Genomic DNA, 230686 nt, shown 5'->3' with positions numbered 1-230686 from the left:
TGCCAAGCTCCACTTCATTCACATAAACGTCCAGCGGTTTGGACCGCTTGCCGATCTGCATCAAAATTAATATGGCGAACTCCAGACTGTACACATCAGCCATATGGTCGGCGTGCATGTGCGTAAGGACGAGAGCGTCCAGCTCTTCGAGCGCGCAATGATTTTGAAGCCGGGACAGCACGCCGCTGCCGCAATCGAGCAAGATACGGCTGCCCTCGCACTCTACTAAATAACCTGAGGTTGCTTCGTTTTTCTCGGGGTAAGCCCCCCAACAGCCGATTACCGTAATGTCCATCCGAGCATCCTTCCCACGGGTATTATTTGGACCGATTCATCCACTCGAAGTTGTCCTGGAACGCCTTAAACATCACTTCCATCTTCTCTATATTGAACTTGACCCGCTCCTTCTCCAGATGGGAGATTTCGTTGATCAGGGCGTTCACCACGGATAACGAAGCCGTATAGGAATCGAGAAATCCGGTGGATTTGCATGCTGCGAAGAGCGTCAAATCGGCCAATTTCGCAAATGGGGACAGTCCGGAGTCGGTAAGCGCGATCACCTTCGTTCCCTGTTCCTTGGCTAGCGTCGACACCTTAAGCGTGCGCGAGCAATACCTGGGGAACCCGCACACGAACACGATGTCTCCGGGTTTTATGTAGGACGCGTATTCTGCAACACCTCCTTGAGGAATCAACTCGCAATTGCCCAGCATATATTTCAGAACGAAGCTGAAGAAGGAGGTGACCGACAGTCCCATCCGCCAACCGGCGATCCAGATCCGGTCCGCATCCAGCAGCATCCGGGCAGCTTGATGAATATCCGCTTTATCCGTCCACGCCATCGTTTCCCGAAGATTCTCGATTTCTTGCACGAAATGTTTCTCGATCCAGGAATCTTCCTTATGACTCGTCGTGTAGACGAAATTTTTGACGGCCCGTTGATCCTTTAGCACATGACCACGCAGATCCTGCAGCATCCCCGAGAAGCTCGGGTAGGACAAAGCCTGCGCCAAGCGATGAACCGTCGCCTCGCTGACCCCGGATTTGAGCGCAATCTTCTGCGCGGACAGCATCACCGCATCCTGCATATTGGATTGAATGTAATGCGCGACTTTCTTCTGAGCGACGCTCAAAGCGTCGAATTGTTCTTCGATTCTCTCCACAATGGTCGACATCCGCCAAGCTCCTTAACGATTGATCTCCAGCTCCATCTGAGGATGTCCCAAGTAGGTTACCACGTCCTGAATGCCGGATATGATAGGGTGGTAGGACAGTTCCTCGATACCCCGATTGCCATACGCATTAATAAGCAAGCAGTGCATGCCGACTTTCTGGCTGCCGATGACATCGTCATAGTAGTTGTCTCCAATGTAGAGCGACTGGCTCGCTGTTGCGTTTACTCGGGACAAGGCCAGCCGAAAAATGTCCGGGTTCGGCTTCTCTACTCCAACTTCCGAGGAAACGATGATTTCATCAAGCTCTTCATCCAATCCGTTGTGAGCCAGTACCGTCCGGGCCGACTCGTCCCAATTCGAGATCAAGCCGAGGCGGTAGCCAAGGCTCCGCAAATATTGAAGCGTCTGCTTCGTCCCGTCGTAGGCTCTCCATTGAATAGGCGATTCCTGGGCTACCGCACGGTGAACCTGAAGCACTTCCTCGATCGGCAGCGAAATTCGCAGAAAATAGTTCAGCGTCCCGATATACCAAGGCAAGAAAGCACGGCTATCCTTGCCGAGCACCCCCGGATACTCCCGCATGAATAGCTTGTCCGCCCTGTGATAGGCGATTGCGATCTCATCTCTATTGCGGAATACGCCGAAGCGCTCTATCACTTTCTGGTACACTTCTTCCCGGTTCGTTCTCACCAGTGTGTACCCCAGATCAAACCATAAATATTGAATCATGTCCGCGTCCACATCTCCCGGTTGTAGGATTTCCTTCATTATGCTTGAAATGTTTTTTTTCCTTCACACCTCCATCATAGGCATCGAGTATTCGTGGAGCGTTAATTGCAGGTAGAGATTTCGTAAAGGTTGCGGAGATTGAACAAAGAAAAAGCAGCGGAAGTTTTCGGGATGAATCCCTGGCTTCCGCTGCTGCAGTCACTTTCTATTTTTCTAATGACGAATTTGCTGGACAATCACGTCATAAATCGAGCCGACGATGCGGATCGGCACCTCGTAATGCCGGATCAATCCGTTGGACCAGGTCACGGTAAACCGAAACGACTGCGCGCCCTGAGCCAGTGTGCGGACGTGATCCGTATTCAGCAGCATCCCGGTATAAAAGCCGGAGACCGGCTCCAATGACAGAAGCACCGTCTCTTCCGTGGATAATAGCTTGGCAGTAACGGAGGTTGGCTTGGTTAGACTAGTGCCTGTATCTGTGACAGAGGCCGACAATACAAAGGCTTCCCCTGCCCAGAAATCATCCTCTGCTCGTTCCCTCGCTGGAAACTTCGTATTCCATTCACGTAGGTACCTCTCCCACTCTGGCGTATGACGGACCCAGCCAGTCAGCTTCAGCGGCAGCACAGGGAAAGTGTAGCTTTGTTGAAACTGGCCGCCGTGCGGATCTGTCAGCGTCAATCTTAAGGTGTAGGTGCCCTCCTGAAGCGGTCCGTAGGAGAAAGACTTGCTCTCTCCTGAAGGCACCTGCCCCCAAGCGTGCAGCTCCATAAAGTCCCCTCCCTGAAAGCTGCTCTCTATGCGCACGGTTAGCGCATCCCCATCAGGGTCGGACTGCTCGATCGTAAACAGCGGCGTGTCATGCTCATAGATCGGCTGCACAAATATCAAATTCCCCGTAGGCGGCCGGTTAATAAACATCCACACCTGCGGCGACCAATCCGATTCCGCTCCGTACTGATCCCATACTTTTACCCGTACGCGCAGCTTCTGCCCTGTGGGAAGATCCGCATTGACCGTCCAACTGCCGCTTGTAGACGTGGAGTTTTGCCAAGTCTTGTGGCTATCCAGCACAATCGTCGTATGGTCAGCATTCGAAACTTGAATCTGAAAATACTCTATGATCCAGCCGGGGTCTGGATCGTTCTGAGTCCAAGTCAACGTCGGCCTTGTCGTGTTGACGATTGTAGGCTGAGCTTCTGTTCCCCATGGGTAGCTCATGAAGGCCGTTGGCGGGCTGTTGGTTGTCATCCAGCCGATGTTACTCCAAGCTGATGACAGATTCCCATCGTCTACAACCTGAACCTGGACCTGATACTTCTTGCCCATCTGCAACTGAGTGTCCAACGTCCATGCCCAGCTAGTATTCTTGGTGTTCATGACTACGTTATTTTTGCATTCCACGCAATTTCCTGCTTCGTCCTTGACGGTCAAATTGAAGAGCGTGAATGTTGTGTCCGGATCAGGGTCACTCTGATTCCAGCGGATCGTCGGCTTTAAACTGACGTGCGACGGATCGGCATAACTTCCTGATGGGAAGGTTAACGTCACTGAAGGCGGATTATTCGGCACCGGCTGATCGATCCATAGATTGACCTCATACCAGTCAGACCATGCTCCATACTCGTCTTTGACAGCTTGCCGCAGCGTGTAGTTCCCTTGCTTGGTCGGTCGGGTCAGTTTCCCAATCCCTACCTTACCATCCGGGTCGGTATATCCATGTACATAATCGTAGATCCCGCGGTTCCATACGTATTCTGCCTTTTCCCCAGAGATTTGGCTAGGGCTAAGCCAGCGGTCTGGATCATAGGAAGCGTCCGTCCAGACTATTGTAAAGTCTGCTTTCTGCGCAGCCGTGAATACGCTGATTGGCCGACGATGCACGATAACCATCTTCGTGTCAGGATCTGCGTATTGGCGGAATGCTGCATAGGTAGGATCAGGGTATCTTTTTCCTGGCGGTGCCGGATCGTCCGGTTCGGTGAAGCTGATTCGGAATAGACCCACCTTACCCAGCACCGCTTCAGGTGAGTTGACCACTCGATTCACATACGTATTCGCCCCGTTTTTATCGGAGTAACCATCCCGAGCATCCAGAAACTTCTCCGGCTCCGTATTCGTGTACGTCCATTGGGCCAGCTCCGGGATCGGTGGATCATTCTCCGGATCTCTGAAGTCAACGGTGTAATTAATCTTGCCGTTAACCAGCACAATATTATCCACCAGCTCCGAGCCGCCAGAGGCATTTTCCAAGAAGAAGTTCTTCAGGTAAACGTTCGGTGCGTTCGCGAATAATCCGATACGTCCGCTTGTAAATGTACCGTCCGTCACGCTGATCATCGGCACGCCGTTCACATAAACGTGGAGCCGGTCGCCTTTGGCCGAGACGCGAAGATTATTGTACGTGCCTGGCTTAATCGGGTTCGTTTGCCTGTCCAAGATGGTTTTAACGCCATTCACGACCTTGCTGAGCACAACGGTTTTCGTCGTGAGTTCAGCTTGGTAGTAGTTCTTGTTGTCCGCTGACCGGAAGGTGATTCCTGCGCCGCTTAGATCACTAAAGATGGTATTGGTGTACTTGAGCGATAAAGATAAGCTGCCATTGGCAAAGCTCCGCTGGGTATCCATAACATTGCCGAGGGAATACGTACCGGCATCTGAGACCGTTGGGATGCTCCAGCTGACTTTCCGTCTGGCAAAGTAATTCCCGTTATCGGACCACATCAAGTAACCTTCAGTGTCACCGGTCAATTTTAAAGATATACTTCCATAGCAACGTTCCTGTTGCCAAACTGCGCAACTGTCCGGATTCGTAAATCCAGTTAGCATAGGCGATTCAAAGAGCAACTGTCCCGTTTCCATCTCGTACACCCGGATACGGGGCTTAAAACCTTCATCATTCCGTTTTTTTCCGTCGCGGTATGGTAGCACCAACTTGCCGTCCGAGGTCGTATCACCAGTAAATTTAAGCCGATATTCCCAACTAGACTTACCATCATATTCGGCGCCAGCTAAGTTAAGAGTGAGCTGCATAGTTCGAAGGTTGAATATCCTGTGATAATCCGTATATACTTCGCAGGTACTGTCATCTCCACAACTATATCGTTCCGTAACAATAGCCTGCACGTAATAGTACAAATCGTGATAGAATTTACCACCCACAAAACCATGGTCTCTTTCGGCATACCCTTTACGCACCATGTAGGGATGCCCGACTCCCATGTAAGAACTATAATCGTACCCAGGAATCTGTCCTAGATACTGTCCTGTGAGATTATCATAGACACCATCATTTAATAAGATTCTTGAGTTGTCTGATGTAATGTGAACGATATCTACACGTGGATACGAGGCGATCGCAATCGCATTACTCCCCATATAATAATTGGTATAAACCTTATTCCCTGTCCAAAGGACGATTCCAGAAGGGGAAATTTTCTGAAGCTTGCAATCATATTTATCGCCCATAACGGGACTGTCATTCTCCCATCCCATCTGTATTCTAGTACTGGTGCAACTGAAGGCATAAAAGTTGCCGTCATTATCCTTTCTCGGTGTAATTACATCGTTAATGAGGGATCTCACACCGGCAACTTCAAAATTCCAAGGCTGATTGATGACTACGTTTTCTTTAATATCTTCGTTGGGTATCCAGCCAACCGGAGGAGGGTTATCCGGAACCTGTGTCCATTGATACTGACCCAAGTAATGCCAGCTTGTTACCGTAAACGGGATCGTTTTAAAAGGAGTGAAATTACCTGAAGCCATATCCGATATCCGGAAGAGCTGATCGTAATTTCCGCTCGGATTGCTATTTCTCACATCAGATTTGGATGTTCTCAGCCAAACCAAATCCGCGTTAGGGTTGATGTTGAACTGGATGTAGTCTCCGTATTGTCGTGACTTATACATTTGAGTGGAATTCGTAACGGCATTATTAAAGCTGATGCTTATTCCGTATGGCGTACAATACGTAGAGCCCGTGCAGTCATAAAAGGTTGACCACGTATAATAGATGTTTTGGCCGGCCCTATCGCCTAGTGGCTTGTACTCCCCATACTCACTGGAACCCCTCATGTTAAGTCCCGTTTGACTGAACTGAAACCCTTCCGCCGTGGGGGCCTTATACAACATTTTATCCCGGGCAGGCACCGCAATCGAACCTTCAGCAGCATCATAATACATAGTGGTGGATGTGTGGCTGTTGTAATGGTCCTCAATAACGAACTGCGATTTATCGTTTAGCATTTGGGATAATTCATATTTGATCCCTTCAATGGTAGGTGGTTCCGGATACTCCCCTTTGACATCAATCGCTACTGTCGGAGCTTGATTCACTATAGTGAACGGAAAGTCTTTATTGGCTTTTAACCCCCAGTCCTCTTGGACGAAGAGCCTCAGAATATGGTTGGCCAGTACGGTCGGTGTGAAACTGAAATTACCGCTCTCATCAAGAGTCACATCGATCACCGGATCGTCATCGAAGTTTCCGTTCATATTCACGTCCGCGATGATCTGCGTCTTGTGGATGACGATTTGATCTCCATCCGGACTATACGAGGTATCCGCCATATTCATCGGTGTACCCCTGACGCCCTTCGATGGTAGCGTAGCCTCAACAACCGGTGGTAAGTCCGGCAGCACCGGAAGCGTAGCATATGCGGGTGACTCGGACCAAAGACCTGTATTATCTCTAACCTCTAGCGTGATCGGATAAAAGCCTGAAATCAGATACCGGGGCTGCTTCCCCGTCCATTTGCATTCCGAAATGGATCGATCATCCCGGGGGGAGTAGCTTCGTCCGCAGCTGATTTCGGGAGTATAAGGACGGCCCTCAATGACTTTGGGCGGCAGATCGATCATCGGAATAGGCGGTGGATTTTCCGGCAGAATAAAGATCGATGCCGTAGACTGGGATTGGTTGCCGCAAACGTCTGTGGCGGTGGCCTTGATACTATGGGTCCCTTGGACCGATTTGAAATTATAGGTGAACCCATCGGGCTCATGTTTCCATAACCCATATTCCTTATAGATGTACTTTACCCAGTCCGAGCTACTTCCCTCAAAATCCCATGTAAGAAAGTACTGGTCTCCGTCCGGATCATACGGTTCGGCTTTAGAGCCTGGACCCAGAATGGGTTTTTTGATGACACGCAGCCAGAGCTTATCCCCCTCTACACCTTTGGTCTTAGGTTTGAAGCTTCCGCTGTCGTAAGCGTCAAACCAGCCGATTTCAAATACTGGAGGCCGGTTATCCGGGGTGCAAGCTGCTGGCCGAATAATTTCAAATGTCTTTGTCCCTGCGCTGGCCTTGGTGCCGCAAGTTGATGTAACCTCCATCGACACGCTCACGGTTCCGACTGTCAGGAAGTCGGGAGATGGCGGAAAAGTAGATACGCCGGTTGCGTTGACTTGCGTACTTGTCCAGGAATAGCTTTTACCGTTCTGGGTAACGGTCCATTTCAGCTCTTTAACGGTGCAGCCTGCGCCGGTTACGGATGTGCCGGTAGGTTGGAATGTGTTACTCTCGCCGAAGGTAATGACAGGGTGAACGATGTTGAAGTTAGCTTTGATAATCTCTGTATCGCCGCCTTCGTTACAATTGGATGAAGCGGTGAACGTCTTGGACAGTTCATTGTTCGTTTCGCCGAGCGGGCCCTCATCAATTGTGTTGTCTACATCGACTTTTAGCTTAAAGGTCACCGAGTTACCGGTGACCTTATAGTCTACGAAACCGCCCAGTAAGACATTCCGGCTGGCATCTTCGGCATTTTCAGTTTTAATGACCGTGCCGCCAGCGGATAGCGTGACCTTGAAGGGCTTATTTTTAATATCAAGACCAACGTTCGTGTAACCGTAGCGAACCCGGATTGTATCCCCGACCTTGAAGCAGGCTTCGTCGATTTTGAGGACTGTGGGGATGAGGTCGGGTTTTTCGAGTGGAGTGTCGTCGATGTAGGCTACGACTTCCATCTCGGGGTACTTGTAGACGTAGCCTTTGACGATGGCATTCCATTCGTTGTCCCATCGGATAACACGGCCGTTGGGATCGTTATCTCCTTGTATAACCCAATCCGGTTCCGCATCGAAGCTCATTCTGTAATCGAATCGATAATGCTTGGATACAGGGTCAATGTTAGAGCTGATGATTCTAATGTTATTTCCTTGTTTTAATGTACCTGTACTAGTAAGTTTAAACGTAGTCTCATCAAATTTGAGTTCGCCCAAATCATTGAGATTGACTGTTCCAAGATTTCCCGGAAGTTCGAATGTCGAAACCGTAATTGTTCCCGTCCGGTAATCTTCCGCGTCATTACAATTCCCATTCATTGCAGAACCGTTCTGATCCGTCACACTTGAAGCCTTTTTACATGTTGCTGGGGGCCTACTATAGACAGACCAACGTGTATCCCTATAGTTTCGTGTTCCTTCGTAGTCATACATCCAAACATACTTGTTTGGATCGCGAAACCATTCAAAATACCCCGCTGGAATTTCCTGGACGGCTGTTGCTTCTACTTTACTGCTCGGGGCAATGTCCGCTGTTTGACGAAAAGTACCGTCGCCGTTGTTGGTCAGGGTAGCTCTTTCGACTTTAGATCCTTTTTCACGAATAACAACTTTTGTTACTCTTCCCGCTGTATTTACAGCAACGTTCTGAATTCGGAATGACGCTTTGTTGGTAAGAACGGAATTTGTAGCCGAATCTGTCTTCAGAATGTCTGCAGGGTTAAAGGCAGATTCTTTAATTACAATTTCTTTTTCTGCGGCAGCATCTGCCGTGGGATGGATAAACCAACTAACGGTAAGAAGCAATGCGATAGCTAAGAGGAATACTTTAGATGTTTTCAAGATGGTATGCCTCCAGCCTTATCGTTTTAAATCGTAGTTAACACTAGAGTCGTAGATTCTTCTCACTTCATTTTGTCCTAGTCCACCTGCTGATTTATTGCTAAGGTAAAGCCTATCAACTTCCTCAATAGCAATATCGCCTTTTGGTAAAAGTTGACCTGAAATATATCGGAAATCATGTTTCCCTGCAGTCATATTAGGGATTTTACCAGACATATAGGCCTCATTTTCTTCTACATATTCACTGAAGTTGTGTAGCATATATGGTTTGCCTTGCTGCCTTGCCTCATTTGATTTCAGTTCAATTTGATTTGATACAAATACCCCGCATGTAAAGAAGGCGTTTGGCTTTTCCAGGAGATCAGCCACCAAATGATTAACAGACAATAGAGCATAGCTAGCTGTTGGAGTATCTGTTCTGTTTGTATAAACCCCTTGAATGTCTGAATACAGCCAACGCATATTATCCTTAATCAAGGATCGATTCGGATCATGTGGATCGTCCATATCTATGACCACATATTTCTCCACTTCGCAATATCCGTTTGAACCTGTGTACTTCATGTTATCAGTATTAACCCGTCGCCCATTATATTTGTAGGCACCAAGAAAATACTCCGGCAGCATCGTAAAAACATTCGTCTTATGCCAAAAAATCTCAGCCTCCGAGATCGCATACTTGTCCGTCTCCAGCTTCTTGCCGGACTTAACATCCAAGATCCGGTTCAGGACCGTGATAGACTGCGCCCGCGTGGTCTTCCCTTCCGGAGCAATGTCCCCCGGCGCCACGCCATGGATCAGACCGGCCTTCGTCGCTTCCCACATCCACTGGTTGTAATCGACAGGCTGATCCAGCTTCCAGCCGCTCGCACGTACCGCAATCTTCGCCATGTCCTGACGCGGAATAGGCTCGTTCCAGGTGCCGTCCTTAAAATCATCATCATACACACCAGCTTTTTTTGATGCCTCTAAATAAGGGACATACCAGTTATCTCCCGCAGCTGGCTTCACTGGGAGCTGCAGCGCCCTGGCTGTGATAGCCATAAACTCGGCGCGCGAAATCGTTGCATCTGGTCTGAAGCTCCCGTCCGGGTACCCATCGACATACCCGAGCTTGACAGCAGCCTCGATCGAGTCGCCAGCCCAATGGCCAACAGTATCAGAAAAAGCAGCACACGTGGAATTAACATGCCCTTGAAGCCCCATCACAGCAGAAAATACGGTTATCATAATACCCTTTGTCACTTTATTCATTACAATCTCTCCTTAATTTAGACGGATGAAATCCGAGATTTTTAAGCTCATATGTATAAATAATCTTTCGAAGAAAGCCTTACAAAAAAAGAAAACATATCGTTCTCAATATAGCACATCATTGTTATATTTTCTTTCATTTTCCACATTTTATGGATTACCTAACTTAGTCCTAACTTCCACTTTACCATCGCGTACTTGCAATTGAACTTCTCCATCTCGATCCGTCCGGTACACCGCGATACGACGCTGCTTTAAGCGCTCTGTCACTTGTGGACTCGGATGTCCGTACGTGTTATGAAGACCTGCACTAATTAGTGCGACACGAGGCTGCCAAACATCTAGCCACGTTTCCGAAGTAGAGGACTTGCTGCCGTGATGAGCCACCTTCAGCACATCGATCGGCTGCTCCATGAGCGAAATTGGCAGCTTGCTTCCCGAGGCAGCCTTCCAGCGTGTAAGCAGCTCGTCTTCCTCCCGGACGCCGATATCCCCTGTAAACAACCAGCGCGTGCCCGCAAGTTCCATCAGGAACACCAGGGACACCGGATTTTGATCCGATTTCAATTCGACCTGCTCCCTCTCCCCGGCCTGTCCGGCAAAAGGAGCCAGGAAATACAGTTCCAGCTCCGAGCTAACTTTCAGCCGGTCGCCAGCTTGAATAGGAACCAACTGCGTGCCGTGAGCCAATGCAGTCCGAAATAATTGTTCGACTCCGGGAATCGGCTTCAGCGTCCCGTTGAACAGCAGGCGCTTCACAGGGATATGCTCCAGCACCGCCTGCAAGCCTCCGAAATGATCCGCATCCTGATGAGTCAGGATCAGCTCATCAATCTGTTGGACTCCCCGCTTCTTCAGAAGAGGAACCAGCAGTTTGCGGCCAACCTCGTACGGATCGCTGCGGTTTTTCCATTCCTCCCCCGGCTTGCGGAAGCTCACGGTGCCCCCTCCGTCCACAAGTAACGTATGGCCGGAGTTCCCCGTACGGATCAGAATACTGTCGCCCTGCCCCACATCCAGCGTTTGCACCATCCCTTGCGGTGGCGACCTCCATTCAGGCCGGTAACCCACCCACAGCAGGGCTGCGAATAACAGGACCAGGCCCGGCACCAGCAGCTTGCCATTCCATGCCTGCAGCCTTTCTTTCCAGCGCATCGTCTGCCAGGTATCCAGCATGGGACCTTCCTTGGCTGAACTCCGACCTTTCAGAACCGCCTCCACCGCCAGAACGCTACCCGTTAGCAATCCATAGTACCCGATGATCCATAGCAGCGAGGGCGTGGGCCATATCGTTTGGGAGCCGGGCAGTTCGCCCGACCACTGAACGGTAGCGAACAGCAGACGGTTGACTTGCCCTACCGGCCAGGCCAGCCAGCCTCCTACCGTAGAGGATACTAAGCCCACCAGCATAGCGGTCGTCCCGACAGGCATCGTGAAAGAACTAAACACTGGCACAAGTGCCAGATTGGCTGCGAAAGACAAGAGCGAAAACTGATTGAAATAGTAGATCGTCAGCGGAAAGGATACGAACTGCGCCACTAGCGTGATGGCCAGAGCATCCCGCCATTTTTTATTCCTCACGGGCAGCATCCCGCTTACCCGGGATACCAGAACGATAATCCCAAGGGTGACCAGAAAAGATAATTGGAAGCTAACATCCGTGATGTAGTAAGGATTCCACAGCAGCATCACCAGGCCGACAATCATAACCAGATGCAGGCCATCCTTGAGACGATGACGGTACGCGGCATATAAGCCGATCATAGCCATTAAGCCAGCCCGAACGATAGACGGGGCCGCCCCCGTCATCGCGATATATAAGGGCAGCAGCGCCATCGCCGTCCAGAGATACGCCTCACGAGTCATCCCGATTCGCCGCAGCAGCCAGATGACGCAGGCCAGAAAGATTGCGACGTTTAACCCCGAGATCGCGATAATATGCGTAAGTCCTAACCGGGAGAAGGAATCGAACTGCTCCGGCTCGATCTCATCCGTTAAGCCGATCAGCATCCCTTTCATAAACCCCGCCTGCCCCGCCGGAAACAACCGGTCAACCACGGCACCTAATCCGAAACGCACATCGTCATTCCAGCGCGCCAATCTCCACCAGCCCCAGTCGGACTGCGAGGGCTCCGTCACTTGAACACCCTCCAGACCTTTTCCACTCAGCTGCCAATGAATATGCTGCTGCTGCAAGTAACCCCGGTAGTCGAAGGCTCCAAAGTTCCGCGCCTCCCCAGGGAGCTTCAGGATACCACTCAGCTCAATCCGGTCCCCCCGCTTCCAGGCCAGCGCCATCCGCTGCTCCGTCTCCTGCAGCAGACGGATAGACACCTGCACCCGCTCTCCCTTGCCGGACGAGGTAACGTCCCACACGGGAGTCCTGCCTTCAGAGGGCAGAGATTTCCTGACATCGGACTCCCCATTCTCCTCGGGCCTTGGGCTGGAACGATTCCCGGATACAGTCTGTTCAACCGCCTTCACACCAGCCGATACAGCAGACTGACCATCGGCCTGCTCAGGCAACTCCACGCGCTCCGCCACCGCCTGGAACATAACCTTATCGCCATCTACGTTAACAGGCGTATCGATCCGGCCAACAAATCGGACACCGTCCACTTCCTCCACGGCCGGAGGCGGCGTGATCAGCGTGCGATTGCGGTTATCGAACATGCCGTACCACCCAGCAGCTATGCAGACGATCAGTACGGCCGCCAGCACGAGACGTCCGCGCGGTTTTCCGCTCCACACCAGCAAGAGCAGCAGCAAGCCGCCAAAAAGCAAATACAGAGACGCTTGCCGAAGAAAACTCCATTCCATCGCGGCCGCATAGCCCAGCGTCCAGCATACGGTGAGCCAGACGACGGGTCTGGACGTCCACCCCAAGCTTCCTGCTTCGCGCAAAGCAAAGAACCCCCTTTCCCTATCGCTAGGTAAAAGGAGGTTCTTCCTCACAATAAACGATATTTAATTATGCACATCGGCGATCGTACCCGGCGGAGGCTCGTAGCCCTCCATCCTGCGGAATCCGATCCCCTTTTGCTCCATTAACGCGCCGACCTTCTCGCTGTCTTTTGGATATGAACGGTGGTATATGATCTCGGTGATCCCGCTGTTCGCCAGCATATTGGCGCAGGTCCAGCAAGGCTGATCGGTGACGTAAACGACCGAGCCCTCGCGATCTTCGCGGTCGGTGAAGAGCAGAAGGTTCTGCTCCGCGTGAATCGTGCGGATGCAGCGCTGCTTCTTGACCACCTGCTCCTGCCCGTCAGTCTGGACCAGCTCAAACTCCTCCACCAGCATGCAACCGGCCTCCGAGCAATCCGAAACTCCAGAGGGGGCGCCGTTATAGGCGGTACCGAGCAGCTTCTTACCCTGCACAAGCACCGTCCCTACATGCCGGCGGCTGCATTGGGAACGGGTCGAGGCCATATACGCGATATCCATGAAATAAGTGTCCCAGTCCTTGCGGCGTGCCATGGCGATGCTTCCCCTTTACTGCTGGCTGGCCTGGATGGCCTGCTCCAGATCGTAGATAATGTCATTAATCGACTCGGTGCCAATGGACAGACGGATCATGCCCGGAGATACCCCGGCAGCTTCCTGCTCATCGCCGGACAACTGCTGATGGGTCGTGCTCGCCGGGTGGATAATGAGCGACTTGGAGTCGCCGACATTAGCCAGGTGGGACAGCAGCTTCACGCCGTTGATCAGCTTGCGGCCCGCCTCGATACCGCCCTTGATCCCGAAGGTCAGGATCGCGCCCTGGCCCTTCGACAAATACTTGAGTGCATGCGCGTGGGAAGGATGGCTCTCCAAGCCGGAATAGCTGACCCACTCGACCGCTTCATGCGCTTCCAGGTACTTGGCGACAGCCAATGCGTTGGAGCTATGGCGTTCCATGCGCAGATGCAGGGTCTCCAGCCCCTGCAGCAGCAGGAACGAGTTGAACGGGGAGATGGCAGCTCCCATATCGCGGAGAAGCTGTACGCGCGCCTTGATAATGTAGGCGATAGGACCTACTGCTTCCGTGTAAACAACGCCATGATAGCTCGGGTCCGGCTGAGTCAGTCCAGGGAACTTATCCCCCTTCGTCCAGTCGAAGCGTCCGCCATCAACGATGACGCCGCCGATGGAAGTACCATGTCCGCCGATAAACTTCGTAGCGGAGTGAACGACGATATCCGCGCCATGCTCGATTGGACGGCACAGGTACGGGCTCGGGAACGTGTTGTCCACGATCAGCGGTACCCCATGCTCATGGGCGATCGCAGCCACAGCCTCAATATCCAGCACATCGCCGCGCGGGTTGCCGATGGTCTCCGCGAAGAAGGCTTTCGTCTTGTCCGTGACCGCTGCGCGGAAGTTTTCAGGATTGGACGAATCGACGAACTTCACCGTAATCCCGAGCTTTGCCAGCGTATTGGCAAATAAGTTATACGTACCGCCATACAGACTGGCCGAAGATACGATCTCATCTCCTGATCCAGCAATGTTCAGAATCGAATATGTAATCGCCGCTTGGCCAGAAGCCGTAGCCAGTGCAGCCGGTGCGCCTTCCAGGGCCGCTACCCGCTTCTCGAATACATCCGTAGTCGGGTTCATCAGACGGGTATAAATATTGCCGAACTCCTTCAAAGCGAACAAATCTGCGGCATGATCCGTGTCACGGAAGCCGTAGGAGGTCGTCTGATACAGTGGGACTGCTCTCGACATCGTGGTGGGATCGATTTCCTGGCCGGCATGAACCGCTAATGTTTCCAAATCAAGCTTGCGTTCTGACATCGACAAAGTCCTCCTTGCGAATGGTAGGTATTGGTGTAGTTTCCTCTCCATTCTCTCATATTCCCGGTTAAAACGAAAGCGGTTGCTGATAGATTGGCAGATTCATAGCATCTTTATTAAGGTGCTACCGTAATAAGCGGCTCCAGCTTCTTGAACGTCTGCGCACCGATTCCCTTGACCTGCTTGAGCTGATCCACCGAACGAAAGCCTCCTAGCTTCTTGCGCAGCTCCAGAATGGCCTGAGCCTTGCTTGGACCAATACCTGGCAGCGCAACGAGCTGCTCGGCCGTGGCCCGGTTCAGATCCAGCTTGCCTCCAGAGGACGCTCCCGTCTCCGTCGCCATCGCCGGAGTACCCGGCTGCTGGACCGCCGCAGCGCTGCCTCCCACGCCGACGTTCTGTGCCCCAGCTCCTATTCCGGCATCCGTAAGAGCGGGTCCCGCTGAGCCCAGCTCCTTCATAGCTCCGCCAGCCGGATTCTCGGCGGCTCCATTCTCCGACTGTGCCGTGCCGGGTGCAGTTCCAGCTGTCGTTCCCCCGGCTCCGCCCGGTGTACCAGCACCAGCACCAGCTGCCGCCTCTCTCTGCCCCTGCGCCGGGGAACCGGCTCCGGACTTCGCCGTCCCCGCTACAGTCCCCGGCTTTGCAGGTCCTTTGCCCGTGCTTGCGGCAGCCGAGCCGGTCTCATCGTCCCGCTCCTGCAGCAACCGCCGCATCTCCTCATCTACGGCGATAAAGCCTGCCTCCGGCGCTGCAGCCAGCATAAAGCGAAGCGCAAGCACCAAGACAAGCACCGCCCCGGCTCCAGCCACGATCCACCATATGTCCGTCGTCCTTCCCTGCTGATGGACATTCATCGGAAATCCTCCCTTCATTTGTCAACAATTTGGTCTAGTTCAAAGCTTCCCTTCATACAATGGAAAAAGGCTGCAGTCCAAACAGGGGGGGATGATCATGCGAGTAGGATTCATAGGAACAGGCAGCATGGGAAGCATACTCATCGAAGCGTTTATCCGGTCCGGTGCGCTTAACCCGGAGCAAGTCGTTGCGACGAATCGCACACTGTCCAAGGTCGAACGTTTGGCCGAGCATATTCCGGGGCTGCAGGTCGCCCGTTCCAATAAAGAAGCCGCCGAAGGCTCGGATCTTTTATTTTTGTGCATCAAGCCCTTGGAATTCAAAGAGGTGATTGAGGATATCCGCCCTGTCGTCACGGGGGAACAGCTAGTCATCTCCATCACAAGTCCCGTTTTGCTCCGCCATCTGGAAGAGCAGCTTCCCTGCAAAATCGCCAAAATCATTCCGAGTATCACGAACTACGTGCTTAGCGGAGCCGCCTTATGTATCTACGGCAACCGCACCATGCCTGAGGATGAGGTGCTGCTGGAGAATCTGCTGTCCCATATCGGCTCGCCCATTCGCGTGTCCGAGCAGTACACCCGCATCTCCTCCGACCTAAGCAGCTGCGGCCCCGCCTTCCTCGCCTATTTTATTCAGAAGTACGCGGAAGCTGCCGTTAACGCTACCGGTATATCGGAAGAGGAAGCGACGCTGCTCGCCAGCGAAATGACACTGGGGACCGGCAAGCTGCTGACGACAGGAGGATTCACTCCAGCTACCTTGCAGAAGCGTGTAGCCGTCCCGGGCGGCATAACCGCTGAAGGTCTCCGTATAATGGAAAAAGAGCTGGGCGGGGTCTTCTACGACCTGATCCGCACAACTCATGCAAAGTATGATGAAGATGTGGAAAAGGTGGAAGCCCGCTTCTTCGGGACCCAAGTCGACTAGAACGCGATGCTTTCACGTCTTTTCCGTATGAACCGCAGGGCCGGCGTCCGCAGATGCCGCCCCGTGCGGTTATTTGTATGCAGCCGGTTAGCCGACCACAATATTGACAAGCTTGCCCTTCACCACGATCACCTTGCGGACCGTCTTGCCTGCTGTTGCATCCTTGACCTTATCCAGTCCAAAGGCCAATTCCTGCAGCGCCGCCTCGTCAGCGTCGGCCGCCACGCGTACACGATCCGCGATCTTGCCGTTCACCTGAACGACGATCTCGACCTCGTTGTCGACGGTCCAAGCTTCGTCGTAGACCGGCCACGCTACATAGGTCACGCTCTCGGTGTGACCCAGCTTCTCCCACAGCTCTTCGGCCAAGTGAGGCGCAAGCGGGGACAGCAGCTGAACGAAATGCTCCAGTGCCGCTTTCGGCAGGCGGTCGGTCTTGTAAGCTTCGTTGATGAAGATCATCAGTTGGCTGATGGAAGTATTGAAGCGCAGTGCCTCGTTATCCTCCGTCACCTTCTTGATCGTACGGTGCCAGATGCGCTTGAACGACTCGCTGCCCAGCTCCTCGTTCGCATCGATCTTCGGATTCAGCGCGCCGTCTTCGCCGACGAACAAACGCCACACCCGGTTCAGGAACCGGTAAGTACCTTCTACGCCATTGACGTTCCATGGCTTCGTCGCTTCGAGTGGCCCCATGAACATCTCATACATACGCAGCGTGTCTGCCCCATATTCGTTCACGATCTCATCCGGGTTAATGACATTACCACGGGATTTACTCATTTTCTCGTTGTTCTCGCCCAGGATCATACCCTGGTTCACGAGCTTGTGGAACGGTTCCTTCGTCGCGACTACGCCGAGATCGTACAGCACCTTGTGCCAGAAGCGAGCATACAGCAAGTGAAGGACGGCGTGCTCCGCTCCGCCGATATACAGATCGACCGGCAGCCATTTCTTCTGAAGCTCCGGCGAGCAGATGGCATCGTCGTTCTTCGGATCGATGAAGCGCAGGTAGTACCAGCAGCTTCCCGCCCATTGCGGCATCGTGTTCGTCTCGCGGCGCGCCTTCTGCCCGGATACCGGATCGATGGTCTCAACCCACTCCTTGACGTTAGCCAGCGGGGACTCCCCGGTACCGGACGGCTTGATCTCATCCACCTGCGGCAGCAGCAGAGGCAGCTGATCCTCCGGCACTGTCGTCATCGTGCCGTCTTCCAGATGGAGAATCGGAATCGGCTCACCCCAGTAGCGCTGACGGCTGAACAGCCAGTCGCGCAGACGGTACGTCACTTTGCCTTGACCTTTGCCTTCGGCCTCGAGACGCTCGATCATCGCGCTGATCGCCTGCTCGTTGTTCAGTCCGTTCAGGAAATCGGAATTCACGTGAGGACCGTCTCCGGCATATGCTTCCTTCGCAAGTTCCCCGCCTTCGACAACCTCTATGATCGGCAGATCGAACTGCTTGGCGAACTCCCAGTCACGCTGGTCATGACCCGGTACGGCCATAATCGCACCCGTTCCATAGCCGGCCAGCACATAATCGGCGATCCAGATCGGCACCTGTGCACCGCTGACGGGATTAACCGCATACGCGCCCGTGAATACGCCTGTCTTGTCCTTCGCCAGGTCCGTACGCTCCAGATCGCTCTTACGCGAAGCGCGCTCCTGGTACTCACGGATCGCATCCGCCTGCTCCGGTGTCGTAATCTTCGCAACCAGCTCATGCTCGGGAGCCAGCACACAGTACGTAGCACCGAACAGCGTGTCCGGACGAGTTGTAAAGACCTTCAGGCCTTCGCCATCATGTCCTTGGATCGCAAAGGTCACCTCTGCGCCCTTGGACTTGCCGATCCAGTTGCGCTGCATATCCTTGATGCTCTCGGACCAATCCAGCTCCTCCAGATCCTCCAGCAAGCGCTCGGCATATTCCGTAATTCGCAGCACCCACTGACGCATCGGCTTGCGGACGACCGGATGGCCGCCGCGCTCGCTCAGGCCGTCGATAACCTCTTCGTTAGCCAGCACCGTTCCGAGCGCCGGACACCAGTTAACGGCAACCTCGTCCACGTAGGCCAATCCTTTGTTGTACAGCTGGATGAAAATCCACTGCGTCCATTTATAATATTCCGGGTCCGTCGTGCTGATCTCGCGGTCCCAGTCATACGAGAAGCCGAGCGATTTGATCTGACGGCGGAATGTTTCAATGTTTTTCTTCGTAAAATCGCGCGGATCATTGCCCGTATCCAGTGCGTACTGCTCTGCCGGCAGGCCGAATGCATCCCAGCCCATCGGATGCAGCACGTTGTAGCCGCGCATCCGCTTGTAGCGCGATACGATATCCGTTGCCGTGTAGCCTTCGGGATGGCCGACATGAAGTCCGGCTCCAGACGGATATGGGAACATATCGAGCGCATAGAACTTCGGCTTGGAGTCATCCTCCAGCACCTTAAACGTCTTGTTATTGTCCCAGTACTGCTGCCATTTCGGCTCAATGCTCTGCGGGTTATACCCTTGATTGTCTCTCGTTTCCTGTGCCATAACAACTGCTCCTCCTTCAATTCAAGCAAACAAAAAAGCCCTCATCGCTAGCTTGCGCTAGGGACGAGAAGCTTTGATTTCCCGTGGTACCACCCTAGTTGACGGCAGGCATGCTTTGCCTCACGTCCACTCGATCCCCTTAACGCGGGGCACACGATCCGGTTACGAACGGCGCTATCCTCAAGAATAGCCGCTTCGTCATCACCTTCTGGCTCCAGGATGAGTTCGCTTAGGCGCCGCTGCCGGTTCGCACCACCCACCGACTCTCTGATAACGGATACCGAGCTACTAATTCCTGTCACTGCCTTCTTATCCATGCAATTACCCATCATTATATGTAAAACAAATCCTGCCTGTCAAGTAGCGGCTCGCCATCTACCGCCAGCTTCGCGGTTCTGCGTTTAAGCAGCAGCCTCCGCTTACATCTGGCCCGCCCGGCTTACTTCATAGCTCCTGGCCTTGTGACCAGGCTCCGCATGCAGTCAACCCCTATAAATTCAAAAATTCCTCTAGTTTCAGGGTTACCCTACCTGCAAATGGAACATACTTGATAACTAGGAATGGAATGAACGGAGGGATCGACAATGCGCGGTTTGGTCAATGGATTGCTGCTGTCGCTGCCGCTCTGGGGCATCTTGCTCGCTATGCTGCAGCTCATCCTGCGCCTGCTCCATGGATAGATCTAATGCCTCAAAACATAAACAGTCCGCCAAAACTATGTAATCAGGGAAATGGCGGATTTTTAATTTGGCGTATGACATCGAAGACGCTCGTGCCGCTGTCCCGGATGCAGCCAAGGCGCTGAAGCTCTCGTTCGGAGCTTGATCGAATAAGAAAAAGAGAGACCCCGGCTCCCGTTTTCACGGAACAGAGGTCTCTCTTCTCTCTAGCTTACTTCGGCTTCACCGCAACGAAGAAGGCTCGCTCTGTATCTTCCGCCAGACTCATCCATGTGAAATCCGCGTACACGGATACGTCGGCAAAACCGGCATTCCGCAGCTCCTGCTCGATGAATGCGGGGGGATAAGCCCGCTGTACATGCGTCTCATCGACCCGGTAGAAGCGCTCTTCGCGCTCCTCCCTGCCTGGCCTCTCCACTTCCTTGGCGAATACGGTCAGCGCGTGCTCGATCTCGCAACGCTCCTCATCGAATTCACAGGTCCAGATATAGGCGACATCATCCTCATTGAGCAAAAAAGGCTGAGCCTCCGCATACGAGCGAAGCTGGTGGGGCGTATGCATATCGAACATAAAGATCCCGCCCGGTGCCAGCGCCTCAAACGTATGACGAAAAGCAGCCACCAGTTCCTCCGGCTCCAACAGATAATTAAAACAATCGCAGAACGATACGACCGCATCCGTCTGCCTGCCCAGCGACCATTCCCGAATGTCCTGCTGCAGGAGCAGCAGACTACCGCCCTGCTTGCCCGGCTCCAGCCGTGCAGCCTCATCCGCCTTATGTCTGGCGATAGCCAACATATCCTCCGACAGATCGATGCCGGTCACTTCATACCCGAGCTGTACCAGCGGGACGGACAAGCTGCCCGTCCCGCAGCCGAGATCGACAACCGTACGCGGTTCACCTTGCTTATGCCAGCATTGACGGGCAAATTCCAGCCACTCGTCATAGGGCATGTCCTCCATCAACCGGTCGTACACATAGGAAAACTGCTCATAAGCCATAGGACTCCCGCTCCTTTCTTGCTAAGACGCTACCCGCCATGATGCGGCTCCGCCCAAAAGAAAACCGGCTGCAACCGTTAAGAGTCGGCAACCGGTGATTGTTGTTCCTGTTTCAGATACGTCCAGCTTCCGTCCTGCGTGACGAGGCCTTCCTTCATCAGCTTGCCTAGCGCCCGCTTGAAGGCGGATTTACTCATCCCGAAGCGCTGGCTGATCAGATCGGCCGGCGTCTCATCCGAATAAGGCATCGCTGCGTTAGGACGCTCGCGCAAGAAAGCCAGCAGCTTCTCGGAGTCCTCATCCCGCACGAATTCCTTACGCTCGCGCATCGACAGGTTGACATTGCCGTCCTCCCGCACGAAAGCTACACGGACCTCCACCTGCTCGCCCAGACGCAGCATCCGCGTACGCTCGGTCGAGTGAATCAGCCCGATCACGCCAAACCCTAGCACACCGGCATCGCACACAACGAACGAACCCATCTGCAGCGGCTTGTACACACGCGCTTCGACGCGGCGGTTTTTCCAAACCTGCGGCGCAGGCACGCATAGCTTGCGTAGCTGCTCCTCACCGGCGAGTCTGGCGACCAGCCTGCCCTGACGGTCATGCCCTAGCACGACGAATACCTTGTCGCCTACCTTCGGATGAAGCTCCTTCAGCTCAGGCAGCTCGCGGAATGGCAGGAGCAGGTTGCGGCCCAGGCCCATTTCGAGAAAACAACCGAAACGCGGATGGATATCGACAACCTCCAGCAGCGCAACCTCGTCCAGCATAATCAGCGGCTTGCGCAGCGTCGCTGCCAGACGGTCCTCTGTATCGTGGAACAGGAAGGCTTCAACCGGCTCTCCAATCTGGATAGCCGTGCCATTCGTCTCGCTATAATGCAGCAGTACATCCGTTGTCCCGTCCGTCAGAAAGTAGCCGTGCGGAGATACCTCCCGGGCTACCTCCAGACGGCGAATCGTTCCGGCTTCCAGCGTCATACCCGTTCAACCACTTTCGCATCGGACCACAGACGCTCGATGTTGTAATATTCGCGCTCGTCGCGGTGGAACACATGCACGACGACATCCCCCAGATCGATCAGCACCCAGCGGGCGGTGTCCATGCCCTCCAAGCCGCGCAGCCGTGCGCCCTGCTCCTCGGCACGCTTGCGGATTTCCGTCGCAATCGCTTGTACCTGGGTTTCCGAATTCCCGTGACAAATAACAAAATAATCGGATATCAACGAGATCCCGATCAGATTCAAAGCTACGAGATTCAATGCTTTCTTGTCTTCTGCCGCATCAACGGCAAGCTTCATTAATGCTTCTGGTTGTATGGTCATTCCGTTTCCTCCCTTATTGTCCGTTCAATTCGAGAGCCGATTCTACTGGTCCAGCTCAAGAATAAGTCCATTACGCGCTTCCAGCGTCAATGGATAAATCCGTTTCCCCTTGTCCAGCAGAAAACGGATGGTGCCGTCGAAGCCGGCGAGCAAAGCCTTCTCCAGACTATGTTCGGCTTCCTGGCGAATAATATGCACATGCGGGAAATCCCGGCCAGGCTCCATATAATCGGCCAGACAGACGACCTTATCGAGACCCGTCATCTGCGCACGGCCGGATGTATGATACCGGATCGCATCCAGCACCTCTTCGTCCTCCACGCCGTAGCGGGTCTTGGCAATCCAAGCTCCTGCATGCGCATGCCACAGCTCCTTGTCGTAATCGAGCAGATCCAGCGGTAATCCGTTATCCCGGATGATCGCGGCCTGCTCGTCTACGCGCCAATACTTGCACACATCATGCAGAATGGCTGCCAGCTCCGCCTTCACCGGATCTTCCCCGAAACGCTCGGCAAGCAAGACGGAGGTTTCCATCACGCCGAGCGTATGCGCCCAGCGCCTCTCCGGCATCTGTTCTTTGACCGAAGCCACGATCTCTTCACGCTTCATACAACCGGTTCACCTCGATATAATGGTTTACCTGATCCGGTACCATGTAGCGGACCGGCAGTCCGGCTGCTCTCCGCTCGCGAATGCGGGTGGAGGACAGCTCGATCTGCGGCATCGATGCCAGCCGAACGGATGCCCGGATATCCGGAGGCAGCAAGTCAAGCCCTGCATCGAAGCCTGGCCGCTGCAAGCCGACGAACGTGACGAGCTTCGCCAGCTCCCCGATCCTGACCCACTTGGGCAGGTAGCGGACCATATCCGCGCCGATGATGTAATAGAATTCATGCTCCGGGTACTCGCTGCGGAGCAGGAGCACGGTCTCGATGCTGTAGGACACGCCGCCCTTCTCTAGCTCGATTGCCGTCGCGCGGAACCGGTCGTAGCCTTCGATAGCCAGGCGCACCATCTCCAGCCGTTGATGCGGTGCCGCACCCTTGGACTGAGCCTTATGCGGAGGCACATTCGTCGGCACGAACCATACCTCGTCCAGCCCCAGCTCCTCGCTCACGCTTTGCGCGGCCAGCAGATGTCCGATATGAATCGGGTCGAACGTGCCGCCCATGAGTCCAATCTTCATCCGGCTCACCTCTTTGCCAATAAAACTTGCATGCCCTGCGTATGGCCCGCAGTTCTAGGGCAGCTCGATCGTCTTGTTATCGCGGGATTCCTTGTACAGCACGATAGTCCGGCCGATTACCTGCACAAGCTCAGCGCCTGCGCCTTCCGCCAATTGCTCCGCCACCTCGTGACGGTCATCCGAATTATTATTGAGGATCGATACCTTGAGCAGCTCCCGCACTTCGATCGCCTCGGCGATGTGACGGATCAGATGGTCGTTGACGCCGCCCTTACCGACTTGAAAAATCGGGGTCAAATGATGCGCTTGTGCGCGCAAAAATCTTTTTTGTTTACCAGATAGCATATTCGCAAGTTCCCTTCTTCTTTACACTGTTGCTTGAATTCAGTCCGTATGCCCGAACGAGGCCAGCACAACCTCGCGCATCGCCTCGGTCGGAGCAGGCTTGCCCGTCCAGTATTCGAAGGCATACGCCCCCTGGTAGATAAACATGCCCAGTCCGCTATGAATAACTGCACCGCGCTGATCGCGGGCTTCTCGCAAAAATCGGGTCAGCAGCGGATTATACACCAGGTCGCTAACGACCACTCCTTCGGGAATCAGCGAGATGTCCATCGGACTCTCGTCGACGTTTGGGTGCATGCCGACGGACGTGTTGTTGACGATCAATGCGGCTTCTCCGGCTAGCTGTCCGATCTCATCCAGCCCGTGGCCGGACACGCTGCAGAAGCTGCTCATGGAATGAGCCAGTTCCTCCGCCTTGGCCTTCGTACGGTTCGCAATGTAGATATGAGCCGCACCTTCCTTGCCGATGGCGTAGCCGACACCGCGAGCCGCTCCGCCCGCTCCGAGCATCAGCACCTTGCGGCCGCGCAGGTCCAGCCCCGTTTCTTCCTTCAACGAGCGCATATAGCCGATACCATCGGTATTATACCCCGTTAGTTTGCCGTTATCGTTAACGATCGTGTTGACCGCTCCGATGATCCGGGCACCCTCGTCGATTTCATCCAGATAGTCCATCACTTCCAGCTTATGCGGCACCGTGACATTGACACCGCGGAATTGAAGCGCGCGGATACCCGCTATCGCGTCCTTCAATGTACCCGGCAAAATATGAAACGCGCCGTAAGCAGCATTGATACCGCTAACCTCGAATGCGCGGTTCAGCATAACCGGCGACTTGGAATGCCGGATCGGATCGCCGAAGACGCCAAACATCACGGTGTGGCTGTCCAGCTCCGTTCTCGGTGTCCGAAGCGTCTCTCCTGCATGAAGCTCCCCCATGATCGATGCTCCTCTCCCCTTAAACAAACGGCGACCGGCTACCGGAATCGGCAAGCCGGCTCGTTACAAATCATGCAACACGAAAACGGATGCCGCTTCCACCAGCTATCCGTATCCGGCCGCATCCTATACTCGGCTTTTTCTAGATCAGCGTTTCCCGCAAAGCAACCTTGACGCCCTTGGGCACATGAATAATAAGGTCGGCTCCCGCCTCGCTGTTGGCTTTAATCCAGCCGATTCCCGAGACTGACACGTCCATTGGCTTGCCCTTCGGAACCCGGATCGTATGCTTCGTGAGCGGTGGCAGCAGCTCCAGCTCCTCCAGAGACGGAGGCGTCAGCATCACGCCCCGATGCTCCTCGTACAGTGCGTCCGCCTTTTCCAGCTTGGTCCGGTGGGCCTTCAGCGCATTGGACACATAGAAGGTGAACGATTGGCGCTCTCCTTGAACGAAGTCGAACCGCATCAGACTGCCGAAGAATATGGACTGCTTCTCATTAAGCTGAAACACCAGCGGCTTCACCGGTTTATCCGGCATCAGCTTCATCAGATCTTTCTTCCCGACAAGCTCCGTCATCCGGTGCTTGTAGACAATGCCCGGCGTATCGATAATCGACGAGCCGTCATCCATCGGAATCCGCACGAGATCGAGCGTCGTACCCGGATATTGCGACGTAGTCAGCTCGGCATCCAGGTCGCTGTAATCACGGATGAGACGGTTAATCAGTGTCGACTTGCCGACATTGGTCGCTCCGACGACATAGATGTCGCGTCCCTTGCGGTGCTCTTCGATCGCCTCGATCACCCGCTCGAAGCCCATGTTTTTCTTGGCCGAGCATAGCACGACTTCGACGACACGCAGGCCGGCTTCCTTCACCTGGCGCTGCACCCAATTGAGAATACGGTTATAATTCGTCACCTTGGGCAGCAGGTCAATCTTGTTGACGACGAGCACGATCGGATTGGTGCCGACAAAGCGCGCCAGCCCCGAGATCATGCTGCCTTCGAAATCGAACAGGTCGACGATGTTCACGACCAGAGACTCTGTCGAGCCTACATGCGTCAGCAGCCGCAGGAAATCGTCCTGATTGAGCGTGATGCTCGACGATTCATTGTAATTTTTGATCCGGAAGCAGCGCTGACAAATCAGCGGAGTACGGCTCAAAGCGGAAGCGGGCACATAGCCGAGCTTCTGGACATCTTCAGTCTGTATACGTACCCCACAGCCTGAGCAATAAAGTTCTTCTTGTTGCGTTTGTTCGCGGTCAAGCGTCATACGTTCCCTACCTTTTCATCATCATTAATGCGGCTTTCTCAATTCGCCGGTTGACTTTCGTAAAGAAGCCTTCGTCCGCGATCGCAATCGGACTTACCAGGATCGTATACAGTCCGAGCCGGTTGCCGCCAAGCACGTCCGTCAGCATCTGATCGCCGATGACCATCGTCTGCTCGGGCTGCAGCTTCATCAGTTGAAGCGCTCTGCGGAACGATACGTTCGTCGGTTTTCTCGCCTGATAAATAAAAGGCAGGGATAACGGCTCAGCGAACTTGGTTACTCTGTCACGCTGGTTGTTCGATACAATGACAACCTGAAATCCGATCTGGCCCACTACCTTCAGCCAATCGATCAACTCCGGTGTCGCGAGCGGCGCCTTGGCCCCCACCAGCGTATTATCCAAGTCCGTAATAATGCCTCGGTATCCCTGCTTCCATAACATATCCAGTTCAATATCGTAGATGCTGTTAACCTGTTTGCGCGGAATAAGCTTATTCAGCAATGCGTTCACCTCAAGAAACGATAGCTATATACGTCAAACTATACCATACTTGTCCTTTTGCATGCAAAGAGGGAATCCCGCGTTTGTTGAAACTTCCATACCCAGAACTGCGTTTAAATGGTATAAGATGGGTTTAATCGATTGGATCGACACTTCACGAAGGGAGATCTGTATGATTACTATAGTCATATTTTTTTGCCTGGCTGCCTTGTACTTCATCATTCGCTGGGGGATCGATTCCTCTCAGCTTACCTGGCTGCAGAAGCAGCAGCTCAAGGAGCTCCGGGAGATCCGCAGTCTGCTGGAGCAACTGCGAGAGGATAAAAAAACCTAACCTGCCGCTTCCAGCCTGAGCTTCCGATACCCGCTCCAAAAAAACCCCATCCTCATGGACGGGGGTGTTCGGTTCGGTCTACATCTGCGACCGGAGCTTCTCGACGATCTGTGCCGTCTGGCGCCAGTCTTCCTCCGTAATCTCTTCCTTGCCGTACTTGGCCTTCTCAAAGTGATTCAGCACAATATCCAGCTCGCCCTTCATCCAGCGGCTCTTGGTTGTCCAGCGCCGGACCGCTTCACGCAGCGTCTCATGCTCCTCGCGGATATAGCCGTGGCGGCGGAAAATGCGGAGCAGGCGCTCGCACTCGACGATCAGCTTCTGCTTCAACAGCGAAGCGCGGCGGCGGCGAACCTTCTCTCTCAGCAGATCTACCAGCTGCCAGCGCCGCACGACGAAGGCCATTAGCGCGAGGACCGCCAGCACGGCGCCGCCAATCGTGTAATAATGAGGCTTGACTACGGGCTCGGATACAACCGGAACATCCTCAGGGAGCGGAGGCGCGGGCGTCGTATCCACGACCGGCTCGTTGACCGGAAGCGCCCGAGGCATGGTAAAGCCTGCGGTCGGCTCGAACGGCACCCAACCGTAGCCGCTGAAGTAGACCTCTACCCATGAATGCGCGTCAGAATTGCGCACCGTGTACAGACCCGCTGCATTCGGATCGATAGCCTCCTCAGGCACGAAACCGAAGCTTGGCTGCTCGATGGCCGTCGTGCCGGACGAATAGCCTTTGACCCAGCGGGTAGGAAGGCCGACGGAACGGGAGAGAACCGCCATAGAAGTCGAGAAGTAGTCGCAATAGCCCTGCTTGATTTCGAACAAAAACCGGTCCACGAAGTCGCGGCTGCGACCCTTGGTCAGATCGGGCTTGTTCGTGTACGAATAGTTCAAGTTCAGATACTGCTCGATCATCTTGGCCCGGTCATAATCGTTGGTCGCGTTCTTCGTAATCTCCTGGGCCAGCGTACGCACCCGCTCCGGCAGTTGATCAGGAAGCTGAAGATACGGAGCTAGCTCCTGGCGCGGCGTTTCGCGGGTCAGACTGCGAAGCGCAGCTTCGTCGATGATCGGCAGCTGCGAGACGATCGTATACGTCTTCGGATAAGGGACGCGCTCGCTATAGCGGAGCTCGCCCTGCGAAGGCGACCACTGGAGCGCATCGAAGCCGAGCCGTCCTCCGTTCAGCTCCAGAACTCGCTGGGCCGCATAGGCACCGAACAGCACCGGGTACTTCTCATCTGTCAGCAGCGTAACCGTCTGGGTCACTTCCAGCGTCTTCATCTGGTCTCCAGGCAGCTTCAAGTCCGTTGCGAGCGGGCTGTCCGCTCTGACCTGTGTCCAGGTTCCACGCTCCTGCTCGCTCTGCTGCCAGCCGCGGCCGGTGTACAGAGCGAGCGACTCTCCGCGCCAGTATCCGCGGTGCGTCGTGTTGACGGTCATTACCGGCGTATAGTCGAATTGGAAACCGCTGCCCAGAAAACGATCGTTGCGGCTGTAGCCCGATGAGGCATCCAGCGCATCCAGTGCTGCGGATACTTGGACCCCCTTGCCCGTCGAGAAATTCATGGGCTCGCCTCTGTAGGCGCGCCATGCCGTGTACGGATCCATGAAAGCCGGTCTCACTTCCGGCATCGCAATCCCGACCAGCAGCGTCAGAATAATGAGGACGGCAACCGGTGCTACGATAGAGACCGGATAATCGGCCAGATGCCTCCAGGCGGCAGGGTCCTTTTGCCGGAGGCGGCGGAAGTGCGCCAGAATGACCAGGAATAGTCCACAGCCGACCATGACCGCCACCTGAGGCCACAAGTAGACGGAGGAGAAGGAATCCCGGATGCACAGCGTCAATACGCTCCCGACCAGCAGAAAGTAAATACGCCACTTGGACTCCACCCACCAGATCAGCGTGAGATATGCCACCCAGGCTCCCAGCCCGAACCATAAGTAAGGGGTCAGCTCATATAAGTTCAGAAACAGCTTGGAAGAAAAAAAGCTGCCCAGCGTCATAGGCTCGATAACTTTATAGCTTTGAAGCACCGTCACTTGAATGAACACGATTCCCATCAGCTGCAGAATCCCGCGCAGCATCCAGTGCAGCCACGGAATATGCTCCAGGATGGCTACGGTCAGCAGCGTCAGCTGGACGACCACAACCGTCTCAGGCAGCCACCAGTAATCCTCTTTCTGGAACCAGAAGACGAGCTGGAGCAGGTACAAGCCGCAAAGCAGTACCGTCAGGCGGTGCGGCCACTGATCGAACAGCAGTCTTTTACGCCAATTCATCGTTGCACCGCTCATTCTCTCCGACCTCCCAGCTGACCAGGCAGCTCACTAAGCTGCTGGATGGGATAACAGCCGATACCGCGGCTCTGAAGCTGCATCGTCCAGCCCTCCTGGCGAACCCCGGGAGGGGCGATCCAGATATGGCACGGACTCATCTGCTGCTGCTTGAGCCACAGAAGCACCTGCAGCATCGGCTCTCCGTATGCGGAGCTGATGATCGTCAGGAAGCTTCCGGGCGCAAGCCGCTGCACCTTATCCTTCAGCACGGTGCGCAGGGGGGACGTGGAATCCGCCTCCACATCGATCAGATGCTGCAGAACAAGCTGATGCTGATTTTGGCCATGCCTTGCTTCGAATAGCGACGTTTCCTTGCCTCCCGACACGAGGCCTAGGGCAATGCCACGGTTGGAGCCGTATTGGAACAGTGAGGCTGCGGCCGATACCGCCAGCTCGAATTGCTCCTGATCGTCATACGCCAGCTGCGCTCGGTCCAGAATGACATAAGTCCGCGGCAGGGACTCCCGCTCGAATTCCTTGGACTTCCAAGTTCCCGTCTTCGCCGTCGCATTCCAGTGAATCCGCGAAATCCGGTCTCCGTATATATATTCCCGGACGCCGTTGATCTGCGTCGTCTCGCGTGCGGACCGGGTTGTTGTCGAATGATGGTTCGTTCCCTTCATCATCTGGTTGAACTGCTGCCACTCCCGGATCTGAATCGTTTGCGGCAGCACAGAGATACTCTGGGCCAGCTCCACCTGACCCCGGTGCTCGAACAAGCCGAATATATCCTCGGTCACGCATTCGAGGCGCTCGAACAAATAATGGCCTCTGCGCAGTGCCGGCGTCCGGTATTCCCACTCCGCACGTCGCCGCCAGTCGGGCACAAGCGTCGTTTCGAAGGTCAGCTCGCGCCCGTTTTTATGAATGAGCCGGTCCTTGACAAATACGTACGGGATCGGCCAGAAGCCGGGGATCGTCAGCTTCACCTTGACACCGAGCGTCGTCCCGGCCTCGAAGATCGAGCCTCCATCGGTTGCCAGCATACTCCGCGATCCCTGGGTGCGCTTGATGCCGCTCCACTGGCCAAGCAGCAGATAGATGCTCAGCAGCAGCATAATCACGAACAGCATCAGCGCCAGCTTCCCGCCCTGGAACAGCAGGAAGCCCAGACTTCCGAGCAGAGCGGCGCCGACGGCCCAGAACTTGCGTCCGTAGCGCGGACGTTCGAACCATTTATGAACGAGCGTCGTTCTCATCTCATCACTTCTCCCAACGTACGGGCACCTTCACTTGCTGGAACACCGACTGCAGGACAGAGGAAACAGACGCTCCTTCCATGCGCGCTTCCGCCTGCAGAATCAAGCGGTGTCCCAATACGTAGGGAGCCAGAAATTTAATATCATCGGGGATCACATAATCGCGCTGCTGCAGCAGCGCGTAAGCCTTGGAGGCCTGCACCAGAGCAAGCGTAGCCCGGGGGCTCGCGCCCAGATACAGAGACGGGTGCTCGCGGGTTGCCCTTGTGATGGCGACCAGATAAGCGGCCACAGCTTCTTCCAGATGCACTTGCTTCACCTGCTGCTGCAGGGACAGAATCTGCTCGACATCGGAGACAGCCTCCAGCCCGTCGAGCGGATGGGAGATGCTCTGCGAGATGATCATGCGGGTCTCCGTCTCTGCATCCGGATAGCCAAGGCTGAACTTCATCATGAACCGGTCGAGCTGCGCTTCCGGCAGTGTATAGGTGCCCTCGAAATCGATCGGATTCTGCGTAGCAAGCAGCAGGAACGGCTTCGGCAGCTCATGCGTCTCGCCGTCGACCGTCACCGATCTCTCCTCCATCGCTTCGAGGAGGGCGGATTGCGTCTTGGTGGTGGCCCGGTTAATCTCATCGGCCAGCAGAATATGAGTCATGATCGGTCCCGGCCGGAATATGAAAACCTCATCCTTCGGATGGTAGATAGATACTCCAGTAATATCGGTAGGCAGCAGATCCGGATTGCATTGAATGCGTCGGAACTGGCCATGAATCGATTTGGCAAGCGCTTTGATCAGAACGGTTTTCCCTGTCCCAGGCACATCCTCCAGCAGGACGTGACCGCCCGCCAGCATAGCCGTCAGCAGCAACGAAATTTCATCGGACTTACCCAGGATGCAAGATTCCAGGTTGGCCTGAATATGCTTTAACGCTTGTACATCGTCTCGAATCATCGTTTCCATCAGCCGTTCCTCCTTGTGATGTCCATGGCTTGCCATTTGTCCATACAAAAGGTATACGCAAGGCCTGTGTAAAAGGTTCGTTTGCATGGTGTACTTTCCATTGTACCGGATTCAAAAAACATCGTATACGTGTAAAATTGATGAATTTGTTTGGAGAAATGCAAAAAAGCTCCTTCTCAGGAGCTTTTTCGCTTGCAGCTTCAGTTATACGAGGGGTCCCCTCTGTGCTTTAACCCTGCGGCTTGAAGACGAGAGCCGCCAGAAATGAGAAAATAATCGCCGCGGATATCCCCGCGCTCGTCACCTGGAAGATCCCCGTAATAATGCCGATCGCTCCGTGGTCCTTCAGCTCGGTGAGGGCGCCGTTAACCAGCGAATTGCCGAAGCTCGTGATCGGCACCGTAGCCCCGGCACCTGCAAATTCGATGAATTTATCGTAGAGGCCTTTGTCACCGTAAGGAATGGCTTCTACTAATGCCCCTGCTACGACGAGCGTACTCATCGTATGCGCCGGCGTCATCCGGAACACGTCGATCATGATCTGGCCGACCACGCAGATCGCACCCCCGATCACGAATGCCCATATAAATTGCATCCAGTTCATTGTGTTACACCCCGCTTTCGATGGCTACCGCATGCGCGATGCCCGGAATACTTTCGCCTTGCTGGAAGGACAATGGCGAGAGCAGCGCGCCAGTGGCGACTACAAGCACCCGCTTCAGCTCCCCCTTCATGAGCCGTTTGTACAGATGACCATACGTGACCGTAGCCGAGCAGCCGCAGCCGCTGCCGCCCGCCTGAACCTGCTGCTTGTTCACATCGTAGATCATCAGCCCGCAGTCCTTGTACGTGGTATTGCCGATCGGGATCCCGTGCTTGTTCAGCAGGTCGACGGCGATATCATAGCCGACGGTCGCCAGGTCTCCGGTCACGATCAGGTCGTAGTACCCCGGGTCACGATCGAAGTCGCGGAAATGCGACTGCAGCGTGTCGACGGCCGCCGGCGCCATCGCCGCTCCCATATTGAACGGGTCCTTGATCCCCATATCGACGACGCGGCCGATCGTCGCACCGGTGACGACCGGTCCCCTGCCATGCTTGCCGACTACCGCGCAGCCCGCCCCTGTCACCGTATACTGCGACGTAGGCGGCTTCTGCGAGCCGTATTCCGTCGGATAACGAAACTGCTTCTCCGCCGTGCTGTTATGGCTGCAGGTTCCGGCCATCGCGTACTGCGCATAGCCGCCGTCCACCATCATCGAGGCGATCGCGAGGCCCTCCATGGAGGTGGAGCAGGCGCCGAAGATACCCAGGTACGGAATTTGCATCGTTCGCACCGCGAAGCTGTTACTGATGATCTGATTCATCAGGTCGCCGCCCACATAGAACTGCACATGCTCCTTGGTCAGCCCTGCGTTCTCGATCGCATGCTGCGCCGCTTCCTCCATCAGCTTCTTCTCGGCCTTCTCCCAGCTGTCCTGGCCCAGCTTGGTGTCGCCGTGCACGATATCGAACTGATCGGCCAGCGGCCCGGCTCCCTCATCCGGTCCCACCACCGTACCGGTGCTGAGGATCACGGGCTTGCTTGCAAATTCCCAGCTTTGGTGGCCCTTCAGCATCTTATTGCCCTCCTATGCCAAGCATCCAGTGCACCATGCCGACCACGAAGGCAGCCACGGTGCCGAATACGATGACCGAGCCCGCCAGCTTGAACATATTGCCGCCTACGCCCAGCACGTACCCTTCGCTTCTGTGCTCCAGTGCAGCGGAACAAACTGAGTTGGCGAAGCCCGTTACCGGAACGGCAGACCCGGCTCCCGCCCACTGGGCCAGCTTGTCATATACGCCGAAGCCCGTCAGCAGCACGGAGATAAAGATCAGGACCGCCACGGTCGGATCGCCGGCAGTCTTCTGGTCGAAGTCAAACCAGCGCATAAAGCCTTCCTTAATAAACTGCCCGACAATGCAGATCAGCCCTCCGACCAGGAAAGCCCGCATGCAATTGACAAAAACCGGCCGGGCCGGCTCCCGCTGCTTGGCCAACTCCTGATACTCCTGCTGCGTCCACGTGAGTTTCTTCATCTTTGACTTGGTTGACATATTAGCGGACACCCCTTTCGTCTCTATGTACTTAGGTTTTCAGCAGCGGCTCGGCCTGCCGGATGACCTCCGCCATCTGCCGCATCGAATTCTCATACATCGCCTTCGCCTCCGGCTGCCGGGTGCTTAAGCCGAACAAAGCCAGATCGGCCTCGCATTTCTTCAAGGTCGCGAGCAGCAGCGGCTTCACCGCCGGTTGCGGAACCTTGATGACATCATCATACAAGTCCACCGTCAGCTGCCCATAGCTGTCGGCTTGTCCGAGGAATACATTCTCTTCCGTCACGCCTATTTTCTCCAATTCGGTTTGCAGCCATGCGCGGCTTAGTCCCGCTGTAGCCAAAGGCTCGTCCATAATATTGCCGTCGATGATGACGGCTTGCGGTTCGCTTTCCGGCGCTACCTTGATCCCGAGATGCTTAGGGGTTAGCGGCTGGTTTTCCCGCTTGAGCAGAATGCTCAGATCGCCGCTAGTCTCCAGTATGGCGAATTCCACGTCCGCTACGCTGAATACACTTTTGTTGCGGAGCTGCTCCAGCAGCTCATCTGCCGTATACCGCTCCTTCTTCAGGTTGTCCTCCATGATCTTGCCTTCCTTGATCATGACGGTCCCCTTACCCTCCACCCATTCGCGCAGCCGCTTGCTCTTGAGCGTCAGAAACTCGAAAAGAAAGGGAATCAAAAACCAGATCATGATCGCGATGACGCCGTGCATGAAATGGGCCTCCAGATCCGTCGAGATAAAGCCGGCCAGCTCCCCGATCGCAATCCCGGTCATATATTCGAAAAAGGTGAGCTGCGAGATTTGCTTTTTACCTAAAATCCGCGTGATCGTAAACAAAATGACAACTGCGGCAAACGAGCGCAGCGCAATATTCATCCATTCTGCCAAGACTTTCGTTCCCCCTTTACCAGAAATCAAATAGTGGATATGGAGTAGAGTTTGCCTGTTTTCACAAAATTATGATAACTGGGGCTCCTATTCGGCAGTGGGTAATATTGACATTCATGGATCACGGCACTTTGTACATATTAGGAGGCGGGAGGTGATTCAAATGACCGTAGCATCGCAGGTAAAAACGACGCTCGCTTCGCTGAAAAGCGCCCAAGCCAGCCTCGAAACGTTCGCTCTCGGCACTCAAAACCAAGAGGCCAAGTCACTGTTCGAGAACTGCGCCAAGCAAACCCAGCAAGTCGTCGATCAAGTCAGCTCGCGCGTACAACAACTGGAAAGTGAGGAGCCGCAATACAAAGGCTTCTAATTTCCTTCAAAAGAATGTCTGGGCACAGTCCGGACACGGCAAAACCCGGCGCTTTTCTTACGAGAAGCCCCGGGTTTTGTTCTATACATTCTTAGAGAGCCAGGACTACCATACCAACATCAGCAGAATCAACAATAAAATAAAAAGCAGCAGAATGAGCAACACCGATCCATAAGCACGCATCGGATTCTTCCTTCCCTAGTCGACGAATCGATTGTTTCCATAACCTATGCGCAGTAGAGAATGTCCCGACCCGGACAGCCGCCCAATTCCAGTCCCAGGTACATCTGTTCAGGAAAACGGAACCATGCTATAATCAGAATTGTTCACGTGAACATATTTAATTGTTAACGTGAACACACCCCTTTTCTCAGGAGGATTGCGATTATTATGGCTATTCGTACCGAAGAGCAATTAAGCGCTTTTATTCAGGAAACCGTTCGCAGCACCCCGGTAACCGACATTCATACCCACCTTTTCGCCGAGTCGTTCGGGGACCTGCTTTTGTGGGGCATCGATGAGCTCCTCACTTACCACTATCTAATCGCCGAGATGTTCCGTTTCCGTCCGGACCTTCCGTACGAAACGTTCTGGAGCATGACCAAGCAGCAGCAAGCCGATCTGATCTGGCAAACGCTATTTATCGAAAATTCACCTTATAGCGAAGCCTGCCGTGGCGTTGTCACGGTACTGAGCAGACTCGGTCTGGACCTGTCCACCCGGGATCTGAACGAGTACCGCAAATACTTCGAGCAGTTCTCCTCCAGTGAGTACATCGACCGGATTCTGTCCTTGTCCGGCGTACGCAGCGTCGCCATGACCAATGATCCTTTCGATGCTTACGAACGGGCACGCTGGGAGGAAGGAGCCGGTCAGAACGATTCCCGCTTCCTGACCGCCCTGCGTATCGATCCGCTGCTCAACGGCTGGGATCAGGCCTACCTTACGCTTCAACAGCAAGGATACCAGGTCGCTCAGGATTTCTCCGGGGATACGATCCAGGAAGTTCGCCGTTTCCTGCAGGATTGGATCGGCCGTATCGATCCGCTGTATATGGCCGTTTCTCTGCCCGACGACTTTGCGTATCCGGAAGCGTCCGTGCGCGGCCGGGTCATTGACGAATGCATCCTGCCGGTCGCCCGTGAAGCAGGCATTCCGTTCGCTCTGATGATCGGCGTCAAGCGTCAGGTCAACCCTTCGCTGAAATACGCCGGGGACAGCCTGGGCCGCAGCGATATCGGCGCGGTCGAGCGCATCGTGAGCCGGAACCAGGATGTCAAATTCTTAATCACCATGCTCTCCCGCGAAAACCAGCACGAGCTGGCCGTTACGGCCCGGAAAAACCGCAACCTGCTCGTCTTTGGCTGCTGGTGGTTCCTGAACAATCCGAGCCTGATCGAGGAAATGACCCGGATGCGCCTCGAGCTGCTGGGCGGCAGTGTCATTCCGCAGCATTCCGACTGCCGGATTCTGGACCAGCTCATTTACAAATGGGATCACTCCCGCGAGATCATCGCCAAGGTGCTGTGCGACAAGTACGGCGATCTCTTCCGCGCCGGCTGGCGTCTGGAGGAAGAGGAAATTCAGCGCGACATCGCAGGGCTACTCGGCGGCGCCTTCTGGAACTTCCTCGGCAAGCCCGACCCTGCCGCCGTGTGATAAGCGAAGCCTAGCAGTCTACAAGAAAAAGGATCTCTACCATCTCCGATGGCAGGGATCCTTTTCACGATGGGCAGTTGGCGGCCTGCACAAGGTTAGGCTTGCAGCCTGCAGTTAATGGATACGGCGGAGTACCCAAAGACCTGGCGTTCTAAGCACGATCCGGAACCTGTGACGGATCAGACAGCGAACGGCCGGAAGCAGCAGGAAGCCGATGACTAGCAAGCTGCGGCAAGGTCTAGCGCTGCCGATGATCGTGACACGGTTAATAATCCGTCTGCCGCGGGCATCGCGAAAGAAACGGATGGTGACTACGTCCGAATGATGAATTCCCATCTCTATCAACCCCTTCCCTTCCAGACATAATATAGTAAATGCAAGAAGGGAAGGATTGGAACCGGACAAACATGGAGTAAGTTGTCCATTCATCCTAACAACGGAAAAAGGACCCCTTGCGGGATCCTTTCCAACGGTGAAATTTGGTAACTGCCTTTGAATCTTGCTTGAAACCTCGGTGCTTACCTCATCAACGCAGGCAGTACAGGTACTACACTAACGTGTCTTTGGCACATCCCTCCGCTTCTACTTCGATTCAACAACAACTTCCTCGGTAGAAACCGTTTTGCTGCTCAACGGAACCACACCTCTCTTGTCACCGTTACATCTAGCATGCTTCGCGGCGTTCTTTTTTATACGGATGATTTGAAAAAATCTTATTCCTTGATCACCACGACAGTGCCAAGCGGCATGTGCCGGTACAGCCACTCCACGTCCCGGTTCAGCATCCGGATGCAGCCTGACGAGACGCTGGAGCCGATCGCATACGGGCGATTCGTACCATGTATACCGTACGTATAGCCTCCTGTTCCCGGCACATTCAATCCCATCCACCGCGAGCCCAGAGGATTGGACGGATGCCCTCCGGGGATCTGCTTGCGGACATACCAAGGCTTTACGATCTTCGTTACGATCCGGAAGGTACCCGACGGGGTCAAACCGGGGCGCCGCCCCGTTGCCACAGGCATCGCTCGGATCACGCGGCCATTATGCAGCACGGAGAGCCGATTCGCTTTTTTCTCAATGATGACATACACGCCTTCCTCCTGCAGTCCCATCAGCAGCTCGGCTTCCGCTGCCTTCTTATCCTTGACAGGAGCGGCAGCGCCCGGATGAGCAGACAAGACAAGCAAGCCCGTCAGCAGCAGAGCGCATACAAACCTGACAGCCCAGTTCAATAACGCTCATTCCTTTGCGTTCCGATTAGAGGTTCCCCGGTATTGTTCACATCAGAGCCGGGAGCGTATACGTCGGGCGCCAAAAGAACCCTGGGGCCATATATTAACGGGTTCCGTTTTCGGGTGCAAAGGTCTGAATTGACACCGAAATTGACAATCGGTTTGACACAACTTAAAAAAGCATAAAACCTTATATTTATAAGGGTTTTCTGCTTTTTTTGTTAATAAACTGACATCAAAATTGCCACGTGATTTTTCATTGCAATAAATTTATTGCATCGAAAAACACCATGTCAATTTAACCGTCAATTTGTTTGTCAATTTTACGTCTAAAATTGTTATAATAATAGTAAGGGAGAGGATAATTGTGGAATTTATTAAACCCAGAGCGAAGCCTTCTAACAAAACGGAACTATTTTTATCTGACAGAACACTAGCTGTGATCAAATACTATGCAGAGTATACAAACTATTCAGAAGATGAAGTAGTTGATTTGTTTTTACAGAAGATTCTTGAAGACCCTGACTTTTTAGAGTGGATTCATGGCAAAAGACGAAATACAAAAATGTTAAAGCAATTGTTCCCTAAATCTAATATTGATGAGGTGGATAATGACCAAACTGAAAAAGTTAGCGAGTAAGGAAAGTTCGGTTGTATCCATCCAGATGCCGATTACGGAGAGCGAAATTGAATCACGCCATGAAGATTATCACCTATTATCACCAATGCGGTTTTCTAACAAGTACAAAGGACTTCTATTCACGCCCATCTCCTTCACTTATCAAAACAAAATTCACAAGATACAAATGAACGCTTGTGTTAATCCATACTGTAAATGGTTTGGAATGCCACAAGAAAGGTTTCTCAACACTCCAAATAAACCAAGCCGCTATAAATTAGATGATGATTCAAAAATTAAGTGTAATCATGACCCGATTCGTCCTGATGTTGGAATGACTTGGGGATGTAAATCAACCACATATTCAAATTGGTCACTGGCAGAGGAAATTGAAAGATTAGCCATTAATGATAAAGTTGAAAATCTTCAAGATGAATATGTATTTCACAAACCTGATTGTGAGGTTGGCTTTACTACTCCAATGCTTCATCAGCGTGAATTTTATAAGCGGGGCAAGAGCAGTAGTAACTCGCAGAAGTGGCAGTGTATCACATGTAAGAAAATTACCAATGTTCTGCCCAAAAATCGAGAAGCGTTCAGTTATCATAAGCAAAGAGATGATGTTCTACATTCCTTTGCACTTGCGTTGATAAATCGTACTCCTGTTAAACGCACTACTGAAATCCTCGGCATCGGTTCAAGCACTTACTATGCGAAACTTGAACAGTTATATAAACGATGTTTAGAGTTTAATGCGAAGTTTGAAACCCCCGCTCTTTCAAATACAGTGTTTGATAAGATGTGGGTAAATACAGATAAGTTCCATTATCATTTGAACAATGTTCGCAAAAAAGGACATAGCGATAAACAGTTTAGACACATTGACGATAAATTGATGCCAACCTACGTGATTGTAAGTGCAGATTCTCGTTCACGTTATGTATTTAGAACGGATATTGCTTACGACTGGACAGTTACTTTAAAAGATGTTGAAGCAGAAACAATAAAGTATAAAGAGGATCATCTAAAATCATTTGCTTGTAAGAATGATCGTTTAAGATTCCCGTTCGCTCCACAACCACCGACTGAGTTTGATACACAAACTCAAAAGGAGTATGAAGAAGCACATTCTAAATTTAAAAGACGAAAAGATTATATAGATGGTATGCATGTTGGAGCAACATACACGACAATGGCGCATTTTTGGCATATAAAGAATCTTATCAATGCACAAGAATGGAGATTCATTTCCGATGATGACCAATCCATAATTACGTCATTGATGAGGGTTTATTCCAAAGAGATACGATTAGGTGAGGCTCACCATTTTCTTTGCCTTATCGATAAGACGAATACAAAAAAAGATGCTTACAATCAGCATCAGAAGGGCAAGGAAGACTTACGCTCTTGGGGATTTAATCAAGGTTATGATGATTTATCACTTAACAAAATTGCTCATTTGAGACTTCAACAATCTTTAAAGAGTCATAAGTTTTACGCAGAAGTCCAAGTTGAGAATAAAACATATCGTAAATCGGCAAGCACTCCTATTGAACATCCAATACCGACAATTGACCAGGGATTCTATAAAGTTGATTGTTCTACCGATGTTTCTGCATATGAGATAGACCATTTAGCCTCAATGCTCTTAAAGGTGAATGACCGTTCTACAAGTGCATTTATGCAACAAATACGGCGAAGAATAAGCATACTTGAAAGACCACTTGTAACCGCCCGCGGGGATGGGAAAAGCTATATCTATGCAAATTTCAATCCGAAGTACGCCCAATACGCTCTAACCATTTTACGCACGTTCTATAACTTTTGCTTACCATATCGTAATGGTGAAAAGGAACGGCTTACTCCTGCCCAACGATTGGGGATTACAGATAAACAATTTTCAATTAAAGATATTCTATACAATATGTAACGAAACAATAAGAGAGTATCCATCACATACTGTGGGTACTCTCTCTGTTTTGCTACTTAAAAATTTTACACTAAACAAAGGTCTATAACTGTATCCAAAACCGTCTTACAACGTTCCCATTATCCTCTACATACTCCGACTCAAATTGACCGCCATTTTTTATAATGGTTTTTTCTGATGCAAGATTTCCTTTATCACATACTAGAAGAACCCTGTTTAAACCCATATCTTTTGTTATTTCAAGTGTTAGTGCTAATAGTATAGAAGCATAACCTTTTCTTCTCTCTGATGGACGTATTCCGTAACCGATGTGTCCACCGCAATTAAGGAGCTTGGTATTGAGTCTGTGTCTAATATTTACAGCACCAATGACTTTTTTTGAATTTTTCTCTATAAGCCAGAACGTAGAATGGGGAACAAATGTCCCGTTCGTTAACTTATCTTCTGTGTCCTCCGAGTACAAAAAATCAATCATGGCATCGAAATTAGAAGGATCTTTCTCTACAACCCACGGGGTTATATCCTCCTCACTTGACTTCCAATCTTTATAAAACGATATGTACTCATCCCTATATTCAGTTGATGGTTTCACCAACTCAACCGAGTTCGCCATCATATCACCCCATCTGTAAATTTTATCCATAGTATCATTTAAGCCTGATATTGACAACATTTATTTGAGCATTTACTGAATTAAACTGCCCGTTTGCTTATATCAACACTGAGCGTTAAAACAGAAAATAGTGAAAACGGAAGCCGAAAATTGAACTAATCGATATTTTTGAATAGGAAAAGACGTGTCAATTAGCACGTCAAATCCATTGTCATTTCAACCTTTTGCACCTAAAAACGGAACCCGTTAGCCATATATGCCCAAGGGTTCTTCGCTTGGCTACATCCTGTGGACGAATCCGCAGGATAGGCTCCATGGGTGGCATGCATGGGGTCGACCGACCGCTGTCATGCAGCGAAACACCGCACGCTGGGAGCTGCGCGCCGCGCGAAAGCCCCGGACGCTGCCGCTGCGATCAGCGGTGCTCGGCAGCCCTGCCGATGGCTCCGAGCATACGCATTTTCTCTGCCGCAGCCGCTTTCACGGCTTGCTTGGCTGGAACCATATAGGCACGCGGATCATTTTCGCCGGGATTGGCCGCAAACACGGCTTTGATCGCGTCGGAGAAGACGATGCGGATTTCGGTCGCGACGTTCATCTTGGACATCCCGAGTCCGATGCACTGCTTCACCTGCTCCTCTGGAATGCCGGAGCCGCCATGCAGCACGAGCGGAACGGACACTGTACCTGCGATGCGGCGGATGCGGTCAAAATCAATGCGCGGCTCTCCCTTGTAAATGCCATGGGCCGTTCCGATTGCGGGAGCCAGCGTGTGTACCCCCGTACGCTCCACGAACGCAGCGCATTCGTCCGGGTCGGCCATCAGCGCTTCATGCTCCGCGACGACAATATCGTCCTCGACGCCGCCGACCTTCCCGAGCTCGGCCTCCACATTGACGCCGGCCGCCCGGGCAATCTCGACTACCTTCTGCGTCTGCCGCACATTGTCCTCGAACGGATGCATCGAGGCATCGATCATCACCGAAGTATATCCGGCGCGGATACATTGGACGATCATCGTGAAATCCGTGCAGTGATCCAGATGAAGTGCGATCGGCACCGACGAACGGTCGGCCGCTGCCGTAGCCGCTGCCGCCAGGTAGTCCGGCCCGAGATGCCTGACCGTGCCGACGGTCGATTGCAGGATTAGCGGAGACTTCGTTTCTTCGGCAGCCTCTACGACTGCCTGGAGCATCTCCAGGGTGTGCACGTTAAAGGCGCCAACCCCGTAGCCTCCGGCGCGGGCCGCCTCCAATAAAGGTGTGGATGAGACAAGTGGCATAAGCTATCGCTCCTCGGGCGTCAGATGGTTACGACTTGGGTCAGGTTGCGCGGGGAATCCGGGTCGACGTTGTTGCGGAGCGCCGTATAGTAGCCCAGATAGTGCAGTACGGGCAAGTAGAGCACCGCACGGGCTTCATCCGTCAGTTCCGTTCCCCCGAGTTCGAATACCGCATCGGCAAACTCCGTGTCCGCCCCGCCTCTGGCGGTGACGATCAGTATTGTCGCCCCATACTCCTGCATTTCGCGGGCAACCTTCAGCTCGTACGAACGGGCCTGCTCGGAGAGCAGCAGGACGACGAGCGACCCCTGCTGTACGATCGACTTGGGACCGTGCCGGAATTCCAACGTTCCGTAAGCTTCCGTCCATACGTAAGACATTTCCTTGATCTTGAGACAACACTCCAGTGCGATCCCGTTATATGTCCCCATGCCAAGATAGATGTACTGATTAAGCACGTGACTATCGACGAATGATCCAGCGAATGCATCGGCGGCTTGCACGACCTGTACGTCGAGGCGCATCACCTCGGCCATCTGGTTCATCAGGTCCGCACGGCCGGACGCCTGGGCGATTGCCGCCTGCATCAGAAACGTCATGCTGCTGAACGACTTCGTCATCACAGTGCTCCGTTCCTTGCCCTTCGGTGAGATGAGTGCGGGCGCGAGCTGGGCCATGGTGCTGTCCTCGTAGCAAGTGATTGAAGCGACGCGGACACTCGGCATGTCCCGGACCGCCTCTAGCGCCCAGATGACCTCGGTAGACTCCCCGGAGCGGGATACGCCCATTACCAGATAGCGCCGGCCGGGCAGCAAGGTCTGCTGCGGGAACAGCAGCAGCTCAGAGGACGGGACGGCCGACGCGCTTCTCCCCAGCCAGGCACGGTAAGTCGAAGCCATGGACAACGCCTGGTAATAGGAAGATCCGCTGCCGATGAAAATAACCTCATCAGCGCCATTCTCGCTCAAGTAATCCTTTACCCAATCGGACTGACGCTCCAATTGAGCCCATGCCTCTGCCAAGGCCTCGGCTTGGGCCGAAATCTCAGGATAGGTGTACTGACCGAATGCATTCATACGAGTTCTCCTCTCTGATGAAACCGGTTATAAAGATAATATATTTCATAATTATGATTATTTCAATCATTATTTTGATTTTTATTTTCTATACATGACGTTTCAAGAGAATATTTATAAGCCAGGAGTTCTCCGACTGGATGCAATCGATCCAGAGACAGCTCACGATGCCGAACGGATGATGAAGATTTCCTTATCCAGCTGGTACGCCTCACACAACAACGCAGAAAAGGGACCGCGCGCAGGCGGTCCCTTTTCTTGTTGATATTCTGTTCATGCTTGTCTGCTATAGCCTAGGCCTTCGGCTTCGCATTATCGCCCGGCTGCTGCTGGTCGCGGGTCAGCAGCGCTGCTCCGGCGATGCCTGGATTGGTCATTTCATAAGGATCGAGGATCAGATTCAGCTCATCCTCACGCAGTACATCGTACAGCAGGCACAGCTCGCGCACGGACTTGCCCGTCTCGATCGCCTCGCGGGCGATCCGCGCGACCGGCTCATAGCCGAGATGCGGATTCAGCGCCGTAATGATGCCTACGCTGCGCTCCACATAATCCCGGCACCGCTCGATATTGGGCTCGATCCCATCGAGGCAGTGGGTCTTGAACACCTTGAACACCTGAGTCATCATGCCCAGCGATTGCAGCAGGTTGAACACCAGCACCGGCTCCATGACGTTCAGCTCCAGCTGACCCGCTTCCGAGGCGAGGCAGATCGTATGATCGTTGCCGATCACCTGGAACGCCACCTGGTTCACCACCTCGCACATGACGGGATTTACCTTGCCCGGCATGATGGAGGAGCCCGGCTGTCTGGCCGGCAGGTTGATCTCATTCAAGCCCGTACGCGGACCCGATGCCATCAGGCGCAGGTCGTTGGCGACCTTGGACATGTTGATCATACACACCTTCAGAGAAGCGGATACTTCCGTGTAAGCGTCCGTATTTTGCGTAGCGTCGACCAGATGCTCTGCACTTTGCAGCGGGTAGCCCGTCAGCTCGGCCAACAGCTCCGCAACTCGCTGAATATAACGCGGGTCGGCATTCAAGCCGGTTCCGACCGCTGTTGCACCCATATTGATTTCATATAAATGCTGGCGGGTTTGTCCGATGCGCTTGATGTCGCGGGATAACACACGGCGGTAAGCCTCGAATTCCTGCCCGAGCCGGATCGGTACCCCATCCTGCAGATGCGTACGGCCCATCTTGATAATGCCGTCGAAGGCCTCGGCTTTCTCCCGGAACCCTTCATGCAGCTCTTCGAGCACCACCAGCAGCTGATCCAGCATCCGCAGCACAGCGATATGAATCGCGGTCGGGAATGCGTCATTGGTGGATTGCGCCATATTCACATGCGTATTGGGGCTGAGCGTGAAGTAGTTGCCCTTGTCTCCTCCCAGCAGCTCAATGCCGCGGTTGGCAATGACTTCGTTCGTATTCATATTAATGGAAGTGCCCGCGCCTCCCTGAATCGGATCCACGATAAACTGATCATGCCATTGTCCGGCTATAATTTCATCGGCGGCCTGCACGATCACTTGCCCGAACTGCGGCTTCAGTTGGCCAACCTCCACATTCGCAAGCGCTGCGGCCTTCTTGACCGTAGCCATCGCTACGATCAGCTCCTGATGGATACGGTACCCGGTGATCGGAAAATTCTCCACCGCACGCATCGTTTGAACGCCGTAGTAGGCATGCAGGGGAACCTCCTTCGTACCCAGAAAATCCTTCTCAATCCGAAATCCAGCCTTCGTCATGATAACTCATCCTCTCGAACCATCATATGTAGTAGTCCTGCTTCTATCTTGCCAAATTACTGGAACTTTCGTCCCCTCCCCATACTAACAAACTATCTGTGTGTAAACAAATAAGCGGTGCCGACTGCAAGCCAAAAACCGCAAGCCCGTCCTCCGGACAGCCTGCGGCTTCATCCCTGCCCGAGTCTGCCGACTACAGCTCGCTCAGGAAGCGGATAATTTTATCGTGCATGCCCGGCAACCCTTCATGGCCAAAGTCCGGGTAAATCTCGGTTTGCACGGGTGCCTTCATCTTGTTAATAGCGGCAAATTGCGTCGAAGGCGGGCAGATCGTATCCATCAGACCAACTCCAATCAACACCTCAGCCTCGATGCGGGGCGCGAGATTCTGAATATCAATGTACCCGAGCCTTGTGAACAGCTCCTCCTCCCGCAGATGCTGCGGATCGAAATGCCGGAAGAAGGTTCTCAGCTCCGCGTAGGCATCCTTGCTCAAGTCCATCTCCCAGACGCGTTTGTAGTCACTAAGGAACGGATAGACCGGAGCCGTCCGGCGAATTCGGGGCTCTAGAGCCGCGCAGGCAATCGCCAGCCCCCCTCCCTGCGACCAGCCTGTGGATGCGACCCGGTTCTCGTCCACCTCGTCGAAGCTCATCACGATGCGGGCGAGCTGCGCCGTATCGAGGAAAATATGACGGAATAGCAGCTGATGCGGGTCTGTGCTATCCAGCCCCCGGATGATATGCCCGTGATGCGTATTGCCGGTTACGCCGCCGCTGTCTTCCGAGCGTCCGCCCTGGCCGCGCACATCGAGCGCCGCGATTGAGAAGCCCAGCGCCGCATAAGTGAGCTTGTCCGTCCAGTCTCCGCTGCTGCCGGTGTAGCCGTGAAACTGCAGTACGGCGGGATGCGGCCCGGCGGATTGCTTGGGCCTTACATACTTGGCATGGACTCTCGCTCCCTTGACCCCGGTAAAATAGAGGTGAAAGCATTCGGCGAAGGGTACCTGAAACTCGGCGGGGACGAGCTCCACCTGCGGATCAACCGCTTTCATTTCTTCGAGTGCCTGCTCCCAGTAAGTATCGAAATCGGCAGGCTTCGGATTGCGTCCTTCATACGTTCTCAGCTTGTCTAGCGGCATATCTACGACAGGCATTGTTTATCATCCTTCTCAGTGTCTAGTATAGGAAAATGATTCCTTTCTAAACTTACATCAAGTTCCATTCGGAGTAAATATAAAAAATGCAGCTATTCACTGAATCGGAATCCTCCCACTCGTCTCGAACGGGTGACCGGGGATTGGCCTCCAGGGCCATGAGGCCCTCACCGCCGCAATGCCTGCACACGCCTATGCCGAAAGCGGTGCGTGCAGGCATTAGGGCTAATGCTGCCTTGACCTCATGCCCTTACCTTGCAGCTATGTTCAATCCGCGAAGGTAACGAGGAACGTTCGGATCTCATAGGGCTTCACCTCACCGTGAAACTCAGGCTGCTCCACCAGCTCCCCTTCCGGCTGCTCCAGCAGATCGCACTCCTGCCAGGACACGATACCGTAATCACTGCTTATCGTGAGCTTGCCGCGGTTGCCGGCATACTCATGAAGCCTAAGCACGACCTTGCGGCCATCCTCCGCTTTCTTAACCGCATCGACCATCACGCGCGCCCCGTCCGATTCCCATACCCGGAAGAGGGAGCCAGGCAATGCCCCGGCAGCTCCCTCCGATACGGACAATGGCTGATTCAGCGCATAAGCCGCCTGCACCGTGCCGCCCTCCAGCCAGTCTCCGCTATGGGGAAATAACGCGTATACAAACCGGTGCTCACCCTGGTCGGCCGTAGGATCGGGTACCTTGGCCGACTTGATCAGCGTCAGGCGCAGCCGATTGTCCTTGATATCGTAGCCGTACTTGCAGTCATTCAGCAGGCTGACGCCATAGCTTCGCTCGGACAGGTCTGCCCATTGATGGCCCACGCTCTCGAAGCGGGCATAGTCCCAGCTCGTATTCCAGTGTGTCGGACGCTTCACATTGCCAAACTGGATGTCATAGGTCGCCTCCGTCGCCCGGATGTCTACCGGGAAGGCTGCCTTGAGCAATTGACGCTGCTCGTGCCAGTGGACGTGCGTATCGAAGTCGATACGCTTGCTATGTGCATACAGCACCATCCGCTGCCGGACGTGCGAATCCATGTAGCTCCAGCGGAACTCCACGACCGCATACAGCGGGCCGTTCTCCACAATCCGAACCTCTTGAAGCTCGTCGATAACCCGCCGCTTCTCCTGATAGAACAGATCGATGTCCCACGCCTCATGTCGGCCCTTCGGCTTATCCTCGAAGACCTCCAGCACGTTCCCGAGCTGTCCGGGAGCCAGCACCTCCCGCTCTGCCTGCTTATCATAGATGCGGATCAACTGACCTGTTTCATTCCATTCCACGATATGGTAAGGAGATTCGATCCGGCCCGGCTCCGCCCGGAATGGGGAGTCCTGCGACCCGCAGTCGCTCTGCTCTTCCCCGGGTACGAAGGTCACGACGGCCTGGCCCAGCGAAGGGACCGATAGCACCCGGACCAGCCACTCGTCCCCGGCTGCCGACCGCTGCGCCGCAAGCTTCGCCCCGCTGCTATCCTTCCAGCTCCCGGCTCCGAGCCCGCTATCAGCCGGAATCGCCACCAGTTCCGTCCGCTCCCAGGACGCGTTGTTCCAGACGGTAAAGCTCCGGCTGCTGCCGACCATGATATCAGCTCCAGCACTCCACTCGGCTCCTGGCAATGGCCCGCTGTTCGCCAATCTCTGCCCGCCCGCCTCGGTTAGCGCCTCCGCCGCCTGCCTCCAGATACGCAGCGCGATCTGTTCGGCTTCCGCGTACTCCTCTCGGCTGTCCGCATACACCTCCCGGATCGAGGATCCGGGAATGATATCGTGGAACTGATGACGGAGGATGATCTTCCAGCCCTCGTACAGCTCCTCCTGCGGGTAACGCTCCCAGCCGCCGGTGAGCGCCTGGCGGACAGCCATCCACTCGGTCTCCTTGTACAGCAGCTCGAGCTTCCGGTTCATCCGTTTATTGTAGGCCTGGCTGGTATAGGTCCCCCGGTGCAGCTCCAGATACAGCTCCCCGTCCCAGGTATGGACATACGATCCGGTTTCCTCCACCGTCTCCAGCAGCTCCTCGAAATAAGCATCTGCCCGGCCCGTCGTCACCTGAGGGAGACCCGGCATGGTCGACAGCCGTTGTCTCATCTCCAGCATATCACGGTTGACGCCTCCTCCCCCATCGCCGTAGCCGTATGCCAGCAGCAGCTTGCGGTTGACCGCCTTATCCCGGTAAGCCTCCCAGATTCCCTGGATCGTCGACGGTGTTATCGCTCCATTGTACGTGTAATAAAAGGTCCCCTCCGAGCCTCCCGGGTCCGGCGTTGTAATAAAATGCGTCAAAATCTCCGTTCCGTCGATGCCCCTCCAGTGAAACGTGTCATGCGGCATCCGGTTATATTGATTCCAGCTGATCTTCGTCGTCATGAAGGCCTGGATTCCGCTCTTGCGTAAAATTTGCGGCAAAGCCCAGCTGTAGCCGAACACATCCGGCAGCCATAAATACCGGCAGGTCACGCCGAATTCCTGCTGAAAAAACCGAATCCCGTACAGCAGCTGGCGCACCAGCGATTCCCCTGACGTCAGATTGCAGTCGGCTTCCAGCCACATGGCTCCCCCCGCTTCCCAGCGCCCATCCGCTACGCGCTCACGGATCGCTTCATAAATCTCGGGATAATCGGTTTTGATATACGCGTAGAGCTGCGGCTGAGTCTGCAGAAATATATACTCCGGGTACTGCTCCATCAGCCGCAATACAGTCGAGAAAGACCGTGCTGCCTTCTCGCGCGTATGCTTCAGCCGCCACAGCCAGGCCACATCGATATGCGTATGTCCGATGCATTGGACCGTAACCGCATGATGCTTGGACAGCTTACCCAGCCCTTCCTGCAGAGCCTCCTGAGCGCTGCGGACGGAGGCATAGAAATCCTCCGAGCCCGGACGCGACCAATCCAGCAGCAGGTAAGCGCCATCCAACAGCGCCAGCAGCTCATGATGCTCGGTCCGCTGATCGCCTAACAGCTTGACGGTATCCAGAACCGCCCGGCTCGTATAAAACAGATCATCGGCCGCTTCGTCCAGCCAGCAGAGCTCCGCTCTGGCGATATGATGCTCCAGCGTAGCCTGACTGTCATAGCCTCCGAGACCCGACCATAAGCGGAACGAAAGATCCAGCGTGCGTCCGGCAGCATCCGCGGGGAGCAGAACCTCCTGATGGTTGGAGTCTACTCCCTGATAAGGCTCCCCGCCGATAAATAGCAAGGATTCGAAGCCGCTATTGCCCCCTCCGCCTGTCCGGCCAAAGTCGAAGCGTCCGAACACTTTTCTTCCCTGCCAGTCGAGGGGTACCTCTACAAGGACATTCAACCATACATACCGGTCCTTGCCCGACCAACGTACACCGGGATGTACTTCGGCCGCTTGGCTAAAGTCCGGCGGATACGCTCCGACCAAGCCCTCCTCATCCTCCAGCCAGCGGCAGCTCAGCGCAGCCCCATCCCGGTAACGAAACGGGTCCAGCAGGCGGATACGGTCTTCCAATTTTTCTACAGTCCAATGCATGAGCAGCTCCTCTTTTCATAACAAAGTATGATAACACGTTATATCATCAGACAAGCAAAATCCCTTACCGTTGGCCCCACCAGAAATGGCCGGAATTGGGGCAGATTTACAAGCAGGCTTGGCTCCCCCGTTCCAGGCATCGCTACCCGTCTGTTGGGCGTCCGGACTCTCTGTTAAACCGCCCTGCCGTGACGGTACTCACTCGTTCTATCAGTGGCCTACTGTGCCCTCCGCACTCGTACGCCCTGCCGACCCAAGCTCGAGGCCGGTGTAGCTCCCCATCAGCCCAAACGACACCGACACTAGATTCTCAGCTTTCCTGAGGCCCCCCTTCCCCTGCAAGCAGCGTGCTCTCACGGGGCTCCAGCACCGCAGGTATCCAGATCTTGGACGCAGCCTGGGGATGGTTCCCCTCGATCATATCCAGCAGCCGATAAGCGGCCGCTTCCCCCATTTCCACATAAGGTATTTCCACGGAGGATAAAGGAGGCACCATATACGCATTGGCCCGCATCGTATTGTCCGCAGCCATTACATACAGGTCCTTGCCGATGCTAAGTCCCAGCCGTCGCGCCGCCTGGTAGATCAGGAAGCCCCCCCGCGACCAATTGGTCAACAGCGCGGATGGCAGGGGAAGCCCGCCAAGCCATTCATCCCATGCCTGCGGGTCCGTATCATGATCCGGCTGCTGCCAGATGGCAGGCACCAAGCCTTTGCGCTCCATCCAGGCCTCGTATGCGGAGCGCCTGTTCCGGTCTCCCCAGTTGGGCGCGTAGGCTGATCCACTGTACAACTCCACATAGACAGGCGGAAGTCCAGTCTGCCCGTACAGATAGTCGAGTGCCAGGTCCATACTGGCTCCATAATCGAGCAGAACAGACGGCACCTCCTCCTGTTCCGGGTAGCCTTCGACCGACATGTACGGCAATCCTGCAGCTCTGACCGATGCCAGCCACTCTTCATCTGCGAACCCGGTTACGTCTTTCGTCAGCAGGCCGTCAATCCTTCTCTGATTGTACAGCTGAATCAGGGCTTGCTTGCTCTCCTGCCGGTTGTATCCGTACAGCAGCAGATGATAGCCTCTCTCCGTACACGCGCGCTGAGCACCCTGCAGCACCTGGAGGAAAAATGGATTATCCAGGTTCCCGTAAGCAGCGATACACCCGCTCCGGCCGGTCCGCATGCTGCGAGCCTGCGCATCCACACTATAATTCAGCTCCTGGATAGCCTTAATCACTTCCCTGCGCTTCTCTTCGCTGACACGTATGCCGGGCGTGCCGTTAATGACAGCAGAGACAACCCCCCGGGAAACTCCCGCCCGTTTGGCCACATCATGACTGGTCACACGCTTCGTCATTGGATCACCTCAGCCTTAGGATAACACGTGTCAAAACAACGCGCAACTCCCCCGCGCCACTTCCGTGACGCGAGTTTCAGCCTCTGCTGCATCCGCTGCCGCAGCCCATGCCCAATCATACGAAGCCCTGGGTCACAGGGAAAGCCAGCTTGAAGATCGTCCCTTCGCCCAGCTTGCTGGACACATCAATCGACCCCTGATGCCTCTGGATAATTTGGCGGACCGTAGACAGTCCAAGTCCTGCCCCCTCATATCCCTGGGCATTGCTGAGACGGGTGAAAGGATCGAATATCGTCGGCAGCTCCTTCTCCTGCATGCCGATCCCGTTGTCCTCCACATAGAAGCAGCACACATCCGGACTCGCCAGCCGGATCGTCCCGAGACGGATACGCGGAGGCCGGTCCGGCGCATGGTATTTGATCGAATTGCCGAGCAGATTTTGAAACAACTGGTACATCTGCGTCCGGTCGGCCTCCAGCTTGGGCAATTCACCCGCCAGCTCAATGCTTCCGCCGCTCTGATTCAATCTGCCGCTCAGATCGGATATGACGTCCCGCAGCACTTCATTCAGATCGACGGTCCGATAACCTGTGATCTGCGCATTCACCTTGGCGAAGGCCAGCAGGTCCGTAATCAGCTTGTCCATCCGCTGGGCGGATGCGGCAATTTGCTCTACCGAAGCCTTGCCTCGCTCATTGAGGCCACTCGCGTGCTTCAGCAGCAGCAGCTCACTAAGCCCGGTGATCGCATGCAGAGGATTGCGCAGATCATGAGAGACGACTTGCGCGAACTCCGCCAGACTTCGATTGCTGCGCTCCAGCTCGCTCTGAATCGACTCCAGCTCTTTCCGCTTCATATTCAGCTCCAGAAAGACCTTGACCTTGCTCAGCAAAATATCCACATCCACCGGCTTGAACAAATAATCGACGGCGCCGGACTCATAGCCCTTGAATACACTCTTGTCCTCTGTATTGATCGCCGTGACGAAAATAATCGGAATCTGCTGCGTTTCCTCGTGGCTGCGCAGCAGCTCCGCCAGCTCGAAGCCGTCCATCTCCGGCATGCTGACATCCAGCAGAATCAGCGCAAAGTCATGGCGGAGAGTCAACGATAGCGCCTCGTTGCCCGAATGGGCCGCATACACCGTACAAGGCAGCGTTTTCAAAATCCTTTCCATCGCGTATAGATTTTCTTTGCGGTCATCGACGACCAGAATCTTCGATAATTGCCCGTCCAGAGCGCCGTTCATAGGTCCTCCTCCTTCTTCCGTCCATGTCTGCGGGCCATCAGGCGCTCACCCAACCCATTCAGGAATGTACCGATATCCTCCAGATCCAGAATATAATCAGGCCCGGCTGCGCGGATCGCCGCGTCTGGCATCGTCGCGCATTCGGACGTTTCCGGATTTTGCACGATGGCCAAGCCGCCGTGTTTTTTGATTCGACGAAGCCCCTGGCTCCCATCCCCGTTCGCCCCGGTCAATACGATACCGATGCAATACTGCTCATATACATAAGCGGCACTCTCGAACAACACATCGATGGACGGACGGGAATGGAGAACAGGCGGATCGACTGATAAGCTCAGACTGCGGTCTTCCTCTACCAGCAGATGGTAGCCTGCAGGCGCCAGATAAGCGTTGCCGGGCTGCACGTATTCCTTATCATCCGCTTCCTTCACCCGGAGGGGCGCCTGGCTGTTCAGATGATCAGCCAGGAAGCTGTCGCAGCCTTCCTTGGTATGCTGCACAATGATCAGCGGCAGCGGGAATTGTGCAGACAGGGCAGACAGCAAGATGCTTAACGCCCGTAAGCCGCCTGCGGAAACACCGATGACAACCGCTTCATACTGTTTCATAAACCTGCTCGCCTCCTGTCTGCTCTGCACCTGCACCGTGCATGACCCTAGGCTGCCCGATCCGGCATCAGGTCAAGGGCTTGCGGAAAATTCGCCAGCGTGACGATACATCCTCATACGTCCTTCTGAGCGAAGAAAACTCCAGCGATTCCTTGCTTCCCAGACATAGAAACCCCCGGTGTACCAGACTTTGATCGAATAGCCGGAACACCTGATTCTGCAGCTGTCTGTCAAAGTAAATCAGCACATTGCGGCATACAATCATATTCATCTCCCCGAACGCGTGGTCCGTCACGAGATTGTGAGCCGTGAACACAATGTTGCGCTTCAGATCCTCGTTCATCTTGGCCATCTGATACTTCGCATAATAGTAGTCGGAGAAGGAAGCCTTACCTCCGCTGCTGTTATAGGTCACGGTAAATTTGCGGATCGCGTCGAGTGGATAGATGCCTTCTTCGGCGATCTTCAGCGACTGCTGGTTCATATCGGTCGCGTAGATTTGCACGCGATCGTAGAAGCCCTCCTCCTGGAGCAGGATCGCCATCGAGTACACCTCTTCCCCGGTGGCGCAGCCCGCATGCCAGATTTTCACGAACGGATACGTCTTGAGTACCGGGATTACCTTGGTCCGAAGCTCCAGGAAAAAGTCCGGATCCCGGAACATCTCCGTCACCGTCACCGACATATTCGTCAGCAGGTCGCGGATGAACCGGTCATCGTGCAGAATGAGCGGGATCAGCTCGGAGAGATGGTTCACCCCCGCCTTCTGCCGGATCACATGCAGACGCCGGAGCAGGGACGAGCGCGCATACTGGCGAAAATCGAAGCCATGCGCCTCATAGATCGCCTGGAGCACCAGATCCGCTTCCAGTTTCTCCAGATCTTTCTCATTCATCATGATTCAAAGAGCCACACGCGGATTAAGGACAGCAGCTTATCCGCATCTATAGGCTTAGTCATATAGTCGTTGGCCCCTCCTTCCATGCATCTCTCACGATCTCCGGCCATCGCCTTGGCTGTGAGAGCGATAATCGGCAGGTGCTGGAAGCTCGGGTTGCTCCGGATGTGGCGCATCGCTTCGTACCCATCCATCACCGGCATCATAATATCCATGATGACCAGCTCGATGCCCGGCTCGCTCTCCAGGCGCTCCAGCGCCAGCTTACCGTTATCGGCCATCACCACATCGAGCCCATGCTGGCGAAGCACCTTGGACAACGCAAACGTATTGCGCAGATCGTCATCGACCAGCAGCACCTTGCGTCCCTGGAGGGTTTCATCCGAATCCAGCGACATCCGGATCATCTGGCGCTGCTTCTCGGGCAGCGTCTTCTGCACGCTGTGCAAAAACAGCGACACCTCGTCCAGCAGGCGCTCGGGAGAGTTCGCCCCCTTGATCACGATACTGTCGGTGAATCGGTTCAATTCCTTGTATTCGTCCTGCGTTAGCTCCTGCCCCGTATTGATAATCATCGGAGGCGTCGCGATGCCGGGGTCCGCAACCAGACGCTCCAGCAACTGCTGCCCGCTCATATCAGGCAGCTTCAGATCCAGTATCACGCAGTCATAGTCGTTCTCCCGGATCAGCGCTAGGCCCTCTTCGCCGGTATACGCACTGTGAATCTCCACTTTCTTATGCTTCAGCAGCGCATGAATGGCCTTGTGATTGCCCGTATCGTCCTCGATAATGAGCACTTGCTTGATTCGCTCATTCACTACACGTTCAATCCGTTCGAACATCGCCTCGATGTCCTCGCCATCCGTAGGCTTGGACAGGAAGCCGACAGCCCCCCTCAGCAGGGAAGCCTTACCGGCGTCCTTGCCAGAAATAATATGGACCGGAATATGCCGGGTATCGCTGTCGAACTTGAGGTGATCGAGCACCTTGAGGCCGTCCATATCCGGCAGGCCTAGATCCAGCAGCACTGCGCTGGGCACATACCGCCTAGCAAGCTGGAGGCCGCTGAAGCCGTCACCCGCGGTCAGGCCAAGAAAGCCCTTCTTGCGGGACAAGTCCAGCAGCACCTTGGCGAAGGCCGGATCGTCCTCGACGATCAGAATCGTCTTCGCCTGACCTTGATTGGCACCGGCATCCTCCAGGCTGCTGCGGTCATCCGGAATAAATTCCCGGATCCGGTACGGCGGCTCGACAGCCGCCTCCCCGTCCCGGGCTCCCGCTGCAGACCCGGTTACAGAGGAAGACGCTGCCACTTGCGGCAGGGATACGAATACGTCACGATCACTGGGATCGGACGAAGCCGTCCAGGCACCGGATGCGGTCCTTCTCTCCGCATTTCCCGTATTCACGGCTGGGGACAGCGGTAAGATAAGCGTGAACGTGCTGCCTACACCCTCCTCGCTATGCAACTGCAGCTCGCCGCCCAGCAGCTTGGTCAGCTCCCGAGAGATCGTCAGCCCGAGTCCCGTTCCTCCATACTTGCGGCTGGTCGAGCCGTCCGCCTGTTGGAACGCTTCGAAAATCGCCTGCTGCTTACGGAGTGGGATACCGATTCCCGTATCCGTAACGGAAAAGGCGAGCTTGCTGCCCTCCTGCGAGTCATGAGCTCTGCCTTCCTGCTCGTCCAAGCGGTAGATGCGAACTGACACGGAGCCGTGATGGGTGAACTTGAACGCATTGGACAGCAGGTTTTTGAGCACCTGCTCCGCACGCTGTCCATCCGTTACAAATGAATCCGGCACTCCCTCTCCCATCGAAAGCTCCAGATTTAGACCTCTGTCCCTGGCCACCGGCTGAAACTGATGCTCCAAATTGCTCACCAGCTTCTCCAGCCGGACCGGTTCCATCCGGATGTCCAGCTTGCCGGCCTCCACCTTGGACAAATCCAGAATATCGTTAATCAGCGTAAGCAGATCGAGTCCTCCGCTATATATGACCTTGGCCGATTCGATCTGATCCTCCGTCAGATTGTGATCGTCGTTGGCTGCCAGCGACTTGGCCAGAATGAGCAGACTATTGAGCGGCGTACGCAGCTCGTGGGACATATTCGCCAGAAATTCCGACTTGTAGCGGCTGGTCTGCTCCAGTTCTGCAGCCTTGACCTGCAGCTCCTGCTGGGAGCGCTGAATAAACGCATTCTGCTTCTCAATATCGGCCTTCTGAAGCTGCAGATAATTCGTTTTTTCCTCGAGCTCCTCATTGATGGCCTGGAGCTCTTCGCTCTGGATACGCTGCTTCTCCTCGGAATGTTTGAGCATTCGAGTCTGCTCCTCCAGCTCCTCATTGGCTGTGCGCAGCTCCTCCTGCTGGGTCTGCAGCTCCTCAGCCAGCAGCTGTGACTCATGGAGCAGCTCCTCCGTTCGCTGCCGGCCTAGGATGCTCTGCACCACCACGCCCAGCGACGACGACAGCTGATCCAGCAAATCCTCCTCGATCGGGGTAAACGCACGAAACGATGCCAGCTCCATCACTCCGATCGCACGGCCCTCGAACAGCACGGGCAGCACCAGCACCGTTCTCGGCTTGCTTTCTCCTAGCCCCGAGCCGATCCGTATGTAATCGTCCGGCACGCCGCTTAGCTGTATGGCTTTGCCCTCAAGTGCCACCTGGCCAACCAGTCCCTCGCCGAGCTCGATGCGCGTGGAGAGTAATTTGCGATCTCTGAACGCGTAGCTGCCGTACATGACGTATACGGGCCTAGAGCCGTGCGTCGTTTCCCTCACGTAGAATACACCCTGCCCCGCCTCCACCAGCTGGCAGATTTCCGAGATCAGCAGGCTCGCCACCTTCTCCAGCGACTCTACCCCTTGCGACAACCCGATCAGACGAGCCAGCTGCGTTTTCAGCCAGAACTGGCGCTCGTTCTCCTGCCTGGCTTCCTTGAGGGATTGCAGCATGTCGCGCAGCGCTATGCTCAGCACATCTCCGTCTGATTTGGGGGTGATAACCTGATTATAGTCCCCCTTGGTGATGCTGCCCGCCTGGACGATGACATTGCGGAGACTATCAATCAGCTCCCTGAAGGCCCCGCTCAGCTCGCCGACCTCGTCGCGTGATGTGACTTCAACCGTAATATCCATCTGCCCGTCCAGGATGTAGCCGATGGACTGCTTCAGCTCCCGAATCGGCCGGAGCAGACGGCGGACGACGATCAAACTTATCAGCAGCGCTGCAGCAAGAAGCAGTATATTCATGCCGGCTACCAGGATCAGCTCTTTGCGGGAGGCACTCTGCATGGCGTTCATGTCCGCTATCAGCACGGAGGACAAAGCATCCTCCGTTTTCTTCATCTGGTCGATTCGCTCGGATGATACCTCGAACCAGACCCTCGGGTCCAGATTGAGCTCCCGTCCGGGCTCAGTGGCCAGCAGAATCTGACGCTGACGCTCAACCTCGGCGAAGGCCCGGTTCGTCGCAGCAGATTTATGCAGCGCTATCGCTTCAGGATCGGCGAACGTCTCGAACACCTGCTGATACACCTGCTGCTCATTAATTACAGCCCCCAGCCGCCGGAAGTCGGCAACCTCCAGCCTTCCCACCGATAGCCTCTCGAAGACAAAGCTGCGTTCCTGGCTCGCCCCGTATTTGCTGCGCGAATAGTTGAGCAGCGCGGACAGCTTCTTGGAAATCTGCACGTCACTGCTCAGATTGATCAGATTCTCATTGGCCTCAAACGACCGGGCAACCGTCTCTCTGTAATAAAGCGCAATATCCGACTCGGTGGATTGCTCCCCTGCCAGCTTGCGACGGACATCCCCGATCTGGTTCAGTTGTCCGGCCAGCCTCTCGAAATCTCCCCAAATTTCCTTATCCAGCGTACTCGGATCCATATCCGTGAACACCTTCCGGAAAGCATCGATACTGCGATCCGTTTGGTTCTGCTGCACATTCATTCCGGAAACCTCCGTTTCCGTCCGGTTGCCGAACATCGTCGACACGAGTCCGCGCTCGATCTGCAGCTCATGAACGAGCTGGTTGGTAGCTACCGCGAGCTTTGTCAGCTCTTCCAGCCTGCTGACACTGTTCAGATGCTGTACCTTTTCCGTGATGGACGATGCGGTGAAATATAGAACGCCCAGCATCGGAAGCGCAATCATGAGTAGAAGCTTGGGCAGTAATTTCAGGTTCTTGATCCATTTCATGAAGTCGTTCCTCGCTTTGTCTGCATCTAGGTTCGGTCTAGCTGAGTGACACAACGGGCACTCCCGCTTCCGTATCTTGAAGATATTCTCCAGCTACCAGAAAAATCCTGCAAAGCGGGTAACCGCCAAGGGTTCAAGAAATAACCTCTCCCTCGATGGTTCGAAAGACTTTGGCTAACCGACTTTGGGCTGCAAGAAACAGCGCGCTATTTTTTTCTGTAATCTCTTCTTCTCCAAAATCACGTGCATCGATGTAAGTCGTGTACCTTAGCTCAATTTGTATAGCTTCTACTTGAGGGATTGCACTGTAATGTGAAACGATGTAACCACCCGTTAGTCCCTTCTCGTCAATTTTGACCACAAATCCTTCTGAGACAAACGCTTCATAGACCATGTTCAGAAAGCTCGGCGAGCAGCTTCTGCCCCCACAGGTTCCGAGTACGACATCAGCCGTCGATTGAATATAGAAGCTATGCAGATCAAGTAAAAGCACTCTATTCTGACTTTGTAATAGGTTCCCGATCTCCTCAGATAAACGATCATGAAACGGCTTATAAATCGTATGTATTCGGTTCGTCATCACTTCTTTTGAAAGCGGACCCTCATAAATGTCTCTTCCAAAGGTCGTTCTATAATAAATTAATGAATTCGTATATTCCTCTTAATATTTAACTCTGGAAGAAACGAATACAGCTGATTCAGAAACCAATCATTATTCGCCAATATCGCTTCCGGCTTCTTTTTCGCTGCCATTTCAGGAGTAAGCAGAGACGAACCGTGTGGAATGGTTGCAAGTAAGCAGAAAGCAAGTCACTTATTTATTTTCTTCTTGCCACTCTACGGAGCGTTTATTGTGAGGAGCATCGATCCTTGATACGCTAGAAACAGAGGAGGTGGATCACGTGGATTGCCATAAGGTAGGAAGGCTCATTCACAGTCTGCGTATAGAAAAAAATATGACACAAAGGAATTTAGCCGATCTTATGCATATTAGCGACAAGACGATCTCCAAATGGGAACGTGGTCTAGGATGTCCGGATGTGTCCTTGCTTAGTGAGCTATCCAACATCTTAGGAGTCAATATTGAGAAGATTTTATTAGGGGACTTAGATCCGAATGAACAGGACAAAGGAAATATGAAAAAGCTGAATTTTTACGCATGTCCGGGCTGCGGCAATGTCACGACCAGTATGGGGGCCATGGGCATTTCATGCTGCGGCAGGATCTTGGAGCCGCTGCTTGCCCAGCCGGAGAATGATGAGCACGAAATAACCGTTCATGCTATTGAAGACGATCATTTTGTGACCATTCAACACGAGATGAGTAGAGACCACTATATATCCTTTGTTGCCTATGTCTCTTATGACAGGTTGATGTTCGTCAAATTGTACCCGGAGCAAGCCGCAGAATTACGATTTCCCAACATGCAGGGCGGAACGTTATACGCCTACTGCAACCGGCATGGATTATGGAAGCATGAGATCATAAAACATGGAGCAAGGAGGGTTTCCTGAAATGGGAAAGGCACTACTTATTATTGACATGCAGGCCAAGCCTTTTGTATGGAAAAATTACGGCGGAAAATCCCTCTATCAAGAAGAAAGACTACTTGAACAGACTAAATGCTTGATTGACCAAGCCCGAATGCGAAACTCCCCCGTATTCTATATCTTGTTTACTGAACAGGAGGGTTCTCTCCGATCTGAAAATCAACCGTTATGGCAGGTACATGAACAGATTGCCCCTCTCGAGCAGGAGTCTCTTATTATCAAATATCATGCGGACTCGTTTCTCGAATCTGAGCTCCACTCGCAGCTGCAGGATTATGGTATTGATGCTTTAGTGATGTGCGGAATTCAAACCGAATATTGCGTGGATACAACGGTGAAGAGCGCTTATTCACACGGTTACCATGTCGAATTGGTAACCGACTGCCACAGCACCTATGACTCCGATGGATTAACAGCCGAACAGATTATCAACCATCATAATAGCATTCTTGAGCCATTCGCTACCCTTGTTCACTCGAGTGAAGTCCAGTTTTAACACGGGGACATCAAGACTTGTCAGCCTAAGGAATACATTTGGCAAATTGTATATATTATCCACTCCATGTTACGATGGATAGGCCCAGTACCTATTAATTATGATTGGGGAGGTCTTTTCCGTGTTGGATCAGCAAGAGATGATCAAGCTAAATAAGGCGGGTTGGAATCAAGTCGCCGGTCAATTTTTCGAAGGAACGTTTGAAGTCCTGGATTATGGACCCTACGCGCCTGCGGAGGAAGAATTAGCTTTACTTGGAGAAATTGCAGATAGCACGATATTAGAAGTAGGTTGTGGGAGCGGACATACGCTGGAATATCTCGCCAAGCGCGGAGCACGCGAGTTATGGGGAGTCGACCTGTCCACTACACAAATTGAGACGGCAAGAAAGGTTGTATCTCCCTTACAGATTCCCATTACGTTTATCGAGTCCCCTATGGAGGACATTCCCAATCTCCCTGAGAACTATTTTGATAAAGCACTATCTGTATACGCACTCGGTTGGACCGTCAACTTACCCCGAACACTCAGTCATATTTATAAAGCGCTGAAGCCAGGCGGTGTTTTCGTTTTTAGTTGGGAGCATCCCGTTCACAGTGTGGTGGATTACGACAATGAAAAGGAAGAGTTGAAGTTTAGACGCTCCTATGTTCAAGAAGGTTTTGAAAAGCACGATAATTGGCGAGGCGCCCTTATCATCATGCACAACAGAAAAATAAGTACGTTCATCAATGATTTAATCCAGGCCGGATTCATCATCGATAAGGTGATCGAAGATTCTGAGGTGAATGATCATGACTCAGATCCATCATCCAAGTGGTATTCCGCCACAAAAGCCCGAATCATCCCCTCTACGCTGATTATAAAGTGTCATAAGGGTTGAATATCCAGGAAGACCGCGAGAAGCTAAGACTCCTTGTGGTCTTTTTTTATCATCACTTCATTTTTATGTAGATCATATTACAATTTGATTTTAATAAAATTAAATGTTATATTTAATTTTATTAAAGGTGGTGTCAGGATGACGATTGAAATTGTCCCGGATTGGATGGTCAATCTGGAAGATGAAGATGTGGTGTTTATTAAGAACTTTCTGCAGGCTTCCGGTTCTCTCAAGGAAGTGGCAAGCCATTACGGCGTAACCTACCCTACGGTTCGGCTCAGACTGGATAGGCTGATTCAGAAGATTCAAATAAGTGAGGACACATCCAATGAGCCTTATATTGGCTTGATCAAACGACTGGTCATCAACGACAAGCTTGACTTTGATACGGCCAAGATTTTGATTTCAGAATTCAAAAAATGGAAAGGAAATCAATAATCATGAATCCTACATTTGCTTTTCTTTGGCTTGCAGCAGGTATAACTGGAGCGATTTTTCTGCAGATTTTTCTCTCGAAGAAAGATAATAAGTGGCCGGGTCTGGTGCTCCCAGCGATATCTTTATTGGTTTCGATCATGGTTGTGTTAGGACTTAGCTTATATATGACGACTGCATCCACCGATCAAAGTTTTAAAACCATCCTAAATGCCGTTCAATTCCCTAAAGTTGCTGCTCTTTTACAAGCCATCTATATTTTTATTCTTTATAATATCCCAACAGCCATCCTGCTCGGTATTTACTATGCCTGTCGCGATAAACGAAACAGGACTAGAGAGCTTGAAAAAATGAGTATTCAGGATTTAAAATAAGGCAAGTTTAAGAGCCGTCCTTGGGGAGACGGCTCTTTGTTTTCGTACTATTGTTTTATAACAGGAGTGCAGAGCTTTACAGAAATAGCGTCCGCAGCTCAAGAAGGTCATCAATGACCGCATCTGCTTGTTCAAGCTCGCTTTCTTGAGCAAAATCAAAGCGGCAGCCAACAGCCATCAAACCATTGTACTTGGCGGCATGAATATCAGACAGCCTGTCACCAATGACCGCCGCCGTTTCGATATGGTATTTATTCAGAATATGACGAACTAAATCTGTCTTATTCTGAGATTGTATCTGTTGAATACTATAGGTTTCTATCACCCAGGCATCCAAACCGAAGTGGCTGACAATGGCTTGCAGGTATTCGACTTCCCCATTGCTAGCGATGAACAAAGAATGCCCGGCTTGCTTCAAATCATGAAGAACCTCACCGACATGCGGATACAGGGCTCCTTTCCCCTGATTAATGTTGGTGATTAAGCTCTCTTGGAAAAATCGGTTCGCCGTTTCTCTAATCGAATCGGAATGATCCGGCAATAGCGTTTCCCAGACGACCGGCAAAGGAACCCCCATGATCTCGCGATATTTTTGAGTTGGAGTTCCGGCCGACCATTCATGTAGAGACCTCAAATAAGCAAAGGTGTCTTCAAGAGATACCTCTAATATTTTGTTCGTTTGGAACAGCGTTCCATCCATATCGAATAGGAGTGATTGGGGCATATCTCACCGCTTTCTGATCCGTTCAGCTGCTGCCTATCGTTTCATGGATCCATATATGACCCAGTATAGCAGTGTTAATCACATTCATAAAGTCACGATAAGTTACGGGCTCAGCCTAGAGTGGCAGACAAACCAATAACCGGCGTCCTCGCCATGAGGAGCCGGCTTTGTATCATTCGCTTCTATATGATATTTATTTAGGCACTCTTCAAATATGGCTCAGGTGCAAGCTTCAACAGGGTCCGCAGCTCATTCAGCAATCCGTCCAATTCGTCCCGCAACGCATGAAGCTCGGTGTAATATTGCTTTTGGATGGCTTGCAGTTGGTCTGGAGACATCGCTTTGAAGGCCACATAATCGTTGTAGCAGCTGCTCGTTTCCGTTACCAGGACATCTTCAAGTTCATGGCCCTTCATGCTCATACACCCCACGATTTGATTATTTATTCCTTTGATCGTTATGGTAATGGTGTAAGCATTTTCAAGTCAATGTATATATTCCAAATTTTCTGAAAATTAACAATAACAAAATCACGGTCCCCATGAAGGGTTCCGTGATTTTGTCGTGGTCCTATATACCTCATCTAGGTTCCGGCGAGGGAACGCTTGTAGCGCTCCGGCGTCTCGCCGACCTGCTGCTTGAAAACGCGGCTGAAGTGGGCCAAATGCTTGAAGCCTACCTTGAAGCAGACCTCGGTCACCGGCAGCTTCGGATCGAGCAAAAACTCGATCCGAGCCTGATTGATCCGGCGCTGGTAGACGAAGTCGAAGATCGTAACTCCCGTCACTTCCTTGAATAGCTTGGACACGTAATACTTGCTTAAGTGCAGATCCTGCTGGAGCTGCTCCAGATGCAGGTCTTCCGTATAATGCGCCTCCAGGTAGGAGATGATCTGCTGGACCGTACGTTCCTTCTCCACCGGCTGGTCGCTCCGGTCCTGCATCGGCTGCAAGCAGTGCTCATAGATCAGGCACAGCAAATCCGCAAACGCGAGCTGACAGCGATAGGCGCCAACGGCATCTCCACGCTGCTCGAACTCATGCATCCGGCGTAAAATATGCTCCACCTCTTCACGGTCGGCTCCCCCCAGGCGCAGCCTGTAGTTCCCTAGCTCCTGGAACGGCTGGAAGATGGGCAGCTGCGGATGAGCCGGCAGCAGAGGCTGCAGCGCTCCAGGCTCAAAATGAACCATCGAGCGGACATAGGGAACGGCCGGATCTATTTTGGCGCAGTGCAGCGTCATGCCATTCATCAGAATCAGATCGCCCGGAGCCAGTACATAAATCCGGTCGCCGATCAAGTAGTTACACACACCGCTATGAAAAAAGTAGACCTCATAATGCGAATGAGAATGAAACATAGGCTTTAACGGCTGATCTGCCTTGTACGTGTAGGTAAAGAACATACCCGGGTCAACAGTCCTTGCACACATGGGAACCTCCGAAAACTTCGGTGTTTCCCCCAGCATACCATGAGACTGTATCCCCGTACAATCGGACCGCTCGCCGCCTGCGTTAGTTCGTTGATTAAAGCAGCTGCCGGATCTGATCGGCATAATGGCGGAGCATTTCTTTCGAGCCGAACTGTCCGCTAAAATCCTCGACACCCAGATAGCCTTCGTAGCCGACAGCCTTCAGGTCTTCTATCACTTGGGCCCAAGACACAATGCCTTGGAACATCGGCTGCCAGCCTGCGTTCCAGGATGGAGCACCTGCCTGATCGGTACCTTCTTGACGCCAGATCGCATTCTTCACGTGCACATGGGCCAGATACGGGCCGAGCAGCTCAAGGCCGAACCGGTAGTTCTCGTAGCCTTCGTGCACGAGATTGCCTGGGTCGTACAACACTCCGACACTATCAGGGTCAAATCCTTCCACGAGCCGGTAAGCTGCGCTCGCGCTGGCAGCGATCGTATTGTGATGGGTCTCAAGCAGCCCCTTCACGCCATACTGCTTGCAGAGCGGAGCGGCTTCCTTCAGGTAAGCCAACCCTTCGGCGAACAGCTCACGGGCATGTCGCGTCCGGTTATAGCCCGGGACAGCCAGCCGGATGTAAGACGCGCCGATATGACGAGCCGCCGCCAGTACCCGCTCAGTTGCCTCGAGATCGCCGACCGTGAGGTAAGGAGTTACGCTGAGCGTCGTCAGCCCTTGTGCATCGGCTGCCGTCTTGAAGCGATCCCATACCCCCTCGCCGCCTTGCTCGGGAATCGAGCACAGATTGTTACGCCAGAAGGACGGCGCTTCGCCAGCCAACTCCGCCGGAACGTCCTTGTATCGCCACTCGATGCCGTCAATTCCTGCTTCCTTGGCAGCGACCGCCAGCTCCTCCGGCGTCAGATCGGGCGTGGATACTGTGAATACGGATAGCTTCATCGCTCGTTACACTCCTTTGGGCTGGCCGACAGCCGAGCCTTGAATATGAACAGCCTGCTGCTGCGCGATCAGGCACAGCTCCGCAGCCTTGAACGTATGCTCCTGGGTCATCGCCAGCTCTGTCCGGTTGATGCAGTCCAGGATCAGCTCGCCGAAGAACGGATACCCGACCTGACCGGTCACGTTCAGATGATGCTCCTTCTGCCCGTCCACCAGGTAGATATGATCGCCCGTCGCTTCGCGGCCGACATCGATATACTTGCGCAGCTCGATATAGCCCTTCGTGCCCTGAATGATCGTCCGTCCGTCCCCCCACGTGCCGAGACCGTCCGGTGTCAGCCAGTCAACCCGGAAATAACCGGTTGCCCCGTTGTCCCCGATCAGGGTCGCGTCCCCGAAATCCTCCAGCTCCGGATAAGCCGGATTGTTGAAGTTACCGACCTTGCTATGCACGACTCTGGCGTTCGTGTTACCGGTGAAGTACAGGAACTGCTCGATCTGATGGCTCCCGATATCGCACAGGATGCCGCCATAGCGCTCATGCTGGAAGAACCAGTCCGGGCGACCAGCGGCACCAAGCCGGTGCGGCCCGAGCCCGAGCACTTGCACGACGTCGCCGATGGCGCCTTCCTTGACGAGCTTGCCGGCATAGACGGCACTCTCGACGTGAAGCCGTTCGCTGTAATACACCGCATACTTGCGGCCAGTCGCCTTCACCGTCTCGCGAGCCTCCGCCAGCTGCGCCAGCGTCGTGAACGGTGTCTTATCCGTGAAGTAGTCCTTGCCGTGCTTCATCACCTGGACGCCCAGCGGGCCGCGTTCCGACGGAACCGCCGCCGCGGCCACAAGCTGAACTTCAGGGTCCTGTAAAATCTCCTGCAACGAGGAAGCCGCCTTGGCCTGCGGGTAGCGCTCCAGGAAGCCCGCTACCTTCGCCGGATCCGGTTCATAGACCCACTTCAGCTCTGCTCCCGCTTCGATGAGACCGTTGCACATGCCGTAAATATGACCGTGGTCCAGCGCAACCGCAGCGAAGATAAACTCCCCAGCACTCACGACCGGGCTCGGCTTGCCTTCCGGCGCATAATTCATCCCGTCCTTGACATCTACCACAGGTTCGCTCCCCTTTCTTAGTGCGTGCCGCCCACTTCAAGCGTCTTGTATTCGCCAGACTTCTTCTCCGTCGACGATGCGTCGATGCGCTCCTGCAGCTTGGACAGGAACAGCTCCTCGTCGATCGGCAGATCCACCCAGTTGTCCGTCCATGTGGACAGCAGCATGGCGTTGGAGATCATCAGCCCCTTGATGCCTTCTTCGCCCGGTGCCAGCAGCGGCGTACCGTTGGCAATCGCGCTCACCCAGTTCGCGGTGATACCTTTATGCTGCGGGCTGTCACCCGGCGTGGCGATCGGAATTTTCCAGCATTCCGGCTGGCCAAAGCCGCCCTTGAACGTACGGTTGAACTCCGATTCCGAGACGCGCAGACGATGGAACGTCATAGCGCCGTCTTCGATCACGACTTTGCCGCGGTCGCCTGCTACTTCGAAGCGGTTCGTTCCCGGCGCTTCGCAGGTAGAGGTCACGAACACACCCGTTGCTCCGTTCTCATACTCGGCATAAGCCGTCACTTCGTTCTCCACCTCGATGTTGCGGTGCTTGCCGAACGAGCAGAACGCCCGGATGCGGGTAGGCATCATGCCGATCGTCCACTGCCACAGATCGAGCTGGTGAGGGTCCTGATTGATCAGAACGCCGCCGCCTTCGCCTGCCCATGTCGCACGCCAGCCGCCGGAATCGTAGTAGCTTTGAGAGCGGTACCAATCCGTAATAATCCAGTTCGTACGGCGTACCTCGCCCAGCTCGCCGGACTCGATCAGATCGCGCAGCTTGGCATACAACGGGTTGGTGCGCTGATTGTACATGATGCCGAATACACGTCCCGATTCCTTGGCAGCTTCATTCATCTCGCGAACCTGCTTGGTGTAGACGCCTGCCGGCTTTTCGATCAGCACGTGCAGTCCCTTGCGCAGCGCCTGGATCGCCTGCTCCGGATGGAAATAATGCGGCGTGTTGATAATGACAGCGTCTACATCTCCCGAATCGAGCAAAGCCTCATAGCTGGTGAAGCGCTTTACATTGTCGCCGAGATGCTCAGCTGCCCAAGCGAGACGGTCCTCCCGCAGGTCGCAGATCGCGGCCAGCTCGCCGTTTGGCACCTCTTTGTCTATCAAATACTTCGCGTGGCCGGTTCCCATATTGCCGAGACCTACCAGTCCGATACGTACCTTCGTCATGGAGACACATTCCTTTCGGGATCGTCTTTTGTTGTGGATGGCTAACGTCTTGCCTTCCTTAATGGTAGCATGAACCTCGCGGCGGCACTTCACTTGCGTTGCCCAATTCCGATAGCTGATTTAACTGTGGTTGCTGTGTGCTCGGATCACGATACGGGTTTGCCCTCCATGACGCGGCGAAGAGCCTTGCATGCGCAAGGCTCCGTCTAAAGCGCGGACAGAGGGATCTGACATCAGGAGATAAACCCTTTCTCCATCGCCCTCGCTTTCTCGCGCAGCGTATAGTATTTCAGCTTGGCCGCTTCCAGTGTCGTCTCCTGACCATGCACCTTCAGATCAAATTTATTCAGATCATGCAGGGAAATCACACCGGCATCGTAACGGAGCTTCATCTTGTCCCGGTCCGATTTCACTTCGGTCGTCAGCCTCGCCTCAGCCAGACAGCTCTGGTATGCCTTCTCGGCGTCCGTATAGGTGGCCTCGATCTTCTTGGTCAGCTCCAGCTGGGTCTGCACATTCTTGGAGCCGGCGATCGCCGTATTCGCGCCAAGGTAACTGCCTCCATAGGTGGAGCCTGTTACCGTATTAGACTGCTGCCATACCGCTTCATCCAGGTTGTTGGCGCTGGTCTTCATCCCGTACGAGCCTTCCAGCAGCTTTTTGGTGTCCGCACGGACGATCGGCGAGATCGGGCCTTCCGACAGCTCGGCGATATCCTTCAGCTCCAGCTCGGGATTGAACTTGATGCCGATATCGAAGGACAACTGCACCAGTGCCAGCCGGTAGTTCTGGACCAGCGCCGTCATGTCCTCCTGGTGCTTGGACAGCGCCTTGCCGGCGGTCAGCACATCCTCGGCCGAGGCCAGCCCCTGCTCCTGCAGAAGGTTAGCCCGGGTCACTTCCTTCTTCAGCGTGGCCTCGTATTCATTCATAAAAGCAAGCTGCTTCTTCTGCCCAAGCAGCTGAGCGTACTGCGCGATCGTTTGCAGCCGAATACCCTCCGTCGCTTCATCCCGCTGCAGCAGCGTATTGCGCTGGTCGCTGTAGAGCTGGTGAGCGGCGGATTTCATCTGCTCCCGCTGCGAGGCCAGAATCTTGTTGATGCCATCTGACATCGCACCCATCCCCTGAATCACCTGATTGACCGCCTTGTTCGTGACCGTCGTCATCGGACCGATCCACAGATTCTCCGCCGGATCGACGACGATGCCTTGGGCGGCCATGCCGGCCAGCAGCTCCTGCGGCGTATCCGGCAGGTGGGCATTGCCCGGCGAAGCACCGTACAGGTTGGAGGCCTGGTCCTCCAGGTCATGCTGCTTGGTGCTTTGCGCCGCATACTTGAGCAGCAGCAGCTGCAGGTTGGTCGAGTCCTTCAGCGCCCGGTCCAGCACGGCAGGCAAATCCAGCGAACTCACAGTGTCCAGCGTCAGGTCATTCACGTAGATCGCCTGCTTGGCATCGGCCGCATCATTGGCGGCATACGCCAGAGGCTGCACCGAACTCACCAGCAATGCAATCGCGGCGCATAAGCCCGCCATCTTCTTAACAGATACGTTCATCCTTCTACATCTCCTTCTATCCTGAAATAACAGAGTCCGGTCCAGTGGCTGGACCTTGTTAGGGAACCCTCGACATCGGCGACGCCGATTTCGAGGATCTTCCTCGACATTCATCTTCTGCTGGCGGCGCGCATAGCAGCGCCATCGATGTCTAATCGGTGTCTGAATCGTGCTGATCGATGCTTCATCATCAAGCTTCCGTCGCGGTCAGGCTGTGAGGAGGAGAAACGTTCCATTAACCTGGCAGCCCGGTCGTGCCCGCCGGCGGAGCGATTGCCGGTACCGGACCACTGCCCCCGACTTCTTCTGCGACCCCCGCTTCCTTGCGGAAAATAACGAAGCGGGACAGCAGCATCGCGATAAAGAACGTAACGAGTCCCATCATCCCGAGTGCCAGACAATCGTACGTAATTGACGAGTAATCGCCCGCCTTCACAAATACCGAGCGCATGCCGTCCAGGAAGTACGTCAATGGCAGCAGATGACCGAGCACCTGCAGCGCCTTCGGCATCGCTTCGAACGGCCAGGTGAACCCGGAGAGCAGGAACGACGGGACTGCGATCAGCATCGCTGTCTGAGTCGCCCCGAGCTGATTGCTGGAGAATAGGCTAATCAAATAGCCGATCCCGCACACGGCGAAGGTAAACGCCAGGACAACAGCGAGTCCTGCCAGCAAGCTGCCCATCAGCGGCGCTTTGAACGCATAGCTGGCAATCAGCATCGCCACGGTCGTATTGAATACATTGATGATGAAGTAAGGAACAGTCTTCGCATAAGCGATCTTCCAAGGGTCCTTCCGCCAAGCGGCAAAGACTCCCCACGTGCCTCTATCCTTCTCGCGCGTCACCGTCAGCGAAATGCCAAGGAACAGCACCTGCTGCAGAATCGCGCCGAGCAGGCCATACATCATGAAGTCACTGTAATTGAAGGTCGGATTGTACAGTACCCGATACCGGAAAGGAATCGGCGACAGCACATTGGCAACCTGCTCATCCTGCAGTCCCTGCTGCAATTGCAGCTTTTTGGCGGACAAGCCCATGCTGAAGGTCGTGATGACTTCATTGGCTCCCTTGGTCGCCGAATTGGAGTACAGCATGTTACTGCCGTCCACCCAGGTCATCAGCGGCAGCGTATGCCCCTGCTTCAGGCTGGCCTCGAACCGGCTCGGGATGAAGATCCCGACCCTCGCCTTGCCCGAGGAGATCGCCTGCTCCACCTCCTGCTCGGAGTGGGCTTCCATGGTCACCTGGAAAGTCTCGCTTTCGTCGAACGCCTGCACCATCTGGCGGCTCAGCGGACTCTGATCCTGGTCCATGACGATCGTCGTCATTTTCGTCACCTTGTGACTCGTATATAGCGAGCCGAACAAGAATAAATACATGACCGGGACGAAAAACAAGATCAAGAACAGCCTCCGGTCCCGGAATATTTCTTTCCACTCTGCGGCGATTACGCCGCCTATCTTAAGCTCGGACATGCGTCATCATCCTTCCGTCGTGCCGATCCATTGCAGCGTCATCCCGACCACAGCTCCGTCCGGCAGCCCCGGCAGCTCCACCTTGACGCCGAACGAACGCACATCCGTTTCACCTAACGTCTGCGTCGCTTTCTTGATCGCAAAATCCGGAGCCGCTGCGATGGATGTCACAGTGCCCGTGACTTCCTGGCCCGTTGCGAGCAGCTTGAGCCGAATCTTGTCGTTCACCTTCAGCCCGGCCAGCGATTTCTCCGTCATAAAAAATTTGGCCCACTGGGAGTCGGTCGCCTGAATCGAGAATACCGGGAACCCCGAGCCGACCAGTTCGCCCGCCTGTGCCGTCTGTGCCAGCACGATCCCGTCTGCCGGAGCGATCAGCTCCGCGTAGCTCTGATACGCCTCGGCCTCCTGCTGGGCGGCCTTGGCCTGCTGCTCGCCGGAGCTCGCCGATTGAATCGCGCCCTGCGCCTGCTGGATCGCCGCTTCTGCGGCAGTCACGTCGCCCTGGCGCACCAGCACCTGGGCGCGGCCCGCCTGGGCGAGACCGAGCGCAGCCTTGGCTTGCTCCAGCAGAGCCTCCGCACCGCGAACCTCTTCCTCGCGCGGCCCCTGATTCACGAGCGCGCGCTGCTGCTCGGCCAGCTCCAGCTTTGCCTTCGCTTCCTGATGGCTGACCTTCACTTTATCCACGTCCGCCTGGGCCACCAGCCCCTGCTCCAGCAAGGTCTGCATCCGCTTCAGGTTCTGATCGGCGATGTCGAATACCTGCTTGGCGGCTTGATACTGAATCTCCGCCTGCTGCTTCTCCTCCGGACGCGCACCGGTATGCAGGGCGTCGACTTTGGCCTGCGCGGCCTTCACCGCCGCCTCGGCTTGCGCGACCTGCTGCTCGGAGGCCTCTGCGGTGGCACTCACGCCCGCTGACGCCTGCTGCTTCTTGGCCTCAGCGGTCGCAGTTGCGCCCTTGGCCTCGGCGATCTTGCCTTGGGCGAGCGAAACAGCGGCTTTGGCCTGAGCGACCTTGGCCTCCAGCTCAGCGCTTTGCAGCCGGGCGAGCGGCTGTCCTTTTTTGACCATATCGCCTTCCTTCACCAGCACTTCTGTAATCCGTCCGCCGATCTTGAAGCTCGCGCCGACCTCATTCGTTTCGATATAAGCAGTCGGGTGGGACGACAGCCCGGTCTGCGCGCTGCCCGCCACTTGCTTGGATGAGAGCAGAAAGCCTCCCGTCCCGATCGCTACTGCCATCACTGAATAAACCACAGGTCGAATAAATCGCATAAAGTTCCCTCCATAAGGTGAAAGTAAATCCATCATAACCCGGTAAAAATCCGGTAAAGAAAAAGAGGCCCTAGCGGGCCGAGAGGCCATTCATCACGTAAAGCTGAAGCAGCTCGGATATTTTCTCATTGTCCAGCGGGGGATGCTTGAGCCCCCAGTCATGGACAAGAGCCAGATACAGCTTGAATAGAACGAAAGCGGTAATATGCGGATCGCACGGCTTCATCGTCCCCCCCGCTACAGCCCGCTCGATGTGCAAGGCTATGTACGACAGCGCCTCCTGCTCGATCAGATCGAGCGCCTGCTTCATCACGGGATTGCCGAATTCGCGCTCCTCCCGGAACAGCCTGATCAGCAGCTCATGCTCCTTGCGGAATACCAATATATTGTAGAGAGCGGCATGGATTCTCTCGAATGAGGAGAGTCCATGCTGCAGCAACGCCTGATCGGCCGCCTGCTTCATCTCGTCCGTCAGCGAACGGATAATTTCATGGAGCAGCTCCTCCTTGCTTGTGAAGTACAAGTACAAGGTGCCTTTGCCGACGCCTGCCAGCTTGGCAATATGTCCCATCGTCGTGCCCTTGAAGCCGAAGAGGGAAAAGGTTTGCTTGGCTGCTTCCAAGATGAGCGCTTTTTTAGGGTCCATTCTGATCTCCTCCAAAACTGACCAAAATAACAATTCGGTTCTGTGGTCAGTGATAACTATATCACACCCTCTTTTTCCTGGCAATCCTTCATTTGATTTTTATCTGCGGACCTGCTATCTTATTGTATAAATCGATTGGATGAAATTGAATTTAGCGAAATGCAACTCAGGAGGACGCCTTGAACCCCGACGAACTTTTAAAGCTGGAAAATCAGTTCTGCTTTGCCGTCTACGCTTGCTCCAGGGAGGTTACCAAGCTGTACCGCCCCCATCTGGATGAGTTGGGACTGACGTACACCCAGTATGTCGCCCTGCTGGCTCTATGGGAACGCGACGATATTACCGTGAAGGACCTGGGAGCCCGCCTGTATCTCGATTCGGGGACGCTGACCCCTCTGCTTAAGAAGCTGGAGAGCCTGAAGCTGCTGCGGCGCTTCCGCGATCCAGAGGACGAGCGCAGCGTCAGAATCCGCCTGACGCCCGAGGGCATCAAGCTCCGGGAGAAGGCGCTGGATATCCCGCAGAAGGTCTTCTGTCTCCCCGGCCTGCCAGCGGAGGAGATGAACGCGCTGAGATTGCGGCTGACCGACCTGCTTCAGCAGGTTCATACCTTGAATGTAACCTAGAGGAGGAAAAACGATGAGTGTATATCCATTTAACGTAAGCACGATTCGAGGAGAAGAGAAGTCCCTGGAGAGCTACGCCGGCCAGGTGCTGGTGATCGTCAATACAGCCAGCAAATGCGGCTTCACCCCACAGTATTCCGAACTGCAGAAGCTGTATGAAGCTTATAAAGACCGCGGCGTCACGGTGCTCGGCTTTCCCTGCAACCAGTTCGGAGCCCAGGAGCCCGGGACGAATGACGAAATCCATACCTTTTGCCAGCTGAACTACGGGGTCTCGTTCCCGCTGTTCGACAAGGTCGAGGTGCTTGGAGAGGACAAGCATCCGCTGTTTGCCTATCTGACGGAGCAGGCTCCGTTCGAAGGGTTTGATACCGAGCATCCGGGCGGCAAAATTTTGTCTTCCATACTGGAGCAGCAGGGGCTGCTGGAGGGCAATGACATCAAGTGGAATTTCACCAAGTTTCTGATCGACCGCGAGGGCCGCGTCGCAGGGCGCTTCGAATCCACCGTAGAGCCGGCCGACATGTACGCAGCGATCGAGGAGCTGCTGTAGTATAGATCTCAACTCCGCTATAATAACTCATAACCGCCGGGCTGCCGCGTATGTCACCTAGACTGCGCGCAGCCCGGCTTTTTGGTATGCCGGCTTTGTGGAAGCCGCTGCCTGACGGCCAGTCATATTTGTGATGGCAACCACAGCCGGTTGCGGGTATGATAGAGGCTGTAAGGTCTGCATGACCATGATCATGAGATGGAGGGACTTATTGTGGCATTGACTTATCAGGCATATCAGGATACTTATCAGGGACAGCAGGCTGTTACGCTGCAGACGGACCGTTACGAGGCAATCGTGCTGCCCGAGATCGGCGCGAATCTCATCGCATTCCGGGACAAGGTAACGGGCAGCAAGTTTTTGCGCGAGCCCGCTCCGGATGAAATGGAAGCGTTCTTAGCGAAGCCAGGCGTACACGGCATCCCCGTGCTCTTCCCTCCGAACCGCTTCGAGGATGGCAAGTTCCCTTGGAATGGCACGACCTACGAATGGCCGATTAATGAAGAGGCCCGGAATAACCGGCTGCATGGCTTCCTTCACACGATCCCCTGGAAAGTGGAGGAGTTCGGCACGACAGCGAGCAGCAGCTATGTCAGCCTTATACAGCGGGTGGATGCAGACCACGACCTGTACCGTCTGTTCCCCCACGCTTTCACCTTCCGGCTTCGTTATACGCTGACCGAGGACGGCCTGCAGCAGCAGGTAAGCATCCGTAACGATGGTCTCAGCGCCATGCCTTGCCTGGTCGGGTTCCATACAGCGATTAACGCGCCTTTCGAGCCGGGCAGCCACAACAGCGACTGCTCCTTTACTCTGACGATCGGCCAGCGCCGCGAGATGAGTGAGCGGATGCTCCCGACCGGCAACTTCCAGCCGCTGAATGAGGACGAGCAGGCGATGAAGGCCACAGGGGCCTCACCGTTCTTCGAGCCGCTCGACAACCATTACACCGCGGAGCCGCAGGGTGGCCGCAATCGGATGGTGCTGACGGACACACGCACCGGTACGAAGCTGATCTACGATGCAGGCACCGCCTATAAGTATTGGATGGTCTGGAACAACCAGGCTGCCGGCGGCTATTTCTGCCCCGAGCCTCAAGTTAATCTCGTCAATGCTCCCAATACCGGCCTGCCGGCAGAAGAAACCGGCCTCATCTCCGTCGAGCCCGGGGAGATCTGGGAAGAGACGAGCCGGTTTTATGTCGTCCGTCAGGCCTAGTTCTGCTCGGATGTATAGGGATTTAGGGGTGGTCTTCCGGGCTTCCGGCCGTTTTTTCCAAGAAAAGACGGGATTAGCCTTCAAAACCAAGGCTCTGTCACCGATATAATCGGTACAGAGCCTTTTTATTTCCATGAAGATGAAAAACAAAGATACGCTTATGCAGGAAAAGCGTCATTTTTTGTCGAACTTATCTTCGACTTCTTGCAATCAATGAACTCTGAAAAAATACTGGTGTGGAAGGTGTTTCTCTCTTGGAAAAGTCAACCGTAATCGGCATTATCCTAGGTTTCGCTGCAGTTATTGTGGGTATGATTCTGAAGGGCGCTAATCCCGCGGCCCTGCTCAATCCCGCAGCCATCATGATCATTATTGTCGGTACGGCCGCTTCGCTCTTTATCGGCTTCTCGCTCGAGGAGATGAAGCTGTTTCCCAAATTGCTCAAAATCGTCTTCACGGAGCAAAAATCGATTCCCAAAATGGATCTGATCAATATGTTCACCGACTGGGTGTCGATCACGCGCCGCGAAGGTCTGCTGGCCATGGAGAGCAAGGTCGAGGAAATTCAAGACCCGTTCTTGCGTAACGGGATGCGGATGATCATTGACGGAAACGACCAGGATTTTGTCCACGACGTTCTGATGGAGGATATTCATGCCATGCAGGAGCGCCACCGGTCAGGCGCCCAGATCTTTACACAGGCCGGTACATACGCACCAACGCTGGGGGTTCTCGGCGCGGTTGTCGGTCTGATCGCGGCCCTCAGCAACCTGAATGAAGTCGAAGCGCTCGGCCACCTGATCTCCGCCGCCTTCGTCGCGACGCTGCTCGGTATTTTCACCGGCTACGTGCTCTGGCATCCGATCGCGAACAAGCTGAAGCAGAAGTCCAAGAAGGAAGTTGAAATCCGTCTGATGATGGTGGAAGGCCTGCTGTCCATTCAATCGGGGATTTCCTCTACGGCCGTGAAGCAGAAGCTGATGGTCTTCGTACCAACGTCTCAGCGGGATGAGAAGAAGGATAACAAAGCGGGGAACCCAAATGAGTAAAAAGAAGCATAGCGAGCATCACGAAGAGCATGTGGACGAGTCCTGGCTCATCCCCTATGCCGATCTGCTGACGCTGCTGCTGGCGCTATTCATTATTTTGTTCGCCTCCAGCCAGACCGACTCCAAGAAATACAATAGCATCATGCGTTCGTTAAATCAGGCGTTTCAGGGGGGCGTCGGAGCCTTCGAATCGTCCAATCTGATCCCGATCACCACGGAGCCGAATATGGAGGCCAAGAAGTACGATCAGCCTACTTCGGCGCAGGCTCAGGAGACCGAAGCCGAGCAGCAGATCCAGAAGGAGCAGAAGGATCTGGAGCAGCTGAAGAAGAAGCTGGACGAGTACATTAATGAAAACAGCCTATCGGCCCAGCTCGATACGAAGCTGACCGAGGACCTGCTGATGATTACGATTCGCGACAATGCGCTGTTCTCCTCCGGATCGGCTAATGTGAAGCCGGAAGCCAAGCTGCTGGCAGTCGCCATCTCCGATATGCTGGCGCAATATCCCAATTACCGGATTGAGGTCGCCGGCCATACGGACAACGTGCCGATCGGAACCGCCGCCTTCGAGACGAACTGGGATCTGAGCTCCAAGCGGGCCTTGAACTTTATGAAGATTCTGCTGGAAAACGCCCAGGTCGGACCGGAGCGCTTCCGCTCGATCGGCTACGGGGAGTACCATCCGATCGATACGAATGACACGGCCGAAGGCCGGGCGAAGAACCGCCGCGTGGAGGTTAGTATACTGCGGAGCATCAAGCCGCCGCAGATCAAGGATGTTCCTAAATAACCGTTCGTTATCAAGTACAGCAGCTGCTCTTACAGCTAAAAAACCGTTATTTCGTACAGGGTGAGCGAAGCTCCCGTGTATGAAATAACGGTTTTCTTTTGTTTACCGGACGGATCTCCTGTTGCTGTGACAGGGTCGCCTGATAAGGATACGGCATGACTAGCTAATCCAGCGTAACGACCTTTCCGCCTGTCTTTCCTGTCAACCGCTCCACTGGGAAGGCCTGGCGGATCGGAATCATGACCGCCAGAGCCGCGGCGGCCTTGATCGCATCGCCCAGCAAGTACGGATAGCAGCCCTGGACCATGGCCTTGGCAAAAGGCAGGCCTGTTACGTGAGACAGCCATGGAATGCCGCTCACATAGATCAGCCAGGAGCCGAATACGAGCAGCACCGCGTAAGCCGCTACGTAACTGACCACTCCGTTCAGTCGGATACGGGATAACAGCCAGCCGATCAGCAGCGCCGAGAACGGCCACATGATGATATAACCTCCGGTCGCTCCAAGCAGCACGTGAAGGCCACCCGCGCCGTGCATCAAAGGAAACCCTAAAGCTGTCAGCACGACGACGAGAGCGATGCTCAAGAAGCCGTATAGCGGTCCCAGCAGAGCGCCCGCCAGCATGACCGCCAGCGTCTGAAGCGTAATCGGCACGGGGGAAAAGCCCAGCGGAATGCTGATATATCCGAATAGGACAAGCAGTGCCGCAAATAACGCACTGAAAACAATACCGCGAAGCGTAAGTTTCATGATTGAACAATCCTCCTGTTTTTGCTATGGTAAGAGAAGAAAATCACGTTAACCATTCATGTTATTATAAGGTTAACAAATCGGATTGTAGCATAAACTACCAGCAAGTGAAAGGGTTATTTTTATGACGAATTCGGGCATTCCTCCGTTTCTTTCTTTGCAGCAGGCAACCGTACATTTTTCCACCGGGACTGGGACCGGCACCAGCCGTCAAGCTCTCAACGGAATCACGCTCGATATCCGGCAGGGTGAATTCGTCGCCCTGGTCGGCCCCAATGGCAGCGGCAAAAGCACCCTCGCCAGCGTTATGCTAGGCCTTTGTCCTCTATCCAGAGGAAATTGCATGCTTCAGGAAGGAGCCTTGCTGCGCGGCGTTCTCCAGCAGCCGGATACACAGGTGCTGGGCGACACGATCGAGGAGGAGCTGGCGCTCACCCGCGCCCATCTCGGGGAAAGCGCAGAGCAGCTGGAGAGCTTACGAGAGGCGGCCCTCCGTAAGGTCGGACTCCGGCTGCCTGCGGATACCCCCTTCTCGGCCTTGTCCGGGGGGCAGCGCCAGCTCGTCAACCTTGCCCTGGCGCTATCCTTGCGTCCAAGCGGGCTCTTGCTGGACGAAGCGACAGCTATGCTGGACCCGCATATCCGCGAGCAGGTACTCGCTGTGGTAGCTACCGCTCATCGGGAAGGCATGACGGTTATCTGGATCACGCACCGGATGGAAGAGGCCGCTGCGGCTGACCGCATCATCGCGCTGGAGGCGGGCAAAATCGCCTTTGACGGTACGCCAGAGGCGTTCTTCTACGGTTCGGGCGTGGAATCCACTCAACTAGTGACAGTTCCCGCCGCAGGCTCCTCGGCGGCCGTGCAGTCGCGCGGTACTTCAGAGGATGCCGACGGGTCTGGGGCGAACTCCCCGGACCCGCAGTCTGCTTGCGAGCGCCTTGCACTGGAGCTTCCCTTCGTCGTCCAGACGGTCCGGGCGCTGCGCCGCCGCGGCCTGTCCGTCTCCGGCCGGCCTTTATTCCCGGAGCAGCTAGCTGTGTCACTCCGTGCATCCGTTCCTGCGGGAACAGGAGGTGCCAGCCGATGACCTTGACCCTCAACCAGGCATCCGCGGCTGCTCCGGATGATCCGAAGCGTCTGCTGCTGCAGCCGCTTGATCTGACTTTGGATGCTGGAAGCATCACTTTATTGATCGGACAGACCGGTTCAGGCAAGTCCACCCTGCTGCAACTGCTGGCCGGACTCCGTGCTCCGGCTGCCGGAGAGGTCCGGCTGGACGGAGAATCTCTGTGGCGCAAGGGACGTGTCGAACGACGCTTGCTGCTGCCGCTCGGTCTCGTCTTTCAATTTCCCGAACAGCAGCTGTTCGCCCGGACAATCCGGCACGAATTCGCCTATTCGCTGCGCCCTTTCCGTCTGAGCCCCGGCGAGGAGGAGCAGCGCATCCGTGAAGCCCGTAATGTCTGGGACGGCAGGAGCGTCTTCGCCCCGGAGCTGTCGCCGTTCACGCTAAGCGGCGGACAGCGGCGCAGGCTGGCCTTGGCGACAACGGCCGCAGCCGATCCGGCGTGGCTGCTGATGGATGAACCTACCGCCGGCCTCGAAGCGGCCGGCGTGCTGGAGCTGCTGGCCGCGATCCGTGAGCGGCGCGAGGCCGGCGCGGGCACCGTCATCGCCACGCATGACCTGGATACCTTCCTGCCACTGGCGGACCGCGTCCTTGTGCTGCAAGACGGCCAAGTTGCAGCAGACCTACCGCCCCGGGAGCTCTGCGCGCAGCCTGACCTGCTGCTGCAGACCCGCGTCGGCCTGCCAAGCTGCACTGCGGTCTCCGCAGCGTTCAGCCGGCATGGGCTGACCCTTCCGCCGGATCGGCTCACCGCCGAAGAGATGGCGGAAGCCATCGCTGCCGCGCTGGAAGCGGCGCCTGCCTGGGACGCAGACGGTATGCAGATGTCTCCAGCAGTCCCTGTTCCTGCGCCCAACGAACGATATCGTGGGAACAGCGACGCGCCTTCATCTCGTACCGGGACGGGAGGCGACGAAGAAACCAGGCAGTTGACTGAGAACCCCCGACAAGATCATACCGGCAGAGGCATATCGCCATCCGCTGATAACCGGATCAGACCTTCCGCCCTTCTCACGTCTCAGGAAGAAATTGCTGGAGCCGGCAGCCGCAATCTTACCTCTTCAGGTACATGGCTGCAGCGGCTTGACCCGCGATCCAAGTGGCTGCTGTACGTTCTGCTCGTAGCAGGGGGGCTGCTGCAAGAAGGCTGGACTGGGCTCACGATAGCTCTGATCCCGGTGCTGCTCGGCATTCTCACGCTGCCGCGATCAGGACTGCGGAGCTTGCTTAAGTTTATGAAGCCGCTGGGCATTTTCTTCGCGCTTTCCATCGGGCTTGCCGGACTCACGCTAACAACCGACGGCGGTTGGCCTTCATTCGGTTTTTCCGCCGAGCAAGCAGGAACAACCACTCTGCGTCTGTATCGTCTGCTGATCATCACCCTGGCTAGTCTATGGTTCGCCGTCAGCACGCCCTACGGGCGAATGACCGAAGGGCTGAATTGGGCGCTGGGGCATCTCAGGAATATGAAGCTGCCTGTCGATTCGTTCGCCTTGGCCGTTTCCCTGATCTTCCGGTTTATTCCGATGATTCTCAGCGAATGGGAGCGATTCTCCCTGATTGTCCGAGCAAGGGGCAAGGCCCCGCTGCGTCCCGGAACCGTGAGATTCCGCGACATCCCGGCGCTCGTCGTGCCCCTCCTGCTCTCCTTATTCCAACGGGCGGAGAACATGACAACGGCCATGGAGATGAAGGGACTGAGCGGCAAGTCGCTCCAGTCTGCGCGGCCTTCGCTGCTAAGCTGGAAGAGAATCGATACGATGCTGGCCCTTCTAGGTGTGGGCTGGCTAGCTGTACTGATTGCGCTTCGATAAGTGATCAGCCCACTCGTGCAGAACAAAGAACCGTCCTCCGATCGCTAGGGATCAGAGGACGGTTCTTGCCTTGTCTGGATGTGCCTCCATTAGCCTGTATTCCTCGGCCGGAAAAAGAAAGAACCGGGCCATTGCCGCCCGGCTCCATGCCTTCCAATTAGTTCAATCCGGCCTTCGCGAATACACGGTCAAAGCCCGCTTTTGAACGCTCCAGCAGCGTCTTGGCAGCGTCAGTCGGCGGCGCGGGGAGCAGCACCTCCTGCGCGACCGGACCGTTATAGCCGATCCGCTGCAGTGCCTGCAGGTACGCAGCAGCGTCAATGACGCCTTCCCCGGTGTAAAGACGCTGATTGTCCAGCACCTCTTCAACCGGTACATCCGGCGCATCGTTGATATGAACATGAACGATTTGGTGGGCGCTCAGGCGCTCCAGCTCCGCAGGAGCAAGTCCCGTCGTATACGCGTGATACACATCAAACAGCAGACCGACATTGCTCTCGCCGATCGCATCGATCCAGGTCAGGGTGTCGTCCATCGTCCATAGGAACGGATGCTGCCAGCGGGTCCGCAGATGATGCGGGCCGACGAATTCCAGACCGAGGCGGATGCCGTAGGCGCCCAGCAGCTGGGCGACCACCCGTAGACGCTTAGTCGCCTGTGCGAGGAAAGGTGCAGGCAGCGCGTCAGTCGCAGGCAGGACATACGTGCAGCAGCGCGTGCATCCGAGGGCAGCAGCACCGGCTGCTGCCGCAGCCAGCAGCGGCAGCCCGGCGCGGAATGCTTCGTCCGTCGTCCGCCATTCGACATTCAGGGAGAACGAGCCCAGCTCGACTCCATGCTGCTCCAGGCTTGCGCGGATGCTCTCTACCCGCTCTGGCTCGGCTAAGTCTGCCGCATTCAGATCCACGCTCTGGAAGCCGTAAGCGGCAGCCAGCGCAATAAATTGCTCATTCGTACCTACGTCACCCAGACCGGCGCGTGTTAATCCCCGTTTCATACGTTGTCCGCCTTTCCGGAGCCGATTGCGCCCCAATCCAAGATCACTTCATGCCCGGTCCGGGACGATTCGTAGATCGCGTCAAGTACCAGGTTGCTCGTCAAGCCGGAAAGCGTCGGGCTGATCGGTTCCTTGTTCTCGCGGATACATTCCAGAAAGTGACGGCTCAGGCGCAGACGCTCGCCTTCGTCATCCTCAGGACGCGACAGCAGCGTCTCCAGCGGGCGGTCGAATTTCTCCATAAGCAGCTTGCCGGACGCACCACGGTACGTAGCGCCGCCCTCGGTTCCCATCAGGTGAACGAACGGCGTATTGTCCGTATCCATATGCACCGCCCAGCTAACTTCCAGCGTCAGCGTGCTGCCGTCTTCCATCTTGATCAGGGCTGTGGCCAAGTCTTCGACGTCATAGACCCCGCTCCAATCCGGCTTGCCCCAGGTGCCGATGCCTTTACGCTTCGGTCCGAATTCGTCATAAGTCGATCCGAATACGGAGACCGGCTTCGGGTTGCCCATCAGGAACAGAGCCAGATCGAGCATATGAACGCCGATATCGATCAGCGGGCCGCCCCCGGATTGGTCCATGCGGGTAAACCACGTGCCCCAGCCCGGAATCCCCTTGCGGCGGAACCAGCCGGTTTTGGCCGTATAGATCCGGCCCAGCTCTCCACGCTCCACCTGCTGGCGGATCATCATCGGGACAGCTTCCCAGCGCATCTGATGAGCGACCATCAGCTTGCGGTCCGAACGCTGCGAGGCTTCCCAGATTTGACGGGCAGCCTGTCCGTTAAGAGCCATGGGCTTCTCGACCAGCACATGCTTGCCGGCTTCCAGTGCCGCAACTGCCAGCTGGGCGTGGAATTGATTCGGTACTCCGATGATGACCGCATCCACGTGCGGGCTATGGATCACTTCCTCAGGCGTGCTGACCACATGCGGAATACCGAATTCCTGCGCACGCTGCTCGGCCAAAGGCAAATACATATCGGTTAAGGTTGTAATCTCACATTGCTCGGCCAGCTTGGAGAACTCGCGCATATGCACGTGTCCGATATTCCCAGCCCCGATAATCCCAATTCGAATACGCTCTGATTGACTCATTGTTTGTTCCCATCCCATCTCTACAGACTTTTGCGTCACAATCATGATAAAATGAAAACGATTGCTCTGCATGCCCTCAATTTCGATAAATGTCTCAAAATTTCGGAAGGAAGCTGAAGCCTAACCATGACCTACTTTCCAAAATATCTCAAAACCTATCCAAATAGGAATGCTTCGCTTCCCTTTGATCTTAAAATAAGCCGTCTGGCGCAAGGCTATCCCGCGCACCGGCATGATTTTATTGAATTTTCCTTCGTCATCGAAGGCAGCGGGAGCGAGTCGATCAACGGCGTCAACCATCCGATGAAGCCCGGCACCTTCACCTTCGTGCTCCCGTATCAGGTTCACGAGCTGTTTACCGAACCAGGCAGCATGCTGGTCCTGTACAATGGCAACTTCGACATGGAGCTGATGACGGAGCCGGGCAGCAGCTTCGCGCTCGCGGAGCTGCTTACCGATTCCGAGTCGCTGCCTCCGTTTACCTATTTCGAGGAACAAGCGGCCAAAAGCATCCGCACGGTTCTCGAGGAAATTCACCAGGAGTTCCTCGGCGATAGCCGCTGGCGCGACGTGCTGCTGGTGTCCAAGCTCAAGGAGCTGCTGATTGCCTTCGACCGTGAGCGTCACCGCAAGCTTACTCTGAGCGGCCAGTCCGCTGCGGCCACTCTCTCTGCCATCCCGGCGGCAGCGCCCCCCGGCACAGTGCCTGAGCAATCGCCGGCTGGGCCAGCAGTAGCGGCCTCCGAGTCCGTATGGCGGATTATCCATTATATCCATACGCACTACCAGGAGGAGGAACTGTCGCTGGCCAGCCTGTCCAGACAGTTCTCGATCAGCGTCTCTCGCATCAGCGAGCTGCTAAAGCAGGCAACCGGCCAAACCTTCGTCCCGTTCCTGCACGACCTGAGGCTCCGTCATGCCTGCGGTCTTCTCGCTTCGACGGAAATGACGATTGCCGAGATCGCCCATGAGGTCGGCTGCGGCTCCTTCAAGACGTTCTCCCGCATCTTCCGTGAATCCAAGGGCATGCTGCCCTCCGCTTACCGCAAAGCAAAGAGGGATGCGCAGCGCGCATCCCTCCCTGAATCCTGATTCCGGGCCCCTTGTGCGGGCCCGGCTCCTTATTTGAAGCTTACTTTGCTTAAAAACTGCTTGGGCGTACACGCATTGTAACGCTTGAACAGCTCGTAGAAATGCGCCATATTGCCGATGCCGACCTCTTCGGCGATCTCCGCCACGCTCTGCCTGCCGGTCACCAGCAGACGCTCCGCCTTGGCGATCCGCCTGCGGTTGACATAATCGGTGAATGACATGCCCATCGTTTTCTTGAAGTATCGAGAGAAATAATAATAGCTCATGCCGGCCATCTGGCTGATCTGCTCCAGATCGAGCCGCTCCTCCAGATGTTCGTCGATGTGATCCAGAATCGGCCGGATCACCTCAGCGTCGACGTACTCATGAGGCTGAAGCAGCCCTTTCGCATCATGGCGCAGCAGCGTCAGCATCAGATGCTTCACATGCATACTGGCCGCGATCTCATATCCCTTGGCTCCATCACGCACTTCGCGGTGAATTTCCTCGATGAGACGCCCAACATCCTTCCGGACCTGCTCGTCTTCGAACATCTCGTTCAGCTCGTCAAGCGGATGAAGCGCTTCGGAGAAGTGACGGTAATAGCTCATCATCGCCGGGTCGAAATACGCCTGCAGATCGACATGCAGCACTGTATGCACCATTTCTTCATCCCCGAGCTTGCGCGGTGCATGCAGCCTGGAAGCCCCGATCAGCATCACATCACCGGGCCCTAGAATATAGAGACGATTCGGCATCCGAATCTCATGAAGCCCTCTCTGAACCAGGATGAACTCCACTTCCTTATGATAATGCCACAGCCCATTGGACGGACATTCGATCTGGTCGCTGATGAACTGGTCCACCTTCAGCCGGAGTGCAGGGTTTTGGTACGTAATCGGTTCCTGAAAAAAATCCATGGCAGGTCCACCTTGCTTTCGCCTTGGCAAATTTGAATAGGAATGCAGCAAATCGCCGCATATACAAAGAAGTCCCCCTAGTTGTATCGTAACAGATATTACAGGTATTTTACCACGAAGCGAGGAGAGATGTGCGATGAAAGTAGCCGTCGTCGGATGTGGCGGGATGGGACGCGTGCATGCGCTGGCCTATGCGGCCATGCCGGATGTGGAGCTGACAGGCGTATGCGATACGCAGAGCGGTCTATCGTGTGAGTTGGCAGAACAGACGGGTACGCCTGCCTTCGACTCCTGGGCTCGTCTTGTAGCGGAAGCGGATTTCGATGTCGTCAGCCTGACCTTGCCGAGCCATCTGCACCGTGAGTTTGTGAAGAAGGCCGCCGATGTGGGCAAGCACATCATCTGTGAGAAACCGATCGCTTTATCTACAGACGACGCCTCCTGGATGATCCGGTACTGCGAGGAGCGAGGCGTCCGCCTCTTCATCGGTCACGTGGTCCGCTTCTTCCCTGATTACCGGCATATGCAGCGCCAGGTCGCAGAGGGCAGACTAGGCCGGATCGGCACCCTGCATGCCAAGCGAATGGGCGAGCATCCCGGCGAGGCGAAGCCTTGGTTCAAGGATACGGCCCGAAGCGGCGGCGTGATCACTGATCTGATGATTCACGACATAGACTTTGTCCGTTGGACGCTGGGTGAGGTGCGGTCCGTCTATGCGCTAGAGCACACTTCGGAGCGGCTCGATTATGCGGCCGTCACCCTGATCACGGAAAGCGGCGCTGTCGCTAATCTGGAAGCCTGCTGGGGCTATCCCGCCCCCTTCTACACGGCAGTCGAGATCGCCGGCAGCGAGGGCGTTGTCCGTGCGGATAGCCGCAAGACCCATTCGCTGCACATTCGCAAGTCTACCCAACCGGCAAGCGGCGAATCCTTTACCGAGGCCAAGTATAGCCCTCTGTACAAAGAAGTGTACGAACGCGAGCTCCATCACTTCATCGCCTGCCTGCAGGACGGCTCCGAGCCTGACGTGACAGCCTTCGATGCGCTGAAGGCGCTCGAAATCGCAGAAGCTGCGCTGGAATCGATCCGAACGGGTAAAGCTGTCCTTCTCCATCCTACAACCGCCGAGAGCAAGGGGGAATCCTTATGAAATCTTTAAAGGTTGGCCTCATCAGCTTCGCTCATGGGCATGCGTTCTCTTACCTGAGATCCTTGGCGGCCTTGCCCGAGGTGGAAATCGTCGGCATCGCTCATGAAGATCCGGTGCGCGTGGAGGAGGCGGTCCGGCAATACGGCGTCCCTTACTTTGCCGACTATAAGCAGCTCTTGGCGTCTGACGCTGATGCCATCGTCATCTGCTCGGAGAACGTACATCATGCGGCTTTGACGCTGGAGGCCGCCCGCGCCGGCAAGCATGTCCTATGTGAAAAACCGCTGGGTACAACTGTAGCCGAGATGCAGGAGATGATCGCCGTATGCCGGAGCAGCGGCGTGCAGTTGATGACCGCCTTCCCGTGCCGCTACATCACGGCTGTCGCCCGCGCCAAGGAGGCCGTGGACCGGGGCGAGATCGGCCGGATCGTCGCTATCAAGGGAACCAACCGGGGAACGGCCCCCGGAGGCTGGTTTGTCGATCCCGTCCAATCCGGAGGCGGTGCGCTGCTCGATCATACGGTCCATGTGATGGACCTGATGCACTGGTTTACCGGCGCCCGCGTCACCGAGGTGTACGCCTATGCCGCCACCCGCTTCCATGAGCAGCTGGAAGTCGAGGATACGGGCATGATTCATGTGAAATATGACAATGGCGCCTTCGGCGTGCTGGATACGAGCTGGTCCCGGCCCAAGGCATTCCCGGCCTGGGGCGATGTCACCATGGAAATCATCGGCACCGAAGGGGCGATTTCCATCGACAGCTTCGCTCAGATGAACGAGCTGTATGTGAATGATCTGGGCAAGGGGGTCTGGAGCGGATGGGGCGATTCCATGGACGAATATATGATCAAGGACTTCGTACAGGCGCTGCTAAGCGGGACACCGGTACCCATCAATGGTGAAGACGGTCTGCGCTCCGCTGAGGTTGCGCTCGCCGGCTACGAGTCCGCAAGGCTCGGACAGCCGGTTGCCCTGGAGCGGAGCTACCGGGTATAAAGGTATTAATCCACTATAAAAGCGACGCGCGAGCCCTGGCTTGGCTTGTGTATTCCTTCATTTAACTGCAAAGCGGACCGGTCAGGATGAGCTTCAGAAGCTCTTTCCTGCCGGTCCGCGGTATTTTTATTCCACTGTTGCTGTAGAAATTCTGTGCCTATGTATGGACTACTTCTCTTTAAAAATCTCACTGAACGCAGCATACAGCTTAATGAAGTATCATGCCTTCTGCTAAATGAAATGACCGTAATAAATCACGAATTTCGCAGGCAAGACTCTCTTCCGTTAAAAACCACAACATCAATGTCTCGGCTTGTTCCAATTTCGCCAAGATAGTTAAACCCAAAAGTTCGTTTCTATAGTAAACATGATAATCTAACTTTACAGATTCTCGAATTTCTAGCCGTTCCATTGTATCAATTGCCAGTTGAATATCATACTGGCTGATGCCACTTTCTAATAAAGCGGTAATATTTTGAAACAAAGCACCTACTTCATCGACTTTAAGCTCTATAATGGCCATTTCGTCCGCTTCCAATGTCTCTGGGTCTCCAGGTAAGTTTTTAATGTTCCTCGTTAAACCACTCCATGCGAAATAAATTTTGGTTAAGAACGAACTAAACATGAATGTCCTCCCACCTCAAATCAATAAAGCTTTGCTCTAAGCTTGATGATACCTTGAATCAGTTGCCCACGATGCTTGGCACTCTTTATCCAGTCAGGCAGTCTGCTTGCTAGGCTTTGGTTTATGTATGGTATTCTCTCCCTGAGCGTAGCGCGAATATAACGTTCAAGAAAATCCAAATGCTTCTGATTATATGCCCATAACATTTTCCCGCGAACTGGTGCCTTCAACCACAGTTCAAAACCCTTGAACGTCGCTTCACTTCCAGGTCGCCTTGGAGGAGTCAGCGGCCCGCAGAACCTACATTGAAACCGATACGATTGCTCTTCTCGTTTGGAAGCAATGGCGTAGCTATTACAGTAAGGACATTGAATGAGAATATCTTCGCTCAAGAAGTCATACACTCGCTGACCGTCATCGACAAATCTGAGACTCACCCTGCATCCACTCCTTAAGACCGTTATTCTCCCAAACAAGAAAGCTCGGATAGAGACCTTTTTAGTTACACTCGTATTGGAGCGAATGCTTTTTGTTACGAGCAAATACCGGAGGAGAGGCGTCATCTAGGACACCTCCCCTTGCTCCTCACATTCTATTATAGGCTATGATTTACCTTACTTGGAACAAAATTATTATCAGTCTGTAGGTAGTTTTGAAGTCGATCCATTTACCCCGTTCCTACTCCCTTCACGACACATCAATGATGAAAAGACCGCCAGAACGAACCATTCGTCGCGATGAGCGGCATGATTTCCTTAAAAGGAATCCGGAAGGTCACGAACCCTGCCACATAAGGAGCGATGTCATAAGGATTAAAGTAAATATGAAGCGCGTCCTCCGTTACATAGAAAGGCTGATCCGGCGCAATCCCCTTGTAGGTGTCCGGGAAAACGTAATCATACTGCGGATCTTCCTTAATCTGTCTGCCGATGATATCGCTCAGCACCTTCACATAATCGCTGCCCGGCTTGAACAAGTCCTTCAACGCATAGAATGCTCCAGTCGTCAGATCCACATGGGCATAGATACGGGTAGGCATTCCGTGTGCGGCTCCAAACGGATAGTTATAGCCCTCCAGCTTCAGTGAAAGCAGCTGCCCCCGGTAGAAACCTACCTCGAAGTCGCCCGTATAGCTGGATTCCAGCTGCCCTGTGCCTACTGGCTTCACCTGGGAAAGATCCTTCAGTTTGTCATTTACCGTGCGCTCCACTGCCTGATTCTTCATGCCCTCCACCCGCGGGTAGTACACCAGATAGTCCTTGTTAGGTTTATATTTTAATTCACTCACGCGGTAAGGAGGCGTCAGGTCAATGATGGTATTCGGCCTCCACACCACGCGTCCTGAGTGGTCCAAATAAAAGATGCGCAGATCGACATTGGCCTGGATCAACGCGCCCATCATCGTCAAGGTACCTGCGCCTTCGACTTCCGGCAGATGCGCAGCCCGTTTGCCCGAACGGTCCAGGAAGAAGGTCCGCCTGCCGTCACTGACAGATGCGACGCCTTTCTTGTAGTCGGCGACCTGGACATAGAGAGCCTGCGTCAGGAACTTGCCGTGGTCGTCAGCTATGGCATAGACCGAACCTATATACGGCTTCTCGGGGTCAAGGGCAAAGCCGACAGCATACCGTCGTTCCCCGAGATCCCTGACTTCATTATACGAAGGCTTCAGAATGGCCCGGCCTCTCCGGTCGATCAGCCCGTATTCATTCTTGTAGTCAGCCGCGGTATTGACGACAGCTCTGCCTTCGGAGAAGGGAAGCGCTACGGTATACTGAGGCTTTATGACAACTTGCCCGGCCTCGTCGATATAACCATAACGACCCTCCACCTCCTGGCGGAACGGCAGCAGACCGTCTCCCAGTCCCCCGACGAACGCATAAGGATAGGTGTGGAGCCGTTTACCGGACGTGTCGATGAGCGCGTAGAGGTTTTCTTGGACCTTCACGACGGCCTTCCCGTGCGAAAAATCCCCGGCCTCCAGGTATTGGAGAGGAATCACCACCTGCCCCGCCGTATTCAGATAGCCGTAATGCCCGGAGCCCGAATCGGAGACTACCGCCCGTCCTTCCCGGAATGTCCCGATGTAGCTATACGCGTGAGGAGTCAGTACCTGACCCGATTCGTCGATCACCTTAAACCCTTCCTTATCAATAACCGCTGCACGACCCTCGGAGAAATCCCCAATCGTGTCGAATAGGGGCTTAATCCGGTATTGGCCGCTGGTGTCGATCGCCCCCACGTGACCCCCGCTGCCGACCACGGCCAGACCATTGCTCTGAAAAGGCTGGGCATCCTCGAACTGCGGGCGAATGACCATCCTTCCCTCCGCGTTGATATACCCGAAGCGGGTACCATGAACTGTCCTTACAGCTGCGGGAAACAGCCCCACTGCCCGTAAGTCCGGGCCCGTCTCCCCGTCTTCCCCGGCATTCCGTCCAGCCTTGCCGATGGCGTCCCGGAGGGAATCCCTGTAAAAACCAGCGCTCGGATACTGCCGGACCAACCGTTCATAATAGCGGATCACCCTGCGGAAATAATACGGGTATACATCATAAGCAGGCACCAGGCGGCCTTGCTCATACCGGTATACCTCCACCGTATAGGCTTGCCCGGTGTCATGCGACCAGAGCGCCAGTTCGGCCACACCATCCTTGCCCCGCCCTCCGGGCATGTCTTGTGCCTCGGCATAGCTGAACGTCACCTCGCGCGGGGCCACGTCCTCGTAGCCGGTTCCGGTCCAGTCGTACAGCGCGAGGTCCGACCAGATGGCACCGACCTGCCAGCCGATCAGCAAGGACCTCCGGTCCGGGTGCGTGATCGGGGCAGCCTGCATCGTGCTCACCTCATAACCCCGGCCTTCCAAAACGGCAGCAGGCGTCCACAGCCTTCCATCATTGTGAAGCACCACAACATAGGCCCGGGAACCGAGCTTGAATGCTCCGGCAATCTCCGGCAGTCCATCCCCATCCAGATCTGCCGTTATAATCACCGGCCGCCCGCTTTCCTCATGCATCTGGACCACAGCCCCCTCGGGTGCGTGCTCTTGCACCAGCCGGATCAACCGCTGCTCCTCATCGGTCATCCTTCATCCCTCCCCCTATCAGTTGCTCCCTCCAGCATATGGGCGCATGCCCTGATCGGTGACCGGCTAAGAGGAGGGTGCTACAGGAAATAAGCAGCTTTTTTCCAATCTCGCTTTGTCCTCTCCACATCCAGTACCAAGGGGTATGTCTGATCAGCGTCAGATCACGGCACATCCGGGTATTACAGACATATAGTAGTCAAGGGTTACCTGCCCATGACAAGAGCTGATAAGGCTGGAGGCATAGATATGAGTTCAAGGCGCAATAGAGCCAGTTTATTTAAACGTTTGTTTCTGAATAATCAGTTTGTAGTGTTCTTATCGATTATACTGCTGGTTGGCTTGAACCTGCTTGTTTGGCATCATGTTCCGTTCGTCTTCACCCCGCTTGTCGTGCTGGTCCATACGACCCTGCCGCCATTGCTATTAACCGCTGCGGCCTATTATGTGCTCAATCCGCTGGTCGATTGGCTGGAGATGCGGCGCATCAAGCGCCTGCATGCCATCGCAGCCTTATATTTGCTCATCCTCTGCATGCTTACCCTGCTCATATCTACGGTCGTTCCTCTGATCCGCGAGCAGATCATGAGCCTGATCGGGAACTTTCCTGCTTACAGTGAGCAGGTCGAGCTGCAATTCGCCCAGCTGCTCGGCAGCCGTTTCTTCAGCCAGATGCAGCAGAGCCTCGGCGCAGGCTCGGTGGACTGGGCTTCGTCTCTCTCTGAGAAAGCTACTTCGCTGCTCAATATGGCTGGAGCCGGCATCGGCGGATTCATAGGTGCTCTGACCGAGACCGTGCTGACACTGGCTGCTGTGCCGTTTATTTTGTTTTATCTGCTAAAGGACGGACGCAAGCTGCCCCGTTATATCCTGCGCTTCGTCCCGACCCTGCTGCGCCGGTCCGGCTATACGATACTGGGCGAGATGAATGATAGGCTCAGCTCCTACATACGCGGACAGCTCATCGTAAGCTGCTGCATCGGTTTTCTGCTGTATGCCGGCTACCTGATCATCGGTCTGGACTACTCGCTCGTGCTGGCCGCCATCGCCGCCTGCACAAGTATCGTTCCCTATCTGGGCCCGATTATCGCGATTACACCCGCCCTGATCGTGGCGGCAGTTACCTCGCCAGCTATGCTGCTGAAGATGGCTGTCGTCTGGACGGTTGTGCAACTGATCGAGGGCAAATTCATTTCCCCTCAAATCATGGGCAAGTCGCTGCATATTCATCCCGTGACGATTATTTTCGTCATCCTGACCGCAGGCAATCTGTTCGGTATCATCGGTATCCTCCTCGCCGTTCCCGGCTATGCCGTGCTCAAGGTGTTAGCTTACCATGCCTTCAAGTGGGTTAAGGCTCATTCCGGGCTCTATGAAACCCGAAGAATACCCGCATCTTCTGCCCAAACCCAAACCTTACAGGACCCACCGGAATAGCATCGTGATCTATGGAACCTTGGCGATCCAGAATCTTGCAGCCGGATTGAAATTAATGGAAAACCGATGTCCAACCGATATTATTCTTAACCCCATGGAATAGATTGGGTAATTGCCATAATTTTAGATCATACGAAGGAAGGGTTTATCTATGAAACAAACAAGTTGGAGACGGTCCGCCACCGCCCTGGCTCTGAGCGGGATGCTGTTCTGCGGAGTATGGCCAGCCGTGGCCGCAGGGGCTGACAAGCCCGCAGCCAAGACCAAGGAAGCTCTGAATATGGATATCGGCGTATTGGTACAAGGCAGCGTGCTCGTCCCGCTGCGAGATCTGACGGATGTGCTGAGCGCCAAGCTGACCTGGGAAGCCGCTACCAAGTCGATTACCCTGGACAAGGACGGCTCGACCGTCAAGCTCACGATTGGCGACCATGACGTTCAGGTCAACGGAAAAGGAAAGACGCTGGAGACTGCTCCGCAAATTCTTGACGAAAAAACCTTCGTCCCGCTGCGCTTCGTCACCGAGGCATTCGGCGCTTCGGTGAGCTGGAATGCGGAGAAGAAGTACGCTGAAGTCGTGACGAAGGACAAGGAGCTGTATATCAGTACCCATCCTTACTACGAGTGGGAGGGAACCGGCTTTGTCTATGAAGGGGAGACGAAGAACGGCTTGCCTCACGGTCAAGGCCAAGCCGTACGTGGTACTTCGATCTATGGCGATATTTGGTACCAGGGCGCCTGGAACGAGGGCAAACCTACCGGTCTTCAAAAAAACTCATCTGCTTCGGAGGATTCCCCTCCAGCCGGCGCTCAGGGCTATCAGATCTATGTCAACGGCAGCTATCTCCAATCTGACTTTGCACCGATCGTGCGCAACAATGCGGTGCATGTTCCACTATGGAGCCTGCTCGGCAAGCTCAAGATCTCGGCGGAATCCGTGGACGGCATTCTCCGAATCAATCTGCCGCAGCGTATCCTGCTCATCCGTTCGGACAGCAGCCTGATGACTTATTACGGCCGTGGCATGGACGAGCATGGCGCACGCCTGGAGTATCCGCCGATTTCTGAGCAGGATGTCATCTATGTGCCGGTTGCCTTTCTTACGGAGTATATGGACATGAAAGCCGCTTGGGGCGACAATCATCGCATCGATCTGACCGCAGCCGATCTAAGCAAGGATGCCTCCTGGGGGAAGGACGCCGTGATTGCCAAAGGGATCAAGCAGCTTGCTCTGGACACTGGGGCCGAGAACATTTGGAAGGAATATCCGAAGCTATGGGCGGCTACTCTGCCGTACGCCGGCCATGATTTCTCCGGTCCACAATTTCATGAATTTGAGCCGCTGACTGTGATCAGCTACAACGGTGCCAAGGTCACCCTCAGCAATGGCAAGCAGGAGATCACCTATACGTTCTCCTCCCTCGATCAGCTTATCGATTCTTTCTATATTAGAGACCCGCTTAATGATTTTAACTGGTCCGAATCAATCAAGAGCCTGATTCGCGAGGGTAAGGTCAAAATCGGCATGACCCGGGAACAAGCGGAACTCGCCTGGGGCAAGCCGAATAAGATCAACGAGATGAAAACCGTGCTTGGCGTCTCGGAGCAATGGGTATACCGCGGACTTGGCATCGGCAATGACAGCTACTTGTATTTTACCAACGGCTTGCTCGAAACGATCCAGAAGTAGCTGCTGGCCTGGATTTCCCGGGCAGTCCGAAGTAGCCCACGGACTCTCTGTCGCAACTCCTTCCAAACACAAAAAGGCCGGTTCCCCTCCCATCAGGAGGCGAACCGGCCTTTCTATACCTATGGAGCTATACTTCGAGCGGCTTAGGCTCCTGCACCGCTTGTTGCATCCGTCGCCGTGCCGGAAGCAGGCGCTGGCGGCTGCTCCTTGCCCGTATGCTTCCGGTCGATGAACTGACGGATCGGCTCATCGAGTGAGTCTTTAATTTTACTGACAAGCTGATCCTTGTCGATGCCTTTATCCGCTGCAATTTCGGTGAGCGACTTCCCTTCCTTCAGGGCAGCGGACAACTCATCCTTGGTCAAGCCGAGCGCGGACGACAAGGCTTCCGGACTGCCGAACGGTCCAAAGCCGCCTCGGCCTCCACCTGGGAAGCCTCCTTTGCCTGGCTGACCGCCATGCCCTCCTCCCTTGCCATCGAACGAACCGCCGACTGCCGTAATTTCTTTTTGAATCCGCTCGGACAGTCCAGCTATCCGCTCATCGGCCTGAGCCTGCGTCAGCTTGCCCGCTGTGACCTGCTCCGTCAATTTCGTTTTTTCCGCATCCAGCAGCTTCTGCAGGAAGGCGTCTTCGCTCAGATTAGCCTTGTCCAGCGCAATTTGCGCCAGTGTCTTCTGCTGCTTAAGCTCGTCGCGGATCACCGAAGCTTCGACGCCAAGCACCGTTGCCGTTTGCTCCACGAGACCGCCTCCGCCGCGCTTGAAGTCGCCGCCAAACGGACCCCGGGCACCCTTTTCACCACCGTGGGTTCTAGGCGCTTTGCCTGCTGCCTGACTGTCTGCTGCTGGAGCGGAAGAATCCGTCGCCGCAAAGGCTTGTGAATAATAAACGCCGGCCCCTCCTGCCAATAGTCCGACTGCCAAGGTTCCTGTTGCGATCTTCTTCATCATGGGATTCATGTGTTCATTCTCCTTTGTGATTAGAATGGGTTTGGGCTGCTACAAGACCCATCATAAAGAAGAAATCTGAAACGAACATGAAGCTCCGCTGAGCGCAAACCAAAGGTTAGCTGAAAATTGGCTGAATATGCCTATTCGATCGTAAACGTGCGGACCTTCGTCTGGAGCGTCTGAGCTAGCTCACTCAAGCCGGACGCCGATGTGGCGATCTGCTCCATAGAAGCGAGCTGCTCCTCGGTAGCTGCAGCGGCCTGCCGGGTATGCTCCGAGATGTCCCGCGAGATGCGGGACACTTCTTCGACGGCCGCAAGCACCTGCTCCGAACCCGCCGATACTTCCTCGGAGGAAGCCGACACCTCTTGAATCTGATGCACCGCGCTACGCATCGCTTCGCGAATCTCCGTGAATGCTTCCCCTGCCTCGTTAACGGCCTGACTCCCCGTCCGGACCTCCTGCACGCTCACGTCGACTGCCTCGACGATCTTGCCCGTGCTGTCCCGGATCAGGCGGATAATGTGCTCTACCCGGCCTGCCGATTCCTTAGTTTGAGCAGCCAAGTTCTTCACTTCCTCGGCAACCACAGCAAAGCCCTTGCCATGCTCTCCCGCTCTGGCCGCTTCAATAGATGCATTCAAGGCCAGCAAGTTCGTTTGCTGCGAGATGTCTGCGATCAGTCCTACGATCTGCCCGATCTGCTTGGAGTGGGCATCGAGCTCGGAGGCTTGCCCGGAGGCGCTTTGTACCGTCTCCAGGATGCTGTCCATCCGATCAATCGTCAGCTGCAGGGCGGTGTGCCCTCCGTCGACACGACTCATCGCATGAGCGGCCATATCGGCTACATCCGCGGATGACTCCGCAATCCGCTGCAGACCGGAGGCCATCTCCTGCATCGCAGTCGCGCATTCGTCCGCGCTGGCCGCCTGCATGCCGCTGCCTGCTGCAATCGTGCGAATCGCGCCTGCCATGCCGCTGGCCGACTCCGCCGACTGGCCGGAGCTGGCGGTAAGCTGCTCCGAGCTGGCTGCCGTATGCTCCACGGAATCCTGAATTTGACGGATCAAGCCTCGAAGCTCCTCCCCCATCCGCCCGAAAGATAAAGCCAGCTCTCCGAGTTCATCCTTATTGCTGACTGAGACACCTGTCGTTCTGAGGTCCCCGGAAGCAATGCGTCTGGCGGCTTGCGACAAAGCGACAATCGGCCTGGACAAATGCCTGGATATGTATGTGCCGAGTACAGCGGATACGACGATGGACAGAAGAATCGTGATGACCAGCAGCGTATTCGCTCCCTCAATTAGCTTGCTGTTAGCCGCCGCACCCTCGTCCATCAGCTTCTGCTGATCGTCGGCCAGTTTTTTGGCATCGCTGGCGATCTTGAGGCCGATCGGAAACGTATTCTGCGTGGCTATATCCTGACCCTGCTTGAGCGTCGAGGCCGCCATGACGGTTTTCGCCAGCTCCAGATAGGTCCCATTCAATTCGGATAGCTCGGCCAGTAAATCCTTATGATCCTGTAACTTGGCCAGCTCCATGGCCCGCGTGATGGATTCACTGGTTTCCGTATTCGATGCCACCGTCTTATTCTTGGAGGACTCGCTGCCCATCAGCAGATACTCCTTCAGGCTGCTGTTCTGCTCGATCGCCTTGACCTGGATATCCTTCATAAGAATGAGCAAGGATGCCCGCCGTCCGATCATGTCCTCATAGGAACCGACCACCCGGGCCAATGCCGTGTAAGCAATAATCCCCAGCACGATCAGAAAGATCAGAATCACACTGAAACTGCCGTACAACTTTTTACCTATGGTTAATTTCATGCTAGATAATCCCCCTACGCTTCATCCTGATCCTATTCATTCTTCCGTGCTCCCTCTAATCTTGAAGACAAGAAAACCTTCATCCCGGGGCGTTAGATAAGTTCACATTAGGCATTATGAACTATCTTTTATCATAACGTAATTTACATAAATTGCAATATAAATTTGATGTAAAGGGACACGTACAAGCGTGATCCATAAGCTTTCCCCCGTACCCTTGCTACAAATTATGTCAAGTGAATGTCTAGACTTTGGACTAGGAATGGGCTGGACTTCAGTTTGTTCAGACCATGTACGTGCGATGTTATACTACATCAGGACCTACATACTTTTCACAAAAGGAGCAACTCATTCATGAAAACCAGCTATGGCGGCACGCCTGCCATCGTTCCGAACAGGCTAAAATCCCCTGTTCGTTCTGCCCGTCGGGGACTTCTTGTCTTTTTCGCATTTCTTATCCCGCTCTCCATCCTTGGCTATGTGCTTGCCATGAAGATCGCTGATCTTGGTGTCTTGTTTCTGATGTGGACGCCTGGTCTAGCCTCCATCTTCACCCGCTTGCTGCTGCGCGAAGGAAAAGCCGATATCTCCCTGCTGATAGGCGGGCGGAAAACGCTCAGAACCCTGCCGTTTATTCTGCTGCTTCCTGTGATTATTGGTCTTGCGGCCTACGGTACAGCCTGGATCACAGGACTTGTGGAGGTTGTCACACCTGAAACTTCTCTTAAAGCTTCGCCTGTTATCGTATTTGTGGGACTCTTACTCATGCAGATGTTCGCCGGGACGGCGCTGGGCCTGATCGGCAGCGCTGGGGAGGAATTAGGCTGGCGGGGCTATATGCTTACCCGTCTGATCGACGCCCGTATCCCCTTCCCTATCCTGACAAGCGGAATCATCTGGGGAATCTGGCATCTTCCGATGATCCTTGCAGGGAATTATTATTCCGGTCCGTACCCTGTACTCTCCGTCGTTCTGTTTATGATCACAATCACCGCCTTCGGATGCATCATCGGACGATTGCGGTTATCTACAGGCAGCGTATGGCCTGCCGTCCTGCTGCATGCAGCTTGGAATGCGATCATCCAGGACGTCTTCGACGCCTTCACCCAAGGGAAGAATGCGCTGCTGTGGACAGGAGAGTCGGGCATTCTGGTCGCTATTGTTGTGGTGGCAGCGGCACTCTTTATTTCCCGGAAGCCATTGCATGTAAAGACGCTGTAAGATTCGCGGCGCTTCCTCCGTCATCTGCCTGTGATATGCCGAAACTTGTACGCCTTAGCTGTTCATGCGGCCAAGCACCAAAAAGACCGTTCCCTGGAAACAGGAAACGGTCTGATTTTCGATGCACGATACTATACGTCCAGATAAACGGCCTTGCCTGTGCGGGAGGATTCATAGATCGCCTCGAGAATGAGGGAGACGACATAGGCTTGCTGAGGTGTCACGACCGGCTCCTTGTCCTCGTCGATCGCCTCGATCCAGCGTCTCATCTCCAGATCGGCATCCTTCTCGGCTTTACCGTCGTAGAAGGCTACGCCACCGGCTTTCAATTCCACTTCGCTCGTGTACAGACGGCTGTGCTTCTCGCCATTGATCCGCAGGCCGCCCTTCATATCCGCGCCGCCCTGGGTCCCGCTCAGCGTGCACTTCGCTTCGTCGACTTCCAGCGTATTGAGCGCCCAGCTCGACTCCAGTACGATGCTCGCGCCATCCTCCATCACGATCATACCGAACGCGGAATCCTCGACGGTGAACTTGGACGGATCCCAAGGCCCCCAGGCATTCGCCGCATTCTCAGTCTGACTGAGCTTGTGGTACGAGGTGCCGAGTACAACCTTCGGCTTGTAATTGTTCATCATCCACAGCGTCAAGTCCAGCGCATGCGTCCCAATATCGATCAGCGGACCTCCGCCCTGCTTCTCTTCATCCAGGAATACGCCCCATGTCGGAACGGCACGGCGGCGGATGGCATGAGCTTTGGCATAATAAATTTCGCCCAGCTCGCCTCCCTCGCACAGCTTCTTCAGATGCTGGCTGTCCGGACGGAAACGGTTGTTGTAGCCAACAGTGAGCTTCTTGCCCGTACGCTCAGCCGCTTCCAGCATCCGCTTAGCGTCAGCTGCCGTCTTGGCCATTGGTTTCTCGGACATGACGTGCTTGCCGGATTCCAGAGCGGCAATAGAGATCTCCGCGTGGGAGTCGTTCGGCGTACACACATGCACGATATCGATCGAGCTATCATTAAGCAGCTCGCGATAATCGGTGTAAACCGCTGCGCCCTCTGCTCCGTATTGGTCTTTTGCCTCTTGAGCGCGTTCTTCGACGATATCGCAGAAGGCAACCAGTTCGATATTGGACAGCTTGCTGAGGCTTGGCAGATGCTTGCCTTTGGCGATACCGCCGCAGCCTACGATGGCAATTCGGTAAATACGGGACATGTTGGTGTCCTCCTTATAGGGATATAGGTAAGTGAGCCGGAGTATTGCGCCCGCGGTATTGGGACGGCGTCATGCCGAACCGCTTGCGAAACACCGCGTGCAGATAATTGCCGTTGGCAAAGCCCTCCTGTATCGCGATCTTCTCTACGGGAAGATCGGATTCGTCCAGCCTTCGGCACACCGCTTCGAGCCGGACATCCTCAACGATGCCGCGGAAGGAGCTTCCCGGGTGATACATTTTAAGAATACGCTGCAGCTGCCGGGAACTGACATTGAGCTTATCGGCAACATCCTCGAGCGTCAGCGGGCTGGCATAGTTCGAGCGGATGTACTGCACGACGAACCGGTACCGGCTCGCATTGACATCGCGCTCCGGCAGCTCCAGCTGCAGCTTGCCGTCATCATAGGCACGTACCGTCCGCAGCATAATCTGCACGATGCATTGCTTGATGGTCGTGTAAGATCCCGAGTAGTTGTCGCAGCAAGCCCGGTAAGCCTCCAGAAAGAAGGGCATGGCCTGATGCACATCGAGTGTAGGCACGAGAGGAAGCGCTTGCAGCTTGCTGACACAGTCATCAGCTTCAGCCATTTCCCACCGGTCCATGCTGCAGACCTCACGGCCCTCTCCACCCCGGGCGATCCGGTCTATGATATCGATATGCAGACAAAGCTCCTCCATCGAATCGGCCGTATGTGCCTCCTGGTAATGCATCACGCCCGGGCCAGTTACATAGAGCATGCCTTCGCTCAGCTCATAGGGGCGGTCGACCATGACGACCTTGCCTGCGCCGCTCGGGATAAAGTGAAATTCGAACTCCGCATGCTTGTGAAAGCTGCAGGTCTTGCCCGAAGCAAACGTGGTCATATGAAACCGCAGCACGCGGATCTCATAGCGCCCCCAGCGTACGCGCAGATCCAGCCGCTCCAGAGCTTCTCTCCGCTCCATCATCACTTCGTACGGAAATCCGATCATATCATTCCTCCGCTTTCAGAGTCATACCGCCCGGGTCTGCTGAGAGCTATCTCGCCGGGTTACAGGCCCAGCTCATCCAAGCGGACTGCACGCCGCTCCAGCGCAGACCGGTTAGAGGCTTCCATCAGCGCCGTCAGATCCAGCGCAAGTCGGATGTTTTCCTCAGCAGTCGTATCATTCGCAATATGCCCGACCCATTGATCGAAGGCGCTCTCACGACGGTCTGGCAGTGGAATCTCATTCCACTTGTCGGCGAAAGCTCCATCCTGACGCTTCGTGCGCAGCAGCAGCTTCTCCTCCGGCGTCCCGTAGAGCAGTGTTCCTTCTGTACCATGCACCTCTACCGTAAAGGGAGAGAAGCTATTGACGAAGCCCGCTTCCACGATGCCGATCGCGCCGGAATTCGTCGTTAGCACCGACACGGCGTTGTCCTCGACTTCCTTGCCTGTGATATAGCCGTATTGCGCCGTCACGTCCACCGGCTCCTCGCCGAGCAGCAGACGGGTCAGATACATCGGATGGCAGCCCAGATCGATCAAGGCTCCGCCCAGACAATCCTCAAGGCTATAGAAATGCTGCGGCAGCCAATCCGCAATTGCGCCGTTATGCGATAATCTGACGCGTACCTGCGTGATGCGGCCTACAATCTCCTGTTCCAGCAGCTCGCGGATTTTCAGCGTATAACCATCGTTAAGCCTCGGCAGGGATACCGTCAGCTTCACGCCGCTGGCCTCGACGGCCGCGAGAATTTCGCGAGCCTCGCTCACCGTTGGAGCAATGACCTTCTCGGTGAAAATATGCTTGCCGGCCTTGGCAGCCGCCACGATCACATCCCGGTGCAGCCGGGTCGGCGCATCGACGATAACCGCGTCGATATCCGAGGCTAGCAGCTCATCAAGCGACTCGTAGAACGGCACGCCCTGCTTATCGGCCGCTTCCTTGCCGCGGCTGGCGTCCTCGTCCCATACGCCTGCAATCTCTGTATCGGGGTGTTGCTGCGCCTGCTTCGTATAGTCCCAGGCATGTACATGCCAATAACTGATTTTACCAATGCGTAAAGCCAAGATAGCTCTCTCCTTCAACTCTAAATTTGAGACATCCTGGGATTAATGTACCATAGTTTTTTTTATAATTTTAGTGCAATTTGGCGACATCGTCTATATAAAAATACGACATGAATCAATCCATCAGCCGGGCGGTAAACATGGACTTCGCCATCCGTACGCCGCCCAGCTCCAGCTCTACCTCGATCTTGCCGAAACGCCGGCTCAGTTCTATGATCACGGGTCTTACCTCGACCACGCTGTCCAGTGGAATCGGCATCAGGAAGTAGTTGGAGGAGCTGTCCAGAATCAGGTCTCCCCGGCGGTGCTCCTTGACCATCCGCAGTGCAGCCTGGTTCATAAGCGTCGTCAGCACGCTCTCGGACGCCATCCCGACATGATTGGTCATCTGTGCCGTAATCGTGCCGCGGAACAGTACCTTGCCGTTCTTATCTCGGACTTTCTCGAAGCCCGCCCAGATGAGATCCTCGAACGATTCGCCGTATTGCGGCTGTGTCTGGATGAATTGCATCGCCTTGAGCACATCGCTGCGGCTGATGACGCCGAGCATCTTCTTGTGGTCGCTCACCACAGGGAGCAGCTGAATGCTCTCCCAGACCATCAGATGGCTGGCCGAAGCGACGGAGGTTTGCACGTGAACAGTCAGCGGATTGCGCTTCATGTGGCTTTCCACCGGATCTGCAGGCTGGGCGCCCAGCACGTCCTTGGTCGTCAGGATGCCGATCGGACGATGGTAGTCGTCTACGACCGGATAACGCGTATGGCCGGTCCGGGCGACTAGCTCCTGCATCTCCTGCACCGTATCGGTTCCCTTCAAATAATGAACATCCGTATCCGTCCGGATAATATCCTGGACGAGAATAATTTTCTTCTTGATGAGCCGGTCATGAATCGCCCGGTTGATCAGCGTCGCGACGGTGAAGGTATCGTAGCTGCTCCCGATCATCGGCAGCTCCAGCCGGTCGGCCAGCTCCCGCGCCTCCGGCGATGCTTGAAATCCGCCCGTGATCAGCACGCCAGCTCCTTGCTCCAGCGCATACAGATGCGCCTGGCTGCGGTTGCCGACGATCAGCAGATTGCCCGGCTCCACATACCGCATCATCGCCTCGAGCTGCATCGCGCCGATGACGAATTTGTTCAGCGTCTTATGCAGGCCAGCGGCGCCCCCAAGCGTCACACCGTCCACGATATGCACGACCTCGTCGAAGGTCAGCCGGTCGAACTGGTGCCGCTCGCGGCTCTCGACCCGGACCGTACCCGTCCGCTCCTTGGTGCTGACCAGGCCCTCCGCCTCCGCTTCCTTGATAGCGCGGTATGCCGTACCTTCGCTCACCTCCAGCGTCTGGGCGATTTTACGCACTGAGATACGGGCCCCGACACTGAGATTTTCAATATATCGCATGATTTGTTCATGCTTGGTCAATAACTCCTGGGGTCGTTCGCTCAAGAATCGCGCACCTCCTTCCGGCGGTTCGAACTGCCGCCTGATTCTTCTTCAATCTTAGCCTACGCGCACAGAAAAAGCATCCCATGCCTCATCGAAAGCGCTTGCCAAGTCTTGTTTTTTACGATAGTTGTGCTAATATTTGAAAATACGACATTGAGCGCGAGGTATTAGCAGATATGGATCCCTACTCCCTTTACTTTGAAATGAACCGCGCAGAATGGTCGGAGCTGCGCTACAGCTCCACGCCGTCGATCAGCCGCGAGGAATTTGACCGCCGCAAGGGCTTCCACGACCGGATTTCCTTCCAGGAAGTCGAAGACATCTATTTGCCGCTATCGAGATTTATCCATCTTCAGGCCTCGGCGGCCCGGCAGCTTCACGAGGCCTCTGCCACCTTCCTGCAGCATAAGCGGGAGAAGGTGCCATTCGTCATCGGTATCGCCGGCAGCGTCGCGGTCGGCAAGAGTACGACAGCGCGCCTGCTCCAGGCGCTGCTGTCCCGTGAACCCTGGCGCCCGCAGGTCGACCTGATCACGACCGACGGCTTCCTGTTCCCTAACCGGGTGCTGGAGGAGCGCGGCCTGATGAAGCGCAAGGGCTTCCCGGAGAGCTATGACACCAAGAAGCTGCTGCAATGCATCCGCGATATCAAGGCAGGCAAGCCGGATATCGTCGTCCCGCAATACTCCCATCTGTCCTACGATATCGTAGAGGGCGAGGCCCAGCTGGTCCACAATCCGGATATCCTGATCGTCGAGGGTATCAACGTCCTTCAGGTTACCCGGGATGCCAAAGTGTTCGTCAGCGACTTCTTCGATTTCTCGATCTATGTGGATGCCGATGAACGCGATATCGAGCGTTGGTATGTGGAGCGCTTCCTCATGCTGCGCGATACGGCGTTCCGCAATCCGCAGTCTTACTTCCACCGCTATGCGAGCCTGAGCGAGGACGAAGCCAATCATACCGCTACAGGCATCTGGAAAGAGATCAATGCGCTGAACCTGCGTGAAAATATACGGCCCACCAAGGGCCGGGCCAAGCTCATTCTTCGCAAAGGACCGGATCACGCCATCGAGCGGCTGTTTGTCCGCAAGTAGCTGAGCCGTCCAGACGACAAACAAGGCTGTGCAACTGCGACTCAAGGATCGCACTTGCACAGCCTTACTGCTATGGCCGCCTACCGGCCTCAGCCTAATCCGCCGATAGGCGGCCGGATGCTTGATTAAAAATAATCGGAGAAGTACGGGTGCTGACGTCGTATCCACTGTTCGAGCACCTCAACGGCAGCTTCATTTGCCTTCAAACGCCCGATCCGCGCTAAATACGAGGGACGTTTGTAGCCCATCAGCATCGTGGTCAGCGTTTGGATATCCAATTCGGCATCGCGGGCTTCACCCCCTTTAACCAGCTGTCCCTGGCCGCTCTTGTCCACGGTTAAGGTGAATAGCCCATGATTCCATTCCAGCATCGGATCATGCAGAGCGATTGTAAGCTGGCCGTCCGTTTCTTGCTTTTGAAATGGATATTGCTCCACAAACAGGCTGACATCGACAATACGCGCCATATAATAAGGAATGATGGTTTCCTTAATATCGCCATCATCCAGCAGAAAAGCAAGGGGCTCGTCGGTATACGTATGTCCCTTGACCTTCGTAATCATAGAGAAGTGGGCGCTGATGAAATTCCACAGACCTGCCCATGATTCCTGATTGATAAATACGATCTCTTTCAAATAGAACACTTCCTGATCAATCCAATACAACAAGTAGCCGGTGGGCTGATTTTCCGCATCGTAATAGATAGCTGCTATCATATCCTCCAGATCCCAGCGTAAATATTCTTCCCAAGCCAGCTCACTTCGAAGCATAGCCCCATGGGTTTGCAAGGCAAAACGATCATAAACCCGTTTGATATCCGCATGCTTGATCGTTACACGTTCCATATTTCCAGGAACATTTTTTAATTTGGGTAATTGGGTATCCTTCACTTCGAACGATATTTTATCCGAAATAAATTCCCAGCCCTTGTTGCGGTAATAAGGTATGGAGTAGGGATACAAATAAGAAATCGACTGTTTCCGATCCCGCATATTGGCCAAGGCCTGGCGCATCAGTTTATTCATCAGGCCAAGATTGGAGTACTCGGGGTAAGTGCCGACTCCCGTTAGCCCGCCCATCTCGTAAGCCTTCCCAAAAATATTCACCTGAAACGGATACACAGCCAGCTGCGAGATGAGCTGATCTCCATTAAACCAGCCCAGCACATCGGCTTGCTCCAATACTGGAAGCTTCGCCTGGGCAATCTCTCCGTTCTCCCAGCCTACCGTTTGTAGGTCGTGATTCGTAATATTAAACACATAGCGAAGCAAATTGTTGAATTGCTCACCGTGTTTCGGTTCAACTTCCTTCATCTTGAGCTTCTCGTGCAATTTCTGACGGCTCACCACCGTGTACCTCCTTATTTCCCTCGCCAGTCTATGCCGCTTGCTTCAGGATCTCAGAGCAGAAGAGGCCGATTCAAGTTTTTTCTTATTCTTTCTGGCCTTGACGAACCGAGCGGCAGCATAGTGCGATCACAAATTTGTCATGACCGATAAGATCATAGTATTTCCAAATTCAAGCTTTTGATGAATGAAAATCGTATAAACGGCTTTGCTCATTACGACAAAAAAAGCCCGAACCGACAATCCGGTACAGGCTTCTTCATATCATATGGAAGAATCAGAACTATGACTTAGAACGTGCGGGCAGCCACGGTCGCTTGCTCCACACCATCGGCGATGATTTGCTGCGCGCGGTCCGGGAATTGATTGTGGCCCTCTACGATAATCTTCGTGATGTCTGTAACGCCCCAGAATCCAAGCACGTTCGTCAGCAGGTTGACAGACATTTCTACAGCCGCTGCAGGACCTTCGGAGTAAACGCCGCCTCTGGCATTCAGCAGGGCTACCTTCTTGTCCGTGACAAGACCTACCGGACCTTCAGCCGTGTAGCCGAACGTCTTGCCGGCTTGACCCAGATAATCCATATACGTGTGCAAGACTGCAGGCAGCGTAAAGTTCCAAAGCGGGAAGCTGAATACGACCTTGTCCGCAGCCAGGAATTGATCCAGATAGCGGTTGGCTGTTGCTGCAGCGGCTTGCTCTTCGGCTGTAAGCTCGAAGCCTTTAGCCGTTTTGAACATGCCTGTAATCATGTTAGAATCGAGATATGGAAGAGTCTCGGCGAACAGATCCAGCTCGATCACCGTATCCTCAGGATGGGAAGCTTTGTAGCTTTCCAGAAACGCTTCATGCAGCTTGACACTTACCGCTTGCTCGACAGGACGATTGTTCGCTTTGACAAATAACACAGTTGACATTATAGTTCCTCATCTCCCGGAATAAATCGGTAATGATTCATTCACAAATAATTTATATATACTTACTTACAAAAAGTTTGTAAACTTTCATGTAATATTTGTATCATATCCGTGCCCTGTTTGTCAACGAAATTATTCAAATCTCCCTATTTGCCCTGCCGCAACGGCAAAAAGCCGCCAGCACTTGGATGCTGGCGGCCCTTTTCTCAAAACCTATATTTCTTTATTTCTTGGCTACATATTTGCGGATATCGAATGCAACGGCTGCTACGATAATTAGACCTTTGATGATCAATTGCCAGTAAGGGCTGACACCGATAAATGTCAGGCCATAGTTGATAACTCCGAAGATCAGTACGCCCGCCAATACGCCGGGCACGGTTCCGATCCCACCTGCCGTCGAGACGCCGCCCACTACGCAGGCCGCGATGGCATCGAGCTCGTACATGTTGCCATAGTTATTGGTGGCGCCGCCTGTGCGCGCTGCCTCCAGTACACCGCCCAGTCCGTACAGAGCGCCTGCAATCGCATAGATGCCGATCAGGTTGCGAGCGACATGAATACCGGATACGGTCGCTGCCTGTACGTTGCCGCCGATCGCGTACATATTCTTGCCAAGTCTCGTTTTATTGAAGATAATCCAGACAATCACAGCTACGGCAACGGCGATAAGAACGATGTAAGGGATGGAATAAGGTCCGTTCGGCCCGAAGAAGCCGGAGCCGAAATTGGTGAAATCAGGACGCAAGCCGGCGATCGGCTGGGATTCGTTCGGCTTCATATCGAAGTAAATCGAGTTAACTCCGTAGACGATAACCATCGTGCCCAGCGTGGCGATAAATGGCGGCACATTGAGCTTGGCGACAACCCATCCGTTGATCAGGCCCACAACCAGGCCTGCGAGAATGCCGAACACAATCGGGAGACCCACCCACAGCTCAGGCAGATCAGGGAAAAACCGGCGCGGGTAGTCGCTGATTTGCAGCATCGAAGCGGACAGCACCGCCGAGAGACCGACGACACGTCCCGAGGACAAGTCCGTTCCCCCTGTAATCAGAACGAACGCCGCACCTAGTGCGATGATCGCACGAGTGGAGTTTTGCAATAGAATATCCCGCAATATGCCAATGTCCAGAAAACGCGGGTCCTTCAAGGCGATCCCGGCGATCAGCAGAATCAACACGATGTAAATCGCATTTTGCGTAACGAAACCGGATATCTTTTTCGTATTCATCTTCGTAGTCCTCCTGTCGTCAGCCCAGATGCTTGGCAGCCAGGCGCATGATTTCTTCCTCTGTCGCATCCTTCCGGTCGAGGATGCCGGACAGTTTCCCGTCGGACATAACCATGATACGGTCCGACATGCCGAGCAGCTCAGGCATTTCCGAAGAAATCATGATGATGCTCTTGCCTTGTTTGGCCAAATCCGCGATGATCGAATAAATTTCAAACTTTGCCCCGACGTCGATACCTCGCGTCGGCTCGTCAAGCATCAGAATATCCGGCTCCGTGAGCAGCCAGCGGGCGAGCAGCACCTTCTGCTGATTACCGCCCGACAAATTCTTGATCAGCGTATGAATGGTTGGCGTCTTCACTCGGAGCCGCTCCACGCTCTGCGTGGTTTCGGCTCTGGCCTTCTGGTCGTTCATCAGCCGCAGCGGATTGAGGTAACGCTCCAGGTTGGCGATGATCGTATTTTCCTTGATATTGAGCACAGGGAAAATACCTGTCACCCGCCGCTCCTCCGTCAGCAGCGCGATTTTATGCCGCTTCGCGTCGACAGGCCTGCGGATGCGAACCTTTTTCCCGCGAATGCTGATATCACCGGAGGTGATCGATCGCAGCCCGAAGATCGCCTCGATCAGCTCGGTCCGCTGGGCGCCGACGAGTCCGCCGATCCCCAGCACCTCACCCTCGCGCAGGTCGAAGCTGATGTCGCGGAACGATCTCGGAGAGGGCGAGGATAACCCGCTGACCTTCATCAGAATATCGCCCGGCTCGCTGTGACGCTCGGGGAAGCGCTCCTTCAGATCGCGTCCCACCATCCGCGTGATGATGAGCTCTGTCGTGAGCTCGGCTGCCGGCCAAGTGCCGACCAGTTGACCGTCGCGCATGATCGTCACTTCATCCGAGATGCGCAGGATCTCCTCCATTTTGTGGGAGATATAAATAATGGAGACTCCTTGATCACGGAGCTGATTGATGATCTTGAACAGCGCTTCGACCTCATTGCCCGTCAGTGACGATGTCGGCTCGTCCATGACGATTACTTTGGAGTGAAAGGAGACGGCTTTGGCAATTTCCAGCGATTGAATTTTGGAGACGGACAAGCTGCGGACAATGGTTCTGGGATCAAGATCCATATTCAGCTCTTGAAACAACTTCGCCGTGTTCTCATACATTTTGCGATGATCGATTATTTTGAATGGCCCGAACCCCATCTCCGGAAACCGGCCGAGCCAAATGTTTTCCATCACACTGCGGAACGGCACAGGATGCAGCTCCTGATGAATCATCGAAACGCCTCGGGCAAGCGCATCCTTCGAGCTATTGATTTCAACTTTGCTTCCATCCAGAACAATTTCCCCGCCGTCCGCCTTATAGATGCCGAACAGGCATTTCATCAATGTCGACTTGCCCGCACCATTCTCTCCCATCAACGCATGCACCGTTCCAGGACGTACCCTCAAGGTTACGCCGTCCAGTGCTTTGACCCCAGGGAACACCTTGGTAATATCCTTCATTTCCAGTACATATTGAGCTTCACTCATATCGGGTCGCGCCTCCTGCCTATGAAACTCCTCTTGCCGGACCATGTCCGCAGCCATCAAGAGGCCCTGCTCCGCATGCGGCCGAACAAGGGGGAAGCAAGCGCTTCTCCCCCGCCTTGCCCGGCTTTATTCGCTGTTACTTCGCGTCGTTCATATTCGCTTTGGTAATTTTTTTGTAAGGAATCCAGACATACTTGCCGTCTGTGATTTCATAGCCTGTATTGTCCTTGGAAGGCACTTGACCGGCTGCCAGCACATTGGCCAGCTCCAGCGTAGCTTTCCCTTGGTTCTTGGCATCGTTCAGTACCGTGCCGAGCAGCGTGCCGTCTTCCAGCGCCTTCAGAGCCGGTGCCGTAGCATCTACGCCTACAACAGGGATGTACTTGTTATCCTTGAAGTAGCCTTTGGCCTTCAGGGCTTCAATCGCGCCGAGCGCCATGTCGTCATTATTCGCGAAGATCGCTTCGATCTTATCTCCATGCGAAGCGAGGAACGCGGCCATTTTCTCCTGACCCTTGACGCGGTCCCACATCGCTGTGTCTTCTGCCAGCTTCTCCACCTTGATACCCGCATCTTCAACCGCCTTGACTGAGAATTTTGTCCGCAACTCTGCGTCCTGATGCCCCGGCTCTCCCTTCAGCATGACATACTGGAGGACGCCGTCTTTATTTTTATCCGCTTCCGGATGGGATTTGAAGTAGTCGACGACCAGTTGACCGGACATCGTGCCCGATTGCTCCGCCTTGGCACCGACATAATAAACCTTATCCCACTTCTTCATGTCATCAGCCAGCGGTTCGCGGTTCAGGAAGACGATCGGAATGTTCGCGCCCTTCGCCTTGTCGATCATAACGCCTGCCGCTGTGCGGTCAACCGGGTTGACGGCCAGTGCATTCACTTTCTTGGTAATGAACAGATCGACCTTATCGTTCTGGGTCGGCTGTGAGTTCTGGCTGTCGACGATATCCACCTTGGCCTTGCCTTCGGCAGCCGTCGTGATCGCATTACGCACACCCGTCATGAACGTATCGTCGAATTTGTAGATCGCCACCCCGATCGTCGACTGCTTGGCTGCCGCCGTTGTAGCTGCGCTGCCGCCGTTAGTCGTGCCTGCAGCCGTTCCCCCTTTATTCGTGTTAGCTGCCGGCGTACTTGAGCCACAACCCGCTACGGTTGCGGCCAGCGCTGCCGCCATGACCAAGGATACTGCTTTTCTGCTCATTTCAAGACCTCCAGTTAATTGTAAGATTGGAAGAAGCTTTCTCTAGCTTACGAGTTTCATTATGTTGCATTTTGCTGAAAATGCACATGCAATATTCTCATCTGTTCTATCGAAATTCTCATATCTTCGCATAGACCGTCAGAGTAGAGTCTTGACGGCTGTGTTCCAGGAAAAAGCCCGTTCACCCTAACGGGAAACGGGCCTAGCTCCGGTGCAATTATTCTCGGGTCGGGAAATAAGACGGCAGGTCACTTTACAAATGGAAACAGCAGCTTCTGATTGTCCGACCAGAACATATTGCGCTGGTCGATGACGGTCGTGCCCGTACCGTAGCGAGCGGCCGGCTTCACGCCGCGCAGCAGGTCGACAGCCGCCTTGACCCCCAGATACCCCATACTGAACGGATTCTGGGTGATCGTCGCCTGGATCACGCCCTCCTGCAAATATTCGATATCCTCTTGCTCGATATCGAAGGCGACCGCCTTGACCCGCTCACGCGGCCTTTGGCGCGCCAGCTCCCGGGCCATGCCGCTGGAGGACACCGCATGAAGCGCGATAACTCCCGCTGGCGGTTCGCCCTGCCCCTGCTCAAGCAGCTTGCCCGTCTGCTCCTCGCATAGCTTACGGTCGGAGGCACAGTAGGCCGTCTCGCTTACGCTGATGTCCGGATACGCCCCCAGTGCGCTCCGCACGCCCCGCTCCCGCTCGGAGGCATTGCGATCTTCCTGCCTGAAGCCAAGGAGAGCGACGCTTCCCTTCCCCCCGAGCAGCTCCGCAAGCTTCTGTCCGGCCTTTACACCCGCATCGTAATGGTCGATGCCGATGAAAGCACTCACCCGAGGCGATTCGATCTCAGTATCCAGCGCCACAACGGGCATCCGTGCCGCTGCCGCCAGCTCCACCGCAGCTGCGGCAGCCTTGCCATCGTTGGCCGCCACGACCAACGCATCGCGCTTATAATGGACGGCCTCCTCTGCTAGGTGAATCTGCTCATTCACCTGCTCCTCATCCACAGAAGCCTCCGTAACCAGCTCCACGTTGAATTCCTTGGCTGCAGCCTCAGCCCCATTGCGCACCGCCTGCCAGAAGTCGCTGTCCCTGGATTTCAGGACGAGCGCGATCTGCCGCTTCTCTTCGTTCTTGCGAGGCTGGGCATCGGCAGCCGATGATCCGCAGGAGACGAGCAGCAGGCAGGACAATAGCGCAGCCGATGAGGTCATTTTACTCATGACTGATCCTCCTCTTCTGAGAAGGCATAAGGAATCCAGAGGGTCACGGTCGTGCCCGCTTCCAGCTCACTCTCCATCTTCAGCCCGTAAGACTGGCCGAACTGCAGACGGATCCGTTCGTGTACGTTGCGAAGCCCGACCCCGGAGCCGCTGTCGCTCTTGGCGTCTCCGGCCAGCAGCCTTGCCAGCTTATCCGGCGGGATGCCGGGTCCGTTATCCCGCACCTGGAGCCTGACCCGGTTGCCGATCCGGTCCGCCCGGATCTCGATATGCCCTTCGTCCACAAGCATCTCCATCCCATGGTAAATCGCATTCTCCACGATCGGCTGAAGAATCAGCTTCAGCGTGACACAGCTTAGTACCTGCTCCTCGGCCCTAACCTCGAAATCGAACTTGCGCTTATACCTCATTTTCTGGATAATCAGATAGTTTTTCACATGCTCAAGCTCATCCTGCACGGTAATCAGGCTCTTTCCCCGGCTGAGGCTAATCCTGAAAAACTTCGAAAGCGACGTGATCATCGTGATCACCTCTTCGCCCTTGCCGCTCCCGGCCAGCCGAACGACGGAATTCAGCGTATTGTACAGAAAGTGCGGATTGATTTGCGCCTGCAGCACCTCCAGCTCTCCCTTCCGCTTCGTTTCCTGCTCCTCGATGATTTGCCCCATCAGCTCCCGGATCTGCGCAACCATCAGATTGAACCGCCGTGATAGCCGCCCGACCTCATCGTCGCCGCGCACCTCCAAGTGAATATCGAAGTCGCCCTGCTCCACCTTGCGCATCGAACGCTCCAGCCGCTTAATCGGCATGGAGATACGCGCCGACAGAAACGCCGAGATCATCAGGACAAACACAATGACGAATAGCAGCAGCCAGACGATAAAGCCCCCGATTTCCTTGCGCGTCGTCAGCAGCTCGTCCATGTAGGAGACGCCGATCACCTTCCATCCGATATTATGAACGGTTTTGATCGTGATCAGCCGTCTTTCCCCGTTCGGAGAGTCGATATAACTGCCGAAGGTATACCTCAGCGCCTGCTCCACGTTCTCATATTTCAGCCCGGCGTAAATCAACTGCTGCTGTGGGTGATACACAATGCTGCCTGCCGACTCGTCGATGATGTACACGTAGCCCTTCTGCCCGAGACTAACCCGGCGCAGCAGATCATCAATCATCTTGAAATTGACATCCATCAGCAGCACGGCCTGTTCCTTGACGCCTCCTCGCTCCAGCGTAATCCCCTTGCTAAGGGACACTACCCACTTGTAGTGGCCCTTGTACAGATTCTGAACATGGGGCAACGAGAAGGAGAGGTGGTTGGGGTTCTCCAGCGCACTGCGGAACCAGCTCTGCTCGGTCATCCAGGTGGTGCCTCGCAGCTCAGCGTCGGGGTAGCCGGCCAGCAGCTCGCCCTGCTCGTTGAACAGCGCCATGGAGACGATGTCGCTGCGCGATTCCAGCAGGGTGCCGATCTGCTCCTGCAGGACCCGGGCCTGCAGACTGCCGCTTTGCCTGACGCGGGCATCCACGGAGGCAAAAACCTGGGTCGTATTTTGCAAGTAGCTCTCCAGGTTGAAGGTCACCTGCCCCACGATCTGGCCGCTCGCAAGAAACGCATTTTCCTCCGCTGTCCGGGAGAACTTGTCGTACAGCATAACACTGACGATCACGATGGCCAGCACCGTGATCAGGGTGAAGGAGGTTGTAAGAATGAACTGGATGCTGCGCCCCCTCCACGATTCGATCAGCCGCTGGCGAATCCGGGTACGCCATCTGTTCATAGCACGCCGTTACCCGCCATGCTGCGGTATTCCTTCGGCGATATTCCGACGGCCTTGCGGAAGCTGAAGCTAAAGTAATTCGGTTCCATGTAGCCGACCCTCTCGGCGATCTCGAACGCCTTCAGATCCGTCGTACGCAGCAGCTCCTTGGCCGCCTCCATCCGAATGTTCACCAGGTAAGCGCCGAACGTCACCTTGGCTTCCTTCTTGAAGATGCTGCTGAAATACCCGACGCTGATATGCAGATGATTGCATACTTTGTTGATGGACAGGTCGGCATCCTGATAGTGCTCCAATGTATAAGACCGGGCTTGCTCCACCAATGATTTATAAGCGTACTGCCGACCGGAGGTAATGCCCTGCGCCAGGCGCAGGCACAAGCTCAGTATCCAGCCCTTGGCCTCGGCGAGCTCGGTGCAGCCGTTCAGCTCAGCCAGCGGTGCGAAGTCCGGACCGAAGATCACCTCCAGATCGGCTTGCGCATCCTTGGCCGCCTTGAGGATGACCGTCAGGATTTCCATCAGATACACCTGATAATCCTTGACGGAAACCCTTGCATCGCTGGTTCCCTCGAACAGCCCGTCCACCGTCTGCTGAATCTCATGGACCGTCCCTACCTTCAGAGAGCGGACCAAGGCCTGCTCCTTCAGTTCGTCGAAGCGTAGCTTCTCGACAAAGCGCGTCTCCACATCGCTGATGCAGATCAGCCGGTTTCCCCCGAGAATCAGCCGATAATCCAGCGCTAGCACGGCATCGCTGAATGCATGTGACAGCTCGGTCACCTCGCTGCAGGTCGTGCCTATGCCAACCGTCACGGTGATTTTCAAGTACTTCTCCATGCTCTGCCGGATTTCTTCCATCACCGCCAGCATCCGCTGCCAGACAGCATGGGATGCCGGCTGCTCATGCAGCGCAACAATAATCAGCAGCCCGTTATGAAGGAAAATAAGCCCGAGCTGCTCTCGGCTTACGATTTCTCCTGCTACATTCAACGCCGCAAACGCTTTCAATTCTTCGTCCTTAGAATAACGCAGCGATTCGAAGGCATGCTCGCCCGTAGCGGTCTCCTCCGGTTTATCAATGCGAATCGCGGCGACATTATAGGCTTGCGCGCTAAGGTCCAGCTGATAGTGAGCGCACTGTTCCTCGATCTGCCTCCGGGGCAGCTTGCGCGTGACGAGGGAAGTCAGAAACACCTCGCGCAGCACCGGCAGACTTTTGCGGTAATATTCCTGCAGCGTAAGCATATCCTTCCTTCGCTCGGTTTCCCCGTCTATCTGAGTCCTGACCTTCGAGATCGCGTTGATCAACTCCTGGGCGGAAAAGGGCTTCAGCACATATTCGTCGATCTGCAGCCGGATCGCTTTCTGGGCATATTCGAACTCGTCAAATCCCGTCAGGATTATAATCCGGGTGGCCGGATAACGCTCGCGAATCCACTCAGCCAGCTGCATCCCGTCCATGAACGGCATCCGGATATCCGTGACAACCACATCAGGAGCCCAGCGCTCGACTAAATCCATGGCATCCTTCCCGTTCTCCGCCGTATCCATCAACTCGAACCCGCAGGCAGCCCAGTCGATTTCTGCGGCAATGCCCTCCCGGACATCCTCTTCGTCTTCCACCAATACCAGCTTGTACATGCTGCTCCTCCCCGCCGGGCGGCTCCCGTCCTCCCGGTACTGGCCCGCACCTATTCTTGCGGCAGCATCCTGCCACTATCCGCCAGTTATGATACTTACTGTATCAGAAGACCCGGCTTTTTGGGAAGAGGTCCTCCCTAATTCATACTGGATAGCATCGTGCGGCTAAATGTCTGTCTCTATTCGCCATTTTTGATACTTAATGTATCGGAAGAACCAGCTTTTTGGGAAGAGGTCTCCTGTCACATTGGACAGCATCGCGTGGTTGAATATCTGTCTCTATCCAGCAGGCAGCCATGATCATGCCAGTAACTGTACATGTTATTTTCTTTTGAATTCGATCTGATCATGATACAATGAACCAAGGATCTAAATCGGAGAAAAATGGAAGAAAAATCTTCAAGCTATGCAATTGGGGAGGCTTAGAACATTGACGCAAACGACGAGACAAGCTCTGCTCCGCGAGGCGGAGAATAAAGCCCTCGCACTCTTCTCGGCTGTCGAGGAAAGAGGGATATTGCGCAGCGGTGTAACGGAGAAAACGATCAACCGTGAAGTGTACGATCTTGCCTTTGACATGTATGGCATCAAGAAGTATTGGCATAAACGAATCGTACGAGCTGGTAGGAACACGCTGCTGCCCTATAGAGAGAACCCACCGGACCTCCTATTGGCAGACGACGATATCGTATTCCTGGATTTCGGTCCCATCTTCGAGGAGTGGGAGGCTGATTTTGGCAGAACCTACGTCATCGGCCATGACGCCAAGAAGTTGAAAATAGCTGCCGACGTTGCGCTCGCTTGGGAGGAAGGCAAGACCTATTTCGAAGCAAATCCGCATGTTACAGGCAGCGAGCTGTTCGCTTATATGGTCAAGCTGGCAGCTAAATACGGCTGGGAGTTTGGCGGTCCGCATGCGGGCCACCTCATCGGCGAGTTCCCGCATGAGTCTGTGCAGGGGGATGAGGTCGAGAACTATATTCACCTGGATAACCAGCTCGATATGAGAGAGCCGGATCAAGGCGGACGCCCAAGAGATTGGATTCTGGAAGTGCATTTTGTGGATCGCGAGCTTGAAATCGGCGGTTTTTTCGAACAATTGTTAACGGTCGACTAACTGAAACGAATCGCACGGCAGGTGCCCAGCGCAGGAAAAAAAGGGTTGTCTCCAACGTCATCAAGACGGAGACAACCCTTTTCCATTAGCTTATAGCCAGCCTAATAAGGGAGGCGATGGCACGGGGCCTATGGTGCGGGATCAAGGCTGAACGCGCTCCGGCAGCCCATCCAGAATCCAAGCCTCCGCCTTGCGGGGCCAGGACTCGCCTGCTTCCCAGGCCAGCGCAAACGTCTCGTAGCGCCGGGCCTCGGGCAGTACGTCGCCAAGCGGGCCGAAAAAGCGCTCTACCGCGAGCCGCTGCGACTCGTGAGCAGCCAAAGCTGCAGCCTTCACCGGCCAATACGGCTCCGTATCGATCCGGAAGGCTGGTTCATGCCCATTCTCGGTTAGCGTAGCCGATTGAATATAGTACAGCTTGCGGACCGTCGTAGCCTGACCGCTCAGCACGGCCTTAGTCGCGATCTTGGAGATCGTCACATGATCCGGGTGGAAATTTCCTCCATCCTCAGGGAATGTGACTACCGTCTGCGCGCCGTGCCGGTTCAGGAACTCGGCCACGCGCTGCACGAATTCTTCTTCCTCCACCTCGTTCAGCTTGCCGTCGGGGTAACGCAGATGCTCGACGGAAGCAAGCCCGAGAATTCCGGCCGCCTCCTCCATCTCGCGCTCGCGCCGGTCTGCGAGCAGCTCGCCCTTCTCATGGGCATAGGCGCCGTTCTTATGGCCCGCATCGCCTCGTGTTGCGAGGAGCAGAACCGGAGGCTCGCCTTCATCGGCGAGCTTGCGGATCAACGCGGAGGCGAGATAAGTCTCATCATCCGGGTGAGCGAATACGAATGCTGTTTTTACGGACATAGGGTCCAGCTCCTCTCTGTATAAAGCCATGTTGCCACTATTCTTATTTTAGCCCAGTTAAGGCCACACCGCGAATGATTTGTTTTTGAAAGATAAGGAAGATCACGATAAGCGGAATGACCGAGACTGTCGCGCCCGTCATAATCAAGACCCAGCCCGCCGAATCCTTCAGCTCACTGGAGAAAAACGACAGACCGACCGGCACCGTCATCCGCTCCTCGGTCATCGAGACGATCAAAGGCCAGATGAAGGCGTTCCAGTTGCCTAGGAAGGAGAGAATGAACAGCGTCGCCAGTGCCGGTTGGACCAGCGGCACAGCAATCTTGAACAGAATGCCCCACTCGCTCATCCCGTCCATCCGTGCCGCATCGAGTAAATCCTCCGGCACCGACTCCATGAACTGCTTCATCAGAAAGATACCGAAGGCCGAGATCAAACCCGGGAACATAATCCCCCAATATGTATCCACCCAATCGAATGTCACGGACAGAATGTACCAAGGGATAATTAACATCTCCGTCGGAACCATCAGTGTGCTGAGAATACCGACAAAGATGATCTTCTTCCCTCGGAAATTAAACTTCGCCAGCACGTACCCGATGATCGAATCGAAGAAGCAGACGCTTATCGTCGTCACGGCCGCCACGATCAGACTGTTCAGCAGCCAGGTCGAGAAGGGCGATTTGGTAAACACCTCAATATAGTTGTTCCAGGTCAAGGTCGTAGAAAACAAACTTAATGTAAAGAGGTCCTTCGGTTCCTTCAGGGATGTCGAGATCATCCACAGGAACGGAAAGATCATCAGCACGCCGCCCAGACTAAGTACCACATACGGCAACCACCGCAGCGGTTTTCGTCTGGAGGCGGCTTTCACGCTCCTTTGCGGTACTGCCGAGACCGCCTGAACACTCATTGCATCCAGCCCCCATTCAATGTTCGATCTTCTTGTTCAACAGCTTCATTTGCACCAGGGACAGGACGAGAATGACGGCGAACAGGACCACCGTAGCGGCTGCGGCATCCCCCATCTTGAAGTGCTTGAAGGCCAGATTGTAAATATGCAGCACGAGCGACAGCGTCGAGTCGAGCGGTCCTCCGAGCGTCATGTTAAGCACCTGAGTAAACGACTGAAGGAAGCTGATGCTTCCGATAATGACCGAGAACACGATGACCGGATTCAACAGCGGCAGCGTAATATGAATGAATCTCTGCCACCAGTTCGCGCCGTCGATGGCGGCCGCCTCCTCATACATCGCTGGAATATTCTCCAGCCCTGCCAGGAAGATCAGCATCTGAAAGCCCAGTGCCTGCCAGATCATGACCGCGATGACCAGATAGATCGCTTGCGTAGGCGAGCCCAGGAAGAGCTGTGCCTGGAACCCCAGCTCCAGCAGAATGCCGTTCACGACGCCGTTCTTCATGAATATCCAGCGGAATACCCAGCTAACTGCGACGACGCTTGTCACATAAGGCAAGAAATAAAGCAACCGGTATAACCCTTTAAGCCGGGTTACCCGCTGAATTAAGAGAGCCACGGCCAGCCCCACGACCAATTGTCCGGGGACACCGACGAGCACGTAAGTCACCGTATTGCGCAGAGATTTGAGAAAGACCGGATCGTTGAACAGATTAACGAAATTGCCGAGCCCGACAAATGGCTTCTCATCGGACAGCAGGTCCCATTCCCTTACACTGATGTTGAAGGAGTACAGGATCGGCAGAATGCGGATCGTAATGAAGAAAATAAGCGGGATCAGCAGGCAGCCGTAGATGAACAGGTACCGCTGCTGCTTGACGCTAAGAGAAGAAGACCGCCGCCCGGTTAAGGGCAGCGTCTCGTTTTTGGCCATGAGAGTTCTCCTTTCGAACGGCTAGGCCGGTTTACTTTTTGTCCTGCTTCGCCCAGTACTCGTCATACAGCTTCTGCGTCTTCTGGACCAGCTCATCGAAGGCATCCTTGTAGCTGACATTGTTCAGCGTAATTTTATCGATCGCTTCGACGAAGTAATCCCGCTCCAGCTTCTCATCGACGAAGAAGTGAGAGTTCGCGTAATCCAGCTGCTTAATGAACGGTCCAAGCTTCGCGTCCTTGGTGAATTTTTCCTGCTGGGCGACTTCCTTCTTGGCCGGCAGCTCCCCGACTTTCTCGGCCCATTGCTCCTGAACCTCTTTGCTTGTCAGGAATTTCAGGAATTCCGTTGCGGCTTCCAGCTTTTTGCCGGATACATTCTTCGTAATGGCATTGGCCCAATACGAGGCAGGCGCAGCCTTCTTATCCTTGTAAGACGGAAGCGGAGCAATGGCGTAGTTCAGGTTCGGAGAATCCTTGGCCAGACCGCCGAGCTGGAAGGAGCCGTCAACGCTGAGTGCGGCAAAGCCGCCCTTGAATGCCGTGATATCGTTGGTATAGAAGTCCTTCGCTCCGACCTTATGCTTCACTCCGAAATCGACCAGATATGAGAATGCTTCAAGTCCGGCAGGCGTTTCGTTCCAGAGGATTTTTCGGCGGTCTTCGCTGACATCCTTGCCTCCGGCCTGCTGCAGCAGCGTATCCCGGTACCAGTGCGGTAGCTGCGAATTCGTCTGGAAGGTGAAGCCTTCAACGACCAGCTGGCCGTTCTTGTCCCGCTCAGTCAGCTTCTTGGAGTAGTCAACCAGCTCTTCCCAGGTGGCAGGCGGCTTGTTCGGATCAAGCCCGGCTTTCGTGAACAGATCCTTGTTATAGAACAGCGCCAGTGAACGTACGGCTGTCGGAATCGCGTAATATTTGCCATTCAGCTTGGCGGAGTTGACGAACGGGAAGAACTCCTTCTCAATCTGCGCCGCCGAGAAGGCACTCTCCGGAAGCGGCTGCAGGTAGCCGGAAGCTACGTATTTGGGCAGCCAGCCATAGTACAGGTTGATGATGTCCGGTCCCTTGCCGGCTGGAACGAGCGTCGCGACCTTCTCGTTATATTGGTCGTAAGGGAAATTCGTATGCTTAACCGTAATATTCGGATGCTGTTTCTGGAAATCCTCGATCAGCTTGTTTACCAGATCGACCTTCGCCGGAAATACGTACTGCCAATACTCGATCGTAACCTTCTCGTCGGAAGAGGCGGCCTTAGTCGTCTCCGCCTTGGGCGTCTTTGCGCTGTCAGCACCCGTAGCTGCAGGCTTGGAGCCGCCCGAGCAGCCGGACAGGGCCGCCATCGAGCCGACGGCGAGTAGTGCAGCGAATTTGGTAAACGTAGAAACGCGATGAGTCGTAGACAAAATAAATCATTCCTCTCGGGTATTATGTATACTGATGATTTCAAACGTTCCAGGTCATACGGATGCGGTCAGATTCCGCTGGGGCTCAAGCAGTCCTAGCAGCTTTCTGGCATTGTTACCGAAGATGCCCTCGATCTCTTCCTCACGGAACCGCAGCTCCCGGCATACCCGGACCTGATCCTGCAAGTACCGGTACACGAAGCCACGCGGGAAGCTGCCAGAGTCTGTTCCGAACACAATCCGCTCGGGACCGATCAGCTCGTAGGTTTTGCGGAATAGCGACTCCAGCGTCAGCTCGTATGGCGTCCATCTCATCCACTGATTGGAGCCTGAAGTATCCACGTAGATGTTCGGGCAGCCCCAGCACAGATGAAGCAGCTCCTGGAAATAGCCGGCTCCGAAGTGCGGGATGACGAACGGGATCGTCGGATACTCACGGGCTACGTTGAAGATAGACAGCGGATTGATATTCAGATGCTGTACGATACCTCCCGTATGACCGAGCAGCCCGAAGTGGATCAGCACCGGAAGCCGGCGTTCGGCCAGGAACCTCCATACTGGACGGAGCGACGGATCGTGGAACGGAATCTGTACCATTGGACCAAACAGCTTGTAGCCGCGAAGTCCCAGCTCATCGACCGCCCGCTGCAGTTCCTCCGCCGCATCCGGCGTTTCAATTGAGTGATGCGCGAATCCTGTAAACCGATCTGGGTACTTGGATATTTGACGCGATAAATCGTCATTATCCCAAGCGGTCAGAAAATTGATGCCTCCGATCCCGTAACGGTCCAGCTCATCCACCCAGCGTTCGATCAGCGGCTTGCTGCTGTCTGCTGTATCAGACTTAGGATCAGGGAAATCCCAGGCCAGCCTCATTCGTTCCGATCGTTCCTTATTGAAAGGATCGACGATTTCATTGTGTGTCATGAACGAAGTCGGATACGGCAAGTGCCCGTGCAGGTCAAATACTCGAAATGATGGGTTAAACATGGCTAAGCTCCCTCCGTTCCCAATGTCGTACCTCATCGTCTGCCAGAATCGGAACCGCTTGGTTAACCTTCTTCACTTGTCCCGACAGCCCGGATTGGCCCTGCCCGCAGGCTTGCTTGAACCAACCTTCCGTGTAGCCGGCGCCAGATAAACGTTCGTCGTCCTCCAGCTCCCATACCTTTGTCATTGTCATGAACGGCCCCCCGCTTGTGCAGTCGTGTACCGGGTAAACGAAAAAAGACACGCAGCTCTGGGCCGACAATCATTGTCAGCTCGGCTGTACGTGTCTCCAGTTGCCCGGTGGATCGTACCATTACCTAGTTATCCAATTAATTTACTAAGTATTTCATGACTGAATATTACAGGATGATCCAAATGATGTCAATAAAAAAATTATTGAGAACATTTAACGTTGATTATTGACTTGAATTGTAATTAAGTTACAATTATGAGAGTTCAACTATTTCCAGAATGGAGGGATCATTATGGAACAAACACTGCTCGCTCCTCAATTGGAGCCAGCCGTTCATCCCCGCTATGGCACCGTGTCTGCACTGCTCGTCTGGTGCGGTTTGGCCGTCGTATCCAGCCTGTATGTGAGCGTGTCTATAGGCGGGCTGCTGGCGACCCAATACGGGATCACACTGACCGAGAGCGCCTGGGCGTCAAGCGGCTTCTCCCTGTTTTACGCCCTCGGCTTCCTCGCCTGCGGACCGTTGTCCGAACGTTACGGACGCCGCACTGTCATCTTGTCCGGCTTGCTGCTGCTGGCCGTCATCAGTCCTCTGATCGGTCTGGCCCCGACCTTCACGGTCCTCGTCGCCCTGCGGGCACTCCAGGGAGCCGCCGCCTCCACCTTCGCACCTTCCGCCCTTGCTTATATCATGGAGTCGTATCCGGCCAGTAAGAAAGTCACCGCCATCGGACTCGTGAGTACCGGATTTCTGACGGCCGGCATCGTCGGCCAGTTATTCAGCAGCTATATCGGCGAACTGCTCGGATGGCCGTACGTGTTCCATATTCTCGGAGCCGTCTATCTGATCACGGCGGCGATCACGCTCCGCTGGCTGCCCCGCGATCAGGCCAAGGGCTCACCGCTGGCGCTTGCCCAGCTCCCCCGAAGACTGGCGGGCGTCTTCCTGCTCCGCCCTCTCTATGCCTGCTATGGCGTGACGGTGACTCTGCTGTTTGCCTTCGTCGGCATGTATCTTGTACTCGGCCACTATCTGTCCGCCCCACCGTTCGGACTGACCTCCCAGCAGTTGCTGCTCCTACGGGCTGCGGGCATCGTCGGGATGGCCGCTTCCCCCTTCGCCGGCGCGCTTGTCGCCCGCCGTGGAGCCTACTGGGTACTGCTGAGCGGACTCGGGCTTGCCTTGGCCGGACTGCTAGGTCTGGCACTCATCCCGAATCTGGTCTTCCTGACCGTCTTCAGCATCGTATTCGTAACAGGAATCGCCTTGAGCGTTCCGACCCTGATCTCGCTGATCGGGCAACTGGCCGGCACGGCACGAGCCTCTGCTGTTTCACTATATACGTTCATCCTGTTCGTCGGAGCCACACTCGGGCCGATCGGCGCAGTTTTCCTGATGAACCTCTGGGGTGATCGGCCGGCCTTTCTCGGTCTGGCTGCTGCCCTGGCTCTCGGCCTGCTGGCCGCCCTGTGGCTATGGCGCGTGCAGCGCGCACAGACCGTGAGCGGCACCAACTAGCAAGTCAGGCTGCCTTCCTTCGATTCATTGTAAGCGATCGTCAATTTATACTATAATGGAGGCAGCAGGGCTTACGTAAAGGGGGGCAGCGCAGATGAGCGCAAACCACGACCAACAGATGTACTATGATTTCGATTTGCTGAGCAAGCTTGTTGTCGGGATCGGAGAGGTTGCCGATATCACCGGTGTGCCAACACGGAAAATCCGCTATTGGGAAGATAAGGGCATCGTTCGCTCCGTACAGGAAGCCGACGGCTCTACCAGACGGTACGACTATCTTAACATCAAGAAAATCGTCCTCGTTCAGGAGCTCTTGGAGGATGGCTACACGCTGGATGCAGCAGCCCGCAAAGTCGAGGATCGGATGAAGAACATTAACGATATTTTCCAGAAAATTGCCGATAAGCAGAACACGCCACAGCCTTAACCTCGGGCTGCGGGCGTGATTGATCGCAGTCGGACAACGAGCAGCCGTTCCACGCCGGGAGACAACTTTCGGAGCGGAACGGCTTATTTTCTTACACGCATTGGCCTATCAGAGAATCACGCGTTACAGACGGGGCAGCGCCGAGACCTCGTTAGGCTTTGCTTTAGCAGCATACTAGCTAACGTACGGCCTTCTCGTCCAGATCCCGCAGAATCGTCACCGTCACGGAAGAGAAGGCTTTCTCCCGGTCGGGCACAACCTCGGCGTACCGAGGATCCTCCAGCCAGCCCTTCACCTGTTCCTCGCTATCGAACTGCAACAGCCGGATGGAGGTGTCCGGGAAGGAACCAACGAGCCGCTCCTCCGCATCCCAGCGCCGGAAAGCCTTGGCGCCGTACTCATCGCGGACTGTCTTGGCCCGCTCCTTGTAGCGTTCTAGAGCCTCCGGCTCCTGCTCATTGGGTGTCATCGTCACTAATACCCAGACCATCGCTGGCCCCTCAGACTTGCTCAGAGGCGGAGGCCGCCGCAACTTGACGGCTGGCGGCCAGGAACGCCGGATGCGCTCCCGTCACGCCGCCCTGTGCCCAGTGGCCGGGAGGCAGGTCGCGGAACAGGATCAGCACCTTGTCTGCAGGCGTACCGATCAGTTCACCGGTCAATGCCGTCAACGCCGCCGCCCACTCATTCTTCTGCTCCTGAGAGTATACGTCCCAGACATCGATCGCGATTACGGCCGTATTCGGCACAGGCGACTGCCCGTCATCGTACGTCTCCTCCGTCCCCCAGGCGGTAGAGCGGCTTTTGGCTGCAAACTCAGGATCTGCCCCGTTCGCCCCCGCCTGCCCAAAGTTCACGGATGGATACTCCCGAATCAACACGAGAATTTTATCCGGCGGGATGTTGAACAACGTCGCTCCGATCTCCGTTGCCTCGTGAATCCAACGTCCCTTCGTTTCCACTGCTACTCCTGTCCAGGTTTCCAATGAGATAAATGGCATTTAGACAAGCTCCTCTCGAAATTCGGATTGTAGATGCTCGGTCGCGAGACGCAGCGTTTCGGCGTCCTGAACCTGCAGCGTTACAGCTTCAGGCTCGATCGCGCGGATCAGTCGGCTCAATACTTGACCCGGTCCCAGCTCGATGAACAGGCGGATACCCTGCCCAAGCAAATAACGGATAGAGGCTTCCCACAGCACGGGGGACGTGATCTGCTCGCGCAGCAGACCGCTCCAGGCACCGCTCTCCTCCGGGCGTGCCGTGACATTCGATACGACGGGCACGCGCCCCCGGTGGAACAAAGCCCGCTCCAGCGCCGGAGAGAACGCTCGGGCGGCGGGGGCCATCAGGGGCGAGTGAAACGCCCCCGAGACGGCCAGCGGGATGACGGTGATATCCTCGTCGAACGCCAGCTCCAGCAGCGCGTCGACGGACTCGGCATCGCCCGAGACGACGGTCTGCACCGGCGAATTGCGGTTGGCGGGTACGAGTACCCCGCCAGGCACAACCGCTTGCCGGCACAGCCGTTCCACCGTCTCCGCAGACGCGTCCTTGATGGCCGCCATGGCCCCGCGCTGCATACCCGACATCAGCCGTCCCCGCTCCGTGATCAGGCGGAACGCATCGGCACGGCTCAGTACGCCGGCTGCGGCCAGCGCCGCATATTCCCCGGCGCTATGCCCGGCCATGTAGGCCGGCAGGCTCGGGACCGCCTCCCGGAACGCTTCCCAGGCAGCCAGACTCGCAGCCAGCAGGCTCGGCTGGGTATAGGCCGTATCGTTCAGCCGGCCGGCCGGGTCCTCTTGGAACGAAACCTCGCGGATCGGGAGCGCCGACCACTGCTCAGCCTCTAGGTACACATGCTTCGCCGCATCCGCCGTCTCGAAGAGAGAGGCCCCCATACCCGTATACTGCGCGCCTTGGCCGGGGAAGACAACGGCATAGAGCAGCGGAGCAGGGGATCGCTCCGCCTCGCTGTTTCCTTGTCCCGATAGAGGGGATTGGCTCATAGGTCGAACAGCACCTCCAGCGCCACAGCGACGCCATCCTCATCATGCGAGAGTGTCACGAACTTGGCCGTCCGCTTCAGCTCCTCCACCGCATTGCCCATCGCGACGCCAAGACCGGTCGCAGCGATCATATCAAGGTCATTATAGCTGTCTCCGAAGCTGACGATGTCGTCCGCCTCGATCCCGAGGAGGGCGGCAACCGCCAGCACACCCTTGCCCTTCGACGTCTCGGCCGGCAGCAGCTGAAGCTGCCACACGTCGTCGAACCAAGGGATCAGCACATGATCGAATTGCTGTCCGTAGACGGATCGCGTATGATTCAGAATCTCCTCCAGCTGCCCGCGTCCGCCCATGATCAGCAGCGACGTAGGCTCCTGCTCCGTATCCGAGAAAGCCGCAAGTTCTTGCAAAGGAACGCCAAGCTCCACGGAGAAGCGGAGGCTCAGCGGATGCCGGGCCGTCACGAGTACGTCATCGTCGCAGTTCCAGTGGATCACCAGCCCCTTGACCAGCGCCTGCGCCACGGCATGTCTAGCGATAGGCAGCGGTACCGTCTGATGCACGTAGACCGTGTCATTGGACGAATGCTTCACCAGCGCCCCGTTATGCGACACGACGATGCCAGGTATGCCGAGCAGCTCGGCATGCTCACGCACCGCGCCCATCATCCGGCCGGTCGCCAGCAGTACGGTGATTCCGCGCTCAGCGACGCCTTGGAGCGCACGGATCGTGCGTGCAGACAACTGGTGATCGCGTCCGAGCAGTGTCCCGTCCATGTCGCAGGCGACCAGCTTATAGCCTCCGGGCTTGCGCAGCAAGAGACGTGCCAGCTCGCCGCCCAGCTGGGGGTATTTTTCCTGAGTGGGATTCTGGGATACCTGGCTCATTGGATACCACCCTGCTCCACATACCGGAACGCATCGCCGACCGTCTTCAATCGGCCCGCTTCGGTGGTCGACAGCTTAATGCCATACTTTTGGCGGAGCAGCATGACGATCTTGACGATATCGACCGAGCTGATACCCACGTCGCGCACCCATTCGGCTTCCTGCGTCAGCAGTGCCTCTTCCTTCTTCAGCTTATGGGCCACCTGCGACCGAAAATCGGCAAAGGACTGTCCCGGAAGATCAGTCTGCGTTACTTGCTCACCCATGCGGATTCCTCCTCTCTGCTTGTGCGTTCACCTGTGTAGCCGTCTTGAGCGCCTGCGATCAGCTCGCGGATATGCGCATCCTCATAAGTCGGCAGGAACCAATCGACCGTCAGCTCGAACAGCTCTTCCTTGTGGTACGGGAAGGAATGATGCGCACCATCCAGCACGACCAGCTTTTTACCTATAGATGCGTCTGGATCGGGCACTCCGGCTTGGAACGCCGACTTGATCTCGTCGATCGGTACCAGACCGTCCTCCGTTCCATGAATCAATAGCAGCGGTGTACGGATACCGGCCAGCGTTTCCGCCAGATCGAACCGTCCCGACTCGCTCTGGACAATGGCCGGGCCGCAGCTGAACAACTGCTCGTTGTAAATAAAATCCGCTTCGTCGCCTTCCTCCAGCAGGCAAAACGCATCCTCTCCGACCATCGCAGATACCGTTCCGCGCAAATCCGTGAACGGCGCCCAGGCAACCGTCCGGTAAATCCGCGCGTCCCCGGCCGCTCCGCGCAGAGCCGTCACCGCGCCCATGCAATGCCCGACGACCCCGATCCGGTGCGGATCGACGCCGGCAAACTGCGCCACCGTGCCTACCGCAGCCTGCAGATCCTCCAGCTCCCGGTCAAGCGTCAGCTCGGTCAACTCTCCGTCGCTATCACCCGAACCTGCAAAATCGAAGCGAAATACCGATACATTGCGTTTGGCCGCATAGCGGGCAAACTCGACAAACCGCCGGCTGCCGCCAATTTTAGTACCCGCGAACCCATGGCATACGATAAGGCAAGGACGCGGGCCTTCTCCCTCTCCATGATGAAGCACACCAACCAGGTCCTGATTCCTGCTATTGCGAAATACGACAGCCTCCAGCGCCATTATGGTTTCCCTCCCGGATTCTCTTTATAGTGGTTTCATTTGAATCAGATGAATCAGAATTGAATCGGAATTCAATCCATTTGAAATGGATATAGAGGATTTCAATTAGGATGCGTGGATGTGATGAAAGCTGTCTCCCCAGCGGATAATGCTCGCTCCGCATGTCAGGCCGGCACCGAAGCCGACGATCAGCACGTATTCTCCCGGCGCAACCCTGCCCTCCTCTACCGCCTCCTCCAATGCGAGCGGGATCGAGGCGGCTGACGTATTGCCTACCTTCTGCAGGTGGATATAGAAGCGGTCGAACGGGATATCCAGGCTGTCCGCAATCTCCTCGACAATATGTACATTCGCCTGATGGGGGACGATCAGCCCGATCTCATCCAGAGAAATGCCAGTCCGCTCGCAAGCCTCCAGAATCGTATCGCAAACGATCGGCACGACCTCCTGAAACAGCTCAGGTCCCTTCATCTTCAGCACATGCTGCCTGTTCTCCACCGTCTGCACCGTCGCCGGCTGAGCGGTCCCCCCTGCGGGCATGTACAGCAGTTCCTTGCCCGAGCCGTCGGAACGGAAAGCTCCTCCGAGCAGCAGCTCCGCATCCGCATGCTCCAGCAAGGCCGCCCCCGCCCCGTCCCCGAACAAGACGCAGGTGGACCGGTCCTGCCAATCGAGATATCTCGAGATGACCTCGGAGCCGATGACCAGCGCGTTGCGTACCGTGCCGCTCTTGACGAATTGCGCCGCCACCTCCAGGCCGTAGACAAAACCGGAGCAGGCCGCCGACAGGTCGAAGGCGAAAGCCTTGACCGCTCCAAGCTCATGCTGCACGAGGCAGGCCGCCGACGGAAAAGGATGGTCGGCCAGCATCGTCGCCACGACGATAAGCTCCACCTGCTCCGGCGCCAGTCCGCGACGCTGCAGCGCCGAACGGGCCGCCCGCACCGCGAGCGTGGACGTGGTTTCCCCGGGAGCGGCAATTCGCCGCTCCTCGATACCCGTTCTGGATCGAATCCAATCATCGGAGGTGTCCACCGTCGCCGCCAGTTCATCATTGGTGAGAATCCGTTCGGGCAAATATGTCCCGATTGCAGTCAACGCAACCCCCATACATCCTTTCACTCCTTCTTATCTGCATATATCCAGCTTCGGTCGTGCTGCACGCAAGGCCTCCCGGCTTTTACAGCCGAACAGCCGTCAAACCTACGGCCACCGCCAGCGCATAATCACGGTGATGGCTGATGCTCAGCTCCAGCCGCTCCAGACCGCAATAGGCCCAAGCGGCCAGCGCTGACCCCCTCAAGCGAACCCGGGGCCTGCCTCCCGGACGGCGCAGAATTTCAATGTCGGTCAGCTCGATCCGGTCCAGCCCGCTTCCCAGCGCCTTCATCACCGCCTCTTTGGCGGCAAAGCGGCCGGCCAGACGCTCCTTCAATCCCATTGGCACCTCGACTACAATTCCCCCCATGGCTTCATTAAAATTTTCCGTGTCTGTCCCGCTCCCGTCCGAGATGCAGCTATCCTGTCCAGACGTGCGCGTCACCTCCTCCCATTCCTCCTGCGTCAGCCATATACCCTCGGCGCCGGGATACAGGCCTTCTACATCATCCAGATGAACCAGATCCACGCCGACCCGCAGGCCAGGACCCCCGACCTCTGTCCACGCCGATTCATCCGGCCCGTTCGACGGATCCGGCTGCTCCACATCGAGACCTTCGTCCGCCGCTGGCTTCCGCCATTGCTCCTCTCCCTGAACCTGCAGCCTACGCTCCATGCAGAAACTTATCTGCGATGCGCACGAACAGCCGGACTCCGATTGCCAGCGAATCCTCATCGATCGTAAACTTCGAATGATGATGCGGATGGATAATGCCCAGCGCCTGATTCCCTGCTCCGATATTGAAGAAAGCTCCGGGAGCCGCCTGTTGGTAAGCAGAAAAATCCTCTCCGCCCATAATCGGCTTCTGAATGACGACGGCCTCCCGGCCCAGCAGTTCGACAGCCGCTTCCTCAATGACCTTCGTCACGTTCACATCGTTCACGACCGGACGATAGCCGTAGTCGTAGTGAAATTCATACTCAGCTCCATGCGCCTCGGTAATGCCCTGTACGATCTGGCGGATTCGTTCGGGAACGGATTGCCGCAGCGTCTCGTCGAAGCTGCGTACTGTGCCGCCCAGCTCCGCTGTGCCCGGGATGACATTATGCGCAGTGCCCCCATGAAACTCGGTCACCGACAGCACCAGCCGCTCCAGCGGATCGGTGTTGCGGGAGACGATCTGCTGCAGATTCGTCACCAGCTGCGCCCCGATAATAATCGGGTCGACCGTTTGATGCGGCATCGCCGCATGGCCGCTGACCCCGCGCACTATGATACGAAACGTATCTGGAGCGGCCAGCATCGGCCCGTACGCCACAGCTACCTTCCCCGTCGCGAGCGGGGAAAACAGATGAGCGCCGATGACGCCGTCCACGCCGTCCAGTACCCCGGCGTCAACGAGCTGCTGAGCGCCGCCAGGCGGCAGCTCCTCCGCATGCTGGAACAGGAAGCGGATCTCACCGTGAAGCTGCTCTCGCCGCTCGCTCAAGATGCGGGCGGCACCAAGCAGAACGGCCGTATGCCCGTCATGACCGCACGCATGCATGACACCCGGGTTCTCGGAGACGAAGTCAAACTCGTTCTCCTCCGTAATTGGCAGCGCATCGATATCGGCTCGCAGCGCGAGCACCCGGCCCGGATGTGCTCCTACGAGACGTCCCACCACACTGGTCGGCGTCGGCCGGCTGATCTCAATGCCCTCGAAGGTGCTTAGCGTATCGGCGACAAACTGCGCCGTCGCATGCTCCTCGAAGGACAGCTCAGGATGCTGGTGAAAATGTCTCCGCCAAGCAATCACCTGCCTCGACAGCGCTTCGGACAGCAACTCCTCATCGTTATGAACGTTATGAATACTCATGCTCGCCAGCCTCCCTCGGCCCAAGTAAAGTGAAGTAAATAAAAGTAAATCCCGCTCGCTGCTTGGATACGAATAATAGTCGGCTTGCCTTCGATTATTCGCCTATGAACGATGGAACGGTGGTAGATATGCTTTTTCTTTGCGTTCCGCTCTGCTCAGCCGTTCACCGCTTGCCCGGTCTGCGTGCCTCCGCCCAGATAAGCGGACATCAGCCCGCTGTCCTGACGGAGCCGGGACGCATCACCCTCCAGCACGACACGCCCGGATTGCAGCACGTAAGCATGATGGGCACAGCTCAGCGCCAGGTTGACATTTTGCTCAACGAGCAGCACGGTGACGCCCCGGGCATGAATCTCGCGGATGATGCGGAACACGTTGCGCACGATCAGCGGGGCAAGCCCCAGCGAAGGCTCGTCGAGCAGCAGCAGGGTCGGCCTGGACATCAAGGCCCGGCCGAGCGCCAGCATCTGCTGCTCACCTCCGCTCAGACTCCCTGCCCGCTGCGTGCGCCGCTCCAGCAGTACGGGGAAGAGCGAGTATACATACTCGAAATCCCGCTTGACCGCCCGCCAGCCATGGCGATATGCACCGAGATGCAGATTGTCCTCGACCGTCAGATCGGCGAAAATCCGCCTTCCCTCCGGAACGTGACTGATGCCGAGCTGCGGGATACGGTGTGCGGCCAGCTTCGTCAGATCTTGACCCGCGAAGCGGATAGAACCGGAAGACGGCCGGACCAGACCCGAAATCGTCCGCAGCACGGTGGACTTGCCGGCTCCATTGGCGCCGATCAGCCCGATAATTTGCCCCTCAGCTACCTGCAGGGAAACATCATGAATGACCGGACCGGAATCATAGCCCACCGTAAGCCGCTCCAAGCTGAGCATATTCATCCTCCTCCCCACCCAAGTAAGCTTCCCGGACAGCCGGGCTTCGTCTGACTTCCTCCGGCGTGCCCTCGAACAGCGACTTGCCGTAATCCAGCACCCGGATCCGGTCGCAAAGCTCCATGACCACCTCCATGTCATGCTCGATCAGCACGAAGGTCAGCTTCTGCGTGCGCTTGATCTGCCCCAGCAGCTCGACGAGCTGCCGCCCCTCCGCCGGATTCATGCCAGCTGCCGGCTCGTCAAGCAGCAGAAGCTTCGGAAATGTCGCCAGCGCCCGAACGATCTCCAGCCTGCGCTGGTCGCCGTAGGACAGATGGACGGATAGCTCATCCGCATGCCGGGAGAGACCGAACGTCTCCAGAAGCTCGGCCGCACGCTCGCGCAGCCGCTCCTCCTGCGTCCGGAACAGCCGTCCCTGGACCAGATTGCGCCATAGCTGGCGATCGCTGGTCCCATGCATGCCGGCGAGCACATTTTCAAATACCGTCAGGTGCTTGAACAGCCGGATATTCTGAAACGTCCGTGCCACACCACGGGCAGCGAACTCCTCAGCACCCTGCCCCTCCAGCCGCTCGCCGCCAACAGCAATGTGTCCTGCCGTCGGCTTGATCGTGCCGCTAAGCAGATTGAACACTGTCGTCTTGCCGGCTCCGTTCGGACCGATCAGGCCGATGAACTCCCCGTCCTGCACCGACAGATTCAAGTCGTCGACCGCACGGATACCGCCGAACGACTTACTCAGCCCCTTGACTTCCAGCAGCGGTTGTTCGGGCATCAGGCGTCTTCCTCCTTTTCCATCGCAGCTTCCAGCCGAGCCTGCTGCCAATCTTCTCGGCAGGCCGGGACGCCTTGCGCGGGCGCAGTCTGCCGCCCTCCCCCAGCAAGCCCTCGGGCCGCAGCAGCAGCACGCAAGTCAGAATCACGCCGTACAGCAGGAACCGGTAATCCTGCAGCTCACGCAGCCATTCGGGCAGCACCGTGAACAAAGCCGCCCCGAGCAAAGGGCCGAGCAGATGATTCATGCCCCCGGTAATGACCATCGCCAGCAGCATGAATGATTCGGCGGGGCTGAACGAATTGAAATTAATGAAAGCCATGTAATGAGCGAATAAGCTTCCCGCGACCCCAGCCAGCGCCGTCGACAGCGTGAAGGCCAGCATCTTATAGCGCAGCACCCGGATGCCCAGCGTGGCCGCCACGATCTCGTCCTCACGGATCGCGACGAGCGCCCGGCCGATCGGCGACCGGTACAGCCTTTGCAGCAGCCATAGCGTCAAGATCAGCAGCGCCAGCGCGAAATAGTAAATGCTGCGGTCCGTTGCGAGCACATAGCCGGGCAAGGCCGGAAGCGGAATGCCCGGCACGCCGTTCGGACCATTCGTCAGGCTCTCCCAATTGAGCAGCAGCATCTGGATGATAATCCCGAATGCCATCGTGCCCATGGCGAAGAAATGTCCCTTTAGCTTCAGCAACGGCACCGACACGGCCAAGCCGATGAGCCCAGTCAGCAGAGCAGCCGACGCTAGGGCCGCCAAGAACGGCACGCCGGCCTTCACGGAGAGCAGCGCCGAAGTATAAGCACCAATGCCGAAGAAGGCAGAATGACCGGCGGAGATGATGCGAAGCCTCCCGACCAGGATACCCAGACTCGTCGCCAGCAGACCGAAGATCAAGGTCATCACCCCGATTCGCTGGTAATACGGATCGGCAAACACCAGTGGAAAAGCCAGCGATACCAGCAGCAGCGACACGACAACCGGAGCTCTCACAGCTTCTCCTCCACCCGCTTGCCGAGCAGCCCATTCGGACGCAGCAGCAGCACCAGGATCAGCACCGTCATCGCCACCATATCCTGATAGGCGACATTCAGGAAGCTGGCTGTCAGCACCTCCAGTACACCGAGCGCGATCCCTCCGGCTACAGCGCCCGACAGGCTGCCGAGCCCGCCCATCAGCGTGGCGGCGAACGCCTTCAGCCCGACGGAAAAGCCGAGCGAGGGGAAGATCGCTCCGTACAGAGCCCCGACCAGCACGCTGGCCGCCCCGGCGAAGGCCGAGCCGATGATAAAGGTCAGCACGATCATCCTCTCCGTAGGGATGCCCATGAGCTGAGCCGTCTGCGGGTCGGAGGCGGTCGCCCGCACCGCCCGGCCGGTACGGGTCCGCAAGATCCAATAATTGAACAGCAGCATCAGAGCGAGCGTAATGAACAAGATCCAGAGCCGCTGGCCGGATATGCGGAGCCCCGCTATAACCAGATCGGCAGGCTTCCAGTCGATCGCAAACATATGCTGCTCGGGTCCCCAGATCAGAATCGCCGCATTTTGCAGGATCAGGGATACCCCGATACCGCTGATCAGCGGCACAATTTCATGCGACCTGCGGTAGGGACGGAAGGCGAGCCGCTCCGTGAGCCAGCCGAGCAGCGCCGAAGCGGCGATGCCCACACCAAGCAGCACGGGAAACGGCAGATTCGCATAAAAACCGAGTAGTGTCACGATCAGATAGCCCGTAAACATAAATACATCTCCATGCGCGATATGCATCAGCTTCAGTACGCCGAAAATCAGCGTAAATCCGAGAGCGATGAGCGCATACACCCCGCCGAGCGTCAGCCCGTTAATCAACTGCTCCAGCAGCATAAGCCTTACCTCTTATCCGATTATTTGGTCAGCGCGAACTTGCCGTTTTTGACCACCAGGTTCGTATAGGTCTTGTTCGTATCGCTGCGGTTCTCATCGAACGTGGCCACGCCGGTGACGATCGGGAAGTCCTTGATGGCCGACAGCGAATCACGGATGCCTGCGCGGGTTGCTCCGCCCTTGCGGATCGCCTCCAGGATCAGGTTCGTCGAGTCGTAGGCCAGCGCTTCGAAGAAGCCGGGCTCAACGTTGTACTTCTGCTTATAATCGCTGACGAATTTCTTGCCGATCGGGCTGTCCGTCTCCGGGAAGAACAGTGCGTCCAGATACACACCCTCGACCGCTTCCTTATCCTTCAAAAACTCCTCGGTGTAGAACGTTGCCGTTCCGAAAAATTGCGTGTCGATGCCGAGCTGCTTCGCTTGCTTCAGAATCAGCACGCCCTCGCTGACGAGGCTGGCCAGCACGATAGCATCAGGCTTCGCCGCCTTGACCTTGGTCAGCGCCGCCGTGAAGTCAATGCCCTGACCTGGCGGATACGACTCGTAGGCGACGACTTTGCCGCCGAAGCCTTCGATGTGCTTCTTCAAGAATTCGGCCTCGGACTTGCCCCAATCCGAGTTGATATACAGGATCGCGACCGACTTCTTCCCCTGCTTATTGACGATAAAGTCGGAGTTATACTTGGTCTCGATCTCGGTCGTCGCGCAGCTGCGGAAGATCCAGGTGTTCTCCTTCTTCGTAATGTCCGGATGCGAGCCGGTCGGCGTGATCATCGGAATCTGGCTGCGGTTGTAGATCGGGATAGCCGCCAGTGTTGCGGAGCTGCTCCAGTGTCCGACGACCGCGAGGGTGGCTGAATCCGAAGCCAGCTTTTGCGCCGTATTGGCCGCTTCCTTGGGGTCGTTCTTGTCATCGCCGTAGACGAGCTTAACCTGGCGTCCCTGATAGCCTCCAGCCGCATTGAACTGGGCAGCCGCGAGCTCCGCACCGTTCTTGAACGCCTTGCCGTAGGACGCCCCATCCCCGGTCATCGGACCCGCCACGGCGAGCGTGATGTCCTCGGGCGGTTTGGCGGGCGCTGCTGCCGGCGCCGTCTCCTTGGGGGCGGCAGCAGGAGTGTTAGTTCCCGATGAAGCACCACAACCTACTATTCCCATGAAAATAGTCGTAATTAGACCGAAAGAAATCCATCTTTTCCCGGCATTCCGGTAATAGCCCTTAACCTGACTCATGCGTACGACCTCCATCAACGTGTATGTATAAGTTCTTCTTCTCTAGCTTCAAGCAACCGGCAGCTTCCAGACAGCCCCCAGATAAGATTGCTCCTGCGACAGCTTGCCGTGCTCAGAACCATGCTCCCCTTCACCTGTCCCGGCACCTTCTGAGACATGATCACCGGCAGCCTTAGGTTTCAAGCCAATCAGGAAAGGCCTCGGACCTCGCAAGCTTAGCGTATCCTGTACACGGCCGGGTCCTGTGGGAGACAGAAATACCAGATTGCCCCCTGGCAGCTTAAGCGTGCGGCCCCAGGCTTGCAGCTCCTGATCCTCGAAGGTTTCTCCAGCTGGAAGTCCAAACCATCGTCCCCATTCGGAAGCTGTCCGCTCCGCATCCTCTACGGCAAGGCCGATATAATCCAGTTCCAGATCGCCGCGCGGGTGCGATTGCAGAGAACCTTCACGCTCCAGCTCCAGCCTGCGATCGTCGTCATGCTGCTCCCACTGGATGAAGAACGGCAGAGGAAGCTCCCCGTAAGACGGCTCTAACAGCGTCATCGACCAGCGGACGACCGTACCGTCCGGCCTCTCCCGGCTTCCCTGATAAGGTCCCAGTACACCCAGTCCCTGCTCCCGCAGCCTCGCAGTCGTCGCCTCCAGATCCGACGTACGGATCGCCAAGGTCCCCGGTCCCTCCCCAATATCCAGGTCAGACAAAATCTGCCGCATCACGGGAATATGAGAAGCCCGTTCCGTTACCGAGCGGTCATATACGCCCAGAAGCTCCACATAGCTAAGGCCAAAGTACACGAGCGCATTGGACGTGCCCAGTGACTCGTGCCTGCCGCCTACAGCGGCGTGAAAGCCGCTACGCTGCAATTCCTCCGCAGCCGCAGCCGGGTCCTGTACAAAATGAATCAGATGATCAAACGCTAACCCCACTCCATCCACTCCTCGAATCATGTCCCGTTTAACGTCAAAGAGGCCTCTCCCGTCCGTTGCGTCACACCTGTGGCGGCGCGGACATGGGTAGAGACCTCTAGCGACCTAGTCGGTTTTCATTATTTTTCATAATTGTAACATTATTACATTGATTGTCAATATCTTACTACTATATTTTTTTCAGAAAAGATATCGTCGCCTCCAAGGCCGCCTCCAGATGAGACGTCGTTCCCTGAAATGGATGAACCGCGCCAAATGTATGCGTGCCTCCAGCGATCGTCACGATCGCTGCGGCATGGCGGGGGCTTGCTTCACGCAGCACCTCAAACCCGGCCTTCAGCCGTGGAGAATCCTGGTCCCCCTGCACTTGCAGCACAGGAACTTGGATCTCGTCGAGTCTGCTTGCTATGTTGTAGCGTTCGCCCTGCTCGCGCAGATCCTCATAGAAAACCGCGCGGATCGGCATCTCCTGCTTGGTCCGCGCATTCGGCACATAGGCCACCCCATCTCGGGCAATCTGCGATTTGAACTCATCATCGAATAAATCCGGATTCGCATTCCCGTTCCACGTGGTCACGGAGCTAACTTCCCCCGGTCGCCCTGCAGCCGCCAAAATACTGTTGCCTCCGCCCCGGCTGTGGCCGAGCAGATGAATCCGGTTCGTGTCGGCATGCTCAGACCCAGGGAGCCGGCCTTCCTTCAAGGAATCGAGCAGAAGGGCCAGGTCTGCCTGTTCACGCGAATATGTATTGACCGCGAATTTGTCCAGCTCGTCAAAGTCCGTTTCGTTCACTCCGTTGCAGGAAAAGTTGAACGTTACCGTATAATAGCCGGCTGCCGCGAAACGCTCGGCCGCATAGGGAAAAAAACCCCAGTCCTTGAAGCCCTTGAAGCCGTGGCTGATGATCAGAACCGGCAACTGCTGCCCGTCCCGAACCTCTTCAGTAGCCTCCGAATTCCCCTGCCCAGGAGAACGAACATCTCCCCTGAGATAAAGCCGTTCCCCATTCTCCAGAGTACCTGCTTCCAATACGAAGGCTTCCCGGATAACCGGTGCTGCTGCTGATTGAGACATCTATGCCTACACATCCTTTCTTGGATTTATCCCCAATTATAAACTATAGCATTTTTGTCGGAATATTTTTATTGTAACATATTGACCTATTTTGATAAAGTGTTACAATTGAAAAAAAAGGAAACCGCTCCGCGCCTCCTTTTTTTATCCCTCCCCCATTCGAAAGGAGCTCCATCTATGAAAAATCCGGATTTTGAATTGTTTGCTCAACTGTTCCCTGACACCGCCAATCATTTCCGCGCGCTTCACCGCTCCGTGATCGCTGAATCCGTCCTGGACCCCAAGACTCAGCAGTTAATCTATATTTCCAATCTGGCCGCTCTCGGCTATGCGCCGGCTGTCAAATCCCATATCCCTCTCGCGCTGCGAGCAGGGGCCACCAAGGAAGAGATTCTCGCTTCCCTGCTGACCAGCGTACCGGCCGGCGGCCTAGTGCCTATCCTTCCGGTGCTGCGGGAAGTGGCCGAGTCCATCGACGAATTTCTAACTGCCCAAGCTGCAGGTTAATCCATTCGGGAATGTTCGCCCGATCAAACCCGCTTCGTCTGCTCGATGCTAACCAGGCATCGGGCTTTTTGGCATCAGCTGTAAGGCTCCGTCCGGACTATCTCGCTCTGAAATATCCTGTACCATGCACAAAAAAACCTCAAGCACCACGCTTCACTGAAGCCTGAACACCTGAGGTTTATTGGGGTTTAACCTAATTCCGATTTGATTAATAAGTTTAATATAGTATCATAGCATTGGAAAAAAAGCAAGAAAAAATTATTGACTTCAATACCAAGATATAGTAATCTCGTAAATGAAGAAACCAAAACCCAAATGAAAAGAGGAGAAACAACAATGGAAAAAATGTGCATGAACATGATGATGACGATGTGCATGAAGGACATGATGACGCGCATGGAGTGTATGAAGATGATGATGGACAACATGTCTTCCATGAACATGATGGACGGTATGGATATGGACATGATGATGAAGAACATGCAGCAATGCGATGAGATGATGACCATGATGATGAACATGATGGCTGAAGCTAAACAATCCGCAATGTAATTCAACTATACTTACTTGGATCTTACTTACAATCGGCGGTTCTCCGAATCCCTACAATTCGTGAACGCCTTGTCTGCAGAACAGTCTTCTGTATGCTCCCCAGCATAGTTCAACCCTGAATGACGGCACATTAGACAGCTAACTGCCTTCATTTTTTTATTTTCCCCGCACGCCTTTCTTTCCTTCTTCGTTATCCCTGTTCACGCCCGCGTCACTATGCGCAAGTTTCTATATATCCGTTTCTTCTATTATATATGTGATCCCACACGGACCTTGTTAAGCCGTATAAGATACGATTTTGCGGCTTACTTCGAGACGCTGTTTTTTTAAATCCATGACCGTCTCTTGCATCTTCGCCTTTTCATACAGACTGCGGCTTTGTTCAAGCTTGGCGAATAATTCGAGCAGCCTGCTGTTCAATACTGCAAATTCGCGCCATAGCTCACGTTGGATCGCCTGCTGAATATTGCTTGCCATTGCATGCTGTTCATATCGGAGTGTATGCATAATCTGTGCTTGCCATTCGGTATCTCCCAAGGATCCCGCGAAATTATATAAATCCAGGTAATCGTCAAACCAGGATTTTCTGATGTTTTGTTGAATGTCGACCATGACCGAACCTTCTTTCGTTCAACGTTCTGTTTTCGTAAGCTCACAAAATCTGTATACCTAGTATTATACTCGGATTAATTAGTTTTGCAACTATTTTTTTGAATATCCTGGATAAAGATTTGTGTAAGCATGACAATTTTCCTTAAATCGATTACAATGGGTAAGAGTTGAGCTGAGTTGAGCATAGAAAGGTGAGATGAGAGCATGGCACAAATCAAAATTTATGGGTTACATGAAAAACTGAGTCCGATCAAGTCGCAGCTGTCAGAGGTCATTCATTCTTGCATCGTGGATGCCTTCCAATTCCCTGCCGACAAGAGGTTCCACCGCTTTATCTCTTTACAGAAAGAAGATTTTATATTCGGCGGTGACCGCTCCGATGCGTATACCATCATTGAAGTCAGCATGTTTGAAGGAAGATCTGTCGAAGCCAAGAAACAGTTGATTAGGCTGCTGTTCCAGCGCATCGAAGAGCTTGTAGGGATTTCACCGAATGACCTCGAAATCACCCTGTTTGAAACACCTAAGCATAACTGGGGAATCCGCGGCTTACCGGCCGACGAGCTTCAATTAAACTACAAAGTGAATGTGTAACTGACGATAGAACAAGCGAGCAGCCGATGAGGTTGCTTTTTTATTTCCCGTCCATAGAAGCCAAACTCACGGACATGGTCGGAGTAGCTGACCTTTTGCAGATGTCAGCAGATTTTTTTGTCAGGCATGCATATCTGCACTTGACTACAGGCTGTATTAGGATTAAAATCCAATCAATTGATTCGATAATTATACAAATGTAACAACATAAAAGGAGAGATCGATATGGCTTGGAAAGAAATTACGACTTTGGACGAATGGAATGCATTGCTGGAGAAGTCGGCAGAGCGTGGACAAGTCATTCTGAAGCATAGCACAACCTGCCCGGTTAGCGCCAATGCACTTCAGGAATTTGAGCAGTATTTGCAACAAAAGCCAAATCCGGATCTGGACTATACTCTTGTGAAGGTCATCGAGTCGCGCCCGGTTTCCAATCAAATCGCCGAGGATTTAAGCGTAAAGCACGAATCCCCACAAATTATTTACTTTAAGGACAAGGCCAAGTATTGGAGTGCTACACATTGGTCAGTGACCAATGCGCATATAACAGCCGTTCTCGACTAATATCGGAGTATGTGAATGCCAACTGGCCTCTATACCGAATTTCTGATCATCAAAAAACCGCGGGTCTCTTGCCCGCGGTTTCTTGTCTTGCTCAGAGCATAGGATGTATTGCCCTTTAACGAAAAGCATGCAGCCTGTGATTCAGCTCTTTAGTGCTCTCGTATACATCCCGGTAAAGTCCGAAAAGCTCCCTGTACGTGGCTGTCCGCTCCGCGTCCGGCGAGAACGTGCGGGCCCGGCGGACAAAGATAGCTGCGCAATCGCTCAGGCTCTCGAACCATCCAGAACCGACGGCGGCCAGCATTGCCGCTCCCAGCGCAGGTCCCTGCTCGTTCTCTAGGCTGACGACGGCTGCGCCGAAAATATCCGCCTGCATCTGCAGCCATAGCCCGCTCTTGGCTCCTCCACCGATCGAGACAATCGTGTCGACAGCTACACCCGCCTCCCGCAGACGCTCCACCGATTCGTTCAGAGAAAAAGTGATCCCCTCCAATACCGCCCGGGTCAGATGCTCGCGCCGATGCGCGCCATCCAATCCGATGAAGCTCCCCCGGATCGCCGAATCCGCATGGGGAGTCCGCTCGCCGACGAGATAAGGCGTGAACAGCAGCCCTCCCGCACCGGCAGGCACCTCGCCTGCAGCTGAAAGCAAGGACTCGAAGCTTTCGTCCGGAGCTACGGTTTTCTTCAGCCAATCCAGGCTATAGCCAGCCGCCAGCGTGACGCCCATCGCGTAATAGCTATCCGGCTGCGCGTGATTGAAGAAATGCAGCTTGCCGCCAAAGTCACGGTTCTCCTCCTCATAGGAGAGCAATACGCCTGAGGTTCCAATGCTGCACAAAGCTGCACCCGGCGCCACGATCCCGGCTCCCACGGCTCCGCAGGCATTATCGGCCCCTCCTGCGAATACGCGGGTGGTCTCCGTTAGTCCGCAGCGTCTGCCGAAGTCCCCCTGCACCGTTCCTGTCTGCTCCAGCGAGCCGACCAGGGACGGACACAGCTTACGGTCGAGACCGAAGGCGTCGCAGATCTCTTCGCTCCAGCTTCCACCAGTGACATTCAGCAATAGCGTCCCTGCCGCATCACTTAGCTCCATATGCAGGCTGCCGGTGATCCGGTAGCGGAGATAATCCTTCGGCAGCAGGAAGACCGCCGCCCGGTCCAGCAGCTCTGGCTCATGCTCCTGTACCCACAGCAGCTTGGGCAGTGTGAACCCTTCGAGCGCAGCATTCTTGGTCACATCCAGCAGACGGTCCCCCAGCACCGCCTCGATCCTTCGGCATTGCGCTGTCGTACGGGTATCGTTCCACAGAATGGCCGGGCGCAGCACGTCCCCGTTGGCATCGAGCAGCACGAGTCCATGCATTTGCCCGGAGAAGCTGATGCCCTCCACCTCATCCGGGTTCACGCCGGACTGCTCCAGCAGCGCACGCAGCGCCTCAATCGTCTGCTCGACCCACTGCTCCGGGTCCTGCTCGCTATAGCCTGCCTGCGGCTGCAGCAGCGGATAGGAGCGGGAAGCTTCCCCGCACAGCTCACCCTGTTTGTTCACAAGAAGAGCCTTCACCGATCCCGTCCCCAGATCAATGCCAATCACATAACTCATGATGCCTGGCCTCCCCTGGTTGTTTATACCGAAAAGATGTAATCATTCAGCTGAGACTTGATACGCTCCAGCTGGCTGGACTTGTTACGGATGACGCCATCTTGAGCCAGTGCATACTGCTCCAGCTTGCGGAAGTCGGTTGTTCCTGAGACGATCTCCAGGCCGATACCGCTTTCGAACGTGCTGTAGCGGTCCTTCACGAGCTGCTCGAAGAACCCGTCTTGGGTCAGCTTCGCTGCTGCCTTCAAGCCCCGCGCGAACGTATCGATCCCTGCGATATGGGCGTGGAACAAATCCTCCGGCTCGAACGACGAGCGTCTCACCTTGGCATCGAAGTTGACTCCGCCAGATCCAAGGCCTCCGTTCTGCAAAATCTCATACATCGCGAGCGTTACGGCATACAGGTCAGTCGGGAATTCGTCCGTATCCCAGCCCAGCAGCAGATCTCCCTGGTTGGCATCGATGGAACCGAGCATCCCATTGGTCCTCGCGACACGCAGCTCATGCTCGAATGTATGGCCAGCCAGCGTCGCATGGTTCGCTTCGAGATTCAGCTTGAAGTGCTTCTCCAGCCCGTATTTCTGCAGGAAAGCGATCGAGGTCGCCGCATCGAAGTCATACTGATGCTTGGTCGGCTCCTTCGGCTTCGGCTCGATCAGAAATTGTCCTGTAAAGCCAATCTCGCGGGCATAATCCACCGCCATGTGGTAGAAGCGAGCCAGGTTATCCAGCTCCAGCCCGAGATTCGTATTCAGCAGCGACTCATAGCCTTCGCGGCCGCCCCAGAATACGTAGTTTTCGGCGCCGAGCTCCACAGCGGTTTCCAGACCCTTTTTCACCTGAGCGGCCGCATACGCGTACACCTCGGCATTAGATGTTGTCGCCGCTCCGTGCACAAAACGCGGATTTGAGAACATATTGGCCGTATTCCACAGCAGCTTGACGCCGCTCGATTGCATCCGATCCTTCATTAGGCCGATGATCACATCGAGATTCTCATTGGTCTCCTTGAGCGTATCGCCTTCCGGCGCGATGTCCCGATCGTGGAAGCAGAAGTACGGCACTCCGAGCTTCTCCAGAAATTCAAAAGCCGCCTCGACGCGCACCTTCGCCAGATCCAGCCCGCTGTACGAGCTCCACGGACGAATGGCCGTGTCTGTCCCGAACGGATCGCTGCCTCCGGCCGTCAGCGTATGCCAGTAAGCAACTGCAAGACGCAGATGCTCCTCCTGGGTTTTGCCGAGCACCACCTCGGATTTGTTATAGTGCTTATACGCAAACGGATTTTTCGACTCTCTTCCTTCATAGGCAATAGCTGGCACGGATTGAAAATAACTCATGCAGATTCCTCCCGACACGTATATTCCATTTTAATAATGGGTATGATGGCACCATTGATGGTACCGCTTACTTGTATGGTAACACGGGTTACTTTGTTTGTCTAGTAAACAAAGAAAGTTGTGCTGTTCTTTCTCCTCAAACATGTTATGATGAAGGTAAAGCTACATGAAGAAGACGTAAGCGAACAAGGAGCCCGCATGAAAATAACCGGTGATCATCAACTGATTAAGAAAATTAATAAGTACCTCGTCCTCGATACGATCCGGCGGCAATTTCCAATCTCCCGCGCGGATATTTCGGCCCGGACCGGACTGAATAAGGCTACCGTCTCAGCGCTGGTGAACGAGCTGATCGAGAGCAGCTTCGCCTCGGAGACAGGGCTTGGGGAGTCGAGCGGCGGACGCAAGCCCGTGATGCTGTTGTTCAATGAGCGTGCCGGCTTCGCCATCGGCGTCGATCTGGGCGTCAATTATATGCTAGCCATGATTACGGACCTGAGCGGAGCCGTCGTGAAGAAGAAACGAATCGATATCGCCGAGCTGGAGGCTGGGGCGCTCACGGACAAGCTGAAGAAGACGATCCGTGGGTTGATGCCCCATGTACCTGCGTCTCCCTACGGCGTTATCGGCATCGGCATCGGTGTGCCCGGTCTCGTCGATGACCAGGGCAGCGTACTGTCCGCACCGAATCTCGGTTGGACGGACGTGCCGCTGCAGTCGATCCTGGCTGAGGAATTTGGCGTGGATGTCGTCATTGACAACGAAGCGAATGCTGGGGCGCTCGGTGAGAAGGAATTCGGAGCTGGACGGGATGTGTCCAATCTGCTTTATATCAGTGTGGGAATGGGGATCGGCGCCGGGATTATTCTGAACGATACGTTGTACCGGGGCTTTTCCGGCTTCTCCGGCGAGGTTGGGCATATGGCGCTCGCACAGGACGGTCCGCTATGCGGCTGCGGAAACCGCGGCTGCTGGGAAACCTTTGCCTCGGAGAAGGCGCTGCTGGTCAATGCCCGCGCCGCCTACGACGATGCGGCAGATGCAGATGCAGCGGCACCCAATCTGGATACGCTGCTGAGCCTCGCCCGTCAGGGTGATCCGGAGGCCAGGCGTCTGTTCGCCGATACAGGCCGCTGGCTCGGCACCGGTATCGCCAATCTCGTGAATGTATTCAATCCCGAGCTGATTGTTATCGGCAATCGGATGTCTCTGGCCTCCGCGTGGATTGGAGAAGCGGTCTACGAGACGCTGGATTCGCGCAGCCTGGCCTTCCACCGCAGCCGAGCTTCGGTCGCCTACTCGCAGCTCGGCCATTCATCGGCCGCACTGGGCGCCGCCTCCATGGCGATCCAGCGCTTTTTCTCCACGATGAAAGCGACCTGGGAGTAATACGGTTTGCATGAACGATGAACGAACAGGATGGCCCCTCCCGGAACGCAATGCGTTTCGGAAGAGTGCCATCCTGCTTGTCTTTGCCAAGGCTGTTGCGCTACTGCAGTTACGAGGCCTCGGCCGACAGCTACAGCTTCGTTGTGGCCGACAGCGGCTCCGGCACGGTGCATTCGCTCTGCAGCTCGACGTGCCGCCCCTCGGCGGAAGCGTCGTGGAAACCATGCATCGCATCCAGCACATGGTAAGCCAGTGCGCCGCTCGCCCGGTGCGGTCTGCCTTCGAGGATAGCGGCGGCCATATCAGCCACGCCGATTCCCCGGCTGTTCTCCGCATAGCCGTGAGTGAGCGGCACCTCCGTCCACTCGTTGGAAGCGAACGGACGCAGGTAGACCTTGCCACCGAAATTATTCGGGTCTGGCACGCGCAACGAGCCTGCGCTACCGTAAATTTCAAGATTCGGCAAGTTCGTGCCGCCCATAATATCGAAGCTGGTGACAAGCGTTGCAATCGCGCCGCCTGCAAAATCCAGCACACCGGCCACATGGGTCGGCGTCTTCACGTCGATCACCGTGCCTGCCTTCGGCTGGCTGCTCACCGTACGCTGAGGGAAGGAAATGCGTGCCGAACCAGTCACCCGGCGGATCGGCCCCAGCAGCGCAACAAGCGCCGTCAAGTAATACGGCCCCATGTCGAACATAGGCCCGCCGCCCAGCTCATAGTAAAACTGCGGGTCAGGATGCCAGTGCTCGACACCTCTGGACATCATAAAGCCCGTCGCAGCGACCGGCACCCCGATCGCACCTTCATCGATCAGCTGCCGGCAGGTTTGAATGCCTCCCCCGAGGAAGGTATCCGGTGCGCAGCCAACGCGCAGCCCCTTGCTCTCTGCAAGCTCCAGGATGCGGCGCCCGTCCTCCCGGGTGACGGCGAGCGGCTTCTCCACGTACACATGCTTGCCCGCTTCCAGCACCTGCAGGCAGACGGTTGCGTGCACAGCCGGGATGGTCAGATTGATGACAATCTCGATGTCCGGGTCAGCCAGCAGCCCGTCTACGGTCAGCGCCCGGATGCCGTGCTCCAGAGCTTTGGCTTCCGCCCGGGGAAGATCGATATCCGCGCAGGCTGTCACCTCATAGCTCTCATAGAGACTGCCGTTCTTCAGATAAATACCGCTGATGTTGCCGCAGCCGATAATACCGACTTTAATTTTCCTCTTGCTCATGTTCAGACTCTCCTCCCGATCATTAAATGATGCTATCGCTCATACCCGTATACGCGCCCTTGAAAGCAGCTTCTTGGTCCTGCCCTTCGGCGAGCTTCTTGCCCTCTGCCGCCCACAGCAAGCCCCGGCGCATGATTTCCTTGACCTGCGGAATCTCCAGCACATCGGCATGATGGCCGAGCGAGCAATAATACACGCGTCCGACACCCCAGCGCTTGGTCCAAACGACCGGCATGTCGACCGGCTTATTCAGGCTGTGAGGGCCCGGTGCCAGCGGAAATCGGGTTGTCGCCAGCACATCCACCGCCGGATCGACGTGCAAGTAATACTGCTCGCTGGATATCCGGAAGTTGCCGATACCCTGAAGCAGCGAATCCGCGTCCTCCCTAACCTCCACCTCGTAATCCAATCCGTCATTGCCCGGATGAGCCACCCAGTTCCCGCCTGTCATAAACTGCCAATCCGTGTCCGTGCGGAAAGCATCGCACATCCCCCCATGACAGCCGGCTAGACCAACGCCCGCCTGCACAGCCTCGGACACGTGACGCACCTGTTCACGCGAGATTTCCCCCATCGTCCAGACCGGCACGATCAGATCAAGTGAACGCAGCTTCTCCGCATCTGCGAATGCCTCCAGGGTATTCGCTATTTCTACCTCGAAGCCCTCTTCCTTCAGCAAGCCGCCCAGCAGCCCCGCTACAAGCTCAGGCTCGTGGCCGTCCCAGCCGCCCCATACGATCAGCGCTTTCTTCATCTCAGCTTCCTCCCGTTCCTATGAGATACCTGCCCTTATAAAACCGTATTCCGGGCACCTGCGCCGACACAGATGCCTACTCATTCCTGCTTTCACCGGATCTCCGGCTACACCTATTTCACCTGCTATAACTCTTCCACTCGCACCCAACGGCGCTCCTCAATCGATCGTTCTACCGCTTCAAGCACCTGCTGGCATTTGACCCCATCGGTAAAATTCGGCACGGGCTGCCGGTCTTCCTCCAGCGCATTCATCAGCTCCACCATCTCGTGAATGAAGGTGTGCTCATAGCCGATCGTATGTCCGGGCGGCCACCACGCCTCACTGTAGGCATGAGCCGGGTCGGTCGCCAGCACCCGCCGGAAGCCCTGGACATCGTCCGCATCATCCGTGAAATACACCTGCAGTTCGTTCATTCGCTCGAAATCGAATTTCACACTGCCCTTGCTGCCGTTGATCTCGAAAGCATTCGTGCAGCGGTGCCCGGGAGCGAAGCGTGTGGCCTCGAAGCTGCCCAGCGCGCCTGAAGCAAATCTTGTCAGGAATAACGTCGCGTCGTCGACGGTGACTTCTCCGCGCGGTGCATCCTTGCTGCCTTTGGCGCTCAGGCCTTCCATCGATTCGGGCAGCGGCCGCTCCTTGACGAACGTCTCACTCATCCCGATGACCTCGGACATGTCACCGACCAGGAAGTGAGCCAGGTCGATCAGATGTGCACCGAGATCCCCGTGCGAGCCGGATCCGGCAACCTCCTTCTGCAAGCGCCAGACCAGCGGGAAATCAGGGTCCACGATCCAATCCTGCAGAAACCAGGCCCGGAAATGGTAAATACGTCCGAGTCTGCCGTCCTCCACCAGCTTCTTGGCCAGCTGGACCGCCGGAGCGAAGCGGTAATTGAAGCCGATCATATGCTTAACGCCCGCTTCCTCCGCAGCCTGCAGCATCTCCCGGCTATCCGCCAATGTAAGCGCTAGCGGCTTCTCGCAGAACAAATGCTTGCCCGCCTTGGCGGCAGCCAGCGCAATCTCTTTATGCGCATCGCTCGGGGCGTTGATGTCGATAAGGTCGATATCGTCCCGCTCCAGCAGCTGCCTCCAATCCGTCATGTAGCTCTCCCAGCCAAACTGCCTGGCCGCACGTGCCACGCTCTCCTCGTTCCGTCCGCAAATCGCGGCCATGCGGGGCTGAACCGCCTGTGGAAAAAACATCGGCAAATCGCGGTACGCATGACTATGCGCCTTGCCCATAAACTTGTAGCCGACCATCCCTACGGATATGCGTTTGTCATTCATAGGACCCTTCCTCCCGTGAAATATTCGCTAATCAAGTCTACTGATTTCATTAGAAAAAGATATAATGTACGCGCGTTCATTTTCTCATCGAAGGCATGAATTGTCAATTCTTTTTTTGCCTTCGTTTGAACCTCAAGGAGGAAACAAATATTACTCCCTGCAGGAACATGTCTCTCCCGATACTCTCTTTACGCAGAAACAGCCGGACACAAGTCCGGCTGTTTCTTGTTCTATTTATGTACCGATGCTCCGGTACTCTTACTCCAGAGACAGCCATATATACAGCTTTCCCGTCTTAGCCTTCAGAGGGCGGACTATTTGCCGTCCAAGGTTCATTTCGTTACAAAGAACCGAACCGCCCCAACGAGAACGGCGACAGATCGAATCGCGACCGGCCTTCTGTCAGCAGATCGGCAGCAATCTCACCTACTGCACTGGCGAATTTAAAGCCATGTCCGGAGAAGCCTCCGGCTATGACAATGTTGCGGTTCTGCGGATGCAGATCGATGATGAAGTCCTCGTCGGGAGTGAACTCATACTTGCATACCGCCCCCCGCAGCAGCCTTCCGGCCGCCTGCGGGAATAAGGCTTCCAGGCCCGCACGCAGCTCCGCCTCGTCCTCGGGATAATGCCCGAACGGCTCGAAGGGCTGTCCCGGCGCCCAATCCTGACCTCGGTCATGACGCCCAATCTTAACGCCTGAGCCGTCCACGCTCGGGAAGCCGTAAAAGCCCGCCCCCGACGTATCCGTAATGGTAAAGCCCGGGAAATGCGCGACATCGTACAGCGCCTCCGGCGCTTCGAACCAGCCGACCGCCTTGCGTACAGGACGGATAGGCAGCGGAGGCAAGCCCTCCAGCCCGCCGAACCAGGCGCCTAGGCTAACGACGGCCTTCTTCGCCGAAAATGTTCCGGAGCTGGTCTGCACGCTCACGCTGCCATCCGTACCCGCCTGAATGCCGGTAACTGCCGTATTCGGCAGCAGCTCCGCCCCCAAGGCCAACGCCTGCTGCCGGTAGGCGCGGACGCACGCTTCGCTAAACAGATAGCCTGCGTTGCGCTCGTACACCCCCGCATAACCGGCAGGCAGTGCAATGCCCGGCCATCGGACCGAGATATCTGCAGCCGATACCAGCTCGACATCGAGTCCGAATTGCTGGGCGCGTTTCTTTTTCTCCCCGATCATGGACAGCTCTTCCGACCCCAGATTGAGCACGCCGGAGCGGACAAGCAGCGTCTCGCCGCTCGCCTCCTCAAGCTCTGTCCAGAGCTGATCGGAGCGGAGAGCCATTTCCGTATAGGTAAGACTGCCTGGGTAGGCATGACGGATCAGCCTTGTATCTCCATTGTGGCTGCCGCTCGTATGTGGGGGATCGAACCGGTCGATCAGCAGCACATGGAGGTTTCTTTGAGCTAAGTAATAACCAGCGCTCATGCCCATAGAGCCGGCGCCAGCTATGATAACGTCGTAGGTGGTGCGCATCGGATTTCCCCGCTTTCCTTCGCATACAAGTTTTATGCTATACTGGCAACATACAATTTCTGACTATAAGGAGTGGATAGCTATGGAAATGAGAGCATTCGGCCAGACCGGTGCCAGCTTCCCGCTGCTCAGCTTCGGCTCCCAGCGTATGGTAGACGAACACGGCTGCTCAGAAGCCGAGGCGGTCCGTATCGTCCACCGTGCACTAGAGGCAGGCATCACGTATTTCGATACGGCGCCGAGCTATTCGGACGGCCAAGCAGAAGAACGGCTCGGTCTCGCTCTGGAGGGCAAGCGCGATCAGGCCTGGATCGCGTCCAAAACTCACGACCGCACCCGCGACGGCTCCTGGCGTCTACTGGAATCCACCTTGAAGCGGCTGCGCACGGATCACATCGAGGAGTGGAGGCTTCACAATCTCGTCCATATGGACGATCTGGACCGCTGCCTCGCGCCCGGCGGCGCCCTTGAAGCGCTTGTCGAGGCCAAGGAACAGGGAGTGATCAGGGCGATCAGCGTCAGCGGTCATACTAACCCGCAGGTGCTCGTCGAGGCGATCCGGCGCTTCCCGTTCGACAGCGCTCTGGTGGCGCTCTCTGCGGCCGATCATTGGATCTACAGCTTTGCACATGAATTCCTCCCGGAGGCCACACGCAGAGGTGTAGCCGTCATCGGGATGAAGGTCATTGCGCTGGGCAAGCTGGCCCCCTGGTACGAGCAGGCGCTCCGCTACACGCTGTCCCTGCCGATCGCCACGGCGATCATCGGGATGGAAACGATGGAACAGCTGGAGAATAACTTAGCGGTCGCCGAGCGCTTCACGCCGATGAGCGAGCTGGAGCAGCTCGAATTTCTCAAGGAGATCGCCCATCTGGCAACCCCCGATGTACTGCGCTGGAAGGCCAACGACTGGATGTCCGGCGAGTGGTACGTTCGCTAGGCATCCACCTGCCGCTTTCTCTGGCTTGCACTACGCAGGAGCAGGGACGAATACTTGAGCGATGGCCGCCTCGGGCGGAGCAAACAATCCAAGAAGGCTGCCGGCCAGCAGGTTCCCCTGCAAGACGGCAGCCTTTTCGTGCTTCAGCGTACGGCAGCGGCAACTTCCCAGCTCTGCTCCAGAGCCAGAACTGCGGTCTGCGCGAACAACGCCGCAGCCGGGGCCAAGGCATCCTCGTTCAGCGTGAACTTCGGATGATGCCACTCCTCCGTGCCGCTGGTGCCTACCCAGACGAAACAGCCCGGCACCCGCTCCTGGTAATGGGCAAAATCTTCCCCTCCGGCTGAAGGGATGGCTTCCGTCACCGTCAAGCCGACCAACTCGGCAGCCTCATGCGCAATGGCGACCGCCGAAGCTGCATTGCTGACACTTGGAATGCCTGCAAACCAGCTCAGCTTGATCTCGGCGCCATACCCGGCGGCGATGCCGGATGCGATCCGCTCCAGCAGCTCGGGAATGCGTGCCCGCACTTCAGGGCGGAAGGTCCGGACCGTGCCGTCCAGCACCGCCTCATCGGGGATGACATTCCAGCTCGTGCCTGCGTGGAAGCTGCAGACGCTGAGCACCGCGGAGTCGAATGGGCTGATGCTGCGGCTGACGGCCGTCTGCAGCCCGCCGACAATAGCGCTGGCGGCGACAATCGGATCGATCGCGGCATCAGGGATGGCGGCATGCCCGCCTTTGCCGGTCACCGTGATCTTGAAGCCGTCGACGCTGGCCATCAGCGCCCCCGTCTTCAGACCAACGGTACCTACCGGAAGGTCAGGCTTGTTGTGCATCCCGAAGATAGCCTGCACGCCATCCAGCGCCCCTGCATCCAGCAGAGCCTTGGCCCCGATTCCCTTCTCCTCGCCCGGCTGGAACAGCAGGCGTACCTTGCCCCGAAGTCTCCGTCTATTGCGGTGCAGCAGCAGAGCCGCTCCAAGAATTGCCGAGGTATGGAAGTCATGCCCGCAGGCATGCATCTTGCCCGGAACCTCGGAAGCGAACGGCAGGCCCGTTTCCTCCGTGATCGGCAATGCGTCGATATCCGCCCGCAGCGCAATCGTCGGTCCCGGTTCGTCTCCCTCGATCTCAGCCAGCACACCAACCTTCAGCGAGAGTGGCAGCAGCGTAATACCCTCAGCCGTCAGCGCCTCACGGATCTTGCGCGTCGTCTCGATCTCCTGCATGGACAGCTCGGGAAAGCGGTGCAGCTCACGGCGGAAGCCAATCAGCCGTTCCCTAAGCTCTCCCGCTTCTTCCAGGAACATTTCAGATGTCATGCGGTTGATCTCCTTTAGATGACAGCTTGTTTGATGCGGTCGATTTGCCCCAGATGAACATGGACGTGATCGACGTATGCTTTAAGAAGTTCGGCAAGCGACACTGATTTTCCTCTAACATTGATGCCGGTACGGTTAAAATCGTCTGCGGCAATCCGGCGTAGCAGCAGCGCATTATAGGTCAGCAAGGCCTGATACACAGCGAAGATGTCGGCAATATCGCTCTCGTTGGCCCGCGTGCGGCTTACCCAGGGGTCTTGATCGAACGGAGGGAGCTTGGGCTCCTCCTCCGAGATGATTTGGCGGATGCGGAAGGTCGTCACAATATTATGATCTGTCAAATGGGACAAAACCTCCGTGACGCTCCATTTGTCGGGAGCCGGCTTGCGCTTCAGCTGTTCCCCGTCCAAACCTTCTACAGCGTGCTTCAATAACTGCAGTGTTCCCTCATATTGCTGCAAATCAATCGTTTGTTGCTCCTGGCTCATTGTGTAGCCTCCTCCTATTCATATGTGCAGCCCCTTGGCACTGCCTGATTCTTCGATTTAGATCACATAGCTCCAGTCAGGTGTAATGCGCTTCAGAAATTGCCGGGTGCGCTCCTCCTTCGGACGGGTGAACAGCTCTTCCGGCTCTCCCTGCTCCACGATAACGCCTCCGTCCATGAAAACGACCTGGCTCGCCACCTCGCGGGCAAAAGTCATCTCATGCGTCACGATAATCATGGTGACCCCTTCGCGTGCGATGCTGCGAATGACGGCCAATACCTCACCGACCAGTTCCGGGTCGAGCGCCGAAGTGGGTTCATCAAACAAGATCACCTCGGGATTGAGCGCGAGCGCCCGGGCGATGCCGACCCGCTGCTGCTGTCCACCGGACAACTGGCTCGGATAAGCGTCAATCTTCTCCGACAGCCCTACCTTGTCGAGTACGGCCAGGCTTCTCGCTCTGGCTTCGTCCTTCGGTACCTTCTGCGCGATGATCAAACCTTCCATCACGTTCTCCAGCACCGTTTTATGACGGAACAGATTATAATGCTGGAACACCATCGCCGTCTTGCGGCGCAGCTTGAGAATATCCCGTTTACCCGGATGCTTGCAATCCACGGCGAAATCACCGATCGTCACTTGTCCTTCTCCCGGCTTCTCCAGAAAATTAACGCATCGCAGCAGCGTCGTTTTGCCCGATCCGCTCGGCCCAAGGATAGCGACGACATCTCCCTTGTCTACGGTCAGGTTAATGCCTCGCAGCACCTCCTGCTTGCCGAATGATTTGCGAATATTGGTCAGCTTGATCATGTCAGGCGATGCCTCCTGCTTATCTAGGATAGTGGCACGCGGCCCAGTGGCCGCTGCCGATTTGTTGCCAGTCGGGCTGCTGCTCCCGGCACTTGGACGTAGCCGCCGGGCAGCGGGGATGGAACCGGCAGCCCGACGGCGGATTGGCGGGAGACGGAATCTCTCCCTGCAGCGAGATCCGCTCGCGAACCCGGCCCGGACCAGGCTGCGGGATCGAAGCGATCAGCGCCTGGGTATACGGATGGGCCGGTCGAAGGAACAGCTCCTCGCTGGGTGCAATTTCTACCAGCTTGCCGAGGTACATGACGCCAATCCGGTCGGAGATGTGACGCACGACATGGAGACCGTGGCCAATGAACAAATACGTAAGGCCGAGCCGCTGCTGCAGGTCCTGCAGCAGATTGACGATCTGTGCCTGTACAGACACGTCGAGCGCTGAGACCGCCTCATCGGCCAATATAAACTTGGGCCGCAGCGCGATCGCCCGGGCAATCCCGATCCGCTGGCGCTGCCCGCCCGAAAATTCATGAGGGTAGCGGTCATAGAGCGAAGGCGACAGCCCCACGTCCGTCAGCAGCTCCTCCACGCGCAAGCGCTTCGCCCTGCCGGTCAGCCCCTCATGTACCAGCAGCGGCTCGCCGATAATATCGCCGATTTTCCACCGTGGATTGAGCGAGCCGTACGGGTCCTGGAAAATAACCTGCATATCCCGCCTCGCGTCCCGCAGCGTCTTGCTCTTCCTGACGGACAGCTCCTGTCCCTGGAACAGCACCTGTCCTCCCGTAGCCGGCTCGAGCTGCAGCAGCATTCGTCCGAGCGTAGACTTGCCACTCCCCGATTCGCCAACCAGCCCGAATGTCTCTCCCTGCTCGATGGAGAAAGAAACATCGTCCACGGCCCGGATTGCCTTGCGTGACCGCTGCAGCAGTCCTCCCTTGAGCGCGTACATCTTGCTTAAACCCTTGACCTCGAACAATGGCAGGCGCGCTTCATGCCCCTCGACTCCATGGGAAGAACCGGACTGGGACGCTGGTTCCCCGGCAACAGGCGGGCGCAGTGAAGGATCAGCTAGAGCGTGAAGGAACAAGCGCTCCTCCACTTCGGCGTAAGCCGGCACGGGGGCGGTATTCCCTGCTCCCGTACTGCCAGAGGCGGCTTCAGAAGCTGCTGCGTGGTGCTCTGCCTGTTCCTCACCCGCAGATGCTGACCCAAGGAGAAGCACTTCCGCCGCCTCTTCCCTGGCGGCTGCCCCATATCCAGCCTCACCGGCCCCGATGTGCCAGCAGGCCACCTCCCTGCCCTCCTTTTCCTCCAAAGGAGGCACCGTGCTGGCGCAGACCTCGGTGGCATAGGGGCACCGGGGATGAAAGCGGCAGCCTGACGGCAGCGCCGACAAGCTCGGGATTGCACCCTCAATCGCATGCAGCTTGGACCCCCGGCAGGTGTCCAGCGTCGTCACGGACTGGAGCAGCCCTTGTGTGTACGGATGCAGCGGCCGCTCGAACAGCTCCCGGGCCGGGGCCTGCTCGACGATCTTGCCTGCGTACATGACTACAATGCGGTCCGCAATCTCGGAGGCTACGCCCAGATCATGCGTGATCAGCAGGATCGACATGTTATACTCGGCTTTCAGCTCCTGCAGCAGCTGGAGAATCTGCGCCTGTATCGTCACATCGAGCGCTGTCGTCGGCTCGTCGGCGATCAGCAGCTCCGGCCCGCAGGCCAGCGCCATCGCGATCATCGCCCGCTGCAGCATGCCTCCCGACAATTCGCCGGGATACTGCTTCATCCGCAGCTCAGGCTCCGGGATCCCTACCCGTCTCAGCAAGCCGATCGCATGGCTGGAGGCTTGGGACTTCCCTTGTCGCGTATGGCGGACGATGACGTCGACGATCTGGCTGCCTATGGTGAATACCGGGTCGAAGGCGGCCATCGGCTCCTGGAACACCATCGACAGCTTCTTGCCCCGCAGCCTGCGCATTCGCTCCTGGGGCAAAGACGTAAGCTCGTCGTCACCGAGCCGGATCGTGCCTCCGGAAATAACGCCGTTCTCGTAATCGATCAGACGCATCACGGCTTTGGACGTAATGGTTTTACCGCTCCCCGACTCACCGACCAGACAGACCGTCTCACCCGGGTTGATGTGCAGCGATAGATCGGATATGGCGGTCAGCTTTCCTCTCTCGGTTATAAAATCGACGGTCAAATGCTCGATGTCGAGCAGCGGCTTAGCCATGCCTTGCACCTCCGGTTGTTGTTCGGCTTCCTCTTCTGTCTCGCCCGGACACGGGCGGCTCGCATCGTCTCGTTCCCACCTACCGGCTGCGCTTAGGGTCCAGAATATCCCTGAGCTGATCCCCGATCAGATTGATCGTCAGTACCAGCGTGGTAATGGCGAGCCCCGGGAACGTTGCGATCCACCAGGCTACTGTAATATATCCGCGCCCCTGCGACAGCAGCGTGCCCCAGTCCGGTATTTCCCTCAGCACGCCAAGTCCCAGAAAGCTTAGGGAGCTCGCGACGAGAATCGACGACGCGATGCCAATCGTAGCCATGACGAGCAGCGGGGACAGGGAATTGGGCAGCACATGCCGGACAAATATACGGGCGTGGGACGAACCGATCGAATGAGCCGCCGTAACGAACGGTCGCCCCTTGACTGCGAGCACCTGTCCACGCATCACGCGCGCGTAGCGCGGGACAGCGGCTATGCTGACGGAGAGCACGATATTAAACAAACTCGGTCCCAAGGCCGCTGCAATCGCCAGCGCCAGCAGGAGGCTTGGAATCGTCATCAGCACGTCGACGACCCGCATCACGGCCTTATCCACGACACCTCCGATATAGGCGGATAAGCTGCCCACCAGTCCGCCAGACAGCCCGCCGATCAGGACGGAAGCCAGCGCGATCAGCAGCGAGTCGCGGCTGCCGTGGATGACCAGACTCAGCACGTCCCGGCCGAAATAATCGGTTCCGAACCAATGCTTCGCACCTGGCGGCTGTAAAATTTCGTCTGTACGCATGTCTGTCGGCGCGTAGGGTGCGATCCACGACGGAATCAGCGCGCAGACAACGATGAATGCCACAATCAGCAGCGCGGCATAAAAAAATCCGTCGGACACCGGGAGCCGCCTCAGGCCCAGTCTAAGCGGAAAGAAAGCGAAGCGGCGTCTCCCCGTCCACGCATTTTCCGCTGCGATCGATTGTTTCATCGGAAATGTCTCCTCCTCCAAGCTTTTCGTAGAAAAGCTGCTTCGTAAGCATATGCTTAGCTTTCCGTAGGAAAGCCGACTTCGAAAGCATACGCTTAGCTTTCCGTAGGAAAGCTGCTTCGTAAGCTCTAACGTTCAACCAGCCTCTCCGGTCGTCAGATCGATCGTCTTACTCTCGGATCAATGGCCGAATACGAAATATCGACCAGCAGATTGATGCAGACATAGGCCATGGCGGTGAACAGCACGACTCCCTGCACAACCGGGATGTCCTTGGACAGAATGGCTGTAGCAAGCAGCCGCCCGATGCCCTGCCTGGAGAATACGGTCTCCACGACGACAGCTCCGGCCATCAGCTCGCCGATCTGAATCCCGATCATCGTGATTGCAGGAATGAGCGCATTGCGGAGCGCGTGGCGGTACATCACCGTACGCTCAGGCAACCCCTTGGAGCGCAGCGTCCCGATAAACTGCTCGCTCATAACCTCGAGCATGCTGTTTCGCACCATTCTGACGATATAGCCCGCCCCGACTGTGCCCAGCGCAATTGCAGGCAGTACGAGTGTCTGCCAGCCCTCCGACCCTACGGATGGAAAAACCCGGAAGTGTACCGAGAAGATGAGAATCAGCAGGATGCCGGACCAGAAAGTCGGCATCGAGATGCCGAACAGACTGATCAGCCGTGCGGCAACATCCACGATGCCGCCCCGGTGGATCGCCGACAGCACGCCAAGCACGATCCCGATCACGACCGCAATGACCGTGCTGGCAAGCGTCAGGATAGCCGTAGACGGAAACTGCGACAAAATCTTCGGCAGCACCGGGTCATCCCCGACTAGCGACTTGCCGAAATCTCCGCGCAGCATATCCTTCATATACTGCAGAAACTGAACGCCGATCGGCTGATCCAAGCCAAGCTGGTGACGCAAATTCTCGACCGCCTCCGGCGTCGTTGGTGCCCCTGACAGCATCAGGAGCACCGGATCGCCGGGCAGCAGATACAGGATAAAAAATACGAGGACCAAGGCGCCGACAAGCACCATCGCCGAGGATAACAACCGTTGGACTATGACGCCTGCCATGCCCCACCCGCTCCTTCTCCGTCTTATTTCTTCAAGCTTACGTCATAGAATAGCGGATAGCCGAGCGAGTCGAACTTCAAGCCCTGAACCGCCTTCGTCGTAGCTACCGTGTAGGGGAATACATAGACCGGGAAGCCATAGGCATTCTCCACCACGTAAGCCTGCACCTTCTTGTAGACCTCTGCACGCTTCGCCGGGTCTTGCTCCTTCAAGCCTTCCTCCAGCCATTGGTCGAGCTGCGGATCAGACTTGCGGGTGTGATTATGACCCCATTTCTCCGGCGTCGGAATGGCATTGGTATGGAAGAAGCTCCGCAGAATATCCGGGTCGCCCGATACGTTGCTGACGCCGTAAATATCATTGGTTCCCTTGACCATAACGGCCGGGGTCGAATCCGCCAACGTCTCCACATCAACCTGAATGCCGACCTGCTTGAGCTGCTGCTGGATCATCGCGGCAATATCATGCCGCTTCTCGCGGTTCGGCGAGTTATCAATATAGTGCAGCGTCAGCTTCTTGCCATCCTTCACCCGGATCCCGTCGGCTCCCTTGATCCATCCGAGGTCTTCCAGCAATTGATTGGCCTTGGCCGTATCCGGCTTAACCGTGTTCTCTAACGAGGCGTTGTAGCCGAGCATCGCCGGCGTCAGCGGCGACCATGCGCGCTGGTAGGTGCCGAGATACAAGGTCTTGACGATGGCATCGATATTGATGGCCTGCTGAACTGCCTTGCGGGCGTTCAGTTGGTTCCACGGCTCATGCGTCTGATTCAGCATCAGCGTATACGGGATGCCCGTAGCCTCCGCCTGCAGCAGCTTGACGTTTGGATCGTCCTTCAGAGAGACGATATTTTGCGGAGGAACCGTCTCGGCGGCCGATACTTGAGCGCTCTGCACGCTGCCGATCCGCGTTGCCTCCTCTGGAATGATTTTAAAAATCAGCTTATCGACATAGGCCGGACCCTTATTATCCGCCAGCAGCGGACCCCACTTGTAATCCGGATTGCGCTCCAGCGTGATCGCTGAATTTTCCGTCCAGCTCACGAACTTGAAGGCGCCGGTCCCGACCGGATTTTTGACGAGCTGATCCTTGTACTTCTCCCCAGCGGCCGGCGATACAATCCCCAGGAACGCCTGACCCAGACTGCTCAGAAACGCCGCATACGGCGATTTCAGGTTAACCTTGACGGTAAACTCATCGACAACCTCCGACGATTCATAAGGCCCCAGCAAGGTAATGGCGAACTTGGACTTGGTCGCCGGGTTGACGATCCGGTCGAAGTTATACTTGACCGCCGCCGCATTGAACGGCGTACCATCATGGAACTTCACATCATTGCGCAGCTTGAACGTATAGCTTTTGCCATCCGGCGACACCGTCCATTCCGTCGCCAGCCACGGCTTGATCGACTTATCCGGCAGTTGCACGACCAGACTGTCGTAGATGGCCCGCATCACGCGATATTCCACGGCTGCCGGCACGACGTTCGGGTCCAGACCCGACGGGGAGCCGGCCAGAGCAAATGTGAATTCTCCACCCTGGACAGGCGTTCCGGCAGCAGGCGGGGCATTGGTGCCGGATGCCGCAGGCGGCTTCGCATCCCCTCCGCATCCTGCAACGAATACAGACAGGGCAACCGCGAGCGCAGATACTTGCAAGAGCCTTTTTCTCATGAATCTTCTCTCCATTTCGTGTAACGTTAAAAGTTGTCCCTGCATGTGGGGAATGCTCCGGACTGCGGCTTGCGCGGTTGACCCCCCGCCTTCTGCCTCGGTCTGCTAGCCTTGTCGCGCTGCGGAGGCCGCCGCTTCGACTTCTGCCCGTCCGGCATGCTGCTCTGCTGCCTCTGCCTCCTGACGAGCCTTCGTATACCGGTTCACAGGCTTGCTCAAGCCCAGATTCCCGCGGAGCGTATCGGCTTCATACTCCGTACGATAAATGCCCCGTTCCTGCAGGATCGGTACGACCAGCTCGACGAAGTCATCCAACGCGTGTGGAACACTGGAATGAATGATGAAGCCGTCAGCCGCTTCTTCCTCGAACCACCGCTGCACCTGATCGGCAACCTCTTCAGCAGACCCCAGGAAACCGCTTCGCGGTGAAGCTGTCTGCAGCGCAACCTGACGCAGCGTAAGTCCCTGTTCCTTAGCTTTTTGCTTGATTTTGTCCGTACCGCTGCGGAAGCTGTTCGATCCGATATCCCCAAGCTCGGGAAACGGAGCATCCAGCTCGTATACCGAGAAATCATGATGGTCGAAAAAGCGGCCTAAATATTTAAGCGCTGTCTCCGGGCTGATCAGATCCGTAATCTCCTTGTACTTGCGTTCCGCTTCCTCCCGGGTGCGTCCGACGATCGGATCGATGCCTGGGAAAATCAGCAGCTCGTCGGCAGAACGTCCGTACAATGCCGCCCTCTGCTTCACGTCACGGTAGAAGCTCTTAGCCTCCTCGATCGTCTCGTGACCGGTAAAGACAGCATCCGCAGTCTTAGCAGCCAGCGTCCGCCCGCTGTCCGAGGAGCCTGCCTGGAAGACGACCGGCTGCCCCTGACGGGAACGCGCAATATTCAGCGGCCCCTGTACGGCGAAGTTCTCGCCCTTGTGGTTCAGCTTGTGCAGCTTGGCTGGGTCGAAGAAGACGCCTGACTCCTTGTCGCGGACAAAAGCATCGTCCTCCCAGGAATCCCACAGCCCCTTGGCTACCTCCAGATATTCTTCGGCAATCCGGTACCTCTGGCCATGTGTAGGATGGTCTTTTTTGCTGAAATTCAGCGCCGAGCCCTCAAGCGGCGAAGTCACCACATTCCATCCGGCCCGGCCTCCGCTGATATGATCCAGCGAAGCGAATTGTCTGGAGACCGTAAACGGCTCGCTGTAGGAGGTCGATAAGGTCCCAACGAGACCGATCCGGGAGGTCACGGCTGCCAGTGCAGACAAAATAGTGATAGGCTCGAAGCGGTTCAGAAAGTGAGGAATCGATTTTTCATTGATAAACAAGCCATCCGCGATGAATACCAGATCGAACTTACCTGTCTCCGCGATCAAGGCTTGCTGCTTGTAATACTCGATATTGATGCTGGCATCGGACAAAATATCGGGATGCCGCCAGGTCGACATGCTGCTGCCTACTCCATGAATGATAGCGCCAAGCCTAAGCTTCCGTGATTGTGTCAATGACTCCACCCATCTTTCTTTTGAATATGCTGTGATCCCGGACTTCTCCGGCGGGACAAACGATCCGTTACACCTTCTGTGCGGCGAATGCCTCCTGCAGCAGCTCGAAGCCACGGCGGCGGTCCGCAAATTTCTCGACCGGGGCTGTAAGCACCAGCTCCTGCAGCCCGTACCGCTCCGTCAGCTCGATGAGCTGATCGCGTACCGTATCGCTTGAGCCATGAATGACCTTTGCTTCCTTCACTTCGATGGTGAACTTCTCATCCGTCTGTCTGCCGAATTCCTCCGCATGCTCCAGTGTCTTCACCGTAATCGTCCGTCCGCTTTCCAGATGAATTTTGACGCTCTTCACGTCGGAAGCCAGTCTCTTCGCCTCCTCATCCGTCTCGGCGACGACCACCGAGGCAGCCAAAATCGCATGCGGGGCAGACAGTCCGCCCTCACTCGGGCGGAATTGCTCGCGGTAAGTGCGCAGCACCTGTCCGGCAACCTCCTCGTCGCCGTTGATAAACAGGGCGAATACATAAGGGATACCGAGCTCGGCCGCCAATTCGGCACTGGAGCTGCTGGCTCCCAGCAGGAACAGATCTGCTGGGGTTTCAATCTGCGGCGTAGCGCGGACACTATACAGCGGATGCTCTTCTGGGAGCGAGCCGGTCAGATGCTGCTGCAGCTCGACGAGCTTTTCCCCCAGCGTGCGCGCAGGTGTCCCCGGCTGTGTCTGCTGAAGCGCCCGGGTCGAACGGGGCAATCCTCCCGGCGCCCGGCCAATGCCCAGATCGACGCGGCCCGGAGCCAGGGCGGCCAACACATTAAAGTTTTCTACCACCTTATAGGGGCTGTAATGCTGCAGCATCACCCCGCCGGAACCGATCCGGATGCGCTCGGTTTTGGCTAGCAGATGGGAGATCAGCACCTCTGGCGACGAACCCGCAACCTCCTGCGTATCGTGATGCTCCGATACCCAGAAGCGGTGGTAGCCAAGCTCCTCGGCCCGCTTGGCCAGCTCCACCGTATGACGGAATGCCTCAACGGCCGTTTCCTGCTTGCCGATCACCGTTTGATCCAATATGCTCAGCTTCAGCCCCATATCCCCACTCCTCAACTTATTCAAAATTCAAATTTTACCTATAAATTTTGTCGGTTTTAAATCATGCCACTACTCTATCACCACGTCTGTAGGCTCACAAGGTTAAATTAGCATTTTCTATATATCGATAGAACTCTTCTATTCAAGCCCATATCTTTCCTACGCACGTGCGGCCATCTCGGTCGGATAGGCCTTCAGATCAAGCTCCAGGCAGAGCTCCATGAAACGGTCCCGCAGGCCGGTGCCCTCACCCTTCCGTGTGACAACCTCCGTTCCCAATGACAACCCGGACAGCGACGGAATATCGATCGGAATAAGTCTTCCTTCCCGCATCTCCTCGCGTGCGCACAGCTCAGGCAAGAAGCTGATCCCCGTTCCACGCAGCACCAGCTTCTTGGCCGTCTCCAGGTTATCGATATGCATCGCGATGCTAGGAGGATGATCCAATGCTTCGAACAGCCGATGAATTTTCATCCAATCGAGTGAGCCGCACTCGAAGAATACGAGCGGCTGTCGGCCCACTTCTTCTACCGTCACTCCGCTGCGCGACGCGAACGGATGACCGGCATAGACGAACAGCCGGATCGGATCTTCATACAGACGCACCGCATCGATATCGGGATGGGAGATGCTCCGCACCAGCCCGACGTCAATCTCCTTAGCCAGCAGCTTCTCTAGGATCGCCTCACTGGAAGCAGTCTCCAGCTTCACTGGAACCTCGCGGTACTTGCGTCTGAACGCAGGCAGCAGCTCCGGCAATATATACGTGGACGCAGACACGGTGCAGCCCAGACGAAGCTCGTCGGGCACGGCATTCATCTGGCGAAGCTGCTGCTTGCCCTTCTTGTACGATTGCAGAATTTGACGGGCATAAGGCAAGAATTGCTTACCCTTCTCCGTCAGACTGAAGTGCCGGCCTTCCCGCTGAAACAGCTTGGCACCAAGCTCCCGCTCCAGCGACTGAATGCGGGCCGATACCGACGGCTGGGACAGGAATAACGCATCCGCTGCTTTGTGAAAGCTGTTATAATGAATGACGTAGACAAAAGCCTCCATATTCTCGATATTCAGCCTCGTTCCCCCTCTCTGCATCCTAAGCAATAAACAAAAAGAGACGCTTCGCTCCCGCACGCAAACCTTCCGTTCGCATACAGGCCGAAGCGTCTCCGGTCGTTCCGGTCGACGGCATTTCTTAAGAATTGGCGATCAGTGATTCCTGTTCCTTGACATTCTTGCGGATCTCGCGAATCCAGTCCGTGACAGCAAGCTCTAGACGATCCTGCAGCTCCTCAGACAGCTCGAAGCCTCCTCCGTCCAGTCTGGTGATCTGGGCATCCTGTGCGTAAACTCCTGCCCGGATATGCTGGGCTCCCAGTGCGGACAGCACAGGCTTCAATGCATAATCGATCGCGAGCAGATGAGCGATCGTACCTCCGAGCGCCAGCGGCAGCACGATTTTGCGATCAAGCCCTTTCTGCGGGATCAGATCGAGGAATGTTTTCAAAACACCTGTATAGGAAGCCTTGTAGATCGGAGTCGCGACGACTACGGCATCCGCTTCGGCCACAATCCGGTTGGCTTCGATGATCGACGAACTGTCGAACCGGGTATAAATCAGATCCTCAGGAGGCAGCAAACGGACCTGAATCTCATTGTATTCCCAGCCCTCTCCCTCCACCAGCGCACGCACGGCATGCAGCAGTCCGTTCAGCCGGGACGTTTCCGTCGGGCTCCCTGAAATAACCGCGATCTTTGCCATAGCAATCTTATCCCCTCTCTAAGTCGTTTTTATAATCCGATAATTCCACTCGGTTAAATGGAAGTATAAATGGATATCGGAATAGATGTCAACACATTTTTCTGATTTTTCCAAAATGACCTTATTTCCGCAGCTATGCCCCTCGACTAGCCCATGATCAGCTCCAGCCACTCTTCTTCCGTCACCGGTCCGAAATAAGCCTGAAGATCCGATTGGCGGATCACTTCCGCTACCGCCTGCGTCTCGAAGCGAATGCCAAGCAGCCGATCCATAAACTCGGATGCATCGCGCTGGCCGAAGAAATCTCCGAACACGGTCGCCTCCCGAATCACGCCCTCTTCCACTAGCAGCCGGATGTCGAAGGTTCCGGCCGTCAGCCGCTTCGTATGCTGGACATTGAAGGCAGGGGACAACCCGTAATTCCATTCCCAGGTGCGGTATCTCGTATCCGCCAGCTCTCGTACTGCCGTCCAATCCTCCTCTGTCAGCTCATATCGGCTTGCCGCTTCTCCAGCAAAAATGGAGTCCAGCAGATGCGACTTGAACTGTTCCATGCTGATTGGTTCAGCGAGAAATTCCTTAATATTGGCGACCCGGCTGCGGACGGACTTGACGCCCTTGGACTTCATTTTCTCCGGGTTCACATTCAAGGCCGAGGCCACATTCTCCATCTGCGAGTCGAACAGCAGCGTCCCGTGGGTAAACATGCGTCCGCGGGTAGCGAACTGGGCATTGCCGGAAATCTTGCGCTCGCCGACCTGAATGTCATTGCGTCCGGTCAGTTCTGCCTCTACGCCTAACTTATGAAGAGCTGCAATCACCGGTTCGGTAAATTTGCGGTAATTATGAAACGACGCCCCGTCATCGCGGGTAATAAAGCTGAAATTCAAGTTGCCGTGGTCATGGTACACCGCACCTCCACCGGACAGGCGGCGAACGACATGAATGCCGTTACGCTCCACATAATCTCGGTTGATTTCCTCAGCGGTGTTCTGATTTTTCCCGATAATGATCGACGGCTCATTGACATAGAACAGCAGGTAATCATGCTCGGCAGGCAGACGGCGCAGCGCGTACTCCTCCAGCGCCAGATTCAGAGACGGGTCGTGAATATTGCGGTTATCGATAAACAGCATGGCAGTTGGCTCCTTGTATCTCGTAATCGTCTAGGCTGAAATCGCGCAGACGGCTCCTCTCTATTTTACCATGAAACCTTCCCAATTCCGAAAAACGAATATTATGCTATAATGATGAAAGTTGTCGAATACCGACCGATCACATGGGGTGGAGGAAACAGAGAGATGAGCATCCATAAAGCACTGACCATAGCAGGCTCCGATACAAGCGGAGGAGCAGGCATCCAAGCAGACCTGAAGACGTTCCAGGAACGGGACGTTTACGGCATGACCGTCCTAACGACGATCGTGACCATGGACCCAGACAACGGCTGGTCGCACGGCGTCCACCCGATCCCTCTGGCTACCATTGCCGAGCAGCTTCATACGGTGCTGGACGGCATCGGCGTCGAAGCGCTCAAGACCGGCATGCTCGGCTCCGTCGAGCTAATCGAGCTGGTGGCGGAGACGATTCGCAGCCGCAAGCTGCCGAACGTCGTCGTCGACCCTGTCATGATCTGCAAGGGCAATGACGAGGCGCTGCATCCGGAGACCGGAATTGCCATGCGCGAGCTGCTGCTGCCGGTGACAGACATCGTCACGCCGAATCTGTTCGAGGCGGCCCAGCTCGCCGGAACCGCTCCGATCGCGACACTGGACGACATGAAGGAAGCCGCTGCGCGTATTCATGAAGCCGGAGTTCGTTACGTGCTGATCAAGGGCGGCGCCAAGCTCGACTATCCGACGGCCGTGGACCTGCTGTATGACGGACGCAGCTACGAGCTGTTCGAGGAAGCAAAGCTCGCTACCGGCTACACGCATGGCGCAGGCTGCACCTACTCAGCAGCAATCGCAGCCGAGCTGGCCAAGGGCGCAAGCATCCTGGATGCTGTGCGCACCGCCAAAGCCTTTATTACCAAAGCGATTCAGTACGGCTTCCCGATTAATCAATACGTCGGACCGACCCTGCATTCCGCTTATCGGCATCACGCTTAATGATTCCAAGAAACACCCGGAAGCTTCCGGGTGTTTTGCTGTCTTAATGATCTTCTTTCACTTGTAGCCCGCAAAGCTTTTGCTCTCGTTACGAATAACCGATATACTTACCTCAAGGTTACTTGCTTCAACGGTACATGTATTTTGGCGTTTTAAATCCTAATTTTTCTTGAAAGGGAAGATGAGCGATGACCGTATCCGAATCGAAATCCCTGGCTGCCGCTGCCGGTATTCCCAATCCATATATGCCGCAGGAACCTCTGCATATCGAATGTTCTATCGAGAAAGCGCTCGATGTCATCGGCGGCAAATGGGCCTTTCTCGTGCTGAAGGAGCTGTTCTGCGGGAAAATGCGTTTCGGGGAGCTGCAGCGCAAGCTCGTGTCGATCAGCCCCAAATCCTTGTCCGACACCTTGCGCCATCTGGAGGAGCACGGCGTCCTCGAACGGACAGCCTACGCGACCGTACCGGTTACGGTGGAGTACAAGCTTACGCCCAAGGGCGAGGATCTTCACCAGATTCTTAAGGAAATGAAGCTATGGGCGGCCAAGTGGTATGACCTGCAGAAGAAGCATAATGATATAGACTAAAAGCAGGCCTGCCACCGAATGTTTGGGACAGACCTGGCATACCTATGTATAGATGCACATGTAGGACAGGCTGATCCGCCCATCGTCCTATCTTATTCATAGCAGGGGGTTCTATGTCCCTGATCAAGGAGGCCCTACCCATGACCGCACCAACTCGAGATATCGTCCAGTATTATGTTGTCAATAGCGAGCTCGGCATGTCGCCCGGCAAAATCGCCGCCCAGGTCGCCCATGCGGCCACGACGATGACGCTGCACTGTCTGCTCAACGACAAGTCCTCGCATGCGACCTTCCAGGCTTGGCTGAACGCCGGACAGAAGAAAATCGTGCTGCGCGGCACCGAAGCCGAGCTGCTCCGTCTTAGTGAAAGCGGCTACCTCTCCATCCGTGACGCTGGACATACGGAGATCCCGAGCGGGTCGCTCACCGTCGTCGTCCTCCCCCCTGCAGACAAGGAGGAAATCCGCAGCGTCGTGGGCGGGTTTAAGCTAATGTGAGGAGCAGCGCGCCTCGGAACATCATATAGTCAAAAAAAGCCTCTGGAATGAATCCAGAGGCTTTTTAGTATGGCTATTTTTTTCAAGACCTTATTCAACATCATAACAGAACGTAAAGAAACAGTCTATATTTTTTGTTGGAATTATTATACAGTAGGGTTGCCGGCAATAAAAGAAGAAATGGAGTGCTGTTCCTTGAAATTTTATTGTCACCTCGATCCTGCTCACCTACAGGAATATATGGAGAAGGTCTTTGGTACAAGTTATTTAGTTGCTGATATTACGAAGATGCATGGTGGTGCACAAAAGGCAGTCTACAAAATAGACTGCACGAATGGATTTTCCTGCGTTTTGTATGTTTGGGACATGACCATGAATTATTTTCAAGAAGAAATAACAAATAATCATCTACATGCACAATCCTTCGGTAGTGATTTATTTGAATTAAATAACAAATATTTAATTGAACATTCCATTCGAACTCCTGCTCTTTATGATTTGAATAAGGAAAGAATTCGTTACTCCTTTGATTATGCTCTCGTTGAATATGTGGCAGGACAGACGGCTGAAGCTTATTTCACTCATTCCGATTCTCGGGTTAAAGATAACGTGTTTCAACAATTGGGGGAAATGATCACTGGCATGCATGCCAACGAAAGATCAATCTACGGGAAACCACATCATAGCGGGAATAACACGGAGCCATGCCATCTCTTACAATTGGAACATGCAAAAATACAATTATCTTATGCCTCTGAATATATGGACGGAATCAGAGAAAATCAAACTAAGCTGCTGGATACCTTGCTCGAACTTGAATCTAGCATAAAACCTAGAAGCCGCTATGGATTTATACATGGGGAATTAGGTCCTAACCATGTGTTGGTCACTCCTGCGTTAGAACCCTATCTAATCGATATAGAGGGGGCCGAGTTTTTCGATATCGAGCACGAACACAGTTTTTTAGAATTTCGTTTTGAGGAGTTCTACCGATATCTCAAGAATGATAAACTCGACCCAAACAGAATGTTATTTTATAAATTTCATCATCATATTTCATTGATCGCGGCTGGTTTAAAGCTCATTCATAGAGGATATCCAGATCAACAACTGGCGAGGAATATCGCCGATTATCATACCGTATGCGCTCTGCGGTTTGTTGAAGGTTGAATTAAGAAGTCAAAATACTAATAAATACTGACCGTTACGGTGCTAACCTATACGGTCAGTTTTTTTCTATCTATAATTCGAAATATTGTAAGGCAATTGATGATGTGATAAAATGGTAATATCAAAATTGATTAAAGTAACTAAAATCAATTATAAGGGTGCATTCAAAATGAGTACTGAAAAAATCAAAATAGGCATCTCAAATAAAGAAGGTCAGCTAGGTTTTATGTCAACAAGAGGTGGTCTTCGGAAAGGCGCTGGAAGAAAAAATATTGGCGCAACTAAAAAAGTGTCCTTAACCTTAAAGGATGAGATATGGGCAAAGATGGATGAACATTGTGCGGAACATCAATTATCCCGTTCGGAAGTTATCCGTACTATTATTGAATCCTATTATTCGTAATTTTACTTTGAGGGATAGGTGAGGTCTGTGCTAGTCCATGTAACAAAGGATTCCCTCTTACACGCTCTTCATCACGTGTTAAAGGCTGTATCGGCGAATAATTCAGCACCCATTCTAACAGGAATACATATTCAGGCTTATGCAAATGAATTAGTTTGTACGGCAAGTAACGCAAGTATGACGATTCAATCTAGGATTCCTCAGGATAACAGCTCTATGACCGTTCAAAGAACTGGTGGTATCGTAGTGCCAGCGCGGTATTTTTACGAAATTATTCGAAAGTTTAATGCTGGATTTATTTATTTTGAAACAAAGGATCATTTAATTCTCACGATCACTTCTGGAAATTCCCAGATTCGGTTATGTGGAATGAATCCTGCGGATTTCCCCTCCCTAAGTAACATTGAAGGTTCCTCTGTATTAAAACTTAAAATCAATAACGCTCTATTGAGTTCATCCATCAAACAGGTGGCTACTTCTGCTTCTACGTCCGAGACTAGACCCGTATTAACGGGGGTTTGTTTGGAGTATAGTAATGAATCACTCAAGTTCATTGCTACGGATGGAGTTCGCCTTGCGTCCCGAACTATACATATTGAAAATAAAGCCAATGCTGAGACAAATGCTATTATCCCCGGGAAAAATCTATATGAAGCAGCTAAAATATTGGACGATGAGGATCACACAACTGAAGTTGTAGTCGGCCGTAATCAAATAAGATTTACAGCCAATAACATTCAGGTACAATCCGCATTAATCGAGGGAGTTTATCCATCTATTCAAAATGTAATTCCAAAATCTTATGTATCAGAGGTAATTACTGAAACAGCTTGTTTGTTGAATGCTATTGAACGCGCAACTGTATTAGCTAGTGAAAGTGTAGTAAGGATAGTGGCAACTTCCCATAAATTAGATTTATTATCCAGGACAGCGGAAATCGGAGATGTTCAGGATGGAGTTCCTTTGAAGGAAATGAACGGCGAGGAGTTTGCTATCTCTCTCAATGGAAAGTTTCTTGTTGATATACTTCGTTGTGTGGATAGTGAGTACGTCAGATTAAGATTTACTGGCAAGGTAAGCCCATTTGTTATACAACCAAAAGATGATCCCTCATCTGCTTTATTTTTAATTACACCTATAAGAACTGCGAATTAATAATCGAAATTTGTTCAGATGTGTGAGAAGATAATCTATCACAACGTATTGAATCTTAAATACAGACTACGATGAAAGCGAGTGATTCTGGATGATCATTAACTCGTACAGAGAAAGGGTGAATGTCCAACCATAGAGGAGGTAAGCTTTTGTACAACCATTTAGAACTCATGCAAATTCAAGCTGAAGTGCTTTATGTTCATGATCAAGCTGGACGGATCACGACGATTAATGAGTCAACGCACCAGCCTGCTCCCCGACTTTTTTGGGGACAGACTGCTGCCGGCCGTATGGTAAGATTCCGCAGCGATGTACCGAATCGCTTCATCCATGACATCCTGCAATCCATGGATCAGGGTGATTCAACCGAGCAGCTTGCTAATGTTATTCAAGCGTTGGAGAAGGACCAAAAAATGAAAGGCTTATGGATAGGTCCGGCTTTTGCATTTCACGAACCGACAAGGGATTACACAGAAGCCACCTTGGTCACGGAAGACAATCAATACTGCCTGGAACCAGGTTTTCCCACTCTATTATCGGAACTAAAGTTTCGAGGACCTTGCTTTATGATTACCGAGAACAACATGGCCGTATCTGTCTGTTATAGCGCAAGAAGCAGCGATAAGGCTGCCGAGGCCGGGGTCGAGACATTGAAGGATTATCGAGGAAACGGGTATGCGATGCGCGTAGCATCCTCTTGGGCCCAAGCGATACGGCGGTCTCAGCGGATTCCTTTATATAGTACATCCTGGGATAATTATTCTTCATTGTCCATTGCCAGACGCCTCCGTCTTCACCTGTATGGAACGGATATTTCCATCTATTAAGATGTACTTCCAATGAAAAGGCCGTCCTGCAAAGGACGGCCGAGAGGCCATTCTACTTGTTCCCCTTACGTACCTTCAAAAGCTTGCCTTTTACCGTCGTATTTTTCATGATCTCCAGCACGTACGATCCCTTGCCATTCAGAATCTCAACATCGGTCACATTGTCGTAAATCGTGATGATGCCGATATCCTCGGCTGTTACTCCCTCCAGCTTGGCGATCGTACCGACAAAATCTACAGCCCTCAGCTTCTTCTTCTTGCCGCCATTGAAGTTCAGCTTCATGATCTGTTTGTTTAATTGCTCACGCTTATCGGTTTTCACCGTTCTGGCCTGCAGCTTCTGTTCGAACTCTTCTTTTCGAAGATCAACGGTTTCCTCTGAAGGAGCCTTGACTTGGGTAATCGCGAACCCGATATAGGCTTCAATATCGGCTAATCGTCTGCCATCCTTGGGGGTGACTAGCGTAATCGCTTTACCCGTCTTGCCTGCGCGTCCCGTACGGCCTGTGCGGTGCACATAGCTTTCTTTCTCCAAGGGAATATCGAAGTTAATGACATGAGTGATATTCGTGATATCGATCCCCCTGGCCGCTACATCTGTCGCGATCAAGTAGCGGAATTGCCCTCTTCTGAACGCATTCATGACCTCGAACCTATCTTCCTGCTCCATACCGCCATGTATACGATCGCATGGATAATCGAGCTCAGCCAATGCTCGGAATACAGTATCCACCTGCTCCTGCGTACGGCAGAAAATGATACAGCTGTCAGGATTCTCAGCAATGAGCAGATTGGGGAGCAATGCGAGCTTGTCCGATTCCGCCACTTGAATCAGAGAATGATCGATCGTAGCTGTCGTTACACCCGCCGCTTTGATTTCAATTTCCACCGGATTATTCATATACTGACGTGACAGTCCCTCTACATCCTCCGGAAAAGTAGCGGAGAATAACATCGTAACCCTATCTGTCGGCAGCGCCTGAATGATCGACTGAACTTGCTCGATAAAGCCCATGTTCAGCATTTCATCCGCCTCGTCAATAACGAGATAGGCCATCCGGTCTAGCGATAGCGAGCCTCGCTCGATATGGTCCAGCACACGTCCTGGCGTACCTACAACCACATGCGTTCTTTGCTTCAACTCGGCTTTCTGGATATGAAACGGAGACTTCCCATAGAGGGCCGTCGCCTTGATTCGCTTAAAGCGTCCAATATTCGTGATGTCCTCGGTCACTTGTAACGCAAGTTCACGCGTTGGTGTGAGGACTACAGCTTGGGGCTTATTCTCGTTCCAATCCACGAGCTCGCAGAGCGGAATACCGTAGGAGGCTGTTTTGCCACTCCCTGTTTGCGACTTGGCCACAAGGTCCTTCTTCTCCAGCACAACGGGAATGACTTCCGACTGAACTTCGGTCGGCGTCTCATAACCCAAGCTGCTAAGCGCTCTTACGATTTCTTCACTTAATGGGTAGTCCGTAAACTTCTTCTGACTCATATTCAACCTCTTCTGCACGATATTTGTTTTTGTATGGGCCGATCCATCAGCAAAAAATAACGAGCCTCTAGAAACGCTTCTAGGGCTCGTTTTGCCTACTCAATCATGGTTGTGGGACGTTAACCTGCCGCCCACACATCTAATTCAATTTTTAATTCAGGCAACCCCAGTCCAGAGATGTAAGCAACCGTCATCGAAGGAGGCGTAGGCCCGAATACCTGGTTCCATATTCCATAGAAATGATCCCAATTTATTTCTTCTGTCGCCCAGATGTTGATCTTCACGACATGATCGGGAGTCAAATTTTGAGAAGACAGAAGATCAACGATATTGTTCATGGTATTTGTGACTTGCTGATTAAAGTCGTCAGGGATCACGTTATTGGAATCTATGCCAATCTGGCCGGAGAATACATATAGCTCCGCGTTCCTGCTTATTTTGGTTACATGACTGTAGCTTCCAACAGGCTTGGCGATATGTTCCGGATTATATCGTTGAACGGTCGTAGGATTGGTTTTCATTGTCTGTAAGTTCTCCTTATAATGAGAACATATATATTGGAATCCAATACTATATGTTCACTGTTTTTTTAGACTAGTATCGATTTTGGACACACTTATCCCGTCGATTCGATTCTAGAAAAAAACAGCCGTAGAATACCCGATACCGGCAGACAAATGTTGGATCGATCGCTTCTTCATCAGGTATTCCTCCTTCGTTATAAGTAAACGTACCGAACTATCATAACATAAATATAAACAGAAGAAAAATGACCTTGAAACATTTCGCATGTCCGATGCGTTACCTTTAGAGATAGGGCTCGCCCCATGGAAAGCTGCAAGCTAGAGTTAAGTAAAAAAGGAGATGTCCCATGATAAACGGGTTCCTAGGTATAGGTATAAGTATGATGCTGACGGTATCTGCCACGGGCAGCTCCTCAGAACGTCTTCAAGCCCTTATCTCTCCTGTGAATGCTCAGAATTACTTTCTTGCAAACAAAGGAGTCCAAATTCATGACCCCCAAAACGCTACCGTATATATGTCTGATCTGAGCGTAGTCACAGACCATGAAACCTCGAAAGTCAGCGGAGAGCTCTTTCTCACAGCGGCCTCACCCCGTTATGTAAATGCCAACTTAGCCTTCTATGATCACCAGAACAATCTAGGAATTATATCCATTGACGATGATTACCAAAGCGGAAAGAATACATGGGAGCTACGCATGATGGGTGATCTTTCAAACTTTTCAACGGTTAGCTTACAAATCAGAGATATACATCCAGCACTTAAATCTATAGTAAAAAATCTTTATGCGGCGGCTAAGGATCAGGATCAGCTAAAAGTTGAAAGCCTAGAAGCTACAATACCGGACGAAGCGGATAAATACCTGCTCGTCGATTTTTTTAAATGGTCTGTCCCTTATGCTAAGGAGTGGCAGGAATTTCTCCTCCCCTATCTGTTAACTAAAAAAGTGGATGTGAACTGGCAAGACAAAACCAATGGATATACTGCGCTGATGTATGCCAGTTATCATTCAATTGATCTGGTTAAGCCACTAGTCGAAGCAGGAGCTGATGTTACAATCCAGGGAAACGACGGAACGACGGCATTGCTTTTAATCGCAGCCAAAAACCGGCCTGATCTTGTAAAGATGCTGTTGGATCAAGGTGCCGATCCCAACCAAATCGGAGTAAACGGATATACGCCCCTTCTGGCGGCTCTACGACCTTTGTTTGCGAAGTATACGGAAGCCACGATTACATCCGTCCACTATCTCTTGGATGCCGGGGCTAACGTGAATGTGCAGCTCCCTGACGGAACTAGCCCTCATGACCTGATCCATGGTATTCAGCTGCCGGAGATCGCTGAGCCATTAACTGCCCTTCTGAATCGATACCGGGATATCCGGTAACTTGCCTTGCCGTAAATAAGGGAATAAGGAAAGCAACCCAAGCATCGCCAGAATAAAACCGATCCATAAAGGCGACTGTAGACCGTATCCAGCATCGATGGCGAGTCCGCCGATCGAGGAGCCGACGACTACGCCAAGACTGATCACAGACCCGTGAATGGTCGTAACCAGCGTACCGGTCCCAGCAACACGGGTGATGCGGGTCGTCATTGCTGGGTTCAGGGTAACCCCCGATAGTCCAATGACAATAACGGCACATACAGAGACGTACGGACTGTGTACATAGATGCCAAACAGAACCAGTGCGGCTGCCAGGACAGCTAATCCTATCGTTAGGATGGGCATCATATACCGATCGGCAAGCCGGCCGGTCACGATGTTCCCTATGACGGTGGCTACTCCGTATATCCCTAATAGAAGAGGAACCGTTGCGGCATCGAAGCCAGAGAGGTCGGTCAAGATTGGCGAGAAATAACTGAATGCGGCAAATGTCGCACCGATAATCAGCAGACTGCTGGCATACGCAGCCCAAAGGTTTAGCTTTTTAAAGGCTGCCAGCTCGCTCCGCAGACTAACGGGCTGCGACTTGGCTGAAGAGGGAATAACTTTCAAACCTAATAGTCCAGAGAGAAGCACCAGCACGACAATGGCCCAGAAGCTGGAGCGCCATCCGAGGAATTGGTCGAACAGCATCGCTGCCGGCAGACCAAGAGCGGTAGCAACCATCAAACCGCCAAGAACGATCGAAGCAGCCCGCCCGCGGTGTTGAGGGCTGACCAAGTCAAAACTAATCCCAAGTGAGATGCCAAAGCAGGCTGCGGAGGAAACACCGGTAATGATCCTAGCGGCCATCATGATCTCATAACTATTGGCTAACGCACCAAGGGTCTGCCCGGCGAGGAAGTCGAGTGCAATGAGTAAGAAGGCTTGTTTCTTGGACAGCTTGGATAAGCCAATCGTCAACAAAGGCCCTCCCACAATCATTCCCGCGGCATATGCGGATATCAGGTAACCGATCGAAGCAATCGATACGTCGAATTCCTTCGAAAGCGAAGTCATGATTCCGGCCACCGTAAATTCTGCAGTTGTCATGGAAAAGATCATGATTCCCAGTACATAAATAGCAAATGGCATATGAAACAACCCCAATCCTTCTTCAAGATATTGTAATCATCAGTACAAAATTGACCGAAATGCATTAATTCTTTATTAATCAGTACAAAATTAGACCAAAAAAAGGGCCAGCAACGCTAAAATATAGCTGTTAACGTTGCTTCGGCCATCTGAACAGCTCTCTCGCGATTCTGCATAGCGACATTAAGTACACGGAGCCCATAATAGTTGCCCATAAATAAGCTGACCAAGTCAGGGGTTTGACGTTGCTGGGAAATCTCTCCTGATTCCTTCCCTGTGTCTATCGCTCGGTGCAGAGCTTCCTCCAGCAAATCCACGTGCTGCTTGAATAACCGTTCTACGGCCGGATCTCTCTGCGCACGCTCCAGGGCAGCATTGATGAGCAGGCAACCTCTTCGCTTCTCGTTCGAAAAGTCCTCTTCGATAGCCCAGTCCAGCAAGGCGCGCAGACGGTCTTTTATAGGCCCTAGATTCTGGAGCATCTCAACCTGGGCTTCGATACCGATTTGATGGTAACGCAGGAGGGCTTGTTCATAGAGCTCATGCTTGCTTCCGTAAGCATTGTATAAACTTCCCCTCCCCAGACCTGTGTGCTTACACAGATCTTCCGTCGAGCAAGCTTCGTAGCCATTGGTCCAGAACAATTCCATAGCCGCATCGATAACCGCTGTATCTTTAAACTCCCGGGGTCTCCCGCTTTTACTCACTTCTTTCACTCCATTCCGGTAACCCGTACTGAAGTCATCATAATACTTTTGTACTGATCCGTCAAATATAGACATCGAATACACCGATACATCTCTTAGGCTGAACCATAGCTACTGCTTTGTATACAAATGAATAATGAGTTTACCGTCAACAAACTCAATCAGACGGTTTCTTTTTCGTTGGATGAGGCGATCACGCACGACATCTCCGGATTTAAACACGGAAAGCATGATCCCAATGAGAAACATATTGATGATTGTAGCGGTTCCTCCATAAGAAATAAGCGGCAGTGTCAGTGGAGAGAAGATCTGAAGGCCTAGATTATACGCGATATAGAGTGCAACCTGCAGTGTAAAGGTGATCAGGACGGATGTGGATACTAATCTCCCCAACATACTTTTTTGCCTGGAGCAAAGGACGAAGGCACGAATCATGAAGGATAACACGAGCAGCATGATCACCATGAATGAAGCCCATCCGAATTTATGAATCAAGTAGGTCAATACACTATCCGTATGTACTTGCGGCAATGGGAAACCGGGATATGATGCTCGTTCACCTTGTCCAAGCCATGCGGCACCTTGTATCATATCTCTCGTTATGGTTCCTAGATATCCTCCCCCCATCGGGTCAAGAGAAGGGTCTATAGCCGTGTGCAGTCTTTGCCAATGATAAGAACGACTAACAATCGTTAACAAAACCATTATCGCTGTAATCACCACGGGTATGTATACGAGCAGCATGGCCATCAACTTGTTAACATGAAACCATCCCTTTGCAACGGCTAGCGTGAGCAGCGTAAGGCAAGTGAGTGCGTATAGACCGGCACTTGAAAAATTGGGAACAGCCATGCCGATGATTACGGGAATGACCATACATCCCCCGCATAAAACAATTCCCAGATATCCTCTGCTCCTCAACCTGTAGATGATTCCCGCAAAGACCGTCGGCAAAAGCAGCAATAAAAACGGAACGTACAGCTTCTCCCCGTTGATAGTCGGAGAGATCATCATGACCGCAATAGTTACAAGAATAAGCCCGCCATAGATTGCTTTGGCGTGGACTCCAATACTCGTAAAATCCAATAAATAGGCAATGATCATAAAGCCTATGCCAAGCAGAGCAGCAAGAATACTATTCGTCCATATCCCGGATATATTCGCGTCTCTAATCATAAACAATCTGATCACAATTCCGAGCAAAAGAACACAACCCGTCAAAGCAATGAGGCCCCACTCCACGTTGGGCCGATGTGTACGGTCAAGCTCCGTGCCGATCAGGACAGGATCTCCCATCTCATGGATTGCCTTTACTGTCGCTGTTTCTTCGTCTACTCCCTCGGCGATATAGGCATTTTTTTGGTCTATGATGTGATTTTCAAATTCTTCCGCAACCATGGGATGAGCTTGTTTCCATCGTATTTGTTCACAAACCGTTTTGATATACTGACTTATTGGATTAGAGCGCTGCAAGATTCGCCCCCCCTTGTAATACCTGATTAACAGCTGATGTATACTTCCTCCATTCATCTTGCTTTTCCGCAAGCATACCCCTGCCTTTTTTCGTTAGGCTGTAATATTTCCTCACCCTTGTGCTGTCTGCTTGGTCTTCATAAGACGTTAGCATACCCTGCTGTTCGAGGGTATGGAGCAATGGGTAAAGCGTCCCTGCCTTTAACGAAAAGGTATGGTTGGACCTTGCCGCGAGCTGCTCAATCATCTGATACCCGTACATATCATGAATTTCAAGCAGCTTTAATATGAGCATTGTAGTGCTGCCGGTTAACAAGCTCTTATTAATAGCCATAACACCATCTCCTTAGCATATATCGATCATCTATATACTATATAGATGATCGATATATGTCAAGAATATAAGACTTCAATCTTTATCGAGATCAATTGTTGTGATTTAGCGTATGTGGAACGCGGGATTCGAACCCCAACCCTCTCAGTGCCAATAAATTCAACTCAATGTACCGATCAAACGTCCTGTATGAAAAAGGGAGAGAATTTTATCATCATGATGAAAAAAGTATAAGTCTTGTATTTACAATCATTACCTGTAAAATGATATTATCAATCAAAAGGGAGGACCGGAGGATATGATGAATAAGAAAAGGTACATGCTCCTGCTCATCCTGACTATATTCATTGTGATGGCTGTTACAACTCCCAATTCCCAAGATTACCATACATTTCTTCAAACTGAATATGGACTGAATTTTGAAAGTAAAAGTCCTGCATGCATACATACTAACCTCGATATGATGTCTGAGCATATCCGTTCTTTACCCTTGTTCATGACAGCCACTACTCAAATTTTTGGAGACCCGAACAATAAAATACGGGTACTAGGTATATTCGATCGATTCTTTGTCTTGGAAAATACGCTGAAGCCCCGATGATCCTGTTTACCTGTATCTGCCCACGGTAGTTGCTGAATCTTCTGTGCAACGGCGGGCAGTTTCGTTTACAAATAACGCTCCCCCTCTGCTCTCATATGGAAGATCCAGAACAGACCGAGAACTCCAAGTTTACAGTAAAGGGAAGAATTTGATATTATATAGGGAATTCAAACGCGATGACGAGAAGAGTAAGGGATTAAGATCTTGCACAGAGAGCTCCGGCAGCTGAAAAGGAGTCAAGAGCCTTTCCCCGAACCAAGCCTCTGAGCAGCATGCCGGAACCGCAATGGGGATAGCATGACGGGAGCTCCCGTTATAGAGCTGGAGTATAAGCATTTGCCTGCAAATGCCGTACTCGAGGAGGTTAATATGGCGACATATTAATGAAGCTGGGGTGGCACCGCGAAAATTTCGTCCCCAAGACATAAGTCTTGGAGGTGAATTTTTTTTTGTATCGGATTGCTCTTTAACCCCATTCATTAGGAGGCGTCGGCATGGTTAACGAAATGTACCATCACAAAGATCATTTTATATACAAGCTGATTCAAGAAGAGCTGGATCAGCATCCTTTCGGCAGAGAGATGTGCACGCGGTTTCCACCCGAGCCCAATGGCTACCTTCATATCGGAAGCGCCTATGCCATACACACCAATTATGCGATGTCTCAAGCCTTGAACGGGACGTTTCACTTACGCTTCGACGACACGAATCCTCTCAAGGAAGACATCGAGTATGTCAACGCGATCCTGGAGGATATCAAGTGGCTCGGTTACGATCCGGGACCTCACATCTACTATGGCTCAGACTACTCGGAGGAAATCTATAATACCGCAGTTGCCTTGATCAAGCAAGGAAAGGCCTATGTCTGTGATTTGACACCCGACGAAGTGACTGAGTATCGTGGGACATTGACCGAGCCGGGCAAGAATAGCCCTTATAGAGACCGATCGCCCCAGGAAAATCTGGAGCTGTTCGCACGTATGAAAAATGGCGATTTCCCTGCTGCCTCCAAGGTCGTTCGGGCCAAAATCGATATGGCCTCACCCAATATCAATATGCGCGATCCTGTACTTTACCGAATCATCCATGCCGAGCATTACAGGACGGGACATGACTGGTGTATCTATCCGATGTACGATTTCGCCCATCCTATCCAAGATGCGATTGAAGGCATCACCTACTCCCTCTGCTCCATTGAATTCAAAGACCACCGCCCCTTGTACGAGTGGGTCCTCCAGCAGCTTGAGATTCCTGAGCCTCCGCGGCAAAGGGAGTTCGGCCGGCTGAACTTAACAGGTGTTGTGACCAGCAAGCGCTTCTTGAGGCAGATGGTAGAAGGCGGTTACGTGGATGGTTGGGATGACCCCAGGCTTCCAACGCTCCGGGGGCTTAGAAGAAGAGGATTCACACCGGAAAGCATCCGGAGCTTTATCGAGGAGATTGGAAGCATCCGAACCCAAAGCACGGTTGACATCTCGCTCTTGGACCATTGCCTCAGGCAGGATCTCAAAGAAAAAACGATGAGCGTCATGGCTGTTCTAAGGCCTCTTAAGGTCGTTATAACGAACTATCCCGAGAATACCGTGGAGCTGCTGCAGATGGAAAACAACAGTGAAAACGAGGCGCTCGGGCGGCGGGAGGTTCCTTTTTCCAGGACGATCTATATTGAGCGGGATGATTTTATGGAGGATCCCCCCAAAGGCTTTCACCGGCTCAGTCCCGGTGCTGAGGTGAGGCTGAAGGGGGCGTATTTCATCCGGTGCGAGGAAGTCATCAAGGACCCGGCCACCGGTGAGATTACAGAGCTTCGCTGCACCTATGACCCGCTTACCAGAAGCGGTACCGGATTTACGGGGCGCAAGGTAAAGGGAACGATCCATTGGGTATCGGATACGCAGGCCGTTACGGCTGAAGTCCGTCTTTATGAGAAGCTGCTGCTTGACCCGGAGACACCGCAGGACAGCGAAGATTGGATGAGCCGAATCAATCCCGATTCACTGATTACGGTCAGCCGGGTTCTGATGGAGCCGCTCCCCGAGCCTCCTCGTCCGGAGCAAAAATTTCAATTTTTGCGGCATGGATACTTTTGCTTGGAACCAAACGGTCATGCCGGAGATCGGCTTGTTTTTAACCGAATCGTCCCGTTGAAGGATTCTTGGAGTAAGCGATGACCATATCTTGAAGGCAAAGAATGCGCAGAAGACCTTGGGGATGAGGAACCCCAAGGTCTTCTATCTATAACAAGACTTTACAGATGGGATCCGCCGCTGGCATCGATCAACTGACCGGTGACCCAGCGGCTATCTGATGAGGCCAAGAAGGCAGCGATATCCGCCACATCCTCAGGCTCCCCCCATCGGTTGAAGGCGGAGAGCCCGGCCGCGTATTTCTGTCCATCGGAATCTTGCAGCGTCTGGGTATTCATCTCGGTGTTAATAAAGCCAGGCAGGATCGCGTTCACCGTAATCTGGCGGCTTCCGAGCTGCTGAGCCAGCACGCTTGTCATGGTGTTGATCGCACCCTTCGACATACTGTAGGTGAATACGCCAGGCAAAGCCATCTTGGTCACAAACGAGGAAAGATTGATAATCCGTCCTCCATCATTCAGACGCGACAACCCTTCCTGGATGACAAAAAGCGGCGCTTTGACATTGATGTTCATCACTTCGTCAAACGAGGTCTCCGTCGTCTGTTCCAGCGTTAACACTTGCCCGATGCCGGCGTTATTCACCAGAATATCAAACCGGTTATCCCCCGTCCGCTGACGAAGGGCTGCATCCAGTTCCACATACAACTGACGAATGTTATTCACAATGCTCAAGTCAGCCCCGATCGCGAAGGCCGAACCTCCACTTTGTTGAATTTGACCCACCACTTCTTCGGCGTCGCTTTGTCTGGTTCCATAATGCACCGCGACTAATGCGCCTTCCTGTGCCAGACGCAGCGCAATGCCGCGCCCGATCCCCCGGCTTGCTCCGGTGACTAATGCGATTTTCCCTTGTAACTTGCTCATATGCTCATCTCCCTGTTTGATTTCAAGTTTAGTTATAGCACAGGGCAAGATTTGCAATGTTGCTCTCACATTCGTCCGTCCTTCCTGATCGTATGGTATAATTTGCATAAGAAAGCTCATATGCTTCCCCAAGCTCCATACAAAAGGAGGGAGAGGATACCTTTGGCTATACTTTCTGCCTTGCTGTTTTTCTTGACTTACCATCCTATCTGGTCGTTTCCGTTGATCCTGCTTTTTTTCGGCGCCATCGGTGCCATCGTACTGATGTGGAGGAAGGGACGATCCGGGGGGTTCTCCATGCTGCTGGTAGGCTTCCTCGTTGGTTTTTTTAACATCTTTACCGCGCACTATGTGAATGCCCTCTTCCTCAATGCCTTCGGTACATCGGGTACCGGGGTCATTGTCTACGAGACCCAGACGAACTCCACCCTCAATGATCAATACGTTTGGGAGTATGATGCGGTCCTCCGAACTGCAGACGGACGCGATATCAAAACGACGTTTGATACGATGTCCGCCACCACCTACCCGCTGCGGAACGCTATCCTCATTCCGCCCAAGGGAGAGACCTTCTTGATCAAATATATCCCGGGCTTCGAACGCAATATCGTGATCCTGACCGACGAGTCCCCTTACGGGATTAGATTGCTGATGAACGAGGATCTTCAGCCGGTGCTCAAAGCCGAGGCTCAGCTTGCCGCAAGTCCTGCCAATCCGAAGTTCCTGGAGGAGTACCGCCAAGCCCTTCAAAATTTCATCGACAAGCACGGCGGAGATCCGAATTCCCCGCTCATCTCTGCTTATAGACAGAAGCTCGAATCGCTAGGAAAAGCGAAGCAATGACCCTATGTCTCGCCAGGATCTGTCCCGGCCCATAACGAAAAGCCTCCCGGTACTTCTACCAGGAGGCTTACTGTCATGCCCTATGCTTCTCGCTTAATGAATGGGCGCTTCCACCGCGACATTCACGCTGTCGTTATAGGCATACGTATTGGATTTGACGACAATCTTGTCTTTGGAATCTTTCACTACGACCTCGACCTTGCACGGGAGCTGTCCCATTTGCTCCGGCTTCACCAGAGCGGTCAGTTGTCCGGTTGAGTTTCGCTCCGTACGTACCGGCTGTCCATTAATCTGCACGATAGCTTGTGGCGGCAGGTTCCTTCCTTCTACGGTAACGAGACGGTCCGCTCCGGCTTCCTCAAGTTTCACATGGTCAACCTCCAGCTTGCCGGTTCCCAGCACATAATTCGGGTCCTTCACAGCCAAGTGGCGCTCCTTGTAAGCATACTGCTTGCCGAACATGATGTCGTATTGCAGACGCTCGTAGCCTTTCAGGCTTTCCTCGGAAATGCCCATCTCTGCGTACATATTCTTCGGAGGAATAACAGGCGTCGTTTGAGCCAGTTGATTCAAATAATCGGTATAATAGCTGCCTTCGCGTTCCGCGAGCTTGAGCACGTAAGGTCCCAGGAACGATGGACTCATATCCAGCTTATCCTGATGGGCCGGCAGGTAGTTATTCCAGACCAGCACAGGAACGCGGTGAATTTTATTTAGAAAATCCGGGTCGTTAGGCAGCAGATAACCGCTGTCGCGATAAGCCTGATAGTCATCACCGAGGCTCGGTAGATGGTCGCCGAAGAAAACGATAATCGTAGGCTCTTTGCTCTGCTCGTAATGCGTGACGATGCTTTTTAGCATATTGTCCGCACCGTTCAGGCCTTGGGCCAGCGTTTCGAACATGCCCTTAGACTCACCGCTCACCCCGGTTACTTCGAACGTGTTTTCTTTAAACTTTCCCGGGTAATAATGATAGTGGTTCTCCATCGTATTGGAGAAAATAAAGTCTGGACCGGATGAAGCATCCGTCGCCTGAATAATCTGCTTGGCTACCCCACGGTCGGCCAGGTAAGGCCCCTCATAATCCGGTTCAAAAAATTCCTGGGAAATAAATTTGCCGAATCCGAAATTGTTATACACGTTCTTGCTGTTATAGAACCAGCTATGGAACGGGTTTACCGCCGTCGTCGAGTACCCTTGACGGGACAAAATGCTCGCAAGCGAATCGACGCCTTTGTCGATATATTGATTGTATGGCGTAGAGCCCTGCGGCAGGAATCTCATCGAGTTGCCTGTCAGCACCTCAAACTCCACATTGGCCGTTCCGCCTCCATATTGCGGTGAAAGCATCGTTCCACTCGAATATTTCGCCGCCAGCTCATGATAGAACGGGATCGGATCGCGATTGAACGTTAGTCCCTTCACCTGAGTCGGATCCCAGAAAGCTTCACTGAGCACGACGATAATATTCGGCTTCACATCGCCCGGCTTCGCAACAGCCGGCGGAGGCGACGCAGCCAGCGAGTGGATCGACTTCTCATCGTAGCCGCCAGGCTCATCGCGGAACAAATACTTGATATTCATCATGGTCGTCAGCAGGAATCCGTTAGTCTTCACATTCTCGCTCTGATCCCAGGCGATATTCTGCACGTTGACCAGCTTCTTCAGATTGATAGCCCCATCGTTATAAATGGAGACCAGCAGCAGAGCCGATACAAGGCCCACTGTAATCCGATGCTTCCAGCCCAGACGGAGCGTGAAGCGGGGCAGCTTATAGAGCAGCAGGATGCTGATCACGATAAATGCGATAAAACCGGAAATGACTGTAAAATTAAAAATCCCGCCGATGTACTGCGTCATATCCTGCGTCTCACTCGTCAGCATGAGATCCCAGGGCAGGAACGGAACCCCGAGAATATTGAGCTTGATTCCGCTGATGAGCCCGAAGCCCAGACAAACGCATGAAACGAGCCAGAATGAAATCCGTACGCTGGAAGTAAGCGCCGTTAGGAACAGCAGCAGACCGAGCACGACCAGTGCATTCAACCCCAACTCCGGAATCGCGGTAAAGGTCCAGCCGAAGGATTCTCCCCATTGCCCGCGGCTGAGCACTTCGACTAGAAATACAATCCACACAGCCCAGATCAGTAAAGGCAGACGGCTGGCGGTTCTACGGCCGTACGTACGCAAGGCAAGCTGCAATTCTCCCATATATATTCCCCACATTTTTGTATATTAATTTCTTGTAAACAACTTGCACTAGTATAGCATACTTTAGCCTATATTTCTTTATTAAGTTCTTACTTTTTCCTAAATCAAATGTTTCCTATTTCTTAATAAAAAATAAGATTTTACAGCGCTTCCAGGACCAGAGGACTTGCTCCCGGGCAGCGGCCCTTTGTCCGCCGAAATTCCTTCGGAAGAAGGGCTTTGCACGGCTCAGGCAGTTCATGATTCCCGTACTCTTTATTTTACCATAGGTTAATTATTTAACTTCTCTCGATGCACACCGAAGGATATGTATGGGCCTGACTCATACGCTTTCTGTGGCCTATCAAAAGGACTGCCGGTTTCCCGGCAGCCCTTAAGGCAGCTCTAGATCAAGAACATGGCGACAACCGTCGTGACGGCCAGCCCCAGCAGCACCGGCTTCAGATTGCGCCGGGCCAGCTCGAAGGGACTGACCCCACAGATCGCGGCGGCCGGGATGAGCGCCCAGGGGATCAGTGTACCGCCACCGACCCAGATCGCTGACACCTGCCCTAGTGCGGTCAGCGTAGCCGCACCTGAGCCGATCGCTGTTGCGAACAGCTTGGCGACAGATCCGGCCAGCGAGATACCGGAGAAGCCGGAGCCGTCGAGGCCTGTAATCGCTCCCGTCACGGTGAGCGTGACGGCGGCCACGCCCCCGTTCAGCGGGACCCAATGGGCCAGCGCGACGCCGAGGTCATTGACAATACCATGGGAACCGTCCGGCAGCTTCTGTCCGAACAGCTCGGTAAAGGCCGAGTCCCCGAGGTAGAAGAACGCGGCGATAGGGATCACGGGTCCGAATACCTTGAAGCCGAACTGGAAGCCTTCGATCAAGTAGGTTGTGGTCTGCTCCAGTCCCTGGTTCCGGTGCGCCAGCAGGGTTACTCCCATCAGGATCAGCACGGCCGTCCCGCCGATCAGCGCCGTCGCGTCGCCTCCCTGCAGCCGCAGCAGGAACATCGCCGCAACATCCGCGGCAAACAGCAGCGGAATCAGTACGGCCAGCCAGCGCTTGGTGCGCTGTGAGAGCGTTGCCGCAGGAGCAGCCTCCCCGATCCCTGGCACGGCGCCTCCGTCATCGGCCTTGCCTGCTCCGACAAGACCGTCACGCCACGTGCCCTTGGCCATATCGCGGCGCATCATCCAATAGGCCGCTGCCGTTGTTACCGCTCCCATCACGATGACGAGCGGTATGCTGGCCTGCATCACGTCCGCGACGGGCAGTCCTGCCGCATCGGCCGTCAGCTTGGGGGCGCCCTGGATGATATAGTCTCCGGAGAGCGCGATGCCGTGTCCGAACAGATTCATCGCCACCGCCGCTCCGAGCGCAGGCAAGCCCACACGCGCGGCCACCGGCACGAGCACGGCGCCGATCAGCGCAACGCCCGGGGACGGCCAAAAGAACAGCGAAGCGACCAGCATAATCAAGCCGATCCCCCAGAACGCGAGCGCCGGCGTTCGCAGGAACCGGGTCAGAGGTGCTACCATGACCTCATTGACGCCGGTTTGGATCAAGACCCGGCTCATGGCTACGATAATCGAGATAATAAAGATCGTGCCGATCAGCTCTTTGGTCGCAAAGATAAAGCTGTTGAAGATGCCGGACACCGATCCGGCCAGCGTCTCCGTCGCCATCCACCCGAGCGCGAATATGCCGATCACGCATATCATCGTCGTGTCGCGGCGTTTGATCAGAACTCCCATAATGAATACGATAAATGCCAAGTAAACGAAATGCAGCGGAACAAGCGAAATCTCCACCGATACCACCCTCTCGCCTTGCCGATGTTAAGTTCTACATCGTATGCAGACAGGGCTGTAGGCGTTCGCACATCACCATTGATTCATTTGTTCGTCTTCCACGATATTCTGCAAGTCCTGCTCCGTGATGGAGATAATTCGGTAAGGCCGGATCTGCGACAAACGGGCCGCTTGTTCCTTGATAAACTTGGGGGAGCCTTCCTTCTCCTCGTCGTAGAGCACCAGCATGCCGTCGGAATTGCGCAGCAGAAATTTATTCTTCTCGCGGAATTGCCAGGGACCCTCGTATTTGCTCTTGGTCACGCTGTTCACGTAATTAGCCTGGCGAAGCACAGCCTCGTACTTTTCCTTCTTCGGATCGCTCCAGTTCTCTTCCTGTCCGAGGAACGGACAGATGACCGCAAGCTGCAAGCTCTCGTAATCCGCCCTCAGCTCAATCGCCGCTTCGGCCGCCCACAGCTCCACACCCCACTGTCCGCTAACGATGACCCATTCGAGCCCTTCCTCGGCCAACGCGGCCAGCTGCTTCTTGATCGCCTTCTTGATAATATCGATGCCCGGATGCTTCAGAGAAAAAATCCCCAGCTCCGACGCCTTGTAACCTGTAACGAGCAGCCTCTTCACACGTGCGACACTCCTTGAACGTTCTTCCTCTGAGGGTAGCACAGTCATGCCCGGAAATAAAGATACAGCCTTTGTCCAAAAAAAGCGAAGGCCCTCCCGGCTCAACAAGGAGCGGGAAGGCCTCGGTTCGATGCCGGTACTTAGAAACATAGAAAGGCTGGGCGATTCCCGGACTAGAGCTGCTTCCTGCGTCCGATCATCAGAAAGGCACCCGCCGCGATCAGCACGATCGCCACAATCGGACCGCCCGCCGCTATGCGGTTCAGAATGGAGCCGAGCGTAAAGACTCCGAAAAAGATGAGAGATAAAACGCCCAGGATGTTGATCGGAATCAACAGTCCCCGATGCCGACCTCCAAACCAATAGAGCTCGAACAAGCCCACTGCTACCGCCAGGATGAAGCCCGGCCACAAGTATTCCCATGCGTGAAATAGGGTCGCAATCTGACAGACGATACCCGATGTGAATAAAATACCTCCGGGAACCAGCAGACCGACTCCCTTTCTGCCTGTCATCGAGAAATACATCCAGTGGAAGAACAATCCAAGCGGAATGAGAAACATCGTGGGCCAATAATACGCGAACAGCGTGCCGACCCCGAAAGACTCCCCGCGGACCATGAACATGCTGGCTCCCAGCAATACCAGCACTGCACCCGCTAATGCCTGTTTACTCATGCATTAATCTCTCCTATGTACAATTATTGTTAACCTCACTTTATCATATGCCCGGAGCCACTGTCCTCCACCTCCGGTGAAGTTTTGTGCTGGACTTTGGTCCAGTCGCCCAGGGTGGAGCTGCCGCGATTCGACAAATGCTTTCAATTTCCACCCATTTACAAGCCTTCCGGCTACCAGGGATAATGAAAGTGAAGCCCATATGACTGAAGGAGCGTGAGTCTGATGTCCAAAAAAATCTTGCTGCTTACTGGAGACGCTGTCGAAGTTCTTGAAGTGTACTATCCGTATTACCGCTTGCTGGAGGAAGGTTATGAAGCGGTGATTGCCGCCCCCGTTCATAAAGTGCTCCACACCGTCGTCCATGACTTCGTCGAAGGCTGGGACACGTATACGGAGAAGCCCGGACATCTGCTCCCGGCTCATGTCTCCTTCGCCGACGTCGATCCGACCGCCTATGACGGCCTGATTATCCCGGGCGGCCGCGCTCCCGAGTATATCCGCTCCGACGCCAACGTGCCGCGCATCCTGCGCCATTTCTTCGAGGCGGACAAGCCGGTAGGAGCCATCTGTCATGCCGCCCTCGTGTTCGCCTCGCTGAAGGACAACAGCTTCTTCGAGGGACGTACGCTGACAGCCTATACAGCCTGCCGGCTCGATGTCGAGCAGCTCGGCGCTACCTATGCGCCGGATACACTGCATGTGGACGGCAAGCTCGTCTCTGGCCATGCCTGGCCCGACCTGCCCGGCTTTATGCGGGAGTTTTTGAAGCTGCTCCGCTAAGTAGCTCTGCAAGCTCTGTCTCCACTCTGCATTCGCAAGCTTACAGGATCGCTCTGCTTTCCGCTGCCAACAGCCGGATTCGGAGCGTTCTTTTTTTACTCGGAGCCTGAGCAGAAAAGCTTGGACTGCCATGAGCTGATTTTGGCGCATAGGCCAGTGAAGGCGGCATGCCTTGTTCGTGATCCGAATTTTCCTTATTGACAAAAAATGAAAATTCATTTTAAAATACATTAAGCACATTGGAAATATCGGAATAAAACACCGGTTGACCAGATCACTGGAAACCAAGCCATCTCCTTCTACCCAGGGAGACTCGCGGCTTGGTTCTTTTTTTATCCGAACCCTACTTTAGCGAAGCGGGTGAACACATGATAGTGGTCAATAATCTGACGAAAACGTTCCGCAACGGCCAGCTCACAACAACTGTGCTGGACCGCATTCACCTGCGTGTAGAGAAAGGGGATATCTTCGGTATTATCGGCTTCAGCGGGGCCGGCAAGTCCACGCTCATCCGCTGCCTCAACCGGCTGGAGGAGCCGGATACCGGACGCATCGAGATCGGCGGCAGCGTCATCACCGATCTGAATGAACGCGAGCTGCGCCTCGCCCGGCGCAAGATCGGTATGATCTTCCAGCAGTTCAACCTGCTGGACGCCAAGACGGTGTACCAGAATGTCGCCTTCCCACTGGAGGTTGCGGGGCATTCCAAGGCATTCATCCGGGAACGGGTCCGAGAGATTCTCGATCTCGTTCAGTTGGGCGACAAGGGCGACATGCACCCTTCCCAGCTGAGCGGCGGACAGAAGCAGCGCGTCGGCATCGCCCGGGCGCTCGCCAATGAACCGGATGTGCTGCTCAGCGATGAGGCGACCTCGGCGCTCGATCCGCAAACCACCTACTCCATCCTAGAGCTGCTCAAGGATATCAACCGCCAGTTGAATCTCACGATCGTGCTCATCACCCATGAGCTGGATGTGCTCCAGCATGTGTGCCGGCATATGGCGGTTTTGGAGAGCGGCCGCATTGTCGAAACCGGGACGGTCGACAAGTTCTTCCTGCAGCCGGAGAGCGACACGGCCCGCAGGTTTGTGAGCATCATTGATCATTACCGGCAGAAGCGGCAGGTGCTGGAAGGCACGGGTACCGGCGTATGAGAGACGATCTGATCCCCTTACTGAAGGAAGGGCTGCTGGAGACGCTGTATATGGTGTTCTGGTCATCGATCTTCGCCCTGCTGCTCGGCACTGCGCTCGGTATTCTGCTGGTCGTTACGGACAAGGGGCATATCTGGGAGGCGCCTTACCTGCACAAAATCGTGGGAGCGCTGATCAACTTCGTCCGCTCACTGCCGTTCATCATCCTGATCGTCCTGCTGCTGCCTTTATCCCGTCTAATCGTCGGCACTACCCTCGGACCTACCGCTGCGATCGTCTCGCTGTCCATCGGTGCTGCGCCCTTCCTGGGCCGGGTGATCGAGAACTCGCTGAAGGAGGTCAGCCACGGGAAGATCGAAGCCGCCCTGGCTATTGGCGCTTCGCCATGGACGATCATCTTCCGCGTCCTGATCCCCGAAGCACTGCCGGCCCTAATCCGTGCCGTTACGATCGCAATCATCGCGATCACGGAATTCACCGCTGTGGCCGGGGCCATAGGCGCAGGCGGGCTGGGCAGTCTCGCGATCCGCTTCGGCTACCAGCGGTTCCGCGAGGATGTGCTATTTGCCACCGTGATCCTGATCGTCCTGATCGTCGCGATCATTCAGTGGTCAGGCGATTCGATTGCCAAAGCCATACGACGCAAGCGGTTTAAGCTGGAGTAGCTGCCTATAGGCTGTGTATTCCCGCCAGAATCACCCCATGGGTCATCCCTTTCACGTAGGAATTGCCATTATAAACATAGAAACCGGGAGTGTTGTCATGATGAGAAAACGTTCTGCTGCTGCAATATTGTCGTCTTTCGTTCTGTTCGCGGGGCTGGCTGCGGCCTGCGGTTCTGCTCCGGCTTCCAATGCAGGTACTCAAAAGCCCGCAGCGCCTGCTGGCGCTGACAGCAAGAAAGAAGTCACGCTCAAGATTGGAGCCGCCGCAGTCCCTCATGCGGAAATCTTGAACCAAGTCAAGCCAAAGCTGAAGGAGCAGGGCGTCAATCTGGAGGTCATCGTCTTCGATGACGAGGGGCAGCTTAATCCGGCCCTGAAGGATAAGAAGGTCGATGGAAACTACTTCCAACACGTCCCTTATCTCGATTCGGTCAAGAAGGAGAAAGGCTATGACTTCACCGTCACCTCCAAGGTTCACGTCGAGCCAATCGGCTTCTACTCCAGCAAGCTCAAATCCAAGGACGAGATCAAGGACGGCGCCAAGATCGGCATCCCGAATAATCCGTCCAATGAATACCGGGCGCTGGTCCTGCTCCAGCAGCAGGGGCTCATCAAGCTCAAGAGCGGGCTGACGACATACGAAGCCACGCCTAAGGACATTGTGGAAAATCCGAAAAACCTGAAGTTTGTCGAAGCTGATTCGGCTACGCTCCCGCGCGCTTTGCCCGATTTGGACGGCGCGATCATCAATACGAATCTGGTGCTGGAAGCGAAGATTGATCCGAAGAGCGCGTTGTTCCGTGAGGACGCCAATTCCCCGTATGCCAACGTCGTTGTTGTACGCAAGGGCGATGAAAGCCGCGACGAAGTCAAGAAACTCGACGCAGCCTTGAAGACGCCTGAGCTGAAAAAATTTATTACCGATAAATACGGAGTGGCCGTCGTTCCTGCATTTTAATTGAGAACCCTAGGGAGGAACTTAAAATGAGCGAAGAAAGAAATTACGAACTGGATACTTTGGCCGTCCATGCCGGACAGCAGATCGACCCGACCACCCAATCCCGAGCCGTACCGATCTATCAAACCACCTCTTATGGGTTCCGCGATACCGAGCATGCCGCCAGCCTGTTCGCACTGAAGGAATTCGGCAATATCTACTCGAGGGTGAACAACCCGACGAACGACGTGCTGGAGCAGCGCGTAGCTGCTCTCGAGGGAGGCGTAGGCGCACTGGCCGTGGCATCCGGGCAAGCCGCCATCACGTACGCGATCCTGAATATAGCATCCTCCGGGGACGAGATCGTATCCTCCGCCAGCCTGTACGGCGGCACTTATAATCTGTTGTCCCAAACGCTGGCGAAGCTCGGGATCAAGGTGATTTTCGTTGACCCGTCAGACCCCGAAAACTTCCGCAGCGCCCTGACCGACAAGACGAAGGCCATCTTCGGCGAGACGATCGGCAATCCTCGGGGGGATGTGCTGGATGTGGAAGCGGTCGCCGCCATCGCTCATGGGCATGGCATCCCGCTGATCGTCGACAATACGTTCCCGAGTCCGTACCTGCTGCGCCCGATCGAGCATGGGGCAGACATTGTCGTCCACTCCGCAACGAAATTCATCGGCGGTCACGGTACGACGATCGGCGGCATCATCGTGGACGGAGGCAAATTCGACTGGGCGGCGAGCGGCAAGTTCAGCGGGCTGACCGATCCCGATCCGAGCTACCACGGACTGGTCTATACGGAAGCTTTCGGTCCGGCGGCCTATATCCTCAAAGCCCGCGTACAATTGCTGCGGGATCTAGGAGCTGCTCTCTCGCCGTTTAACTCTTTCCTGCTGCTGCAAGGCCTGGAAACCCTGCATCTCCGTCTGGAGCGCCACAGCTCCAACGCTCTGGAGATCGCACGCTTCCTCGAGCAGCATGAGGCGGTCGAATCCGTCGGCTATCCCGGCCTGGAGAGCCATCCTTCCCATGCGCTGGCGCAAAAATATTTGCCCAATGGACAGGGAGCGATCCTGACCTTCGAGATCAAGGGAGGCCTGGAAGCTGGCAAGAAGCTGATTCATAACGTGAAGCTATTCTCCCATCTCGCCAACGTCGGCGATTCCAAGTCGCTGATTATTCATCCGGCCAGCACGACGCATGCTCAGTTGAACGAAGAGGAACAGCGGGCAGCCGGGGTTACGCCGGGCCTGATCCGGCTGTCCATCGGTACCGAGTCGGTGAGGGATATCCGTTACGACCTGGAACTGGCGATTGCCGCCAGCCAGGCCTAGCCGGCCGGCCGAAGAAGGAAGGTCTACTCCGGGAATACCCGACAGAAGCCGACCCGAATCCGGGCGGCTTTTTGCCGTTTCTCCGCTATGTGGGCAACCCTATTCTGCCGGATGTTGGGAAGTAAGCATTTTTGTTGTACAATAGAGCCATATCTTTAATGAGAGGAAACGATGAGGTGGACCACTTGGAGTATGAGCTGCATAACGACATCCATGAACAACCGACCGAGGGGACTGCCCCTGCCTATAAGCAATGCGCTCACTGCAAGGAGGACAAGCCTCTTTCGGAGTTTCTCAGGCGCAGCGGACGGCGCGGGGGCAAGTCTGCGCGGCGCGGCGCTTGCCGGTCATGCCGGAAGCTGCGAAAGCTGGAGGGAACGCTTACAGAGGCGGAGTTTGACGAACCGGCCGACATAGCGCTCATCCACGCGAACGGGCAGCATGACCTGTCTGAGCCTAAGCACCCCGGCCGCCCGGTATCGGATCCTGCAGAGCTTGAATCCGGGACACCCGGCGAAGCAGACGCACAGGCAGACGCAGCCAGTCTAGGGGAAGCGCCGCGCAAGAAACGGAGACGGCGTAGGCGACGTAAGAAGCCCGCGGCGGCTATTGCCTTAACGGCCGCTGATTCGGGCGAGGAAGCACCTCCTCCGCCTCCGCCTCCCAAAATACGGGTCAAGCGTCCGCTCCCGCTCCCTCCGCCAAGGCCCAAAGGGCCTGATGCCTCGGTGCTTCGGCCTAATAGCAACGGTGTGTTATGGATGCGCGGCCGCACGGACAAGGGACGCCGTTGGCAGCAGGAAACGGATCTGGAGACAGCGGTGAATCTCGTCCGTGAGCACGCGGCTATCGTCGTGAACAAGCATACGATCCGGCGCATCTACAGCAACAAAACGTTCCGGCTGTTCATTCTGACGAGAGACCGGTATACCTGTCACTTCTGTGGCGAGTATGGCGATACGCTCGATCATATCGTCCCGCGCGCCAAGGGCGGACATACGACACCCGTGAATTGTGTCTGCGCCTGCAACGAGTGCAACCAGTTGAAGGCTGACCAGAATTGGGAGGACTTTATTGACACCGACCCGAGTTTTTTGCGGGATGAAAATCAGCTGGCTGCTCAAGACATACCTGACGGACCGGGCGAGGCTTAAATGCCTTTCCCTTTACGGATAATTGCTTGATAATTTACGCCATGATCCAAGACATCAGACCAGGCGCTTCAAGTGCCTGGTCTTTGCTTTGCCGTTATCACCTGTAGAGAGGCTTAGCGGCCCATTTTAGCCAGCAAAATCACGTCCTCCCGATCATCCCGTCTAATATGCAGCGTGAATTCATCCTCTTCGGTATACGGTTTAACTGGTCTATTCGTGGCTGCCTTTGAGCTGATGAGCAAGCCTTTCTTCAGCCCTTTCCTTTCTCCGCTGAATTGAAAATTGGAGCTGTCCTTGAAGGAATAGACAATCCGGCTGTTCGGTGCACTCACATCGCCGGTGTATCGGATTTCGCAAGCTTTTTCTTGAGCCGATGTCTGGATGGTGCATGCAGCCTTCCATGTATCGCTCTCCCCTTGAAATTCAACCGTTCTGGAGCAGCCCGTCAGACCCAGAATGCCTACAGCCAGCAGCCCGATTGCCGTCAATCTTCTCATGGGAACCACCTCCTCATTTCACAAGATAACAACCATGATAACAGCCAAATCTTAATCCTTTATCGGGTAAATACTTAACAGTTTCTTAGAAATTCTCCTCGTTCTCACCCTGCACCGCTGTAGTCATCTCTTGGCAGGATTACTTGAGAATTCGCGAAAGCGTGCGCTCCACCCATGACCACGGTACGACGCCCCGGGCAAGCAGTGCGAAGGCGCTTCCCTTGCCTAGCGGGTAGCGGAAGCGGGGCTTGCTTATGCCCACGATGCTGACAATCTTATCCGCTACTTCCTGTGGATTTGGAGCCGACTCCGCTGTTCGCCTCGTGATCTCCAGTATGCGCTCCAGCCGGCTGCCATAGGCGGAGCCTTCCGGAGCATAGACCGTATTGAAGCCCTTCTGCCAGATGGCTGTCCGGTAAGCCCCCGGCTCCAGCAGTACGACATGCACGCCGAACGGCTTCATCTCAAGCCGCAGCGATTCACTGAAGCCTTCAACCGCGAACTTGGAGACGGCATATGCGCCATAGCCGGGAAACGCATACCGTCCGCTCATGCTGCCCACATTAATCACATAACCGGTGCGCTGTTCCCTCATCATCGGCAGCACGGACTTCGTGACGGTCATCAAGCCGAAGAGGTTGGTCTCGAGCTGCTTGCGGAAGGCCTCCATCGGTACATCCTCGATAAAGCCGCCGACGGCAAAGCCCGCATTGTTCACGAGCACGTCGATCCGTCCGTAGCGCTCCCGGATGGCGTTAACAACAGCGTCAATAGTCGCAGGCTCCGTCACATCGAGCAGAGCCGTTTCGATGCGCTCCGTTACGCCCTCCTGACTGGCACGATCCAGCAGCACATCGGCAGCAGCGGGATTTCTCATCGTCGCGATCACTTGGTAACCTGACTGTGCCAGCGATACCGCTGTCAGCAGACCAAATCCGCTGGAGGCTCCGGTCACTAGCGCTACTTTCATCTCGCGATTTTTTTCCATAGCGATACTCCTTTTCTACACGGGATTCCATAATTTCAGTATGACGGAGAGCCGGGACAACGTAAAGCTGCCTGACGCTTCTAACCATACCTCTGACAAGGAAGCGTAACAATTTGGGTGCCCGCTTGCGATTTTCTATGTACAGATCATGACGAACAAGGTATGATCTAATAATGTCGAATAATCCCTCTGAACCGGCGAAGATCGGTAGCGATGCCTCGCAACGGTTATTTGTCATTGTCTGTACCTAACAGCTTCACATCGCCGCGGCCTCCAGGCCCGCTTGCCAAACAAGCGGGTACAAGGCGGCGGCTTATGCACGTGCGGGGCGGCTTCAGCCGGCAAGTCCGGGAGCCGCTCTGCAACCCGCTAGCGCAAAAACGGCAATTTTCAGCGCGGTCACTACAGAACTGTTGAACAAGGAGATGCAAACATTGAGCGTTGAGAACAAAGAAGCTCCGAAACCCGAATTAAAACCGACTGTGATCTGGAAATGCAAGGACTCCGCTTGTAAAGCATGGGTCCGCGAAGAATTTTCCCCGAATCCGTATCCCGAATGCCCGCTTTGCAAAGGACCTACGATTCGAAGCTACAAGCATCTGGCCGCTGTATCGTTGGCCAAAAAACCGAGAAAAACCAAAAAAACCACCTAAGCCGCATGCTGTCCTGATGATGACATTCCGATGCTTTTCCTGTACTCGGCCCTAAGGGTCTGTTATACTGTTCGGAGTTTGCTTGTAAAGACTCCCAAGGAATGGAATGAGCTTCATCATGAAACAAACTTTTACACATAGGCAAAAAATCAAACAGCTGCTTTTTATTTTGCTGCCCGTGCTCGTCACTCAGCTCACGATGTTCGCGATGAGCTTCTTCGATATTTTTATGTCGGGACATTACAGCTCGGTCGACTTAGCCGGGGTGGCTATCGGTACCAGCTTATGGATCCCCGTACAAACCGGACTGGGCGGCATCTTGTTTGCCGTCACTCCGATGATTGCCCAGCACCTTGGAGCCGGAGGAGAGGATCGTGTTTCCTTCCAAGTCGTCCAGGGCTTATTTCTGGCCGTCGTGATCTCGGCCGTTGTGATCGTCGCCGGGCTATTATTGACCGACCCGATTCTGCATCTCATGAATCTGGAGCCTGAGGTACGGTCGATCGCGAAGCGCTATCTGACGGCGATGGCTTTCGGCGTGCCTGCCTTCTTCCTGTATACGGTACTGCGCTGCTTCTTCGATGGATTGGGTCAGACGCGGATTTCTATGATGATCTCGCTCATCTCGCTGCCGGTCAACGCCCTGTTGAACGTTGTCTTTATATACGGTAAGTTCGGCGCCCCTGAGATGGGAGGAGCCGGCACCGGCGTCGCCACAGCAACCACCTACTGGGTGATTCTGTCCCTAGCGGTATGGTTCGCTATCAAGCGCAAGCCTTTCACCGCGTTCGGTGTATTCAGCCGGGTTTATCCGGTTTCGTTGTCCGCTTGGAAGGAGCTGCTCGCCATCGGTGTGCCGATCGGACTCGCAATTTTCTTCGAGACGAGTATTTTCTCGGCCGTGACGATGCTGATGAGCGAGTTCAATACAATCACGATCGCCGCCCATCAGGCTGCGCTGAACTTCGCTTCGTTCCTGTATATGATCCCCCTCAGCATCTCGATGGGGCTGACCATTGTGGTCGGGTTCGAGGTCGGCGCCGGCCGGTTCAAGGATGCTCGGCAGTATGCACGGCTCGGCATTACCCTTGCCATCACGATGGCTGCGCTATGTACGGTGGTCCTATTCCTGTTCGATAAGCAGATCGCCGGCCTGTACACCAGGGAGCCGGATGTGCTGGAGCTGACGCGGCATTTCCTCGCCTATGCGATCTTCTTTCAGCTTGCCGATGCCATTGCCGCCCCGGTCCAAGGCGTGCTGCGCGGCTATAAGGACGTGAACGTGACCTTCTTCGTCGCGCTGCTGTCTTATTGGGCGATTGGTCTTCCACTGGGCTATGTGCTGGCACGCTTCACCTCCTTCGGCCCTTTCGGCTTCTGGATCGGTCTGATCACAGGCCTCATGCTGGGAGCTGCCGGGTTATTTGCCCGGCTTGCCTACACGCAGAAGAGGACAGCTGCCACAGCCGCTCTCTAGAGAGCCATCAGGCTTTGCAGGAACTCAGGCAACCACCAAGTGTCATGTTGGAGCGGGAAGCAGCTCCTTTCCTAACAAGAAGAACGGTCAAGAGCCGCAGCATCCGGGATGGGTGCTGCGGCTCTTGACTTTTTGGGATAGGCTAGTTTTGAAAGGATTATTTCATAGGCAGCGCCCAGTTGCCTTGGCGGAATACCGGCTCCCAGGTGCCGTCCGGCAGCTCGCCTTCAATATCTAGCTCGGCAGAGCCGACCATGAAGTCTACATGCGTCAGGCTGACATTGCCTCCCCGCTCCAGCAGCTCCTCCTGCGTCAGCGAGGTTCCATTTTCGATCGTAAACGGATAGGCGCTTCCCAGTGCAAAGTGGCACGAAGCATTCTCATCGATCCCGGTATTGTAGAATACCCGGTTCAGATTCGAAATCGGTGAATCATGAGGAACGAGCGCGATTTCACCCAGACGGCGGGCGCCCTCGTCCGTGTCCAGCAGATCCCGCAAGTATTCATAGCCGACCTCTGCCGTAAAGTCCACCACCAGACCGTCCTTGAAGGTCAGAGCGAACCTGTCGACAAGTCTGCCGTTCAGATTGAGCGGCTTGGTGCTGGTTACTGTGCCCGTGACGCCCGTACGATGCGGCATCGAATAGACTTCTTCCGTCGGCATATTGGCTACAAAATATACACCTTGATCATCCGTTGTGCCACCGCCATGCCACACATGGCCCTCAGGCAGCTCCACCAGAAGATCGGTGCCAGGAGCCTTGTAGTGAAAGCGGCGGAACTTCTTCTCATTCAGCACCGTCTTCACCTTCGTTAGCGTGGCGATATGCTCCTTCCAGGCGGCGATCGGATCTTCCTGGTCCGCACGCGTCATCTGGAAGATCGTCTCCCACATCGCCGCTACGCGCTCTTCCTCCGGAAGATCGGCGAATACCTTGCCTGCCCAGGCACGTGTCGGAGCCTTGACCAGGCACCAGGAAAACTTCTTGTTGCGCACGTAGCCCTGGAATTTCTTGCGGGCCAGCGCTGTAGCCCTCGTCGCTCTCGTCACCTTGGCCGGATCGATGCCCTGATACAGCTCAGGATCAGGCACCTTGATATTCAGCAGCGCCCCGCCGCCTTCGGCCAGCTGCTCCATCATCGAAGCCGTCCAGGCCGGGTAGTAGTCGAAGGACTCGTCCGGCGCATAGTTAAATCTCGCTTTCGTCACTGCCTCATCGTCCCACTGCACCTGGACGTACTTGGCTCCGGCTTCGTAAGCTTGCTTCACGATCTTGCGGGTGAATTCAGCAGCCTCCAGCGGCGATTCCACGAACAGTACTTGTCCGGGCTGAATATTTACCCCAATGCGTACGACGAGCTCTGCATACTTTTCTAACTTGTGGTCAAATACATCCATTGGTCATGTCCCCTTGAGTCTTGATTATTATACCTGATTTCAGCGCCTATAATTATAAACCTATTCACTGATGAAACCAAGTCTGAAATAAAACCCGGATGATTCACGGAAGAAATAATGGAATTATTTAGAAATAATAAGAGGGTTATGTACGTCTAGAGAAGTCCGCAATCGCTTCCCTCAACGGTCAAGCAAAATGCCGAAAGAACAGTCGTCTTTCACTGTTCTTTCGGCATTTTTATAACCAATTCATGTCAATGTTGCTCATGCGAATGGCCTTCATGTTGGTCGCCGAACCGGAAATGCTCGTAAAACTGATCATAAACCGACTTCGGCTGCTCCCCTTCCGTCCAAGCGATCAGCCAGCCCTTGTTATAGTAAGCCACGGCCGGAAGCTCCTTGTAGAAATCGACGAGCGGCAGACCCTTGCCGTTACGCAGCTTCATCGCCGCTCCATACTCCGCGAGATTGAAGCGGTGAACGGTCAGCCCCTTTTCCTCCGCTGCCAAAAAAAGGATAGGTTCCTCCCGGCGGCAAGGCTCGCAATCCGGTTTGTAGTAGTAAACAAAGCTTGACTCCTCGCCATCGATCAGCGCCTTCAGCTTGCCGACGGCTTCTTTGCTGCTTCCGGTTATTTCAGTAGGACTGGCCGGCTGCTGCTCGGCCGAGGTCGAGCTTGAGGTCGATGCCTCCTCCGGCAGGCTCCAAATCGCCAGACCGGCGGCCAACAGGAGCAGCAGCGTCAAGCTGCCGATTAACAGCCACCTGGCCTTGGATGATATCCCGGGAGGCGGGGCAAGCTCAACGCTTGCCCGCCTTTCCTTATTCACCGGCCTGGACATTTCCTGCGTCTTCCGCCTTCTCGGCATCTTCGTCAATTTCTGCGCTTCCCGCACTTCGGACAGTTTTCGCATATGCACCCTGCCTCCTTCCAAGCAGCACACTCCAGCCTGTCTCCGGCCTCGTCCGCTTCGTTCATATGCCCCTCCAAGAATAAGACGGCGACGGCTTACTTCAATAGCTTGTTGGCCACATAGGCCACATCCACGATGTCGATGACCCCGTCTTTATTCATGTCCAGCCTGGCGTCATAGCCGCTGTCGGCAGAGGTTTTCCCGTGAGCCTTGGCTATGCGCACGAGGTCGTTGACGAACAGGCCGTCTCCGTTGGTATCCGGGTTGGAGATCGCGACAGTGCTTCGCACCTCCTCTGGCAGCTGGATGATGCCGCCCTTGGAATCGGAAACCTCCGACCGCTTGCCGATGGTGAAGGTCGACAGGCCGTCACCGTTCTTGACCTTGAAGGTCAGCTCCACCAAGCCCGTCTTGCCGCTCAGCCCTTGCGAAGCCCCGACTTGTGTTCCCACCAAACGCAGGGCGCCGCCCTGATCGGAGTAGAACAGAGTCGAGGTGTTGGCCGCCCCTCCGAAATCGCTATGCAGCTTGGGTTCGCCTGCGAGCTGCACAAGCTGAGGATTATATCCCACATGCAGGTCAAACCCGTACAGATCCTCGGCTTCGGCCTTGATGACCACGGTGAAGGAATCCCCGGGTTCGACGATCTCGGCATTCTTCTCAATAAGCAGCGCTAGCTCCCCAGCAGAAGGCAGCTGGATGGAGGTCGTATAAGGCGCTGCCATCGCCTGACCCGAACGATCCTTGACACCTTGAACCATCAGCGTATAGCTCACGCCCTTTTCCAGCGCGGATGCCAGCGTCAGGTCCGCAGCCTTCCGATCTGCACTTAAAGTAACCGCCGCCACTTGCACTGCCGGTGTACCTCCTGGCAGCCACACGCTGAAATACCCGCCCGGCAAGCTCGCCGTCTCGTCGGAGACGGCTTTGCTGAAGGCCACCGTCAAGCTGCGCGCGTCCTTGAGCTTCACGGCCGTCACTTCCAGCCGCACCGTATCGATCAGGTAACGTTCCGTGACGACTTCGCTTCGATTGCCCGCTCGGTCGATCCCGATGAATCTCAAGACTGTATCCGAAGCTATTGCAAGCGGCTGTGTGTACACAGGCGATGACGCCTGGGGCTCCGTGCCGTCCAGCGTATAATGAATCGCTGCCAACGGGTCGTTATCCGTGATCGTCAGCGTGACCGTTTGCGGAGCGGAGTAGGTGCCGCCGGCTGGCTGCGCTGCCACGACAGGCTTCGTCGTATCGGGCCCGGCGAGCAGAAACGTCTCGTTCTGCCGCAGAATCAGCTGCTCACCCCCGCCGTATACCCGGATGACCGGGAACAGGAAGTTCAGATCCCCCGGCTGTTGCCCCGATTGGAGCGTGAAGGTAATCTCCCCGAGCTTCCCGCTCTTCCCCTGGGGAGAAGACGTGAGCGCCGGGCTCAAAATGATCAGCTTGTAGAGCCGCTCCTTCGAGTCGGACTGCTCGGCGCTGCTGAATTGGATGGCAGGGTTATCCGAGCGGAACTTCCCGCTGGACGCCTCCACCCCGTCCGGCACACGGATCTCCACGTTGAATCCGGTAAAGTCCCGGACCAGGTCCCGATAGGTGAAGGACAGCTTGACTTGCTCCCCGTCACGGGTTCCATCGATGAGCAAGGTACCTTTGGGATCGGTAACGGATGAGGAAGCCGCCGTAGCGAGCTGAACCGTGAATAAGAAGAGCACGAGCGACCACAGCGCTATTTTCCTAAGACGATGCATGGATACTCTCCTCCTTTCGCTTTTATGGCACAACCACTGTAAATTCAGGGTGCTTCGTTTTCATCTCATTCACATTCAGATAGAAGTTAATCGCATCGTTGATATCGTTGGGGTCGGCGATGCCGTCCCGGTTGACATCGTACAGGTACGAGGTCCCGTTCAGCAGCGCCGGATTGATCTCATCGCCTTGGAGCTTCCATTCCGGATGCTTGGTTCTCATGTCGTTGACGTTTAAGTAGAAATTAATCATATCGTTGATATCATTCGGATCGGCTACGCCATCTTGATTCACATCGTACACATACGTGCCTGTCGGGATGACCAGCACATAGTCGGCGATTCCGCCACGGCTCTCCAGCTCCCGCAGCAGCTGCCGGGAAGAGGTAGACACCGCGTATCCTCGCTGCTGGATGTAGTCCAGTCGAGTCAGTCCCCGGAGCGACTCCAGCCGGCTCACGGGATTGAAGGCGAGCGACAGCTTCTGTAGTTGCCCAAGCCGCTCCAAGCCCGAGACATCGGCAATCTTGTTCTTCTCCAGGTTCAGCGACTGCAGCCCGGTCAGCTTCCCGATCGGCGAGACATCCCGGATGGCATTGGAAGCCAGATTCAGCTCCTGGAGCTGCGTCAGCGACTCCAGTCCGGCCAAGCTGCCGATCTGGTTATCGGCGGCGTACAAGTACCGGAGCTGCGACAGAGGGCCCAGCGCGTTCACGCCCGTTAGCCGGTTGTTCGTCAGCCATAGCGACTTCAAGGAGCTCAGGCTGCGGAGCGCATCCGCCGATACAATCCGGTTGCCGTTCAGGATCAAGGTCTCCAGCTTGGTCAGAGAGCCAAGTCTCGCAACATCACCGATCTCATTGTCCGACAAGTTCAACGTTTGAAGGTTCACCGCATACTCGAGTCCGGCAATATCGCGTATGCCCCGGCCGGAGGCTTGGAGCTGCGTCAGCTCCTGGAGGTCCTCCGTCGAGATGACCCCGGAAGGCTTGTGCAGCGCATCTCGCACGGCAGCCTCCAGGCCACTATCCGCAAATGACACCGCTGCCCCACTGACAACAGCCGGAGTCGCTAACCCGAACAAGAGCGCGCTCATGAACAGGCCGCTTAGAGCTTTCCATCCTTTCAATCTTCCTTCCCCCTTCCTCGCCTTATTGGACAGTCACCGAGCCCGTCATGAACGGATGAACCATACAGAAGTAAGGAACGACCCCCGTGTCATTGAAGGTGTAGCTGAATCGTTTGTTGCCGTTCGGTTCGATAATGCCGTTCATGACCCCGTCGTAGGAAGAGACGGTATGCATCATCGAGCCCTTCAAGATCCAGGTCACGGTCGTCCCCCGGGTCACCGTAATATGAGCGGGCGTATACTTGTCGTCCAGCACCTCCACGAATACCTCCGGAGCCTGCTTAATTGTATAGATTGCTGTCTGCACGGCGCTGGTGTTGCCGCTTGTGTCGATCCCGATCCACTTTAACATCGTGGTGCTCTCGATCAGAATCGGACCGGTGTAAAGCGTGGAGCGATCCGTCGGAGCCGTGCCATCCGTCGTATAGTAAATCTTCGCCTGCGGGTCCTCATCCTGGATCAATAACTTCACCGTCTGGGCGGATGCGAACGTGCCCCCCGGCGGATCGGCCGTAACCGTAGGCGGCGTATGATCAGGCCCAGAGCCTTGGCATTCCTGACCCTGCTGATAGTCTATCTGGATCTGATCGGAAGAATGACCCGTACCGACCTTGGCGCACAAGAAGCCGGAAACGTAGCTGACAGGAACCATGGCCTTGCCCTTCACCTGCAAGAGCGGTGACTCTAGCTGCACCTGCCTGCCGTTCACAAGGGCTTGGGTCTGTAGAGGCCACAGCTCCGTCACCGTATGCTCAGTCTTGTAGGTCAGCCGGCGATCCCCGGCTCGAGCCTGCAAGCTGCCTGCCAACTGCTCGGCGATGAAGCTCAACTGGACGTAGGCCTCTCCATTCAGCCGGAACGGTGCAACGTCCAGGCTCATATGCTCGCCGTTCACCACAGCGTGCGTGCTGCCGATGTCGAGGGTCATCGTGCCTCCCTCGGAGGGTCCGGCCTCTTCAATATGAGTCATCGTATGCAGTCCTCCCGGGTAGACGCCGTCATTCGTGTTATCCAGGATTTTGTGGCTGTGGAACGGAAAATGTCCGCTTTGGTCAAACACGATGAGAATGTCCTTCGTTTCCCCCGGGTCCAGAGCGACCGTATCCTTATCCATCGGCACGTCCAGCGGAGCTCCGTTGTGCGCGATCACCTGGAAGTGATGCCCGTGCAGATGCATCGGATGTTCGTCGTAGCCCGGATTGATCAGGCGAACCAGAATCTTCTCCCCGACCTTGCCATGAATCATTGAAAGCGGGTCCTCCTCCACATCCGGGAACGACTTGCCGTTGATCGTCCAGTAGCGGGGATGAAACTTGCCGGGGTCATAGACTTGCCCGTTCTCCGCCGCCTTGTGCCAGACGGGATCCAGCTCATTCAGATGGAAGACATACTCCTTGTCGTACTGGGGTCCGCCGGTCCAAGCCTGCTTATGTACCCCCTTCGCCCTCACGATGAAGGGTCCGCTCATCCCCATCTGCACGCCATATTGCCCGGCATCCCCGGCGTAGTAATAATGGCTCCCAGCCTGGGCAGCCGGAATCTGGCGGGTGTCGCTTTGCCCCACGGCCAGCGCCTGCTCCGCTCCGCCCGGGCTGTCGATGCCATGAAGGCGAATCGGGTAGACGCGGAAGTCTGTCCCCGCTCGCTGTGCGCCAAGGTTCGTGACCGTCACCTCCAGCGAATCGCCCTCCTCCGCTTCGAGCAGCGGACCCGGGAAAACCGCCGTGCCCGGCTTGTTCTCCAGGCTGTACCCCCACATATACAGCTGCTTGCCATCCGGCAGCGTCAGCAAGCCGTCCGTGGCATATAGCTGGACCTTCTTAACTTCAGCCGCATGCTCTGGCGGATGCTCCGTCGTATGCCCTGCAGGATGCTCCGCCGCCTGCGCAAGTGTGGCGAAGACGAGCCCCAGCAGGAAGCACACTGCAAGCCTAAGCATAAGCATAGGCCCATACCGCCAGATAGCTCCGGCTTGCGTCAACCTCCCTCTTCCCTCCCTGATCATCACGGCTTCGGCTCCTCTCCGTCCACTCCGATCGGATAGGTACCGCTCTGCTCGAACTGAACCAGGATATCGTAGCGTTCCGCCGAGGCCAGCGTCAGAGACTGCTTCTCCACCGGCTGCAGCAACGGCCGCCCGTCAGAAGCGATCACTTGAAACTTCCGCCCGTTCATATGGAACGTATGCTTCTGGTAGCCGGAATTGATGAGCCGGATCAAATACCTGTCCCCCGCCTCCGCTGCCAGGGACGACTTGGCGCTTCGAGCCGTAAATTCGCCGTTCAGCGTCCAGAAATCCGGCTTGAATACAGTACGGTCGTAGGTTTGCCGCTGCTCGACCGCGTGATGCCACGACAGATCGATTTCATTCAGATGAAACACCGCCTCCTTGTTGTAGGCAGGTCCACCCGTCCACGCCTGCTTGACGCCTTCGCGTGCCTTCACGATAAAGGTACCTGTCATGCCCATCTGCAGATGCTCGACCGTGTCCACATGGCAATGATAGAAATAAGTGCCGGCATGCTTCGCTTTAAATTGATACGTATAGCTTTGTCCGACGAATACCGGAGGCGCCGTGTGCGGAACGCCGTCATTGCGCTGGTTGGTATCCAGTCCGTGGAAATGAATCGTATGAGACACGGGCAAAATGCCCGGCTTCAACGGCCCCAGATTCGTCAGCGTGATCTCCACCTGATCTCCCTCCGTCACCTCCAGGGTGGGCGCAGGATAGACCGCCGTTCCCCGCTGATTTTGCAGCGAGTAGCCCCAGATATACATGTCGCTGCCGTCAGGCATCTTCACGTACCCGTCCGTGGCATACAATTGAATCTTACTGACCGCGCTTTCCTTGGCGACGATCGGCTGAATAGCTGCATACATCAGCACGACTGCCAGAGCCATGATGAACAGACCTACTACAGCTATCCTTTTCATAGAGTGCAGCATAGATTTCCTCACCTCCACCTCACTCCGGTCCGTCTCCCTCTTCTCGGCAGAAGAGGAAGACGATTCGGCTTATTCTAAATACCCAGCTCTCCGAGCAGATGATCGATCATCGTGGCGGCTTGCGCACGAGTCGCGTTCCCATCCGGCCGGAACGTATCGTCCTCGAAGCCGTTGATGATTCCTTTCTCGACGAGCCGCTCGATGCTGGACTTCGCCCAATCCGGAATAAAGTCCGCATCTGCGAAGTGTAAAGCAGCCCCTGGGCCGTCCGTCTTCATGGCTCTGGCAATCATAACCGCCATCTCCGCGCGGGTAATCCGAGCGTCGCCGTCCACATAGACCTCGCCACTGGCTCCAGTGCGTCCCTCGATGATGCCGGCATCGGCCGCCGCCTGGACGTAGCCCTTGGCCCAGCCGGGGATCTGATCGGCATCCGCGAAGGAAAGTACGGGGCTGCTGTCAACGGTAAGCCCCAAAGCGGAGACCATCATGGCGGTAAATTCGATCCGGGTCACCGGATGCTCCGGTCTGAACGTGCCATCCTCATAGCCGTTAATCACCTTCATCCCGGCCAGACGAGTGATAGAACCGGATGCCCAGTGGCCATCCGTATCGGTGAAGGAGACAACAGAAGGATCGGTGAATACGGCTAGTGTCCGGAAGCGTCCTGCCTGTACCGTGAGAGTGCCCTCTGCTGCATGCAGCTGCCCACCGAGATAGATCCATTGCTTGCGGCCTTCATGATAGTAATAAACCGCCGGTTGGGTTCCGCCCTGCGCCAGGCTCTCGCTCCATGGCAAGGTGAACGCAGCCGGCTGCAACAGCCGGACGTCGTCCTTCGCCTCGAAGGCATAGACATCGCCGTGCAGTTGTAGCGGAAGTCCATTCGGCAGCAGGCCGCCCAGCGTGGCGGGGTCCGTGATCCGCCGAATCGTTACCGTCGTATCCGCAGCCAGCGCGCCCGCCGGAATGACAGCCTTTGCCCCACCGGCTAACTGTACCGTTCCTCCGGCCGAGGCCCGGATCAGCTGTGAGACGAGGCCCGGCTTGGATAAAGGTACGGATTCCGAGGGAACCGTTACAACAGATCCGCCGGAAGGTCCGCTTCCATTCCCGTTATTGCCGCCGGGACCACCCGTGCCGTCTCCGCCCCCGGATTTCTTGTAGGTGACGACGAACGTCAGCTCTTGCCTGTTGCCGGCCGTATCTGTCGCAACCAGCACAAATGAATGATCGCCTTCCGTCAAAGTCACCGCGTGCGCGAACGCTTGCTGTTCCAAGGCAACGGCCGTTCCATTGATCGTTAACTTGACATTCGGATCGTTATCGGTGACAGTCCCCTTCAATGCATACTCCGCACGGTTGACGGAAGCACTGGAGTCCACCCGAATGACCGGCTTGGTCGTGTCCGGATCTTCCGATCCCGGATCATAGACCACCGTAAACGTAAGCTCGCGCCGGTTCCCGGAGCTGTCAGTCGCCACCAGCTCGAACCGATTGGCTCCTTCGCTTAAGGTGTAGCTTTGCTCGAAGGCTTGCCCGTTCAGAGGCACCGCCTTTCCGTTAATCGTAAGCGATACCTTCGGATCGTTATCCGTGACCGTACCCTTCAAGGTATAGAGCGGAACCTTGACCCTGCTGGCCGATTCCACCTGAATCTCCGGCTTGGTGACATCGCCACCGCCCTCACTGCCGGGGTTAATCTTCATCTGGCGGACATCCTGCGCATTAGTCGGAATGCGCTGATACCCCGTCGTCGCCAGGATCTCCTCCAGCTTCAAGGAAGTCGCATCCGCCGGCTTTAAGGCCTCGAAGTGCAAGGAGGCGATCCGAATCTCAGGCACCGGCTCCGTCCCGGGAAGCTGACTTTTGATCAGCGCATATTTCAAGATGCCGTTCTGCTCGTCGATGATGATATTGCTGTTCGGGTCTGCAGCCTTGAAGCCGCCCGGCAGCTCCAGCTTGCCCGGTATATAATCCAAAACCGAGGGATCGTACCGGACGACGACCTCGATGCCCATCAGCTCACGGGTTCCCAACGCGAGAATCGGGACGGAGATCTCGTCCTTTACCCGGTAGGAGCCGGCGATGGAGCCGAGCCGCACCTCCGCTTCTTGTCCGGCTCCATGCACAATGCCTGCCCCGACCGGAACGCTTCCGGCTGCCAGCAAAGCCGCACAAGCGAGCAAAGCCGCTCTGAATAAACCTTTTCCCATGCCTTATTCTCCTCCTGCCCTTGGCCCCAGCTCTTTGTCATCAGGAAGGGAACACCGGCCTTAGACCAGGCCGGACCGGTATTCCCGTGTAATCCTATGATTTAAGATTCAAGCAATTTTCTGGCTACAAACGAAATATCCTCGATGTTGATTTTGCCGTCATGGTTGATGTCGAGCGCAGGGTTAAATGTGGTTTGGCCGAAAGCCCGAGCCACCAGCGTCAGATCCGCGATGCTAATGCGTCCGTCTCCATCTACGTCCGCATTGGACAGCGTAATCGCGATCGTCTTATCCTCGGTCAGCTGTATCAACTTGCCGTTGACATCGGAGAATTCGCTGGCTTTAATCAGTGTTGCGTTTCCATTTTTCTTCACTTTGAACGTGATGTCCACCAACGCCACATCTCCGCTGCGGCCCTGTGTATCACCAAGCGACGTCACCGCCATGGAAAGCTTGCCGCCTTCAGCTTTCAGGAACAAGAACGCATTGTCTCCTTCTTTGCCGAATTGGCTGTTCAACGCTCCGCTAACAAACTCCAGCTTATCGGCATCGTACGTGAGCAGCAGCTTGGCTGCATACAGATCCTTGGCGCCATGAGCGGCTACCGTGACTTTGACTTCACCGCCGGCCTCGAGAATTTTACCTTTCAGATCCGTGCTCAGCACCGCCTCCAATTGGAGGGCCGGCTCATTCGTTTCTTTGATGTCCAGCTCGTCGATCGACCACCAATTGGCGGAAGCCGTGCCGGTTTGCGTGATTTTGACGTACTGCGCCTTGACAGCCGGGAAGGAAGCAACGATTTTTACCGCTGTGTTATTCACATTCTCGCTAACTTTCTTCCAGATTTGTCCGTCTGCGGACACTTCAATCACATACCCGCGCGCATAATCCGAGGTGTGCCCGGAGGCGTCAATGATCACCTCGTTGATCGTTTTCACCGAGCCCATATTTACTTGGAACCATTGTCCCGGCTCTTGGAACCCGCCCGAATCCCAGCGGGTATTCAGCTTGCCGTCGATGACATGCTTCACGTCGGAAGGATTGCTCGAATCATTGCCGGCCCGCGGAGAATGCGTGAACGTCCAAGCCGTTTTGGAAGCCGGCGGGAAGGCATACATTTCATGAATCGAGAGCCAGAAGCCCTTGACGCTGCCCTTGTTCACCAGCTTGATGTAACGGGCATCTACTGCAGGGAAGGATTCGTCCACGACCAGCTTATTCCAGCTCGTGTCTTTGCTGGCCACGGTGGTCCACTGTTGTCCGTCCTTCGATACCTGGAGCTCGTAACCGCGGAAATAATCCGGGTGGCTGCCGGCTTCGGAGGCTGGCCAGTGAGAGCCGTGGTCCACGATGACGCGATCTACGGGTTGAACTTTCCCCATATCGATCTGATACCACATGTCAGGGGCCGCATCGACTCCTGTTGTCCAGCGGGTATCCTGCTTGCCATCAATGCCGTTAGAAGGCGAAGTTCCGTGGCTAGCCGTCGCCGTCCAACCGGTGCGGGTGTACGAACCGCTGGTATCAGGAATATTCGGATTGCCGGGGTTGCCCGGGTTGCTGCAGTTCGTATTGTTGCATACATCCGGTTCAGCCGGAGCCGCATCTCCTTCGTAGGCGAATTGAATCCAGTTCACGTTATTGCCGCCTTGCGGGAAGACAAAGTACAGATCATGGAAGTCCGCCTGTACCGCATCCAGAGCGGCCAACGCTTTGTTCTTCGCTCCGTAGACGGTATTCGTTACTGAGTAGACGTCCTGCGTAACGCTATGGTCATCTGCCGGCTTGGCATATACGTCATCGGTGACGCTGCGGGCCTGCGTGGCGCTGCTCTTCGCAGCGTGGGCCTTGTGAGCGACCTCGCCGCTCAGCGTCTTCCAATTCTGCCAGCCTCGCGTTGCCGGAGCTGCAGCGGTCGCAATCTTCTCACCGGTCGGGCTGTCTAGCCGTACTTCCAGGTTGAGGTTGTTCGTGTCTGCCGCCATGCGGAAATAGATCTTCTTCAGGCTATGAATATCAATGTGCTTGAACAGGAACCAGTCGTTAGCATCAGTGAAGCCTACGTTCAAGCCTCCGTACATGTCGGAGGTGGTCTCCGTTTTGACGCCTTGGTTCTCCGTTGAGGTTGGACTTGCACCCCCGGTATCCTCGAAATCTGCGGCATGAAGTCGTTTATTCTTGAAGGTCACGGAATCGGAGGAAGTAAGCGGGAGCGTGTTGGGTGCGCCGTTATCGGTCACGGTCGCTGCGATGTTCCAAGCAATTTTGGCTTCCGGTCCATGTCCGTCATCGAACAAGGTGATCGTCGGCTGGCAGCCGGTTTGACCTGGGAATGGATGGTAGTGCGAGTCATGGAGCAGATTGACGGACCATTGAATCTTGCTGCAGGCAATCTCTCCATCCTCTTCGTCGTATGCATATGCAGTTGGCGTTAACGTCTGTCCGTTCGTAAAGAACATCCCGTTAGGCGGCGACGTGATCTTCACGACAGGAGCTGTATTGCCAACGACAATCGTCGTGTTCCATACAGAAACTTTCCCCGCTCCATTCGTCACAGTTAACGTGACTTCATAGGAGCCGTTGACCGTGTACGTATGGGACGGCTTGGGATCGGTGGAAGTGCCGCCATCGCCGAATTTCCAGGCAAAGGAGAGCGTATCTCCGTCCAGATCCTTCGTGCCCGTCGTATCGAATGCAACCGTCAGCGGAGATTTCCCGGAGGTCGCGCTGACTTTGGCCTGGATCACGGGATTGCGGTGCAGTTGGCCGTAGAAAATCTTGGTGATCCCGTCCTCGGAGTCCGGTTCCCAAGACTTGCCGAATTCCGCCACATACAGAGCGCCATCCGGCCCCAGCTTCATGTCGATCGGGGCGAACAGCCCGGACACGAAGTTGTCGACCTTGACGACTTCTCCGTTATCATCGGTCGTCACGGCTTTAATCCAATTGCGCGCAAAGTCATAGGCCAGGAATTTGTTCTTCAAGCCGGGAATTGCATTAGGCCCGGTATAATCATAGACGGGACCCGCCAAGGCTGTTCTTCCGTTGACTCCCCATACCGGGTCCTGCGTATAAGGATAGAAAGCGATCGGCTTCTTCGTCGAAGCGAATTTCTGCGCAAAGACAGCATCGTCAATTTGGTTATACTGCGTGGCTCCGACGAAGTCTTTCTTGTTGTACACCTTATCGCCGATGCCATACGGCCATCCGAAGTTTTGACCGGGTGCGGTGATCGCATTGAGCTCGTCGTAATCCCCGTTAGCTCCGTTGGCGAAGGTACCGTCCGGGCCTACATCGCCTTCATAGATGATCGTTTTTCCATGTGACTTGGTTGTGTCGAAGGAGATGCGGTAAGGGTTGCGAAAGCCTAGGGCATACGTATAATCCCTGGCGCCGCCGCTCCCGGTGAAGAACGGGTTATCGCTTGGAGCGGAACCGTCTTTGTTGATGCGAAGAATTTTACCGCGCATATCGTCGAGGTTCTGAGAGGTTTGGATCGCTTGGACTTGCGGTCCCTGCGTTGGCGTGGCATTGTCTCCGATGGTGAGATACAGCTTGCCGTCCGGCCCGAATTTCACATAACCGGCCTGATGGCAGCAGGAGACATCCGTCGTCACCTCGAACAGCTTCTGCTCCGACTTCAGCACACCGTTGTCGTACGTGAATCGGGAAATCTGGTTGATCAGCTGCCCCGGCGTTGGCTTCACCGGATTCGTATAATACAGATATAGTTGATGATTCGAAGCATAGTCAGGGTCCAGCGCAATCCCCATCAGGCCATGCTCGCCCTCCGTATTGGTCTGGAGGCTCAGCACTTCCTTCGTATCCCCTTCTTGGGTCACGGTGTACACTTTGCCGAACAAGCTGATGACAAAAATCGTGCCGTCCTTGGCAATTTCTAGACCTGTCGGGCTCGAGATAGTCCCCTTGACAAGAGGCACCTTCTGCACGCCCGGCTTCTGCGACGGCTTGTCGCAATCCGTGTCCTTAGCTTCTCCCCAAGCGTATTTCAAGCCGCCGAGCAGATGTTTCTGGAAGTCTTCCATGAACCACGTCTCCGGATGGTGGCCCAGCGCCGTATAGAACATTCTTCCGTTCGACACGGGACTGCACCAGGCGTTCGGATGGTCCTCGGACGGATCTCCAGTCACGCCGTTGCTGTTCATATCCAGACTCAGCAGAATATGCTTGCCTTTATCGCGAGGATTGTTCCGGAAGTAGTACACTTCCTCCAGCGCCGTCCAGGCTCCGCCCAGATGGGAGGTCGCCGGATGGTTGTTGTCCTCCACATTGAAGGTGACCGTTTGCGTCCAAGGGTGGTTGCTGAAGTACGCGCCGGTCAGATCGCCGTACTCGGCCCAGTCATAGCCGGTATCGGTGGCCGCATGCGCCCCGACGTAGCCTTTGCCCGACTTGATGAAGCTCATGAGGTCCTGCTTCTGCTGCTCCGTCATGCCCCACTCGCTGAAATTCCCTGTCGTATTGACGAAAAAGACCACATCATACTTGGCGAGATTGGCCGCATTCAGATCAGCCGGATTTTCCGTAAAGTCGACGGTAAAATCGTATTTTCTCCCCATCTCCGGCAGCGCAATCTTGGCGCCCTGGTCGATCGACGCGTGACGGAAGCCTGTCGTTTTGGTGACCGCCAAAATCCGGTGTGGTGTGCCATGCTCCTCTCCATCATGCGCCTGTGCCGTTCCCGTGTTGATGAGCGTACCGATCGGCAGTAAAATAGCCGACCACAACATGACGAAAGCCCATAGTGAATGCATCATGGAACGCCGTCGTTTCATGCTATCATCCTCCTCCATGTATTTAGAATGCTACCTGTGCATCAGCCTGCCGGCCTGGCAGCCCAAAAAGCTGCGCCCCCCACCCCTTTCTTCGTTGGTCATGCCCCCATCAAGCCCCTGCTATCGCCTCCTTTCCAGGATAAACGCGCATGCCTGCTGCCCCTGACCAGCCTGTCTTATGAACGGGGGGGGCGCTCAGGTGCTTAGATCTCCTCAATCAACACCCATCTGCCTTCGGCGATGGAACGCTCCACCGCCTCCAGCACCTGCTGGCATCGGACGCCGTCCTCAAAGCTTGGAGCGAACGGTTTATCGCTTGCAACCGCTTGCATGAACTCGTAAGCCAGATGCACGAACCCGTGCTCATACCCGATCGTATGCCCCGGAGGCCACCAGTTGGCGATGTATGGGTGAATGCCCTCCGTTACCATAATCGTGCGGTACCCCTGGAGATGCGGGGGATCGTCCCGGAAGAATACCTCCAATTCGTTGAGCCGTTCCAGATTGAACCGGATGGAGCCCTTGCTGCCGTTGATTTCGAACAGATTGCCGTTCTTCCAGCCGGCTGCAAAGCGGGTCGCCTCGAACGTGCCGATCGCCCCGTTCTTGAACTGAGCCAGGAAAGCCGTCGCGTCATCGACCGTAACCTCTCCGTATTCGTCGGAGGCTTGAGCAGTAAGGCCGTTCATAGACGCTGGAAGCGGACGCTGCTTGACAAAGGTTCGGCTCACGCCGATCACCTGATCGAGTTCACCGATAAGAAAGTGCGCGAGATCGATGCAGTGCGCATTCAGGTCGCCGTGTGAACCGGAGCCCGCCACTTCCTTCTGCAGCCTCCAGGCGAGCGGAAACTCCGGGTCCACCAGCCAGTCTTGCAGATACGAGGCCCGGTAATGGTGAATATCCCCGAGCCTGCCTTCGTCGATAATCTGCTTGGCCAGCTGAATCGCGGGCAGGAAACGATAGTTGAAGCAGATGCCGTGCTTCACCCCGGCCTCCCTCACCGCTTCCAGCATCTCCCGGGCATCCTCCAGACTCAGCGCAAGCGGCTTCTCGCAGAGCACATGCTTGCCCGCCCGGGCCGCAGCCAGCACGATGTCCTTATGAGCGTTGCTCGGGGCATTCACGTCGATGACGTCGATATCGTCCCGCGCCACCAAGGCGGAATAATCCGTTTCATACGATTCCCAGACGAATTGCTCCGCTGCCTGCTTTACCGCCGCCTCGTCGCGTCCGCAGATCGCCTTCATCGTCACCTTAGCATCCATCTGGAAAAACATGCCGACATCCCTGTAAGCATGGCTGTGCGCTTTCCCCATGAACTTATAGCCAACCATGCCTAGGCGAATCTCCCGCTTCATGCCCACCACATCTCCCCCGCTTTTTCTCCAATGACAGCCTGGCTGAGGAAGCGGGCCGCCTTCCGGAAGCCCTCGTCCACCGACATTAAGCTGTCCTCATGCTCGATGCTGATGACGCCGTCATACCCCACCTTGGTCAGCGTGCTGATGAGATTTTGCCACTCCTCCAGTCCATGGCCATAGCCGATCGTTCGGAAGATCCAGGAGCGCTCCAATTCCCGGTTGTACGGCTTCACATCTAGCACACCGTTCAGCGCCGTATTGCGCTTATCGATCGAGGTGTCCTTGGCATGCACGTGATAGATGGCGCTGCCGAGCTGCTTGATGCATTCCACCGGGTCCATGCCTTGCCAGAACAGATGGGACGGATCGAAGTTGACCCCGATATTGCTGCCCGCCTCCGCCCTAAGCCGCAGCGCCGTCTCCGTGTTGTACACGACAAAGCCGGGATGTGCCTCAATCGCCACTCGGACCCCATACTGCCGGCACATGACCGACTGCTCCTGCCAGTAAGGAAGCACCTTCTCCGACCACTGCCAGTCGAGCACCTCCTGAAAATCCGGCGGCCAGGCACAGGTCGCCCACGAAGGATACCGGGCCTGCTCGGAGTCTCCCGGACAGCCCGAGAACGTGACGACCGTATCGACGCCGAGCTCCTCCGCGAGCCGTACAGTATGCACGAAATCGTCATGATGCTGGCCTGCGATATCCGCATTCGGGTGCAAGGGATTGCCGTGGCAGCTCAGCGCACTGATTGCAAGTCCTCTGGCTGCGACCGCTTCCTTCAAGCGGGTGAGCTCTTGCGGATTATCGAGCAATACGCGGGGATTGCAGTGGGTGTTACCGGGGTATCCCCCGGTTCCCAGCTCCACTGCTTGCAATCCTGCCTCCTGAACCTTATCCAGTGCTTGCTCTAACGGGTATTGGCCGAATAAGACTGTGAATACGCCTAATTTCATCGCTAGCTTCCTTCCCTTCGCCTTGGATTTACCGGGACCGATTAATACTTGGAATCCGCTTTGTAGAATTGATCGACGTTCTCAGGCGTTACCGGGGTAGCCTCCAGCACGATATTGTGCGGCACGCTCTTCTCCCAGAAGCCGTCCAGTCCCTTGCCTTCCAAGATCTTTGTAGCCAGATTGACAGCCGTTCCGCTCATCGTCGGCGAATACGTCAGCGAGACGATAACTTCCGGCTTTTGCTTTTCCTTCATCATCTGGTAAATCTCTTTCATGCCGCCCGAGCTGACGATAAACATCTGATCCTGGCGTCCCGCATCCCGAATCGCCTGCACGATCCCGACCGTCATATCGTCGTCCTGGGAGTACACCGCATCGATCTCCTTGTTGGCCTGCAGGATGTTTTCCGTCGCCTTGAGCGCCTTTTCACGGGTGAAGTCCCCCGGCTGGGATGCGATAATCTGAATGCCGGGATAGTTCTTGATATAGTCACGGAAACCCTTGCTGCGCAGATCCGTCACTGTGGAAGGAACGCCGGAGATTTCGATGACCTTCCCTTCCGCCTTACCTTTCGTTTTCTTCAATTTCTCCACCAGATAGACCGCATCTCCATGTCCGATGCCGTAGTTGTCCCCGCCGATGTAGGTCCGGTAGTTCTCCGAATTAATCGCCCGGTCGATAACGACCAGCGGAATGTTCGCGTTCGCTATTTTTTCCGCAACCGGTGTGAGGGCCGCCGACTCGATCGGCAGCATGACGATCGCATCGACCTTCTTCGTGATCAGATCCTCGATGTCCGAGGTTTGTTTAGCCGGATCTTTGGCCGTATACAGGAAGTATTCGATATTCGGATGCTTCTCGGCTTCCGTCTTCGCATTGGCCACCAGCGCCCCCATCCAGCCATGGTCGGCCGACGGTACAGAGATACCGAGCTTGTATTTCTTGCCGTTCGATTCGCCGGCTCCTTGGGCTTGAGTCGTATTAGCAGCTTTCGGTGTTTCCGCCTGACCCGAAGCAGGTGCATCCTGGCCGCTTTCGCAGGCTGACAGCATCAGCATCAGCACCCATACGATGACCGCAAAGCCTAGCGTCCAAGTCCGGTTTTTCTTCACTTTCCACATGTACAATTCCCCCTCAATTAAAATGGTAAAGCGATGCGCTTAATCCCGTTTTTGCAGCATGACAGCAGTTAAAATAATGGCGCCCTTAACCACCCCCTGAATATAAGGCGAAATGTTCACCAAGTTTAAAATGTTGCTGAGCACTCCGAGAATCAAGATGCCGAAGATCGTGCCGACTAGACGCCCCCGGCCTCCGGCCAGGCTCGTTCCGCCGATGATGACGGCGGCGATTGCGTCCAGTTCATACATGTGACCTGAGCTGGAGGTGGAGACCGAGTTCAGCCTGGCTGTTTCGATAATGGCGCCGATGGCTGCCGTCAAGCCGCAAATCATATAGGTCAGGATGGTGATCCGGAACACCGGCACCGCCGATAAGCGAGCCGCTTGCAGATTGCCCCCGACCGCATAGATACGCCGACCGAAGACCGTTTTTTCCAAGACGAGGTAACCGAGAAGTGCGGTAAGCGCGAAGATCACGACTGGAACCGGAATGCCGAGGAGGTAAGCGTTACCAATTTTGCTGTACGCCATGCTGCTGCCTGAGATTGCGCCGGCATCCGCATAATACAAAGCGAGGGAACGGGCCACGGTCATCATGGCCAAGGTGGTGATAAACGCGGTAATTTTGCCGTAGGTGATCAGAATGCCGTTCATCAGGCCGATCAGTGCCCCGGCTGCCAAGCCCAGCAGGATCGACACGGGAATGGGCAAGCCGTAATTGACTTGGGACGCCATCACCACTGTCCCGGCGAGCGCCAGCACGGAGCCTACTGACAGGTCGATGCCCCCCAGCAGGATCACGAACGTCATCCCGATCGACAAAATCCCGACGATCGAGATTTGCCGCAGTACATTTTTAATATTGGCCAGAGACAGGAAGCTGTCGCTGATTAATGAAGCGAGCAGGACTAGAATAATAAAAGCAAAGGCGACGCTGTATTGCTCCCAGAATGTTCGGAGCCAGCTGCGGTCCTGTCCTTTGGCCGCACCCTGCACCTTCCTCAATTCCTGCTCTCGAACAACCGATTCAACCGGTTGATTAGACATCTGCCGTACCCCTTTCTCTCATCGAATCTGGTTATACGCCTGCCGCCAGCGCCATGATGGCATGCTCGCTGGCTTCCGAATGATGGAGCTCCCCCGTCACCCGTCCTTGATGAAGGACGATGATCCGGTTGCACATCCCGAGAAGCTCTGGCAATTCCGAAGAGATCACGATCACCCCCTTTCCTTGCTGCGCGAGCTTGGAGATCAGGCTGTAAATTTCGCTTTTGGCACCGACATCGATGCCCCGGGTAGGCTCATCGAGGAAAAACAGCTCCGTTTCGGCCACCAGCCATTTCGCCAGAACTACCTTCTGCTGGTTGCCCCCGCTCAAGTGCTTGACCGGATGCTCCATCTGATTCACCTTGATGCCCAGTTCCCCGATCTTCTCCCTCACGACCTCTTGCTCGGCTTTGCGGCGAATGAAGCCGAAGCGGCTTATTTTGTTCAGACTGGGCAGCGTCATATTGTGAGCGACGCTCATCTCCAGCAGCAGGCCCGTCTGCTTGCGGTCCTCCGTAGCAAAGCCAAAGCCGTAACGCACCGCCCGGATCGGTGAGGTGACCTTCACTTCCTGGCCTTGATAATAAACCTTCCCGGCATGGACCGGCTTACCTCCAAAAATAGCGCTCGCCAGCTCCGTACGCCCGGCTCCAATGAGTCCGGCGAAGCCCAGAATTTCCCCCTTCCTTAACTGGAAGCTGATCTCCCGGAAATGCGGCTCGCTCGTCAAGCCTTCCACCCGCAGCATTTCCGGGCCGAACCGCGACGGCTTGGCCGGATACAGATCCTTCAATTCCCGACCGACCATCAGGTTCGCGATCTCCCTCTCTGTGATGCCGCCGAATTCCCGAGTGATCACATGCTTCCCATCCCGCAGCACGGTCATCCGGTCGCAGAAGAGCTTAAGCTCATTCAGCCGGTGGGAGATATAGATGATCGCTACCCCCTGTCTCTTGAGCTGATGAATGAGCGCGAACAGCTTCTCCGATTCCCGCTCCGTCAGCACGGCTGTCGGTTCATCCATAATCAAGATCTCGGCCTGCAAGGACAGCGCCTTGATGATCTCGATGATCTGCTGCTCGCCGATGCTTAATGTGGATACCTTGGCCTTCGGGCTGATCTCCAGCCCAAGCTGCTCCAGCAGCTTCACCGACTCGCTCTCCATTTTGGCAAAGTCCACAAAGCCCAGTCTGTGCGGCTCCCGGCCAATGAAGATGTTCTCCGCCACCGACATATAAGGGTTGAGATTTAATTCCTGATGAATAATCGAGATGCCGTGCTGCTGGGACACAGAGGGCGAAGTCATACGGACCGGCTGCCCTCTCAAGATCATCTCCCCTTCGTCGGGCTCGTGAATCCCCGCGATCATCTTCATTAGCGTCGACTTTCCCGCACCGTTTTCCCCTAAGAGCGCATGAACCTCCCCTTTCTGCAGGTTGAAATTCACTTGATCCAGCGCTTTCACGCCAAAGAAGCTTTTAGTAACCGTTTTCATTTCTAGTATCATAAGCACGCCCCTCTTCTTTCGAAAGGATAATTAAATACCTTGTTCACCAGCTCTTCATTTCATTCTTAATACACTCGTTGAATAAAGTATTTATTCTATTGTTTACGAAATGTATCATAAAAACCACTTCATTTACCTTTATGGTACGTAATGTATCACGGCAAACCTTGGCTGACAAGGACTATTTTAACCTAGTCGACGACAGGGCCATCCCTGGTCTTTGGATCTATCCGAATCTGGTACAAAGGGCATTTATAAAGGAAATCAAGGAATAAATGCTATGATTAAAGAACTATCCCCCCCCTAATCAGACCATGATTTACCATATTCACTTTCCATTTTTTGATGTTTCTGATACTATATAGAGAGTAACTCCTTGATTTATTGGTCCAAAATCTTCTTTCAACGCCTCATTTTTAACTTCGGTTCATTTATTCAATCAATGAACAAAGTATTTAAAATTTCACTTGTTGTTTCCCGCATACACATCAATCATAAAACGCAAGAAGCGAGGTAACCTATGCTCATCACCGGCGATCAACACCTAGTCAAGAAAATCAATAAATCCATCGTGCTTGAAACCATAAAAAATAAATCCCCTCTCTCTAGATCGCAGATATCCGAATTAACCGGGCTTCATAAAGGCACCGTGTCTTCGCTGATCCATGAATTGATCGAAGAGGATCTCGTATTCGAAATCGGGGAAGGCATCTCCAGCGGCGGCCGAAGACCCGTCATGCTTCTGTTCAACCAGCAAGCCGGATATGCCATAGGTGTCAATCTGGGCGTTAACTTTATATTGGCCGTCCTGACCAATCTTCAAGGAGAAGTGTTGGAGGAGAAGATGACCTATTTCGAACATACTTCGGTGGACGTCGTGATCCCTCAACTGATCGAAGCTATCCAAACGATGATCGACCGGGCTCCTGAGAGCAGGTACGGCATTATCGGCATCGGCATCGGCGTGCCCGGAGTGCTGGACGATAAAGGTACGATATTGCTTGCCCCTAACCTGGGCTGGGAGAATTTAGACCTGTATCGCATCGTTACAGAAGCCTTCAATACGCCGGTCATCATCGAAAACGAGGCCAATGCGGGAGCAATCGGGGAAAAAGAGTTTGGTGTCGGTATCGGCGATTCGAATCTGATCTTCGTCAGCCTCGGGATCGGGATTGGTACAGGAATTTTGCTCAACGGCGAAATTTACCGTGGAGTATCCGGGTTTTCAGGCGAAATGGGACATTTCATCATCGAAACCAACGGTAAGAAATGCAAATGCGGCAGCAAAGGATGCTGGGAGCTGTACGCTTCTGAAAATGCCCTGATTGAGCAGGCGCGCCAGCTCTTCGCGGGCGAGCCCAACGGCCAAGCGCTGGATATCAACGATCTGGTCGCCATGGCGGATGCAGGCTCGGCCAAGGTCATCCATTTGTTTAACCAAATTGGCGAGTATATCGGCATCGGGATCGCGAACATTATCAATATGTTCAATCCGGAGCTCATCGTGATCGGAAACCGACTGGCCGTAGCAGAGAAATGGATTAAAAATCCGATTATGCGCATCGTCGAGCAAAGTACACTCCCCTTCACCCGTCGGCAGCTGAAAATCAGCTTCTCCAGTCCAGCTACCGACTCCATCGCTGTTGGGGCAGCCTATACCGCGACCAAGAGCTTTTTCTCCAATACCAAGGTGCTGGTGGATTAAAGATTAAGACCCCCTAAACAAAAAACAAAAAAAAGGCGGTACTCAGGATGTTATCCTTGCACCGCCTATTTGACTTATTGTACAAACTTTCTATAAGATATTTGCCTGTTCGCTCATTTAAAGCTGCATAAGGAGTGGTTAGAAATGGATAGCTGTTGCCAAACGGCCGACGAAAAGCCTGCAACGCTTAACAAATGCCCTGTTTGTCATCAAAAGGGCAGAAGCGTTCAACTGATTACACTAAAAGCATTGCTACAACCAACAGCGTTAGGAACCATTCATCCCGAATCGTCATACGTATTTTGTTCCAATTCATCCTGTGAAGTGGTCTACTTTAGCGATATGCAGACCTACGACAAAGATACGCTCAAAGTTTCTGTGTTTCAGAAGGACGATGAGTTGGATGTGCCTGTTTGTTACTGTTTTGGATGGACAAGAAAAGGCATCATACAAGCCATTCAAGAAAATCAACAACCGACTGACCATATTCGTGAACAAGTTCAAGCGAATCGCTGTGGTTGTGAGGTTAATAATCCACAAGGAGCCTGTTGTTTGGGCAATGTTACTACGTTCATTCGAAATCTCGACAAGAGTTAGCCTCTTGTCAGCCTAAGTCGCAGTATGGGCAGCTTCATCCGTTTCGAGAGTTTCCCGAAACTTCCTCCAAAGGGGGGAGCGCCTGTTGTTGGCAGGACCCAAGACAAAGCCCCTAGTCCTGCTCCGGCTCCCCATCAGCCTCAGGTCTCAGGGCGCTTTACGATCCAGTACCCGGAACGTTCCGGTGCCGAAGGTACACAGCGCCCCTTGCTCGTCATAGATATGCCCTTGGGCCGTGATTAGCTTACGGGAGCTGTGCACGATCTCCGCTGTCACGGTCACCGTGCCTCGCTTCACCGGGGCCAGGTAATGAAGGTGAAGATTCGTCGTCACAACCGTATCGTCTGGCCGTGCCGCCATCCCAACCAGTCCCATGGCCGAATCCAGCAGCGTAGCGCTTACCCCGCCGTGCAGCAGCCCGATCGTATTCAGATGATGCGGCTGCACGCTCAGCGTGACGCGCACCCGCTCCGGGTCCAGCGCTTGCAGCTCCGCTCCGATGAACGTCCAGAACGTGCCTTCGGCCTCCCGCTCCAGCCGCTTCAGAAAATCCGTAGCTTCCTTATCCATCCCAAGTCCTCCCTCGCCGGTGAAGCAGGCGGATCAGTCATCCGGCTTCCGCTGCTCGGCCTCTTCGGTCAGCTTGCGCCGCAGCACCTTGCCGACGATCGTCTTCGGCAGACTGTCGCGGAACTCGTAGATGCGCGGCACCTTGTAAGCAGCCAGCCGGGCCTTGCACCACGCCTTCAGCTCCTCCGCATCCGTGTCCGTTCCCTTGCGGAGCACGATATAAGCCTTGACCGTCTCTCCCCGGTACGGGTCGACGGCTCCGGCAACGACCGCCTCCGCCACATCCGGGTGCTCGAACAACACCTCCTCCACCTCGCGGGGGTAGATGTTGTAGCCGCCAGCGATGATCAGATCCTTGCGCCGGTCCAAAATATAAAAATATCCATCCTCATCCATTCTCGCCAAATCTCCGGTATATAACCACCCGTCCTTCAAGACAGCGGCCGTCTCGGCAGGATTGTTCCAGTAGCCGCGCATGACCTGCGGCCCGCGGACGACGAGCTCCCCGATCTCGCCGGGCGGCAGCTCCTCTCCGGTCTCTGCATGGACGACCCGGCTGTCCGTATCCGGCAGCGGCAGGCCGATCGAGCCGAGCTTGCGCTGCTCCCAGATCGGATTAGCATGGGTGACAGGGGATGCTTCCGTCAGCCCGTAGCCCTCGATCAGCTTGCCGCCTGTTATCCGCTCGAACTCAGTCTGCACCTCATAAGGCAGGGGTGCGGCTCCGGAGATACAGAAATCGATCGACGACAAGTCGTATCGCCACGCCTCGGGATGATGAATCAAGGAAATGTACATGGTCGGCGCTCCGGGGAAAATCGTCGGCTTCAGCCGGTGAATCGCGCGGAGCGTCTGATTGATCTCGAAGCGCGGCAGCAGAACCAGCATGCCGCCCAAGTACATCGACTGGTTCATCAGCACCGTCAGGCCGAATACATGAAAGAACGGCAGCGCCGCTAGAAAGCGCTCTCTTGCCGGAGCAGCACGGTAGGCCCACAGCCGGCTCTGGATCGCATTGGCGATCAGATTATAGTGCGTCAGCATGACGCCCTTGGCCGTGCCGGTCGTGCCGCCCGTGTACTGGATCAGCGCGAGGTCGCGCTCTGCGTCCACCTGGGCGCAGCACGGAGCGGCAGGCGACTCGCGCAGCAGGCGGGCGAACGCCAGCACCCGTTCGCTGTAGACGACCTCCCGCTTCTGGCCGTCTCTGCGTGCCTTGAGCGGGTACAGCCAGTTGGCGGGGAACGGCAGATAGTCCTTCACTGAGGTGACGATCACATGCCTCACCTCAGTAAGCGGGACGACCTTCATCACCCGCTCGAACAGCAGATCGAGTGTGACGATCGTCTGCGCGCCGGAGTCCAGCAGCTGATGCTCCAGCTCACGGGGCATATACAGCGGGTTCGTCATCACGACGATGCCTCCGGTCAGCAGGGTGCCCGCATAGGCGATCACCGCCTGCGGACAGTTCGGCAGCATGACGGCGACCCGGTCGCCTGACCCGACGCCCAGACGCTGGAGCGCCCCGGCGAACCGATAGGCGCTATCCAGCAGCTCCTTGTACTTGAGCTTCCGCCCGAGGAAATGCAGCGCGTCTCGCTCCGGGTACCGCTCCGCCGCCTGCACCAAAAGTTGCGCCAGATTATGCTTCGGATAGTCGTAGGTTTCGGGCACTTCAGCGGGATAATGTCTCAACCAGGGCTTGCTTGACATGTCGACCACCCCTTGCCTGATGTCTTCGAACCCTAAGAAGTGCTACACTTACACGACGTAGCCTCCAGCGTCGATCACACGCCCCGCAATAGTTCGCCTGAGCGCGATCGCAGGAAGCTCCTGGCGTCGGGCCAGCTTCTTGAGCACGGACAGCTGGGTGCGCAGCATGTCGCCGGACTCTATGGCGGCCAGTGTCTCCCTGGCCCACCGCTCAATATCCACAAATGTCTGATGAACGAACACCGATGTCATCTCCGACGCCAGCCGTCCTTTCTCCTCACCGGAGACGGTGTTCCGTTTCTTCGCCCGCAGGAGGGCGCTCTCCATCGCGTAGACGGAGATGAGCATATCTGCCAGCCGGCTCAGGATCTCCTGCTCCTCCTCCAGCTTCGCCTGGAACTTCTGCACCGCCTGCGCGCCGACCATCAGGAAGATTTTCTTCGACATGGCAAGCAGATGCGTCTCCTCCTCCAGCACGCCTTCGAAGGACTGCCCCGGAACGAGGGACAGCAGCTCAGCCTGGAGCGCCATGGCCTTCGGGATCAGCGGCAGCTCGCCCTTCATCGCCCGCTTGATCAGCGTCCCCGGGATCAGCAGCCGGTTGATCTCATTGGTCCCTTCGAAAATGCGGTTAATCCGCGAGTCCCGGTACATCCGCTCGATCCGGTATTCCCGGATGTACCCGTATCCGCCGTGGATCTGCATGCCCTCATCGACTACAAAGTCCAGCGCTTCCGATCCGAACACCTTGTTGACCGAGCATTCCAGCGCATACTCGGCGATCGCCTTGGCGGACGCCGGACCGACGCTGCCGCTGCCCGAATCGACCCCGGCCAGCCCTTCGTCGAACAGCCCTGCTGTCCGGTACACCATGCTTTCCAGCACATACGTGCGAATGTTCATCTCCGCCAGCTTGCTGCCGATCAGCGGGAAGGAGGCGACCGCACGGCCGAACTGCTTGCGCTCCCGCGCGTAGCGCACCGCATAGCCGAGTGCATCCTTGCAGCCGCCCACACAGCCGGCCGCCAGCTTGAAGCGCCCGATATTCAGGATATTGAACGCGATCAGGTGCCCCTTGCCTTCCTCCCACAGCAGGTTTTCCGCGGGAACCTTGACATCCTCCAGGATCAGCGGGCATGTGGAGGAGCCCTTGATCCCCATCTTCTTCTCTTCGGGGCCGATGCTGACTCCCTCCATCGTCCGTTCGACGATGAACGTGCTGAAGGCCGTCCCATTCACCTTGGCATACACGATGAACAGATCCGCGAAACCCGCATTCGTAATAAATTGCTTCGTGCCGTTCAGCGTATAGAACGTTCCGTCCTCGGACCGCTGCGCCATCGTCCGCGCCGCCAGCGCGTCGGAGCCGGAGGACGGCTCCGTCAGACAGTAGGCGGCGATCTTCTCCCCGCTCGCCAGCGCAGGGAGATACTTCCGCTTCTGCTCATCGCTGCCGAAGTACACGATCGGCAGCGTCCCAATGCCGACATGCGCCCCGATCGTCAGGGCGAAGGAAGACGCCCCGGACAGCTTCTCGTTAATGATCGTTGAGCTGAGCTTGTCGAGACCAAGCCCTCCGTATGCCTCCGGAACCTCCGCGCCGAGCAGGCCCAGCTCCCCCGCCTTGCGCAGAAGTCCCACAGTCAGCTCGTAATCGAGCGCCTCCAGCTCCTCGTCCAAGGGAGCGATCTCCCCCTCCACGAAGTCCTCCGTCATCCGGGCGATCATCCGGTGCTCCTCTGTGCAATCCTCCGGCGTCACGATGCTGCGGTAGTCGGTATCCTCCAAAATAAAGCTTCCGCCGATCGTTTTACTCATCCCGGTCCCTCCTCTCGTCATTACTCCCCGTACACCTCGAACACGCCGGCAGCGCCCATCCCTCCTCCGATGCACATCGAAACAACGCCGATGCCGCCTCCCCGGCGGCGCAGCTCGTAGATCAGCGTCGCCGCCAGCTTCGCCCCCGTGCAGCCGAGCGGATGACCTAGCGCGATCGCGCCTCCGTTGACATTCACTTTCTCTTCGTCCAGTCGCAGCTCACGGATAATGTGCACGCATTGTGAGGCAAACGCCTCGTTGATCTCGAAGAGATCCACGTCATCCAGCGTTAACCCAGTCTGCCGAAGCGCCTTGGGGATCGCCTCTACCGGGCCGATCCCCATCACCTCCGGCTCCACGCCCGCCACTGCGAATGAGCGAAACGTCGCCAGCGGCTTCAAGCCCAGCGCCTCTGCCCGCTCCCGGCTCATCAGGACGGCTGCAGCCGCTCCGTCGCTCATCTGCGACGAATTGCCCGCCGTGACCGTCCCGCCCAGCTTGAACGAAGAGCGCAGCCCCGCCAGCACCTCCGCCGTCGTGTCCGCCCGGACCCCTTCGTCCTGATCCACGACCTGGGCCCGCGTCTTCACACGACCGCCAGCTTCGTCCAGCTCCCGCCACTCCGTCTGCACCGGCACGATCTCCTCGCGGAACCGTCCGGCCCGGATGGCGGCAGCGGCCTTCGCATGAGAGCGGGCGGCGAAGCGGTCCTGCTCCTCCCGACTGACGCCGAAGCGGGATGCCACCTCCTCGGCCGTATGCCCCATGCCGATATAGACTTCCGGCATCGTCTCGACGATCTTCGGATTCGGCGATACCTTAAAGCCCGTCATCGGCACATGGCTCATGCTCTCGACGCCTCCGGCGATCAGCACCTCCGCCGACCCGGCACGGATGCGCTCGGCGGCGAAGGCGATGGATTGCAGCCCCGAAGCGCAGAACCGGTTGATCGTCAGCGCCGGGACCGTAACCGGGAAGCCCGCATACAGCGATAGAATACGGGCAACATTAAGCCCCTGCTCCCCCTCCGGCATCGCGCAGCCGATGAGGATGTCCTCCACCTCCTCCTTGCGCAGCCCAGGGGTGCGCTCGACGACGGCTTCCAGCACTGCCTTGCCCAGATCGTCAGCCCGCGTCTGGGCGAAGCCGCCTTTCTTCGCCTTGGCGACCGGCGTGCGGGCGATCGATACGATGACCGCTTCTCTCATGGAATCTCCACCTCGCTTTCGGATTGTTGCCGCTCATCCCGCTGCTAATTGCGCAGCGCCTTGCCCTTGGCCAGCATATGCTGCATGCGGGCCTGCGTCTTCGGCTCGCCGCAGAGGCTGAGGAAGGCTTCCCGCTCCAGATCAAGCAGATAACGCTCCGTCACCAGAGAGCCTGCCGCCACATCTCCTCCGGCCAGTACATGCGCCAGCTTGCCGGCGATTTTCAGATCGTGATCGCTGATATACCCGCCCCGGTGCAGCCCGTAGGCTCCGAGCTGCAGCACCGCCTTACCTTCTGCCCCGGCGACGCGTATCTTCCTCTCTGGGATCGGTTCATAGCCGCCCTGCACCAGGCCCCGTACGGATTGCTTCGCCTCATGGATTAGCAGGTCCAGGCCCGCGACCACCCGGTCCCCTTCCTGAAGCAGTCCCAGCCCGAAGGCATCATGGGCGCTCGTCGAGACTTTGGCCATGCCGACCGTCTCGAACGCCCGGTTGATCCACGGCTGAATATCCGCCTCCGGCCCGGCAGCGCTGCGGCTCGCGCGAAGCGCCAGCTCCTTGCAGCCGCCTCCGGCCGGAATCAGGCCGACGCCGGCCTCCACGAGGCCGTAGTACGTCTCGGCCGCAGCCACGACGCGGTCTGCCGGCATGCAGGCCTCCACCCCGCCACCCAGCGTCATCCGGTGCGGGGCGGCGACGACCGGCTTCTCGAAGCGCTTGAGCTGCAGCATCGTATGCTGGAACAGCCGGATAATGCTGTCGATCTCCTCCCATTCCTCGTCCTGCGCCTCCATCAGCAGGATCATCAGATTGGCTCCCACACAGAAATTCCGCCCCTGATTGGCGATGACAAGCCCATCGTACTGCCGCCGGACCTCCTCCAGGCTCCGTTGGATCATCGTCAGAATGTCAGCGCCGATCGCATTGTTCGGTGAGTGAAATTCGAGGCAGGCCACGCCATCCCCCAGATCGAGCAGGCTCGCCCCCTGATTGGAGAGAACGACCTGCTTGCGTTTGCGCAGAGCGTCCAGCGAGATCAGTTCGGGCACCTCTTCCACTCCGCGGTAGGCGCCCGCATTCACATAGAACATCCGGCCGTCCTGCTCGCGGTAGAAAGACATGTGGCCCGAAGCGATCCAGGCCTTGACCCAGGCAGGGACGGCCGTCCCCTCAGCCTCCATCCGCTGCACGGACTCCGCCAGACCGATCGCATCCCACAGCTCGAATGGACCTAGCTCCCAGTTAAAGCCCCATTTCATCGCATCGTCGATCTCGCGGATCGTGTCTGCGATCTCGCCCAGCTTGGCGGCAGCATACACAAGCACAGGCTTCAGCACGCTCCAAGCGAACACCGCATACCGGTCCCGGCCTTGCAGCAGAGCCTTCGTCTTGGCCCCCGCTCCCTTCGCCAGCTTCGCCGCCTCCAGCGAGGCAGCCGCAGGCTTGCCTGGCTTCCCATATTCCAGCGTAGCCAGATTGAGCGATAAAATTTCGCTGCCGTCCGCTCCTTTCCTCTTCAAGTAAAAGCCCTGCCCTCCCTTCTCACCCAGCCAGCCCTTGCCCACCATCGTCTGGAGTACCTCGGGCACCGTGAACCTCGCCTTCTCGTCTTCATCGACTGCCTGCTCAGCCACATTGCCGGCCACGTGTACGAAGGTATCGAGACCAACCAGATCCAGGGTGCGGAAGGTGGCGCTCTTCGGCCGCCCCATCGCCGGACCTGTGACCGCATCCACGTCTTCCACGGTGAAGCTCTGCTTCTGCATTTCTTGTAGAGTGACCAGGAGGCCATACGTCCCGATCCGGTTGGCGATGAAATTCGGCGTATCCTTGGCCAGCACGACTCCCTTCCCGAGCTTACGTTCACAAAAGTGCTTCATCCCTGTCACGAGCTCAGGGTCCGTCTGCCTGCCGGGGATCAGCTCCAGCAGCTTCATATAGCGGGGAGGATTGAAGAAATGCGTCCCCATAAAGTGCCGCCTGAACGCCTCACCGCAGTCTGCCGACATCGCTTCGATCGAGATGCCGGACGTGTTCGTGCTGACGATCGTGCCGGGCTTCCAGTGCTTCTCGATGCGTGATAATAGCTGCTTCTTGGCCTCCGGCTTCTCCACAATCACCTCGATCACCCAGTCCACCTCAGCCAGCAGAGGCAGATGATCCTCCAGATTGCCCGGTGTAATCCGGCCGGCGAACGCTTCGTCGTACAAGGGAGACGGCTTCGTTTTCTTCAGCCGTTCGACCGCTTGATCGGCCAATCTATTGCGGACGGACGGATGCTCCGGCGTCAGTCCCTTCGCAGCCTCTTGAGCGGTCAGTTCGCCAGGCACGATGTCCAGCAGCAAGCAAGGGATACCCGCATTCGCCAGATGGGCGGCAATGCCCGAGCCCATGACGCCTGAGCCGATAACGGCCGCTTTGCGGATTTGCATAGTCTTATCACCCTTTCCTCTCCATTCCGAATACGGATTGCTCCAGCAGCTCGGCAATATCTCTCGCCTGTACCCGGTTCTCCACCTCCTTCTGCTTGGTTCCGTCCTCGAGCATCGTCAGGCAGTACGGACATGCGCTGCTGATCACGGTCGGATTCACAGCCAGCGCCTGCTCGGTACGGGCCGCGTTCACACGCTTGCCGCCCGTTTCCTCCAGCCACATCATACCGCCGCCGGCTCCGCAGCACATGGCGTTCTCCCGGCTTCTTGCCATCTCGACCAGCTCCACGCCGGGGATCGCACGCAGTACCTGCCGAGGCTGTTCGTACACCCCGTTGTACCTGCCCAGGTAACAGGAATCGTGATAGGTGACACGCTCCTTCACCGGATGCTGCGGCTTCAGCCGCCCCTCGCGAACCAGCTTCTCCAGCAGCTCGCTATGATGCAGCACCTCCACCCCTTCCATACCGAAGTCCGGGTATTCGTGCTTGAGCGTGTTGTACGTATGCGGACAGGCCGTTACGATCCGCCGGACGCCGTACCGCACGAACGTCGCGATATTGTCCGCGCACAGCTGCTGGAACAGCAGCTCATTGCCCAGCCGACGCGGTGTATCGCCGGAGCCCTTCTCCTCATTGCCCAGGATGGCGAAGCTGACTCCCGCTTCTTGCAGCAGCCTGACGAATGCCCGCGACACCTTGCGGCTGCGCAGATCATAGGAGCCCATGGAGCCGACGAAGAACAAGTACTCAAAGCCGGGATTGTCCCGGACCGTCGGCACCGGTATGCCCCCGATCTCAGCCGTCCAGCGGCTCCGATCGCTGCGGCTAATCCCCCACGGGTTACCCTGCCGCTCAATATTCTGGAGCGCGCGCTGCGCCTCCAAAGGCATGCTGCCCTGCATCAGGACGAGATGGCGGCGCAGGTCTATGATCTTATCCACATGCTCATTGCCGACCGGACACTGATCCTCGCAGTTGCGGCAGGTCGTACAGGACCAGATTTCCTGCTCGGTGATCACATCGCCGATCAGCTCCAGCTGGGTCACATCCTCAGCTTCGGCGGATGGACGCCAGGCTTGCTGCTGCCAGCCGAGCGTCGGGCGAATATCGGTAATTGGAGGTACGGATTGTGCGGCGGTTGAGGGGGCTTGCGGTTCAGGAACGTTAGGAGCATGCTGTGGCGGATGCGGATAAGAATGCGGCTTGATGCCGATAGAGGATGCGGATGCGGCGGCGGATAACGGCGCGATAGGAGCGCGCTGAGAGGAAGAAGGGTTAGATGCAAGCGCTGGCGGATGAGCAGGCGTCTCGTGCATGGAATTCCTGTTATTCAAGGGCGCTGAGCCAGATTCATGAGAAGCTGCGTGTGTGCTTGACGGTACGGATCCTGGGGGAGCTGCTTGTGGAGATTTTGCGCTGAGTTCATCCGTTGTTGCTTGTGCGGATGGAGGTACGAGCAGGAGAGGGGATTCTGGCGATAACGTCGCTTCTGGCGAAGCAGCAAGTGATTCTGGTGATAACTCAGATGCGGGCAAGGGATCGATCCATGAAACCCCCTCTGACACTAGAGCCGCATCCATCCGGTGTGCTGTCCCGGAGGACGACCCGAAGGCAAAGCCCGGAATCCACGGCGACTTGGAGGTAACCGCAGCGCCCTTCTCCACCAGATGATCGCGCAGCTTGGAGATCAGATGCATCGGGGAGAGCGCCTTCCCTGTGCCGGAGGCCGGGCATACCTGGGTGCATCTCCCGCATTCTACACAAGCATAGAAATCGAGCATCTGCTTCTGCGTGAACGCTTCGATCTGCCCAACGCCAAACGACTCTGCCGTTTCATCCTCCAGATCGAGCCTCCGCAGCCGTCCCGGCGGCTCCTTGCGGCGCAGCCAGAGATTAAGCGGTGCTGTGAGGATATGAAAGTGTTTGGACTGCGGCACGTACACGAGAAACGAAAGCAGAATCAGCAGGTGAATCCACCAGGCCGCATAGAAGGCGATACCGGCAGCTCCACTGGACATCCAGTGCCCAAAGCCTCCGGCCAGCCAAGAGGAGACAGGACCGTAAGCGCTTGCAGGATGCCCGAGCCATAATCGCTCGAAGCCAAGCGACAGCAGCACCGATAGCAGCAGCCCGAAGATGAAGAAGACAACGATGCTCGGCTTCCAGCCTCTTTTCAGCCGGGGCAGCTTCTCCACATAGCGGCGGAAAGCCGCATACGCCATCGCGGCGAGCACCAGCACCACGGTGATCTCCTGCAGCAGGCCGAAGGCCTCATAGGCCGGAATAGGCAGCGGCCGCCCTCCCGTCAATCCTTTGACGATCAAGTCCAGCGCACCGAGCTGAAGGATAATAAATCCGTAAAAAATAACGATATGCATGAGGCCGCTCCGCTTATCCTTTAGCAGCTTCCTTTGCCCGAAGGTCTCGGCCAGAAACGCTCCGAGCCTCTCCCTCCAGCGCTGCGTGAGATCGGCGGGCCGCCCGAGCTTCAAGTACAAGTACCGGTGGTACACCGCCTTGCCGAATAAATAAACGCCATATCCGGTTAGGCTTAGGAATAAGAGCGCATTGAGAAGCTGCCAGACCATAGCCGCCATCCATCCCTCTCCCCCTATTCACCGACCATAAGCATTTGCCTGCCCTGGTCTCTTCAAGTGAAAGCGATTACCGATAAACGCTCATAAAATGCAAAACAACGAAATACGTTGACAATAGACCGTGTTTCCCCCTAAGCTTACGAAAATGAATGAGTATTCATTCAGGTAGTTGAATCTTACCATCGGGGTGGTCGCATGGCAAGTAGGAAAAAAGAAAAACGCCAACTCATTTTGGAAGCAGCTCTCCAGGTCATCGCGGAGCATGGCTACCATCAGGCGCAGGTGTCGCGGATTGCCAAGGAAGCGGGTGTTGCGGACGGTACGATTTATTTATATTTCAAGAACAAGGAAGATATCCTTGTTTCGTTGTTTCAGGATCGGCTCGGGGATCTGGTCGCCCGTTTTCACGAGAGCATCCGGGACACCGACTCGGCGGATGAGGCGCTGAGGAAAATTTGCGAGCTGCACTACAGTGAGCTGGAGAGCAATGTCGCCTTGGCTTATGTGACGCAAATCGAGTTGAGGCAAAGCTCGCTGGAGCTGCGCAAAGCGATCGGCGAGGTCGTCAAGACCTACATCCAGCTTATCGAGAATGTGCTGCGCCAAGGTATCGAGGAGGGGCTATTCCGCGCCGATCTTGATGTGAAGCTCACCCGTCTGCTGCTATTCGGCGGGATGGATGAGGTCGTGACATCCTGGCTGATCGCCGGACGCAAATATTCGCTGGCCGCCCAGGTCGAGAAGACCCTAGAGTTCTTCCTGCGGGGTCTTCGTGCTTAGCCGGGTACTGCCAATCATTCCGTAAGGGAGGCAAGGACCATGAACATCGCGGTGCTGATGAAGCAAACCTTGGATACCGAGGAGAAAATTACGATCCAGGACGGCGCGGTCGCGCTGGATGGCGCCAAGTTCATTCTTAATCCGTACGACGAATATGCCGTGGAAGAAGCCATCCGCCTGAAGGAAAAGCATGGAGGAACCATAACTGTGCTGTCTGTCGGGCCGCAGCGCAGCGCGGAAGCTATCCGGACAGCGCTCGCCATGGGCGCCGATGACGCCGTGCTGATCTCAGATGAGGGACTGGACGACGAATACGGCGTTTCGGTCGCGTTGTCGGCTTATCTACGGCAGCATCCCTGCGACCTGCTGCTCGGCGGGAGCTTCTCTGTCGACCAAGGAGCCGGGCAGGTGGCACTGCGCGTGGCCCAATTGCTCGGCATTCCGCACACTTCCTCGATTACCCGCCTGGACATTGACGGCGGCCGGGCCGTCGCGCTGCGCGATGCCGAGGGAGACAACGAGACGGTAGAAGTCACCCTTCCAGCCCTGTTCACGGCCCAGCAAGGGCTGAACGACCCCCGCTACCCGTCGCTGCCCGGCATTATGAAGGCGAAGAAGAAGCCCTTCCACCAGCTGGAGCTTGCTGACTTGGAGCTTGACGCAGCGGATATAGCCCCACGTACGGTCCGAACCTCGCTCAAGCTCCCCCCGGAGCGGAATGCGGGACAGCGGATCGGTGGCGATCCCCGGCAGCAAGCCTCCCGGCTCGTGGAGCTGCTGCGCAGCGAAGCGAAGCTGCTCTGAATTCATGCCCCTCCTGTTGGATGCGGATTCCTGCCTTCTGCTACTCACTGCTCTCTCCTACTCACCGCCTTCTCTGGCCCCCAGCTTTCGGGCCTATCCCTCCAACCTCTCAGCCTTCGTTTCCCTTGATCCGAAACTCCAAGCTTTTCAGCAAGTCGTATGTTTCCTTTGAACTTTGATCTCAAGGGGGAATTCCAGATGAGCCAAACTTATCTCGTGATCGGCGAGGTTCGCGACGGCAAGCTCCGACAGGTGACAAGCGAGCTTATTCAGGCCGCCAGGCTGGCCCGGAAGGACGGAGACCGGATCGTCGCCGCATTGCTCGGATACGGCATCGGGCCATTTGCCGCTGAGCTATCGCGTTACGAGATCGATGAAGTCATCGCCGCTGACCGGGCGGAGCTGGAGCACTACAATCCGGACGCGTACTTCCCGGTGCTGTGCGCTATCATCGGGCAGGCCGGAGCAGATGCCGTATTCTTCGGCCATACCGCGATCGGCCGTGATCTTGCCCCGATGGCGGCGGCCCGGCTTGGCGCCGGACAAAGCTCGGATGCCGTCTCGGTCGAGCGGAGCGCTGACGACTTGCTGTTCACCCGCCCGCTGTATGCGGGCAAGGCTTTCGAGCAGAAGCG

Annotated in this window: 200 protein-coding genes and 2 other annotated features (1 of these 202 cut by a window edge); of the genes, 57 read left to right on the top strand and 143 right to left on the bottom strand. The window is 55.2% G+C overall.

From position 1 onward, the window contains the following. The 9 genes from WMW72_RS15865 to WMW72_RS15825 form a co-directional block, all read right to left on the bottom strand. Nucleotides 1-295, bottom strand: the 5' end (the start) of a protein-coding gene (locus WMW72_RS15865) for an MBL fold metallo-hydrolase (RefSeq protein ID WP_341416479.1). 440 nt of this gene lie to the left of the window's left edge; only the first 295 of its 735 coding nucleotides appear in the window; its start codon is at nt 293-295; its stop codon lies beyond the left edge, outside the window. Between the two features lie 22 nt (nt 296-317). Then, nucleotides 318-1175 carry a MurR/RpiR family transcriptional regulator gene (locus WMW72_RS15860; protein ID WP_341416478.1) on the bottom strand — a complete coding sequence of 286 codons (858 nt, stop codon included), beginning with the start codon at nt 1173-1175 and terminating at the stop codon, nt 318-320. Between the two features lie 12 nt (nt 1176-1187). Continuing rightward, nucleotides 1188-1943: an HAD family hydrolase gene (locus WMW72_RS15855; RefSeq protein ID WP_341416477.1), complete on the bottom strand. Its 756-nt coding sequence runs from the start codon at nt 1941-1943 to the stop codon at nt 1188-1190. A gap of 174 nt (nt 1944-2117) precedes the next feature. Continuing rightward, nucleotides 2118-8759 (bottom strand): glycoside hydrolase family 78 protein, encoded by a 6642-nt coding sequence (locus tag WMW72_RS15850; protein ID WP_341416476.1) that lies wholly within the window; start codon nt 8757-8759, stop codon nt 2118-2120. An 18-nt stretch (nt 8760-8777) separates the two neighbouring features. Continuing rightward, nucleotides 8778-10013, bottom strand: a complete 1236-nt coding sequence (locus WMW72_RS15845; protein ID WP_341416475.1) for an S-layer homology domain-containing protein — start codon at nt 10011-10013, stop codon at nt 8778-8780. A gap of 150 nt (nt 10014-10163) precedes the next feature. Further along, nucleotides 10164-12917 carry a DNA internalization-related competence protein ComEC/Rec2 gene (locus WMW72_RS15840; protein WP_341416474.1) on the bottom strand — a complete coding sequence of 918 codons (2754 nt, stop codon included), beginning with the start codon at nt 12915-12917 and terminating at the stop codon, nt 10164-10166. Nucleotides 12918-12980: 63 nt separating this feature from the next. Next, nucleotides 12981-13493: a deoxycytidylate deaminase gene (locus WMW72_RS15835; RefSeq protein ID WP_341416473.1), complete on the bottom strand. Its 513-nt coding sequence runs from the start codon at nt 13491-13493 to the stop codon at nt 12981-12983. 15 nt (nt 13494-13508) lie between these two features. Beyond that, a complete protein-coding gene (locus tag WMW72_RS15830; protein ID WP_341416472.1) occupies nt 13509-14798 on the bottom strand; it encodes a homocysteine synthase in 1290 nt (429 codons plus the stop codon). Nucleotides 14799-14914: 116 nt separating this feature from the next. Then, nucleotides 14915-15655 carry a ComEA family DNA-binding protein gene (locus WMW72_RS15825; protein ID WP_341416471.1) on the bottom strand — a complete coding sequence of 247 codons (741 nt, stop codon included), beginning with the start codon at nt 15653-15655 and terminating at the stop codon, nt 14915-14917. Between the two features lie 97 nt (nt 15656-15752). On the opposite strand from WMW72_RS15825, the gene comER reads away from it, so the two are divergent. Next, the gene (comER, locus tag WMW72_RS15820; protein ID WP_341416470.1) at nt 15753-16586 is read left to right on the top strand and encodes a late competence protein ComER; all 834 of its coding nucleotides are present in this window, start codon (nt 15753-15755) and stop codon (nt 16584-16586) included. Nucleotides 16587-16673: 87 nt separating this feature from the next. Here comER and leuS read toward each other — a convergent pair whose 3' ends face one another. The 10 genes from leuS to WMW72_RS15770 all read right to left on the bottom strand — a co-directional run bounded on the left by leuS (nt 16674) and on the right by WMW72_RS15770 (nt 26382). Beyond that, nucleotides 16674-19124 carry a leucine--tRNA ligase gene (gene leuS / locus WMW72_RS15815; protein ID WP_341416469.1) on the bottom strand — a complete coding sequence of 817 codons (2451 nt, stop codon included), beginning with the start codon at nt 19122-19124 and terminating at the stop codon, nt 16674-16676. A 56-nt stretch (nt 19125-19180) separates the two neighbouring features. Next, nucleotides 19181-19435: a binding site (T-box leader), on the bottom strand. A 580-nt stretch (nt 19436-20015) separates the two neighbouring features. Next, on the bottom strand, nt 20016-20807 hold the full coding sequence (locus tag WMW72_RS15810) for a class I SAM-dependent DNA methyltransferase (RefSeq protein ID WP_341416467.1): 792 nt from the start codon (nt 20805-20807) through the stop codon (nt 20016-20018). Between the two features lie 77 nt (nt 20808-20884). Then, nucleotides 20885-21790, bottom strand: coding sequence for a CvfB family protein (locus tag WMW72_RS15805; RefSeq protein ID WP_341416466.1), 906 nt, complete (start codon nt 21788-21790; stop codon nt 20885-20887). Beyond that, nucleotides 21787-22134, bottom strand: coding sequence for a ribosome silencing factor (gene rsfS / locus WMW72_RS15800; protein WP_341416465.1), 348 nt, complete (start codon nt 22132-22134; stop codon nt 21787-21789). Before rsfS ends, WMW72_RS15805 begins: the two co-directional genes overlap by 4 nt. Nucleotides 22135-22176: 42 nt before the next feature. Further along, nucleotides 22177-22743, bottom strand: a complete 567-nt coding sequence (gene yqeK, locus WMW72_RS15795) for a bis(5'-nucleosyl)-tetraphosphatase (symmetrical) YqeK (RefSeq protein WP_341416464.1) — start codon at nt 22741-22743, stop codon at nt 22177-22179. Then, nucleotides 22733-23320 (bottom strand): nicotinate-nucleotide adenylyltransferase, encoded by a 588-nt coding sequence (locus WMW72_RS15790; RefSeq protein WP_341416463.1) that lies wholly within the window; start codon nt 23318-23320, stop codon nt 22733-22735. Before WMW72_RS15790 ends, yqeK begins: the two co-directional genes overlap by 11 nt. 54 nt (nt 23321-23374) lie before the next feature. Further along, entirely contained in the window at nt 23375-23665 is a 291-nt protein-coding gene (yhbY, locus tag WMW72_RS15785; RefSeq protein ID WP_341416462.1) for a ribosome assembly RNA-binding protein YhbY, read from the bottom strand. A 39-nt stretch (nt 23666-23704) separates the two neighbouring features. Further along, nucleotides 23705-24604, bottom strand: coding sequence for a shikimate dehydrogenase (locus WMW72_RS15780; RefSeq protein ID WP_341416461.1), 900 nt, complete (start codon nt 24602-24604; stop codon nt 23705-23707). Between the two features lie 142 nt (nt 24605-24746). Next, the gene (gene yqeH / locus WMW72_RS15775) at nt 24747-25880 is read right to left on the bottom strand and encodes a ribosome biogenesis GTPase YqeH (protein ID WP_341416460.1); all 1134 of its coding nucleotides are present in this window, start codon (nt 25878-25880) and stop codon (nt 24747-24749) included. Between the two features lie 7 nt (nt 25881-25887). Beyond that, nucleotides 25888-26382, bottom strand: a complete 495-nt coding sequence (locus WMW72_RS15770) for a YqeG family HAD IIIA-type phosphatase (RefSeq protein ID WP_341416459.1) — start codon at nt 26380-26382, stop codon at nt 25888-25890. A gap of 172 nt (nt 26383-26554) precedes the next feature. Here WMW72_RS15770 and WMW72_RS15765 point away from each other — a divergent pair, with 172 nt between their 5' ends. After that, complete coding sequence (locus WMW72_RS15765) at nt 26555-26716, top strand: hypothetical protein (RefSeq protein WP_341416458.1); 162 nt, start codon at nt 26555-26557, stop codon at nt 26714-26716. 78 nt (nt 26717-26794) lie between these two features. Here the strand turns inward: WMW72_RS15765 and WMW72_RS15760 are convergent, their stop codons facing one another. The 7 genes from WMW72_RS15760 to WMW72_RS15730 all read right to left on the bottom strand — a co-directional run bounded on the left by WMW72_RS15760 (nt 26795) and on the right by WMW72_RS15730 (nt 34214). Beyond that, nucleotides 26795-29017 (bottom strand): transglutaminase TgpA family protein, encoded by a 2223-nt coding sequence (locus WMW72_RS15760; RefSeq protein WP_341416457.1) that lies wholly within the window; start codon nt 29015-29017, stop codon nt 26795-26797. Next, complete coding sequence (locus WMW72_RS15755; protein WP_341416456.1) at nt 29014-30258, bottom strand: DUF58 domain-containing protein; 1245 nt, start codon at nt 30256-30258, stop codon at nt 29014-29016. The genes WMW72_RS15760 and WMW72_RS15755 overlap by 4 nt, the downstream gene beginning before the upstream one ends. Before the next feature lie 4 nt (nt 30259-30262). Then, entirely contained in the window at nt 30263-31222 is a 960-nt protein-coding gene (locus tag WMW72_RS15750) for an AAA family ATPase (RefSeq protein WP_341416455.1), read from the bottom strand. Between the two features lie 229 nt (nt 31223-31451). Next, a complete protein-coding gene (spoVAE, locus tag WMW72_RS15745) occupies nt 31452-31817 on the bottom strand; it encodes a stage V sporulation protein AE (protein WP_341416527.1) in 366 nt (121 codons plus the stop codon). 13 nt (nt 31818-31830) lie between these two features. Further along, on the bottom strand, nt 31831-32841 hold the full coding sequence (gene spoVAD / locus WMW72_RS15740) for a stage V sporulation protein AD (RefSeq protein WP_341416454.1): 1011 nt from the start codon (nt 32839-32841) through the stop codon (nt 31831-31833). A 1-nt stretch (nt 32842) separates the two neighbouring features. Next, the gene (spoVAC, locus tag WMW72_RS15735) at nt 32843-33322 is read right to left on the bottom strand and encodes a stage V sporulation protein AC (protein WP_341416453.1); all 480 of its coding nucleotides are present in this window, start codon (nt 33320-33322) and stop codon (nt 32843-32845) included. A gap of 31 nt (nt 33323-33353) precedes the next feature. After that, the gene (locus tag WMW72_RS15730) at nt 33354-34214 is read right to left on the bottom strand and encodes a DUF421 domain-containing protein (RefSeq protein ID WP_341416452.1); all 861 of its coding nucleotides are present in this window, start codon (nt 34212-34214) and stop codon (nt 33354-33356) included. A 163-nt stretch (nt 34215-34377) separates the two neighbouring features. On the opposite strand from WMW72_RS15730, the gene WMW72_RS15725 reads away from it, so the two are divergent. Together WMW72_RS15725 and WMW72_RS15720 are read left to right on the top strand one after the other, a co-directional pair. Further along, nucleotides 34378-34584, top strand: a complete 207-nt coding sequence (locus tag WMW72_RS15725; protein WP_341416451.1) for a DUF1657 domain-containing protein — start codon at nt 34378-34380, stop codon at nt 34582-34584. A gap of 390 nt (nt 34585-34974) precedes the next feature. Next, nucleotides 34975-36243 (top strand): glucuronate isomerase, encoded by a 1269-nt coding sequence (locus tag WMW72_RS15720; RefSeq protein ID WP_341416450.1) that lies wholly within the window; start codon nt 34975-34977, stop codon nt 36241-36243. A 114-nt stretch (nt 36244-36357) separates the two neighbouring features. Here the strand turns inward: WMW72_RS15720 and WMW72_RS15715 are convergent, their stop codons facing one another. Continuing rightward, nucleotides 36358-36579, bottom strand: coding sequence for a hypothetical protein (locus WMW72_RS15715; protein WP_341416449.1), 222 nt, complete (start codon nt 36577-36579; stop codon nt 36358-36360). A gap of 377 nt (nt 36580-36956) precedes the next feature. After that, a complete protein-coding gene (locus tag WMW72_RS15710) occupies nt 36957-37478 on the bottom strand; it encodes a L,D-transpeptidase (RefSeq protein WP_341416448.1) in 522 nt (173 codons plus the stop codon). Nucleotides 37479-37845: 367 nt separating this feature from the next. Here WMW72_RS15710 and WMW72_RS15705 point away from each other — a divergent pair, with 367 nt between their 5' ends. Next, nucleotides 37846-38118: a hypothetical protein gene (locus WMW72_RS15705; protein ID WP_341416447.1), complete on the top strand. Its 273-nt coding sequence runs from the start codon at nt 37846-37848 to the stop codon at nt 38116-38118. Beyond that, entirely contained in the window at nt 38090-40027 is a 1938-nt protein-coding gene (locus WMW72_RS15700) for an insertion element protein (protein WP_341416446.1), read from the top strand. The genes WMW72_RS15705 and WMW72_RS15700 overlap by 29 nt, the downstream gene beginning before the upstream one ends. An 82-nt stretch (nt 40028-40109) precedes the next feature. Here WMW72_RS15700 and WMW72_RS15695 read toward each other — a convergent pair whose 3' ends face one another. From WMW72_RS15695 to WMW72_RS15640, 12 genes are all read right to left on the bottom strand, one after another. Continuing rightward, nucleotides 40110-40640 carry a GNAT family N-acetyltransferase gene (locus WMW72_RS15695; protein ID WP_341416525.1) on the bottom strand — a complete coding sequence of 177 codons (531 nt, stop codon included), beginning with the start codon at nt 40638-40640 and terminating at the stop codon, nt 40110-40112. 415 nt (nt 40641-41055) lie between these two features. Beyond that, entirely contained in the window at nt 41056-41922 is an 867-nt protein-coding gene (locus WMW72_RS15690; protein ID WP_341416445.1) for a class II fructose-bisphosphate aldolase, read from the bottom strand. Nucleotides 41923-41942: 20 nt separating this feature from the next. Further along, entirely contained in the window at nt 41943-42998 is a 1056-nt protein-coding gene (locus tag WMW72_RS15685) for an SIS domain-containing protein (RefSeq protein ID WP_341416444.1), read from the bottom strand. Nucleotides 42999-43291: 293 nt separating this feature from the next. Further along, nucleotides 43292-44752 (bottom strand): aspartate ammonia-lyase, encoded by a 1461-nt coding sequence (gene aspA / locus WMW72_RS15680; protein ID WP_341416443.1) that lies wholly within the window; start codon nt 44750-44752, stop codon nt 43292-43294. Nucleotides 44753-44945: 193 nt separating this feature from the next. After that, nucleotides 44946-45908 (bottom strand): acetylxylan esterase, encoded by a 963-nt coding sequence (locus WMW72_RS15675; RefSeq protein ID WP_341416442.1) that lies wholly within the window; start codon nt 45906-45908, stop codon nt 44946-44948. Between the two features lie 267 nt (nt 45909-46175). Continuing rightward, on the bottom strand, nt 46176-49406 hold the full coding sequence (locus WMW72_RS15670) for an alpha-mannosidase (RefSeq protein ID WP_341416441.1): 3231 nt from the start codon (nt 49404-49406) through the stop codon (nt 46176-46178). A 310-nt stretch (nt 49407-49716) separates the two neighbouring features. Beyond that, the gene (locus tag WMW72_RS15665; RefSeq protein ID WP_341416440.1) at nt 49717-50763 is read right to left on the bottom strand and encodes a LacI family DNA-binding transcriptional regulator; all 1047 of its coding nucleotides are present in this window, start codon (nt 50761-50763) and stop codon (nt 49717-49719) included. Between the two features lie 115 nt (nt 50764-50878). Further along, nucleotides 50879-52012: an ATP-binding protein gene (locus tag WMW72_RS15660; RefSeq protein ID WP_341416439.1), complete on the bottom strand. Its 1134-nt coding sequence runs from the start codon at nt 52010-52012 to the stop codon at nt 50879-50881. Then, nucleotides 52009-52620, bottom strand: coding sequence for a chemotaxis protein CheB (locus WMW72_RS15655; RefSeq protein WP_341416438.1), 612 nt, complete (start codon nt 52618-52620; stop codon nt 52009-52011). The genes WMW72_RS15660 and WMW72_RS15655 overlap by 4 nt, the downstream gene beginning before the upstream one ends. A 67-nt stretch (nt 52621-52687) precedes the next feature. Next, nucleotides 52688-53518: a CheR family methyltransferase gene (locus WMW72_RS15650; RefSeq protein ID WP_341416436.1), complete on the bottom strand. Its 831-nt coding sequence runs from the start codon at nt 53516-53518 to the stop codon at nt 52688-52690. Then, complete coding sequence (locus tag WMW72_RS15645) at nt 53515-57720, bottom strand: response regulator (protein ID WP_341416435.1); 4206 nt, start codon at nt 57718-57720, stop codon at nt 53515-53517. The genes WMW72_RS15650 and WMW72_RS15645 overlap by 4 nt, the downstream gene beginning before the upstream one ends. 133 nt (nt 57721-57853) lie before the next feature. After that, entirely contained in the window at nt 57854-58360 is a 507-nt protein-coding gene (locus WMW72_RS15640) for an N-formylglutamate amidohydrolase (protein WP_479724854.1), read from the bottom strand. Nucleotides 58361-58622: 262 nt separating this feature from the next. Between WMW72_RS15640 and WMW72_RS15635 the strand changes: the two genes are divergently transcribed. The 5 genes from WMW72_RS15635 to WMW72_RS15615 all read left to right on the top strand — a co-directional run bounded on the left by WMW72_RS15635 (nt 58623) and on the right by WMW72_RS15615 (nt 61458). Beyond that, nucleotides 58623-59234, top strand: a complete 612-nt coding sequence (locus tag WMW72_RS15635; RefSeq protein WP_341416434.1) for a helix-turn-helix domain-containing protein — start codon at nt 58623-58625, stop codon at nt 59232-59234. A 1-nt stretch (nt 59235) separates the two neighbouring features. After that, nucleotides 59236-59766 carry a cysteine hydrolase family protein gene (locus WMW72_RS15630; RefSeq protein ID WP_341416433.1) on the top strand — a complete coding sequence of 177 codons (531 nt, stop codon included), beginning with the start codon at nt 59236-59238 and terminating at the stop codon, nt 59764-59766. A 121-nt stretch (nt 59767-59887) separates the two neighbouring features. Continuing rightward, the gene (locus WMW72_RS15625) at nt 59888-60649 is read left to right on the top strand and encodes a class I SAM-dependent methyltransferase (RefSeq protein WP_341416432.1); all 762 of its coding nucleotides are present in this window, start codon (nt 59888-59890) and stop codon (nt 60647-60649) included. A 138-nt stretch (nt 60650-60787) separates the two neighbouring features. Then, on the top strand, nt 60788-61087 hold the full coding sequence (locus tag WMW72_RS15620; protein WP_341416431.1) for a DUF2089 family protein: 300 nt from the start codon (nt 60788-60790) through the stop codon (nt 61085-61087). Between the two features lie 2 nt (nt 61088-61089). After that, entirely contained in the window at nt 61090-61458 is a 369-nt protein-coding gene (locus tag WMW72_RS15615; RefSeq protein WP_341416430.1) for a hypothetical protein, read from the top strand. A gap of 76 nt (nt 61459-61534) precedes the next feature. Here the strand turns inward: WMW72_RS15615 and WMW72_RS15610 are convergent, their stop codons facing one another. From WMW72_RS15610 to WMW72_RS15565, 10 genes are all read right to left on the bottom strand, one after another. Further along, nucleotides 61535-62182, bottom strand: a complete 648-nt coding sequence (locus tag WMW72_RS15610; protein WP_341416429.1) for an HAD-IA family hydrolase — start codon at nt 62180-62182, stop codon at nt 61535-61537. A gap of 197 nt (nt 62183-62379) precedes the next feature. After that, nucleotides 62380-62598 (bottom strand): hypothetical protein, encoded by a 219-nt coding sequence (locus WMW72_RS15605; protein WP_341416428.1) that lies wholly within the window; start codon nt 62596-62598, stop codon nt 62380-62382. A gap of 167 nt (nt 62599-62765) precedes the next feature. After that, nucleotides 62766-63542, bottom strand: coding sequence for a helix-turn-helix transcriptional regulator (locus tag WMW72_RS15600; protein WP_341416427.1), 777 nt, complete (start codon nt 63540-63542; stop codon nt 62766-62768). A 166-nt stretch (nt 63543-63708) separates the two neighbouring features. Then, nucleotides 63709-64557, bottom strand: coding sequence for a sugar phosphate isomerase/epimerase family protein (locus tag WMW72_RS15595; protein WP_341416426.1), 849 nt, complete (start codon nt 64555-64557; stop codon nt 63709-63711). Between the two features lie 6 nt (nt 64558-64563). Then, nucleotides 64564-65649, bottom strand: coding sequence for a Gfo/Idh/MocA family protein (locus tag WMW72_RS15590; protein ID WP_341416524.1), 1086 nt, complete (start codon nt 65647-65649; stop codon nt 64564-64566). A gap of 38 nt (nt 65650-65687) precedes the next feature. Continuing rightward, on the bottom strand, nt 65688-66851 hold the full coding sequence (locus WMW72_RS15585) for a Gfo/Idh/MocA family protein (protein WP_341416425.1): 1164 nt from the start codon (nt 66849-66851) through the stop codon (nt 65688-65690). A gap of 233 nt (nt 66852-67084) precedes the next feature. Then, nucleotides 67085-68410, bottom strand: coding sequence for a TolC family protein (locus tag WMW72_RS15580; RefSeq protein ID WP_341416424.1), 1326 nt, complete (start codon nt 68408-68410; stop codon nt 67085-67087). Between the two features lie 235 nt (nt 68411-68645). After that, nucleotides 68646-69887 (bottom strand): ABC transporter permease, encoded by a 1242-nt coding sequence (locus WMW72_RS15575; protein ID WP_341416423.1) that lies wholly within the window; start codon nt 69885-69887, stop codon nt 68646-68648. Between the two features lie 6 nt (nt 69888-69893). Further along, complete coding sequence (locus WMW72_RS15570) at nt 69894-71135, bottom strand: HlyD family secretion protein (protein ID WP_341416422.1); 1242 nt, start codon at nt 71133-71135, stop codon at nt 69894-69896. Nucleotides 71136-71238: 103 nt separating this feature from the next. Beyond that, complete coding sequence (locus tag WMW72_RS15565) at nt 71239-71820, bottom strand: TetR/AcrR family transcriptional regulator (protein WP_341416523.1); 582 nt, start codon at nt 71818-71820, stop codon at nt 71239-71241. 173 nt (nt 71821-71993) lie between these two features. On the opposite strand from WMW72_RS15565, the gene WMW72_RS15560 reads away from it, so the two are divergent. From WMW72_RS15560 to motB, 5 genes are all read left to right on the top strand, one after another. Beyond that, complete coding sequence (locus WMW72_RS15560; RefSeq protein WP_341416421.1) at nt 71994-72440, top strand: MarR family winged helix-turn-helix transcriptional regulator; 447 nt, start codon at nt 71994-71996, stop codon at nt 72438-72440. A gap of 13 nt (nt 72441-72453) precedes the next feature. Then, a complete protein-coding gene (locus WMW72_RS15555; RefSeq protein ID WP_341416420.1) occupies nt 72454-72993 on the top strand; it encodes a glutathione peroxidase in 540 nt (179 codons plus the stop codon). A 219-nt stretch (nt 72994-73212) separates the two neighbouring features. Next, a complete protein-coding gene (locus WMW72_RS15550) occupies nt 73213-74211 on the top strand; it encodes an aldose 1-epimerase (protein WP_341416522.1) in 999 nt (332 codons plus the stop codon). A gap of 254 nt (nt 74212-74465) precedes the next feature. Beyond that, on the top strand, nt 74466-75260 hold the full coding sequence (gene motA, locus WMW72_RS15545) for a flagellar motor stator protein MotA (RefSeq protein WP_341416419.1): 795 nt from the start codon (nt 74466-74468) through the stop codon (nt 75258-75260). After that, nucleotides 75253-76053 (top strand): flagellar motor protein MotB, encoded by an 801-nt coding sequence (gene motB, locus WMW72_RS15540; RefSeq protein WP_341416418.1) that lies wholly within the window; start codon nt 75253-75255, stop codon nt 76051-76053. Before motA ends, motB begins: the two co-directional genes overlap by 8 nt. Nucleotides 76054-76216: 163 nt before the next feature. Here the strand turns inward: motB and WMW72_RS15535 are convergent, their stop codons facing one another. Further along, nucleotides 76217-76804, bottom strand: a complete 588-nt coding sequence (locus WMW72_RS15535; protein WP_341416417.1) for a biotin transporter BioY — start codon at nt 76802-76804, stop codon at nt 76217-76219. Between the two features lie 124 nt (nt 76805-76928). Between WMW72_RS15535 and WMW72_RS15530 the strand changes: the two genes are divergently transcribed. After that, nucleotides 76929-77894, top strand: coding sequence for an energy-coupling factor ABC transporter ATP-binding protein (locus WMW72_RS15530; RefSeq protein WP_341416416.1), 966 nt, complete (start codon nt 76929-76931; stop codon nt 77892-77894). After that, a complete protein-coding gene (locus WMW72_RS15525) occupies nt 77891-79750 on the top strand; it encodes an ATP-binding cassette domain-containing protein (protein WP_341416415.1) in 1860 nt (619 codons plus the stop codon). The genes WMW72_RS15530 and WMW72_RS15525 overlap by 4 nt, the downstream gene beginning before the upstream one ends. A 157-nt stretch (nt 79751-79907) precedes the next feature. On the opposite strand, the gene WMW72_RS15520 is transcribed toward WMW72_RS15525, so the two are convergent. Both WMW72_RS15520 and WMW72_RS15515 read right to left on the bottom strand, forming a co-directional pair. Continuing rightward, a complete protein-coding gene (locus WMW72_RS15520) occupies nt 79908-80747 on the bottom strand; it encodes a sugar phosphate isomerase/epimerase family protein (protein WP_341416414.1) in 840 nt (279 codons plus the stop codon). Beyond that, nucleotides 80744-81847 (bottom strand): Gfo/Idh/MocA family protein, encoded by a 1104-nt coding sequence (locus tag WMW72_RS15515; RefSeq protein ID WP_341416413.1) that lies wholly within the window; start codon nt 81845-81847, stop codon nt 80744-80746. The genes WMW72_RS15520 and WMW72_RS15515 overlap by 4 nt, the downstream gene beginning before the upstream one ends. Before the next feature lie 126 nt (nt 81848-81973). On the opposite strand from WMW72_RS15515, the gene WMW72_RS15510 reads away from it, so the two are divergent. Continuing rightward, nucleotides 81974-82939 carry a helix-turn-helix domain-containing protein gene (locus tag WMW72_RS15510; RefSeq protein ID WP_341416412.1) on the top strand — a complete coding sequence of 322 codons (966 nt, stop codon included), beginning with the start codon at nt 81974-81976 and terminating at the stop codon, nt 82937-82939. A 29-nt stretch (nt 82940-82968) separates the two neighbouring features. Here WMW72_RS15510 and WMW72_RS15505 read toward each other — a convergent pair whose 3' ends face one another. After that, nucleotides 82969-83838 carry a helix-turn-helix transcriptional regulator gene (locus WMW72_RS15505; protein ID WP_341416411.1) on the bottom strand — a complete coding sequence of 290 codons (870 nt, stop codon included), beginning with the start codon at nt 83836-83838 and terminating at the stop codon, nt 82969-82971. Between the two features lie 136 nt (nt 83839-83974). Here WMW72_RS15505 and WMW72_RS15500 point away from each other — a divergent pair, with 136 nt between their 5' ends. Beyond that, nucleotides 83975-84988 carry a Gfo/Idh/MocA family protein gene (locus tag WMW72_RS15500; protein WP_341416410.1) on the top strand — a complete coding sequence of 338 codons (1014 nt, stop codon included), beginning with the start codon at nt 83975-83977 and terminating at the stop codon, nt 84986-84988. After that, a complete protein-coding gene (locus tag WMW72_RS15495; protein ID WP_341416409.1) occupies nt 84985-85989 on the top strand; it encodes a Gfo/Idh/MocA family protein in 1005 nt (334 codons plus the stop codon). The genes WMW72_RS15500 and WMW72_RS15495 overlap by 4 nt, the downstream gene beginning before the upstream one ends. A gap of 208 nt (nt 85990-86197) precedes the next feature. Here WMW72_RS15495 and WMW72_RS15490 read toward each other — a convergent pair whose 3' ends face one another. After that, nucleotides 86198-86614 carry a hypothetical protein gene (locus WMW72_RS15490; protein ID WP_341416408.1) on the bottom strand — a complete coding sequence of 139 codons (417 nt, stop codon included), beginning with the start codon at nt 86612-86614 and terminating at the stop codon, nt 86198-86200. Between the two features lie 697 nt (nt 86615-87311). Further along, entirely contained in the window at nt 87312-89699 is a 2388-nt protein-coding gene (locus tag WMW72_RS15485; RefSeq protein ID WP_341416407.1) for a WG repeat-containing protein, read from the bottom strand. A gap of 249 nt (nt 89700-89948) precedes the next feature. On the opposite strand from WMW72_RS15485, the gene WMW72_RS15480 reads away from it, so the two are divergent. Further along, nucleotides 89949-91136: an AI-2E family transporter gene (locus tag WMW72_RS15480; RefSeq protein WP_341416406.1), complete on the top strand. Its 1188-nt coding sequence runs from the start codon at nt 89949-89951 to the stop codon at nt 91134-91136. Nucleotides 91137-91287: 151 nt separating this feature from the next. Next, the gene (locus WMW72_RS15475; protein WP_341416405.1) at nt 91288-92826 is read left to right on the top strand and encodes a copper amine oxidase N-terminal domain-containing protein; all 1539 of its coding nucleotides are present in this window, start codon (nt 91288-91290) and stop codon (nt 92824-92826) included. A gap of 143 nt (nt 92827-92969) precedes the next feature. On the opposite strand, the gene WMW72_RS15470 is transcribed toward WMW72_RS15475, so the two are convergent. Continuing rightward, entirely contained in the window at nt 92970-93788 is an 819-nt protein-coding gene (locus WMW72_RS15470) for a hypothetical protein (protein ID WP_341416404.1), read from the bottom strand. A 131-nt stretch (nt 93789-93919) separates the two neighbouring features. Beyond that, the gene (locus WMW72_RS15465) at nt 93920-95605 is read right to left on the bottom strand and encodes a methyl-accepting chemotaxis protein (protein ID WP_341416403.1); all 1686 of its coding nucleotides are present in this window, start codon (nt 95603-95605) and stop codon (nt 93920-93922) included. A 354-nt stretch (nt 95606-95959) separates the two neighbouring features. Here WMW72_RS15465 and WMW72_RS15460 point away from each other — a divergent pair, with 354 nt between their 5' ends. Beyond that, the gene (locus WMW72_RS15460) at nt 95960-96826 is read left to right on the top strand and encodes a CPBP family glutamic-type intramembrane protease (RefSeq protein WP_341416402.1); all 867 of its coding nucleotides are present in this window, start codon (nt 95960-95962) and stop codon (nt 96824-96826) included. Between the two features lie 131 nt (nt 96827-96957). On the opposite strand, the gene WMW72_RS15455 is transcribed toward WMW72_RS15460, so the two are convergent. The 4 genes from WMW72_RS15455 to WMW72_RS15440 all read right to left on the bottom strand — a co-directional run bounded on the left by WMW72_RS15455 (nt 96958) and on the right by WMW72_RS15440 (nt 101482). Continuing rightward, complete coding sequence (locus tag WMW72_RS15455; protein ID WP_341416401.1) at nt 96958-98043, bottom strand: Gfo/Idh/MocA family protein; 1086 nt, start codon at nt 98041-98043, stop codon at nt 96958-96960. A 13-nt stretch (nt 98044-98056) separates the two neighbouring features. Continuing rightward, on the bottom strand, nt 98057-99016 hold the full coding sequence (locus WMW72_RS15450; protein WP_341416400.1) for a helix-turn-helix domain-containing protein: 960 nt from the start codon (nt 99014-99016) through the stop codon (nt 98057-98059). A gap of 59 nt (nt 99017-99075) precedes the next feature. Beyond that, entirely contained in the window at nt 99076-100080 is a 1005-nt protein-coding gene (locus WMW72_RS15445; RefSeq protein ID WP_341416399.1) for a Gfo/Idh/MocA family protein, read from the bottom strand. A 115-nt stretch (nt 100081-100195) separates the two neighbouring features. Beyond that, nucleotides 100196-101482: a DRTGG domain-containing protein gene (locus WMW72_RS15440; RefSeq protein ID WP_341416521.1), complete on the bottom strand. Its 1287-nt coding sequence runs from the start codon at nt 101480-101482 to the stop codon at nt 100196-100198. Nucleotides 101483-101703: 221 nt separating this feature from the next. Between WMW72_RS15440 and coaA the strand changes: the two genes are divergently transcribed. Continuing rightward, nucleotides 101704-102624, top strand: a complete 921-nt coding sequence (gene coaA / locus WMW72_RS15435) for a type I pantothenate kinase (protein WP_341416398.1) — start codon at nt 101704-101706, stop codon at nt 102622-102624. Between the two features lie 125 nt (nt 102625-102749). Here coaA and WMW72_RS15430 read toward each other — a convergent pair whose 3' ends face one another. From WMW72_RS15430 to WMW72_RS15395, 8 genes are all read right to left on the bottom strand, one after another. Continuing rightward, nucleotides 102750-103970, bottom strand: a complete 1221-nt coding sequence (locus WMW72_RS15430; RefSeq protein WP_341416397.1) for a GNAT family N-acetyltransferase — start codon at nt 103968-103970, stop codon at nt 102750-102752. A gap of 290 nt (nt 103971-104260) precedes the next feature. After that, nucleotides 104261-104887, bottom strand: coding sequence for an FMN-dependent NADH-azoreductase (locus WMW72_RS15425; RefSeq protein ID WP_341416396.1), 627 nt, complete (start codon nt 104885-104887; stop codon nt 104261-104263). A gap of 223 nt (nt 104888-105110) precedes the next feature. Next, nucleotides 105111-106121 carry a galactose/methyl galactoside ABC transporter permease MglC gene (gene mglC, locus WMW72_RS15420; protein ID WP_341416395.1) on the bottom strand — a complete coding sequence of 337 codons (1011 nt, stop codon included), beginning with the start codon at nt 106119-106121 and terminating at the stop codon, nt 105111-105113. A 19-nt stretch (nt 106122-106140) separates the two neighbouring features. After that, nucleotides 106141-107658 (bottom strand): sugar ABC transporter ATP-binding protein, encoded by a 1518-nt coding sequence (locus WMW72_RS15415; protein ID WP_341416394.1) that lies wholly within the window; start codon nt 107656-107658, stop codon nt 106141-106143. Nucleotides 107659-107794: 136 nt separating this feature from the next. Beyond that, nucleotides 107795-108880, bottom strand: a complete 1086-nt coding sequence (locus tag WMW72_RS15410; RefSeq protein WP_341416393.1) for a galactose ABC transporter substrate-binding protein — start codon at nt 108878-108880, stop codon at nt 107795-107797. A 248-nt stretch (nt 108881-109128) separates the two neighbouring features. Continuing rightward, the gene (locus tag WMW72_RS15405; RefSeq protein WP_341416392.1) at nt 109129-110109 is read right to left on the bottom strand and encodes a substrate-binding domain-containing protein; all 981 of its coding nucleotides are present in this window, start codon (nt 110107-110109) and stop codon (nt 109129-109131) included. Next, on the bottom strand, nt 110106-111890 hold the full coding sequence (locus WMW72_RS15400) for a cache domain-containing sensor histidine kinase (RefSeq protein WP_341416391.1): 1785 nt from the start codon (nt 111888-111890) through the stop codon (nt 110106-110108). The genes WMW72_RS15405 and WMW72_RS15400 overlap by 4 nt, the downstream gene beginning before the upstream one ends. Then, on the bottom strand, nt 111887-113533 hold the full coding sequence (locus WMW72_RS15395) for a response regulator (RefSeq protein ID WP_341416390.1): 1647 nt from the start codon (nt 113531-113533) through the stop codon (nt 111887-111889). The genes WMW72_RS15400 and WMW72_RS15395 overlap by 4 nt, the downstream gene beginning before the upstream one ends. Before the next feature lie 430 nt (nt 113534-113963). Here WMW72_RS15395 and WMW72_RS15390 point away from each other — a divergent pair, with 430 nt between their 5' ends. Beyond that, nucleotides 113964-114650, top strand: a complete 687-nt coding sequence (locus WMW72_RS15390; RefSeq protein WP_341416389.1) for a M24 family metallopeptidase — start codon at nt 113964-113966, stop codon at nt 114648-114650. A gap of 141 nt (nt 114651-114791) precedes the next feature. Here the strand turns inward: WMW72_RS15390 and WMW72_RS15385 are convergent, their stop codons facing one another. From WMW72_RS15385 to WMW72_RS15360, 6 genes are read right to left on the bottom strand one after another with little or no spacing between them, the layout of a single operon-like run. Beyond that, nucleotides 114792-115508, bottom strand: a complete 717-nt coding sequence (locus WMW72_RS15385; protein WP_341416388.1) for a PIG-L deacetylase family protein — start codon at nt 115506-115508, stop codon at nt 114792-114794. A 43-nt stretch (nt 115509-115551) separates the two neighbouring features. Then, the gene (locus tag WMW72_RS15380) at nt 115552-116421 is read right to left on the bottom strand and encodes a carbohydrate ABC transporter permease (RefSeq protein ID WP_341416387.1); all 870 of its coding nucleotides are present in this window, start codon (nt 116419-116421) and stop codon (nt 115552-115554) included. Between the two features lie 16 nt (nt 116422-116437). Further along, a complete protein-coding gene (locus tag WMW72_RS15375) occupies nt 116438-117358 on the bottom strand; it encodes a carbohydrate ABC transporter permease (RefSeq protein WP_341416386.1) in 921 nt (306 codons plus the stop codon). A 31-nt stretch (nt 117359-117389) separates the two neighbouring features. Continuing rightward, complete coding sequence (locus WMW72_RS15370; RefSeq protein WP_341416385.1) at nt 117390-118763, bottom strand: extracellular solute-binding protein; 1374 nt, start codon at nt 118761-118763, stop codon at nt 117390-117392. Nucleotides 118764-118817: 54 nt separating this feature from the next. Beyond that, nucleotides 118818-119753, bottom strand: a complete 936-nt coding sequence (locus WMW72_RS15365; RefSeq protein WP_341416384.1) for an amidohydrolase family protein — start codon at nt 119751-119753, stop codon at nt 118818-118820. Next, the gene (locus WMW72_RS15360; RefSeq protein WP_341416383.1) at nt 119746-119946 is read right to left on the bottom strand and encodes a hypothetical protein; all 201 of its coding nucleotides are present in this window, start codon (nt 119944-119946) and stop codon (nt 119746-119748) included. Before WMW72_RS15360 ends, WMW72_RS15365 begins: the two co-directional genes overlap by 8 nt. A gap of 292 nt (nt 119947-120238) precedes the next feature. On the opposite strand from WMW72_RS15360, the gene WMW72_RS15355 reads away from it, so the two are divergent. After that, nucleotides 120239-121465 (top strand): MFS transporter, encoded by a 1227-nt coding sequence (locus WMW72_RS15355; RefSeq protein WP_341416382.1) that lies wholly within the window; start codon nt 120239-120241, stop codon nt 121463-121465. Nucleotides 121466-121559: 94 nt separating this feature from the next. Continuing rightward, entirely contained in the window at nt 121560-121892 is a 333-nt protein-coding gene (locus tag WMW72_RS15350) for a MerR family transcriptional regulator (RefSeq protein WP_341416380.1), read from the top strand. 178 nt (nt 121893-122070) lie between these two features. Here the strand turns inward: WMW72_RS15350 and WMW72_RS15345 are convergent, their stop codons facing one another. From WMW72_RS15345 to WMW72_RS15270, 16 genes are all read right to left on the bottom strand, one after another. Further along, entirely contained in the window at nt 122071-122382 is a 312-nt protein-coding gene (locus WMW72_RS15345) for a DUF1330 domain-containing protein (RefSeq protein WP_341416379.1), read from the bottom strand. A 10-nt stretch (nt 122383-122392) separates the two neighbouring features. Beyond that, a complete protein-coding gene (locus tag WMW72_RS15340; protein WP_341416378.1) occupies nt 122393-122893 on the bottom strand; it encodes a tautomerase family protein in 501 nt (166 codons plus the stop codon). Further along, nucleotides 122894-123901: an ACP S-malonyltransferase gene (locus tag WMW72_RS15335; protein ID WP_341416377.1), complete on the bottom strand. Its 1008-nt coding sequence runs from the start codon at nt 123899-123901 to the stop codon at nt 122894-122896. Further along, nucleotides 123898-124788, bottom strand: coding sequence for a Cof-type HAD-IIB family hydrolase (locus tag WMW72_RS15330; RefSeq protein WP_341416376.1), 891 nt, complete (start codon nt 124786-124788; stop codon nt 123898-123900). The genes WMW72_RS15335 and WMW72_RS15330 overlap by 4 nt, the downstream gene beginning before the upstream one ends. Beyond that, nucleotides 124785-125054, bottom strand: a complete 270-nt coding sequence (locus tag WMW72_RS15325) for a phosphopantetheine-binding protein (protein WP_341416375.1) — start codon at nt 125052-125054, stop codon at nt 124785-124787. Before WMW72_RS15325 ends, WMW72_RS15330 begins: the two co-directional genes overlap by 4 nt. Further along, nucleotides 125039-125932, bottom strand: coding sequence for an alpha/beta hydrolase (locus WMW72_RS15320; RefSeq protein ID WP_479724853.1), 894 nt, complete (start codon nt 125930-125932; stop codon nt 125039-125041). Before WMW72_RS15320 ends, WMW72_RS15325 begins: the two co-directional genes overlap by 16 nt. A 102-nt stretch (nt 125933-126034) precedes the next feature. Continuing rightward, nucleotides 126035-127039: a beta-ketoacyl-ACP synthase III gene (locus tag WMW72_RS15315; RefSeq protein WP_341416374.1), complete on the bottom strand. Its 1005-nt coding sequence runs from the start codon at nt 127037-127039 to the stop codon at nt 126035-126037. A gap of 70 nt (nt 127040-127109) precedes the next feature. Further along, complete coding sequence (locus tag WMW72_RS15310; protein WP_341416373.1) at nt 127110-127703, bottom strand: holo-ACP synthase; 594 nt, start codon at nt 127701-127703, stop codon at nt 127110-127112. Next, the gene (locus WMW72_RS15305; protein ID WP_341416372.1) at nt 127693-128886 is read right to left on the bottom strand and encodes an amidohydrolase; all 1194 of its coding nucleotides are present in this window, start codon (nt 128884-128886) and stop codon (nt 127693-127695) included. The genes WMW72_RS15310 and WMW72_RS15305 overlap by 11 nt, the downstream gene beginning before the upstream one ends. A 155-nt stretch (nt 128887-129041) precedes the next feature. After that, nucleotides 129042-129773, bottom strand: a complete 732-nt coding sequence (locus tag WMW72_RS15300; protein WP_341416371.1) for an ABC transporter ATP-binding protein — start codon at nt 129771-129773, stop codon at nt 129042-129044. After that, on the bottom strand, nt 129739-130551 hold the full coding sequence (locus tag WMW72_RS15295) for an ABC transporter ATP-binding protein (RefSeq protein WP_341416370.1): 813 nt from the start codon (nt 130549-130551) through the stop codon (nt 129739-129741). The genes WMW72_RS15300 and WMW72_RS15295 overlap by 35 nt, the downstream gene beginning before the upstream one ends. Continuing rightward, nucleotides 130511-131545: a branched-chain amino acid ABC transporter permease gene (locus WMW72_RS15290; RefSeq protein WP_341416369.1), complete on the bottom strand. Its 1035-nt coding sequence runs from the start codon at nt 131543-131545 to the stop codon at nt 130511-130513. The genes WMW72_RS15295 and WMW72_RS15290 overlap by 41 nt, the downstream gene beginning before the upstream one ends. Further along, entirely contained in the window at nt 131542-132417 is an 876-nt protein-coding gene (locus tag WMW72_RS15285) for a branched-chain amino acid ABC transporter permease (protein ID WP_341416368.1), read from the bottom strand. The genes WMW72_RS15290 and WMW72_RS15285 overlap by 4 nt, the downstream gene beginning before the upstream one ends. Nucleotides 132418-132437: 20 nt before the next feature. After that, on the bottom strand, nt 132438-133652 hold the full coding sequence (locus WMW72_RS15280) for an ABC transporter substrate-binding protein (protein WP_341416367.1): 1215 nt from the start codon (nt 133650-133652) through the stop codon (nt 132438-132440). Between the two features lie 48 nt (nt 133653-133700). Next, the gene (locus WMW72_RS15275) at nt 133701-134579 is read right to left on the bottom strand and encodes a VOC family protein (RefSeq protein ID WP_341416366.1); all 879 of its coding nucleotides are present in this window, start codon (nt 134577-134579) and stop codon (nt 133701-133703) included. Between the two features lie 169 nt (nt 134580-134748). Beyond that, complete coding sequence (locus tag WMW72_RS15270; protein ID WP_341416365.1) at nt 134749-135654, bottom strand: alpha/beta hydrolase family protein; 906 nt, start codon at nt 135652-135654, stop codon at nt 134749-134751. Between the two features lie 177 nt (nt 135655-135831). On the opposite strand from WMW72_RS15270, the gene WMW72_RS15265 reads away from it, so the two are divergent. Together WMW72_RS15265 and WMW72_RS15260 are read left to right on the top strand one after the other, a co-directional pair. Further along, on the top strand, nt 135832-136161 hold the full coding sequence (locus WMW72_RS15265) for a carboxymuconolactone decarboxylase family protein (protein ID WP_341416364.1): 330 nt from the start codon (nt 135832-135834) through the stop codon (nt 136159-136161). A gap of 336 nt (nt 136162-136497) precedes the next feature. Next, a complete protein-coding gene (locus tag WMW72_RS15260; RefSeq protein ID WP_341416363.1) occupies nt 136498-136713 on the top strand; it encodes a hypothetical protein in 216 nt (71 codons plus the stop codon). A 276-nt stretch (nt 136714-136989) separates the two neighbouring features. Here WMW72_RS15260 and WMW72_RS15255 read toward each other — a convergent pair whose 3' ends face one another. After that, a complete protein-coding gene (locus WMW72_RS15255; protein WP_341416362.1) occupies nt 136990-137325 on the bottom strand; it encodes a hypothetical protein in 336 nt (111 codons plus the stop codon). A 204-nt stretch (nt 137326-137529) separates the two neighbouring features. On the opposite strand from WMW72_RS15255, the gene WMW72_RS15250 reads away from it, so the two are divergent. Both WMW72_RS15250 and ytxJ read left to right on the top strand, forming a co-directional pair. Then, nucleotides 137530-137919 (top strand): tautomerase family protein, encoded by a 390-nt coding sequence (locus WMW72_RS15250; protein ID WP_341416361.1) that lies wholly within the window; start codon nt 137530-137532, stop codon nt 137917-137919. Nucleotides 137920-138144: 225 nt separating this feature from the next. Beyond that, nucleotides 138145-138483 carry a bacillithiol system redox-active protein YtxJ gene (gene ytxJ / locus WMW72_RS15245; protein ID WP_341416360.1) on the top strand — a complete coding sequence of 113 codons (339 nt, stop codon included), beginning with the start codon at nt 138145-138147 and terminating at the stop codon, nt 138481-138483. Between the two features lie 115 nt (nt 138484-138598). Here the strand turns inward: ytxJ and xylB are convergent, their stop codons facing one another. Together xylB and xylA are read right to left on the bottom strand one after the other, a co-directional pair. Continuing rightward, nucleotides 138599-140089: a xylulokinase gene (xylB, locus tag WMW72_RS15240; protein WP_341416359.1), complete on the bottom strand. Its 1491-nt coding sequence runs from the start codon at nt 140087-140089 to the stop codon at nt 138599-138601. Nucleotides 140090-140112: 23 nt separating this feature from the next. Next, nucleotides 140113-141429, bottom strand: coding sequence for a xylose isomerase (xylA, locus tag WMW72_RS15235; RefSeq protein WP_341416358.1), 1317 nt, complete (start codon nt 141427-141429; stop codon nt 140113-140115). A 147-nt stretch (nt 141430-141576) separates the two neighbouring features. Here xylA and WMW72_RS15230 point away from each other — a divergent pair, with 147 nt between their 5' ends. Then, entirely contained in the window at nt 141577-142818 is a 1242-nt protein-coding gene (locus WMW72_RS15230) for an ROK family transcriptional regulator (protein WP_341416357.1), read from the top strand. Nucleotides 142819-142948: 130 nt separating this feature from the next. Here the strand turns inward: WMW72_RS15230 and WMW72_RS15225 are convergent, their stop codons facing one another. The 4 genes from WMW72_RS15225 to solA form a co-directional block, all read right to left on the bottom strand. Next, nucleotides 142949-144043 (bottom strand): Gfo/Idh/MocA family protein, encoded by a 1095-nt coding sequence (locus tag WMW72_RS15225; protein WP_341416356.1) that lies wholly within the window; start codon nt 144041-144043, stop codon nt 142949-142951. 22 nt (nt 144044-144065) lie between these two features. Further along, entirely contained in the window at nt 144066-144797 is a 732-nt protein-coding gene (locus WMW72_RS15220) for a ThuA domain-containing protein (protein ID WP_341416355.1), read from the bottom strand. 125 nt (nt 144798-144922) lie between these two features. Then, entirely contained in the window at nt 144923-146089 is a 1167-nt protein-coding gene (locus tag WMW72_RS15215) for a Gfo/Idh/MocA family protein (protein ID WP_341416354.1), read from the bottom strand. 340 nt (nt 146090-146429) lie between these two features. Then, nucleotides 146430-147572, bottom strand: coding sequence for an N-methyl-L-tryptophan oxidase (gene solA, locus WMW72_RS15210; RefSeq protein ID WP_341416353.1), 1143 nt, complete (start codon nt 147570-147572; stop codon nt 146430-146432). 82 nt (nt 147573-147654) lie between these two features. On the opposite strand from solA, the gene WMW72_RS15205 reads away from it, so the two are divergent. Next, a complete protein-coding gene (locus tag WMW72_RS15205) occupies nt 147655-148512 on the top strand; it encodes an aldo/keto reductase (protein ID WP_341416352.1) in 858 nt (285 codons plus the stop codon). A 143-nt stretch (nt 148513-148655) separates the two neighbouring features. On the opposite strand, the gene WMW72_RS15200 is transcribed toward WMW72_RS15205, so the two are convergent. From WMW72_RS15200 to lplA, 12 genes are all read right to left on the bottom strand, one after another. Next, complete coding sequence (locus tag WMW72_RS15200; RefSeq protein ID WP_341416351.1) at nt 148656-149837, bottom strand: amidohydrolase; 1182 nt, start codon at nt 149835-149837, stop codon at nt 148656-148658. Between the two features lie 14 nt (nt 149838-149851). Further along, the gene (locus WMW72_RS15195; RefSeq protein WP_341416350.1) at nt 149852-150325 is read right to left on the bottom strand and encodes a DinB family protein; all 474 of its coding nucleotides are present in this window, start codon (nt 150323-150325) and stop codon (nt 149852-149854) included. A gap of 57 nt (nt 150326-150382) precedes the next feature. Further along, nucleotides 150383-151135 carry an amino acid ABC transporter ATP-binding protein gene (locus WMW72_RS15190; protein WP_341416349.1) on the bottom strand — a complete coding sequence of 251 codons (753 nt, stop codon included), beginning with the start codon at nt 151133-151135 and terminating at the stop codon, nt 150383-150385. Nucleotides 151136-151154: 19 nt separating this feature from the next. Then, complete coding sequence (locus WMW72_RS15185; protein ID WP_341416348.1) at nt 151155-153371, bottom strand: dipeptide ABC transporter ATP-binding protein; 2217 nt, start codon at nt 153369-153371, stop codon at nt 151155-151157. Between the two features lie 79 nt (nt 153372-153450). Then, nucleotides 153451-154347, bottom strand: a complete 897-nt coding sequence (locus WMW72_RS15180; protein ID WP_341416347.1) for an ABC transporter permease — start codon at nt 154345-154347, stop codon at nt 153451-153453. A gap of 155 nt (nt 154348-154502) precedes the next feature. Next, nucleotides 154503-155429: an ABC transporter permease gene (locus tag WMW72_RS15175; RefSeq protein WP_341416346.1), complete on the bottom strand. Its 927-nt coding sequence runs from the start codon at nt 155427-155429 to the stop codon at nt 154503-154505. A gap of 23 nt (nt 155430-155452) precedes the next feature. Beyond that, nucleotides 155453-157102 carry an ABC transporter substrate-binding protein gene (locus WMW72_RS15170; RefSeq protein WP_341416345.1) on the bottom strand — a complete coding sequence of 550 codons (1650 nt, stop codon included), beginning with the start codon at nt 157100-157102 and terminating at the stop codon, nt 155453-155455. 105 nt (nt 157103-157207) lie between these two features. Continuing rightward, on the bottom strand, nt 157208-158602 hold the full coding sequence (locus tag WMW72_RS15165) for an LLM class flavin-dependent oxidoreductase (RefSeq protein WP_341416344.1): 1395 nt from the start codon (nt 158600-158602) through the stop codon (nt 157208-157210). A gap of 67 nt (nt 158603-158669) precedes the next feature. Beyond that, nucleotides 158670-159692 (bottom strand): LLM class flavin-dependent oxidoreductase, encoded by a 1023-nt coding sequence (locus WMW72_RS15160; RefSeq protein ID WP_341416343.1) that lies wholly within the window; start codon nt 159690-159692, stop codon nt 158670-158672. 159 nt (nt 159693-159851) lie between these two features. Then, nucleotides 159852-160763: a LysR family transcriptional regulator gene (locus tag WMW72_RS15155; RefSeq protein WP_423227554.1), complete on the bottom strand. Its 912-nt coding sequence runs from the start codon at nt 160761-160763 to the stop codon at nt 159852-159854. Between the two features lie 121 nt (nt 160764-160884). Further along, entirely contained in the window at nt 160885-161451 is a 567-nt protein-coding gene (ssuE, locus tag WMW72_RS15150; RefSeq protein ID WP_341416340.1) for an NADPH-dependent FMN reductase, read from the bottom strand. Nucleotides 161452-161597: 146 nt separating this feature from the next. Then, nucleotides 161598-162587, bottom strand: a complete 990-nt coding sequence (lplA, locus tag WMW72_RS15145; RefSeq protein WP_341416339.1) for a lipoate--protein ligase — start codon at nt 162585-162587, stop codon at nt 161598-161600. 165 nt (nt 162588-162752) lie between these two features. Here lplA and pdxK point away from each other — a divergent pair, with 165 nt between their 5' ends. From pdxK to WMW72_RS15110, 7 genes are all read left to right on the top strand, one after another. Further along, the gene (gene pdxK / locus WMW72_RS15140; protein WP_341416338.1) at nt 162753-163562 is read left to right on the top strand and encodes a pyridoxine/pyridoxal/pyridoxamine kinase; all 810 of its coding nucleotides are present in this window, start codon (nt 162753-162755) and stop codon (nt 163560-163562) included. A 188-nt stretch (nt 163563-163750) separates the two neighbouring features. Then, nucleotides 163751-164152: a winged helix-turn-helix transcriptional regulator gene (locus WMW72_RS15135; RefSeq protein WP_341416337.1), complete on the top strand. Its 402-nt coding sequence runs from the start codon at nt 163751-163753 to the stop codon at nt 164150-164152. 140 nt (nt 164153-164292) lie between these two features. Further along, nucleotides 164293-164649, top strand: a complete 357-nt coding sequence (locus WMW72_RS15130) for an aminoacyl-tRNA hydrolase (RefSeq protein WP_341416336.1) — start codon at nt 164293-164295, stop codon at nt 164647-164649. Between the two features lie 240 nt (nt 164650-164889). Beyond that, nucleotides 164890-165819 carry a phosphotransferase gene (locus WMW72_RS15125; RefSeq protein ID WP_341416520.1) on the top strand — a complete coding sequence of 310 codons (930 nt, stop codon included), beginning with the start codon at nt 164890-164892 and terminating at the stop codon, nt 165817-165819. Nucleotides 165820-165988: 169 nt separating this feature from the next. Next, a complete protein-coding gene (locus WMW72_RS15120) occupies nt 165989-166222 on the top strand; it encodes a ribbon-helix-helix protein, CopG family (RefSeq protein WP_341416335.1) in 234 nt (77 codons plus the stop codon). 18 nt (nt 166223-166240) lie between these two features. After that, the gene (gene dnaN / locus WMW72_RS15115) at nt 166241-167377 is read left to right on the top strand and encodes a DNA polymerase III subunit beta (RefSeq protein ID WP_341416334.1); all 1137 of its coding nucleotides are present in this window, start codon (nt 166241-166243) and stop codon (nt 167375-167377) included. A 122-nt stretch (nt 167378-167499) separates the two neighbouring features. Beyond that, on the top strand, nt 167500-168204 hold the full coding sequence (locus tag WMW72_RS15110) for a GNAT family N-acetyltransferase (RefSeq protein WP_341416333.1): 705 nt from the start codon (nt 167500-167502) through the stop codon (nt 168202-168204). Nucleotides 168205-168256: 52 nt separating this feature from the next. Here the strand turns inward: WMW72_RS15110 and WMW72_RS15105 are convergent, their stop codons facing one another. Beyond that, nucleotides 168257-169699 (bottom strand): DEAD/DEAH box helicase, encoded by a 1443-nt coding sequence (locus WMW72_RS15105; RefSeq protein ID WP_341416332.1) that lies wholly within the window; start codon nt 169697-169699, stop codon nt 168257-168259. A gap of 119 nt (nt 169700-169818) precedes the next feature. Next, nucleotides 169819-170220, bottom strand: a complete 402-nt coding sequence (locus WMW72_RS15100) for a RidA family protein (RefSeq protein ID WP_341416331.1) — start codon at nt 170218-170220, stop codon at nt 169819-169821. A gap of 383 nt (nt 170221-170603) precedes the next feature. Between WMW72_RS15100 and WMW72_RS15095 the strand changes: the two genes are divergently transcribed. Next, nucleotides 170604-171611, top strand: coding sequence for an ankyrin repeat domain-containing protein (locus tag WMW72_RS15095; protein ID WP_341416330.1), 1008 nt, complete (start codon nt 170604-170606; stop codon nt 171609-171611). Here the strand turns inward: WMW72_RS15095 and WMW72_RS15090 are convergent. From WMW72_RS15090 to WMW72_RS15075, 4 genes are all read right to left on the bottom strand, one after another. Next, a complete protein-coding gene (locus tag WMW72_RS15090; RefSeq protein WP_341416329.1) occupies nt 171573-172745 on the bottom strand; it encodes an MFS transporter in 1173 nt (390 codons plus the stop codon). The genes WMW72_RS15095 and WMW72_RS15090 overlap by 39 nt on opposite strands. A 116-nt stretch (nt 172746-172861) precedes the next feature. Then, nucleotides 172862-173452, bottom strand: a complete 591-nt coding sequence (locus tag WMW72_RS15085; protein WP_341416328.1) for a TetR/AcrR family transcriptional regulator — start codon at nt 173450-173452, stop codon at nt 172862-172864. A 111-nt stretch (nt 173453-173563) separates the two neighbouring features. Continuing rightward, nucleotides 173564-174925 (bottom strand): FtsW/RodA/SpoVE family cell cycle protein, encoded by a 1362-nt coding sequence (locus WMW72_RS15080; RefSeq protein WP_341416327.1) that lies wholly within the window; start codon nt 174923-174925, stop codon nt 173564-173566. After that, the gene (locus tag WMW72_RS15075; RefSeq protein WP_341416326.1) at nt 174912-175259 is read right to left on the bottom strand and encodes a PadR family transcriptional regulator; all 348 of its coding nucleotides are present in this window, start codon (nt 175257-175259) and stop codon (nt 174912-174914) included. The genes WMW72_RS15080 and WMW72_RS15075 overlap by 14 nt, the downstream gene beginning before the upstream one ends. 768 nt (nt 175260-176027) lie before the next feature. Then, nucleotides 176028-176282: a binding site (T-box leader), on the top strand. Nucleotides 176283-176354: 72 nt separating this feature from the next. On the opposite strand from WMW72_RS15075, the gene WMW72_RS15070 reads away from it, so the two are divergent. Further along, nucleotides 176355-178031, top strand: a complete 1677-nt coding sequence (locus WMW72_RS15070) for a glutamine--tRNA ligase/YqeY domain fusion protein (RefSeq protein ID WP_341416325.1) — start codon at nt 176355-176357, stop codon at nt 178029-178031. 77 nt (nt 178032-178108) lie between these two features. Here WMW72_RS15070 and WMW72_RS15065 read toward each other — a convergent pair whose 3' ends face one another. Next, a complete protein-coding gene (locus WMW72_RS15065; RefSeq protein WP_341416324.1) occupies nt 178109-178873 on the bottom strand; it encodes an SDR family oxidoreductase in 765 nt (254 codons plus the stop codon). 162 nt (nt 178874-179035) lie between these two features. Here WMW72_RS15065 and WMW72_RS15060 point away from each other — a divergent pair, with 162 nt between their 5' ends. After that, the gene (locus tag WMW72_RS15060) at nt 179036-179716 is read left to right on the top strand and encodes a hypothetical protein (protein ID WP_341416323.1); all 681 of its coding nucleotides are present in this window, start codon (nt 179036-179038) and stop codon (nt 179714-179716) included. A gap of 93 nt (nt 179717-179809) precedes the next feature. Here the strand turns inward: WMW72_RS15060 and WMW72_RS15055 are convergent, their stop codons facing one another. The 4 genes from WMW72_RS15055 to WMW72_RS15040 form a co-directional block, all read right to left on the bottom strand. After that, nucleotides 179810-181927: an LTA synthase family protein gene (locus WMW72_RS15055; protein ID WP_341416322.1), complete on the bottom strand. Its 2118-nt coding sequence runs from the start codon at nt 181925-181927 to the stop codon at nt 179810-179812. Nucleotides 181928-182311: 384 nt separating this feature from the next. Then, on the bottom strand, nt 182312-183730 hold the full coding sequence (locus tag WMW72_RS15050) for a hypothetical protein (protein WP_341416321.1): 1419 nt from the start codon (nt 183728-183730) through the stop codon (nt 182312-182314). Between the two features lie 72 nt (nt 183731-183802). Continuing rightward, a complete protein-coding gene (locus WMW72_RS15045) occupies nt 183803-184354 on the bottom strand; it encodes an SLOG family protein (RefSeq protein WP_341416320.1) in 552 nt (183 codons plus the stop codon). Nucleotides 184355-184527: 173 nt separating this feature from the next. Further along, nucleotides 184528-185031, bottom strand: coding sequence for a hypothetical protein (locus tag WMW72_RS15040; RefSeq protein ID WP_341416319.1), 504 nt, complete (start codon nt 185029-185031; stop codon nt 184528-184530). Nucleotides 185032-185256: 225 nt separating this feature from the next. Between WMW72_RS15040 and WMW72_RS15035 the strand changes: the two genes are divergently transcribed. The 6 genes from WMW72_RS15035 to WMW72_RS15010 all read left to right on the top strand — a co-directional run bounded on the left by WMW72_RS15035 (nt 185257) and on the right by WMW72_RS15010 (nt 191064). Beyond that, on the top strand, nt 185257-185814 hold the full coding sequence (locus WMW72_RS15035; protein ID WP_341416318.1) for a DJ-1/PfpI family protein: 558 nt from the start codon (nt 185257-185259) through the stop codon (nt 185812-185814). Between the two features lie 368 nt (nt 185815-186182). Next, on the top strand, nt 186183-186968 hold the full coding sequence (locus tag WMW72_RS15030; RefSeq protein ID WP_341416317.1) for a methionine ABC transporter ATP-binding protein: 786 nt from the start codon (nt 186183-186185) through the stop codon (nt 186966-186968). After that, on the top strand, nt 186965-187633 hold the full coding sequence (locus WMW72_RS15025; protein ID WP_341416316.1) for a methionine ABC transporter permease: 669 nt from the start codon (nt 186965-186967) through the stop codon (nt 187631-187633). The genes WMW72_RS15030 and WMW72_RS15025 overlap by 4 nt, the downstream gene beginning before the upstream one ends. Before the next feature lie 97 nt (nt 187634-187730). Beyond that, nucleotides 187731-188591, top strand: coding sequence for a MetQ/NlpA family ABC transporter substrate-binding protein (locus WMW72_RS15020; RefSeq protein WP_423227552.1), 861 nt, complete (start codon nt 187731-187733; stop codon nt 188589-188591). Nucleotides 188592-188617: 26 nt separating this feature from the next. Next, complete coding sequence (locus tag WMW72_RS15015) at nt 188618-189910, top strand: homocysteine synthase (RefSeq protein ID WP_341416315.1); 1293 nt, start codon at nt 188618-188620, stop codon at nt 189908-189910. Nucleotides 189911-190068: 158 nt separating this feature from the next. Then, a complete protein-coding gene (locus tag WMW72_RS15010; protein WP_341416314.1) occupies nt 190069-191064 on the top strand; it encodes an HNH endonuclease in 996 nt (331 codons plus the stop codon). Nucleotides 191065-191177: 113 nt separating this feature from the next. On the opposite strand, the gene WMW72_RS15005 is transcribed toward WMW72_RS15010, so the two are convergent. Both WMW72_RS15005 and WMW72_RS15000 read right to left on the bottom strand, forming a co-directional pair. Beyond that, nucleotides 191178-191561, bottom strand: a complete 384-nt coding sequence (locus WMW72_RS15005; RefSeq protein ID WP_341416313.1) for a hypothetical protein — start codon at nt 191559-191561, stop codon at nt 191178-191180. Between the two features lie 139 nt (nt 191562-191700). Next, nucleotides 191701-192549 carry an SDR family oxidoreductase gene (locus tag WMW72_RS15000; protein WP_341416312.1) on the bottom strand — a complete coding sequence of 283 codons (849 nt, stop codon included), beginning with the start codon at nt 192547-192549 and terminating at the stop codon, nt 191701-191703. Between the two features lie 425 nt (nt 192550-192974). On the opposite strand from WMW72_RS15000, the gene WMW72_RS14995 reads away from it, so the two are divergent. Together WMW72_RS14995 and WMW72_RS14990 are read left to right on the top strand one after the other, a co-directional pair. Further along, nucleotides 192975-193202: a cold-inducible protein YdjO-related protein gene (locus WMW72_RS14995; RefSeq protein ID WP_341416518.1), complete on the top strand. Its 228-nt coding sequence runs from the start codon at nt 192975-192977 to the stop codon at nt 193200-193202. Between the two features lie 118 nt (nt 193203-193320). Beyond that, nucleotides 193321-194679: an MATE family efflux transporter gene (locus tag WMW72_RS14990; protein WP_341416311.1), complete on the top strand. Its 1359-nt coding sequence runs from the start codon at nt 193321-193323 to the stop codon at nt 194677-194679. A 157-nt stretch (nt 194680-194836) separates the two neighbouring features. Here the strand turns inward: WMW72_RS14990 and WMW72_RS14985 are convergent, their stop codons facing one another. The 13 genes from WMW72_RS14985 to WMW72_RS14925 form a co-directional block, all read right to left on the bottom strand. Next, a complete protein-coding gene (locus WMW72_RS14985; protein WP_341416310.1) occupies nt 194837-196078 on the bottom strand; it encodes an aminopeptidase in 1242 nt (413 codons plus the stop codon). Between the two features lie 254 nt (nt 196079-196332). Then, nucleotides 196333-196992, bottom strand: coding sequence for a thioredoxin domain-containing protein (locus tag WMW72_RS14980; RefSeq protein WP_341416309.1), 660 nt, complete (start codon nt 196990-196992; stop codon nt 196333-196335). Between the two features lie 95 nt (nt 196993-197087). Further along, a complete protein-coding gene (locus WMW72_RS14975; protein WP_341416308.1) occupies nt 197088-198743 on the bottom strand; it encodes a chitobiase/beta-hexosaminidase C-terminal domain-containing protein in 1656 nt (551 codons plus the stop codon). A 22-nt stretch (nt 198744-198765) separates the two neighbouring features. Continuing rightward, complete coding sequence (locus WMW72_RS14970) at nt 198766-199869, bottom strand: leucine-rich repeat domain-containing protein (protein ID WP_341416307.1); 1104 nt, start codon at nt 199867-199869, stop codon at nt 198766-198768. A 22-nt stretch (nt 199870-199891) separates the two neighbouring features. After that, a complete protein-coding gene (locus WMW72_RS14965) occupies nt 199892-201874 on the bottom strand; it encodes a stalk domain-containing protein (RefSeq protein WP_341416517.1) in 1983 nt (660 codons plus the stop codon). Beyond that, entirely contained in the window at nt 201874-202803 is a 930-nt protein-coding gene (locus tag WMW72_RS14960; RefSeq protein WP_341416306.1) for a multicopper oxidase family protein, read from the bottom strand. Before WMW72_RS14960 ends, WMW72_RS14965 begins: the two co-directional genes overlap by 1 nt. Nucleotides 202804-202889: 86 nt before the next feature. Beyond that, a complete protein-coding gene (locus WMW72_RS14955) occupies nt 202890-205031 on the bottom strand; it encodes an S-layer homology domain-containing protein (protein WP_341416305.1) in 2142 nt (713 codons plus the stop codon). Nucleotides 205032-205132: 101 nt separating this feature from the next. Beyond that, entirely contained in the window at nt 205133-209827 is a 4695-nt protein-coding gene (locus WMW72_RS14950; RefSeq protein ID WP_341416304.1) for a ThuA domain-containing protein, read from the bottom strand. A gap of 203 nt (nt 209828-210030) precedes the next feature. After that, the gene (locus WMW72_RS14945) at nt 210031-211188 is read right to left on the bottom strand and encodes a Gfo/Idh/MocA family protein (RefSeq protein WP_341416303.1); all 1158 of its coding nucleotides are present in this window, start codon (nt 211186-211188) and stop codon (nt 210031-210033) included. Next, entirely contained in the window at nt 211185-212147 is a 963-nt protein-coding gene (locus WMW72_RS14940; protein ID WP_341416302.1) for a sugar phosphate isomerase/epimerase family protein, read from the bottom strand. The genes WMW72_RS14945 and WMW72_RS14940 overlap by 4 nt, the downstream gene beginning before the upstream one ends. 41 nt (nt 212148-212188) lie before the next feature. After that, nucleotides 212189-213268, bottom strand: a complete 1080-nt coding sequence (locus WMW72_RS14935; RefSeq protein WP_341416301.1) for a substrate-binding domain-containing protein — start codon at nt 213266-213268, stop codon at nt 212189-212191. 39 nt (nt 213269-213307) lie between these two features. Beyond that, entirely contained in the window at nt 213308-214315 is a 1008-nt protein-coding gene (locus tag WMW72_RS14930) for an ABC transporter permease (RefSeq protein WP_341416300.1), read from the bottom strand. Nucleotides 214316-214346: 31 nt separating this feature from the next. Continuing rightward, a complete protein-coding gene (locus WMW72_RS14925; protein ID WP_341416299.1) occupies nt 214347-215810 on the bottom strand; it encodes a sugar ABC transporter ATP-binding protein in 1464 nt (487 codons plus the stop codon). A gap of 532 nt (nt 215811-216342) precedes the next feature. Here WMW72_RS14925 and WMW72_RS14920 point away from each other — a divergent pair. Then, entirely contained in the window at nt 216343-217527 is a 1185-nt protein-coding gene (locus tag WMW72_RS14920; RefSeq protein WP_341416298.1) for an ROK family transcriptional regulator, read from the top strand. Nucleotides 217528-217671: 144 nt separating this feature from the next. Further along, nucleotides 217672-218124 (top strand): putative iron-sulfur cluster-binding metallochaperone, encoded by a 453-nt coding sequence (locus tag WMW72_RS14915; protein WP_341416297.1) that lies wholly within the window; start codon nt 217672-217674, stop codon nt 218122-218124. Nucleotides 218125-218271: 147 nt separating this feature from the next. On the opposite strand, the gene WMW72_RS14910 is transcribed toward WMW72_RS14915, so the two are convergent. From WMW72_RS14910 to WMW72_RS14885, 6 genes are read right to left on the bottom strand one after another with little or no spacing between them, the layout of a single operon-like run. After that, nucleotides 218272-218694 (bottom strand): PaaI family thioesterase, encoded by a 423-nt coding sequence (locus WMW72_RS14910; protein WP_341416296.1) that lies wholly within the window; start codon nt 218692-218694, stop codon nt 218272-218274. A gap of 33 nt (nt 218695-218727) precedes the next feature. After that, nucleotides 218728-220407: an AMP-binding protein gene (locus WMW72_RS14905; protein WP_341416295.1), complete on the bottom strand. Its 1680-nt coding sequence runs from the start codon at nt 220405-220407 to the stop codon at nt 218728-218730. Nucleotides 220408-220455: 48 nt separating this feature from the next. Continuing rightward, nucleotides 220456-222225, bottom strand: coding sequence for an acyl-CoA dehydrogenase family protein (locus tag WMW72_RS14900; RefSeq protein WP_341416294.1), 1770 nt, complete (start codon nt 222223-222225; stop codon nt 220456-220458). 20 nt (nt 222226-222245) lie between these two features. Beyond that, nucleotides 222246-223433: an acetyl-CoA C-acyltransferase gene (locus WMW72_RS14895; RefSeq protein ID WP_341416293.1), complete on the bottom strand. Its 1188-nt coding sequence runs from the start codon at nt 223431-223433 to the stop codon at nt 222246-222248. Between the two features lie 44 nt (nt 223434-223477). After that, a complete protein-coding gene (locus tag WMW72_RS14890) occupies nt 223478-225868 on the bottom strand; it encodes a 3-hydroxyacyl-CoA dehydrogenase/enoyl-CoA hydratase family protein (RefSeq protein ID WP_341416292.1) in 2391 nt (796 codons plus the stop codon). Between the two features lie 7 nt (nt 225869-225875). Further along, nucleotides 225876-228458: a heterodisulfide reductase-related iron-sulfur binding cluster gene (locus WMW72_RS14885; RefSeq protein WP_341416516.1), complete on the bottom strand. Its 2583-nt coding sequence runs from the start codon at nt 228456-228458 to the stop codon at nt 225876-225878. Between the two features lie 204 nt (nt 228459-228662). Here WMW72_RS14885 and WMW72_RS14880 point away from each other — a divergent pair, with 204 nt between their 5' ends. The 3 genes from WMW72_RS14880 to WMW72_RS14870 form a co-directional block, all read left to right on the top strand. Beyond that, nucleotides 228663-229247: a TetR/AcrR family transcriptional regulator gene (locus WMW72_RS14880; RefSeq protein ID WP_341416291.1), complete on the top strand. Its 585-nt coding sequence runs from the start codon at nt 228663-228665 to the stop codon at nt 229245-229247. 39 nt (nt 229248-229286) lie between these two features. Next, nucleotides 229287-230051 carry an electron transfer flavoprotein subunit beta/FixA family protein gene (locus tag WMW72_RS14875; RefSeq protein WP_341416290.1) on the top strand — a complete coding sequence of 255 codons (765 nt, stop codon included), beginning with the start codon at nt 229287-229289 and terminating at the stop codon, nt 230049-230051. 198 nt (nt 230052-230249) lie between these two features. Continuing rightward, nucleotides 230250-230686: electron transfer flavoprotein subunit alpha/FixB family protein (locus tag WMW72_RS14870; protein ID WP_423227551.1), on the top strand; the 437-nt coding region annotated here is incomplete at its 3' end.

Origin of the sequence: Paenibacillus filicis, from assembly GCF_038070315.1 — a bacterium.
In the GTDB taxonomy this organism is placed as follows: Bacteria; Bacillota; Bacilli; order Paenibacillales; family NBRC-103111; genus Paenibacillus_G; species Paenibacillus_G filicis.
Note: the sequence above shows the minus strand (reverse complement) of the source record. Positions and strands in the feature narration are given on the sequence as shown.

Coding starts and splice junctions, on each gene's coding strand:
- WMW72_RS15175 (WP_341416346.1), bottom strand. CDS start 155,429: ATGGCAGGCGTCATAGTCCAACGGTTGTTATCCTCGGCGATGGTGCTT.
- WMW72_RS14880 (WP_341416291.1), top strand. CDS start 228,663: ATGGCAAGTAGGAAAAAAGAAAAACGCCAACTCATTTTGGAAGCAGCT.
- WMW72_RS15380 (WP_341416387.1), bottom strand. CDS start 116,421: ATGAGTGTTCAGGCGGTCTCGGCAGTACCGCAAAGGAGCGTGAAAGCC.
- spoVAD (WP_341416454.1), bottom strand. CDS start 32,841: ATGCTGAAGGGCCACCAAAGCTGGGAATTTGCAAGCAAGCCCGTGATC.
- WMW72_RS15515 (WP_341416413.1), bottom strand. CDS start 81,847: ATGAGTCAATCAGAGCGTATTCGAATTGGGATTATCGGGGCTGGGAAT.
- WMW72_RS15330 (WP_341416376.1), bottom strand. CDS start 124,788: ATGAGCCAGGTATCCCAGAATCCCACTCAGGAAAAATACCCCCAGCTG.
- WMW72_RS15755 (WP_341416456.1), bottom strand. CDS start 30,258: ATGAGAACGACGCTCGTTCATAAATGGTTCGAACGTCCGCGCTACGGA.
- WMW72_RS15000 (WP_341416312.1), bottom strand. CDS start 192,549: ATGGAAAAAAATCGCGAGATGAAAGTAGCGCTAGTGACCGGAGCCTCC.
- WMW72_RS15845 (WP_341416475.1), bottom strand. CDS start 10,013: ATGAATAAAGTGACAAAGGGTATTATGATAACCGTATTTTCTGCTGTG.
- yhbY (WP_341416462.1), bottom strand. CDS start 23,665: ATGCTATCTGGTAAACAAAAAAGATTTTTGCGCGCACAAGCGCATCAT.
- WMW72_RS14960 (WP_341416306.1), bottom strand. CDS start 202,803: ATGAAAAGGATAGCTGTAGTAGGTCTGTTCATCATGGCTCTGGCAGTC.
- WMW72_RS15595 (WP_341416426.1), bottom strand. CDS start 64,557: ATGAAGCTATCCGTATTCACAGTATCCACGCCCGATCTGACGCCGGAG.
- motB (WP_341416418.1), top strand. CDS start 75,253: ATGAGTAAAAAGAAGCATAGCGAGCATCACGAAGAGCATGTGGACGAG.
- WMW72_RS15120 (WP_341416335.1), top strand. CDS start 165,989: ATGAGTACTGAAAAAATCAAAATAGGCATCTCAAATAAAGAAGGTCAG.
- WMW72_RS14905 (WP_341416295.1), bottom strand. CDS start 220,407: ATGTCAAGCAAGCCCTGGTTGAGACATTATCCCGCTGAAGTGCCCGAA.
- WMW72_RS15450 (WP_341416400.1), bottom strand. CDS start 99,016: ATGATCGGATTTCCGTACGAAGTGATGATGGAGCGGAGAGAAGCTCTG.
- WMW72_RS15025 (WP_341416316.1), top strand. CDS start 186,965: ATGAGAGACGATCTGATCCCCTTACTGAAGGAAGGGCTGCTGGAGACG.
- WMW72_RS15750 (WP_341416455.1), bottom strand. CDS start 31,222: ATGGAAACGATGATTCGAGACGATGTACAAGCGTTAAAGCATATTCAG.
- rsfS (WP_341416465.1), bottom strand. CDS start 22,134: ATGACCATACAACCAGAAGCATTAATGAAGCTTGCCGTTGATGCGGCA.
- WMW72_RS15790 (WP_341416463.1), bottom strand. CDS start 23,320: ATGAAGATTGGACTCATGGGCGGCACGTTCGACCCGATTCATATCGGA.
- WMW72_RS15030 (WP_341416317.1), top strand. CDS start 186,183: ATGATAGTGGTCAATAATCTGACGAAAACGTTCCGCAACGGCCAGCTC.
- aspA (WP_341416443.1), bottom strand. CDS start 44,752: ATGACGAAGGCTGGATTTCGGATTGAGAAGGATTTTCTGGGTACGAAG.
- WMW72_RS15005 (WP_341416313.1), bottom strand. CDS start 191,561: ATGAGAAGATTGACGGCAATCGGGCTGCTGGCTGTAGGCATTCTGGGT.
- WMW72_RS14930 (WP_341416300.1), bottom strand. CDS start 214,315: ATGTCTAATCAACCGGTTGAATCGGTTGTTCGAGAGCAGGAATTGAGG.
- WMW72_RS14985 (WP_341416310.1), bottom strand. CDS start 196,078: ATGGATGTATTTGACCACAAGTTAGAAAAGTATGCAGAGCTCGTCGTA.
- WMW72_RS15460 (WP_341416402.1), top strand. CDS start 95,960: ATGAAAACCAGCTATGGCGGCACGCCTGCCATCGTTCCGAACAGGCTA.
- WMW72_RS14945 (WP_341416303.1), bottom strand. CDS start 211,188: ATGAAGCGGGAGATTCGCCTAGGCATGGTTGGCTATAAGTTCATGGGG.
- pdxK (WP_341416338.1), top strand. CDS start 162,753: ATGAGCATCCATAAAGCACTGACCATAGCAGGCTCCGATACAAGCGGA.
- WMW72_RS15500 (WP_341416410.1), top strand. CDS start 83,975: ATGAAAGTAGCCGTCGTCGGATGTGGCGGGATGGGACGCGTGCATGCG.
- WMW72_RS15220 (WP_341416355.1), bottom strand. CDS start 144,797: ATGAAGAAAGCGCTGATCGTATGGGGCGGCTGGGACGGCCACGAGCCT.
- WMW72_RS15835 (WP_341416473.1), bottom strand. CDS start 13,493: ATGGCACGCCGCAAGGACTGGGACACTTATTTCATGGATATCGCGTAT.
- WMW72_RS15490 (WP_341416408.1), bottom strand. CDS start 86,614: ATGTTTAGTTCGTTCTTAACCAAAATTTATTTCGCATGGAGTGGTTTA.
- ssuE (WP_341416340.1), bottom strand. CDS start 161,451: ATGGCAAAGATCGCGGTTATTTCAGGGAGCCCGACGGAAACGTCCCGG.
- WMW72_RS15095 (WP_341416330.1), top strand. CDS start 170,604: ATGATGCTGACGGTATCTGCCACGGGCAGCTCCTCAGAACGTCTTCAA.
- WMW72_RS14925 (WP_341416299.1), bottom strand. CDS start 215,810: ATGAAAACGGTTACTAAAAGCTTCTTTGGCGTGAAAGCGCTGGATCAA.
- WMW72_RS15575 (WP_341416423.1), bottom strand. CDS start 69,887: ATGTCCGAGCTTAAGATAGGCGGCGTAATCGCCGCAGAGTGGAAAGAA.
- WMW72_RS14950 (WP_341416304.1), bottom strand. CDS start 209,827: ATGAAACGACGGCGTTCCATGATGCATTCACTATGGGCTTTCGTCATG.
- WMW72_RS15170 (WP_341416345.1), bottom strand. CDS start 157,102: ATGAGAAAAAGGCTCTTGCAAGTATCTGCGCTCGCGGTTGCCCTGTCT.
- WMW72_RS15570 (WP_341416422.1), bottom strand. CDS start 71,135: ATGGCAGTAGCGATCGGGACGGGAGGCTTTCTGCTCTCATCCAAGCAA.
- WMW72_RS15410 (WP_341416393.1), bottom strand. CDS start 108,880: ATGAGCAGAAAAGCAGTATCCTTGGTCATGGCGGCAGCGCTGGCCGCA.
- WMW72_RS15355 (WP_341416382.1), top strand. CDS start 120,239: ATGGAACAAACACTGCTCGCTCCTCAATTGGAGCCAGCCGTTCATCCC.
- WMW72_RS14875 (WP_341416290.1), top strand. CDS start 229,287: ATGAACATCGCGGTGCTGATGAAGCAAACCTTGGATACCGAGGAGAAA.
- WMW72_RS15255 (WP_341416362.1), bottom strand. CDS start 137,325: ATGGTCGACATTCAACAAAACATCAGAAAATCCTGGTTTGACGATTAC.
- WMW72_RS15670 (WP_341416441.1), bottom strand. CDS start 49,406: ATGCATTGGACTGTAGAAAAATTGGAAGACCGTATCCGCCTGCTGGAC.
- WMW72_RS15070 (WP_341416325.1), top strand. CDS start 176,355: ATGGTTAACGAAATGTACCATCACAAAGATCATTTTATATACAAGCTG.
- WMW72_RS15090 (WP_341416329.1), bottom strand. CDS start 172,745: ATGCCATTTGCTATTTATGTACTGGGAATCATGATCTTTTCCATGACA.
- WMW72_RS15765 (WP_341416458.1), top strand. CDS start 26,555: ATGATTACTATAGTCATATTTTTTTGCCTGGCTGCCTTGTACTTCATC.
- spoVAC (WP_341416453.1), bottom strand. CDS start 33,322: ATGTCAACCAAGTCAAAGATGAAGAAACTCACGTGGACGCAGCAGGAG.
- WMW72_RS15055 (WP_341416322.1), bottom strand. CDS start 181,927: ATGGGAGAATTGCAGCTTGCCTTGCGTACGTACGGCCGTAGAACCGCC.
- WMW72_RS15230 (WP_341416357.1), top strand. CDS start 141,577: ATGATGAAGGTAAAGCTACATGAAGAAGACGTAAGCGAACAAGGAGCC.
- WMW72_RS15305 (WP_341416372.1), bottom strand. CDS start 128,886: ATGAGTATTCATAACGTTCATAACGATGAGGAGTTGCTGTCCGAAGCG.
- WMW72_RS15620 (WP_341416431.1), top strand. CDS start 60,788: ATGACGATTGAAATTGTCCCGGATTGGATGGTCAATCTGGAAGATGAA.
- WMW72_RS15195 (WP_341416350.1), bottom strand. CDS start 150,325: ATGAGCCAGGAGCAACAAACGATTGATTTGCAGCAATATGAGGGAACA.
- WMW72_RS15780 (WP_341416461.1), bottom strand. CDS start 24,604: ATGGGGGAGCTTCATGCAGGAGAGACGCTTCGGACACCGAGAACGGAG.
- WMW72_RS15860 (WP_341416478.1), bottom strand. CDS start 1,175: ATGTCGACCATTGTGGAGAGAATCGAAGAACAATTCGACGCTTTGAGC.
- WMW72_RS15685 (WP_341416444.1), bottom strand. CDS start 42,998: ATGAATGCATTCGGTCAGTACACCTATCCTGAGATTTCGGCCCAAGCC.
- WMW72_RS15260 (WP_341416363.1), top strand. CDS start 136,498: ATGGAAAAAATGTGCATGAACATGATGATGACGATGTGCATGAAGGAC.
- WMW72_RS15335 (WP_341416377.1), bottom strand. CDS start 123,901: ATGAGCCAATCCCCTCTATCGGGACAAGGAAACAGCGAGGCGGAGCGA.
- WMW72_RS15135 (WP_341416337.1), top strand. CDS start 163,751: ATGACCGTATCCGAATCGAAATCCCTGGCTGCCGCTGCCGGTATTCCC.
- WMW72_RS15415 (WP_341416394.1), bottom strand. CDS start 107,658: ATGAGTGAAGCTCAATATGTACTGGAAATGAAGGATATTACCAAGGTG.
- WMW72_RS15590 (WP_341416524.1), bottom strand. CDS start 65,649: ATGAATTATGCGCCGGAAGGCAAGCCGAGCCCGGTCGTGAGTGCTGGG.
- WMW72_RS15615 (WP_341416430.1), top strand. CDS start 61,090: ATGAATCCTACATTTGCTTTTCTTTGGCTTGCAGCAGGTATAACTGGA.
- WMW72_RS14935 (WP_341416301.1), bottom strand. CDS start 213,268: ATGTGGAAAGTGAAGAAAAACCGGACTTGGACGCTAGGCTTTGCGGTC.
- WMW72_RS14995 (WP_341416518.1), top strand. CDS start 192,975: ATGCAAACATTGAGCGTTGAGAACAAAGAAGCTCCGAAACCCGAATTA.
- WMW72_RS15125 (WP_341416520.1), top strand. CDS start 164,890: ATGGAGAAGGTCTTTGGTACAAGTTATTTAGTTGCTGATATTACGAAG.
- yqeH (WP_341416460.1), bottom strand. CDS start 25,880: ATGACGCTTGACCGCGAACAAACGCAACAAGAAGAACTTTATTGCTCA.
- ytxJ (WP_341416360.1), top strand. CDS start 138,145: ATGGCTTGGAAAGAAATTACGACTTTGGACGAATGGAATGCATTGCTG.
- WMW72_RS14920 (WP_341416298.1), top strand. CDS start 216,343: ATGCTCATCACCGGCGATCAACACCTAGTCAAGAAAATCAATAAATCC.
- WMW72_RS15225 (WP_341416356.1), bottom strand. CDS start 144,043: ATGAGCAAGAGGAAAATTAAAGTCGGTATTATCGGCTGCGGCAACATC.
- WMW72_RS15310 (WP_341416373.1), bottom strand. CDS start 127,703: ATGGAGCGTAGGCTGCAGGTTCAGGGAGAGGAGCAATGGCGGAAGCCA.
- WMW72_RS15825 (WP_341416471.1), bottom strand. CDS start 15,655: ATGAATGTCCATCAGCAGGGAAGGACGACGGACATATGGTGGATCGTG.
- leuS (WP_341416469.1), bottom strand. CDS start 19,124: ATGGCACAGGAAACGAGAGACAATCAAGGGTATAACCCGCAGAGCATT.
- WMW72_RS15315 (WP_341416374.1), bottom strand. CDS start 127,039: ATGGGGGTTGCGTTGACTGCAATCGGGACATATTTGCCCGAACGGATT.
- WMW72_RS15715 (WP_341416449.1), bottom strand. CDS start 36,579: ATGGGAATTCATCATTCGGACGTAGTCACCATCCGTTTCTTTCGCGAT.
- solA (WP_341416353.1), bottom strand. CDS start 147,572: ATGCGCACCACCTACGACGTTATCATAGCTGGCGCCGGCTCTATGGGC.
- WMW72_RS15520 (WP_341416414.1), bottom strand. CDS start 80,747: ATGAAACGGGGATTAACACGCGCCGGTCTGGGTGACGTAGGTACGAAT.
- WMW72_RS15465 (WP_341416403.1), bottom strand. CDS start 95,605: ATGAAATTAACCATAGGTAAAAAGTTGTACGGCAGTTTCAGTGTGATT.
- WMW72_RS15200 (WP_341416351.1), bottom strand. CDS start 149,837: ATGACATCTGAAATGTTCCTGGAAGAAGCGGGAGAGCTTAGGGAACGG.
- WMW72_RS15475 (WP_341416405.1), top strand. CDS start 91,288: ATGAAACAAACAAGTTGGAGACGGTCCGCCACCGCCCTGGCTCTGAGC.
- WMW72_RS15580 (WP_341416424.1), bottom strand. CDS start 68,410: ATGAACGTATCTGTTAAGAAGATGGCGGGCTTATGCGCCGCGATTGCA.
- WMW72_RS14990 (WP_341416311.1), top strand. CDS start 193,321: ATGAAACAAACTTTTACACATAGGCAAAAAATCAAACAGCTGCTTTTT.
- WMW72_RS15675 (WP_341416442.1), bottom strand. CDS start 45,908: ATGCCTGTCGTAGATATGCCGCTAGACAAGCTGAGAACGTATGAAGGA.
- WMW72_RS15425 (WP_341416396.1), bottom strand. CDS start 104,887: ATGTCAACTGTGTTATTTGTCAAAGCGAACAATCGTCCTGTCGAGCAA.
- WMW72_RS15830 (WP_341416472.1), bottom strand. CDS start 14,798: ATGTCAGAACGCAAGCTTGATTTGGAAACATTAGCGGTTCATGCCGGC.
- WMW72_RS15385 (WP_341416388.1), bottom strand. CDS start 115,508: ATGTCCGTAAAAACAGCATTCGTATTCGCTCACCCGGATGATGAGACT.
- WMW72_RS15360 (WP_341416383.1), bottom strand. CDS start 119,946: ATGACAATGACAAAGGTATGGGAGCTGGAGGACGACGAACGTTTATCT.
- WMW72_RS15295 (WP_341416370.1), bottom strand. CDS start 130,551: ATGCCCGAACAACCGCTGCTGGAAGTCAAGGGGCTGAGTAAGTCGTTC.
- WMW72_RS15525 (WP_341416415.1), top strand. CDS start 77,891: ATGACCTTGACCCTCAACCAGGCATCCGCGGCTGCTCCGGATGATCCG.
- WMW72_RS15285 (WP_341416368.1), bottom strand. CDS start 132,417: ATGCTGCTGGAGCAGTTGATTAACGGGCTGACGCTCGGCGGGGTGTAT.
- WMW72_RS15395 (WP_341416390.1), bottom strand. CDS start 113,533: ATGTACAAGCTGGTATTGGTGGAAGACGAAGAGGATGTCCGGGAGGGC.
- WMW72_RS15270 (WP_341416365.1), bottom strand. CDS start 135,654: ATGTCTCAATCAGCAGCAGCACCGGTTATCCGGGAAGCCTTCGTATTG.
- WMW72_RS14910 (WP_341416296.1), bottom strand. CDS start 218,694: ATGGATAAGGAAGCTACGGATTTTCTGAAGCGGCTGGAGCGGGAGGCC.
- WMW72_RS14965 (WP_341416517.1), bottom strand. CDS start 201,874: ATGATCAGGGAGGGAAGAGGGAGGTTGACGCAAGCCGGAGCTATCTGG.
- WMW72_RS15805 (WP_341416466.1), bottom strand. CDS start 21,790: ATGACGCTGGAAGCCGGAACGATTCGCCGTCTGGAGGTAGCCCGGGAG.
- WMW72_RS14955 (WP_341416305.1), bottom strand. CDS start 205,031: ATGGGAAAAGGTTTATTCAGAGCGGCTTTGCTCGCTTGTGCGGCTTTG.
- WMW72_RS15040 (WP_341416319.1), bottom strand. CDS start 185,031: ATGAGTAAACAGGCATTAGCGGGTGCAGTGCTGGTATTGCTGGGAGCC.
- WMW72_RS15510 (WP_341416412.1), top strand. CDS start 81,974: ATGACCTACTTTCCAAAATATCTCAAAACCTATCCAAATAGGAATGCT.
- WMW72_RS15610 (WP_341416429.1), bottom strand. CDS start 62,182: ATGCCCCAATCACTCCTATTCGATATGGATGGAACGCTGTTCCAAACG.
- WMW72_RS15190 (WP_341416349.1), bottom strand. CDS start 151,135: ATGATCAAGCTGACCAATATTCGCAAATCATTCGGCAAGCAGGAGGTG.
- WMW72_RS15065 (WP_341416324.1), bottom strand. CDS start 178,873: ATGAGCAAGTTACAAGGGAAAATCGCATTAGTCACCGGAGCAAGCCGG.
- WMW72_RS15700 (WP_341416446.1), top strand. CDS start 38,090: ATGACCAAACTGAAAAAGTTAGCGAGTAAGGAAAGTTCGGTTGTATCC.
- WMW72_RS15655 (WP_341416438.1), bottom strand. CDS start 52,620: ATGAAACAGTATGAAGCGGTTGTCATCGGTGTTTCCGCAGGCGGCTTA.
- yqeK (WP_341416464.1), bottom strand. CDS start 22,743: ATGAAGCGTGAAGAGATCGTGGCTTCGGTCAAAGAACAGATGCCGGAG.
- WMW72_RS15340 (WP_341416378.1), bottom strand. CDS start 122,893: ATGCCATTTATCTCATTGGAAACCTGGACAGGAGTAGCAGTGGAAACG.
- WMW72_RS15400 (WP_341416391.1), bottom strand. CDS start 111,890: ATGAACAGATGGCGTACCCGGATTCGCCAGCGGCTGATCGAATCGTGG.
- WMW72_RS15480 (WP_341416406.1), top strand. CDS start 89,949: ATGAGTTCAAGGCGCAATAGAGCCAGTTTATTTAAACGTTTGTTTCTG.
- mglC (WP_341416395.1), bottom strand. CDS start 106,121: ATGAATACGAAAAAGATATCCGGTTTCGTTACGCAAAATGCGATTTAC.
- WMW72_RS15530 (WP_341416416.1), top strand. CDS start 76,929: ATGACGAATTCGGGCATTCCTCCGTTTCTTTCTTTGCAGCAGGCAACC.
- WMW72_RS15075 (WP_341416326.1), bottom strand. CDS start 175,259: ATGGCTATTAATAAGAGCTTGTTAACCGGCAGCACTACAATGCTCATA.
- WMW72_RS15365 (WP_341416384.1), bottom strand. CDS start 119,753: ATGTTTAACCCATCATTTCGAGTATTTGACCTGCACGGGCACTTGCCG.
- WMW72_RS15350 (WP_341416380.1), top strand. CDS start 121,560: ATGAGCGCAAACCACGACCAACAGATGTACTATGATTTCGATTTGCTG.
- WMW72_RS15110 (WP_341416333.1), top strand. CDS start 167,500: ATGTCCAACCATAGAGGAGGTAAGCTTTTGTACAACCATTTAGAACTC.
- spoVAE (WP_341416527.1), bottom strand. CDS start 31,817: ATGCAATTTATATGGGCATTCGTGATCGGGGGTGCGATCTGCGTGGTC.
- WMW72_RS15690 (WP_341416445.1), bottom strand. CDS start 41,922: ATGCCACTTGTCTCATCCACACCTTTATTGGAGGCGGCCCGCGCCGGA.
- WMW72_RS15280 (WP_341416367.1), bottom strand. CDS start 133,652: ATGAGTCAGGTTAAGGGCTATTACCGGAATGCCGGGAAAAGATGGATT.
- WMW72_RS15185 (WP_341416348.1), bottom strand. CDS start 153,371: ATGGCTAAGCCGCTGCTCGACATCGAGCATTTGACCGTCGATTTTATA.
- WMW72_RS15345 (WP_341416379.1), bottom strand. CDS start 122,382: ATGGTCTGGGTATTAGTGACGATGACACCCAATGAGCAGGAGCCGGAG.
- xylA (WP_341416358.1), bottom strand. CDS start 141,429: ATGAGTTATTTTCAATCCGTGCCAGCTATTGCCTATGAAGGAAGAGAG.
- WMW72_RS15505 (WP_341416411.1), bottom strand. CDS start 83,838: ATGGATTTTTTTCAGGAACCGATTACGTACCAAAACCCTGCACTCCGG.
- WMW72_RS15130 (WP_341416336.1), top strand. CDS start 164,293: ATGACCGCACCAACTCGAGATATCGTCCAGTATTATGTTGTCAATAGC.
- WMW72_RS15105 (WP_341416332.1), bottom strand. CDS start 169,699: ATGAGTCAGAAGAAGTTTACGGACTACCCATTAAGTGAAGAAATCGTA.
- WMW72_RS15695 (WP_341416525.1), bottom strand. CDS start 40,640: ATGGCGAACTCGGTTGAGTTGGTGAAACCATCAACTGAATATAGGGAT.
- WMW72_RS15535 (WP_341416417.1), bottom strand. CDS start 76,804: ATGAAACTTACGCTTCGCGGTATTGTTTTCAGTGCGTTATTTGCGGCA.
- WMW72_RS15440 (WP_341416521.1), bottom strand. CDS start 101,482: ATGCGATATATTGAAAATCTCAGTGTCGGGGCCCGTATCTCAGTGCGT.
- WMW72_RS14890 (WP_341416292.1), bottom strand. CDS start 225,868: ATGCAAATCCGCAAAGCGGCCGTTATCGGCTCAGGCGTCATGGGCTCG.
- WMW72_RS15215 (WP_341416354.1), bottom strand. CDS start 146,089: ATGAATGACAAACGCATATCCGTAGGGATGGTCGGCTACAAGTTTATG.
- WMW72_RS15180 (WP_341416347.1), bottom strand. CDS start 154,347: ATGAAACAATCGATCGCAGCGGAAAATGCGTGGACGGGGAGACGCCGC.
- WMW72_RS14975 (WP_341416308.1), bottom strand. CDS start 198,743: ATGCATCGTCTTAGGAAAATAGCGCTGTGGTCGCTCGTGCTCTTCTTA.
- WMW72_RS14915 (WP_341416297.1), top strand. CDS start 217,672: ATGGATAGCTGTTGCCAAACGGCCGACGAAAAGCCTGCAACGCTTAAC.
- WMW72_RS15650 (WP_341416436.1), bottom strand. CDS start 53,518: ATGATGAATGAGAAAGATCTGGAGAAACTGGAAGCGGATCTGGTGCTC.
- WMW72_RS14900 (WP_341416294.1), bottom strand. CDS start 222,225: ATGAGTAAAACGATCGGCGGAAGCTTTATTTTGGAGGATACCGACTAC.
- WMW72_RS15325 (WP_341416375.1), bottom strand. CDS start 125,054: ATGGGTGAGCAAGTAACGCAGACTGATCTTCCGGGACAGTCCTTTGCC.
- lplA (WP_341416339.1), bottom strand. CDS start 162,587: ATGCTGTTTATCGATAACCGCAATATTCACGACCCGTCTCTGAATCTG.
- comER (WP_341416470.1), top strand. CDS start 15,753: ATGCGAGTAGGATTCATAGGAACAGGCAGCATGGGAAGCATACTCATC.
- WMW72_RS15645 (WP_341416435.1), bottom strand. CDS start 57,720: ATGAAATGGATCAAGAACCTGAAATTACTGCCCAAGCTTCTACTCATG.
- WMW72_RS15810 (WP_341416467.1), bottom strand. CDS start 20,807: ATGGCTTATGAGCAGTTTTCCTATGTGTACGACCGGTTGATGGAGGAC.
- xylB (WP_341416359.1), bottom strand. CDS start 140,089: ATGAGTTATGTGATTGGCATTGATCTGGGGACGGGATCGGTGAAGGCT.
- WMW72_RS15265 (WP_341416364.1), top strand. CDS start 135,832: ATGAAAAATCCGGATTTTGAATTGTTTGCTCAACTGTTCCCTGACACC.
- WMW72_RS15660 (WP_341416439.1), bottom strand. CDS start 52,012: ATGAACGGCGCTCTGGACGGGCAATTATCGAAGATTCTGGTCGTCGAT.
- WMW72_RS15605 (WP_341416428.1), bottom strand. CDS start 62,598: ATGAAGGGCCATGAACTTGAAGATGTCCTGGTAACGGAAACGAGCAGC.
- WMW72_RS14895 (WP_341416293.1), bottom strand. CDS start 223,433: ATGAGAGAAGCGGTCATCGTATCGATCGCCCGCACGCCGGTCGCCAAG.
- WMW72_RS15405 (WP_341416392.1), bottom strand. CDS start 110,109: ATGAGTAAAATGACCTCATCGGCTGCGCTATTGTCCTGCCTGCTGCTC.
- WMW72_RS15630 (WP_341416433.1), top strand. CDS start 59,236: ATGGGAAAGGCACTACTTATTATTGACATGCAGGCCAAGCCTTTTGTA.
- WMW72_RS15720 (WP_341416450.1), top strand. CDS start 34,975: ATGGCTATTCGTACCGAAGAGCAATTAAGCGCTTTTATTCAGGAAACC.
- WMW72_RS15035 (WP_341416318.1), top strand. CDS start 185,257: ATGTCCAAAAAAATCTTGCTGCTTACTGGAGACGCTGTCGAAGTTCTT.
- WMW72_RS15485 (WP_341416407.1), bottom strand. CDS start 89,699: ATGACCGATGAGGAGCAGCGGTTGATCCGGCTGGTGCAAGAGCACGCA.
- WMW72_RS15100 (WP_341416331.1), bottom strand. CDS start 170,220: ATGAAAACCAATCCTACGACCGTTCAACGATATAATCCGGAACATATC.
- WMW72_RS15455 (WP_341416401.1), bottom strand. CDS start 98,043: ATGTCCCGTATTTACCGAATTGCCATCGTAGGCTGCGGCGGTATCGCC.
- WMW72_RS15495 (WP_341416409.1), top strand. CDS start 84,985: ATGAAATCTTTAAAGGTTGGCCTCATCAGCTTCGCTCATGGGCATGCG.
- WMW72_RS14940 (WP_341416302.1), bottom strand. CDS start 212,147: ATGAAATTAGGCGTATTCACAGTCTTATTCGGCCAATACCCGTTAGAG.
- WMW72_RS15300 (WP_341416371.1), bottom strand. CDS start 129,773: ATGCTCAGCTTGGAGCGGCTTACGGTGGGCTATGATTCCGGTCCGGTC.
- WMW72_RS15665 (WP_341416440.1), bottom strand. CDS start 50,763: ATGACGAAGCGTGTGACCAGTCATGATGTGGCCAAACGGGCGGGAGTT.
- WMW72_RS15020 (WP_423227552.1), top strand. CDS start 187,731: ATGATGAGAAAACGTTCTGCTGCTGCAATATTGTCGTCTTTCGTTCTG.
- WMW72_RS15160 (WP_341416343.1), bottom strand. CDS start 159,692: ATGGGGCTGAAGCTGAGCATATTGGATCAAACGGTGATCGGCAAGCAG.
- WMW72_RS14980 (WP_341416309.1), bottom strand. CDS start 196,992: ATGCGAAAACTGTCCGAAGTGCGGGAAGCGCAGAAATTGACGAAGATG.
- WMW72_RS15015 (WP_341416315.1), top strand. CDS start 188,618: ATGAGCGAAGAAAGAAATTACGAACTGGATACTTTGGCCGTCCATGCC.
- WMW72_RS15600 (WP_341416427.1), bottom strand. CDS start 63,542: ATGTTTCATTCTCATTCGCATTATGAGGTCTACTTTTTTCATAGCGGT.
- WMW72_RS15760 (WP_341416457.1), bottom strand. CDS start 29,017: ATGAGCGGTGCAACGATGAATTGGCGTAAAAGACTGCTGTTCGATCAG.
- WMW72_RS15250 (WP_341416361.1), top strand. CDS start 137,530: ATGGCACAAATCAAAATTTATGGGTTACATGAAAAACTGAGTCCGATC.
- WMW72_RS15470 (WP_341416404.1), bottom strand. CDS start 93,788: ATGAATCCCATGATGAAGAAGATCGCAACAGGAACCTTGGCAGTCGGA.
- WMW72_RS15010 (WP_341416314.1), top strand. CDS start 190,069: ATGAGAGGAAACGATGAGGTGGACCACTTGGAGTATGAGCTGCATAAC.
- WMW72_RS15205 (WP_341416352.1), top strand. CDS start 147,655: ATGGAAATGAGAGCATTCGGCCAGACCGGTGCCAGCTTCCCGCTGCTC.
- WMW72_RS15725 (WP_341416451.1), top strand. CDS start 34,378: ATGACCGTAGCATCGCAGGTAAAAACGACGCTCGCTTCGCTGAAAAGC.
- WMW72_RS14885 (WP_341416516.1), bottom strand. CDS start 228,458: ATGGTCTGGCAGCTTCTCAATGCGCTCTTATTCCTAAGCCTAACCGGA.
- WMW72_RS15555 (WP_341416420.1), top strand. CDS start 72,454: ATGAGTGTATATCCATTTAACGTAAGCACGATTCGAGGAGAAGAGAAG.
- WMW72_RS15375 (WP_341416386.1), bottom strand. CDS start 117,358: ATGGCCAAAAACGAGACGCTGCCCTTAACCGGGCGGCGGTCTTCTTCT.
- WMW72_RS15585 (WP_341416425.1), bottom strand. CDS start 66,851: ATGACGAAGGTACGTATCGGACTGGTAGGTCTCGGCAATATGGGAACC.
- coaA (WP_341416398.1), top strand. CDS start 101,704: ATGGATCCCTACTCCCTTTACTTTGAAATGAACCGCGCAGAATGGTCG.
- WMW72_RS15855 (WP_341416477.1), bottom strand. CDS start 1,943: ATGAAGGAAATCCTACAACCGGGAGATGTGGACGCGGACATGATTCAA.